The sequence below is a fragment of the Pararhizobium sp. LjRoot238 genome, assembly GCF_964252955.1.
Lineage (GTDB): Bacteria > Pseudomonadota > Alphaproteobacteria > Rhizobiales > Rhizobiaceae > Pararhizobium.
In genome coordinates, this window is the sequence record NZ_CAXUPP020000001.1 from 3,132,821 (window position 1) to 3,355,487 (window position 222,667).

The following is a 222,667-nucleotide window of genomic DNA, read 5'->3' on the forward strand; positions in this document are numbered from 1 at the left end:
GACAAATTGTGTTCCGTATGCGCCTTCAAATGTATTTTTTTCGGAAGGCGAAAAAAACTCAAAAAAAAGCCGAATTCACCTTTGGTTAAGCTCTCACTAACCATCCGGTAACACTGTCAGGCTAATTGTCTGCCTGCGGCGGGGGGACCTGCCGCCCGCCCGGATCAGGTATTGCGTCCCGGGCCGGAGCGTTCTGCGGGTGTATGCCGCAGGAGCCATGTGTATATTTGGCAGGCCGCACGGCTCCGCGAGGGGCGGGTGCGGTTTTCGCGTTTCCGAGCCCCGAAATACACAAATCGAAAAGAAAAAAACCGCGCCCCTGGCTGAGCGCGGTTCGAATGGTCGTCTGCGGGAGGAATGGGATCAGCCGACGCTGCGTGTGCGGATAAGGCCGAGCGGACCGAAGGGCGTCGGCATCACGGTGTTGCGCACGCGCGACTGGTTTTCCGGCGCTCTGGAGTTCCAGGCGATCTGCACGAAATTGGGCTTTGAGAAGATGAACAGCATCGGGGTATGACCTTGGGTGTGGAGCTATTCCGCTCCGTGATTTGATTGGCGCCGATATACGCCTGTTTTGGGGCCAGGCAATAATCGTTTTCGTCGTCCGATGTCGTTTTCCGGATAGTCTGACGATGAAGCAGCGCAAGTCTTGCAGCGTTCGGAAATAACGCGTGAGCCCACGCCGGAAAAGGCGGCAAAAATACGGCAAAACATGGCTTTGCTTGTGGCGGCGGCAATGCTAGACGAGACGTCATGACAAAGACGATCATGCTTCAGGGGACCGGCTCCGATGTCGGAAAAACGGTACTCGTGGCGGGCCTGTGCCGGCTCATGAGCAATCGCGGGGTAAAGGTTGCCCCGTTCAAGCCGCAGAACATGTCCAACAATGCTGCCGTTTCGGATGATGGCGGCGAGATCGGCCGTGCCCAATGGCTGCAGTCGATGGCCGCGCGGGTACCATCTTCGGTTCACATGAACCCGGTCCTTCTCAAGCCCCAGTCGGATACCGGCAGCCAGATCATCGTGCAGGGCAAGGTGGCAGGGCAGGCGAGAGGACGGGACTACCAGGCCCTGAAACCGAAGTTGATGGACGCCGTCATGGAAAGCTTCGAAACGGTCGGTGCCGGGCGTGATCTTGTTATCGTTGAAGGGGCGGGATCGCCCGCCGAGATCAATCTTCGCGCCGGCGACATCGCCAACATGGGCTTTGCCACGCGCGCCAACGTTCCGGTGGTGCTTGTCGGCGATATCGACCGCGGTGGTGTGATCGCATCGCTGGTCGGTACCCATACCATCCTGTCCGATGAAGACCGGCGAATGATCAGTGGCTATTTCATCAACAAGTTCCGGGGCGACGTTTCGCTTTTCGATGACGGCGTCGCGGCTGTTCAGCGCTTTACCGGCTGGCCGTGTTTCGGCGTCGTTCCCTGGTTGAAGAGCGCTGGGCGCCTGCCGGCCGAGGACTCGGTCGTCTTGGAAAGACTGGCGCGGGGCGGCGGCAAGGCGCTGAAGGTCGCCGTTCCCGTCCTGTCGCGTATCGCCAATTTTGACGATCTCGACCCGCTGGCCGCCGAACCGGAGGTCGATCTCGTCTTCGTCCGCGCCGGAGAGCCGATCCCGGTCGATGCCGGCCTGGTGGTCATTCCGGGCTCGAAGGCGACGATCGCCGATCTCGCCGATTTTCGCGCTCAAGGATGGGACCGCGATCTTCAGGCGCATGTGCGGCGCGGCGGCCACGTCATCGGCATCTGCGGCGGCTACCAGATGCTCGGAAGCCGCGTTACCGACCCGCACGGCATTGAGGGAAATGTGCGCGAGATCGAGGGGCTGGGCCTTCTGTCCGTCGAAACCGAAATGGCGCCGGAAAAGACGGTGCGCAACAGCAATGCCCGTTCGGCCGTCTATGATGTGGCGCTGGAGGGTTACGAAATCCACTTGGGCCGGACGACTGGATCGGACTGCGCTCGTCCTGCCGTGATCATTGACCACCGCGCCGATGGGGCCGTCTCGGCGGATGGCAGGGTCAGCGGTACCTACCTGCATGGCCTGTTTACCAGCGACGCCTATCGCGCCGCCCTTCTCAAAAGTTTCGGCATCGAAGGCGGCGGCGAAAACTATCGTCAGTCCGTCGATCGGGCGCTCGATGATGTCGCGGCCGAACTCGAAACGGCACTCGACGCGCGGTGGCTCGATTCATTGATGCCGTGAAGCCTCGAGCAGCCGGTCTTTCAATTGACAGGGTTCGACCGAGCGCCTAATCATCAGCCATTGGATGGTTCCCGGACCGGCGTTTCGGTTCGGGAGTAAATGGGAATGTGAAGGGATGGACCCAAGCCGGGCATTCTTATCGCAGCCGACCCCGCGACTGTAGAACGGTCAGGGTTCGCCATCCGGGAAAACCGGTATTCCGGACAGGCCGCGTGGTGCGGCCGCGGAATGGCCGGTCCAACCGGAAAAGCCACTGGAGTGGCACCACGATCAGCCGGGGCCGGACGCCTCTATCTCTACGAATCGTCCACCTCTTCGTGATGTCGAAAAACTCCGGGAAGGCGAGGCGGACCCGTTCGGGCCTTTGACGAGGTTCGTGACGCCGTGAGCCAGGAGACCTGCCATCCTGAAGGGCATCGTGCCCGATCCAGGGAGAGACACTCCCGATGCCAGCACGGAGGTTGTCATGGCTTTCTCGTTCCGCTCCCCCAGCGGCCATTTTTGCGTTTCTCGCCTCAGCGCCTGCGTATTTCCCCGCGAACATTAAGGCTGGGATCGTTTCATGACATCGACGAAAACAGGACCCGTGTTGGTTCTTGGCGGCGCTCGTTCCGGTAAATCGACGTTCGCCGAAAAACTCGTCACCACGTCGGGTCTCGACATGCATTACGTCGCGACGGGAAGGCCGTGGGACGGGGAGATGCAGGCAAGGATTGCCGAGCATCGTGAACGGCGGGGACCAGACTGGCAGACGCATGAGGAACCGCTTGAACTTGCCGCCTGCCTGAAAGCGATCGACGCGCCCGGCCGCGTCATCCTGATCGATTGCCTGACCCTGTGGGTCACCAATCTGATGATGGAGGATCGCGACCTGGCGGCAGGATTTCAGAACCTGGCAGAATGGCTGCCGCAGGCGCAGGCGCGGCTCGTGTTCGTTTCGAACGAGGTCGGGCTCGGCATCGTGCCGGAAAGCCGCATGGCGCGCGATTTCCGCGACCATGCCGGCCGGCTGCACCAGCTTATCGCGGAGAAGTCCGCGGAAGTCTATTTTATCGCGGCCGGATTGCCGCTGAAAATGAAGGGTTGATCCATGACCACAGCAAAAGCCGCTCACGGCAAGATCCCGGCAACCGTCATCACCGGCTTCCTCGGCGCCGGCAAGACGACGATGATCCGCAACATCCTGGAGAATGCCGATGGCCGGCGCATCGCGCTGATCATCAACGAGTTCGGCGATCTCGGCGTTGACGGCGACGTGCTGAAGGGTTGCGGCGCCGAAGCCTGCAGCGAGGACGACATCATCGAACTCACCAATGGCTGCATCTGCTGCACCGTCGCCGACGATTTCATCCCGACCATGACGAAGCTGCTCGAGCGCGAGAGCCGCCCGGACCACATCGTCATCGAGACGTCCGGTCTTGCGCTGCCGCAACCGCTGATCGCCGCCTTCAACTGGCCGGATATCCGCAGCGAAGTCACCGTCGATGGCGTCATCACCGTCGTTGACAGTGCCGCCGTTGCCGCCGGCCGCTTTGCCGATGATCACGACAAGGTCGATGCCCTGCGCGTCGAGGATGACAATCTCGATCACGAAAGCCCGATCGAGGAACTGTTCGAGGACCAGCTCACTGCCGCCGACCTGATCGTTCTCAACAAGACCGACCTGCTCGATTCCACTGGCCTCGCCTTCGTGCGCAAGGAAGTCGCCGCACGCACCAGCCGCAAGCCGTCGATGATCGAGGCGAAGAACGGCGAAGTCTCGGCCGCCGTGCTTCTCGGTCTCGGCGTCGGCACCGAAAGTGACATCGCCAACCGCAAGTCCCATCATGAAATGGAGCATGAAAACGGCGAGGAGCACGATCACGACGAATTCGACAGCTTCGTCGTCGAACTCGGTGCGATCGCTCATCCGGCGGGCTTTGTCGAAAAGCTGAAGACCGTCATCGCGGAACACGACGTGCTGCGCATCAAGGGTTTCGCCGACGTGCCCGGCAAGCCGATGCGCCTCCTGATCCAGGCCGTCGGCGCCCGCATCGACCAGTATTTCGACCGCGCCTGGGCGCCGGGCGAGACCCGCGGCACCCGCCTTGTGGTGATCGGCTTGCACGAGATGGACGAGGCTGCCGTGCGCGCTGCGATTGCAGCGGCGGTTTAGAGAATGGTGATTGCGGCATACCCCCCTCTGTCCTGTCGGACATCTCCCCCTCAAGGGGGGAGATTGGCTGGGGCAACCTCGCATTCAAAGTTGCGTGTGCGTGGTTATAGGTGCCGCTTGCTCTCGATCTCCCCCCTTGAGGGGGAGATGTCACGCAGAGACAGAGGGGGGTACTTCGGCCCCCGGAGAATGCCATGCATCTCCTCCTAGCCCAGAAAGGCACCATCTCGGACGGCGAGGAAGCGATCGACCTCGGTCAATCGCCCGCCGATGTCCTGTTCCTGTCCGCTGCCGATACCGAGCTTTCGGCGATCGCCGCCGCCCACCGCACGCGGCAAGGCAAATCCAGCCTGCGGGTCGCAAGTCTGCTGACGCTGAAACATCCGATGTCGGTCGATACCTATGTCGAGCGCACGGCGCGGCATGCCAAGCTGATCATCGTCCGCCCGCTCGGCGGCGCGAGCTACTTTCAGTACGTGCTGGAGGCACTGCATGCGGCTGCCGTCACGCATAAATTCCAGATCGCCGTTTTGCCGGGCTACGACAAGCCGGATCCCGGCCTCGAGCCGTTTTCGACGGTTTCCGCCGAAGACCGCAACCGGATGTGGGCCTATTTCACCGAGGGCGGTGCCGACAATATGGCGCGGCTGCTCGCCTATGCCGATGCGCTGATCGACGGTTCGGAAAAACCGGAGCCTGCCGCGCCGTTGCTCAAGGCCGGTATCTGGTGGCCGAGCGAGGGTGTGATCGGCGTCGAAGCGTGGAAGAAGACGGTCGGGTTCGTCCCGAGCGGAGAGTTACCCCCCTCTGTCAGCTTCGCTGACATCTCCCCCTCAAGGGGGGAGATTGACCCGCGGCAATCTGGTCAGTCCGAAGCGGACTTCGAACTTGCCGCGAGCGACTTGGAAAAACGAGAGCGTCCCCCAGCGATCTCCCCCCTTGAGGGGGAGATGCCCGACAGGGCAGAGGGGGGTAAAGCCTCCGCGCATACGGAAGAACTAAGGCACGCACCCATCGTCGCCCTCTGCTTCTATCGCGCCCTCGTCCAAAGCGGCGAAACCAGGCCCGTCGAGGCCCTGATCGAGACGCTCTCCGCCGAGGGAATGACTGTCCTGCCGGTGTTCGTCTCCAGCCTCAAGGATGCCGTGTCGATCGGCACGCTGGAGGCGATCTTTGGCGAGGCGCCGCCGGACGTGGTGATGAACGCCACCGGCTTTGCGGTCTCCGCACCGGGAGCGGATCGCCAGCCAACGGTGCTGGAGTTCACCGATGCGCCGGTGCTGCAGGTGATCTTTTCTGGCTCTACCCGGAAGGCGTGGGAAGCCTCGCCGCAGGGTCTCATGGCGCGCGATCTGGCGATGAACGTGGCGCTGCCCGAGGTCGACGGCCGTATCCTGTCGCGCGCCGTCTCGTTTAAAGCCGCCGCCGTCTATGATCCGGATGTCGAGGCCAACATCGTCGGTCACGAGCCTCTCGAGGGCCGCGTCGCCTTCGCCGCGAAACTGGCTGCCAACTGGGCGCGGCTACGCAGGGCGACACCCCATGAGCGTCGCGTGGCGATCATCATGGCGAACTATCCGAACCGCGACGGCCGGCTCGGCAACGGCGTCGGACTCGATACGCCGGCCGGGACGATCGAAGTGATGAAGGCCATGGCCGCAGGTGGTTATCATATCGATGACATCCCTCGCGATGGGGACTCGCTGATCCGGTATCTGATGGAAGGGCCAACCAATTCGGCACGCTCGGATTGCGAAATCCGCGAGACGCTTTCGCTCAATCAATACAATGCCTTCTTCTCGTCTCTTCCGGTTCAGATTCAGAATCAAGTCACGGGTAGATGGGGCGAACCAGCGGCCGATCCGTTCTTCTGCGATGGCCGGTTTGCGCTGCCGCTCGCCCGCTTCGGCGAGACCCTGGTCGGCATCCAGCCGGCGCGCGGCTACAATATCGATCCGAAGGAAACCTACCATTCGCCGGACCTCGTGCCGCCGCACGGCTATCTCGCCTTCTACGCCTTCCTGCGGAAGGAGTTCGGCGCCCACGCCATCATCCATATGGGCAAGCACGGCAATCTCGAATGGCTGCCAGGCAAGGCGCTGGCGCTGTCGCAGACCTGCTATCCGGAAGCGGTCTTCGGGCCGATGCCGCATCTCTATCCGTTCATCGTCAATGATCCGGGCGAGGGCACCCAGGCCAAGCGCCGCACCAGCGCAGTGATCATCGACCACCTGACGCCGCCGCTCACCCGCGCCGAATCCTATGGGCCGCTCAAGGATCTTGAGGCGCTGGTCGACGAATATTACGACGCGGCCGGCGGCGATCCCCGCCGTCTGCGGCTGCTCAGCAAGCAGATTCTCGACCTTGTGCGGGATATCGGCCTTGACCAGGATGCCGGCATTGACCGGACCGATGCCGAGGACAAGGCGCTGGAAAAGCTCGATGCCTATCTCTGTGACCTCAAGGAACTGCAGATCCGCGACGGCCTGCATGTATTTGGCGTCGCGCCGGAAGGACGGCTTCTGACCGATCTGACGGTTGCCTTGGCGAGGGTGCCGCGCGGGCAGGGCGAGGGCGGCGATCAGAGCCTGCAACGGGCGATAGCGGCGGATGCGGGGCGCGCCGCATCGATCTCCCCCCTTGTGGGGGAGATGTCCGACAGGACAGAGGGGGGTAAAGCCTCCGCAAACTCAGACGCCGCGGTACCCCCCTCTGTCGGCCGGGCCGACATCTCCCCCACAAGGGGGGAGATCAATCCGGAGCGTCCTTTCGACCCGCTCGACTGCGTCCTCTCCGATCCCTGGACGGGTCCGAAACGTGCGATCCTGGCGGAGCTCAGCGACGCCCCATGGCGCACCGCGGGCGATACGGTCGAGCGCATCGAACTTCTGGCTGCAAAATTGGTCGCCGGCGAACTTGCCTGTCCGGAAAACTGGACTGCCACGCAAGCAGTCCTGGAGGACGTGGAGATCCGCCTGAAGCCGTCGATCGTCCAATCCGGTCCTGCCGAAATCGCGGCGCTGATGACCGGGCTCGACGGCCGCTTCGTGGCGCCCGGACCCTCCGGTGCGCCGACGCGCGGGAGGCCGGATGTTTTACCCACCGGCCGCAACTTCTATTCGGTCGACAGCCGCGCCGTGCCGACGCCGGCGGCCTTCGAACTCGGCAAGAAATCGGCCGAATTGCTGATCCGCCGCTACTTGCAGGACCATGGCGAATGGCCGACCTCCTTCGGGCTGACGGCCTGGGGCACGTCGAACATGCGCACCGGCGGCGATGATATCGCCCAAGCTTTGGCGCTGATCGGCGCCAAGCCGACCTGGGACATGATGTCCCGCCGGGTGACCGGCTATGAGATTGTGCCGCTTGCCGTGCTGGGACGTCCCCGCGTCGATGTGACCCTGCGCATTTCCGGCTTCTTCCGCGATGCGTTCCCGGATCAGATCGCGCTTTTCGACAACGCGATCCGGGCCATCGGCGCGCTTGAGGAGGACGATGCCGACAACATGATCGCGGCACGGATGCGGGCGGAAACCGTGCGGCTTGAAGCGGCCGGCGTTACGCCGAAAGAGGCCGCGCGGCGCGCCTCCTACCGCGTCTTCGGTGCCAAGCCCGGCGCCTATGGCGCAGGGCTGCAGGCCTTGATGGATGAAAAGGGCTGGGAAAACCGCGCCGATCTGGCCGACGCCTATCTCACCTGGGGAAGCTACGCCTATGGCGCCGGCGAGGACGGCAAGGCGGAGCGCGGGCTTCTGGAGGCGCGGCTGAAGACGGTCGACGCCGTGGTGCAGAACCAGGACAATCGCGAGCATGACCTGCTCGACAGCGACGACTACTACCAGTTCGAAGGCGGCATGAGCCTTGCGGTGGAGCAGATGTCGGGCACGCGCCCGTCGATCTACCACAACGATCATTCCCGCCCGGAAAAGCCGGTGATCCGCTCGCTGGAGGAAGAGATCGGCCGGGTGGTGCGTGGCCGCGTCGTCAATCCGAAATGGATCGAGGGTGTCATGCGCCACGGCTACAAGGGGGCTTTCGAGATTGCCGCGACGGTCGACTACATGTTCGCCTTCGCTGCAACGACCGGCGCCGTGCGCAGCCACCATTTCGAGGCGGTCTACCAGGCCTATGTCATGGACGAACGCGTTCGCCAGTTCATGGAAGACAAGAATCCGGCGGCGTTGCGTGAGATGACCGACAAATTGATGGAGGCGATCGATCGCGGCCTCTGGTCGCCACGTTCCAATTCGGCACGTTTCGAACTGCAAGGCCTTTCGACTGCCGCGGAGTAGACCATAGCGCGCCGTTCGAAAAACAATCAAATTCTGAGAGGAGACACCATGAGCGAAGACGATCTGCCGACGACCGAAACGACTCCCGTCAATGATGAGGCTCGCCATGCCATGAAAATGGCGAAGAAGAAGACCGCGCGCGAAAAGATCATGGCGACCAAGACCGATCAGAAGGGTCTGATCATCGTCAACACCGGTAAGGGCAAGGGCAAGTCGACGGCCGGCTTCGGCATGATCTTCCGCCACATCGCCCATGGCATGCCGTCCGCGGTCGTCCAATTCATCAAGGGTGCCTGGGAGACGGGCGAGCGCGATCTGATCGAAAAGCACTTCGGCGATCTCTGCCAGTTCTATACCCTTGGCGAGGGCTTCACCTGGGAGACCCAGGATCGCGCCCGCGATGTGGTGATGGCGCAGAAGGCTTGGGAGAAGGCCAAGGAACTGATCCGCGACGAGCGTAATTCCATGGTCCTGCTCGACGAGATCAACATCGCCCTTCGCTACGATTACATCGACGTCGCGGAAGTGGTGCGGTTCCTGAAAGAGGAAAAGCCGCACATGACCCATGTCGTCCTGACCGGCCGCAACGCCAAGGAAGAACTGATCGAAGCGGCCGATCTCGTCACCGAAATGGAACTGGTCAAGCACCCCTTCCGCTCCGGCATCAAGGCTCAGGTTGGGGTCGAATACTGAGTTTCCGCTTTAGACGCCGAGCCAGATCCGGACCGGGTGGGCCGGATCGGCCAGAAGCCTGATCGCCAGCGCGACGCAGGTGACAACCAGCAGCGGCTTGATGATCTTGGCACCGCTCTTCATGGCGAACCGCGAGCCGACCTGGGCGCCGGAGAACTGGCCGGCGCCCATCAACAAGCCGACTTTCCAGAGGACCACGCCGTAGAGCAGAAAGACGATGAAGGCGCCGATATTGGAGCCGAAGTTGAGGAATTTCGTGTGGGCGGTTGCCTTCAAAACACCGAATCCGGCAAGAGCGATGAAGGCGAGCATGAAGAACGAGCCGGTGCCCGGGCCGAAGACCCCGTCGTAGAAGCCGATCGCCGGTACCAGCGTCAGCGAAAACAGGAAAGGCGTCATTCGTTGTGCCTTGTCGGCATCGCCGAGCCTCGGCTTGACGGCGAAATAGAGCGCGATCGCGACCAGCAGGAAGGGGAGAACGGCCTTCAGCACATCGCCCGGCACCACGGTGGCGAGGATGGCTCCGAGCGCCGCCCCCAGTGCCGACATTGCGGCCATCGGCAGTTGCCTGCGAATGTCCACGTGCCCGTGGCGGGCATAGGCAAGGCTTGCCGAGCCGGAGCCGAACAGCGACTGCAGCTTGTTGGTTCCGAGCGTTTCGAGCGGCGGAATGCCTGCGATCAGCATGGCGGGAATGGTGATCATGCCGCCGCCGCCGGCGATCGAATCGATGAAACCGGCAAGGAAAGCAGCGGCAAACAACAAGGCGAAGAGTTGGGGGGCAAGATCGTGCAAGGGAGACTCGCGAAAGGCGGAGAATTCAGCCCTGTTTGTCAGAGGTTGCCCGGAAAAGCAAAGACAGCCTGCATGTTGATCCCCAACGAGATGGAACATTCCGCATCGTGGCGTTGACTGCGGTTCGAATGACGCAATCCGGTTTGACCGGCCGGGTGCCGTTCGGTAGAAAGGAAGGACGTGCGACGGCGCCCATCATGGTGGGCTGAAAGAGCGTCCGGTGCGGCCGACCCATCCAGGGGGCTTCATCCGGTGCTGTCCAGACCGCCTCGAAGCTTTGCGGCGTCGAGGCCCGCGCATCGTGATCATACGGCGTGGGAGGCCTCTTTTTCGAATGCACGTGAATACCGGCAATCAGGCGGGTGCTACGCCTTTTGTTCTCGGCCTTGGCTGCGAGCGTGGCACGCCCGCGGACGAATTGATCCGGCTGGCGGAAGAGGCGTTGACGGCTGCCAAGGTTGAACGCCGCTCACTTGCCTGTGTCGCCTCGCTTGATGTCCGCGCGACCGAACCGGCGATGATCGCTGCCGCTGCGCATTTCTGCGTGCCATTCCGGGTCTTCGACGCCGCGACGCTGGAAGCCGAAACCGCGCGGCTGAAAAATCCTTCCGAAATCGTCTTCGCGCTCACCGGCTGCCATGGCGTCGCGGAGGCGGCGGCGCTGGCTGCGGCCGGACAATCGGGCGCTCTGATCGTGCCGAAGATCAAGTCTGCCCATGCAACGGCAGCGATCGCCGGCGGCGTATTTATCGAATCGATTGAGGATGTTGTCGCCGATTGTGAACAAAACGATTCCGCATCATCACAGCCTGATTCAGCGTGGACGGCGCATGCCGGAGCGGAGATGGCGTTATGACGGAAGCGCTGTTTTCCGGTCTTCCCGAGCTTGAGCCGGGCTCCGTCTGGCTCGTCGGCGCGGGTCCGGGTGATCCCGGCCTCCTGACATTGCATGCGGTCAACGCTCTTCGCCAGGCGGACGTCATCGTCCACGATGCGCTGGTCAATTCCGATTGTCTGGCGATGGCAAAGACCGGCGCGGTTCTGGAGTTTGCCGGCAAGCGCGGTGGCAAGCCGTCGCCGAAGCAGCGCGACATTTCCCTGCGTCTGGTCGAATTGGCGCGCCAGGGCAAGCGCGTGCTGCGGCTGAAGGGCGGCGATCCCTTCGTCTTCGGCCGGGGCGGCGAGGAGGCTCTGACGCTGGTCGAACACGGCATCCCGTTCCGCATCGTACCGGGTATCACGGCCGGCATCGGCGGGCTTGCCTATGCCGGCATTCCGGTGACGCACCGCGAGGTCAACCACGCCGTGACCTTCCTCACCGGCCATGATTCCTCCGGCGTCGTTCCCGACCGCATCAACTGGGAAGGCATTGCCAAGGGATCACCGGTCATCGTCATGTACATGGCGATGAAGCATATCGGCCAGATCACGGCCAATCTGATCTCGGCCGGCCGCTCGCCAGAGGAGCCCGTCGCCTTCGTCTGCAACGCCGCGACGCCGGATCAGACAGTGCTGGAAACGACGCTGGAACATGCCGAGGCAGATGTCGCCGCCTCCGGGCTTGAGCCGCCGGCGATCGTCGTGGTCGGCGAGGTGGTGCGCCTGCGCTCTGCGCTCGACTGGCTGGGCGCCCTTGACGGGCGCGTTCTCAATGCCGATCCGCTGTCGAGCCGCGCCTTCAAGGACCCGGCATGACAGGCCTGTTGATCGCCGCGCCGTCTTCCGGATCCGGAAAGACGACGGTAACGCTCGGACTGATGCGTGCCCTGCGTAATCGGGAAATTGCTTCTGCACCCGGCAAGGCGGGGCCAGACTATATCGATCCGGCTTTTCACACCGCAGCGAGCGGCCGGGCCTGCCTCAACTACGATCCCTGGGCCATGCGGCCGGATCTTCTTCGAGCCAATGCCGAGGCGGCAACCGCCAATGGCGAAGCGCTGATCATCGAGGCAATGATGGGCCTTTATGACGCGGCCGCCGATGGAACCGGATCGCCAGCCGATCTTGCTGCCTTGCTCGAATTGCCCGTCATCCTCGTCGTCGATTGCGCTCGCATGGCGCATTCGGTCGCTGCTCTGGTGCGCGGCTATGCCAGCCATCGCGACGACGTCCATGTTTCAGGCGTCATCCTCAACAAGGTCGGCAGCGATCGTCACGAAAAGATGCTGCGCGACGCGCTGGAGACGGTCGACATGCCGGTATTCGGCGTGCTTCGCCAGAACGATGCCCTGAAATTGCCCGAGCGCCATCTCGGTCTCGTGCAGGCCGGAGAGCATGGTGAACTGGACGCATTCATCGAGCGGGCGGCGATGTTTGTCGAACAGGGCTGTGATCTGGACGCCGTTCTATCGGCGGCTCGATCTGGATCATCGCATCGCTTGAAGACGGATGTTCTGCCGTTGAAGCCGCTTGGCCAAAAAATCGCAATCGCCCGCGATATCGCCTTCGCGTTCTGTTACGAGCACCTTTTGTCCGGCTGGCGCAAGGCCGGTGCCGAATTGTCGGCCTTTTCGCCGCTCGCGAACGAGGCGCCCGCTGAAGACGCCGACGCGATCTATCTGCCGGGCGGCTATCCGGAGCTTCACGCCGGGATATTGGCGAATGCTGCGCGGTTCAAATCGGGCATGGCACGGGCACGCGACCGTGGCGCCCGGATTTTTGGCGAGTGCGGCGGTTACATGGTGCTCGGCGACGGGCTTGTGGCAGCGGATGGCGCACGCTACGACATGCTCGGTTTCTTGCCGCTCTCCACCAGCTTTGCCGAACGCAAGCGGCATCTCGGCTACCGGCGGGTGAGGCCGCTCGACACCAGTTTCTTTGACGGTCCGCTGATGGCGCATGAATTTCACTATGCGTCGATCCTGTCCGAAGGCGATGCCGACCGTTTGTTCGACACGAGCGATGCGACCGGCACGCAGCTTGGATCGGCCGGCTTGCGGCGCGGCCAGGTGGCCGGATCCTTCATGCACATCATCGATATGGCAGAGGTCCCATGAGCGCTCCGATCATGCACGGCGGTGGGGTCACCGAAGCAGCAGACGCGTTCGGCGGTGAGCCAAAGGACTGGCTCGATCTTTCGACCGGCATCAATCCCAATCCGGTTTCCCTGCCGGATATCCCGGTCAATGCCTGGCACCGGCTGCCGGACAGTCATCTGGTCGATACTGCGCGAAACGCTGCCGCCCGCTATTATCGCAGCAGCGATATCCTGCCGCTCCCGGTCCCCGGCACGCAATCGGTCATTCAACTTCTGCCGCGTATGGCCGCGCCTGCCCGCCGTGTCGCCATTTTCGCGCCGACCTATGGCGAATATGCCCGCGTTTTTCTTGCCGCCGGTTTTGCCGTCGATGAGATATCCGCGTCGGATCAATTGACGCCGGAGCATGGGCTGGCGATCCTGGTCAATCCCAACAATCCAACGGGACGCGTCTATCCTCCAGGTGAAATCGCTGCCCTGGCCCGGCGGATGAAGGCCACCGGTGGCATACTGCTTGTTGACGAAGCCTTCGGCGATATGCAGCCCGATTTGAGTATCGTGCCTTTCGTAGCCGAGTACGACAACCTGATCGTCTTTCGGTCATTCGGCAAATTTTTCGGCCTGGCCGGCCTGCGGCTCGGTTTCGTCATTGCCGGCGATCCGGTGCTGTCGGACTTTCGCGAATGGCTTGGGCCATGGTCGGTTTCCGGTCCGGCGCTGATGATTGCCGCGGCATCAATGAACGGCGATACGAATGCCGTGCAATCCGCCATCACCGAGCGCAAGGCGGCGCTTGAGCATGTTCTCCACAGGGCCGGCCTGAAGATCATCGGTGGCACGCCGCTTTTCACGCTGGTGGAACACCGGCAGGCTGCGCGTCTGCACACACTTCTGTGCCGGGCTCACATCCTGACGAGAAAATTCGATTATGCGCCGTCCTGGCTGAGGATTGGGCTTGCACCGGATATTTCAGGCGATACACGTTTGGCGGAGGCCTTGCGCCGCGCGGACCTCGCCTGAACGGACCCCTGCATGTCGACCGAAATCCTCGTTGTTCTCGTTGCCGCTTTGGCGCTCGACCGTATTGTCGGCGATCCCGATTGGCTCTGGTGCCGTCTGCCGCATCCGGTCGTGCTGTTCGGCGCCATGATCGGCTGGTGCGACCGGACTTTCAATCGCAAACGCCTGGGCGATGAGACGCTGAAGGTCAGCGGCGTTCTCGTCATCGCCGCGCTTTTGGCGTGGAGCCTCGTCTGCGGCTGGCTGCTGCATTGGCTGTTCGCTCACTTGGGTCCGTTCGGAATGGCGCTCGAAACGATCCTCGTCGCGGTCTTCCTGGCCCAGAAGAGCCTTGCCGACCACGTCGCCCGCGTCGCCTCGGGGCTGCGCTTCGGCGGGCTGGAGGGCGGGCGCAAGGCGGTGTCGATGATCGTCGGGCGGGATCCGGAAACCCTGGATGGGCCGGCGGTCTGCCGTGCCGCGATCGAAAGCCTGGCCGAAAATTTCTCCGACGGCGTCGTTGCGCCTGCCTTCTGGTATGCCGTTCTCGGTCTGCCAGGGCTTCTTGCCTACAAGATGCTCAACACCGCCGATTCGATGATCGGCCACAAGAGCCCGAAATATCTGCATTTCGGCTGGGCTTCCGCCCGGCTCGACGATCTCGCCAATGTCCCGGCGGCACGCCTGTCGATCCTGTTGATCGCAGCCGGCGCCTTTTTCACAACCGGCGGCCGCGCCGCCCGCAGCGCCATCGGCGTCGCGCTGCGTGACCATGGTCTGCATCGTTCGCCGAATTCGGGGTGGCCGGAGGCAGCCATGGCGGGCGCGCTCGACATTCGATTGGCAGGCCCGCGGATTTATTCCGGTTCTCTTGTCAATGAGCCGATGATCAATGGGTCCGGCCGGGCAGTTGCAACGGTCGGTGACGTGGAAACCGGCGTTTCCATATTCTACGGCGCCTGCACGGCGCTCGTCCTGTTGAGTGCGTTTGTCGCTCTCCTTGTCAGTATAGCCTAGCTTTCTTTACCGAGATCGGAAACTCTGATCCGGATTTATTAATCCGGCATTTTCCATTTGTCTTAAGCGAATATCATTCGAATAATGTTAGGTCTTCGTCCGTTGGAACACCAGTAAAAAGGTGCGTATATCCGGAGAGGACTTTAATGCGTAGAATCGTCGTGGCCTTTTTGGCCTTCTTGTTCATGCAAATTCATTCACCGTCTGCCTTTGCTGCCAATCTTATTGCCAATATCAGTCTTTCTTCTCAGACGATGACAGTCTCGCAGAACGGCGTCGTCCGCTATCGCTGGAAAGTCTCGACCGCGCGCAAGGGCTATGTCACGCCGCAGGGAAGCTGGAGCGCCAAGTGGCTGTCGAGGAACCATCGTTCGCGCAAATATGACGACGCGCCGATGCCCTATGCGGTGTTCTTCAACGGCGGCTACGCCGTTCACGCGACCTTCGATCTCAAGCGCCTCGGCCGCCCTGCCTCTCATGGTTGCATCCGCCTGCACCCGGAAAATGCCGCGGAGTTCTTCTCGCTTGCAAGCCAGTACGGTCTGAAGAACACCAAGATCGTCGTTACCCGCTGAACCCTTGCGGCGGTTAAGCGGATGGAGCGGCGCATGCGCAGCCGGATTGGCGGCGCAGGCCGCTCATCTGATGTTTGCGCAACACCATCGTCATAAATGCAACTCTTGGGCTCAAGGCCATTGGCTTTTCAGCCGCATTTACCTATAGGTTCGCCAAAACATGAATTCTAAAGAGGTATGCGCGTGACAGCTACATTCGACAAGGTTGCCGACATCATTGCAGAAACGAGCGAAATCGATCGTGAGACGATTACGCCGGAAAGCCACACCATCGACGATCTCGGCATAGACAGCCTGGACTTCCTCGACATCGTCTTTGCGATCGACAAGGAATTCGGCATCAAGATCCCGCTCGAGCAGTGGACTCAGGAAGTCAACGAAGGCAAGGTTTCGACGGAGGAATATTTCGTCCTCAAGAACCTCTGCGCCAAGATCGACGAGCTGAAGGCTGCCAAGGGCTGACGAATGGCCCGCGTTCCAACGCGCGGCAACACGTGTATGAACCACATCAATGCCGCCTGTCGCGTGGACTGCGCTTGACAGGCGGCATTTGCGTTTTTACTTGACGGTCGCATGATCGCGCCGCCGGACCGGTTTCGGGCGGGCCAAACCAGGCGCGGTCATGCGGATTTGAAATCCGGAGCATTCCAGGTGCTGTTTCTCGATGCGCCGCGCTCCGGACCAAGCTGGATTTGCTCCTGATGCTCCTTGAATATTTTCAGATGATCGACCGGGTCGAGACCCTCGATCTCACCGCCAAGACGCTCACGGCGCGCTCGGTCGTTCCTGCCAAGAGCCCGGTTTTCGAAGGGCACTTTCCGGGCTATCCGCTGGTGCCCGGCGTTCTTCTGATCGAGACGATGGCGCAGGCCTCGGGTTTTCTCGTTCTGGCCGCGACCGATTTTGCGGCCATGCCGTTCCTGATGTCGGTTGATGGTGCGAAGATGCGCACCTTCGTCGAACCGGAAGCTGTGCTCGACATCGAGGCCTTCCTGGAGCATGACGGCTCCGGCTTTGCCGTCACCAAGGCGAAAATCACCTCGCAGGGCAAGAAGGTCTGCGACGCGCAATTGAAACTGCGGACCATGCCTTTCGATCAGGTGCCGCTTGGCCCGATCGTAAAGAAGCGTGCCGAAGAAGTGGGGCTGATGGCGGCGATGGCAGCCACAGCCGCGACGGGGGAATGACGATGAGCAAATCCGCCAATGATGTTGTGATCACCGGTGTCGGCATCGTCACCAGCCAGGGCGTCGGCACAGAGGTACATACCGCGCTTCTGACCGCCGATCAGCCGCCAGCCGTGCGCATCGAGACCGAACGCTTCGCGCCCTATCCGGTGCATCCGCTGCCGGAAATCGACTGGTCGCAGCAGATCCCGAAACGCGGCGACCAGCGACAGATGGAAAACTGGCAGCGTCTCGGCGTCTTCGCCGCTGGCCTGGCGCTGGATGATGCGGGCTTCAAGGATGACCTCGAAGCTTGCGGCTCGATGGACATGATCGTGGCGGCCGGCGGCGGCGAGCGCGACATCACCGTCGATTCGCTGATCGTCGACGAGGGGCTGAAGCGCAACGACCGCGAGCGGCTGCTCAACGAGAAGCTGACGACGGAGCTGCGTCCGACCCTGTTTCTCGCCCAGCTTTCCAACCTGATGGCCGGCAACATCTCGATCGTGCACAAGGTGACCGGTTCGTCCCGCACCTTCATGGGCGAGGAGGGCGCCGGCATTTCGGCCGTGGAAACGGCCTTCGCCCGCATCAAGGCGGGTCAGTCCACCCATACGCTCGTCGGCGGCGCCTTCGTGGCCGAACGGCAGGACGTGCTGCTCCTGATCGAGGCTATCCAGGGCCACGCCCGTGGAGAATGGCAGCCGCTTTGGGGGCGCAAGGCCGAAGACGGCGGCGGCATGATCCTCGGCTCGGTCGGCGCTTTCCTCGTCCTGGAATCGCGCGCTCACGCGGAAGCCCGCGGCGCCCACATCTATGCGGCGATCGACGCGATCGAGGGCGATCGCGGCAGCCGCGAGGCGGGCCGGCTGGAGGCGCGGCTCGAACGGCTTCTGGAACCGGCGAAGGATCTGGCGGGCGAGGGCACGGTTGTTTTCTGCGGCACGACCGGTTTTCACGATCTGGCGGCGCGCGAGCAGGCCGTGCTCGAGGCAGTGGTTCCCGGCGCTGCGCTTCGCGCCTATGGCGGCCTGACCGGGCATGCGCTCGAAACCCAGTTTCCGCTTGGCCTGGCGCTCGCTGCCCTGACGCTTGACGGCCGGGCGAAGGTTCCGCCGTTCGACGCCGGCCGGGAACGGGCGATGACCGCCGGGGCAACGGCAGCCGTCGTCACAACTGTCGGCCATGTTCGCGGCGAGGGTGTTGCCCTGCTGTCGGCCAATGCGTGAGGAGTGAACCATCATGACCGCATCGAAATTCACCGATCATCTCGGCCGTCCGATCATCGCCGTCACCGGCATGGGCGTTATCACCTCGCTCGGACAGGGGCTGAAGGACAATTGGGCGGCGCTGACGGCCGGCGTCTCCGGCATTCACGCGATCAAGCGCTTTCCCACGGAAGGATTGTCGACCCGCATTTCCGGCACCGTTGATTTCATCGATGTGCCGGCGGAAAATTCCGTCGAGCGCTCCTATGCCTTCGCCCGTGCAACGACGGAGGAAGCGCTGGCGCAGGCGGGGCTTTCCGGCGATTTCAACGGGCCGCTGTTCCTTGCCGCCCCGCCGATCGAGCCGGAATGGAGCGACCGCTTTGCTCTTGCCGACCGGGCACCGGCCTCCGAACGCCCCGGCGATGCCTATGACCGCTTCATGGCGGTTCTGCGCAACAAGGCCGATCCCGTCTTTCACGAAGCCATGCTGTTCGGCGCCATTTCCGAGCGTCTGGCCGATCGTTTCGGCACGCGCGGCCTGCCGGTGACGCTTTCGACCGCTTGCGCTTCCGGCGCGACCGCGATCCAGCTCGGCGTCGAGGCGATCCGCCAGGGCCGTACTGACCGCGCGCTGACCGTCGCCACCGACGGTTCGGTCAGCGCCGAAGCGCTGATCCGCTTCTCGCTACTGTCGGCGCTTTCGACCCAGAACGATCCCCCGGAAAAGGCCTCCAAGCCCTTCAGCAAGGATCGCGATGGTTTCGTCATCGCCGAAGGTGCGGCGACGCTGGTGCTCGAAAGCCTGGAAGCGGCGGTTGCCCGCGGCGCCCGCGTTCTCGGCATCATGAAGGGCTGCGGCGAGAAGGCTGATCTCTTCCACCGCACCCGCTCGTCCCCGGACGGCGGCCCGGCGATCGCGACGATCCGCGCTGCGCTGTCCGATGCGGGCCTTGCCGAAAGCGGCATCGGCTACATCAATGCCCATGGCACCTCGACGCCGGAAAACGACAAGATGGAATATGGCGCCATGTCGGCGGTCTTCGGCGAGGCGCTTGCCAGCATCCCGGTGTCGTCGAACAAGTCGATGATCGGCCACACGCTGACGGCGGCCGGTGCGGTCGAGGCGGTTTTCTCGTTGCAGACCATGCTGACCGGCACCTTGCCGCCGACGATCAACTACACCAACGCCGATCCAACAATCGTGCTCGACGTCGTGCCGAATGTGAAGCGGGATGCAAAGGTGACGGCCGTGCTGTCGAACTCCTTCGGCTTCGGTGGCCAGAACGCCAGCCTTGTCATGACGGCGGAACCCGCCTAATCGGACAGGCGACACTTTTTCGATGAAAGACGCCTTTGGGCGAAGGACTGGAATATCATGCGCGCTTTGCAACTGATCGACGACCGCAAGCTGGAAATCACCGACCTTCCTGAACCGGAAGCGCCGGGTCCCGGCGAAGTCACGCTCCGGGTCAAGGCCGTTGCGCTCAACCATATCGACGTCTGGGGCTGGCGCGGCATGGCCTTTGCCAAGCGCAAGATGCCGCTGGTGATCGGAGCGGAAGCGTCGGGCGTGGTCGACCAGATCGGCCCGGGCGTCGCCAATGTGCTGCCGGGGCAGCTTGTCTCGATCTACGGCGCGCGCACCTGCGGCCTTTGCCGCCCCTGCCGCGAAGGCCGCGACAATCTCTGCGAACATGTCGGCGGCGTGCACGGCTTCCATCTCGATGGTTTCGCCCAGGAGAAGGTCAATCTTCCCGCGCGCCTGCTCGTCCCGGCGCCTCCGGGCGTCGATGCGGTGGCCGCGGCTGTCGCTCCGGTGACCTTTGGCACGGTCGAGCACATGCTGTTCGACAATGCCAGGCTCGAGCCGGGCGAAACCATCCTCATTCATGCCGGCGGCTCGGGCATCGGTTCGGCGGCGATCCAGCTTGCCAAGAAGATCGGCTGCACCGTCATCACCACCGTCGGTTCCGACGACAAGATCGAGAAGGCGAAGGCGCTCGGCGCCGATCATGTCATCAACTACCGCACCGACCGCTTCGAGGGCGTCGTTCGCAAGCTTACCAAGAAGAAGGGCGTCGACGTCGTCTTCGAACATGTCGGCAAGGACACCTGGGCAGCATCGATGTTCAGCCTGAAGCGCGGCGGGCGTCTGGTGACTTGCGGCTCGACCTCGGGCGTCTCGACAGACATGAACCTGATGATGCTCTTCCAGCAGCAGTTGAAGCTGCTCGGCTCCTTTGGCTGCCGCATGGAGAACATGGCCAATGCCATGCAGAAGATGGCGCGCGGACTGGTGCATCCGGTCATCGACACCGAAGTCGGCTTCACCGAAATCGACAAGGCGCTGGAGCGCATGGAGACCCGCCAGGTCTTCGGCAAAATCATCCTGCGGATGGACTGAAAATCGTGCGCATGCTGATCACACGGCTGGTTCTTGCGGCGGAGCATTTCCGCCAGTGGTCGATCGCCCAGTTCGTCTTTCTGCTGCTCGGCACGCTGAAACTGTTTCCAGCCAACGGCGCCATCGAATTTGCCGATCGTTTCACCCGCTGGCTCGGACCGAAGCTGAAGCGCCGGCACAAGCTGACCATGACCAATCTGCGCAATGCCTTTCCCGAAAAGAGCGAGGCGGAGATCGAGGCGATCGCGCTCGAAAGCTGGGGTAGCATCGGAAGGCTGGCTGCCGAATACGTTTTTCTCGACCAACTCTTCGATTTCGATCCGGCAAACCCGGAGCCGGGCCGCATCGAAGTCTCGGGCATCCCGCTGTTTGTCGAGTTGCGCGACAACCCGCGTCCGTTCATCGTCTTTACCGCCCATAGCGGCAATTTCGAACTGCTGCCCGTCGCCGGTGCGGCCTTCGGGCTGGATGTGACGGTGCTTTTCCGCCCGCCGAACAATCCTTATGTCGCCGACAAGGTGTTCGATTTCCGCAAGCAGCGCATGGGCAATCTCGTTCCCTCGCATGCCGGCTCGTCGTTCACGCTTGCGCGTAAGCTGGAGGCGGGCGGCGCCGTCGGCGTGCTCGTCGACCAGAAGTTCCGCAAGGGGCTGACGACAAAATTCTTCGGCCGGGACGTCCGTACCAATCCGCTGCTGGCGAAACTGGTGCGGCAGTTCAACTGCGAGGTCTATCCGGCCCGCTCGATCCGCCTGCCGAACGGACGATTCCGGCTCGAGCTCGAGCCGGCCATCGATATCCCGCGCAGGGCCGACGGCGGCGTCGACGTCAATGCGACGGCGCAGTTGCTCAATGACAAGGTCGAGAGCTGGGTCAGGGAATACCCCGGTCAGTGGCTGTGGTACCACGACCGCTGGAACATCAAGCGCAGTCTCAAGGACTGATCGGGAGCGAGCAGGCGTCGCAAACACTAGGATCAGTCTGGAAGTGCTTCCCGGCTGGACGGATGCGGCTATTTTCGCGCCTTGGCTGGCTCCGCGGCATTTGTTCGCGGACCGATGCCCCTTGGTGAGGGGCATCTTTGCCAGTCTCGTGGCTGAAGAATTTTGCTCAACTCGGCGAGGCCGAAAATAAATTCACCGGTAACGTTTCCGCTCGGTTCTCGGCTGTTGAACGCGATTTCTTTGGGTGTAAACTGAATCATTACAGCAAGGTGATTGCAAGCGCTTCGGACGATTGAACATGCGCGATCCAATCGATTTAGGTCTGGATTGCGACTCTAATTCCGTGGCTTCGGGGCTTGAACGGGTGGCAGGAGTGGGGTGGAAAATTGAAGGCACTGATTGACCTTTTCTGGTTCAAATATTCCCAGCTGCAATATGCCGTCAAATCTGGCGATGATCTCCTGATAAATATTCTTGATCGAGAGATCGAACCGGTTCTGGACGCCATCTATCACGAAGAAGCGAAAAACTCGGTCGACGCACGGCTGCAGTTCCAGTTTGTTCTCGACTTGCTGCAAAAGGAAGCCGGCGACGTTTCGAGCGTGCTGCGTCAGCGCGACGCGCTGCAGGCGCTGGCGGATCGCTATTTCTCGGTCGGAAGGGGTGACGTTTTCGAAAAGCCCCAGGCGCCGCAATCGACCGCCGGATTGCAGAAGGGCCGCGTCGATGAAGGCTTCCTCAACGAAGCAATCCTCGACTGCATGCCGGACCGCATCGCCGTCATCACCACCGACTACCGTTATCTTTACACCAATTCCGTCAATGCCGCGCGGCTGGAAGAGCGGCCCATGGACCTCGTCGGCCGCCATATCGTCGAGTTCGTCGGCATTCAGCGCTTCGAGCAGCGGGTCAAATCGAACCTCGACAGATGTTTTTCCGGCGAACTGGTGGATTACACCTACCCCAAGGACGTCGAGAACCGGACGATCGTCGTGCGGTGCCGGATGACGCCCTGCATGTCGAGCACCGGCAAGATCATCGGCGCAATCCTGATCCTTCAGGAGATCGCCGACCGCCGCCGCTCGATCGCCGCGTGAGGCCGAAAGGCGAGGGTGACCACCCTCGCGCCATATTTCATCTCGGCTATTTGTCGGACCAGACAGCCAGTTCATAGCCGTCCGGATCCTGGAAATGGAACCTCCTGCCGCCCGGAAAGGAAAAAGTCTCCCTGACGATGCGCGCGCCGGCCGCCTCCAGCCGCGCTTGCGTGGCTGCGAGATCGTCCGCATACAGGATCACCAGTGGTCCGCCCGGCCTTACCGTTCCTGTCGTCAAGCCGCCAGTCAGCCGGCCGTCGCTGAATTCGCAATATTGCGGGCCGTAGTCGGTGAACGACCAGCCGAACGCAGCGCCGTAAAACGCTTTCGAACGGGCGATGTCGGCAACGGCGAATTCGATATTGTCGATCTGGCGATCGACGCCTTTCTGTCCCATGATCGTCTTCCTTGTTATGCTTCCAGCAGTTTTTTCAATGTGTTGAGGTCTTTCAGGACCCAGTTGGAATCGGCTGCAAACTGTTCCTCGCTGATATCGGGCAGTTTCAACACCGTGAACATCACCTCCGAGCCGTCGCCATTCGGCACGACGCGCAGCGCATTGTCGACTTCAAGTCCCGATTCCATCGTCACGACATGGTCCATCACACCGAAATCGTTCCTCGGCGCAAACTTGACGCGGACGCTGCCGAGCGGACCGTGCGCCACCCAATCCTCGCCATCGGCCTCCAAGCCGCCGCCGAGGCCGGATGCCCAGAGCGGCATGTTTTCCGGCTTGGCAGCAAACTGATAAACGTCACGCCAGTTCCTGTTTATGCTGACATGGACGACTTTCGCTTCCATCACGCTCATCTGTTTCCCTTTCATCATTCCGCCGAGCTTGGAGCGAATAGATCGTGAAATCCTGAACAAAATGGACAATCAGCCAGTCAATTGCCGGGAGAAGTCGCCGGGCGAAAGGCTTGTCGGCATTCGTACTTCGTGTGACATATGCGCCGGATCGCCTCATGGTCGAACGCTGTGTCCACCCGCTTGAAGCTTACTCGGCATGCCCGGAAAAGTCTCGCTTTTGACAACAATCGCTTGTCGTTAATCGATTTGAATGCCAAAACTCCGTCAGCATTTCGCAAGGCGCTTTCAGGCATCCCCTGCCGCACGAAACCGCCCTGCTCAAGTCAATCTGGTGGAGTTATCGCGCATGTCCAGCCGGGCATTGGCCGCTTCACTGTCTAACGGAGGCACATACGTGGCACAGGCGGAAATCGGCCTTATCGGTCTCGGCGTCATGGGATCGAATCTGGCGCTCAATATTGCCGAGAAGGGCAACAAGATCGCAGTCTTCAACCGCACGGTCGAAGCGACCCGGAGGTTTTATGCCGATGCCGGCGAACTGCAAAGCCAGATCGTGCCGTGCGAGACCATCGAGGAATTCGTCGCTGCGATCCGTCCGCCGCGGCCGATCATCATCATGATCAAGGCCGGCGACGCCGTCGATCAGCAGATGGAACTGCTCAAGCCCTATCTCGAGAAGAACGACATCATGATCGATGCCGGCAATGCCAATTTCCGCGACACGATGCGCCGCTTCGACACTCTCAAGGATAGCGGCCTGACCTTCATCGGCATGGGCGTGTCCGGCGGCGAGGAGGGCGCGCGTCATGGCCCGTCGATCATGGTCGGCGGCAAGGAAGAGTCCTGGAAGCGCGTCGAGAAGGTGCTGACGTCGATCGCCGCGAAATACAATGCGGACCCTTGCGTTGCCTGGCTCGGTGAAAACGGTGCCGGTCACTTCGTCAAGACCATCCATAACGGCATCGAATATGCCGACATGCAGATGATCGCCGAAATCTACGGCATCCTGCGCGACGGCCTGAAGATGAGCGCCACCGAAATCGGCGAAGTTTTCGGCGAGTGGAACAAGGGCCGCCTGAATTCCTACCTGATCGAGATCACCGAGAAGGTGCTGAAGGCGGCCGACCCCATCACGGGCAAACCGATGGTCGACCTGATCCTCGACAAGGCCGGCCAGAAGGGTACCGGCAAGTGGTCGGTGATCGAAGCGCAAAACATGGGCGTTCCGGCAACCGGCATCGAAGCCGCCGTGGCCGCGCGTAGCATCTCCTCGATGAAGGATGAGCGCGAAGCGGCCGAAAAGGTGCTGGGCCTGCCAAATGTCGGCGAGTTCAGGGTTGCCGACAAGGCTGCCTTTCTCAAGGACCTCGAGAGCGCGCTGCTTGCATCGAAGATCGGCGCCTATGCTCAAGGGTTTGCCGTCATGTCCGCCGCGTCCAAGGAATTCAACTGGAACCTGCCGATGCCGACCATCGCCAAGATCTGGCGCGCCGGCTGCATCATCCGCTCGCAGTTCCTCGACGAGATCACCACCGCCTTCACCAAGGACCCCGACGTTGCCAACCTGATTGTCACGCTGGCCTTCGCAAGGATGGTCAAGGAGAGCGACGGCGCACTTCGCCGAGTCGTATCCGCGGCCGCCCTCGGCGGCCTGCCGGTCCCGGCGCTCGCGTCGGCGCTCGGCTATTTCGACAGCTACCGCCGCGGCCGCGGCACGGCAAACGTCATCCAGGCGCAGCGCGACTTCTTCGGCGCCCATGGATTCGATCGTATCGATGGCGCGGATGCGCATCACGGCCCTTGGGGCAGCGGCCTGAACGCCTGATCAAGGCATTCCGGGTGGAACGACAAAGCCGCGCGGAGCGATCCACGCGGCTTTTTCAATGTCCGGGTGCTTGTGTCAGATCGCCTGGCTCAGACTCTGCAGCTCTTCCGCCGGTATGCCGGCAATCCGGCCGACAACGGCCTTGGCCAATTCCCTGCCGGCGTGGCGGATGTCCTCGTTCATGGTGATGACCTCCGGGCGCAGCCAGCTGAGGAAATCGCTTGGCACCTTCGAGACCATGTCGACATCCTGGCTGAGCTTTTTACCGACGGCTTCCAGCCCGGCGATCAACGCGATCGAACCTGCGCCCGACCCCGAAACGATGCCGTCGGGCGCTTCGTCCGACTTCATCAGGCTTTCGAACGCGGCGCGGATCTCCACGAGACTGTTGTCGAGGTCCACGGCATTGAAGGCGACCGCCTCCACGCCGAAATCGCGGATGCCGCGGTCAAAACCTTTTCGCATATGCCGGTGGAACGTCAGATGCGGCGGCGGCTGCAGGAGGACGATGCGCTTGCGGCCGAGAGCCGCCAGTCGCCGTACAGCCTCATAGGCAAATCCTTCATTGTCGAAGTCATGATAGGGATGGATAAGTCCCATATCCGTGCGTCCGTGGGTGGCGAAGGGGAAATTGCGCTCCATCATCAGTTCGACGCGCGGGTCCCTCGGTTCCGTGCGCGATATGATGACGCCATCGGCCGCACCCGTATCGAGCACGTAGCGAACCGGGGCGAGGGCGTCCTTGGAGAACCTGTAGGGCGTGATGACGAGGTGGTAGGGTGTCGAGGCCAGCACCTCGGAAATGCCGACCACGATGGGGCTCGTCAGCCCCATGACCTCTTCTTCCAGGGACAGCACCAGGCTGATGACATTGGTCTTGCCGGTGCGAAGGCGCACACCGGCACGGTTTGGCTGGTAACCCACCTGTTTCGCTACGAGACGCACGCGCTCCTTGGTCTCGGCGCCGATATCGGGAGCGTCTTTCAGGGCGCGCGACACCGTGGTGATGCCGAGACCCGTCATGAAGGCGATCGTCTTCAGGGTCGGCCGTTCCTGCAATGAGGATGGCGCCGGGGCCTGCCTGCTCTTGGTCTTCTCGTCCATTCCCCGCCCATCGCCTTCTTCATGTTCAGGCCGCGCCGTCGCGGTTACCTGCATGCCTTATATACGATTTGTGACATATGGGCACCCATCGCCCGTTCTCTCCTGCCGTCAAAAATCTGTAACGATACAGTTGGCTTGTCGAGGACTTTTTTGTCGATATCGCCCCGGCCTCTCGGTAGAGTTGAATCCCGCACTGCGTCATCGGGATTTTGCATTTGCGAGAGGCGCATTCGATTCGAAACTCTGGGTCTATCAAATATTTTACTGAAAAAACGGGATAAAATGGCCTTTCTTGAAGGAAAATGCACTGCAGCGGAAAAGCGAAGGGAGTTTGGGTGTTGCGCCTTGGTGTGCACCCTATGGATGTATAAAATATTTTTTGAGGAATTATGCGTTGTGGCTGTTGCGCCTGCAAATCGATTGAACTAAGTTTTTCCGGTAACGTTACAGTGAGGGAGGAAAACTCATGAAATTGCGTTTGTTGGCAGCTGCTTTGGCGGCGACTGTAGTGCTTCCATTCAGCGCAGCCAGCGCTGCAGATCTGGAAGTGACCCATTGGTGGACGTCGGGTGGCGAGGCCGCGGCGGTCGCCGAACTGGCGAAGGCGTTTGATGCGACCGGCAACCACTGGGTCGATGGCGCGATCGCCGGCTCCGGCGGTACCGCGCGTCCGATCATGATCAGCCGCATCACCGGCGGTGACCCGATGGGCGCCACGCAGTTCAACCACGGCCGTCAAGCCGAGGAACTGGTGGAAGCCGGGCTGATGCGCGACCTGACCGATGTCGCGACAAAGGAAAACTGGAAGGAAATCATCAAGCCGTCGAGCCTGCTCGACAGTTGCACGATCGAGGGCAAGATCTATTGCGCACCGGTCAACATCCACTCCTGGCAGTGGCTGTGGCTGTCGAATGCTGCCTTCAAGCAGGCCGGCGTCGAAGTGCCGAAGAACTGGGACGAATTTGTCGCCGCAGCACCCGCGCTCGAAAAGGCGGGCATCGTACCGCTCGCTGTCGGTGGCCAACCCTGGCAGGCCGCCGGTGCCTTCGACGTACTGATGGTCGCGATCGCCGGCAAGGACGTCTTCGAGAAGGTTTTCGGAAACAAGGATGCGGAAGTCGCCGCGGGTCCGGAAATCGCCAAGGTCTTCAAGGCCGCCGACGATGCGCGCCGCATGTCCAAGGGCACCAATGTCCAGGACTGGAACCAGGCCACCAATATGGTCATCACCGGCAAGGCCGGCGGCCAGATCATGGGTGACTGGGCACAGGGCGAATTTCAGGTAGCCGGCCAGAAAGCTGGCACGGACTATACCTGCCTTCCGGGCCTCGGCGTCAACGAAGTGATTTCGACGGGGGGCGATGCCTTCTATTTCCCGCTTTTGAAGGATGAAGAAAAGTCCAAGGCGCAGGAAGCGCTGGCTTCGGCGCTGCTGGATCCGAAGACACAGGTTGCCTTCAACCTGAAGAAGGGTTCGCTGCCGGTGCGTGGTGACGTCGATCTTGCCGCTGCAAACGACTGCATGAAGAAGGGGCTCGACATCCTTGCCAAGGGCAATGTGATCCAAGGCACCGACCAGCTTCTGTCTGCCGACAGCCAGAAGCAGAAGGAAGACCTCTTCTCGGAGTTCTTCGCCAACCCCTCGATGACGCCGGAAGATGCGCAGAAGCGCTTCACCGACATCATCGCGTCGGCCGATTGATCAACGGCAACTCTATCGAAAGCCGGCTCCGTCTCGCGCGGGGCCGGTCTGGAACTCAAAACCGGATGATCAATGCCGGCTGTTGCAGCGGGCTTCTCATCAGGATGCCACTCGACGGACCGGCGATCCTTCGGACTTGAGGATGGAGCAAAGAGCTGCGGCGCCGGGCGCCGCCGCTTTCAATCGGATGAACCTGATCCAGGGGAGGAGTGAGACATGACGGGCCAAGCGTATGCCGGCCGGCCAAACCAGTTGTTGCGCAATCTGCATTCCAAGATTGCCTCAATTCCGATGATACTGACCGCCGTTGTCATTTTTCTCGGCGGCACGCTTTGGACGGTGTTTTATTCCTTCACCAATTCGAAGCTCCTGCCGCGGCTATCGTTTGTCGGGCTCGATCAGTATGAGCGTCTCTGGGCTGCGCCCCGCTGGCTGGTATCGATTGAGAATCTCGCGATCTACGGCGTGTTTTCGCTGATTTTCAGCCTGGTGATCGGTTTCGTGCTCGCCGCACTGATGGATCAGAAAATCCGCTTCGAGAATACTTTTCGTACGATCTTCCTCTATCCGTTCGCGCTCTCCTTCATCGTCACCGGCCTGGTCTGGCAATGGGTGCTCAATCCGGAATTCGGTGTGCAATCGGTCGTTCGATCGCTCGGCTGGACGAGCTTCACCTTCGATCCGCTCTACAATCAAAGCATCGTCATCTATGGCATCCTGATCGCCGCCCTCTGGCAGGGAACGGGCCTCGTCATGTGCCTGATGCTGGCCGGCCTGCGCGGCATTGACGAGGACATCTGGAAAGCCTCGCGTGTCGATGGGATCCCGATGTGGAAGACCTACCTCTTCATCATCATCCCGATGATGCGGGCCGTCTTCATCACCACGCTCGTCATCATCGCAAGCGGCATCGTCAGGGTCTATGACCTCGTCGTGGCGCAGACGAGCGGCGGTCCCGGCATCGCCTCCGAGGTGCCCGCCAAATATGTCTACGACTACATGTTCCAGGCGCAGAACCTCGGTCAGGGGTTTGCCGCCTCGACCATGATGCTGATCACCGTTGCGATCATCATCGTGCCCTGGGCCTATCTGGAATTCGGAGGACGCAAGCGTGGATGACACCGTATCGCTCAAAGGGCGGGCTGCCCATGGCGCCTCAAGACTGGCTCCGGGGCCACAGGGCAAAAAGCCTCGCCCGATTTTTTCACCCAGAAACATCATGATCTATGGCGCGCTGATTTTCGCCGCGGCTTATTATCTGCTGCCGCTCTACGTCATGATGGTCACCTCGCTGAAGGGCATGCCGGAAATTCGGCTTGGCAACGTCTTCTCGCCGCCCCTTGAGATCACCTTCGAGCCTTGGGTCAAGGCCTGGTCCAGCGCCTGCACCGGCCTGAACTGTGACGGCCTGTCCCGCGGTTTCTGGAATTCGGTGCGGATCACCATTCCCTCAACAATCGTCTCCATCGCGATCGCCTCGGTGAACGGTTACGCACTCGCGAACTGGCGCTTCAAGGGCGCCGACCTGTTCTTCACAATCCTCATCGTCGGCGCCTTCATCCCCTATCAGGTGATGATCTATCCGATCGTCATCGTGCTGCGCGAAATGGGTCTCTACGGTTCGCTCACGGGTCTGATCATCGTCCACACGATCTTCGGCATGCCGATCCTGACGCTTTTGTTCCGCAACTATTTCTCGTCGCTGCCGGAAGAGCTGTTCAAGGCGGCGCGCGTCGACGGGGCCGGTTTCTGGACGATCTACTTCAAGATCATGCTGCCGATGTCGCTGCCGATCTTCGTCGTCGCGATGATCCTGCAGATCACCGGCATCTGGAACGACTTCCTGTTCGGCGTGGTGTTCGCCCGGCCGGAATATTATCCGATGACCGTCCAGCTCAACAACATCGTCAACTCGGTCCAGGGCGTGAAGGAATACAACGTCAATATGGCGGCGACCATCCTGACGGGGGCCGTTCCATTGATCGTCTACTTCGTTTCCGGACGGCTTTTTGTCCGCGGTATTGCCGCCGGCGCAGTGAAAGGGTGAGTGCATGAACAACGTCAGCGTATCGGTCAGGGATCTGTCGTTGAGCTTCGGTGCCGTCACCGTGCTCGACACGCTTAACCTCGACATCAAGAACGGCGAATTCCTCGTCCTCCTCGGCTCGTCCGGCTGCGGCAAGTCCACGCTGTTGAACTGCATCGCGGGGCTCCTCGACGTCACCGGCGGCCAGATCTTCATCAAGGACAAGAACGTCACCTGGGAGGAACCCAAGGACCGCGGCATCGGCATGGTGTTCCAGTCCTATGCGCTCTATCCGCAGATGACGGTCGAGCGGAACCTGTCCTTCGGCCTGCGCGTCGCCAAGCTGCCGGCAGCCGAAATCGACAAGCGCGTCGCCCGTGCCGCCGAGATCCTGCAGATCAAGCCTCTCCTCAAGCGCAAGCCGTCGGAACTGTCCGGCGGCCAGCGCCAGCGTGTGGCGATCGGCCGTGCCCTTGTTCGCGATGTCGACGTGTTCCTGTTCGACGAGCCCCTGTCGAACCTCGACGCCAAGCTACGCTCGGAACTGCGCGTCGAAATCAAGCGTCTCCACCAGTCGCTTGAGAACACGATGATCTATGTGACGCACGACCAGATCGAAGCCTTGACCTTGGCGGACCGCATTGCCGTGATGAAGAGCGGCGTCATCCAGCAGCTTGCCGATCCGATGACGATCTACAACCTCCCGGAAAACCTCTTCGTCGCCGGCTTCATCGGTTCGCCGTCGATGAATTTCTTTCGCGGCGAGATCAAGGAGCGGGGCGGGCGCAAGGTCATTGAGGTCAATGGCGTCGATTTCGGCATGGGCGCCTATCCGGCGCGCGGACGGCTGGAGGCCGGCCGCAAGGTCGTTCTCGGCGTGCGCCCGGAACACGTCAAGGTCGATGAAAACGTGCCGGGGTTGGAAGTTCACGATGCGGTCGTCGATATCGAGGAGCCGATGGGAGCCGACAATCTCCTGTGGCTGAAGCTCGCCGGGCAGACCATGTCGGTACGCATTGCCGGTTCGCGGCGCTACGCGCCCGGCAAGGCGCTGAAACTCAGCTTCGACATGTCGATGGCCTCGGTCTTCGACGCAGTCACAGAAAACAGGATCTGATCAACCCGCGACAACATGACGGCCGCACCCTCAGTGGCCGCCCAAAGACGATGACGCCCATCCTTGAGCGATGGGCAGCGAATGGATTTTTGACCATGTCTGTTGACGCTTTCATCTCCGAACCCGTAGCGCTCGACCTATCCGGCGACTGGCTGCTTGCCTCGTCGGACAACAGTCATGCGCTGACGATCGCCATTCCGGGCGACGTCCACAGCGCCCTGCAGGCCGTCGGCGTGATCGCCGATCCCTATTTCGGCCGCAACGAGGATGACGTTCAGTGGGTGGCACACAAGGACTGGGTGCTTGAGCGCACGTTCGACATCGACGCGGCCGATCTCGCCGGGTTCTGGTATCTGGATATTGAAAGCCTGGACACCATCGCCTCGGTCTATGTCAACGACGAACTGGTTCTGGAGGCCAAAAACTGCTTTCTTCGCTATCGCCCGGCCGTGAGCTCTATCTTGAAAGCAGGCCAAAATCGGCTGCGCATCGTCATCCATTCAGCGATCGCTGCTGCGGCTCAAGCGCAGGCGGTCCAGCCCTTCTATATTCCCTACTCGACCGGTAACTGCCCGATCCCCAACGGCAACATGCTGCGCAAGCCGCAATGCCATTTCGGCTGGGACTGGAACATTGCCGTCGCGCCGCTTGGTATCTACGGCTCGATTGCCCTCAAGAAAATTTCAGCGGCTCGCATCGAGCATGTCACGACCCGGCAGGTGCCGCAGACCGGCGGCGCCGTCGATCTTCAGGTGACGGTGACGCTCTTTGCCGAGGAGCCCGGCGTCATCGGCATCGATTTCTCGCTCGATGGCCTAAGGGAACACCTGGATTGCGCCGTCAATGCCGGTGAAACACAGGTCACGCACGTCTTTACCGTCGAAAATCCGAAGCTCTGGTGGCCGGCAGGCAGCGGCGCGCAGGCCTTGTCCGAACTCACCGTCTCGTTTCCGGGCGAAACGGTCACCCGCCAGATCGGTTTTCGCACCATCGAGCTTCTGACCGACAAGGACGACGCCGGTAGTCGTTTTGCTTTCCGCGTCAACGGTCGTGAAATCTTCTGCCGCGGGGCAAACTGGATCCCGGCCGATGCGCTCGCTTCACGGGTCACGCCGGAGGGCGTCGAGGATCTGCTGCGCTCGGCGGTCGATGCCAACATGAACATGATCCGCGTCTGGGGCGGCGGCTTTTATGAAACGGATTGGTTCTACGATCTCTGCGACCGGCTCGGCCTGATGGTCTGGCAGGATTTCATGTTCGCCTGCAACCTCTACCCCTCGACGCCGGATTTCCTCGAAAACGTCGCGGCCGAGGTGGACTATCAGGTCAAGCGGTTGTCGTCCCATCCGTCGATCGCGCTCTGGTGCGGCGACAACGAGCTGGTCGGAGCGCTCACCTGGTTTGAAGAGAGCCGCAGGGATCGCGACCGCTATCTCGTTTCCTACGACCGTCTCAACCGAACCATCGAGACCGGTTTCAAGGCGGCCGCACCCGATGCGATCTGGTGGCCATCCAGCCCATCCGTCGGGCCGCTCAACTTCGGCGACGCCTGGCATGCCGATGGTTCCGGCGACATGCACTACTGGTCGGTCTGGCACGAGAACAAGTCGTTCGACAATTACCGCACGGTCCGGCCGCGCTTCTGCTCCGAATTCGGTTTCCAGTCCTATACCTCGATGCCCATCGTCCGGCAGTTCGCCGAACAGAAGGACCTGAACGTCGCTTCCCCGGTGATGGAATCTCACCAGAAGAACGCGGGCGGCAACGAGCGCATTGCGGCGACGATGTTCCGCTACTTCCGCTTCCCGAAGGATTTTTCGAATTTCGTCTATCTCAGCCAGATCCAGCAGGGACTGGCGATCCGCACCGCCGTCGAATTCTGGCGATCGCTCAAACCCCATTGCATGGGCACGCTCTACTGGCAGCTCAACGACACCTGGCCGGTCGCATCCTGGGCGAGCCTCGACTATGGCGGCAACTGGAAGGCCATGCACTACATGGTGCGCCGGTTCTTCCAGCCGGTCGCCGTTGCGGCCATCCCCTCCGACGATGGGAAGACCATCGCCTTCTCGATGGTCAACGACACCGCCGAGCCGGTTACCGTCGAGCTGCAAACCTTCCTCGTTTCGCTCTCCGGCGAAAAGCAGCCCCTGACCGCCGCCGCGGGCCCCTGCAGCCCCGATCGTGCCGCTACGCTGCTGGCGATCGCTGCCGCGGACATTCCGAAGGGCATGCTGCTGTTCTGGTCATTCGAAGCCTCGAACGGCATGCGCGGCGAGGGGCATCATGCGCAGTCGACCTACAAGGCGCTCGACCTCGAGCCGTCCGATCTGTCGATTATGGCAAGCGCTGCAGGGGAGGGTTCTTACGACCTCACGGTTTCGGCGTCCGGCCTTGCTCTCCATGTGATGATCGAAGCCGATGTCGAAGGCCGTTATTCCGACAATGCCTTCGATCTGACTGCGGGAGAAAGCCGCGTCATTCGCTTCACACCAAAGCAGCCGCTGGCAGCAGGTGCTCACCCGGTCTTTACCGGCTACGACCTGCAGTCCTGCCAGGGCAATGGCTAGGGAGTTTTTCATGCTGCGCAGTGAAGTCGATGCCTTCATCGTGCGGAGTGATACCTCCATGCCGGCACATCCGACGAACACCCATCCGAGCTCTCTGCTGGTCGCGGACGACGACACCTCACTCCAATAAATCCCAAGGAGGACTTTCCATGCAGACCGTCAGCTTCCAGCTTTACAGCGCCCGCAATTTCCCGCCGCTTGCCGATGTCCTGAAGACCGTCGGCGCTGCCGGCTACAAGCAGGTGGAGGGCTATGGCGCTCTCTACGCCTCGCTCGATGACGCCGCCCTGGCTGCTTTGAAGGCTGACATGGATGAAAGTGGCGTGGCCATGCCGTCGGCCCATTTCGGTCTCGATATGCTCGAATCCGATCCGGCCGGCGTGCTGAAGATCGCTAACGCCCTCGGCATCAGGGCGATCTATTGCCCCTACCTGCTTCCCGACCAGCGTCCGGCGGACGCGGCGGGCTGGAGGGCGTTCGGCGAGCGCCTGGAAAAGGCCGGAAAACCGATCCGCGACACCGGTCTCGATTTCGGCTGGCACAACCATGATTTCGAGTTCGTGGCCTTGCCGGACGGCTCCATCCCGCAGGATCACATCTTTGCCGGTGGACCGAACCTTTCCTGGGAAGCCGACATCGCCTGGGTGATCCGCGGCGGTGCCGATCCTTTTGCCTGGATCGAAAAATTTGGCCGTCGCATTACAGCCGTCCACGTGAAGGACATCGCTGCAGCCGGCGAAAACGCGGATGAGGACGGCTGGGCCGATGTCGGCCATGGTACCGTTGATTGGAAGAGGCTGTTCAAGGCGCTCGCCGCGACGCCTGCCCGATACTGCATCGTCGAGCACGACAACCCCAAGGATTTCAAGGCGACGGCCGAGCGCTCGATCGCATCGATCAAGACCTACTGATAGAAAGAGCACACCATGACACGAGAACTTGGCGTCGGCATCATTGGATGCGGCAACATTTCCACCACCTATTTCAGGCTTTCGCCGCTCTTCAAGGGCATCAGGGTCATCGCCTGCGCGGATATCAATCCGGCGGCCGCCGAGACGCGTGCATCGGAATATGACGTCAAGGCGCAGACCATCGAGGAACTGCTTGCCAATCCCGAGATCGACATCGTCGTCAACCTGACGATCCCGGAAGCGCATTTCCCCGTTTCCAAGATGATCCTCGAGGCCGGCAAGCACGTCTATTCCGAAAAGCCGCTCGTTCTGACGCTCGAGCAGGGCGAGCAGCTGCGCGGCATCGCCACGGCCAGCAACCTGAAGGTCGGCTGCGCGCCGGACACCTTCCTCGGCGGCGCGCATCAACTGGCCCGCGACTATATCGACCAGGGCAAGATCGGCCGCGTAACCTCGGGCACCTGCCACGTGATGAGCCCGGGCATGGAGATGTGGCATCCGAACCCGGACTTCTTCTTCCTGCCCGGCGGCGGCCCGATCCTCGACCTCGGCCCCTACTACATCGCCAATCTCGTCAACCTGATCGGTCCGGTCAAGCGCGTGGCGGCGTTGACCTCGATGGCCAACCATACGCGCACCATCACCAGCGAGCCGCGCAAGGGCGAGGTCATTCCGGTGAAGACGCCGACCAACATCCATGCCCTGCTCGAATTCCAGAACGGCGCGACGGTGACGCTGTCGGCGAGCTGGGATGTCTGGTCGCACCGCCACGGCAACATGGAGCTCTATGGCACCAACGGCTCGCTCTTCCTGCCCGACCCGAACTTCTTCGGCGGCACGATCTTGGCGAGCGGCCGCGACAAGGACATCCAGCCCATCGAGATGTGGGATCATCCCTTCGCCGTCACCAATCAGGAGCACCCGCAGGGACCGATGGCCAACTACCGCACCGCCGGGCTTGCCGACATGGCGCTTGCCATCCTCGAAGGTCGCGATGCCCGCTGCTCGCTGGAGCGCGCGCTGCATGGCGTCGACGTCATGGTGTCGATCCTGCAGTCGGGCGAGACGGGCCAGTTCGTAGAACTGACGACGACCTGCACCCAGCCGGCGGCCCTCGGCATCGAAGAGGCGAAGGCGCTTCTGCGATGATGCCCGTTTCTGGCCCGCTACACGGCGGGCGGGCCAGTTCTCCATCAACCTCTTTCGGCGATGTGGGCCGGACTTGAGGCCCGTGTCGTAATCATACGATGAACATGGCGTCGGACATCGTCTCCGTCGAGGCGATCGAGACCGTCTTGTTGAGACTGGCGCCGCCGTCGCCGTTGTCCGCGGCATACCAGATAACCATCGTGGTCACGTCCGATTGGCTTTCCAGCTTGTAGAAATAGTCCCCAATGTCCTGCGCCGTGCCCTGAAAAGCATCAAGGGAACGGGCATCAAAGACGGAGATGTCGAAACGGTCGGAACTTGCGGCGTCTTCCACGAAGATTGTCGTTGTGCCGGTTTCGGGATTTTCTCTGCCGGTCAGGATGAGCTTGTCATTGCCGGCGCCGGTCTTGAAATAGGCGAGCAGGCTGTCGCCGGTCAGCGACAGGCGGTAGGTATCGTTGCCGCTGCTGCCTTCGAAATTCACGTTGGCGACACCGCCTTGCGGATCGGTTGGGAGCTTGGCGGCGTCGAGTTTCAGCGTGTGTGTCAGGCCGGCCTTGAGGTTGACATAGGTATCAATATTCTGCGTCAGGACGTTTAGCGAAATCTCGGTTTTTATCTTCCCCCTGTCGCCGTCGACAACGCGATCCGAAACGTCATCGATGACGTAGGTGTCGTAGCCCTTGCCGCCCTTCATGACGTCGCTGCCGTCGCCGCCGTTGATGACGTCGTCCCCTGCGCCTGCGGACGCATGATCGTCACCAGCGCCAAGATCGATTCGATCCCTTCCCTTGCCGGAATAGACCCAATCGTCGCCACCGCCGGTCTTGACCGCGTTGTTGCCATCGCCCGCGATGACGAGATCATTGGTATTCGTCTCGTTTCGCATCGTTTTTGCATCGAACCGCGCATAGCTCGCCACGCCCGCCGCAAAGGTGTCGTTGCCCGAGCCGCCCGCCTGAACGAAGTGCAACTGATCCCCGCCGGCATATTTGTCCGAAAGGATTTTCAGGTAGGCCGAGACTTGAGCCTCAAAGGATTCGGTCTTTGTATTGGCCTGGTCCGTTTCGTTGATGACCTTGTCGCGCGCGGCGATCTTTTCGTAGACGCTCGATGTTCCGCCTTCGCGGTCGAACAGGAAATCCATGGCTTTGAGAACGGCGCCGGCATCTTCGCGATCCGCCGGCGCAAGGATGCCGACCTTGCTCGATTCCTCTTCGCGCCGGTTCTGCAGGCCTTTGACGTTGAAATTGCTGTGGTTGTAGCGGACTTCGTACCAGAAGCTGGCATGATTGTTGGTCTTGATGGCAGCCGAGATGCCAGGGCCGATCAGAGTTGGTGCATTGTAGTACAGCGAATAGAGGACGAGCCGTTCCTGCGATTGCTCCGGCAACGTGGCACCGAAACCATTCAGCCTCGCCGTCAGCTCCGTCTCAATGGACGAGGAGAAAAGTCCCGGATGTCCCTTGAGCCTGGCTTCGAGCAGAACACTGGCTTGGGCGTCGCTGAGCCAGAGCGATTGAAGCGCCTTCTTTTCCGCCGCCGTGCCCGCCTTTCCCTCTGACTTGCTGATCAACGCAACATCTTCTGCGACGGTCGGCGTCGTGTCGGTCTTCCATTTTTCGATGATTTTCAGGCCGTTTTCCTGCAGGGTTGACAGCTTGCCGTCGATTTTTCCCGTCAGCGCCAGCTTGTAGGCTTTCGAAATGTCGCCGAAACTCAGCGCCTTGAGGTTCAGGCCATAACCGATTGTCGGAATTTGCTTGCCGTCGTCATGAATTCCGCCCTGCGCGCTCGGTTGTGTGTCGCCGATCAGGCCGGCATTCTCCCATTTCTTCAGGAAAGCGACGGTCGTCGACAGGAAGTCTTTCTTTTCGATCTCGGTAATATTGGTGAGCGCCACATTTCACCTGTCGGATATTGAAATTTCTCTATCAATGATGAAATCAACGCGGTTACTTGCCGCCTGTCGCCAAGGATCCTCGCCGGTTTTTTAACACTGAAAACTGTTCAATTGCTTAAGCTTAAGCTTGAGCTTTCGATGGCTCTTGTTTCGGTCCGCGCCTCCGTGGCATATCGCTGTCTCGGCTCCGGCTTGGACCCAATGGGAAGGATATCTGACATGGCATGGCAACCGGCAGACAATCGCTACGAGACGATGAAGTACAATCGCTGCGGCAAGAGCGGGCTGAAGCTGCCGGCGGTCTCGCTTGGCCTCTGGCACAATTTCGGCCATGACACGCCGCACGAGCGCAGGCTCGACATGTGCCGCACGGCCTTTGATCTCGGCATCACCCATTTCGATCTCGCCAACAATTACGGTCCGCCTCCGGGCTCGGCTGAAACCGCCTTCGGCGAAATCCTGCGCACCGATCTTGCCGCTTACCGTGACGAGCTGATCATTTCCTCCAAGGCCGGCTACGACATGTGGCCTGGTCCTTACGGCGAGTGGGGCAGCCGAAAGTATCTGATCGCCTCCTGCGACCAGAGCCTGAAGCGCATGGGCCTCGACTATGTCGATATCTTCTACTCGCACCGCTTCGATCCGGATACGCCACTCGAAGAAACCTGTGCGGCGCTGGATCGTATCGTCCGTTCGGGCAGGGCGCTTTATATCGGCATTTCGTCCTATAACGCGCAGCGCACCCGCGAAGCCGCTGCGATCCTGAAGGATCTCGGAACGCCGCTGCTCATCCATCAGCCGAGCTATTCGATGCTCAATCGCTGGGTCGAGGATGACGGCCTCATCGATACTCTGGAAGGCCTCGGCGTCGGTTCGATCGTGTTCTCACCGTTGGCGCAGGGCATGCTGACGACGAAATATCTCGGCGGCATCCCGGCCGACAGCCGCGCGGCACAGAACCATTTCCTCAAGAAGGACTTCATCCGCCCGTCGATCATCGACAATATCAGCAAGCTCAACGAGATCGCCGAGAGGCGCGGCCAGACGCTGGCGCAGATGGCGATCGCCTGGGTGCTGCGCGGCGGCCATATCACCTCGGCGCTGATCGGCGCCAGCCGCTCGTCGCAGATCGTCGATTGCGTCGCCGCGCTGACGAACGACACGTTCACGGCCGGGGAACTGGCGGAAATCGATATCTACGCCAAGGAAGCCGACATTAACCTGTGGGCTTCGTCGGCGGAACGCGCGTAAGCAAGCCAGGATTTGGGAATATAACAGGAGGCATCGGATCGTCAGATCCGGTGCCTTTCCCATACCAAAGCCTGGCATAGGTGTGGAGCGCCTTTCCGGCGCTCCCGGCTCTTTGACGTTGCCTGGTCGGTAATGGTGACACGAAGGCTTGTAAGTAGCGTTCCGTAAGTCTCTGCAAACATTGAAAGTTGTTATTAGACAAAAGTCGAAGAAGGGCTTTTCTTGGCATGGCTGGACATGAGGGGGCGAGCGTGTAATCTGCCCACGGCGGCGTGTGATTTCATTGGAATTACCTGCCCGAATGTCGTGAATTCGAAAACGCGTATGTCCGTTTGAACCAGTCGAAACCGGTTGGTACGGCCTGCGCCCCGCGGGGAGGAACAGTATCGGCAAGGCCGGCTGTCCGCGAAAACAGAGGAGAGAACATGGATCGCCGTTCATTCATCAAGCGTGCAGGTTTCGGCGGCGTCGGCGCCGTCGCGGCAACGACGCTCGCAGCGCCCGCCATCGCGCAGAGCAGCCCCAAGATCAATTGGCGACTGGCATCGTCCTTCCCGAAGTCGCTCGATACGATCTATGGCGGTGCCGAGGTGCTGTCGAAATACGTCTCCGAGGCGACCGACGGTAATTTCCAGATCCAGGTCTTCGCGGCCGGCGAAATCGTCCCGGGCCTGCAGGCAGCCGACGCGGCGGCCGCCGGCACGGTCGAAGCCTGCCACACGGTTTCCTACTATTATTGGGGCAAGGACCCGGTCTGGGCGCTCGGCGCCGCGGTGCCGTTCGCGCTCAATGCCCGCGGCATGAATGCCTGGCACTATCATGGTGGCGGCATCGACATGTTCAATGAGTTCCTGGCGACGCAAGGCCTCGTTGGATATCCCGGCGGCAATACCGGCGTGCAGATGGGCGGCTGGTTCCGCAAGGAGATCAATACGGTCGCCGACCTGCAGGGCCTGAAGATGCGCATCGGCGGCTTTGCCGGCAAGGTCGCCGAGAAACTCGGCGTCGTTCCGCAGCAGATCGCCGGTGGCGACATCTATCCGTCGCTCGAAAAGGGCACGATCGACGCCGCCGAGTGGGTCGGCCCCTATGACGACGAGAAGCTCGGCTTCTACAAGGTTGCGCCCTACTACTACTATCCCGGTTGGTGGGAAGGCGGCCCGACGGTGCATGCGATGTTCAACAAGGCGGCCTTCGACGGCCTTCCGAAGAACTACCAGTCGCTGCTGCGCACGGCCTGCCAGGCGACCGACGCCAACATGCTGCAGAAGTACGACTATCTCAACCCCGCGGCGATCAAGCGTCTCGTTGGCGCTGGCGCCAAGCTCAGCCCGTACAGCCCGGAAATCCTGTCGGCCTGTTTCGACGCGGCCAACGAGGTCTATGCCGAGATGGAAGCCTCGAACCCGACCTTCAAGAAGATCTGGGGCTCGATCAAGGCTTTCCGCGGCGAGTACTACCTCAATGCGCAGATCGCCGAATACAACTACGACACCTTCATGATGATCGAGCAGCGCGGCGGCAAGCTCTAAACGCCCGTTTCATCGCGAAGACGAAAAACCCCGGAGCGGCCGCTCCGGGGTTTTTCTTTGCCTGCGATCGACAAAGGAAAGGAACAGGGCCGGCGCAAACGCCGGCTCTGTCACGGTTAGTTGAAGGATGGCGGGGCGCTAAGATCGTTGGCGGGCTTCTGCTGGCTTCCCGAACCGTTCTGATCCGTTGGTTGCTGGCCGCTGCCATCGAGCGGATTGCCGCCCGGCAATTGCAGGCCGCCCGGCAGGCCGAGGCCGCCGCCATTGTCGGGCAGTGTCAGGCCGCCTCCGCCGGTGCCGAAGCCGGGGACCTCGATCTTGATTGTGGCTGGATCGACCACGGCGGCGTCGCCCTTGTAGTGCATGACCATTTGCGGGAACACGATCGTCAACGCCACCATCAGGATCTGGATGCCGACGAAGGGTACCGCACCCCAATAGATCTGCCCCGTGGTCACCGGCTGCGTCAGCTTGCCCGTCACCCGGTCGAGATAGGGCACCTTGGCCGCGACCGAGCGCAGGTAGAAGAGCGCGAAGCCGAAGGGCGGATGCATGAAGCTGGTCTGCATGTTGATGCCGAGCAGGACGCCGAACCAGATGAGGTCGATGCCGAGCGCGTTGGCCGCCGGTGCGAGCAGCGGCACGATGATGAAGGCGAGCTCGAAGAAATCCAGGAAGAAGGCCAGGAAGAAGACAAGCAGGTTGACGGTGATCAGGAAGCCCGTTTCACCGCCGGGCATCCCAACCAGCAGGTGCTCGACCCAGATATGGCCGTTGACGCCGTAGAAGGTGAGCGAGAACACCCGTGCGCCGATCAGGATGAACAGCACGAAGGCCGACAGCCGTGTCGTGGCGGTCAGAGCGGAGCGCACGACATCCAGGGTCAGCCGTCCCTTGGCTGCCGCCATGATCAGGGCGCCGACAGCACCCATGGCGCCGCCTTCCGTCGGCGTCGCAATGCCGAGGAAGATCGTGCCGAGAACGAGGAAGATCAGCGCCAGCGGCGGGATCAGGACGATGATGACCTGCTGGGCAAGTCTGGACATCGCATTGATCTTCAGACCCCGGTCGATGAGCGCGACCACGTAGATGAAGGCCACGCCGACGGTCGCGCCGAGGATGTCGGCATTTTCGCCTTGTGTCGGTGAAAGAAAGATATGAGCGGCGTATGCGATGCCCGCCGCGACAGCCAGCGCCACAAAGAGCGATGCGACGCCCGAGCCGAGCGTGCGTGCTTCAAGTGGCAAGGCCGGCATCGAATCACGCCGGATGAAGGTCATGAGCAGGATGTAGCTCATGTAGAGCCCGGTGAGCACCAGGCCGGGGACCAGGGCACCGGCATACATGTCGCCGACCGAACGGCCGAGCTGGTCGGCAAGAACGATCAGGACCAGTGACGGCGGAATGATCTGGGCAAGCGTGCCGGAGGCGGCAATGACGCCGGAGGCGACACGCCGGTCGTAGCCGTAGCGCAGCATGATCGGCAGCGAGATCAGGCCCATGGCGATGACCGAGGCCGCAACCACGCCGGTTGTGGCCGCGAGCAGCGCTCCAACGAAGATGACCGCATAGGCAAGACCGCCGCGGATCGGTCCGAAGAGCTGGCCGATCGTGTCGAGCAGGTCCTCGGCCATGCCGGATCGTTCGAGCACGATGCCCATGAAAGTAAAGAAGGGGATGGCGAGCAACGTGTCGTTCGACATCACCCCCCAGAACCGTTCGGGCAGCGCGTTGAGGAGCGGCCAGGAGAGGTTGATGGAATCCGACAGCGGGGCGAGTTCGACGCCGATGATGAAGAACAGCAGACCGTTGGCGGCGAGCGAGAAGGCGACGGGATAGCCCAGCAGCAGAAACACGATCAATGATACGAACATGATCGGGGCCATGTTTTCGGCGATGAATTCGATCATGGACGGGCCTCCGGAAGAACGACGTCTTCAAGAGGCGCGTGGGTCGGCGCATAGGGCGACGGGTCGTCCATGTTGCCGGTCATGATCGCGATCTTCTTGATGATCTCCGAAACGCCCTGCAGGGCGAGCAGGATGAAGCCGAAGAGCAGGATGGCCTTGGCCGGCCAGATGATCAGGCCGCCGGCGCTCGAGGAGACTTCGCCGGACATATACGACATCCGGACGTAGGGTATGAAGAAGTAGAGCATCAAAAGCACGAACGGCATCAGGAAGAACACATGGCCGAAGAGGTCGATCCAGTGCTGCACGCGGCGCGAGAATTTGCCGTAGACAACGTCGATGCGGATATGCTCGTTTTGGCTCAGCGTATAAGCGGCAGCGAGCATGAAGGCGGCGCCGAAGAGATACCATTGCGCCTCGAGCCAGGCATTCGACGACATGTTGAATATTTTTCGGATAATGGCGTTGCCGGCGCTGACCAGAACGGCCACCAGGATCAGCCAGGAGACTGATTTGCCGATGATTTCCGTGATACGGTCAATGAGCCTGCTGATACCGAGCAGTGCGGTCATAAAAGTTCCTCCCCCGCCAAGCTGATTGTCGATTTTTGTTGCCAAGCATAGCCACAGTGCTGATTTCAAGGCCTCTTTCAAGCCTTGCACCCGATTTTCCCGTATCGTCACGTCGCGTGATACCAAAGTAGCGTGTGAGCTTCCCGGCAATGCCTAAAGCTTAGGCAAAAATCGTGCAAAAACAGCCTTGCCACCCCCCTGGCGTCCCCCGGCAGTGTCGGCGTCTTTCGGTAACATGGACGACTCGGATTAGCGGCCGTCCAATGTGTCTGAACAGGCACGGCAGGTCTTGAAACGGCGCCGGGTTTCAGGCTGGATGTCCTTAGAAACCCTTGGGGGAAGATATGACCGCGTTGATCCGTAACCCTATTCTACCCGGCTTCAATCCCGACCCGTCCATCTGCCGCGTGGGCGAGGATTACTACATCGCCACCTCCACCTTCGAATGGTATCCCGGCGTGCAGATCCACCACTCGCGCGATCTGGTGAATTGGCGATTGGTCCGGCGTCCGCTGGAGCGGGCAAGCCAGCTCGACATGCGCGGCAATCCCGACAGCTGCGGCGTCTGGGCGCCGTGCCTGTCCCATGCCGACGGCCTGTTCTGGCTGGTCTATACCGACGTCAAGCGTTTCGATGGCAACTTCAAGGATGCGCACAACTATATAGTCACATCATCCTCCATCGAGGACGATTGGTCGGAGCCGATCTACGTCAATTCCTCGGGCTTCGACCCATCGCTGTTCCACGATGACGATGGCCGCAAGTGGTTCCTCAATATGCAGTGGAACCACCGCACCGAGAGCTTTGGCGGTGCGCCGAAGTCGCCCGCCTTCGACGGTATTCTGCTGCAGGAGTGGGACCCGGTCTCGAAAAAGCTCGTCGGGCCGATCAAGAATATCTTCGCCGGCAGTACCCAAGGGCTCGTCGAAGGCCCGCATCTCTTCAAGCGCAATGGCTGGTACTATCTGACGACAGCAGAGGGCGGCACGGGATATGATCACGTGGTAACGATGGCCCGATCGCGGACGATCGAAGGCCCTTACGAGATGCATCCGCAGACGCATCTGATCACCTCCAAGGACGCGCCGGACGCCGTGCTGCAAAGGGCAGGGCATGGCCAGTATATCGAGACGCCCGACGGCCAGGCCTATCATACCCATCTCGCCGGCCGCCCGTTGCCGCCGCTCCGGCGCTGCACGCTCGGCCGCGAGACGGCGCTGCAGAAATGTGTGTGGCGCGATGACGGATGGCTCTATCTGGAGCAGGGTGGTGTCGTGCCGGCCGTCGAGGTTCCGGCGCCGGGCGAGACCGCCGTCATTGAGAAGCCCGCAAGGGTCGAAACCGACTTCGACGGTCCCCGGTTGCCCGAAGATTTCCAATGGCTGCGCACGCCGGTACCCGAGCGGATTTTCTCGCTGACGGACAATCCCGGCCATCTGCGGCTGTTCGGCCGTGAAAGCATCGGCAGCTGGTTCGAACAGGCGCTGGTGGCACGGCGGCAGGAGCATCATTCCTTCCGCGCGGAGACGGTCGTCGAATTCGAGCCGGATACCTATCAACAGGCCGCCGGTCTGACGCATTACTACAACCGCCACAAGTTCCATGCGCTCGCTGTTACCCTGCATGAAAAGCTCGGTCGGGTCGTGACGATCTTCTCCTGCGCCGGCGATTTTCCGCATGCCCGCATGACGTTTCCCGCCGACAGCGGCGTTTCCGTCCCGTTCGGGCGTGTCTACCTGGCGACGGAAATCCGGGGTAACGAGCTGCAGTTCTTCTGGCATCCCGATGGATACCGCGCCTGGCGCAAGATCGGCCCGCTGCTCGATGCGGGCGTCGTTTCCGACGAGGGCGGGCGCGGCGAACATGGCTCGTTCACCGGCGCCTTCGCGGGTATGTTCGCTTTCGATACGTCCGGCCGGGCGCAGGTTGCCGATTTCGATCGCTTTAGCTATGAGGCGTTATAATTCACCATTGAATGAGAATGTTGTTCATTAGATTATTCTTGTAATTGACTGATGTTATTACAATTTTTTAATTTCTGTTTTCAGTTTCCGTTCATCTTTGCAGCCGTAGTTTCGGGGTGTCAAAAACGAAAGGACACCCCATGAAACGTCTCTTGATCGCACTGGTCGCCAGTTCCTTCCTGACGGCGCCGATGGCTCTCGCGCAGCCGGCAAAGCCGTTCGAAGTTGTTCAGGTGAAGGAGCGCCACGTCGAAAAGAACGTGTACAAGTATGGCAACAAGAAGATCGTCGAACAGCGCGTCGTCGTGAAAAAGCGCTGGGCGCGTGGCCATCGCCTGTCGCCGGCTGAGCGCCGCCGCATCGCCGCGGTCAATGATTACCGCCGCTACAGGCTCTACGCGCCGCAGCGCGGCCAGCAGTGGGTTCGCGTCGACAACGACTTCCTGCTGATCAGCGTCGCGACCGGCGTGATCGTCAGCCTCGCAACCCGCTAGGCAAGATGATCGAGAGGCGGCGTCGAGCCGCCTTTCGCAAACAGGGCGTGGCGCTGGCGCCGCTAACTTGCCCTGGCGGACCAATCGGCGAACGGATCGGGCAGGGTCCGCCACCGCTCAGGCGTGAAACTCCCGGCGTTCACAAGGCAATCATCAAGTTCAGCTTCCAGCGCCGCCTGGTCCATCGGATCGGCGCCGATGAAGACGATCTCCTGGCGCCGGTCGCCCCAGACCGGATCCAGATAGGGCTTCATCATGGTCAGAAACCCCGGATCGTCCGGCCACTGCGCCTTGGGAACCGCCGACCACCAGAGCCCCATCTTCGACGTGCGCACCATGGGACCCGCCTGGCTCAGTTCACCGGCATGGTGCGGACGCGTCGCCAGCCAGAAGAAGCCCTTGGCGCGAACCACGCCCGGCCATGCGCGGTTGATGAAGGCGTGAAACCGGGTGGGGTCGAACGGCTTTTTCGCCCGGTAAACAAAGGAGCGAATGCCATATTCCTCCGTTTCCGGCACATGGTCCCTGAAGCCGTGCAGTTCCTTGTACCAAAGCGGATGCTGTTCGGCCTTCAGCATATCGAACAGCCCGGTGCCCAGAACATCCCGCAGCGCCACCCGCCCGAAATCCGTCTCGATCAGCCGCGCATCCGGATTGAGACCGACGACGATCTTGCGGGCCGCGTCGCGCTGTTTGGCCGTTGCGCTACCGGTCTTGTTGAGGATGACGACATCGGCGAATTCGATCTGTTCGACCAAGAGGTCGACGAGCGTTCGGTTGTCGCCGTCTCCGGCCGTTTCGCCGCGGTCGGCGAGGAAGTCATCGGAGGAATAGTCGGCCAGAAGGCTGGCGGCATCGACGACGGTCACCATCGTATCCAGCCGCGCAACATCGGAGAGGCTGGCGCCATTCTCGTCGCGAAATTCGAACGTCGTCGCAACGGGAAGTGGTTCGGCAATGCCGGTCGATTCGATCAGCAGGTAGTCGAAGCGGTCCTGTTCCGCCAGCTTGCGCACCTCGTTCAGCAGGTCGTCGCGCAGCGTGCAGCAGATGCAGCCATTGGTCATCTCGACCAGCTGTTCCTCCGTCCGCGACAGGTTCGCGCCGCCGTCGCGCACCAAAGCGGCGTCGATATTCACTTCGCTCATGTCGTTGACGATCACCGCAACCCGCAGCCCGTCGCGATTGTTGAGGATGTGATTGAGCACCGTGGTCTTTCCGGCGCCGAGAAAGCCGGAGAGAACGGTGACCGGAAGTCTGTCGGACATCGCCCGTATCCTTTATGTTATACTATTACATTTAATGATCTGAAAAAGGCGGGCCTGTGGCCCGCCTCTCTCAGTCGCTGGGAGGAGCCTGTTTAGCTGCCGTTGGAAAGGCAGGTTTTCAGCGAGGTACCGATGGCTTCCATCAACTGGAAATAGAGGTCGGGGCCGGCATCGAGGGTGGCGGCTTCCGGGTCGAGCGTGCCCGATTTCGCCGGCGTGCCTTCGAGCACGACGTTGACGAGCTTCGGTTCGAACTGCGGTTCGGCAAAGACGCAGGTGGCGCCGAGCTCGACGATCTTGGCGTGGATCTCCGACAGGCGCTCGGCGCCCGGCAGGACCTCGGGGCTGACGGTGATCGAGCCCGCCACCTTCACTTGATAGCGATGCTCGAAATACTGGTAGGCATCGTGAAAGACGATGAAGGGCTTGTCCTTGATTGGTGCGACGGTTTCCGTAAGCGTCTTGTCGAGCGCGTCGAGCCGGGTGCTCAGGGCGTCGAGATTGGTCTTGTAAGTTGAAGCATTGTCCGGATCGGCAGCGGCAAGCGTCTTTTCGATCTCGGCCGCCATCACCTTGGCGTTGGCCGGATCGAGCCAGAGGTGCATGTCGAACTCGCCCTCTTCGTCGTGATGGCCTTCCTCGTGGGCGTGATCCTCGCCGCCTTGCGCGCCTGCTTCGTGTTCGTCGCCATCGTCATGTGCCTCGAACGCGCCGCCTTCGCGGAATTTCAGCTTTTCAAGTCCGGGCGCGTCGTCCAGTTCGACAACCTTCGCGCCGCTGCCAAGCGATTCCAGCGGTTTTTCCAGAAAGGCTTCCAGCCCATGGCCGACCCAGAAGACGATGTTGGCGTTTTCCAGCGCCGAGGCGTTGGAGGGCTTCATGCTGTAGGTGTGGGGGGAGGCGGCGCCCTCGACGATCAGCGCCGGTTCGCCGATCCCTTTCATGATCGAGGCGACCAGCGAATGGATCGGCTTGATCGAGACGACGACGTTCGGGACTTCGGCATGGGCGGTGCCCGTTGCCAGAAGCATGGAGGGGGCGAAAAGCAGGGAGGATGTCAAAAGGAGGGATTTTTTCAGGCTCATGCGGGGACTCCTGTCTTGTAAATCAATGTAATGTTATTACATCAATTGCGTTATGCTATAACGTGTGGCATAGCGGCTGGCAACACCTCACCCGGATTTTTTTGATGCTGAATTTCCGCACGTCCGACCAGAAGCCACTCGTCCTCATGAACAATGCCGGCGTGCGCCGCAACGGCCGCTGGCTGGTGCGCGGCGTCGAGTTCTCCATCAACCGCGGCGAGATCGTCACGCTGATCGGCCCGAACGGCTCGGGCAAATCGACGACCGCGAAAGCCGCGATCGGCGTGCTGAAGCCGGACGAGGGCTGGGTCGAGCGAAAGCCGGGCCTGAAGGTCGGTTATGTGCCGCAGAAACTGGCCATCGACTGGACGCTACCCCTGACGGTCGAGCGCCTGATGACGCTGACCGGCCCGCTGAAGGGCCGCGAGATCGAGGAGGCGCTCCATTCCACCGGCATCGCGCATCTTGCCCGTGCCGAGGTGCAGCATCTTTCCGGCGGCGAGTTCCAGCGGGCGCTGCTTGCCCGCGCCATTGCCCGCAAGCCCGATCTGCTCGTTCTCGACGAACCGGTACAGGGCGTCGATTTCTCCGGCGAGATCGCGCTTTACGACCTGATCAAATCCATCCGCAACCAGACCGGCTGCGGCATCCTGCTGATCTCGCATGACCTGCATGTGGTGATGGCCGAGACCGATACGGTGATCTGCCTCAACGGCCATGTCTGCTGCCGCGGCACGCCGCAGATGGTCAGCCAAAGCCCGGAATATCTGAAGCTGTTCGGCAGCCGCGCGGCCAAGACGCTTGCCGTCTACAGCCACGATCACGACCACACCCATCTGCCGGACGGCCGCGTGCTGCATGCCGATGGCAGCATCACTGAGCATTGCCATCCGGACGACGGCCATCATCATGGCGCCCACGCTCATGGCGATCATGACCATGCCGATCATGACCACGGCCCGGATTGCGGTTGCGGCCATCAGAGCCGCCTGCAGGGATTCGACAACAAGGAGACGCGCCGTGTTTGACGATTTCTTCACCCGCGCGCTCATTGCCGGCATCGGCCTTGCCATTACGGTCGGTCCGCTCGGCTGTTTCGTCATCTGGCGCCGCATGGCCTATTTCGGCGACACCATGGCCCATTCGGCATTGCTCGGCGTGGCGTTGTCGCTGCTGTTCGAACTCAATCTGATGCTCAGCGTCTTCATCGTCGCCGCAGCCGTGTCGCTGCTTCTGCTTCTGCTGCAAAAGCGCGGCGCGCTCTCGACAGACGCGCTGCTCGGCATCCTCTCCCATTCGGCGCTGTCGATCGGCCTTGTCATGGTTGCCTTCATGAGCTGGGTGCGGATCGACCTCGTCGGCTTCCTGTTCGGCGATATTCTCGCCGTCTCCGAAGCGGATATCGATCTCGTCTGGGGTGGCGGTATTCTCGTTCTCTTTGCCATCGTCTATCTCTGGCGGCCGCTGCTTGCCTCCACTGTCAATCCGGAACTGGCCGAGGCCGAAGGCCTGCAGCCGGAGCGGGCGCGGCTCTATTTCATGCTGCTGATGGCCTTGGTGATAGCGATCGCCATGAAGATCGTCGGCATCCTCTTGATCACCTCGCTGCTGATCATCCCGGCGGCAACCGCCCGGCGCTTTGCCACGTCACCCGAGATCATGGCCGTGCTCGCCTCGGTCATCGGCGCGCTCGCCGTCACCGGCGGATTGTTCGGCTCGCTGCACTTCGATACGCCGTCCGGTCCCTCGATCGTGGTTGCGGCGATGGGGCTTTTCGTGCTCAGCCTTTTGCCGTTCGGCCGGAACGGAGAATCCGAAACGGCTATTCACTCGACGCATGGAGGGCATCACTGATGGCGCAGCAACTCACCAAGAACCAGACGCTGGTGCTCGATGCGCTCACCCATGCGGACGGCCCGCTCAGTGCCTACACCATCCTCGACAAACTGCGCGACCATGGTTTTCGTGCTCCGCTTCAGGTTTATCGCGCGCTGGACAAGCTGCTCGAATTCGGCATGATCCACCGGCTCGAAAGCCTCAACTCCTTCGTTGCCTGCACGCATCCGGATCATCATCACCATGATCACGGCGTTACCGCCTTTGCGATCTGCGAGGATTGCGGCCAGGTGACCGAAATGCATGATGCGGGTATCGAGGAGCGGCTCTCGGTGCTTGCCGGCAGGGAGCATTTCAAGACCGAAAAGACGACGATCGAGATTCGCGGCCACTGTCAGAACTGCACCTGCGCATAATCTCCGTCAGGCCCCGTCAAAGCCGTATCCATTTCAAGCGGATGTCCGAACATCCGGTCTATCGAGGTTCAGACGTGAACAATCGCGAGTCGATGTCCGATTTCCTGTTTTCCGCGCATTCACACGGCCACGCCCATGTTCATCCAGCGCAGGACATGGCCGAAACCGCCATTGATCCGGTCTACGGCATGACCGTGAAACCCAATGCTGGAAAACCGGGCCTCGATTATCGGCGCACGACCTAAAATTTCTGCAGCCAGCGTTGCCACGGCCGCTTCGGTGTCGATCCCTGGTTCTTCCTGTCCGGCCATGTGAAGGACAAGCCGAAGGTCGTGAAGAAGGCGAAACTCTAGCTAGCGCTCACGCGCGCCGATCCAGAAACTTGCCCCAAGTGTCCGGCTGGTTCGTCCCTGCAGTCGTCCTTGTCGCACTGGCGGCTTTTTGTCGGCTGGCTGGTGCTTGGTCCGCAACCGTCGTTCATCTATGGGCTGGTCGCCGCTGTCTCCGTCCTCATCATTGCCTGCCCCTGTGCGCCCGGTCTCGCCACGCTGATCTCGATCATGACGGCGACGGCAGGGGCGCCCAGTCCGGTGTGCTCGTCCGCGAAGCCGCGGCGCTGGAGCGTCTCGCGGCCATCGATGTGCTGATCGTCGACAAGACCGGCACGCTGACTGAAGGTAAGCAGCGCCTGACGGATGTGCTTGTGGAGCCTAACTATCCCGCTGACCACACGCCGGTCATCCACGCGCGGAATGCCACGCGTCCGGGGGAAAAAGGGTTCAATGCGCTTAAGCTGAGCCTTAGTCAGCCAGAAGACATCGGCAGGTCCTCCTGCCGCGCTTGAATCACGATGTCACATCAAGATGGAATTAGAGTTTGCAAAGGTCTGCTTTTCGGACAAACCGGACATGGAACGGGGTCGTCTTCAATCTCGGTGAGTTTGCCTTGACAGCTTGCCAGCCCCGCAGCCATGATTTTGGCCAAGGAGGAGCCTCACGATGACCATCACCATTACCGCCTTTGAACGGTCACCCGATGGCGGCAAGGGACTGGCGCGTGATACACGCGTTCGCTGGGCGCTGGAAGAAGTGGGCCAACCTTACGAGGTTCGTCTTGTTTCGTTCAGGGCGATGAAGGAACCCGCACATCTGGCGCTTCATCCTTTCGGGCAGATTCCGACCTACGAAGAAGGCGATCTCGGCTTGTTCGAGACGGGGGCGATCGTGTTCCATATCGCGGAGCGCCATGCGGGCCTGTTGCCAGACGATGCGAATGCCCGGGCGCGCGCGATCACATGGATGTTCGCCGCGCTCAGCACGGTGGAGCCGCCGATCCTTGAACTCGGAACAGCCAGGCTCCTTGAGGGCGACAAGTCCTGGTCCGCGCAACGCATGCCTCTCGTCGAGGATCGCGTCCGTAACCGGCTGGGCCAACTTTCCCTTCGCCTTGGCGATGCCGACTGGCTCGATGGTCCGTTCAGCGCGGGCGACCTGATGATGGTGTCGGTGCTGCTCCGGTTGAAAGCGTCGGGTATGCTGGACGAATATCCGAACCTCTCCGCCTATGTGGCCCGCGGCGAAGCGCGGCCCGCCTACAGGCGTGCCTTCGACGCTCAATTGGCGGTTAACAAGCCACCGGCCGGCTGATTGAGGTCCGTCCTGGCTCGAAGTCGTCATCCGAGTTTTTCGTTCAGTTTATGGGGCCTGACCCTACTTTTCCGGAAAACCGGCTGCTGATGCTGGTTGCCGTTTCCGACTTCGAAGCGGTCAACGGCAAGGGCGTCTCCGGCCGGGTGGACGGAGATCGTGTGCTGGCAGGCAATGCCGCGATGCAGGCGGACGCGAGGATCGATACCTCTGCCTTTGCCGGCCACGCTCCGGCTGAGATGATTGAAGCTCTGAGAACAGCTACTCGATGATCGACAGGCTCGTCGCGAAAAGCTGCCATTTCTTGACATAGCCATTCGCCGACGTCTTCAAGCCGGCGACAGCCGTCTCATCCAGCAGCCGGATAGCCTTCGCCGGTGCGCCGACGATCAGGGAATTGTCGGGAAAGACCTTGCCTTCCGTCACCAGCGCATTGGCGCCTACGAGGCAGTTGTTGCCGATCACAGCGCCGTTCAGCACCGTTGCGCCCATGCCGATCAGCGAATTTTCGCCAATGGTGCAGCCGTGCACGATGGCGTGATGGCCAATGGTGCAGCCTTCGCCGATCGTTACCGGAAAGCCGGGATCGACATGGATAACGACGCCTTCCTGGATATTGGTGCGGGCGCCGATGCGGATGGGCTCATTGTCGCCGCGCAGCACGGCGCCGAACCAGACGCCGACATCCTTGCCCAGTTCGACCTTGCCGATGACGTGCGCGTCCGGCGCCACCCAATAGCTGCCTTGCGCCGGGACAGATGGTCGTGCTGGGCCAAGTGCATAAAGCGGCATGATGTTTCCTTCGTGTCCTTAAACGACCGTGACGGTCAGCGTCGCAACGCCGTCGATGCCGCAGGAAATCACGTCACCGCGCGACACCGAACCGACACCCGAGGGCGTCCCTGTCATGATGACGTCTCCGGCAGCAAGCGTGAAAAGCTTCGACAGTTCGGCGATGATTTCCGGCACCTTCCAGATCATCTGGTTGAGGTCGCCCTGCTGTTTCCTGTCGCCATTGACCGTCAGCCAGATATTGCCATTCGCTGGATGGCCGATGGTCTCGGCCGGAACGATCTCTGAAACCGGCGCCGAGTGTTCGAAGGCCTTCGCCGCCGCCCATGGCTTGCCCGCCGCCTTTGCCTCTGCCTGCAGGTCGCGGCGGGTGAAGTCGATGCCGACGGCATAGCCATAGACGCAATCGAGGGCGTCGCCGGTATCGACGTTGTCGCCGCCTTTTTTCAGCACGACGACGAGTTCGACCTCGTGATGCACGTCGGACGACAGCGGTGGATAGGGAAACTCCGCTTGCTGTGCTGTCAGATTGTCCGGGTTTTTCTGAAAGAAGAAGGGCGGTTCGCGGTCGGGGTCATGGCCCATCTCGATTGCGTGGGCCGCATAGTTGCGGCCAACGCAGTAGACGCGGCGAACGGGAAAGGCCCGATCGGATTTCGCAACCGGCAACAGAACCGGGGCGGGAAGGGGAATTACAGTGGTCATCGGTATCCAGGCATTCGATTGCGAATGCCTGACGATAGCACCCCTTTACGGGGCGGGGAAAGATGCTTCAACTGCAGGCGTAGGCCTCGAGCTGGTCACGTGTCAGAAACCGGCTGCCGGCCCGGGAATTGAGGTCCGGATGGGTGTATTCCAGGCTGGGGACATCCGGAAGCTCAAGCGCCTGGCGCACGGTCATGATGCCGACATCACGGCGATCAGTGCCACGTTTCAAGCTGACTTCAACGATGCGATACAGATTTTCCTCTACCATGTGTTCTCTCCCGTCGCTTTATTTTTTGTTTATGGCTGCAGTAGCTACTCCGAAATTGGTTTTTATGAGGCACCTCATCTAATAACATGCCACAGGTAAACGAATCACAACAGTCATTTTTCAGCAGATGCTTGGAATTCGTGTCGTGATGACACGTGATCTTCTATCAAAAGAGGCTGTTTGGACGTATTTTTCGAGCATACGCCCAGATTGCGGGCATCCTCTCCGTTCTTTATGGAACAATATTACTTTTGGGATGTTTCCTTGCTGAAGAAGAAGAGGAGCATGAAGATGGCCAATACCAAAAATTTGCGAACCGGTTTCACGCGGTAGCCCGGACCGCGCACGAGCATCCGTCGGCAACCAGCACGGCGCTGCTCATTTTCGGCGCCGCGGCTTTCGTTGCCGGCTATCTGATCGGCAGCGCCTCGATCCCGCCACCCCAGCGCAGCCGCTATCGGTAATTGCTGCGCCGCATAAGATTTCACTTGATTTTGATGCAATGCAGCAATAAAGTCATATTTATCGCAGTGATTCACCTCCTCCCGAAAAGCTGCGATCGATCAGCGGTCACCTCCTCCCGACCGTGGGTCATTTTCAGAAGCCTGCCGCACCTCCTCCCGCGGCAGGCTTTTTTCGTTTTGCCGTCTGCCCAGCGGGAACCAAATCAGCTATTCTGAAGTTGGCAAGAAAATCGGAGGAGACGCTCATGCCATATACCAAATGGTCCAATCCTGTGGAGGTCGGGTTTGCCCACACAGGCTCTCAGATCGTGCAGGGACCGTTCGATGCCCTGATCTGCCTGATGGACACCTGGCCGGATCTGCGCGGTCCGCGCTACGTCGCCGCCAGAAGCTTGTGCCGTGCAGCGCTCGACGGCCGCAGGTCGCCCGAGGAAGCAAGGGAAGTGTTCATTTCGGCCGCGAAAGAGGCAAAGCTTCAGGCGCATTGACGCGTCCGGCACAGGATTGCGAAAACCGGCCGCGCATCAACCCGCGGCATCTTGCCGTCGTTTTTGCGGCAGAGCCGGTTCGCACGATTGAAATCGATCGTCGTTACATGCCGGCGATGGGCCAGGCGGTTTTCTCGCTCCTCTTGCCTTACGTGCCTCTGCACCTTGTCGTCACGCGCAGTCATCCGCAAAGTTCCGTCTCGCTTTCAAAACCGGCCCGCTGTATAAGGCCGCGATTAATGGCGCCGTTTAGCCGGATGATACCTTCCCGCTTGTGCGCCCCAGCCTCATTATGCTGCCTGCGAAGTGTGCGGGGATGAAAGTGTTTTCATGAGCGACGAAACAACATTGGCGGCTGGCGCGAGCGGTTCGGCGTATTTCAAGGCACCGGTGTTTGCCGTGGCGCCGATGATCGACTGGACGGATCGTCACTACCGGTTTCTGGCCCGGCAGCTTTCCAAGCATGCGCTGCTCTATACCGAAATGATCGTCTCCGAGGCGATCCTGCGCGGCGACCGGGAGCGGTTGCTGGGGCTCGATGACACCGAGCAGCCGGTGGCGCTGCAACTCGGCGGCAATGATCCGGGCAAGATGGCGGAAGCGGCGCGGATCGGCGAAGATTTCGGCTATGCCGAGATCAACATGAATGTCGGCTGTCCCTCGGACCGGGTGCAGTCGGGCACGTTCGGCGCCTGCCTGATGCGCGAGCCGGCCGTGGTGGCCGATTGCGTGGCGGCGATGAAGGCGGCGGTGTCGATCCCGGTGACGGTCAAATGCCGGATCGGCGTCGATGACCAGGAGCCGGAAGTGGCCCTGCGCGATCTCGTTTCCCAGGTCACAGAGGCCGGCACGGATGCCGTCTGGGTGCATGCGCGAAAAGCCTGGCTGCAGGGGCTGTCGCCGAAGGAGAACCGGGATATTCCGCCGCTGGATTATGGTCTGGTTCATCGTCTCAAATCAGAAAATCCTCATCTTTTCATTGGCCTGAATGGCGGTCTTGGCAGTTTGAATCAGGCCCTTGAGGAACTGAATCAGCAGACTGAGGTGGAGCGGGATGCGGGCGGGCTGCACACTTTTCCTCATCCCGCTCTGGACGGCGTCATGCTCGGCCGGACCGCCTATCATGATAGCGCCATGCTGACGGCCGTGGACCAGTATTTTTCGCATCCGCTGACGGGGGCTTCCGCCATCGATCTCAGCGCCGAGGCCTTTACCGCCAATGGGCACCGGCAGTCACTGGCGTTCTGGGCCGGTGTCCGCGATGCGATGATGGCGCATGCGGCCCGGCATATCGCCTCGGGCGGACGGCTCATTCATGTCACGCGGCACATGGTCGGGCTGTTCCAGGGTTGGCCGGGGGCGCGGCGGTTCCGGCAGATCCTGTCGGCCGATGCGACGCGGGCAGGGGCCGGGCCGGAGGTGATCGCCGCCGCCTTTGACGCGGTTCTTTCGGCAGCCGAGGCGAAGCAGGCGGCGGAATAGCGAATAGCGAATAGCGAATAGCGAATAGTGAGTAGTGAGTAGTGAGTAGCCAGTAAGGCTTTGATTCTATTGGCTACTGGCTATTCGCTATCACAAAAAAACGGCGCCCGGAGGACGCCGTCAATTCAGTCATCGCAAAGCGATCAAATCTAGGCTTAGGCAGCCTGGATGTTGACGGCCTTCGGGCCCTTGCCCATGCGATCCGGCTCGGTGTCGAAGGTGACCTGCTGGCCGTCCTTCAGGGTCTGGAGACCAGCGGCCTGCAGCGCGGAGATGTGGACAAAAACGTCCTTGGCGCCGCCTTCCGGCGTGATGAAACCAAAACCCTTGTCCTGGTTGAAGAATTTTACGGTGCCCTTGGTGGCCATGGGAGAAGTCCTTATTTCCCTTGATGATGTGCCTTCACCCCTGCCAGGGTGGAGACCTTTTTTCTTTCCGATTTTGTCTTTGTTCCGGAAAGCCAGTCGGTGAAGTCGATAACGGGGAAAGAACGTCTACAGTGCCGTTTCGGCACGCCCGGATTTCTCCGGGACCATACAGCCAGTCCAGTCTCCGGGATGCAAACGCCCGAACGTTGAAATAATTGGCAGCAATTCGTGAAAATAGCAAGCGATTTATCCCCGATATTTCAACCGCATGCTGTCCTTGCCGCTTGAGGCGCGCCGCAGGTTGCGTCTTGTGCCGCAATGGGACAGCCGGCCGGGGAAAACCGCCCGCCGCCCTCTTGTCTCCACAATTTCGTCCCGACCATGGGCGAAGAGGGGCAGCCGGCGGGCAGCGGTCGGGCTTGAAGCCCGGGCCGCGAACCGTTAGGGCGGGAATGACGGATGCTGGACGACGAGGTGGCTTGGTGATCGATCCTTATGAAACGCTCGGGCTTGAGCGCCATGCCGATGGCGATGCGATCAAGACGGCCTATCGCAAGGCGGCGAAGACGGCCCATCCGGACAGCGGCGGCGACACGGAGGAATTCGGCCGGCTGCAGGCCTGCTACGACCTGTTGAAGGATCCGGTGCGCCGCAAGGTCTATGACAGCACCGGCTACGACCCGCAGCTCGCCGACCCGCGCGACCTCAAGGGCATCCTGATGCTGGAGACGCTGGTCAACGAGTTCATCCTCGACGAGCGCGAGCCCGGCAGCTTCGACCCGCTCGCCGCCATGCGCCGCAAGCTGTCGGACGACATCGTCAAAAGCCGCTTCCACATCCTCGAGCTCGAACGCCACCGCGCCCGTGTGCGCCAGCACATCGACCGCCTCGGCCGCCGCCCCGCCGCCGACGTGCTCGGCTCGATGCTGCGCACCCGCTCGCAATCCATCGCCGACGCCATCCGCAATGCCGAGGCGCAGATCGAGGCGATCGAGCAGGCCTACACGATGCTGGAGGGATATTCGTATGAGCTGGAGCTGCTGCCGGAAGTGAAGGCAGCGGAGTAGGGCGGGCGTTTGGGGGCTGCCGTTTGCTGCGGTGGTTTCTGTTTCGCTGGCGCATCCCCATCCTCCGTCATTCCTGTGCCTGTCACAGGAATCCAGCCACGGCGCGTCTGCGCCGTGAGGGACTTTTGCCGGACCGCGCCAAGAGTCTTGCGCGCCGTGGACACGGCGCACTGGATTCCTGTGACGGGCACAGGAATGACGGAGGGCGGAGGCGAGGATGACGGAGAATGGGGATGCGCCTGCCACGCTGCTAGTACCAGCGGACGGGGGCTTGCGCCGCCGCCCGGACGGAGATGACGGGGCGGCCGCGCCGGCCGGTCCCATACCTGTACCACCAGGGCAGGGACCGATGCAGCCAATGGCCGCGCGGCTGGACCCGGCGGACGATCTCGCCGACGAGCCACAGATAGGGATCGTCGACGGCGCGGATGTAGTGATAGAGGAAGTGGAGCTGGTCCCGGTCGGCCCAAAGGCAGGTGTCCAGCAATCGCCTGTAGAGTTTCCGGTCACCGGGGCCGAGACGATCGAGGCAGGCCGAACCTTGCGGCGACCGGCCGAGGCAGCGCCCCTTTCGCCGGCAGGCCGGATTGGCGCAGAGATCGCCCGGCAGGTCGAACATCTCGACGATGCGCGGCGGCAGCGCGGCTTCGCGCAGATCGGAGGCGGTGGGCTTGGCGGGCATGACGTTTCTCCGTTGGTGGCTGGATGGTTGGGACACGGGCACGCCGCCGCTTTCACGCGACCGGCCGGCCCGCGGTTTGCCTCATGTCTCGTGTCCGCCTGCCGGCCTGTCGGCCATGCTTCGGACGGGGCGCTCGCAAGAGCCTCATGGGGTATTGGGTAGGTGGCTCTCGCCAGCGCCCCGTTCGGCGGTTTCTGCCCGCAAACTCGTTCCGCTACGGCCTTTCGGCCCTCTGTGCGATTGCACGCCCGCAGCAGCAGCATCGGCCTGCGGAGGGGAACCTTCTTGCGAACCCCGGTCTCGGGGACTTCCGTCCTTTCCCTGAAACCGGCGCCGGTCCCGCCTCGCTGCCACGGCTGGCAGGGTTTCCGAGGGCGGGACGAGGGCTATTGTAGGGGAGGTTTTGGGGGCGGGGATGAGCGGGGATGTGGCGGAGAGGCGCTCAGCGGCGAAATCTAACATTTAGCCTTTGGCTAAGGTGTTGATTTTGTGCCCACTTACACTGGGCGAGAGGTAGCGAGTGCCGCGCCCTTTCGGTACCCAATGCATCCACGTTTTGAGCGCAGATATCGGGTCGGGCGAGACGGTGTTTATCGCCCGCGGCGTGCCGCACTGGTTCACCAACGACACCGAGCAACTGGCCACCTGTCTCAGTGATCTGATGCCGGGCGTGCTGGGGCCGGAGTGTTTTCGCGAACTGGCGGCGCTGCTCGGGGCCGGCGGGCCGGCGGATATGGCGGCGGTGAAGGCGGTTATGGGGCGGTATCGGTTGGTGGGGTGTAGGGGTGGCGAATATTTAGAGTCGGTCCGGAAAGTTATTCATTTTGAACAGAGCCTTCGCAGCATGAGGCGGATAGACGCCAGCTTGAGGAAGGCGAGCGCGTTGCGCGACAGATTTTCGAAATCCTTGGCCAGCCTGCGGCATCGACCCAGCCATGCGAACGTCCGTTCGACCACCCAGCGCCTCGGCAGAACCTCAAAACCCTTGGCGGTGTCGGAGCGCTTGACGATCGCGGTCGCAAGTCCTGGCATTGCCTTCTTTTGTCCCTTGGCGAAGACAGGCCCCTGATAGCCACCATCGGCGAACAGTTTCTTCAAGAACGGATAGCGCCCGAACAGCGTCTTCAGAACCAGCACGCCACCGTCGCGGTCCTGGATGTCGGCCGGATGAACCAGCGCATGCAGCAGAAGGCCTACCGTATCGACAAGGATATGGCGTTTCTTGCCTTTGATCTTTTTCCCCGCATCATACCCGCCCGGGTCAATGCAGCGCCCCCTTTTTCAGCGCCTTTGACGCTCTGGCTGTCCATGATTGCCGCCGTCGGACTGGCCTCGCGGCCCATCGCCTCACGGCATTTCACGTAGAGTTCCTCATGAATGCGGCCGAGCGTGCCGTCCCAGTTCCACAGGTCGAAATAGCTGAACAGCGTGCTCTTCGGCGGCAGGTCCTTCGGCACTGCCCGCCATTGGCAACCCGTGCTGAGAACATAAAGCAGGCCGTTGAGAACCTCCCGGACATCGACCTCACGCCTGCGACCGCCGTGCTTGGCAGGCGGAATCAAGGGTTCAGCCAGCGCCCATTCCGCATCCGTCAAATCGCTCGGATAGCGCAGACAATCTCGATTGTATTTCCCTCGGTTAGCCTTCGTCCACATCGCGTCCATGCCCTCATCGAATCAATTCAACTGCATGGAATCACAAACGATTCATATCATTCAACTTCTTTATGGACCGACACTTAGAGTTGAAAAACCGCGGTTGAATGCGATACGGATAGCTAAGGAGGTACCATGCCGTCTACAATTACATTGCATTCACCAACCAGTTTTTTAGAAGTAATGCAGATTATTGAAACGTTCCAAATTGCGCATCAGTCTGCATGGTATCGTGGCAGCGGAAAGGATAGCCACCATCTGGTTCCAAGTCTCTTTCGACATCCAAAAAGAAAAACTCCCGATGAATTACATAAGCTAGAGAAAGATCTAGCTTCAACGTTTGCACAACGTTCGCCGCCATTTGTTCAGCAAAGCTTTGAGGACGAATGGGAGCGAATGTTCTATATGCAGCATTATGGTATTCCAACAAGGCTTCTGGATTGGACTGAAAGCCCGTTTGTCGCTTTGTATTTTGCATTAACGACGTGTGCTCGCGGAAAATCAAACAAACCGTCTGACAATGTTGCAATTTGGATGCTTGACCCGAGTGAGTGGAACAAGTCAGCGTTGAGCGATATTTCATACGCTGGTGGGATACTGGACTCTAAAAGAGAACAGGTAAAAAGCTACAGCCCAAACGCTGAGCTTGATGAGAGAAAAAATACCCCCATCATGATATATGGCACCCACAATAGCGCTCGAATTGTCGCTCAGCGAGGGATGTTTGCTCTTTTTGGCAAAAGTACAGATTCTATGGACGTTTCTTATGAGGATCAGACGTTTACGGATGGTACGCTCCAAAAGATTGTGATCTTGAAGGATGATGTTGATAAGGTGGCGACTTCTCTGTTCAGAAAAGGTATTTCGGATTCCACGGTATACCCAGATCTATTCGGCTTATCGCTAGAGTTACGCCGACATTTTGGCTTTTGAGGGCATGATGAGCATATTAAGAATTTCACCTCACAAGCCAATGACTTTGATTTGGTGGTCAAAGAATAGGGACCAGATAGATTTCAATCCGCCTTATCAAAGACGGGGACGTCTCTGGTCGAGTGCTGATAAGGCGTATCTGATTGACTCGATAATTAACGGCTTCGATGTGCCGAAACTCTATCTTGCTGATTTTCAGTTCGGCCAGTCTAAATTAAATACAGCCCGATTGCCTTATGCAATTATAGATGGAAAGCAACGATTGGAGGCTGTATTCGATTTTTTTGATAATAATCTAACATTGAGAGCTGATTTTAAGTATAGAAAAAATATTGATTTGAAGTTATCTGGATTAAGTCTTAAGGATTTAAAAAACAGCTATCCATCGGTGGCAGATGATTTTGAAAATGCTTCACTGGACATTATGAGCGTCTTTGCGGAACAAGAAGATGACATTCATGATATCTTTGTTCGATTGAACCGCTCTAAGCCGCTCACTGGTGCAGAGGTCCGAAACGCAATTGTTGGTCCAGTTCCCGAAGTTATCAGGACTTTAGCTTCTCACGATTTCTTCTTGGAGAATATTAGGTTTGGTGTGAGCCGTGCAGGCGATCTTAACGCCGCCGCGAAAGTTTTGTTTTTTGAGTACGAAAACGCAATGATGCCTACGAAGAAAACGAATTTGGATGAATTCGCCAATGAAAAAGACATTAACAAGGACAAGCTAGAACTTGCGAGCAGACGGGTCATCGATACGTTGGACGTAATGGCGGAAGTATTTATCCCAAAAGACACTTTGCTCGCATCGGCTGGAATTTTCCCGGTATATTATTGGTTCATTAGGGGAATACGACCCGGCGCTCACGGATTTGTACGTGAGTTCCTAGTATGGTTCGAAAACGCACGGCGTGAGAACCGAGAACGTCAGAAGCTTCAACGCGGCTCGGATCTAAATCCAAATTTGGCACGATTCGATACTCTGAATAGGAGTACAAATGATCAGCAAAGCCATTTGGGACGTGTCGATATTTTGGACAAAATTTTTCTAGAGTGGCTTCCTGATGCGTCGCGGGTTAATGTTTTTGTGCCAAGAATCAGCTCATGAAATTTACTTGCTGACTATGGAAAACGTTTGCACAGTTGACCCGTTTTCCATTCGTTTTCTGCGACCTCGCCGCATCGACGCGTTATAGCAATCGACGCCCAGCCTTTGTGCGCGCGCGTATCGATCGTCTGCCCATTCGGCGAGCTATGTTAATGACTTTTACTGCCCCGCCCCATCAAACAACGCACTCAAGCTCCACGGATAGTCCCCCTGTTGGTTGGCGATGTCGTAGACCTTCCAGCCGCCGTGTTCCTTGACGAAGGTGTAGTGCAGCGTCACGGGCTCGAAGTTCTTGAAGGTCACCTCCAACTCGACGGTGTCGTCGATGACGATCGACTGGCCGACGTCGACGTCGGTGGCTTCGTCGTCGTTGCCTGAAATGACCGGATCGAAATCGATGGTGCCGGCGTCGCCGGGTTCAGTGTTGTCGAGGTCGGCCTGGAAGCGGGTGTTCAGCTGGTCGGAGAAGAAGGGCGAATAGAGCGAGGGGGCGTCCGGATCGGTTTCGGCGGTGTCGTAGCGATAGAGGGCTACCAGCAGGGCCTGCGGCGTCCTGAAGGTTTCGGCGGCGGCCGGGAGTGCGGCGAGGGCGGCAAACAGCAAAACGAGGGTGGGCAGGCGCATGCGGGGCTCCCCGCCGAATGATCGGTGATCGATCCGTAGCGGATGGGGGGCGGCAACGCCAAGCGGCATTTTTGGGGATGTGGCGTGGACGCGGCTGGGGTGATCTCCCGCTTGCGGCGGGAGGTGGTCTCCGGGATTTGCCGTCGGCAAACCAGAGGACAGGTTGTGGGTCAGGGGGACGGCGGTGGGCTCGGAGTTTGAGGTGGGTTTACCCCCCTCTGTCGGCTTTGCCGACATCTCCCCCACAAGGGGGGAGATTGGGCCCGCGTTTGTGGCGGTCACCCCACCCCGGCGCTGTGCGCCGACCCTCCCCCTCAAGGGGAGGGTGTCATTGGCCCGGCCGTCCCGTTTTCCCCTTCGTCCGCTTCTGCTGCTTCGCATCGCCCGCATCCTCGTAGGAGCCGACGCCGGGCTTGGCGCGGATGAGGGGTTTGGTGGGGTCACCCCCCTCTGTCGGCTTTGCCGACATCTCCCCCTCAAGGGGGGAGATCGGCTTTGGCATTTGCGGCTTTTCCGGCAGCTTGCCCTTGGTGTTGAGCGGCTTTTCGGTGCGGCCGACGGTCATTTCGTCGAGGGTGTTCTTGCGGAAGAGGGGCCGGGAAGGCGTGGCGATGTCGCGGCCCATCTCGTCGAGGTCGGGTTTGTGGAAGCCGGAATGCCCCTCCCCAACCCTCCCCACAGGGGGGAGGGAGCCGACTGTGGGCGCCGCCGGCTTGCGGGCGGGGCGGGTCATGTCGGTGCCTGGACCCATGTCGTCGAGGCTGGGTTTGGCGAAGAGGCTGCGGCTCTTTCCCTCCCCCTTGTGGGGAGGGTGGCCCGAAGGGTCGGGAGGGGTGTTTGCGGCGGACTCTGAGGGTGGGGTTTTCCCCTCCCCAACCCTCCCCACAAGGGGGAGGGAGTCGATCGAGGGTGTCGTGCCCGGTCCTCGGGTCGCGCTGCGCTTGCCCGAGGATGACGGGGAGGTGCGGCCGCCCTCCAGCGCCCGCGCTTCCTGCCTTGCCATCGGGTCGTCCATGACGGCGAGTTCGGCGGCTTTGAGGCGTTTGATCTCGTCGCGCAGGCGGGCGGCGGTTTCGAAGTCGAGGTCGGCGGCGGCGTTGCGCATCTGTTTTTCGAGCGCTTCGAGATGGGCGGCGAGGTTGTTGCCGACCATGTCGGTGAGGCCGCCCTTGACACCCTTGATGCCGATATCGGCGCGGACATGGTCCTTCTCGTAGACCGAATCGAGGATGTCGGAGATCTTCGCCTTGACCGATTCCGGGGTGATGCCGTTGGCCTCGTTATAGGCCATCTGCTTTTCGCGGCGGCGGGAGGTTTCCTCCATGGCGCGGCTCATCGAGCCGGTGACCGTGTCGGCATAGAGGATGACCTTGCCGTCGACGTTGCGGGCGGCGCGGCCGATGGTCTGGACCAGCGAGGTTTCCGAGCGCAGAAAGCCTTCCTTGTCGGCATCGAGGATGGCGACGAAGCCGCATTCGGGGATGTCGAGGCCTTCGCGCAACAGGTTGATGCCGACCAGCACGTCGAAGGCGCCGAGCCTGAGGTCGCGGATGATCTCGATGCGCTCCAGCGTGTCGATGTCGGAATGCATGTAGCGAACGCGGACACCCTGCTCGTGCAGATATTCGGTGAGGTCCTCGGCCATGCGCTTGGTGAGCACGGTGACGAGGGTGCGGTAGCCGGCGGCCGCGGTCTCGCGGATTTCGCCGAGCACGTCGTCGACCTGGGTTTTGGCCGAGCGGACTTCCACCGGCGGATCGATCAGGCCGGTGGGGCGGATGACCTGTTCGGCGAAGACGCCGCCGGACTGTTCCAGCTCCCACGCCGCAGGCGTCGCCGAGACGGCGATGGTTTCGGGGCGCATGGCGTCCCATTCCTCGAAGCGCAGCGGGCGATTATCCATACATGACGGCAGGCGAAAACCGTATTCGGCCAGCGTCGCCTTGCGGCGGAAGTCGCCACGATACATGCCGCCGATCTGGCTGACGGAGACATGGCTCTCGTCGATGAACAAGAGGGCGTTGTCGGGGATGTATTCGAACAGGGTCGGCGGCGGCTCGCCGGGCTGGCGGCCGGTCAGGTAGCGCGAATAGTTCTCGATGCCGGCGCAGGAGCCGGTCGCCTCGAGCATCTCGATGTCGTAGCGGGTGCGCTGCTCCAGCCGCTGGGCTTCGAGCAGGCGGCCGCCCTTTTCCAGCTCGGCGAGGCGAGCTTTAAGCTCCTCCTTGATCGACTTGATCGCCTGGTTGAGCGTCGGGCGCGGCGTGACATAGTGGGAATTGGCGTAGATCTTGACCGATTTCAGGTCGTCGGTCTTCTGGCCGGTCAGGGGATCGAACTCGGTGATGGCGTCGATCTCGTCGCCGAACATGCTGATACGCCAGGCTGCGTCCTCAAGGTGGGCCGGGAAGATCTCGATGGTATCGCCGCGGACGCGAAAAGAGCCGCGCTGGAAATCCATGTCGCGGCGCTTGTATTGCTGGGCGACGAGGTCGGCGAGCAATTGCCGCTGATCGAGCGTGTCGCCGACCGTCATCTGGAAGGTCATGGCGGTGTAGGTCTCGACCGAGCCGATACCGTAGATGCAGGAGACCGAGGCGACGATGATGACGTCGTCGCGCTCGATCAGCGAGCGGGTGGCCGAGTGGCGCATGCGGTCGATCTGCTCGTTGATCGAGGATTCCTTCTCGATGAAGGTATCCGAGCGCGGCACATAGGCTTCCGGCTGGTAGTAGTCGTAGTAGGAGACGAAATATTCCACCGCGTTGTCGGGGAAGAAGTTCTTGAACTCGGAATAGAGCTGGGCCGCCAGCGTCTTGTTCGGCGCCAGGATGACGGCGGGGCGCTGGGTCGCCTCGATCACCTTGGCCATGGTGAAGGTCTTGCCCGAGCCGGTGACGCCGAGCAGGACCTGGGTGCGGTCGTGGTTGTCGAGGCCCTCGACGAGGTCCTTGATGGCGGTCGGCTGGTCACCGGCGGGCTCGTAGTCGGATTTCATGACGATCTGGATGCCGCCCTCGGATTTTTCCGGGCGGGCGGGCCGGTGCGGCGTCCAGAGCTTGCCGTCCTTGAACAGCGGATTGCCGGATTCGATCAGCGCCGAGAGGGCCTCGACCGTGGCGGTGACGGCGGAGGGGGCGAGCGCATCCTCGAGCGCGGTGTCCATGCCGGCGACCGGGTTGAGGCCGGCGGCGGCGCGGGTCTTGGGGTCGGAGGTGCCGCCCATCGACGTGCCACGGGCACTTCTGCTTGCGCTCACGGCCGTACCGCCCTTCGGGCTGGCCTCCGCGCGGGGCGCCGAACGATCGGCGGCGGACGCTTGTCCGCTGCGCTTCGCTCTGGATGCTTCGATTTCCACCTTCTTGCGGTGTTTTCCGGCTTTGGAGGCAACGTCGTGGCGGGTCTCGATCGTCTCGGCCTCGGCCATGCGCTGCAGCTCTTCGGCCCAGTCGGCGACGTTCGACGACAGCGGCGTGCCTGTCAGCGAGGCCTGAGGGGCTTCCTCGAAGCCAGTGGATTTTTTCGGTGCTTTCGACATGCCGGGGAATATGGCGAGAGTCCGGCGGAAAGGGAAGGGGGCGATGAGTACAAAAAGGCAACGGACAGGCCGGCTACTGCCAGTTTCTGACACAGGGCGACGGCCGCAATCGCGGTCTCGCGGTGGGGACGCGCGCCGGTCAGGCCGGCCGGTCGGTGGCGCTAAGCGAAGGCGCATCGCTTGCGGGCCTTGCCGGTCGCGGCGCTGCGCGGCTAGAAGCGAACCGCTGTCCAACCCTTCCAGGATTCGTCCATGCTCCTTGCTATCAATCCGGCCGCCGTCTGGCCGATCCTCCTGCTGCTGCTTTCCAACGTGTTCATGACCTTCGCCTGGTACGGCCATCTGAAACACGCGTCGTCGCCGCTCACCATGGCGATCGTCGCCAGCTGGGGTATCGCCTTCTTCGAATATTGCCTTGCGGTCCCGGCCAACCGGATCGGCAACCAGGTCTATTCGGCAGCGCAGCTGAAGACGATGCAGGAGGTGATCACGCTCGCCGTCTTTACCGCCTTCTCCGTCTTCTGGCTGAAGGAAACCCTGACCTGGAACCATGCAATCGGCTTTTGCCTGATTGCGGGTGGGGCGGCGTTTGTGTTCAAGGCGTAGCGTATCAGCCCTCAGCCTGCCTTTCGCCAAACAGCGCGTCGAGTATCTCGCCCTCCAGCCGTGCCAGTTCCGGCGAGCCGTGGCGGCGGGGGCGTTCGAGCGGGATGTCGAGGTCGAGGGCGATCTTGCCGCGGTCGATGACGATGACGCGGTCGGCGAGAGCGACGGCCTCGGCGACGTCGTGGGTGACCAGCACGGCGGTGAATGTCTGCTGCAGCCAGATGCGTTCGAGCAGCTGCTGCATCTCGATGCGGGTGAGGGCGTCGAGAGCGCCGAGCGGTTCGTCGAGGGCGAGGATATAGGGGTGGGCGACGAGGGCGCGGGCAAGGGCGACGCGCTGGCGCTGGCCGCCTGAAAGGACCGAGGGCCATTCGCCGGCGCGGTCGGAGAGGCCGACTTCGCGCAGGATGGCGAGCGACTTTTCTTTGGCTTCCTCGCCCCTGGCGATGCCGGTCAGGCCGACCTCGACGTTTTTGGCGATCCGCGCCCAGGGCAGGAGGCGCGGCTCCTGGAACATGATGCGGGTGCGGTTTTCGCCGTCTTTGCCTTTGTTGACCGTCAGCGTGCCGGCCGTCGGCTTGTCGAGGCCGGTCAGAAGCCGGAGCAGCGTGCTCTTGCCGCAGCCGCTCTTGCCGATGACGGCGATAAACTGGCCGGCGGGGACATCCAGGTCGATGTTGTCGAGAACGGTCTTGTCGCCGAACTTCTGGCTGATGTTGCGGAAGGAGAAGGCGATATCCCGTGGATCACGCGCGCGGGCCTGCGGCGCAGCATAGGGAAACCATTGCGTCGGCGTGGTTTCGCGCAGCGCGCGGGCCTCGGCCGTTTCCGTTTTGACGGGCGCCTTCGATTTCGGATTAAGGGCGATGACGGACATTCGGAACACTCCAGGGTTTGGTTGACCGTTTTCGTTTCGCTATTGGTTCAGGCGGTCTGGAAGGCCGGATGCCATTGCAGGGTCAGGCGCTCGAGCAGCCGGGCAAAACTGTCGGCGAGCTTGCCGAGCAGGGCGTAGATCAGGATCGACAGGACGACGACGTCGATGAGCAGAAACTCGCGGGCTTGCATCGCCATGTAGCCGAGGCCGGACGAGGCGGCGATGGTTTCGGCGACGATCAGCGTCAGCCACATGATGCCGAGCGCATAACGCAGGCCGACGAAGATGGCGGGCAGGGCGCCGGGCAGGATAACGCGGAAGAACAGCGTGCTGCGCGGCATGCCGTAGACGCGGCCCATCTCGACCAGATGCGGATCGACGCTCTGGATTCCGAGCAGCGTGTTGACGTAGATCGGGAAGAACACACCGAGCGCGACGAGGAAGAGTTTTGCCTGCTCGTCGATGCCGAACCAGAGGATGACCAGCGGGATCAGCGCCAGATGCGGGATGTTGCGGACCATCTGCAGCGTCGTATCGGTGAGGCTTCGCGACAGGCCGGAGAGGCCGTTGGCAAGGCCGAAGAGGAGGCCGATCGAGCCGCCGATGACGAAACCGGAAAGCGCGCGGGCGGTGCTGACGCCGATATTCCGGATCAGTTCGCCGGACAGAAGCAGACGCCAGAAGGCTTCGGCGACCGCCGAAGGGGCGGCCATGACATTCGGCGAGATCAGGCCGGTGCGGGCAGCAATCTCCCAGACGAGCAGGATGACGGCGGGCAGGGCCCAGCCCGTGGCGTTTTTCAGGATCGATTGGCCGGTGGTTTTCATCGTCTGACCTTTATTGTCTCCAGTGCGCGTGCCGGTCCGGATCGACCGGCACGCCTGCACGTTTCCCGGGAGGAAATCAGTTGGTCGGCGCCGTCCAGACGGCATCGCTGATGGTGATCGCCTTCGGGATCAGGCCGAGCTTGAAGAAGCGGTCGGCGGTCTGCTGCTGGCTGGCGACGATCTCGGGCGTGACCGGTCCGATGCCGAAGGAGGCGCGGCTGGCGGCGAGCGTCTGTGCTTCCAGGGGCACGCCGGTGACCTCATGCAGCGCCTCGGCGACCTTGTCGCGGTTGGCATCCGCCCAGGCGGCGGCTTGCTTCAGCGCTGCGATCGTCGTCGAAACTGTTTCCGGATGCCTGGCGGCGAAATCGCGGTTGGCGAGGAAATAGGTATTGACCTTCAGCGTCTCGGCCGAGGTCGTCAGAATGCGCGGCTTGTAGCGCGTTTCGGCAATGGCGAAGAAGGGATCCCAGACAGCCCAGGCGTCGATCTTGTCGCTGGCGAAGGCCGCCGCCGCATCGGCGGGGCTCAGATAGACGGGCGTCACCTCGTTGAAGCCGATAGCGGCCTTTTCAAGTGCTGCGACGACGAGATTATGGGAGCTCGTGCCCTTGCCGACGCCGATCTTCTTGCCCTTGAGGTCGGCTACCGACCGGATCGGCGAATCCGGCTTGACGAAGATCGCCTCGCCCGTGCCTTGCGACGGAAGAGCCGCGACATAGACGATAGCCGAGCCGGCTGCCTGGCCGAAGATCGGCGGCGCATCGCCCGTCCAGCCGACATCGATCGAGCCGACATTCAGCGCCTCGACCAGCGGCGGGCCGGCCGTGAACTCGACCCAGGAGATGGCGATGCCCTTCGGCTCCAGCGCCTTCTCGATGATCTTCTGTTGCTGGGCGATGACCGGCAGGCCGGTCTTCTGATAGCCGATCTTGAATTCGGTCAACTCGGCGGCGAAGGTGCCGGAGGTTGCAAACAGGCCGGCGGCAATAAGGCCGGCGCCGAAAATTCGTCTCGTCAGTGTGAGCATCGATCCCTCTTGTGGTTGGCGGAGGACGTGACGTCTTCTCCGCAGAACGTGGGATCATGCTAGATAAATCTATTTAGATTATAGAGTTTATTTATTTTGTAGAAATCAATCGCTGGAGAAATGTTTTTCTCGAGCGGCAGGCCCATCACCGCATTTTTTCCGTTGGTTCAGTCAAGCAGGTCGAAGGCACGAAAAATCCAGCTGACCCCATGGCTGAGGTCTCCATGATTCTCAGGCCTCGATGATTCTCAGGCCTCGGGCGGCACCGGTTTCGGATGGCCGGTCTCGTCCAGCGCCACCATGACGAACAGCGCGTCGGTGACCTTGTCCATGCGATCAGAGAGGTAACGCTGCGCCCATGCTTCCACCTTCAGCGTCATCGAGGTGCGGCCGACCTTGATGACATCGGTATAGATGCAGAGCGTGTCGCCGATCTTGACCGGCATTTCGAACGCCATTTCCTTGACGGCGGCGGTAACGACGCGGCCGCGGGCACGCTCGGCGGCACGGATGCCGCAGGACAGGTCCATCTGCGCCATCACCCAGCCGCCGAAGATATCGCCGGCAGCATTGGCGTCGGCCGGCATCGCGAGGGTCCGCAGGGTAAGGTCGCCGTTCGGTCTCGTCATGGTCGAGCTTCTCCGTTTGTTTCGATGTAACCCAAGGCGGCGCGATCGGCAAAGACCCCGTGAGAAAATAGAGGTTGGGCCAGCATTACGGATGCAAGGGATCAAGTGCTAACAAAGCGTAAATCGAGGCCTGTCAATTTTAGTGGTCGATTGTTAGGGAGTTTGAAAATACGTGCCTGTACCTTGCGGCCTCTAAATCCGAGGGGGATCTCGCTCTATGAAGAATTTTCGTATTTCCGTGCGCCTGTATGCGCTGGTGGGACTGGCGCTTCTGACCATGGCCGCCGTCATGATGCTTGGCCTGTTCCAGGAGCAGGACAAGCTGGTCGCGCAGCGCAAGGCGATGCTCGCGGCGATGAACGAGAATGCCGTCACGGTCTTCGAAGCCTATTACAAGCAGGAACAGGCCGGCACGCTCAGCCAGGCGGATGCGCAGGCGCGCGCCATCGAGGCCATCAGCGCGATGCGCTATCAGGGCAACGGCTATTTCTGGATCAACGACATGCATCCGAAGATGGTGATGCATCCGATCAAGCCTGCGATGAACGGCAGCGACCTGACCGAAAACAAGGATCCGAACGGCAAGCATCTGTTCATCGAGTTCGTCAAGACCGTGCAGACGGACGGCAAGGGCTTCGTCGACTACTACTGGCCAAAGCCGGGTGCTGAGGAGCCGGTGTTAAAGTATTCGCATGTTGCCGGATTCAAGCCCTGGGGCTGGGTCGTCGGTACCGGCGTCTATGCCGATGACCTGGCGGCGATGTTCCGCGAAGGCCTGATCCAGGTTGCGGTGATCTGCGGCGTCGCAGCCCTCATCATCCTGCTTGCCGCCTTTTCGATCGTTCGCAGCGTCGTTCGCCCGGTCGAACGGTTGAAAGCCTCGATGCGGGCGATCGCCGACGAGGATGTGTCGGCCGAGGTGCCGGAAACCGACCGCAAGGACGAGATCGGCCAGATGGCGCGGGTTCTGGTTGTTCTGCGCGACTCGGTGAAGGAACGTATAGAACTTCGCGAGCGCGAGGCCGGACAGCAGAGCCAGTTGGACGAGGAGCGTCGCAGCAACGAACATCGTCTTCAGTCTGGCGCGCAGGCGCAGGCAGATGCCATGGCGACGGTCGGAGCTGCGCTGGAAAAGCTGGCGAGCGGCGACCTGACGGCTGAAATCGCCCGGATATCGCCGGAATATTCCAAGCTGCGGGATGATTTCAATACGGCCGTGACGGCGCTTCGCGGCGTCATCCAGTCGATCGCGCAATCGACCGAAGTGGTCTATGGCAGCGCCGGCGACATTTCGGAAGCCGCCAACAACCTGTCGCGCCGCACCGAACAGCAGGCAGCGGCGCTTGAGCAGACGGCGGCGGCGCTGGACGAAATCACCTCGACGGTGAAGAGCGCGTCCGAGCGGGCGGCCGAAGCGCGCGAGATGGTCAACGAGACGAAGGGCAGTGCTGCCAAGTCCGGCGAAATCGTCCGCAACGCGGTTGCCGCCATGAGCCGGATCGAGGGCTCCTCCAGCCGGATCAGCCAGATCATCGGCGTCATCGACGAGATCGCCTTCCAGACCAACCTGCTCGCCCTCAATGCCGGTGTCGAAGCGGCCCGGGCCGGCGAAGCCGGTCGCGGTTTTGCCGTCGTCGCCCAGGAAGTGCGCGAACTGGCGCAGCGTTCGGCCGGTGCGGCCAAGGAGATCAAGGAACTGATCCGCAATTCGGCGACGGAAGTCGAGACCGGCGTGACGCTGGTGCGCTCGACCGGCGACGCGCTGATGGAGATCGAAGCGCTGGTCAACCGGGTGAATGAAACTGTCGCCTCGATCGCCACCGCCGCCCGCGAGCAGGCGACCGGTCTTGCCGAAGTCAACACGGCCGTCAACAGCATGGACCAGATGACCCAGCAGAACGCGGCGATGGTCGAGGAGACGACGGCGGCGAGCCAGACGCTGGCGCAAGAAAGCCGCGAGCTGAAGAGCCTGCTGCAGACCTTCCGCCTTTCATCCAGCAGCCAGACCGCCTACGGGCGCGCTGCCTGATCCATAAAAAGACGGAAATGCCGATTGCCCGCGTTCGCAAGGACGCGGGCTCTTTCTTGTTCCGGGTGAATTGCACGCGACGGCGAGGTGCGATCCGGGGCTTTTCGGCGATCGTCGCGGATTTGCGGCGGCCTTGACCGTGGCGGTTTTGCAGCCAGAATGGCGCGGTGATTCAAGATGTTAAAACGTCTGCTCTCACAGGCCGGTGAAGGGCATTCAATCCGGGAGGACTGCCAGTGACGCCGTTTCGACGTGTGATGATCCGTATCGGAGCGCTGATGGCGCTGTTTCTGGTCGTGCTGTCGTCCTGCACCGTCGTCGTCGACGAGCCGGGACCGCGTCCGCAACCATCCTACCCGCAGATGTGCACGATGGAATACGACCCGGTCTGCGCCCGGCGCGGCGACAATCGCCGGACCTTCGCCAACGCCTGCCAGGCGCGGGCCGACGGATACCGCATCATCGGCCGCGGCGAATGCCGTCCGGAACGTCCCGATTTCGGTGACGACCGGCCGCAGGCCTGCACGCGCGAATACGATCCCGTCTGCGCCCGCCAGGGACGCCAGCGGCAGACGTTTGCGAATGCCTGCATGGCTGAGGCCGACGGTTTTCGCGTGATCGGGCGCGGCGAATGCCGCCGCCCGGACGACCTACCCATCGACGACTCAGGCCTGCGTCCGGGCCGCGATCCGGATCGCCGGCCGCAGGCCTGCACCCGCGAATTCGCTCCGGTCTGCGCCCGCCAGGGACGCCAGCGGCAAACCTTTCCGAATGCGTGCACGGCGCAGGCTGAGGGTTTCCGGGTGATCGACAACGGTCCGTGCCAATAGGCCGAACACCGTATTTTGCCAGTAGAGCCGCCCCATTCGGGGGCGGTTCACAGTCGGGGACGGAAAACAGGAACAGGCAGCATGCCCTTGCGCATCGTTTCATTGAACGTCTGGGGTGGCCGGGTCTACGCGCCGCTGATGCGTTATCTCGTCGATGTGGACGCGGATGTGATCTGCCTGCAGGAGGTGGTGCGCACGCCGGCGGCCACGTCGGATTGGCTGGTCTACCGGGATCATGGCGTGGAACTGCCGCAACGGGCCAATCTGTTCGACGAGATCCGTGCCGCGCTTCCGTCTCATGATGCCTTCTTTTGCCCGACGGCGCGCGGCACGCTGTTTGACGGCGACGAGGAAGTTTCCTCCGAATTCGGACTGGCAACTTTTGTGCGCAGTTCGCTTGCCGTCATCGGTCAGGCCAGCGATTTCGTCCACGGCGAATTTTCACCGGACGGCTGGGGGCCGCATCCGCGGGCGCGCAATGCCCATTGTGTCCGGTTGTTCAGCTATGAGGACGGCTTTCCAGTGACCATCGTCCAGATGCACGGCCTTCGCGATCTCAACGGCAAGGGCGATACGCCGGCGCGCAAAAAGCAGACGGATGCGCTGATCGAAATCATCCTGAACCTCTGGCGCGGCAATGAGCGGCTGGTGGTCTGCGGCGATTTCAATGTCCTGCCGGAGAGCGGGATGTTCGGCGCGCTCGCCGATCTGGGGCTGTCCGATCTCGTGACCTCGCGGGGGCATAGCGATACACGGACGTCCTATTACGAAAAACAGGGACGCTTTGCCGACTACTTGCTGGTGACGCCGGATGTGGAGGTCGTCGGCTTCGACGTGGTTGCGCAGCCCGAAGTCTCCGACCATCGGGCGCTGCTGCTGGAGATGCGGTAGAGCTTCGGCCCCCCATTTTCGAGGGCATGTCCGAAAGGCTTCGTTTACCCTGTTTCAATAAAATCCGCTTTGTTCGCGGTCTTTGCGACCTCATGCCCGCCTTTCGACACAGGCGGTCTGCAGGTTTTGCGCGGGGACAGGGCGAGGGCGGATGGTGCGTTTCGACGCATCGTCGCCGGCAATTACCAGTATCGCAGTTTCCTTCGCACCGTTTTCGATGCGCGGCGCTGCAGAGGGTGGCAATGAGTATGGCGTATGTTTCCCTTTTCCGGCGGCCCGCGCACGTCTTCGTGCTGTCGCTTTCGCTGACGGCCTGTTCGACGGATGATCTGAGCCCGCCGGCCCGCATCGATTCGTCGGCAAGGGTCAGCGCCATCGAACCGGTTCGCGACCGCGGACGAGGGATGCGCGAAAACGCCTATCCCTCGGCGGAGACGCCGGTCAGCACATTCTCGGAAAATTCCGACGGCGCCGTTCCCGCCGATCCGCGGATGCAGACAAGCGAGCGGCTGCCGATGATCGATAGCGAGCCACTGGAAAGTGGCCAGCAGCCTTCCGCCATGGCGAGCGTCCAGCCGATGGTCGTGCCGCCCGAAGGCGTCAACATGGATGCGATGCTGGGTGTCGAGCCTACCTCGGCGCCGGTCGTCGGCCTTGCCGAGGAGCAGAGCCGCGATATCGCCGAGGGCAATGCCAGCCAGCCGGTGGTCGGCGGCATCGGCGGCGATACGGTGCAGCAGCTTGGCGGACCGCAGACCGTGATGGCTTCGACCGGGGCGGATCCCGGCTACGATCCGGACCTGCCGCCCTTGAGCCCGGAGAAAATTGCAGCCGAGGAGGCACGCAAGGCGCAGTTTCTCGAACAGCAGCAGCGGGTGATGCTGCGCAAGCAACAGACGCAGCAAGAAGAGCAGGTGGCCTTCCTGCCGCGCGCCGAAAACCCCGTGAGCGAGCCCGATTTCACCGGCCGCATGCCGGCATCCGAGATCGCCTGCCGCCAGCGGCTGAAGAAGCTGCGCGTCGAATTCACCGACATTCCGCGCATCTCCGATGGAAAGGCCTGCGGCATCGATTACCCGATCGAATTGAGCGGCCTTTCCGGAGGCATCGACGTCAAGCCCGCCGTCAAGCTCAACTGCGAGGTGACGGAAGCCTTTGCCCTGTGGGTGAAAAACGAGCTCGCGCCCTCTGCCCGCTACCGCTACCTCTCCGGCGTCAAGACGATCAAGCCGCTCGGCGGCTATTCCTGCCGGACGATGAATTCGCGGCGCGGCAACCCGATGTCGGAACATGCCCGCGGCAACGCCATCGACGTCGGCAAGTTCGTGCTGAAATCCGGCAAGGAGATCGACGTGCGCAAGCCGGGCTTCTTCGCCTTTCGCGAAAAAGGGCTGTTGAAGGCGGTGCGCAGCGACAGCTGCAAGTATTTCAACACCGTGCTCGGCCCGGGCAGCGACCCGCAGCACAAGGATCACTTCCACTTCGACCTGAGGAACCGCAAGTCGGGTTATCGGCATTGCGATTGATGACGGAGTGGGCTGCTGCTGCGCTCGACTAACCATGTGAGTTGCCGAGCACCGCTCGGAGCCCCGGGTCATTCTGGCGGAGACGTTGTTCGATCCATCGGCTGGTCCAGTCGTAGGCGTCCGAAAACAACTCGGAATGCCGGCTCCAATCCATGAATCCGATCGGGTTGGAAAGCGGTGGGCAGACCAGGACATCCTCTTCGCCAAGGGCAATGTCCTGTGGCCGGTGTGCCAGCATGCTCGCAACAATAACCTGAAGCATGCTGGGGACCTTTGGCAAGCCGGCGCGACCGAAAGGGTTCAGCCAGGCGACGGCCAGTTCGGAAGCGCCGGGGATGCGGTCATAATCGATGTGGTATTTCTGCGGTCCACTCGACCCCAGGCTCACGACGACATTGGGTCCGGTCTTGAGTTCCTTCATCTGTTCCAGCGGCAGATTGTTCATAATACCGCCGTCCACCAGCATATCGCCATCGGCCGTAAAGAACGGCGGCAGGACACCCGGGATCGAGCCGGACGCCCGAACGGCCTGCCAGAGCTTGCCACGGCGGTGGACATGGGGTTGACGGCTGCTCAGATTGGTCGAAAGCGCAAAGAACGGAAGCCAGAGATCCTCGATGAGAACCTCGCTGTATTCCGCCCGAAGGGCGCGATCGAACACCTTATGATCCAGAAGTGCGAAATGCGGCACGGTGAGGCGGCGAAACGCCCGGCCCTTGATAAATATGTCGTGCGTGCCTCGGTCGATCTCGTCTGCATCCAACCCTCTTGCGAAGCCGGCCATCATCGCCGCTCCGGAACTCGTGCCCCCGAGATAGTCGAAGCAAGCGCCCGCCTCGACGAAAGCCTTGTAGACGCCCAGATGGGCGCTGCCGAGAGACCCACCGCCTGCCGCCACGAAGCCCCGTGCCTTGCCGGAAATAAATCGGACCAGGCGCTGGATGTCAGACCCGTCCTCCAGCGCAACATGATGATGATGGCCAACATGAGGACGCTCATCAAGCCATGCGGAGGTGCCGGACACCGCTATCGAGCGAATGTCGTGAATGAGGACGAGCCGCCCGGTCGATGGTGGATGAACCGATAGCGCCAGTGCCTCGGACGGGTTCAGCCGGGGTGAACAGGACGCGTCGGCAAGCAGCAGGACGGTATCCGCCTGGCGAATGCAGACCCGTGTCCATTCATTGGCCTCTTCATCGGCAACATAGACGATGATTTCGGTTTCCGCCTCCAGTTCGTTCAACCAGTTCAGAACCGGCTGGTCATCGACCGGAAGACCGGCGAACCGCGCGTGAATGTCGGCTCGGGCGACGAACCGGGCGCGCGTGCTGGCGTCGAACGCTTCCTGCCGATGCCGGATGAAGACCGGTGACATGCGACTTCCGCCGGCCGGAATGATCGCAAGCGTTCGGATCCTGGCAGACTGCTTGAGGAGCGATGAACTCGGAGATTGCACCGCAAACCGGCGCGCCAGAAATGTCGTGACCGCCTGTCGCAGGCTCGGCAAGGCCTCGGCCGCCTTCTCGAATTGGCTGCCGCGGATTTCAAGGACGATCGAATCGCGCGCCGCAAGGACGGTCGCCGTGCGGGGCAGTCCTGCGAAGAAACCGACCTCGCCGACGAGTTCGCCCTGTCCGATCTCGGCGATCGAGTCCGTCTCGTCTCCCTTGTGCACCGTAAAGCGACCCGACAGCACGATGAAGAACCTGTCCGATGGATCGCCTTCGCGAACCAGAACCTCGCCGCGTCGCAAGACCCGGCGGTCGGATTCGGCTGCCAAAGCCTCAAGCGCCACCAACGACGCCCGATCGAACATCAATGTCGCCGACAGCAATCTCGCCGCGAGAGAATCGACGGAGGACATCTGAACCACCTCCCGGGAGCTCCGGTCTGATTGTGGTCTGTGCTTGCTTACATAAGGATCACTGAAAACCGCCAAATAGCAATGTCCGCTCTGGCCACAAGACGCAGTTACCGCCACACGAAGACATGAGCAGTGGCTATTCGCGGGGGACAGCGTTCAATCGCTTTCCTCGACGTTGCCGGGAGCGGCGCCTCGGGGGATGCGCAAGCGCCTCGTGACAAAAAAAGAGGCCGGCAAAAGCCGGCCTGGAGGTGAACCGTACCGAAAGCGGACTGCGGGCGGGTTCGTGCAAATCATGCGAGCGTCGTATGCGTCCACAACGCGAAAATGATTGAAGAGCATCACCGTTTCATGACAGGGAGGGCACATTTCTTTTATCCCGGTGGTCTTTGCCTGGATTTCGATCCTCTCATGCAGGTTATCCCATGCCGCCGGTTTCAGAGCTCATTCTTTTTGCCCTGGCTTTGGCCGCCGCGGGCGCCGCTGCCGGCGTTTTGGCCGGTCTTTTCGGCATCGGCGGCGGAGCCATCCTCGTGCCGGTCTTCTACCAGGTTTTCGGCCTGCTCGGCGTCGACGATGCCGTGCGGATGCATCTTTCGCTCGGCACGTCGCTCGCCATCATCGTGCCGACATCCGTGCGCTCCTTCCTGTCGCACCGGACGCGGGGAGCGGTCGACCTAGCCTTGCTGCGCAGCTGGGTCGTCGCCGTGCCGCTCGGCACGTTGATCGCGTCGGCGATTGCCACCTATGTCTCCGGCGAGACGTTGATGGCCATCTTTGCCGTCATGGCGTTGCTGATCGCACTGCGGATGTTTTTCAACAGGGACAGGTGGCGGATTGCCGACGACCTGCCACCCAATCAGGTGAAATGGCTGGCCGGCGTCGTCATCGGCGTTCTCTCCGGCCTTATGGGTATCGGTGGCGGCGTGCTCAACAATATCTTCATGACGACGCATGGCCGCACCATCCACCAGGCGGTGGCAACCTCGTCGGGCCTCGGCGTGCTGATCTCGATACCGGGGCTGATCGGCTATGGCTGGGCGGGGTGGGGCGATGCCGGTCTGCCGCCGTTTTCGACCGGCTTCATCAACTGGATTGCCGTAGCGCTGATCATTCCGATCACACTGCTCGTCACACCCTTCGGCGTGCAGCTGGCGCATGCGCTGAGCAGGCGCCAGCTCGAGATCGGTTTCGGCATCTTCCTGACGGTGATTTCGCTGCGCTTCTTCTACGGCATCCTTGGCTGACACGGTTCTGCAGGTCTGCAACCGAATGCCAAGATTGCGGGCTTGAAAATTAACATTATACAATATATGTAATTGTTAATTGTATAACCGCACCTGGAGTTCGTCTCATGCCGCTGCCTGCCATCGCGCCGATTGCTGCGCAAAAACCGGATGTGCGGGGATTTTACCACGCGCGCACCGGAAGCGTTCAATACGTCGTGTCCGATCCGCAGACAGGCGCGTGCGCGATTATCGATCCGGTCATGGATTACGACGAGAAATCGGGGGCCACGGCCACCGTGCAGGCCGATGCCATTCTCGCCTATGTGGCGGAGCGGGAGCTCTCGGTCACCTGGATCCTCGATACGCACCCCCATGCGGATCATTTCTCTGCGGCGGCCTATCTGAAGGAGAAAACCGGCGCGCAGACCGCGATCGGCGAGCGCGTCGTCGATGTGCAGCGGCTTTGGAGCGGGCTCTACAATCTGCCGGGCCTTGCCGCGGACGGCTCGCAATGGGATCGGCTGTTTTCCGACGGCGATACGTTTCGAATCGGTGCGATCGATGGACGGGTGATGTTCTCGCCGGGGCACACGCTGGCCTCGATCACCTATGTGATCGCAGATGCGGCCTTCGTGCACGATACGTTGTTCATGCCCGACAGCGGCACCGCCCGCGCCGATTTCCCCGGCGGCAGCGCTGCCCGGTTGTGGAACTCGATCCAGGCAATCCTGTCGCTGCCCGATGAGACGCGCGTCTTTACCGGACACGATTACCAGCCGGACGGGCGGCCGCCGCTTTGGGAAAGCACCGTCGGCGCCCAGAAGCGGGACAATCCGCATGTGGCCGGACGCAGTGCCGACGATTTCATCCGCCTGCGCGAGGCGCGCGATGCGACCTTGCCGATGCCGAAGCTCATCCTGCATGCGTTGCAGGTCAACATCCGCGGCGGCAGGCTGCCCGAGCCGGAGGACAATGGCAGGCGTTATCTGAAAATTCCGCTCAATGCGCTGAGCGGTGCTGCGTGGGAGTAAGGACATGACCATGACACCGAATGTCGCCCTGCCGCGCCTGCGCGCCGATATGGCCGCGCGGGCATCGGAAGCCGCGGATTTCCTGCGCATTCTCGCCAATCAGAACCGGCTGATGATCGTCTGCACGCTTGTCGAAGGGGAGCGGTCGGTGAGTGAGCTTGAGAGCTTGCTCGGCATTCACCAGCCGACGCTATCGCAGCAACTGGCTGTCCTTCGCGATGGCGGTTTCGTCGAAACGAGGCGGGATGCCAAGCAGATATTCTACCGGCTGACCGAAGACAGGGCGGCGCGCCTGGTGACGGTGCTCTACGACATTTTCTGCGCTGACGGAGACCGCATATGACCGGATACCTGATCTCGCTGTCGGGCGGACTGCTGATCGGCCTCTCGGCGGCCATCCTGATGCTGGCAAACGGCCGCGTGGCCGGCGTCAGCGGCATTGCCGGCCGGCTGCTGCAGGGCAGGCAGTCGACCGTCGGTCTTGCTTTTGTCACCGGCCTTGTGCTCGGCCCGGTCTGCTACCGGGCACTTGCCGGCTCCTGGCCGGCGGTCACCATCCAGGCCACGACGCCGCTTCTGATCGTTGCCGGCCTGCTCGTCGGCTTCGGCACGCGGATGGGCTCCGGCTGCACCAGTGGCCATGGCGTTGTCGGGTTGGCGCGCCTGTCGCCGCGATCGCTCGTTGCCGTCGCGACATTCCTGACGACGGCGGTGCTGACCGTATTCCTGATGGGAGCCTTTTCATGAGAAATCTTGCCGGATCACGCGTGATCGCAGCCCTGGTTTCCGGGCTTGTTTTCGGTCTCGGCCTGTCTTTGTCGGGAATGCTCGATCCCGCACGTGTGCGTGGCTTTCTCGATGTCACCGGCGCCTGGGACCCGAGCCTTGCCTTCGTTCTCGCGGGTGCGGTCGCGGTCGCGGCTTTGGGGGCGATTCTCGCCAAACGCATGGCAGCGCCGATGCTTGACGACCAGTTCCATTTGCCGCAGGGCCGGCTGATCGACCGCCGCCTTGTCGCCGGTTCCGCCATCTTCGGCATCGGCTGGGGTATCGGCGGGCTTTGCCCCGGACCGGCGCTGGCGTCGCTGTCGCTCGGATTGCCGGCAACAGTCTGGTTTGTCGTTGCCATGCTGGCGGGCATGATCGTTCACGACCGTTTTGTGGCGCCAAGCACATGAGCGCCACCCTTCTCGCCGCGCTCGGTTCGGGTGGCGTCGTCGGCTTTACCCTCGGTCTGGTCGGCGGCGGCGGCTCTATTCTTGCCGTGCCGCTGCTGCTCTACGTGGTCGGTGTCGCCAATCCGCATGTGGCGATCGGGACCAGCGCCGTCGCCGTTTCCGTGAATGCGTTTGCCAATTTCGCGGTCCATGCGCGGGCAGGGCACGTGTGGTGGCGCTGCGCCGCGGTTTTCGCGCTGTTCGGCACCATCGCGGCGCTCGGTGCTTCGACGCTCGGCAAGGCCATGGACGGGCAGCATCTTCTGTTCGTTTTCGGTGTGGTGATGATCGTCGTCGGCGGATTGATGCTGAGATCGAAAAAAGCCGCCGAACCCGCCGGGCGTCCCGTTGATCTGCGGATGTGCCTGACAACGGCGCTGGTTGCCTCGGCGACGGGCGCCGCGTCCGGCTTCTTTGGCATCGGTGGTGGGTTTCTCATCGTGCCGGCGCTTATCCTGGCAACGGGAATGCCGATGATCCAGGCCGTCGGTTCGTCGCTGCTGGCCATCGGCGCGTTCGGGCTGGCGACGGCGTTGAACTATGCGGCCTCCGGCCTGATCGATTGGGCCGTGGCTGCGGAATTCGTCCTCGGCGGGATATTGGGCGGAATCGGCGGGACGGTGCTCGGTTCACGCCTTGCGCGGCGCAAGGCGGTTCTCAACCGTATCTTCGCAATCCTGATCCTGGCCGTTGCACTCTATGTCCTTGCCCGCAGCGCCTTGGCGTTCTGATCCGCTCGAGCGAGACGAATTTAGTGGCAGCTGCCTATTTTTGTGATGCCGGGGTGAACATTGCTGCGGAAAGGTCCATATAAGGCATCTCTTTCCGCACGAGTCCCTCCGGAACCCCATTCATGGCGCCCATCGTTTCCGTTTCCAATCTGGTGAAAACCTATGCGTCCGGCTTTCAGGCGCTCAAAGATGTCAGCCTCGAGATCGAGGAGGGCGAAATCCTTGCACTGCTCGGGCCGAACGGCGCCGGCAAGACGACGCTGATCTCGATCATCTGCGGCATCGTCAATCCGACGAGCGGCGAGGTTAGGGTCGGCGGTTACGACGTGATCCGGGATTTTCGCGAGACGCGCTCGATCATCGGGCTGGTGCCGCAGGAACTGACGACCGACCAGTTCGAGACCGTCTGGAATACCGTGTCCTTCTCGCGCGGCCTGCACGGCAAGAAGCCGGACCCGGCGCATATCGAGAAGGTGCTGAAGGACCTATCGCTCTACGACAAGAAGGACAACATGCTGCGCGAGCTTTCGGGCGGCATGAAGCGCCGGGTGCTGATCGCCAAGGCGCTCAGCCACGAGCCGCGCATTCTGTTTCTCGACGAGCCGACGGCGGGTGTCGATGTCAATCTGCGCAAGGACATGTGGCAGGTGGTCGAACGGCTGCGCGCGACCGGCGTGACGATCATCCTGACGACGCACTACATCGAAGAGGCGGAGGAGATCGCCGATCGCGTCGGCGTCATCAATGGCGGCAAGATCCTCTTGATCGAGCAGAAGAACGAGCTGATGAAGAAGCTCGGGCGCAAGGAATTGCGTGTCGATCTGCAGGAGCCGATCTCGACCATCCCCGAGACGCTGTCCGGCTACGAGCTGACGATCGAGGACGACGGGCACTCGCTGATCTACGACTATGACACGGCAGGCGAGCGCACCGGCATCACGACGCTTTTGACGGCACTGGCCGAGGCCGGGATCAGGCTCAAGGACATCTCGACACGGCAAAGTTCACTCGAGGATATTTTCGTCGAACTGGTGGGAGCACGGGCATGAATTTCGAAGCGGTCCGGTCGATCTATTTCTTCGAGATGGCGCGCACGAGGCGGACGCTTCTCCAGAGCGTCGTCTCGCCGGTCATCTCGACCTCGCTCTACTTCATCGTCTTCGGGGCGGCCGTCGGCTCGCGCATCCAGGAGATCGACGGCGTTTCCTACGGCGCCTTCATCACCCCCGGCCTGATCATGCTGACGCTGCTGACCCAGTGCATCGGCAACGGTTCGTTCGGCATCTACTTTCCGAAATTCACCGGCACGATCTATGAAATCCTGTCTTCGCCGATCTCCATGACCGAGATCGTGCTCGGCTATGTCGGGGCGGCAGCGACCAAGGGGTTGATGATCGGCACGATCATTCTGGGAACGGCGGCGCTGTTCGTGGACCTGCATATCGCCCATCCCTTGGTGATGATCCTATTCTTCGTGCTGACGGCCATCACCTTCAGCCTGTTCGGCTTCATCATCGGCATCTGGGCCAAGGATTTCGAGCAGCTCAACCTGATCCCGATGCTGGTGATCCCGCCGCTGGTCTTCCTTGGCGGCAGCTTCTATTCGATCGACATGCTGCCGCCCTTCTGGCAGGCGGTCAGCCATTTCAATCCGGTGCTCTACCTGATCAGCGGCTTCCGCTGGAGTTTCTTCGAGATCGCCGACGTCAATCCGGTGGTGAGCTTCACGATCATTGTCGTGTTTCTGGCGGTGCTGATGGGGCTGCTGACGTGGATATTCAGGACGGGGTATCGGTTGAGGAATTAGTCGGGTAGCGAATAGTGAGTAGCGAATAGCGAATAGAACATTGCCAAACGGCATAGGCATTCGCTATTCGCTATTCGCTATTCGCTAAATCTAATCCCTCAACCTCAACTCATCCGTCTGCATCTGCAGGAAACCCAGTGTCGACAAGAAGCTCATGCCGAGCAGGCTCTGGTCGAGCTTGCCTTCCTCGGCGACGCTGGCGCGGATGTTGTTGCGGACGATCGGGCCGATCGCGACTTCGGCGAGCGTGACCGGTGCAGCGCGTGCGGTGCCGTTGGCGGTCAGCACGGTCTGGGTGTAGGTGAGGCCGGCCGGGTTTAGGCCCAGTTTTTCTGCATCCTCGTAGGACAGTGCCACGGTGCTGGCGCCGGTATCGACCAGCATCTGGACGCTTTCGCCGTTGATCGTCACCGGCGTTTCGAAATGGCCGTTCAAAACCTTGTGCAGCACGACCTCCTGGCGGCCCTCATTGTCGACGAAGACCGTGGCACGACCGGGGATGAGGCCGCCCGCCAGGCGGTCGCCGAAGGACTGCAGGTCGTTGCGGTAGAGATAGGCTGCGGCGAGCGCGAGAATGATCAGCACCCAGATAGCGAACTGGCGCAGGCTCTGGCCGAAATTACGCCGGCTTCGAACTAGGCCCGCGGCGACCAGCGCCCCGATCGCGCCGAGTGAGACGAGACGGCCGAAATCATCGTTCATGATGCCGAAGGTGCGGCCGCTGTCATGGTTGAGGATGAGGAAGACAAGCCCGACCGCCAGAATGCCGAGAAGGATGGTCAGCTTGTTCATTCGCTAGCGACCCGTTCGCGCGCCATGCGGGTCCGGCGTGTTTCGCGGCGCGGCTTGCGCTCCACCGTTTCAAGCCGGACAGGCAGGATTTCCATGATGTTCCGGCGTTGCTCCGTCGTGTAGAGCGTCCAGGCGCCGATCTCGTCGCGCGTGCGGCCGCAGCCGAAGCAATAGCCGGTTTTCATGTCGATCGAACAGACGAGAATGCAGGGCGATTCCATAAAGGGTGTAACGTCCGATTAAGAGCGGTTTCAAAACTATATCGGCGTTTCAAACCGCCAGCGCAAGGGCGGCGAGAACCGCGATTTCGCTCAGTTGCTGTGTGGCGCCGATCGTGTCGCCCGTATGGCCGCCGATCTTGCCGGCGACGATTTGGCTGAAGGCAGGAACGGTCGCGGCGAAAGCTGCAATCGCCAGCACCGCGGCAAGCAGCGACACGCCCGAGAGAAGCAGAAGAAGGGCCGCCGAAACCACGCCCAGAACGAGCGCGAAGGTAACCGCCGCTGCCTCCGGCTCGCCCGCCGATGCGGCCACGCCGTCCTTGCGGGCGGGCGGCAGTTTCGACCAGTGCCAGACCATAGCGGTGCGGCTCAGCGCAGCCGTGGCGAGCAGCAGCAGTCCGGCACCGCTCGGCGACATCTGCGGCAGCACCGCGGCGAGCGCCGAGACCCTAAGGCCGAAGGACAGGATGAGCGCGACCGCGCCGTAGGAGCCGATGCGGCTGTCCTTCATGATGATCAGTGCGCTTTCCTTCGTCCTGCCGCCGCCCAGCCCGTCGGCGGTGTCGCTGAGGCCGTCCTCGTGCAGGGCACCGGTGATCAGCGTCTGGATCGTCACGGCGACAAAGGCGGTGAAGAGGGGCGCTGCCTGGATGGCGCTGAAGATCGACACGATGGCGGCGGCGGGCAGCATGATCAGCAGGCCCGCCATGGGAAAGGCGCGCACGGCGCGGCTGAGGCGGCCGTCGAAATTGACGAAATGCCGTTGCGGCATGTGGATGCGGCTGAGGAATGCGACCGAGCGCGCCACGTCGTCGATGAAATCGCGGATATCGAACATTGATGCTCCCCCAGCCGCTTCGCCGCCGCGAATCGATCTTTTGCTGCTGATCATGCGACGGCGACACCAACAGGCGCAAATGCCGTTGCCGGATTTGTCATCGCGCTCTATGAGGAAGCACCGTTGCGGGTGAAGCATCCGCTGACGACGAGACGACAAGAGGATACCGACATGAGTGCCAGCGGCCTGCCGTTCGACGATTTCCGTGAGTTGCTGCGCAACCTGCCCGGCCCCGACAGCGCGGCGCTGGTGGCGGCGCGCGAGCGCGACGCGCAACTGACCAAGCCGCCGGGTGCGCTCGGCCGGCTGGAGGAAATCGCCTTCTGGCTTGCCGCCTGGACGGGCAGGGCACCCGCGGTCAACCGGCCGCTGGTGGCTATCTTCGCCGGCAATCACGGCGTGACGAAACAGGGCGTGACGCCTTTTCCGTCCTCGGTGACGGCGCAGATGGTCGAGAATTTCGCAGCCGGTGGTGCCGCCATCAACCAGATCTGCGTCAGCCATGATCTCGGGCTGAAGGTGTTCGACCTGGCGCTGGATTACCCGACCGCCGATATCACCGAAGAGGCGGCCCTTTCGGAGCGCGACTGCGCCGCCACGATGGCTTTCGGCATGGAGGCGGTTGCCGGCGGCACCGATCTGCTCTGCATCGGCGAGATGGGCATCGGCAATACGACGATCGCGGCTGCGATCAATCTGGCGCTCTATGGCGGCACTGCCGAGGATTGGGTCGGCCCTGGCACCGGTGCGCAGGGCGAGGTGCTGGCCCGCAAGATCGCTGCGGTCGAAAAGGCGGTAGCGCTGCATGCCGACCATCTGTCTGATCCGCTCGAAGTGCTGCGGCGCCTCGGCGGCCGCGAGATCGCCGCCATGGCCGGCGCGATCCTTGCAGCGCGCATGCAGAAGATCCCCGTCATCATCGACGGCTACGTCGCAACGACGGCCGCCGCCATCCTGCGTGCCGCCAATCCGGCTGCGCTCGATCACTGCCTGATCGGTCACGTCTCGGCCGAGCCCGGCCACATGAAGGCGATCGAGATGCTCGGCAAGACGCCGCTTCTGGCACTCGGCATGCGGCTCGGCGAAGGCACCGGTGCAGCCCTTGCCGCGGGCATCGTCAAGGCCGCCGCCGCCTGCCATTCGGGCATGGCGACGTTTGCCCAGGCCGGCGTCAGCAACAAGAGCTGACGGGCGTCCAAGGTAATTGCCGCCGGTTGCAATGATGAGATGCGGCCGGGGGGGATGCCGGGATTCGTTGCCGATCCGACATGAAAGCCCGCCTACACCGTTAATTGCGACGCTTGCCGCCATCGTCCGGCCATGATGGGGCTTGATACCGCACGCCTTCTCACTTATGCGGATGCGGCGATCTGACGACAACCGCAGCCGTTTGAAAAGACGAACATTCAGGCCGGTGTCAGAATTGCATGCTCGATGCATTCGCTCCGCGCGGCGCTAGGAGCGAACATGTATCTGGACAGGGACTTTCGTGGAATGGGCAGTGAAAAGCCGGTAAAGAAGCACACGGGCATCCGGCATTTCTTCGCCGCTGCGAGCTACTCGCTGGGGGGCGCCAAGCGCCTGTTGAGCGAGGCCGCGTTTCGCCATGAGCTCATCGCCTTTGCGATTGCCATGATCGCCTTCGTCATCAGCGGCGCGACCTTTTTCCAGTATGTCGCGATGCTGGTGTTGTTCCTGCTGATGATCGCTTTTGAAGCGCTGAACACGGCAATCGAGGAGATCGTCGATCGCGTGTCGCCGGAAATCTCCGAGATGGGCAAGAATGCCAAGGATCTCGGCTCGCTGGCCTGCCTCTGCATGATCCTCGCCAATGCAGGCTATGCGGGCTATGTGGTCTTCCTTTCGAAGCTTTTCGCGATATAGAGCACGCCCGGCGTTTTATTCCCGGCCACGCGGTCAAATTAAATTGAGCGGCGGCGGTGCTCGCCGACACTGATAAAAGTTGACTAAAGCAATCATAATTCTATACCGGAGCCGCCGGGCAGGATGGTCCGGCCAAACATCTTGAGAGGCTGCCATGAAAATTTCGCTCCCGGGTTCCGCACGTGGGCTCGCGCTCGTGACTGTGCTGTTCGGCGCATCGATGCTCGCTTCGACCGCGGCCAAGGCCGACGATATCGGGATTGTCGTCTACAATGCCCAGCATGAGAGCCTCGGCGTCGCATGGGCCGAAGCCTTTACCAAGGAGACCGGCATTCCGGTGACCTTGCGCAAGGGCGGCGACATGGAGTTCGCCAACCAGATCGTCCAGGAAGGTGCGGCATCGCCGGCCGATGTGTTCCTGACCGAGAATTCACCGGCCATGTCGCTGGTCGACGGAGCCGGGCTGTTCGAGCCGGTCGCCGCTGACACGCTCAAGCAGGTGCCGGAGAATTTCCGTCCGTCGAGCGCTCACTGGATCGGCGTTGCCGCCCGCTCGACCGTGTTTGCCTATGACAAGACCAAGCTGAGCGAAGACAAGCTGCCGAAGTCGATGCTCGATCTGGCCGATCCGAGCTGGAAGGGCCGTTGGGCTGCGTCGCCTTCCGGCGCCGACTTCCAGGCGATCGTCAGCGCGCTTCTTTCGCTGAAGGGCGAGGAGGCGACCGCTTCATGGCTGACGTCGATGAAGGAAAACTTCACCGCCTACAAGGGCAACTCCACGGCGATGAAGGCGGTCAATGCCGGTGAAGTCGAGGGCGCGGTGATCTATCACTACTATTATTTCGGCGATCAGGCGAAGACCGGCGAGAACAGCAAGAATGTCGCGTTGCATTATTTCAAGAACGAGGATCCGGGCGCCTTCGTCAGCATTTCCGGCGGTGGCGTGCTTGCCTCCAGCCAGCACAAGGAAAATGCCCAGAAGTTCCTGAAATGGGTGACGGGCAAGGGCGGCCAGGCGATCCTGCGCGACGGCAACTCCTTCGAATACGCCGTCGGCAATGGCGAAGCATCGAACGCGGCGCTGCCGGCGCTGTCCGATCTGCAGTATCCGAAGGTCGATCCGGCGGCGCTCAACAGCGCAAAAGTCACAGACCTGATGACGGCGGCCGGTCTGCTGTGATAGGCAGGGCTTAAACCTGAACGGAACGCTCCGGTTAGGTATGTGATCGGAACTACCGGTGATGTTCGCAGCGGTTCGGGACGGGCGGCTGCGAATGTCTTTTGGTTTGAAAGCAGAGATTTTGAGCGCCACCGCGTTTCATGCCGAACCCTCTTCCGCCCTGCGGCGGTTGTTTGCCACCGCAAGAGGCAGCTCTCGGGTTCCCTACCTCTGGGTCACGATCTTCGCGGCCCTCGTTTCGCTCGTCAGTCTGGTGCCGCTCGGCTTCATCGCCTGGATCACCGTGCAGACCGGCTGGGAAACCGCGTCAAAGCTGATTTTCCGCGCTCGCGTCGGCGATCTGCTGATCAACACGGCGCTGCTTGAACTCTGCACCATTCCGCTGACCATCGTGCTTTCGGTCGCGCTCGCCTGGCTGACGGAACGAACCGATCTGCCCGGCGCGCGCCTCTGGGCGTGGCTGGCGGTGGCACCGCTCGCCGTCCCGGCCTTCGTGCATAGTTATGCCTGGATCAGCCTTTTCCCGGGCCTGCACGGCTTGCCGGGCGGCGTGCTGGTCTCAGTGCTTGCCTATTTCCCGTTTCTCTATCTTCCCGTTGCCGCGCAGCTCAGGCGTCTCGACCCGGCGATCGAGGATGCGGCAGCCTCGCTCGGGCTCAATCCGTGGCAGGTCTTTTTTCGTACCATCCTGCCACAGTTGCGACTGGCGATCTGCGGCGGCTCGCTTCTCGTGGGCCTCCATCTTCTGGCCGAGTACGGTCTCTACGTGATGATCCGCTTCGACACGTTCTCGACCGCGATCGTCGACCAGTTCCAGTCCGCCTTCAACGGCCCGGCGGCGAACATGCTGGCCGGGGTTCTCGTCGCCTGCTGCCTGCTGCTTCTCGGCATCGAAGTGATCCTGCGTGGCGGCGAGCGTTATGCCCGTGTCGGTTCAGGTGCTGCGCGTCCGGCGGACACGAGGCGGCTCGGCTTAATGATGGTTCCGGCGCTTGCGCTCAACATCGTTACGGTTGCGCTTGCGATCGGCGTGCCCTTCGCCACCTTGACGCGCTGGCTTTATATCGGCGGCGCCGAGATCTGGCGGATCGATCTCGTCGGTGGCGCGTTCGGGCAGACCGTCGTGCTGGCCGTCGCCGGTGGCGTGCTGGCAACGATCGCCGCAGCGCCGATGGCCTGGTTGTCGGTGCGCGCGCCCGGCCGGCTGCAGCGGATTTTCGAAGCCTGCCATTATTATGTCGGCTCGCTACCCGGCGTGGTGGTGGCCTTAGCGCTGGTGACGATCACGGTGCAGCTGATCCTGCCGCTCTACCAGACATTCGCGACGCTCTTCCTTGCCTATGTGATGCTGTTCCTCCCCCGCGCCATGGTTGGTCTGCGCACCAGCATCGCGCAGGCGCCGGTCGAACTTGAGCGGGCGGCGATGGCATTGGGGCGCACCCCATTCCAGGCGGTTCGCCAGACGACGATGCGGCTGGCAGCACCCGGCGTTGCGGCAAGTACGGCACTGGTGGCGCTCGGCATCACCAACGAACTGACGGCGACGCTGATGCTGTCGCCAACCGGCGTCGAGACCTTGGCCACCAAATTCTGGTCGCTCACCAGCGAGATCGACTATGTCGCGGCGGCGCCCTATGCGGTGATGATGGTGCTTTTGTCGCTGCCGCTGACCTTCCTACTCTACATCCAATCCAGACGGGCAGCCGGACAATGACGTTTCTGACCATCGACACGATCAGCAAATCCTACGGCCCGACAGTGGCACTGGACGCGATCGACATGAAGATCGAGGCGGGCGGCCGCACCGCGATCGTCGGACCCTCCGGCTCCGGCAAGACGACGCTTTTGCGCATCATCGCCGGTTTCGAGACCCCCGATGTCGGCTCGCTGGTAGTGGACGGAAGACCGTTGGCGGGCAATGGCTTGCTCGTGCCGGCTCACAAACGCGGCATCGGCATTGTTTCGCAGGACGGAGCGCTCTTCCCGCATCTGACGGTGGCCGACAATATCGGCTTCGGACTGGCCAGGAGCGCTGCGGATCGTGACCACCGGATCGCCGAACTGATGGAGATGGTCGAGCTCGACGGCGCCATGGCGGCGCGGCGTCCGCATCAGCTTTCCGGCGGACAGCAGCAGCGCGTCGCCCTGGCGCGGGCACTGGCGCTGAAGCCCCGCCTGATGCTGCTGGACGAGCCCTTCTCGGCGCTCGATACGGGCTTGCGCGATACGATGCGGCGGACCGTGGCGCGGGTGCTGCGCGCCGCCGGGACGACGGCGATCCTGGTGACGCATGACCAGGCGGAGGCGCTGTCCTTTGCCGATCAGGTGGCCGTGCTGCGGCAGGGGCGGCTTGTCCAGTTCGGGCCGCCGCGCGCGCTTTACGGAAAGCCCCGGGATCGCCAAACGGCGACCTTCCTCGGCGAGGCCATTCTGCTCGACGCCGATATCGTGTCCGGCCGCGCTGAGTGCGTTCTGGGCTCGCTGTCGGTGGAAGCGTCCACGACGGTGGGGCAGGCGACCATCATGCTGCGTCCCGAACAGATCCGGCTGACGACAGCCATTGCGGGAGCGGGATCGGAAGGGCCGGTCGGGCATGTCGACGATGTGGAGTTCGGCGGCGGCGACTGCATGGTCCTCGTCCGGATCGATCGCACCGACCGCGCCATGCCGGATTTCCTGTCGATCAAATGTGTCGGTTTCGAAATTCCCGAGCCGGGCGATCTGGTGCGGATCAGCGTCCATGGCCCGGCGCATGTGCTGGCCGATTGAGTTTAGGCGAAGCTTTTCCGCCGCCGCTCGATCGCCGGTGCATCCTCGACGGCCGGAATGCTTTGCAACACGCGCTTTGACGGCAGGATGGCGATGGCTTCGGTGCCTTCGCGCAGCTTGGAGCGCAGGATGAAATCGCCATTGTGCTTGGCAAGGATCGCCTGAACGATCGGCAGGCCGAGGCCGGTTCCCTGTTCGGCGCTCTTGATGGCGATCGAGCCCTGGCCGAAAGCCGAGAGCACGACGGGGATTTCGTCCTCGGGAATGCCGGGTCCGTTGTCCTTGATGGAAAGATATTGCCCGCCGCCGGCCGTCCAGCCGACCTTCACGGAAATTTCGCCGCCGGACGGCGTGAACTTGACGGCGTTCGACAGCAGATTGAGCGTCACCTGACGCATCGATTTCTCGTCAACCCAGACCGCCGGCATGCCGTGTTCGAACTGCTCGGTGATGGTGATGTTCTTGGTGCGGGCGCGAAGCTGCACCATGCCGATGCAATCCTCGGTGATCTCGACCAGATGGATGGCTTCTTCGTTGAGGTCGTATTTGCCGGCCTCGATGCGCGAAAGGTCGAGGATCTCGTTGATCAGGTCGAGCAGGTGCTGGCCGGAGCGATGGATGTCGCCGGTATATTCCTTGTAGATCGGATTGTTGAGCGGCCCGAGGACCTCCGTCGACATGACTTCGGAAAAGCCGAGGATGGCGTTCAGCGGCGTGCGCAGCTCGTGCGACATCGAGGCAAGGAAGCGGGATTTCGCGAGGTTTGCTTCCTCGGCCCGGCGCCGCGCTTCGTCCGACATCGACTTGGCGACTTCGAGTTCGGCGATCAGGTCGTCCTTTTCGGACTGCATTGACAGGATATGGATGTTCGAACGGTGCATCCGGTTCGTCATGAAGACGAGGAAGACCAGCGACGTCGAAACGACCGCGGTCAAAGCCATGTAGCCGGGGCTGCCGGTCTTGAGCGTCAGGCCGGCCAGCACCAGCACGACCGGAATGAAGGTGAAGAGCAGGGCATTGCTGAGCAGGAAGGTGCCCATCGCCGTTGCGGCAAGCGCAATCAACAGCACGGCGCCCTGATAGAACCCGAAATTGACCTCGCCGCAGCTATCGCAATCCTGAAGCATGAAAGCTGCCCAGCAGAGGCCGAGACCGATTTGCACGATGAGGAAGCGGCGGCGCCAATGTGACACTTTTTCCGCGTTGATCTCCCGGGCCTTGGCCCGGCGCGCCAAGAGAATGCCGATGCCATGGACGCAGAGTGTCATAAGGCCCCAGGCGACGATGTCGAGGGTTTGCGAGAGATAGACGCCGACGCCGGTCACCAGAAACAGGAAGAGCGGCATGGCGATGGCGCCCTGCAGCATCGCGTCGATATGGAGCCCGAGCATCTCCCTGGCAAAACCGGACGCATTCGACGGGCCGGCCTGCAGCCGTTCGCGGGTCGCGCGCACGGCTTTCGACACAGCCTTGTTGCGATGGCTGCGCGACTTATCGACAATGATCTTGTCGGTCGAGGTGCTGACGCCCTTACTCATGATCTCAAACGCGTTAACGGAATCCATTGAACTATAAGAGGGAATCCTTAAGAAGTTGCTGAGATTTCTTGTTTTTAGAGGTGCCTTCCGTAAGGTGAGCTTATCGTTTGCGGCAATAGGGATGACCATGAAGCGTCTGGCGAGCGTCATCCGCGATCTGCTTTTGACGGCGACGATCCTGCTCTTTCTCGGGCTTGTCGTGACGCGTCTCGACACCGCGGGGCAGGAGATGGTCTCAGGACCGGTGAAGGTCATCGATGGTGACACGCTGGTGCTTGACGGCAAACGCATCCGGCTTGTCGGTATCGATGCGCCGGAACTCCGGCAGGTCTGTCAGCGCGACAATCAGCCGTGGCCTTGCGGCAAAGGGGCCAAGGACCATCTGGCCGCTCTGATCGGCGATGCGAAAACCACGTGCGAAGCGGGTGGCAGCGACCGTTACGGCCGGCTTCTTGCGGTGTGTTCGTCGGGCAGCCGCGACCTCAATGCCGCGATGGTCGGTGCGGGCTATGCCATTGCCTTTGGGGATTACGAGGCCGAGCAGGACGCCGCGCGGGAGAAGCGGCTTGGTCTATGGTCGGGCACGTTCGATGCACCTCGCACATGGCGCCAGACCCATGGTGGAATGGATGAGGTACCCCATATACCGGACGGCTGGCTGGGCACGGCGATGTCGCGGCTTGGCGCATGGTTGAAAACGTTGCTTTCAAGGCTTGGGTAATGACTGACGAACCAAGGGATGATCTTTGGGATTTGCACGCGGCGATCGCTGCCTGCCGGATCTGTCGGGACACGCCGGCGCGCGGGCCGGACCATCAGCTGCCGCATGAGCCGCGGCCGGTCGCGGTGATCTCGCCGACGGCGCGCATCCTGATCTGCGGCCAAGCACCGGGCCTGCGCGTCCACGAGAGCGGGCTGCCGTTCAACGACGCTTCCGGCGACCGGCTGAGGCTATGGCTCGAGGTGACGCGCGAGCAGTTCTACGATCCGCGCCTGTTCGCCATCGCGCCGATGGGCTTCTGTTTTCCAGGTTATGACCACAAGGGCAGCGACCTGCCGCCGCGCCGGGAATGCGCGCCGCGATGGCGGCAAGAGGTGATGGATGCCATGCCGCAGATCGAGCTTGTGCTCGCCATCGGCCAATATGCGCAAGGCTGGCACCTCGGCGACCGCTGCGGCGCGACGATGACCGAGACGGTGCGCAACTGGCGCATATACCTGGGCGCCAACAGCGGTCCGGCGGTGCTGGCCTTGCCGCATCCGAGCTGGCGCAACACCGGCTGGCTGAAGAAAAATCCGTGGTTCGAGGCCGACGTGCTGCCGGTCTTGCGCGAGCGGGTCAAAAAATTGATTTATTGAAACAATTTTCTTCCATTTAGCTATTTTCACGCTATAGAGAGAAAAATATTCGAAGGGGGCTTTTCCATGGATCGTCTTGACCGCAAAATCCTGCGTCTCCTGCAGGAGGATTCCACACTCGCTGTTGCCGACCTCGCCAAGAAGGTCGGCCTGTCCACCACGCCGTGCTGGCGGCGGATCCAGAAGATGGAAGAGGACGGTGTGATCCGCGGCCGCGTGGCGCTGCTTGATCCGGTGAAGGTCAACACCAAGGTGACGGTCTTTGTCTCGATCCGCACCAATACCCATTCCATCGAATGGTTGAAGCGTTTTTCGGAGGTGGTCGGTGAATTTCCGGAAGTGGTGGAGTTCTACCGCATGAGCGGCGATGTCGACTATCTCCTGCGCGTCGTCGTGCCCGATATTGCGGCCTATGACGCCTTCTACAAGCGGATGATCGCCAAGATCGAAATCCGCGACGTCTCGTCCGCCTTCGCGATGGAGCAGATCAAGTACACGACGCAACTGCCGCTCGACTACATGCAGATCGAACAGGCGAAGTCGAGCGAGGAGTGAGGCGTTCGGCGCAGCGGTTAGATGTTCAGCTTCTGCAGGACGGCGCTGCTCGTCAGTTCGCGGACGGCATCCTTGCCGATCCACCGCGCGGTCCGGTCTGATCCTGCCGCAGGGGTGCGGGCCAGCGACAGGGCAGGGCCATGGCAACGGGCACTGCGCTTGCCGATCTGGCGGAGTGCCCAGTTCACCGCTTTTTTGACGAAATTGCGCTCGTCGCCGGCATGGGCTTCGATCAGGGCGAGCCAGGCGAGGATGGTATCATCCGGCTCGTTCTTCAGGTGAACGGCGCTGACGGCGATCATTGCAAACGCCGATCGCCGGACAAATTCGCGCTCATCGATCGCAAATTCCGGGATGAGCGTGTTCTCGAGCCGGGCATCGACAAAGAGATCGGCGACGCCATCGACGATTTCCCAGGAGTTGAAATCGCTAGCCCATTGCCTGGCCGTCTCGAGTGTCAGCTTTCCCGGCTCGCCGGTGAAACTCGCAAGCAGCCGTGCCTCACGTATGCCGCTGTCCCACAGGGCAAGCGACCGCCCGTGATCGGGCTTGATTTTTCGCGCGACGCGCCGCAGGTCGGCATTGGAGATGCCGAGCGCTGTGGTGGTTTCGATTCCAAAACGCGCCATCCCGGCAAGGTTTTCCTCCCTCCGCAGCGACTGCAGATGGGCGATGACCGCATCTGCCGGGGAGGAAGGCGACAGAGTCATTTTTCCAGCCGCGCCAGCAGCGAGGATGTGTCCCAGCGATTGCCGCCCATCTCCTGCACGTCGGCATAGAACTGATCGACAAGGGCGGTGACCGGCAGCTTGGCGCCGTTGTTGCGGGCCTCGGCGAGCAGGATGTCGAGGTCCTTGCGCATCCAGTCGACGGCGAAGCCGAAGTCGTATTTGCCTGATATCATCGTCTTGTGGCGGTTTTCCATCTGCCAGGAGCCGGCGGCCCCCTTGGAGATGACGTCGATGACCTTCTCGATATCGAGGCCGGCCTTCTTGCCGAAATGGATGGCTTCGGCAAGACCCTGCACGAGGCCGGCGATGCAGATCTGGTTGACCATCTTGGTCAACTGGCCGCTGCCGGCAGGACCCATCAGGCCGACCATGCGGGCATAGGCGTCGATGACTGGCTTTGCCCTTTCGAAGACCTCCGGTTCGCCGCCACACATCACCGTCAGCACGCCGTTTTCGGCACCGGCCTGGCCGCCGGATACGGGGGCGTCGATGAAATGGAAGCCGCGCGCCATGGCGGCCGCATCGAGTTCGCGGGCGACTTCGGCCGACGCCGTCGTATTGTCGATAAAGACTGCGCCTGGCTTTAGGGTTTCGAAGGCGCCATCCTTGCCGATCGTCACGGAGCGGAGGTCGTCGTCATTGCCGACGCAGGAGAAAACGAAGTCCTGTCCGTCCGCCGCTTCGGCAGGTGTCAAGGCCGCGCGTCCGCCGAATTCTACTGCCCATTTTTCCGCCTTGGCGGCGGTGCGGTTATAGACGGTCAGGTCATGCCCGCCACGCGTCTTGAGGTGACCGGCCATGGGATAGCCCATGACGCCGAGACCGATGAAAGCGACCTTTGCCATTTCGAATGCTCCTGTACCGCGTGTCGCGAGAGATTTAGCGGAAATGGTCCGGAGGCGGAAGGGAGAACGCCGCCTGTGTGGCCGCATTTCATGAATATACACGGCATCAGGATGTCGGGACGAAGGAGCCCAAGGTGAAATAGGCGGCTGCACCAGCAGCGATGGCCGCAAGCGTCGCCAAGGTGAGCGTCGTCGCGTAGGGTCCTTTGCCGCCAGCGGTGAGTGCCAGCACGACTTTCGTCAGCAGGTTGACCACCACCGCGATCAGGATCGCCGCGACGGCGGTGGTAAGATCGACCGACGTTCCTGTCAGGCGTGCCGTCGAAAGCGTGATGGCGTCGAGATCCATCAGACCCGATACAGCCGCGACTGCAAAGAGCATGGTTTGGCCGATCCTGTCGACCAGAACCTTTGACACCAGGATTACGGCGCCAAGCAGGGCGCCGAAACGCAGCACCTCTCCAAGCTCGAATGGATTTTCGAGTTGAAGATCCGGCGCGCCATGCTTGCCGTTACCACGGCGGGCGATCAAAAAGCTTGCGGCCAGCATGACAAGTACGGCCGGCGCCAGCGCAATCGCCAGCGGTATCAGAAGAACGGGCGCGAGGACGACGCCGATAACGAGGACGCGGATGAGCGACAAGGCCCCGGCAATCGTGGCGCCCGAGGCCAGTTGCCGGGCGCTCTCCGGCGCATCGGCTGCGAAGCGGGCAAAGGAGAGCGTCAGCGCCGTGGAGGATGCCAGCCCGCCGGCGGCACCGGCAAACAGGATGCCGCGACTGGGCCCGGCAACACGGATGGCGACATAGCCGGCGAAGGAGATGGCGGCGATCGTGACCGTCAACAACCACAGAGTGAAGGGGTTCAAAACGTCCCAAGGATCGATGGTCTCGTTCGGCAGCAGCGGCAGAGCGACGAGCGTCATGGCCAGAAGAATGAGGGCTGCCCTGATCTCCAGCCAGGTCAATTGCTTCAGAAAACCGTGGAGGCCGCGTTTTGCGGCGAGCAACACTGTGGTCGTGACCCCGCCGGCAGCCGCGGCCCGCAAGTCGCCGACGACCGCCAACGCACCAAGCGCAAAGACGACGAAGCCCGCAACGACAGTGGTGACGCCGTAATCCTCCTCTGCCTTGGACTCTCGCAGCTTGAAAACGACGAATGCAGCGCCGAAGAGCAGCAGCAGCACCGCAGGCAGGATGGGGCCGGCGAGTGTCTGGAGATAGCCGGCAAGCCCGCCGAGAAGGCCCGAAAGGCCGAATGTGCGGATACCGGCGGTTCTGCCGCCCGAGGGCACGTCGCGGTCCTGCCAACCCCTCTCGCAGCCCACGAGCAGGCCGATGGCGAGCGCCACGCCGAGGCGCTGGAAGACTTCAACAATTTCCATTCAAAAATGATAGGGCCTTGAGGCGTTAGGGCAAGAGTGGCGCCCCGGGCTTCCGTCACCTGCGGTTCGACAGGGAACACGGGAGAATGATTTTTTACCGGAAGAGAGTTGGCAGACCGGCTTTTCCGGTATCCAGCTCGTTTTTGATATATATATTGTATATAGTTTTTATGGATTATATCAGTCTTGATGGCAGTGGCGCCGCCTATCGTGCGCCGACCAAACATCGAGAGGGATCCATCATGTTCACACGCCGACAGACATTATCGCTTTTCGGCACCGCCGCGCTCGCGGCGACGCTGCCAGGAACCGGCCGTGCCGCGTCCGAACCGCTGAAGGAATTGCGGCTCGGCTGGCAGAAGAACGGCGTCCTGGCGCTCGCCAAGGGAACGGGCGCGCTTGAGAAACACTTCGCCGAGCGGGGCATCACCATCACCTGGGCAGAGTTCTCTTCCGGCCCGCCGTTGCTCGAGGCGCTCGGCGCCGGCGCCATCGATTTCGGCCCGACCGGGGATGTCCCGCCGCTTTTCGCGCAGGCTGCCGACAGCAACCTGCTCTATGCCGGGACCTACCGCGGGTCTGCCGCCGGGTCCGCGATTCTGGTGCGCAAGGATTCGCCGATCCAGTCGATCGGCGACCTGAAGGGCAAGCGGGTGGCGTTCAAGCGCGGCTCGAGCGCCCATAACTTCACCGTCAAGGCGTTGCGCACGGCAGGACTCAACATCACTGATATCGAGGCGGCGGACCTTTCGCCTTCGGACGCGGCGGCCGCTTTTGCCAGCAACCAGATCGATGCCTGGTCGATCTGGGATCCCTACTATGCGGTCGCCGAAAAGAACCAGCAGACTCGCGTTCTGACCACCGCCGACGGGATCGTCGATAGCTGGAGCTATTTCCTCAGCAATGGCGATTTTACCGCCGCGCACGGCGACGCTCTTCTCGAAATCCTCGATGAACTGGCAAAGGTGGGGGTAGCCGCTCAGAGTGACCTTGACGGAACCGTCGCGGCGCTTTCGAAGATTACCGGAGTACCTGCGGAGATCCAGCGCGTGGCGCTGACGCGCAAGGGCTTCAATCTCGGCGACATCAAGACCGTTGGGCCGGAGGCGATCGCCTACCAGCAGGCGCTGGCCGACGAGTTCTTCGAGCTACAGATCATTCCCAAACAGCTCGCAATCGACGACATCGTCTGGAAGGGACGGGCGAGCTGAAGGATATGTCGGCATGAAATCAAAAACGGCGCACGCGTCGCGCCGTTTTTTCGTTGCCTACTCATGTCACGGGTGACTGGCGGGAGTTGCCCCAAGTTCACGACGCCGGAGCGCGGTCAGGGCCGCAGTCTTGCAATCACCAGATGGCCGGTGATCGGTTCGCCTTCTTCCATGCGCACGATGATGTCAGTGAGTTCAACGATGTCGAAGCCGATGGCGTCGAGGCGTTCGCGGACGTAGGTTTCGGCATGCGCGAAGCGCTGGTGAGGGCCGACCATGAAGGTGCGGCCGGCGAACGTTTCTGCGGGCAAGGTTTCGCTGGAAAAAACAAACAGGCCGCCCGGGTTCATGTTTTCGGCGGCACCGAAGAACAGGGCTTCCAGAGCCCCGAGGTAGGGCAGCACGTCCGTCGCGGTGATGAGGTCGAACGGCTCGTCGTCATTGTCCTCGAGGAAATCGACGACTTCGGCGACATAAAGCGTCTCGTAAAGATCTTTCTCATGGGCGATCTCGACCATGTTTTCCGACAGGTCGATGCCGGTGATATCCTCTGCCATATCGCGCAGTGCGCCGCCGGTCAGGCCCGTGCCGCAGCCGAGATCGAGCACGCGACCGAAGGGGCCGAACTTCAGCGATTGCAGGCGCTGACGCACCATCATCGGTACGTGATAGTCGAGCTGCTCGACGAGCACGTCCTCGAAGACATCGGCGTGCTGATCAAAGAGGGTGGCGACATAGGCGTCCGGGGCTTTGTCGGGCGTCTCGCCACGGCCGAGCGAGGCGATGCGAACGGCAGCGCCGCCGTGATCGTCCGGATCGATCCTCAGCACTTCTTCATAGGCTTTCACCGCCGCATCGACATTGCCGGATTTCTCCAGTGCAAGGGCGCGGTTATAGGCTTCGGCGAGGGCTTCTTCATCGATCTTCTGCATGCCGGCGTCTTTACGGCGGGCTCGTGCTTTTGGCAATGCGAAAACCCGCTTTCCAGGGCATTTTGGGGGGCGAAAAACGTTTATCGCGGCCAAAATTGAGCGCATGATGCACGAAACAACAAAAGTTTGGGAGAACGTGATCATGGACGAACTCAGCCCGGTCGAACTGCTGAAGGACGACAGCGAGGCCAAAAGCCCGCCCTTGCCGGCAACGCCACCGGAGACGATCACCGCGCTCGTCCACTATTATCGCGGCGAAATTGGCCGAATGGCGGGCTGGCGCGACCGCATCGACCGGACCTCGAACTGGGCGATCACCGTTGTCGCCGCACTGCTTTCGGTTTCCCTTTCAACGCCGGCGTCTCACCATGGCGTGTTGCTGTTTGCGATGCTGCTCGTCTCGCTGCTCTTGTTCATCGAAGCGCGGCGGTACCGCTTCTTCGACGTCTATCGCGCCCGCGTTCGCCGGATGGAACGCGGCTATTTTGCCCAGATTCTTTGTCCGCAGGCGCCATTCAAGGTGAACTGGGCGACGCCGATTGCCGAGAGCCTGCGGCGACCGGCCTTCCTGATGACCTATCGCGCGGCGGTAAGCCGCCGGTTGCGGCGCAATTATTGCTGGATGTACCTGATTCTGCTTCTGGCCTGGGCCTTGAAGATTTCATCGCCGGTTCTCCAGGCCGACGGCAGCGAGACACGGCATGTGCGCTCCTTCACTGACGTGGCCGCCAATGCTTCGCTCGGACCTGTTTCCGGCTGGGTGGTAATCGGCCTTGTTGCCCTGTTCTACGCTGCCATGGCCTATGCGGCGCTTTACAAGGAACCGGGCGCGGGCGAACTGGCACATGGCGAGGTTCATGTCTGATCGGTTGAAACATGCGGGCTGATGGCATGTGCAGGATTTCTTGATTGCGATCGGCGGCAGCTGCTGATTTTATCGCGCCTTCATTGACTGAAGGAGACGACGATGACGGATCAGCGGGTTGCAATCATCACGGCGGGCGGGTCCGGCATGGGGGCGGTATCGGCGCGCCGGCTGGCGGCGGAAGGGTATCGCGTCGCGATTCTCTCCTCCTCCGGCAAGGGCGAGGCACTGGCAAACGAGCTCGGTGGCATCGGCGTGACGGGTTCCAACCAGTCGAACGACGATTTGAAGTGCCTGGTGGATGCGGCCTATGATAAATGGGGCCGGGTAGATGCGCTGGTCAATTCGGCCGGACATGGACCTCGCGCACCCGTGCTGGAGCTGACGGACGACGACTGGCACAACGGGATGGACGTCTATTTCCTCAATGTCGTGCGGCCGACGCGGCTGGTGACGCCGATCATGCTGGAGCAGAAATCCGGCAGCATCGTCAATATTTCGACCTATGCGACCTTCGAGCCGGACCCGCTGTTTCCGACATCCGGCGTCTTCCGCTCAGGCCTTGCCGCCTTCACCAAGCTGTTTGCCGACAGATACGCGGTCGACAATATCCGCATGAACAATGTTCTGCCGGGGTTCATCGACAGCTTGCCGGAGACCGAGGAACGCCGCCAGCGCATTCCGATGGGGCGCTATGGCACATCGGAGGAAGTGGCCGAACTGGTGGCGCTTCTTGCGACCGACCGCGGCGGCTACATCACCGGCCAGAACATCCGCATCGATGGCGGCATCACCCGGTCGGTGTAGATTCTTCAAGCCCGGGGCGAGGCGTCAGTTGATGATGAACTCGCCCTTGAGCGCCCGCCAGTCCGAGGCCGAGATCAGTTTCCGGTGGACGTAGCGCACCGAATGCAGGGGGCCTTCGAGCGTTTCCTGCCAGAATTTCAGGAAGCTTTTCATTTCCGGAAAATCGGGAGCGATATCGTATTGCTGCCAGATATAGGTCTGCAGGAAGCTGGGATGATCGGGCATGCGATAAAGGATCTGGGCCGTCGTCAGGCCGTAACCCTTCAGTTGTAGTTCCAGTTCGCTTGTCATTTCGGGACCTCATTTTGCTCAATGATGGTCCCTGGAATTGAAGCACCGATTTGGTTAATCGGGAATTAACAAAATCGTCGCACTCGATAAATATTCATTAATATCAGCGTGTTAGCAGCAATCTGACGTGAGTGCTGCTAAAGCGGTCTTGACACTCAGCGCTTCAGGTGGCGGGTGATGCGGTCTTCCAGCCAGGCCCAGAGATTGCGCAGAAGCTCGACCATGATCAGGTAGAGGATCGCGGCCCAGACATACATCTGATAGTCGAAGGTGCGCGAGAAGGCGCGGCGGGTTTCGCCCATCAGGTCGAAGACGGTCACGATCGCAACGATGGCCGAACCCTTGATCATCAGGATGATTTCATTGCCATAGGGACGCAGCGCCACGATCAGAGCCTGTGGCAGGATGACCTTGAAGAAGGCGATGCGCGGCGGCAGCCCGAGAGCTGCGGCGCCTTCCGTCTGGCCGCGGGGAACACTTTGGATCGCGCCGCGCAGGATTTCCGCCTGATAGGCGGCCGTATTGAGCGTGAAGGCGAGCAGCGCGCAGTTCCAGGCGTCGCGGAAGAACCACCACAGCCCGATTGCCTCCATCTGTGGCCGGAAACTGCCCAGGCCGTAATAGACGAGGAACAGCTGGGCGATCAGCGGTGTGCCGCGGAAGAAATAGACATAGGCATAGGCGGCCCACCCCAGGATCTTGTTCTTCGACATGCGTGCGAAGGCGATCGGCAAGGACAGGAGCGCGCCCAGCGTGATGGAGCTGCCGACGAGCCCCAGGGTGACGCCGAGGCCGGAGAGGAAGCTCGGGCCGTATTTGGCGAATTTTTCCGGGTCCCAGCCGTCGACCATCAGCAGGAAGAGCCCGACGCTTGCAGCGAGCCAGACGCCGAGAGCCACGTTCCCGATAAGGCGCTGCGCTGTGAACGGACGAGCGACGCCCGGTGGAGCCGGTTGCGGCGGGATCATGGTTTCCGCGTGGCTCATCGGCCGGCCTCCGAACGTTTGGTCCAGCGTTCCAGCGCCGAAAAGACGATGGACGACAGCATGGCGAGAATAAGGAACAGCAGGCAGGCGACGGCGAAGAACTCGAAGGCCTGCTTGCTGACACGGGCGGCCACACCCGTCTGGCGCAGGATATCCGGCAGACCGATCACCGAGACCAGGGCCGTATCCTTGAGCAGCGCCATCCACAGATTGCCAAGGCCGGGAAGGGCGATGCGCACCAACTGCGGCAGGATGATCAGCCGCATGGTCTTGCCGCGATGGAGGCCGAGCGCATCGCCCGCTTCGTACTGGCCGCGCGGAATGGCCTTGAACGCCGACAGGAGCACCTCCGAACAATAGGCGGAGAACACCACGCCGAGCGCGATCATGCCGGCGACGAAGGCGTTGATCTCGACCGCGCCCTCATAGCCGAGCGAGGCGAGGAATTGCTGCACCAGGATCTGCAGGCCGTAATAGACGATAAACAGCGTCAGGAGTTCCGGCAGGCCGCGAAAGATGGTGGTGTAGATGTTGGAGGCAAGCCGCAGCGATTTTTCCTCGGACTGCTTGGCGAGCGCGATGAAGAAGCCGACCACAAGCCCGACCGGCAGGGTCGCGATCGCCAGGGTCGCGGTGATCATGAAGCCGTAGGAAATTTCATCGCCCCAGCCGGCATCGTCGCAGGCGAGCAGTGTGCCCGAGCCGAACAATCGGAAAATTCCGATGGGACCGCATAACGGGTCGATCACCGAGCCGAGCCAGGCCGCGGCGGAAGAGAGGGCGGCAAACAATCCGCTCATGCCAGAACATTCCCCTTTGAAGCGTTTTTAGATGAGCTTCTTTTTATATATTCCTTGTCAGACAAAAACGGCGGAAGGGCAAGCCTTCCGCCGTTGCATTTTCGTCATGGGCCAATGCTTTTCCCGCATATGGGCTTTTCCCGAATATGGGATGCTCGGCCGCAGTGCCGGCTCAGCTGCCGTAGACGTCGAAGGGGAAATACTTGTCGTTGATTTCCTTGTACTTGCCGTTCTTGCGGATCGCGTCGATCGCCGTGTTGAATTTTTCGCGCAGCGCGTCGTCACCCTTGCGGACTGCAATGCCGGCGCCTTCGCCGTTGATGACCGGGTCGATCGGCAGCGCGCCAAGCAGCTTGCAGCAGGCGCCGTCCGCCGTCTTCAGCCATTCGGAGAGAACGACGATATCGTCGACGACCCCGTCGATACGGCCATTGACAATGTCGAGCTTGTATTCTTCGGAGGTCGGATAGAGCTTGAGTTCCGACTTCTTCATATGCGCTTCGGCGTAGTTCGAGTGGGTCGTTGCCGACTGCGCGCCGAGCGTCTTGCCGTCAAGCGCGTCTTCGGTCGCTTCGGTGATCGGCGAATCCTTCGGAACGGCGATGGCCGGAGGCGTGTTGTAATACTTGTTGGTGAAGTCGACCTTTTCCTTGCGCTCGGCGGTGATCGACATGGAGGCGATGATTGCGTCGAACTTCTTGGAGATCAGCGCCGGGATGATGCCGTCCCAGTCCTGCGTCACGAACGTGCATTCGGCCTTCATTTCTTCGCAGAGCGCCTTGGCGATGTCGATGTCGAAGCCGGTCAGCGAGCCGTCGGACTCCAGGTTGTTAAAGGGCGGGTAGGCGCCTTCCGTGCCGATCACGATTTTTTCGCCCTCAGCCATGGCGGTGCCGGCCATCAGCGCGAATACGGCTGCCGAAGCGGCCATGGCGAGACGTCTTGAGATACGCATATTGATCCTCTCTGTTGGCTGGCGGCCGGTTTTTTCTTCTTCGCGGCCGCCGATATGCCGACCGTCGTTGCGGCCGGGCTGAGCGGATATTCCTACGCTTTAAGCGAAAAAATCAACAGGAAAGCAGCGGATCCTTCATGAAAAGTCTGAACATTGTCATGCGCCGGGGTGGCTTCCCTGTGATACCGGCCTATGTCTGCCCAAGATGAACGGAGCATTCATGCTGAGTTAATGCGGGTTCCGCTAATCGTCGTTAGCTGATTTGGCCGGTGTGCCTTTTTTTGACCGCCTTTTGACGGCTTGGGTCTGCCCAAAAGGCGAAGAAAGAAGAAGGCCGGAACGTCCTACCGGTCGAAAACGACAAAACGGGACCTCTGAAGGAGGAATTAAATGACCATTCGATCCAAACTTTTCGCGACTGTCGCGTTTCCGATGCTGTCGATGTCGATCGCCATCCAGCCGGCGCTGGCCGATAGCCTGATGAAGCCGTTCGAAGTCGCGCAGGAAGACGGTGTCGTGGTGGAAGGCGGCGAGCAGGCGCCGGAAGAGCTGCTGCGCAAGAAGCGCAAGAAGCGGGCGGAGCAACAGCAGCAGGAACAGCCGGCTGAAGAAGAAGCCCAGCCGTCGCAGGAAGAGCAGCCGTCTCGCGCCGAACGCCGCAAGAAACGGCAGGAGGCCGAGCAGCAGCAGCAGGAAGAGGCCCAGCCCCCTGCCGACGACGAGGCGGCCCGCCAGGCGGCCGAAGAAAAGCAGCGCATTCGCGCCGAGCGCAAGAAGCGCCAGCAGGCTGAACAGCAGCAGCAGGAAGAGGCCCAGCCGTCGGCTGACGACGAAGCGGCCAAGGCCGCCGAAGAACGGGCAAAGATCCGCGCCGAGCGCAAGAAGCGCCAGCAGGCTGAACAGCAGCAGCAGGAAGAGGCTCAGCCGCCTGCCGACGACGAAGCAGCCAAGGCCGCCGAAGAACGGGCAAAGATCCGCGCCGAGCGCAAGAAGCGCCAGCAGGCGGAACAGCAGCAACAGCAGGAAGAGGCCCAGCCCTCTGCCGATGATGAAGCTGCCAAGGCTGCCGAAGAGCGTGCGAAGATCCGCGCCGAGCGCAAGAAGCGCCAGCAGGCGGAACAGCAGCAACAGCAGGAAGAGGCCCAGCCCTCAGCCGACGATGAAGCAGCCAAGGCTGCCGAGGAACGGGCAAAGATTCGCGCCGAGCGCAAGAAGCGCCAGCAGGCGGAACAGCAGCAACAGCAGGAAGAGGCTCAGCCGTCTGCCGATGATGAGGCTGCCAAGACCGCCGAGGAGCGCGCGAAGATCCGCGCTGAGCGCAAGAAGCGTCAGCAGGCCGAAGGGCAGCAGCAGGAAGAAGGCCAGCAGCCTGTAGCCGAGGACGAACAGCGCCCGGCGATTGATGGTGAGGGCGAAGCGACCGAAACCCGCCGCAAGCGGCGCGACCGTCGCCAGCCGATCCCGGAAATCGTCGATACGCGCAGCGAGGAAGAAAAGCAGGAGATCGCCCGCGATCCGGCTGCGACAGACGATACGGTCGTGCTGCCGGTGGATAAGGGCGCTGCCGTTCTCGACAGTGACAAGGAGGCCGACAATGCCGGCGACGAGGGTGTGCGCGAGAAGCGCCGCAAGCGTCGTGAACAGGCGCGTGCACAGGAAGAAAACGTCGAGGTTCCGAAGAGCGACGAGGAAGCCCAGTCGCGCCGCAGGGACCGCGCCCCGACCCGTGAGGAACTGGGGGCCAACATCAGAGAAGAAGGCCGCCGGATCGAGCGGGTGCCGGAATTCAACGTGAATGATCTGATCGAAGCCTTTACCGGCAGCGACAGCAGCCGCCCCCGGATCGATGAGACGCGCGACAATCGTGTCGTCCTCGATTTCGGCGACCAGATTATCGTGCGCGGTGACGATCGTCCGCGTCTGCGCCGCAATGCCCAGGAAACCTACTATGAAGAACTGTCGCGTGGTCGAACCCGCGAGATTATCGAGCGACCGAACGGGGTGCGCATCATAACGATCTACAATCGTTACGGTGACATCGTGCAGCGTTTGCGCATCGATCGGGACGGACGCGAATATCTGATGATCTATGCGCCGGAGGTCGATGAAGGCCCGCGTCCGCCGATTTACGATGTCGGTGAGGAGCTGCCGCCGATGCGCCTGCGCGTGCCGGTTCGCGACTACATCATCGATACGTCGAGTGAGCCGGACCGCGACTACTACGACTTCCTGTCCGAGCCGCCGGTGGAGCAGGTCGAGCGCGTCTATTCGATCGACGAGGTGAGGAACTCGGCCCGTATCCGCGACAAGGTGCGCCGTATCGACCTCGATACGATCACGTTTGCGACCGGCAGCGCCGAAGTGCCGATGTCGCAGGCCAAAACCCTGCGCAAGGTTGCCGACGCCATGCTGCAGGTGATCGAGAAGGATCCGGGCGAAACCTTCTTCATCGAAGGCCACACGGACGCGGTTGGCAGCGACGAATCGAACCTCGTTCTCTCCGACGAACGGGCCGAATCGGTCGCCTCGCTGCTGACGGAAGTCTACGCCATCCCGGCCGAAAACCTGGTCACCCAGGGCTATGGCGAGCGCTTTCTCAAGGTCCGCACGCTGGAAGCCGAGCAGGAGAACCGCCGCGTGACAATCCGTCGCGTGACGCCACTTGTCCGTCCGGTGGCCCAGAACTAGCCGACGCTCGGCATCGTCTGGCGATGCCTTCGCAAAACGACGGCCCGGTGCATCACGCGCCGGGCCGTTTTGCGTTCGCGTCAGCGTCGCGCGGCGGGGGATGTCGCCAAGCGACGTCCGGTGATCAGTCCGGCTCTCTGGAGAGCCCCGTGGTGGCTTCGATGAAATCGGCGATCGCCATCGTATCGTTAAGATCGAAGAGGTGCAGACCTTTATCCTCGACGGGATGATCCGCGGCGATCGCGACGATGTGCGGATCGGTCGGCGCCAGCGGTTCGCGGTTTTGCGCCTCCAGCCGCCGCGCCTCGATTTTCGGGATCGGTTCGCGCTTGTAGCCCTCGATCAGGACGAGATCGCACGGGGCGAGGCGGGCAAGGATTTCCGAAAAGCTTGGTTCCGGTGCGCCGCGCAGTTCGTGCATGATGGCATAACGGGTGCCGGAAACGATGGTCACCTCATGGGCGCCTGCCTCGCGATGGCGAAAGCTGTCGGCGCCCACCTTGTCGATGTCGAAATCATGATGGGCGTGCTTGACCGTCGAGACGCGGTAGCCGCGCCGCGTCAGTTCGGTGACCAGCCGGACGGCGAGGCCGGTCTTGCCGGAATTCTTCCAGCCGGCAATGCCGAAGATTTTTGGAGACGTCATCTTTCCATGTCCTCGATCAGCAGTAGCCAGCGTTCGGCCGTTTCCAGGTCTGCAGGCGTGTTGATATTGAAGAAGGGGTCGATCGGGCCGGTGGCGGTTTCGAGCATCGGAAAATCGACCTCTGCCATCGCATGGCTTTCGATGAAGCTGCGCACCCGGCGCTTCTCGTCCGTCAGCAACCAGCGTTCGAGCTCGCCGGCGAGATCAACCGGCCAGAGGGCGAAGACCGGGTGCATGACCCCGGCCGAGCAAGCGACGGCGATCTGCGCGGGCAGGGTGATCGCGCCTTGAAGGCGGGCGACAAGATCATGCGGGAAGAACGGCGTGTCGGTCGGAACGGTGGCGACGTGGCTTGCGGCCGGAAAGTGCTTGGCCGCATGGCGCATGGCAGACAGCACGCCTGCCATCGGCCCGGCATAACCGGGCACGGTATCGGCAAAAAGGCTGATGCCGGGAGCGAAGTCCAATCCGGTGGCGGCGTTGCTGTTGACACCGAGACCGGCCGTCTGAGGCGTGAGGCGCTCGATGACGTGGAGAAGAAGCGGCATGCCGCCTAACGTAACGGCAGCTTTGTCACTGCCCATGCGCGAAGACCTGCCGCCGGCCAGGATGACGGCGGGCGGGCGATCTGCATTTGGCATCGCCGATGCGCTCATCGAATGTCTCCGCCGCTGCATCCGGTCATTTTGGCGACCCGGGTTCCGATTGCTGTGCCACGGCCGCTGCCCGGCGCTTGTTTTCGCGGGCAAAGGCGTAGAGGCCGGATGTCATGATAATCGCAACGCCGGTGACCATCCAGAGGTCCGGTTCTTCGGAAAAGAACAGGATGCCGATGCCGATCGACCAGATCAGGCTGGTATAGCGGAAGGGGGCGACGATGGCGATTTCGCCGTTGCGCATGGCAAGCACGATGCATTGGTAGCCGACGAGGAGCAGCAGGCTTGCGGCGCCAAGATGGCTGATGGATACCAGCGACATCGGTTGCCAGCCACCAAGCGGCACAACAAGGGCTGCGCCAACCAGCGTAATGACGATCGCGGTGATGACGGAGATGAACAGTGAAGGCACCGCAGGATCGATCCGGCGGGTGCACAGGTCGCGGATCGCCGCGCAGACGACTGATGCGATCACGCTGAGCGCCGCGCCGGTAAACCCCTCGGGGCCGGGCCGGAGCACGATCAGCACCCCGATGAAGCCCGCAAGGATGGCGAGCCAGCGCCGCCAGCCGACCGGCTCCGACAGGAACAGCGCCGCACCGAGGGTGACGGCAAGCGGTAAGGCCTGCAGAATGGCCGAGGCGTTGGCAAGCGGGATCTGGCCGAGCGCCAAAATATAGGTGATGGATGCGAAGACTTCGGCGACGATGCGCAGCGCGATGACGGGGTTTAGAACCAGGCGGAACGAACGCAGCGCGCCGAAGTGGCGGGCAATCATCAGGACGAGGAGCGACGTGAAGAAGCCGCGCACCAGCATGATCTGGCCGGCATTCATGACGCCGGTGACGGATTTCACCAATGCGTCGTTGCAGGTGAAGCCTGCCATGGCGAGGCACATGAAGATGGCGCCGCGAAAATTGGCGTTGGATTGCATTATTTTTATTGGCCTATTCTCGTCGCAGCCCGGCCTTTCGGCCATGGAATGCATCAGCTTCGGAAGCACATGGGATTGGTCTTGCCTATCTCTAAAGCATCGGCATGCCTTTTATGCAACTTCTATCGGCCGGCTGTCTTATTTCAGGGCAGATTTGAAAGAATAACTGTTTCTATCAATATTTTAGAATGTTCAAACAAGGTCTCCGGCGTTTTCCTGCCAACCGCGTAAACCACCGGATTCTTGGCGAAATATTAAGTTTCACTGCCTATCGTGCCGATATTCCGCTGCCCTTCGCATGATGCGATTATGGTTGACGTAACGGGCAAGTATTGCCGTTCAGGTCAACCGGATGACGTTCCGGACAGGCGCCATAGTCGCGCGTCGGTATGTCCGTTTCTCCACCAAGGAGAGCAGTCCGGCGGGAATGTCCGATTTGCTCAACATCTGGAGTTCGGAATGTCCCTGATCGATCGTTCGCTGCAGCGTCTTCGCATTGTCACCAAGGTTCTCTTGTTCGTCGTGCCGCTGGTGGTCCTCATCGCCGGCATCGGCCTTGTCGGCTATTTCACCGCAAGCACGCTCAACGGACACATGACCGTGACGCGCGAAACGATCAACAACCTCTCCGATTTCCAGGCCTTGCGCAGCGGGCTGCAGAGCTTCGTCGATAACCCGACGGAAGAAGCGCGCGCAACGCTGATTGGCCGGATCGATGAGCAGGAAGCGGGCATCCGCACGCTGGACGACCTGCTGACGGCCGAGGACGACAAGGCGGAGATCAGCTCGGTCGTGGCGCTTGGCGCGGCGATGCGCGGGCAAGCGGACAAGCTCTGGGCGATCAAGACGGAGCGTGACAGCGTCACCGCATCGCTCGATGCGGCGCTGGCCGACATGACGGCGCAGGGTAATGCCGCCTTCAAGCAGATCGACATTCTGCGTAAGGAATCCGGCGAAAAGGAAGCCTTCGCCAAGGCGCTGCTTTTCGATGCCGCCGCCTATCAGGGTCTTGCCGAGCGTATCAAGAAATTCCGCCTGCCGGTCACCATGGCAATCGCGCCGGACGCGAAGGTCCAGCAGGCCACCAACCTCCTGCCGCATCTCCTGAAGCAGATTGCCGAAGCCGAGAAGATCGCTTCCGAAAAGGTGCAGAAGAAGATCGCCGAGGTGAAGGGTGATACGCAGAAAATCCAGGACATTCTGAAGAGCACGGATACCAACGAAATCAAGAAGGGCCTGCTCAGCACGGCGCTGATCAAATTCTCCAAATACGAAGCCGATTTCGCCAAGGAGGCGGTGACCAATTCGGATACGGCTGCCAAGCGTTTTGTTAGCATGGACGCCGAGATTTCACTGCTGAAGACCCTGATTGCGCTGATGAACGAGACCTTCAAGGGGCTCGACGCGACGCGCCTGCACATCAGCGAACTGCATCGCAAGCTGGATACGGCGAGCCGCGACAACGTTATCGCCGATATCGACGCCGTGCGCGAAAGCGTGACGAAACTCTCGGAAATGGGCGGCAAGAACGCTGCCCTGCGCGATCTCGCCGGCAAGCTGACGCCGTCGCTACAGGATATCGACACCGGCACCGCGCAGTTGATCGACGTCGGTGCCCGTTGGCAGGCTGCCAAGGCCGAGGCTTCGACATTGGTGGCTGATGCGAGCCAGACATTGGAAAGCTTCGTCAGCAGCGCCCAGGAAGCCGGCAAGCAGGACAGCCAGCGCTCCGCCGATGTCTCGATCGTCGCCATGGTCGCCGGCACGCTGCTTGCCATCATCGGCGGCCTGATGCTGATCGAAACCCTGCGCGGACCGCTGAAGCGGGTGACCGAGACGATGACGCGGCTCGCGCAAGGTGACCTCGAGGTTGCGATCGAAGGCCGCAACCGTGGCGATGAGATCGGCGACATGGTGCGCTCGGTTGCCGTGTTCCGCGACAATGCGGTGGAGAATGTCCGGCTCGGACAGGAAGCCGAAGCGGCCCGCACCCTGTCGGCCGAAGAGGAAGCCCGCCGCCGCAAGGAGCGCGCCCGCATCGAGGCCGAGCAGATGGAGGCGCTCAACGCTCTCTCCGACGTGCTGGCCAAGCTTGCGGACGGCAATCTGGAGGAGGGCATGGCGGAAAACCTCTCCGAGGACTACATCGTCATGGCCCGGACCTACAACAATGCGGTCGAGGCGCTGCGTGCGACGCTGATCGACGTGCGCACGGTCACCGACGAAATCACCGGCGGTACCGGCAATCTGGCCTCGTCGGCCGATGACCTGGCCCGCCGCACGGAACAGCAGGCGGCGGCACTGGAGCAAAGCTCGCGCGCCCTGCGTCAGCTCACCGAAATCGTTCGTACGACCGCCGAGAGCGCCCGCAAGACGACGGTCTCGGTCGATGAGACTCACAGCTATGCGAAGCATTCCGGCGAAGTCGTCGGCAAGGCGATCGACGCGATGGCGGCGATCAACCGCTCATCCGACAAGATCAGCACGATCATCGGCGTCATCGACGAGATCGCCTTCCAGACCAACCTTTTGGCGCTCAACGCCGGCGTCGAGGCGGCCCGTGCGGGCGATGCCGGTCGTGGCTTCGCCGTTGTTGCCCAGGAAGTGCGCGAGCTTGCCCAGCGCTGCGCCGGTGCTGCCCGCGAGATCAAGGGGCTGATTTCCGAGAGCTCCGCGCAGGTCCGCGGCGGTGTCGAGCTGGTGCAGGAAACCGGCAATGCGCTGACCGTCATCAACGACCACATCTCGACGATCCATCAGCTGGTCAGCAACATCGAAGCGGCCGCCGCCGACCAGTATCGCGGCCTGAACGAAGTCAACCAGGCCGTCCACGAGGTCGAACTGCTGACCCAGCAGAACGCGGCGATGGTCGAGGAGAACACCGCCGAAATCCACGGCCTGCGCCATCAGGTGGATACGTTGAACGAGAAGATCGAGCGTTTCAAGACGGGTACGAACCGCTCGGCGCAGGGTTACGGCGGCGCGATGCAGTATCGGCGCAACTACGCCGCCTGAGCCGTCGCACGTAAGAATACAAAGGCCGCCCGGCGAAAAGTCTGGCGGCCTTTTTCGTGGCTGCGGTTTTCGGTTGGTTCAGTCATCGGGGTCGGCCAGAGCCTCCCGTATTGCGCGACGCGATATCGAGACGAGGACGGGGTTTGTGTGCAGGTAGTAGGGAAGTGCGACGATTGCCACGGACAGTGCCCAAGCGCGTCCCCGTGCCCAAGTTGCTGCATCCGCGGCAAGCGCTGAACGAAACGTGCTGCGGGCCTCAGACGACAACAGTGTCCAGCCAACCATCAGATCGCATGCAGGATCGCCAACGCCCAGTCCGCCGAAATCGATGACGGCGGCGAGGCGCCCGCTTTCGACAAGCAGGTTGCCCGCGTGAAGATCGCCATGAATCCAGACGGGCGGCTTGCCCCATGGGTCGATGCGCAGGGCTGCGTCCCAGGCGCGTGTCAACGCATCCGTGTCGACGATGCCATGCAGGCTTTCGATTGCGCTGCGCGTTTGCGCGTCCCGGCTGGCCAGCGCTGCGCCGCGGCAAAAATTATGTGGTCCCGGCGGCGGCCCACCTGACGGGTCTATGTCCCGCAGGGCACCCACGAACTGAGCAAGGGCGACGGCCGCGTTTTGCAAGTCGGCGATAACGGCGATGACCGCGTTTTCTCCGGCCAACCAGCGGCACACGGACCAATGGAAAGGGTAATCCGGAACAGGGAGGCCAAGCGCCAGCGGTACAGGGACGGCGAGCGGAAGATGCGGTGCGAGGCGCGGCAGCCACAGGCTTTCCTTTTCCACCTGCTCGGCTGCATCGGCCCGGCGCGGAAGCCGCACGGCCAATCCATGTCCCAATCGGTAGATGGCATTATCGGTTCCGGCGGAAAGGACGGGTTCTAGGGGAAGGTCTGCCCATTGAGGAAATTGCTCTGCCACCAGCCGGCTTGCGAGCGCCTTGTCGATATCAAGCTCGTCGCGATGCATTCTGCTGATGGACATCGATAATCCGGGCTGGGGTCCGAGTATGCGGATCGATCAGCCGCCCGTGACGCTCATGTGGCGGGCGACGGCGGGCTTGTTGCGGGTGCGGTCGATGATGAAGTCGTGGCCCTTGGGCTTGCGGGTGATCGCCTCGTCGATGACCGTCGAAAGATAGGCGTCGTCGTCGGAGGCGCGCAGCGGCGTGCGCAGGTCGGCGGCGTCGTTCTGGCCGAGGCACATGTAGAGCGTGCCGGTGCAGGTGAGGCGGACGCGGTTGCAGCTCTCACAGAAATTATGGGTCATCGGCGTGATCAGGCCGAGCCGGCCGCCGGTTTCAGCAACGCTCAGATAGCGCGCCGGGCCGCCGGTCTTGTAGGCGATGTCCGAAAGGGTGAACTCGCCGGCGAGACGATCGCGCATCTCGGAGAGCGGCATGTAGTGGTCGGTGCGGTCCTCGTCGATCTCGCCCATCGGCATGGTCTCGATCAGCGTCAGGTCCATGCCGCGTCCGTGCGCCCAGCGCAGCATGCCGGGGATTTCGGCGTCGTTGAAGCCCTTCAGCGCAACGGCGTTGATCTTGACACGGATGCCGGCCGCTTGCGCCGCGTCGATGCCTTCCATGACCTTCGACAGTTCGCCCCAGCGGGTGATCTGTTTGAATTTGTCAGCGTCGAGCGTGTCGAGCGACACGTTGATGCGCCGGACGCCGCAATCGGCGAGTTCGGCGGCGAAGCGCGAGAGCTGCGAGCCGTTGGTGGTCAGGGTCAATTCGTCGAGGGTGCCGGAATGGACGTGTTTGCCGAGCTCGCGCACCAGGAACATGACGTTCTTGCGCACCAGCGGCTCGCCACCGGTCAGCCGCAGCTTACGCACGCCCTTGGCGATGAAGGCGGAACAGAGCCGGTTGAGTTCCTCCAGCGTCAGCAGGTCCTTTTTCGGCAGGAAGGTCATGTTTTCCGCCATGCAATAGGTACAGCGGAAGTCGCAACGGTCCGTCACCGAAACCCGAAGATAGGTAACGGCACGCCCGAACGGGTCGATCATCGGCGTTTTGGCGTCGATGAGCTTCTGAGCGTCGGCCTGGTCGATGGTGACGGTGTTCAACGAAATTCTCCTGTCGCATCAATGTCGTGAGCAAAACAGGCGGCGTCAAGGCGAAAGCATGCAAAACCATCAGAAAACCGGCGAAACACTTTCTTCGAAGCGAGGGAAGCGGAGGTGTAGAATTCCCACCAGCGGGAATCTGCGCTAGTGCTCGGGTGAAGCAAGGAGACTGACATCATGAGCGATATCTGGCCGACCGAATTGCGCGTCTCGAAGGATCGCCACCGGCTGACGGTGACCTTCAACGATGGCAACTCCTTCGATCTTTCGGCGGAGATGCTGCGGGTGCTGTCGCCTTCGGCCGAGGTTCAGGGCCATGGGCCGGGGCAGGGGCTGACGGTGCCCGGCAAACGCAATGTCGCGATCATCTCGATGACCCCGACCGGCAATTATGCGGTGCGGATCGGCTTTGACGATTTCCATGATACCGGGATTTTCACCTGGAATTATCTGCGCGAACTCGGGGAAAACGGCGAAACGCTGTTTGCCGCCTATGAACGCAATCTGGCCGAAAAAGGCATGAGCCGGGACAAGGCGGAAAAGCCGCGCTAACGGCTCGCGCGTCAGGCGAGGTCGCTTTCGTGCTTCAGCAGAACCGCGATCAGCCGCTCCATGGACTGGGCGACGATCATGCAGTCCTCGATCGGCGCGCCTTCCATCGATTTGTCGATCAGCACGGTCTGGATCTCCATCGCCTGCTCGGTGAGTTCCCGGCCGTTCGGCGTGAGCGACAGCCGCAGGACGCGCTTGTCCTTTTCATCGCCACGCCGCTCGATAAGACCGCGTTTTTCGAGCTGGGGCAGAAGCATGCTCATGTTCGAGCGCCCGACCAGAAGTTTTCGCGCGAGTTCCTGCTGCGAGATGCCCTCGAAGCGATAGAGGTTGATCAGGATGTCGAGGTGGGGCGGCTTGATGTCGAGATCGGCGAGCGCGCGCGTCAGCGTCTGCTGCATCAGCTGGCAGGCGCGGGCAACCGCGATCCAGCTGCGGAAACGCGGATGGTCCCAGGGAAAATGATGGTGTTCGATCGTCGCCTGCTTTTTGTTCATCGTTGTACTATAATGTTCATCATTGAACATTTAAAGGGAATCCCACTATGGCATCCTTTGCGATCGAGGTCACCCGTCTCGCACTCAAATGCGTGTCGGCGTTTTCTCCAGAGACAGCGGGACGGCTGGCGTTTCGGCTGTTCAGTGTGACACCCGCTCCCGTCGAGGTGAGGGCCCAATAGCTGGGCCGGCGGACGTGCCCTCGCGGGTTCCGCCTGCGTAACCTAAGCCCCCGCCGCACACCACGGCTGCGGTCATTCCGGCAGTCCCGCCATGCGGTAGCCCTCGATAAAATGCTGACGCAGGTCTTCGTCGCGGAAAGGTTGCGACGCGGACCAATGCTGGATTGAGAAACGCGGATTGCTCATCATGAACATCTGAGCCTCCCGGCGCGCCTCCTCCAGGCGCCCGAGTTGCGCCAGGCTCGCCGCGAGAAAGCGGCGGGATGCGTTGCGATAGGTTTCGGGCCTGCGCAACGTCTGGACCGCGGACTCGTAGTCGCGAAGCGCATATTGGGCCTGCCCCAGCAACCAGTAATACCAGCCGGGAGGATGCGGGTTGAGTCTCAGCGCCTTGTGCACGTATTCGACGGCATCGGCCGGTTGGCCCTTCAGCGTGACCAGATCGGAGCGCATCGCCCAGGCGTCGGCGTAGTTCGGGTCCAGTTTGATGGTGGCATCAAACTCTGCGTCCGATTCCACCCAGCGGCGTTCATGCCCCAGGATGATGCCCAATACCCAGCGGTTCCCGGCGTCGTTGGGGTCGAGCGCCACGGCTCGTTGGGCCTCCGCCAGAGCCTTTGTCCGATTGGGGTCAATCGGCGCGTCGAAGAATTCCCATCCCAGCCAAAGGTTCAACGCCAGCCAGCGATGCGCCTCGGCATAGCCCGGATCGAGCGCGAGCGCCCGTTCCAGCAGGAAAATCGCTTCTCTCGCGGTGATTGCCGTTTGAAAGCTCAGCGCCCGCGCCCGGACACAGAGCTCATAGGCCTCCAGGTTCGCGGGCCTGTTGCGGGGCGGGTGGGTCGTCAAACGACCGACAAGGGCCTCGACGATCTTGCCCGTCACCTCGTCCTGCACGGCGAAGATATCCTCCAGGCTGCGGTCGAACCGTTCGGCCCACAGGTGGTCCCCTTCGATCGCATCGATCAATTGGGCGTTGATGCGAACCCGTCCCGCAGCCCGCCGGGCGCTGCCCTCCAGGAGATGGCGCACACCCAGTTCGCGCGCGATGCGGCGCACGTCCATGTGCCGGCCCTTGTACGCAAAGACCGAGTTGCTGGCGATGACGAACAGCCCGCTGCTCCGCGACAGGTCCGTGATCAGGTCTTCGGTCAGGCCATCGACGAATTCCTCCTGCATCGGGTCGTTGCTCATGTTTGTGAACGGCAGCACGGCGATGGAGGGCTTGGCGGGCAGCGGCAACGGCGCCCGCTCCGCTGGCCCGTGAAACGCCCATCCAGCCAGCGTTTCGATGCGGTAGACGACTACAGGCTCGGCGACGTTCTTGATCGCTTGCAGGCCGAGGTCGTCGAATCGGACATCGAGCTTGCGCTTGACCTGGTCATAGACGCTGCCTGAGACGCAGATATCTCCTGGCCCGGCCATAGCCTGAAGCCGGACGGCGACAATGACGCCATCCCCGAAGAGGTCGCCATCTTCGACAACGACATCCCCCAGATTGACGCCGATGTGCAGGACAATCCGGCGATCGTCGGCGCGGTCCTCGTTGGCCGCCGCCATGCGCTTCTGGAGTTCGACGGCGCATGCCACCGCGTTCACCGCGCTGGCGAACTCCACCAGAACGCCGTCACCCATCATCTTGACGATACGACCGTGATGCTGGCGGACGAGCGGCACCAGGATTTCCTTGCGCCGCTCCTTCAGCGCCGCCAGCGTGCCCTGCTCGTCGAGATCGACAAGCCGACTGTAGCCGACCACATCGGCAGCCATTATTGCTGCGAGACGGCGTTGGGCGTGCTCTTCGGCCATGTCGCATTCGCTTTCACAGAATGCAGGACATTGCATTGTATTGGCGCCCCTTGCAAAAGTCTATCTGGCTGGAAATCTGCCAGGTGCCATATCAGCATGGAGTTATACGACGACGCCCTTGAGAATTTCGAAGCGCATGGCACCGCACTCTCCATCCGGAAGCGTGGCGGAAAGGATCGGGTGCTGCACGTCGATCGCCTGGTTCGAATGGGTGGCGAGCCGCATCAGCTTTGGTGATGTTCGATCGTCGCTTGCTTTTTGTTCATCGTTGTACAATGATGTTCATCGTTGAACATTTAAAGGAATCCAACTATGGCATCCGTTGCGATCGAGGTCACCCGTCTCGCCCTGAAATGCGTCTCGGCTGTTTCTCCCGAGACAGCCGGTCGGCTGGCGTTTCGGCTGTTCAGCGTAACACCAGGCCGTAAGCCGTCGAACGGCAAGGAAAAGGCGTTGCTGGCGGCGGCAGCGCCAGTGATGGCCACGGCCCGACCTGTCACCCTGTCCTTTGCCGGCGGCTGGGTCATGGCAAGGCATTTCGAAGGACGGGCTGACCGCGGCGCGGCGAAACGCGTGCTCCTGGTTCATGGCTGGGGATCGCGTAGCGATTATCTGGCAACGATGATCGAGGGCCTTCTGGCCGGCGGCGCCGAAGTGGTCGCGCTCGACTGGCCGGGACACGGTGCCTCACCGGGGCGAACGCTGACGATGCCAGCCGCCGTGCGGGCGATCGACGCCGCCTGGCGGCATTTCGGCGGGTTTGACGTTTCGGTCGGCCACTCCTTTGGTGGCGCGAGCCTCGCCTGCGCTGCGGGCGGTCTGGTTTGCGACGTCCCGTCCCATATTGCCAAAAGTATGGTGCTGATCGGCGCGCCGAGCGAGATGACTTGGTTATTCAAAGGGTTCGGGAAACTTCTTCGCCTTTCCCGGAAAGCCCAGTTGGCGCTCGAAGGCATGGTCGTGCAGCTATCCGGGCGGCGGATCGAGGAATTCGATGCAGCCCGTATTCTCGGCGTGCTCACCGTGCCGGCTCTGGTCATCCACGCCGAGGACGACAAGGAGGTTTCTGCCGATCATGCGCGCCGCTATGCGGCTGCGGGTCCGAATATCGAACTCCACTGGGCCAACGGCTTCGGTCATCGCCGCATCGTCTCCGCAGCACCTGTGATCGAGAAGATCAATGCCTTCATTCATGCGGAGGATCGAAGGGCTGCTGCCTGAGCGATTTTCGCGGATGCTGTCATGAAAACGTTGTGCTATCGGTCGAAAGATCGCTCGGACTTCTGGGAGAACAGCATGACGATCATTCGCTCGGTCGAGGAACTGAACGCGCTTTACGACGGCACTAGCGAGGCGTCGCTGGTCAAGGTGACAACCAGACTGACGCCGGATTATGCCCGGATGATCGAGGCTTCCCCTTTTGCAGCGCTCGCCACCGTTGGTCCAGAGGGGCTCGACTGCTCGCCGCGCGGCGACGATGTCTCCGTCATCCGGATCGCCGATGAGAAGACCGTGCTGATGCCGGACTGGCGCGGCAACAACCGGGTCGATTCGCTTGCCAATATCGTGCGCGATCCGCGCGTGGCATTGATGTTCCTTGTTCCCGGCTTAAACACGACCATGCGGATCAACGGCACGGCCGCCGTCAGCGTCGATCCGGACCTGACCGGTTCCTTCGAGGTCGATGGCAAACATCCGCGCAGCGTCATCGTCGTCACCATCGGCGAGGTCTATTTCCAATGCGCCCGCGCGTTGATCCGCTCGCAGCTCTGGAACCCCGAGCGTTTCGCCGACCCGCAGTCCCTGCCGACGCCGGGAACGCTGTTGAAGGCGGCGAAGGCCGACTTCGATCGGGAAACCTACGATCGCGAATGGCCGGAGCGTGCCGCAAAGACGATGTGGTAGGTGTACCGATATCCGAATAAAATACCCGTGCTAAGCGTCCTTTCAGGGACGGGAGCACTGTGCTCCGATGGAGGGCCGGCCGTTGGTGCCGCGGATTGGGGAATACATGAAAAACAGAAGCGTTTTCCTGCTTTTGACTGTGGTGGCCGTCGGCCTTTCCACAGCTGCGGCGAAGGCCGATGGGCTCATCGAGGAATACAATGCCTATATCGGCGAGGAAGACCTTTACAATTCCTACGGCGAGCGGCTTTCCGAGCCGTGGCAGATCATCCGGCAGGACCGGGCGAACTATCATCGTTTCGGCACATCCCAGCCGGGTGACGAAGGCGACGGCTTCTTTGCCTCCGCCAAGAACCGCGAAAAGGCTGAGCGCATGATCGAATACGGCACCATCGAAACGCGCGCCGCGCGGGCGCTGGTACGCGGTAACGTGCTGATCAACGTGCAGATTTTTCGCGGGGCCGACGGCGACTACATCAATGTCACCGTCGATTGACCGGGCATCACTTGTTTTCGCGTTGCTGCTGCTTGTGGCTTTCCCGGCTCAAGCGGACGAACTCAGTCTCGCACGAAAAATAAAGCTGGTGATCGAGGCTTATCCGGAAACCCTTCTCAAGAGCGAAGGCGGATCAATCCTCTTTCGCGACGGCGGACAGGCTTTGCCGATCGATGATGGCAAGGCAAAGGACCATGCCCAAAAGCTGGCGGCGGGCGATATCGAGGACAGCCTGTCGCAGATCTATCCGCCGGGACCCTGCGAAACCCGGCCGGAGGTCAATTTCGATCCGGGCCGCATTCGCAGCGACGCCCTGATGAAGCGTCTTTACGGCAGTTCGGCGCGCGAGGTGGAAGCGTCCCTGGTGGAGGTTGAGTGGTTCGGCAGGAAACTGCTCGTGACGAAAAGGCAGCGCGTGGCGCGGGCGCTCGAGAAAGTTCGTGACGAGCTGAAAACAATGCCTGACCTCAAGGTATTTCTCACACCGTCTGCCGGCACCTTCAACTGGCGCAAGGTCGCCGGCGCCCCGAACCTGTCCGTGCACAGTTTTGGCGCGGCGATCGATCTCAATACCCGCTATGCCGACTACTGGATCTGGGCGGGCGGCAAGCCGGGCAGGGTGCCGCCGTACAGCAACAAATATCCGATGAAGATCGTCGATACTTTCGAGCGGCATGGCTTTATCTGGGGCGGGCGCTGGTATCACTACGATACGATGCACTTCGAATATCGGCCCGAACTTATCGCCATCGCCGAAGCGGCAGGCGTTTCGGCCTGCCGCTGAGAGGGTCCGCTGTAAAATCAGGTCAGTCGCGGACGACGACCTTTGTGCCGATCGCTACGTTGGCATAGAGGTGCTCGACATCCTCGTTTGCCATGCGGATGCAGCCTGACGACATCGCCTTGCCGATCGAGGACGGCTGGTTGGTGCCGTGGATGCGGTAGATGGTCGAGCCGAGATACATGGCACGTGCACCGAGCGGGTTTTCGATGCCACCTTTCATGGTGACGGGCAGGATGTGGCCCTTCCTGGCTTCGCGGACACGCATCTCTTCCGGCGGGTTCCAGGTCGGCCACTCGGCCTTGCGGCTCACCGCATTGGTGCCGGTCCAGATGAAACCTTCGCGGCCGACGCTGACGCCGTATTGCATGGCGATGCCGTTGCCGAGCACGTGGTAGAGGCGTCGGTCGGAATTGTCGACGATGACGGTGCCCGGGGCGACATTCTCGTTGAAGGCGACCAGTTCGCGCTGGATCGGCGACTGGTTGATGTTCTTCTTCGCGGTCTTCGTCTTTGCCGGCTTGCCCTCCGACAGGACCTGCAGCCAGCCAGTCTTGACGGTTGAGGACTGGAGCGAGGCGACTTCGAAGGATTGGTTCTGGCTGGCTGCCTGTGCGGCGGGGGCAAGAAGGGCGGTTGCGATCAGGGCTGCGATGATGGTCTTCATGTCCGTATCTCCCGGTTTGTGCGGGAGATTTTTCCGGTTCCTTCCGGTTCGCTCCCTTGTATGGAGCCTTTCTAGGCAATCACCGGGCGAGCGGCTGTTTCCTGGGGAACGCAAAAAGCGGCAAAAGGCGCCGCTTGGGCGCCTTCGGTCAAGACATATCGTTCTTTGCTATTTGCGATAGATGAGCCAGCTCTTGCCGGTGTCCTTCTTCATGCCTTCCTCAAACAGCATGGATCTGTTTCGGCCGGCATTCTTGGCGCAATAGAGCGCGATATCGGCCTTGTTGTAGAGGTCGGTCGGGTCGTCGGCCTGCGTTGCCTGGCAGACACCGACGGAGAGCGTGATCGGGCCGTAGTTGACGCCGGTCTTGGAATTCTTGAAGGGTGTCGTTGAGAGCGCGGTGCGGATGCGCTCGGCCACCTGAAGGCTCTCCTCGAGCGTACTGTCGCTGAGGATGATGGCGAATTCCTCGCCGCCGGTGCGCGCAACAAAGGCGTCGCGGCGCAGATTGGCACGGATGACCGTACCGACGGTCGCCAGGATCTTGTCGCCTACCGGATGGCCGTAGCTGTCGTTGATCTTCTTGAAATGATCGATATCGGCGACAAGGAGGCCGGTATGGGCGCGACGCTGCTCGGAATTGTAGATGGCCGCGAGCTTCTCGTCGAAGGCCCGGCGGTTGGCGAGGCGCGTCAGCGAATCGGTATTGGCGATGCGCTTGTACTCATCGAGCTCCTGCCGGATGACCTCCATCTCGAAGGACTTCAGCGAGACGTTTTCGACACGTTCCTTGCCCTGGTTCATCGTATCCGCAGTCGCTTCAGTCAGGATGCTGACCGCGTGTCGCAGGATTTCGACGCTGGCGCTGCTCTTGGATGTGATGTTCTGATAGGTTTCGTCGAGCAGCCGGTTGTAGTTCTCAAGTGCCGACTGCTCTTCCTTCAGAAGCTGGAGAAGGTCGCCGAGCTCGCTTGCCAGATGGGTATGTGCCCGGTCGATGCCGGCCGCGTGGTGCACATGGGCAAAGTAGCGTGCGCCGATCTCGTCCAGTTCTTCCTGGGTTGCGCGGCTGCCGAGCGCTGCCAGTTCCTTGGTCAGCTTCGGGTTGGAGCCGATATAGGCTTCATAATAAAGCTCATAGTTTCGCGGCAGGGGCGCAATCCCCATGATCCGCATCGCATAGGTCACCTGCGCTGCGATATCCGGTATCTGCACCTTGCTCAAACCCGCCTGCATCGCGGACTCCCTGTCCAATTGTCTCCACCGGCAAGTTTTAGGGATAAAAGATTTTGGAAGGCTTAACGTTTTGCGAAATCGATCGGTAAGATTGAACGTAATTCGATGGCTGCCGGGCTAAAAGCAATCAGGCAGCGATGTCTCGCTGCCTGACGGGATTGTCTGAATTGTTTCGGTGACACCTCAGGAAGGGCTGATCATGGTTTCCGGGCGGACTATGGCGTCGAATTCGGCGTCGGTGACATAGCCGCCGCCGACGGCTTCCTCGCGCAGCGTCGTGCCGTTCTTGTGGGCCGTCTTGGCGATCTTGGCAGCATTGTCGTAGCCGATCTTCGGGGCAAGGGCGGTGACCAGCATCAGCGAGCGGTCGAGTGCCGCCTTGATGTTGTCCTCGCGGGCCTCGATGCCGGTGATGCAATTGTCGGTGAAGGAGACGGCGGCGTCCGCGAGCAACTGCACGGATTGCAGGAAATTGTAGGCCATCAGCGGATTATAGACGTTAAGCTCGAAATGGCCCTGGCTGCCGGCAAAGGTCAGCGCCGCATTGTTGCCGAACACCTGAACGCAGACCTGCGTCAGCGCCTCGCACTGGGTCGGGTTGACCTTGCCCGGCATGATCGAGGAACCGGGCTCGTTTTCCGGCAGCGACAATTCACCGAGGCCGGAGCGGGGGCCGGAGCCGAGGAAGCGGATGTCGTTGGCGATCTTGAACAATGCGGCTGCGGCGGCGTTGATCGCGCCATGGCTGAAGACCATCGAATCGTGAGCCGCCAGCGCCTCGAACTTGTTGGGGGCGGTCACGAAGGCGATGCCGGTAATCTCCGCGATTTCGGCGGCGACCTTTTCGGCAAAACCGATCGGGGCGTTGAGGCCCGTCCCGACGGCGGTGCCGCCCTGCGCCAGTTCGCAAAGGCCGGGCAGGGTCATTTCAATCCGCTTGATCGAGGAGGCGACCTGCGCCGCATAGCCGGAAAATTCCTGGCCGAGCGTCAGCGGCGTGGCGTCCTGCGTGTGCGTGCGGCCGATCTTGATGATGTGGTCGAAGGCCTTCACCTTGGCTTCGAGAGCCGCGTGCAGGTGCTTCAGGGCCGGCAGCAAGTCGTGGACGACACGCTCGGCGCAGGCGATGTGCATGGCCGTCGGATAGGTGTCGTTCGACGACTGGCTCATGTTGACGTGGTCGTTCGGATGCACCGGCTTCTTCGAGCCCATGACGCCGCCGAGCATTTCGATCGCGCGGTTGGAGATCACTTCATTGGCGTTCATGTTCGACTGCGTGCCGGAACCGGTCTGCCAGACGACGAGCGGGAAGTGGTCGTTGAGCTTGCCGTCGATGACCTCCTGGGCAGCGTCGATGATCGCCTTGGCGACGGTCGGGTCGAGGCCCTGCAGTTCCATGTTGGCGCGGGCGGCGGCCTGCTTGACGATGCCGAGCGCGCGGACGATTGCGAGCGGCTGCTTCTCCCAGCCGATCTTGAAATTGCCGAGGGAGCGTTGCGCCTGAGCGCCCCAGTAGCGGTCGCTCGCGACCTCGATCGGGCCGAACGTATCTGTTTCCGTGCGCGTTGATGTCATCGTAATCCCTGCTTTCGTCATGCGGTATCAAGACCGAAGGTGGATATGGCCGCCGCATCGCGGCGGTCTGAAGCTATGATGCGGTTCTCTCTGGCCCAGGTGCCCGGTGCTTGTAAAGAGGTTGCGAGGGGCTGCGCCATGCTACAATCGTTTAAAATACGGGTGCTTCATCAAGCCTTCCGTTTCAATTGGAAAGTCCCTCTCCGCGAGTCGCCGCCGCTGGCGTGCTGTGCCTTTTCAGACACAACCGATCGCATAGTTTCCAAGGCCCCGGCGGCGATTTTCCCAGCTCAGAGCGATTTTGTGGGTATGTAAAAAAATAACTCAAGGAATTCAAATTTTTGGACGCGTTCATCCGTCTTGCTTACCGTGCGCTTTGACGGATTTCTAACGGCCGCCGGAGACTGGGAATGGGTGGCGTTTCCTTTTCATTCACCATCCTTTCTTATAAGTACCAGAGCTCGATGACATGAAGGGCATCGGGCGCGAACCGCTGATGGCGGCAATGCGATACGGGGACGTGTGAGCCAATGAAATTGATGAAAACTGCAGCGATCGTGACACTCCTGGCCGGGTGCGCGTTCACCTCTTTCAGCGTCCAGAGCGCGGAAGCGCTGACCTTGCTGGACCTCTTCCGCAAGAAGAGACCGCCGGTGGAAGAGCGGCATCTGTTCCCGGGTTTTGACGGCATGCGGGAAGCAGGTCCGGCAGAGAATTCGGTGCCCCGTGCCCTGCCGCGTGTGACCTCGCCGCGCTACTACACCTACAAGGCCGAACCGCTGCGCCGCATCGATACCGCAAAGCTTCTCGATCCTGTCGTGACCGGTTCCGTGCGCAACGATGCGCTGCCGCCGATGCAGCGCGGGTCGTTCGCCGATGCCCGGCAGTTCCTGCCGGAGGTGACGGCCTATGCACCGGCCGATGTGGCCAAGGCCATCGAGGCCTTTTACGCCGGCCGCGAGGAATTTATCTGGATCGAGGGCGATGGCCCGAATGCGGCGGCAAGGGCTGCGCTGGCTGTGCTCGGTGAGGCCGCAAGCGTCGGGCTCGATCCGCAGGATTATGCCGTGTCCGTGCCGTCCGATACGTTCGACAGCAATGACATGATGGCGCATGAGAAGGCACTTGTGGATTTCGAAATCCGCATGTCCGCCGCGACACTGACCTATATCCAGGACACCGTTCGCGGTCGCATCGATCCGAACAAGATTTCCGGCTATCACGACTTCAAGCGCAAGGGTGTCAACCTGACGGGCAAGCTTCAGAACATCGCCAGAAGCCACGACGTCGCAGCCTATCTCAAGGCCCAGACGCCGACCGGTCCAGAATTCCTGGCGCTGAAGCGGGAGCTGGAAGCGCTCGAGGCAAAGACGGGCGATGTGCCGCGGATCACCATTGCGCCGGGGACGCTGCTGAAGCCGGGCATCCCCGATCCCGAGCTTGCCAATGTCGTCGCGGGCATTCGCCAGAAGGGTTCAGAAGCGCTGAAGGCGGAGCACGCGGCCACGCTGCAGGCCTACCAGGATACGCCGGACTATACGCCGGAGCTGGTGGCCTTGGTCGAGGGATTCCAGAAGGAAAACGGTTTGAAGCCGGACGGCATCGTCGGCAAGGCCTCGATCCGCATCCTGACCGGGGGCGACACCACGCAGAGCAAGATCGACAAGGTACGCGTCGCCATGGAGCAGGCGCGCTGGCTGCCAGCCGACCTCGGCAGCCGCTACGTCCTCATCAACCAGCCTGCCTTCATGGCCTATTATCACGACCAGGGCGCCGAACAGTTTTCGATGCGTGTGGTCGTCGGTTCCAAGGCGAACCAGACCTATTTCTTCGAGGATGAGATCCAGACCGTTGAGTTCAATCCGTATTGGGGTGTGCCGCAGTCGATCATTATCAATGAGATGCTGCCGAAGCTCAGGAATGATCCGGGCTATCTCGACCGTCTCGGCTATCAGGTGGAAGTCGGCGGTCGTGCCGTTTCGTCGTATGACGTGAACTGGAACGGTTCGACATCCGGCGTTGCCGTGCGCCAGCCGCCAAGCAGCGACAACGCGCTGGGCGAATTGAAGATTCTCTTCCCGAACAGTCATGCGATCTACATGCATGACACGCCGTCGAAAAGCTTCTTCAAGAAGGACCAGCGGGCGCTCAGCCATGGTTGCGTTCGTCTTGCCGATCCGCGCCGGATGGCCGCTGCCGTGCTTGGTACCACCGTCGATGATGTGGCCGAACAGGTCGCTGATGGCCGCAACAAGGGCGTTCAGGTACCGCAAAAGATTCCGGTCTACGTCGCCTATTTCACCGCCTGGCCGAACAAGGACGGCGCCGTCGAGTATTTCGATGATGTCTATGAGCGTGACATGTATATGGGCCGCGCGTTCGAGGCGACACGGCTGGTCCGCCGCGCCGAAGGCTGAGTGCGGCGAAATCGATGATTTCAGAAAGGCGGCTTCGAGCCGCCTTTTTCATGCCTGCGCGATCAGTCGCTCGATCAGGTCAGGCGTCAGTTCGTCGAAATGGCGGATGACGAGATCGGGCGCCAGGCTTTCGACCGGCACGTCGGAATAGCCGAAAGGGACGCCGATCGAGCGGACGGATGCGTTGCGGGCGACAAGGATGTCGTTGAGGCTGTCGCCGATCATCACTGATTTTTCCGGCGCGCCGCCGGCAAGGCGGATGGTCGACAAGAGGTGTTCGGCATCCGGCTTGCGCACATGAAACGTGTCGCCGCCCGTGATTGCCGCGAAGCGGGGGGTGAGGGCGAGCCCTTCCAGCAGGCTTTTCGCCAGCATTTCCAGTTTGTTGGTGCAGACGGCGAGCGTATAGCCGGCTGCAGAGAGACGGTCCATGGCTGCGATGACGCCGGGATACGGAATGGAATCACCCGGCATCGAGCCGTGGTAGAAATCCACGAATTCCTTCATCTGCCAGTCGAGATCGTTGGCGCTCAGGGCTTTGCCGCGCAGTGTGAACGTGCGCTCAATCATCGCCTTGGCGCCGTGTCCGACGAGGTGGGTGAGGTCGTGATAGGTAACTGGCGCAAGGCCTGCCTGGGTGACGGCGTGGTTGAGGCTTGCGACGAGATCCGGTGCGGTATCGACCAGGGTTCCATCAAGATCAAAAACGACAACGGATGCGGACACGAAAACCTCTTGGGGCAACTGCGAAATGTTGCAGTTCGGGTAGGGGAACCAGCGGAAAAAAGCAATCGCCACTTTACGCGATAAGCTGTGGTGGCCATTTGTGTCTCGCCTGCTATTTGGGCTTTTGTTTGCCGTGGCAGGCGTGTAAACGTCTCAGCGGAACAAAAGGACCGGGCCTTTTCGCTGTGGTCCGTGGGATAAGATTTTGAGGAGTGCGTGGCGCATGGACGCCCGTGAAATGAAGATCAAGGCTGCCGCGGCAGCACTCGACTATGTCGAAGACGGCATGCGGCTCGGCATCGGCACAGGTTCGACGGCGGAAGAGTTCGTTCGTCTGCTCGCCGAAAAGGTGGCGTCCGGCTTTCGCATCGAGGGCGTGCCGACGTCGGAACGCACTGCGCGGCTTTGCGTGGAACTCGGTGTGCCGCTGAAATCGCTGGACGAGCTTCCCGAACTGGATCTGACGGTCGATGGCGCCGACGAGGTGGACGGCAAGCTGCGCCTCATCAAGGGTGGCGGCGGCGCGCTTCTGCGTGAGAAGATCGTTGCCTGTGCTTCATCGCGGATGATCGTGATTGCGGACGAAACGAAGGTGGTCGACACGCTCGGCGCCTTCAAGCTGCCGATCGAGGTCAATTCCTTCGGGCTTGCCGCGACCCGTATCGCCGTCGAAAAACTCGCCGCGCGGCAGGGGCTTTCCGGCGAAATCGTCGTGCGCGCCTCGGGCGACGGGCCCTTCATGACCGACGGCGGACATTTGATTCTGGATGCATCTTTTGGCCGTATTCCTGATGCAGATGCGCTGGCATATGAACTCAATGCTATTCCCGGCGTGGTCGAACACGGGCTTTTCATCGGCATCGCGTCCCTCGCCATCATTGCCGGTCCGACCGGGGCGAGGGTGATGACGGCCTAGCGAGATTTCCAGCCGTGGCCCAAGGCGGACGCGGCGGAGTGTTACAACAGCGTTGCCGCCCAAGGGGATCGAGCCCCTTTGGTGGCGGCGGCTTTGAAATTGGATTATGCGGGGTTCGCAGGTGCATGACGCGCACGGAGCCCGGCGTCAACTGACAGGAGCGTTTCAGATATGATCAATCTCGCAGGTCTTGGCCGTACAGTGGCTGCAACCGCCATCATCCTTTCCGCCGTCATGGTTCCTGCCTTGCGGGCGCAGGATGTGACGGACGAGCAGGTCAAGGCTGCCCGCGCTGCGATCGGGGCAATTAACGCCACCAACGGTTTCGACAATATTCTGCCGAATCTGGCCGAACGCCTGAAGATGACCTTGATCCAGTCCTCGCCGAACTATCAGGAACTGATCACCAAGACGGTCGATGAAAAGGCGCTTGAGCTGGCCGCACGCCGCGCCGATCTGGAGCGCGAGGCCGCGACGATCTACGCAAAGACCTTCACCGTCGATCAGCTGAATGCCATCACGGCGTTCTACACGTCGGACGCGGGCAAGAAGCTACTGAAGGATGGCCCGATCGCCTCGCGCGAAATGATCAAGGCTGCCGACATCTGGGCGGCGGGCATTTCCCGCGACCTGAACGCGGCTGCGACCAAGGAGCTCGGCGCGACCCTGACCGCCGGCCAGCAGCCGGTGCCGGGCGAAACGACCGAAAAGCCTGCTCAATAAGCGGCCTGCCGGTTTCGACCGGCGCCTGCCGGACGACGAATTGCAAAGCCCGGATCATTCCGGGCTTTTCATTTTGTATTGCTCCACCCTATATCAGCAACACATGGCGGGAATCGCCGGAAGGGTGCGGCATGGCCGGCCCGGCCGCGGCTTTCCAGGTGCTCCGCCTCCTGTCGCATTGACCCGTCCGGGAGTTTTTCAGCATGACTTCTTTCGATTATGACCTTTTCGTTATTGGCGGCGGCTCCGGCGGCGTGCGCAGCGCGCGCCTCGCGGCCGCCATGGGCAAGAAGGTCGCCATCGCCGAGGAATTCCGCTATGGCGGCACCTGCGTCATCCGTGGCTGCGTGCCGAAAAAACTCTACGTCTATGCGTCACAGTTCACCGAGCATTTCGAGGATGCCGAAGGCTTTGGCTGGAGCGTTGGCGAACGGAAATTCGACTGGACGAAGCTCGTTGCCGCCAAGGAGAGGGAAATCACGCGGTTGGAAGGCCTTTACCAGAAGGGGCTCGCCAATGCCGGCGCAGAAATCCTGAACACGCGGGCCGAACTGACCGGGCCGAACAGCATCCGGCTGGTCGCCACGGGAAAGACCGTGACGGCGGAGCGCATCGTCATCGCCGTCGGCGGCCATCCGACGCCGCATGAGGCGCTGCCCGGTCACGAGCTCAGCATCAGCTCCAACGAGGCCTTCGATCTTCCGGAGCTGCCGAAGTCGATCGTCATTGCCGGCGGCGGCTACATCGCCGTCGAATTCGCCAATATCTTCCATGGCCTTGGCGTCGAGACGACACTGATCTATCGCGGCAAGGAAATCCTGTCGCGCTTCGACCAGGACATGCGGCGGGGGCTGCATGCGGCGATGGAAGAGAAGGGCATCCGCATCCTGTGCGAGGACTTGCTGCAATCCATCACCAAGGCAGCCGACGGCAAGCTGGCTGCCGAAACGCTGAAGCACGGGACGCTGACGGTGGACAAGGTGATGCTGGCGCTTGGCCGCGTGCCGAACACCAAGGGGCTCGGGCTGGAAGCGGCCGGCGTAAAGGTCAACGAGCGCGGGGCCATCATCGTCGATGCGTTTTCGCGCACCAGCGCGCCGGGCATCTATGCGCTCGGCGACGTGACGGACCGCGTTCAGCTGACGCCGGTTGCGATCCACGAGGCCATGTGCTTCATCGAAACGGAATACAAACACAATCCGGTCTCCCCCGATCACGACCTGATCGCTACCGCCGTCTTCTCGCAGCCGGAAATCGGCACGGTCGGGCTTTCGGAAGAGGATGCCGCGAAAAAATATGGCGAGCTGGAAATCTACCGGGCCGAGTTCCGGCCGATGAAGGCGACGCTGTCGGGACGTCGCGAAAAGACGATCATGAAGCTGATCGTCAACGCCGTCGACCGTAAGGTTGTGGGCGCCCATATCCTTGGTCATGAGGCAGGCGAGATGGCGCAACTGCTAGGAATTACGCTGAAAGCGGGCTGCACCAAGGACGACTTCGACCGCACCATGGCCGTGCATCCGACGGCGTCGGAGGAGCTCGTGACGATGTACAGCCCCAGCTACCGCATCAAGAACGGTGAGAGGGTCGGCTAAACCCTTGGCACGGCAATTCGCGCGTTGCCGGCAAAGTGCGCGCTAAAATTTCTCGGTGCGTACTTTGCTGGAACAATCGCTTTTCAATCCCCATGTTAACGTTTATAAGCCCGCATCCGCAAAATCGCCGTTTTCCCCGCAAGGGGAGCTGCGGTCAGGAATTGGGCCGCTGGAAACGCGATTCAGATCCCGTTTCCAGCCAGCGTTGACCGGACCTATCCGGGACGCGGCAGCGACGGCGGACCTCGCGCAAGAGAACAGGTGATTGACATGGCACAGAATTGGACCCCGAACAGCTGGCGGCAGAAGCCTATTCAGCAGGTGCCGGATTTTCCGGATATGGCAGCGCTGAACGCAACCGAAGCGCAGCTGGCGACCTATCCGCCGCTGGTCTTTGCGGGTGAGGCACGCCGTCTGAAGAACCAGCTTGCCAATGTGTCGGAAGGCAAGGGCTTCCTGCTGCAGGGCGGCGATTGCGCCGAGAGCTTCGCCGAACACGGCGCCGATACGATCCGCGACTTCTTCCGCGCGTTCCTGCAGATGGCCGTCGTCCTGACCTTCGGCGCCCAGCAGCCGGTCGTCAAGGTCGGCCGCATCGCCGGCCAGTTCGCCAAGCCGCGCTCTTCCAACATCGAAAAGCAGGGCGACGTCGAGCTGCCGAGCTATCGCGGCGACATCATCAACGGCATCGAGTTCAACGAGAAGGCCCGTATTCCGGATCCGGAGCGCCAGATCATGGCGTACCGCCAGTCGGCTGCGACGCTCAACCTTTTGCGCGCTTTTGCGATGGGCGGTTACGCCAACCTCGAAAACGTGCACCAGTGGATGCTCGGCTTCGTCAAGGATTCACCGCAGGCCGAGCGCTACCGCAAGCTCGCCGACCGGATCTCCGAAACCATGGACTTCATGAAGGCGATCGGCATCACCTCGGAGAACCATCCGAGCCTGCGCGAAACTGATTTCTTCACCAGCCACGAGGCTCTGCTGCTCGGCTACGAGCAGGCGCTCACCCGCGTCGATTCGACCTCCGGCGACTGGTACGCGACCTCCGGCCACATGATCTGGATTGGCGACCGTACCCGCCAGCCCGACCATGCGCATATCGAATACTGCCGCGGCATCAAGAACCCGCTCGGTCTCAAGTGCGGTCCGTCGCTGACAGGTGACGGGCTGATCGAGCTGATCGATCTGCTCAACCCGCAGAACGAGGCTGGTCGCCTGACGCTGATCTGCCGTTTCGGCCACGACAAGGTTGCCGAGCACCTGCCGCGCCTGATCCGCGCCGTCGAGAAGGAAGGCCGCAAGGTCGTCTGGTCCTGCGATCCGATGCACGGCAACACGATCACGCTCAACAGCTACAAGACCCGGCCGTTCGAGCGGATCCTGTCGGAAGTCGAAAGCTTCTTCCAGATTCATCGCGCCGAAGGCACGCATCCGGGCGGTATCCATATCGAGATGACCGGCAACGACGTCACCGAATGCACCGGCGGCGCCCGCGCGCTCTCCGGCGCCGATCTGGCTGATCGTTACCACACCCATTGCGACCCGCGTCTCAACGCCGACCAGGCGCTCGAACTCGCCTTCCTTCTGGCCGAGCGCATGAAGGGTGGCCGCGACGAGAAGCGGATGGTCGCCAATGGCTGATCTTGGGGCCGATCAGCGCCGCTGATCCTCGGCTGAATGAATTGAAATTGACGAAACCGGGCCGGCCGAAGATGCTGGCCCGGTTTTTTCATGCCCGCGCGACGGGCCAATAGACAGTTTCAGGGGATGAACATGGCGGAAGAGCATACAGGGTCCTGCAATTGCGGCGCGGTCCGTTTTCATACGCGGGGAAGGTTGCGGGAAGTGATCGCCTGCCACTGCTCGCAGTGCCGCAAGCAGACCGGGCTCTATTATGCCGCGACCAACGTTCTTGATGCAGACCTGGATATTCAGGGCACCGACACCGTCACCTGGTACCGCTCGAGCCCGCAAGCCCGGCGGGGCTTCTGCAAGACCTGCGGTTCGGCGCTGTTCTGGAAGATGGATGGCCTCGATTACACCTCGATCATGGCCGGCGCGTTCGAACCGCCAACCGGACTGGCGTTCGGCTACCACATCTTCTGCGCCGACAAGGGTGATTTCTACGAGATCAATGACAGCCTGCCGCAGTTTGCGCAGTCAAATGTCTGACGGCTCCGCATCGTCACTGTTCGTTTGGAGGCGATGCTTCTCTGCGTCAATCGAACGGACCGCTTCGCCAAAGGCTCGGTCCAGTGCGCAGAACTTGATCGATTGCCAGCGCTTGTAATCATCAATGAACGAGACCGCGACCCATACTTTGTTCCGGTTGTTGCGCCGGTCCTGCCAGCCAAGCGATCCGAGCGCTTCGGCGCGGGCAAAGAGGCGCCGGATATGCGTGCGCGACAGGGAATAGTGGTTGGACAATTCTGCGAAACGAAGGTCTTCGACCCAGTGGTAGCCGTCCTCGGGTACCAGATTGACGATCCGTGAGACGAAATCGTCGAGGATCAGCCCGCCATATTCGGTCCAGACGAAACAGGAGATGCTGAGCGGCGGCTCCCGCCACGCCCCGTCGGCGATCAGCCGCTTGGCTGCGATCGGCTGGGCGCGGCGAAAAATTTCGGGATTGGCCTCCAGCCGTGTGACGCGCTCGCCGCCGTCGAGAAGGTCGAGGCTGCGCATCTGGCCGCGAAACCACAGCATCATCGCCTCGTGGCTGATCTCCGTCGGCTCCAGCGGACGGCTGCGTTTGCTGGGCGATCCAGGCACGTCGCGGATCAGCTTGTAGGCGAGCAGTTCGGCCAGAAAGGCTGTCGCCGTATTGCGGCTGGCCGCGCCGAATTCGACGATGATATCGAGAAGCCGCGACGCCGTAATGCCGGAGAGGGGATCGGCCGGGTTGCGCTGCACGTGCAGCGCATAGGCAGCCTGGGTGAGGAGCCATTTCTGCTGAGCGGCGACCAGGCGGCCGATCCTTGGAAAATGGTCATAGAGCTCGATCATGTGTCGTGCGCCCTGTTGCAGGACCGCAAACAGCGCCGGATTCGACGCAAATGCCTCAATCTCGGCGGATGAGCCGGTTTCTGGGCTTTCGATCTCTGACGACGGCATACCGGTCATGGCTTTAACGAAGGTCCAATGGATAGTTGCATCGGTTTCGGAATCGGGGTGAGCGAAAGTTGTGTCGCTTGCCAAACGCTCAAAGTCCACCTTTTGTTTCAGGAATAGGCCGCGGTTAGTTTTTAGGGTCTGTCCGGCCAACAAAAAAAAGGCCGGATGGCAGCATTGCCATCCGGCCAGAACGACAAGACCTCCATGATTTTTATGTTTCTGCGTCTCCTTATTGTATTTCAAGTATTTAGGGCTGTATCATTTTCGTCCTGCTGGACGGTGGCAACGGGAAACCGACGGCCGCGCGATAGATGGAGTATACGATGAATAACGAACTCTACGCCGACGGCATCAGCGAAATCACTGTCACCAACTCGGTGGTCATGATCGACCTGACGAGCCTCTCCGCCACCGAAAAAGACGGGAAAAACAATCCGAAGCCGGTTTTCCGCCAGAGGATCATCATGCCGGTCGATGCCTTCGCCAACGCCGTCGATCTCATGCAGGAGGCGTTGGCCGGCCTGGCAAAAGCCGGCGCGGTTCGTCGGTTGTCCGATGTCCAGAAGATGCCGAGGGTCGTCCCCGCCGAGGCGCGTTAGCCTGATCGTAACCGCGAGCAATTTTCCGGAGACGTATCGCCCGGAAAATTGCTGTTTAGGCCATTGGTCGTTGCCTCTAAAACATTAACGACCTTTCTAAGGGCGCTACCGAGACAAACTCGCGTGCGCAAACAGATCTGCGTGTGACTGGAAGAACCGGTCGGTCGCGAAACGCTTGCCGAACATCATGTCGTGCTGCAGGAAGCGATAATCGCGAATAAAAGAGGGAACCGTCTTCTTGCGGCCCCAGGCGGACGTGTCCTTGCCGGCGGCATCGACGAGCATGTAGCGATCGATGACGTGGTACTGGTCGAAGACATTGCCGAGGAAACCCGTGTAGTAGGGATGCTCGAAGCCGCCCTGCTTGAGGATGTGATAGGACAGGAAGGCCGGGCTGATCGTGCCGATATCCTTGACCGGGCCGGTCTTGTTCGACCAGACGACCAGCGGCGTCTCGTGCTGCGCCTTCATCTGCTCGACCGAACCCTTGCGCGAGGCCGTGACGTCGTTCATGTAACCGGTATTCGGATAGACGGTGTTGAGCGGCGGCAGGTGGTCGCCGAAGAGCACGATGATCGTTTCGCGGTCACGTTCCTTCGCCCAATCCATCAGCATTTTCAGGCTGTCGTCGGCTTCCTTGATACCCTGCGCATAGGTCGCCAGCACCTGCCTGTCGGCTTCCGGCAGGTTTCCTTCCACCTTGATGGTGTTCTTCGCGTAGCGGTTTGCTTCATAGGGGCCGTGGCCCTGCAGCGTCACCGTGAAGAAGAAGAACGGATCGCGCAGCTGATCGGCTTCGCGGATGATTTCCTTGGTCAGCGATTCATCGGATGCAAAGATGCCGCGCTTCTGCATGACCGGCAGGTTCTCTTCGGACCGGAACTGTTCGAAGCCGAAGGCCTTGTAGACGGCACTGCGGTTCCAGAACCACTTCTGGAACGGATGGACGGCGCGGGCGACATAACCTTCGCCACGGAAGAAGGTGGCAAGCGACGGGATCGGATTGCGGATATACTGCTGGTAGGGAATGCTGCCATAGGGCAGGAAGGCATTCGAGAACCCGGTCAGTGCTTCGAATTCGACATTGGCGGTCATGCCGCCGAACTCCGGCGAAAACACGTTGCCGGACTGCATCTTACGGATGGTCGGCATCGGATCGGGCGACAGCTTGACGTTCGGCAAGCGCGTCGGATCCCAGAAGGATTCACTCATCAGAACGATGACGTCCGGCTTGCCGCGATGCGTCGTGCCGGCCGGCACCGGCTTCGTCGGGATCTTGTCGATGGCATCGGACATGTAGCCTGCCGGAGCCGTGACGTTTGCCATCGGCAGGTTGAGGGCGAACGCCATGACGAAACCGTTGTGGCGATAGTTTTCCGTCTGGTCCCACATGATCGGGATGACCTGCAGCCGGTCGCGTATCCAGGAGAAATTGTTGTAGTCCATGATGTGATAGAAAGAGGCGAGCAGCGGCAGGGCCACCGCCAGCCGGGTCAGACGCCGGTTGCGCGTCAACAGCGGAAAGCGGCGCCAGGCAAAACGCGCAAGCCAGGCAAGGGCGATGATCGAGGCGATGAGGCCGACGACAATGCCGGCGGCCGTCCAGGGGCGGTCCCGCACCAGCACCGGCATCAGTTCCATGATCTGGCGCCCGAACAGGAAGTCCGTGGGATAGAGCGGATCGGAGAGAAAAATCTGCTTCTGGCGGCTGACGAGAGCCGGGATCAGCGCGAGCGGGGCGATCAGGATAACGCCGTAGTTTTCGCGCCCGAATGCCGCGTCGAGTGCCAGGAACACCAGAAAAAAGACGCCTACCGTCGTCCAGGCCGGGCGCACCGGATCAAGGAAATACGATACTGTCTCGGAGGCCGAATTGCGCGCGATCCATTCAACGGTGAAGATGAGCGTGATCGACAGGAGCAGTGACAGAGAGAGGCGTCCTGCGATTGATAACAGCTTGCTGTTGCGGGCGCCGAAAGCGATTGGGGGGCCGTAGACCTCGGTGGCGGTGGCAGCACGCACTGCCGATTCAAAACTGGCCAAGGCCTTCTCCAATTTTCACAAAACTGTCGTCCCATTGTCATACAGATGTCATCTTGAACGGAGGATGAATAAGCCGGTTAAGGTTTTCTCAGTGCTTTTTCTGTCCAGATCCAGGGGCGCGAAACGTGCGTGTCGGTGCATTCCTGCGGTTGTGCCGGGGGTCTCAAATCCCGAGCGAACGCTCTTTTTTCTATTTTAACGGCAGGCACGGGTTTTTTTGGCGCGGAATGCGTTAGATATCTCCCCGGGTGCCGCCGCATCCGCGACAGCAAGATAAAGTACGGGCCTGTTTCATGACCGCGCAAAAGACCATTTCGAGCACGTTCCGCATCGCCGTTGCCCAACTCAACCCGGCTGTCGGTGATATCGTCAGCAACCTTGCCAAGGCGCGCGAAGCGCGCGCCGACGCGGCCCGCAACGGGGCCGACCTGCTACTGCTGACGGAACTCTTCATCTCCGGTTATCCGCCGGAAGACCTGGTCCTGAAGCCGGCCTTTCTCAAAGCCTGCAAGAAGGCGGTCGATGCGCTCGCGGCGGATACCGCCGATGGCGGTCCGGGCGTCGTCGTCGGCTTTCCGCGTCAGGGCGAGGCGGGACGGCACAATTCCGTTGCGGTTCTCGACGGAGGCAGGGTGCTGGCCGTTCGCGACAAGCTCGATCTGCCGAACTATGGCGAATTCGACGAAAAGCGCGTTTTCACCGAAGGCGCGATGCCGGGGCCGGTCAATTTCCGCGGCGTGCGGCTCGGCATCCCGATCTGCGAGGAAATCTGGAACGACATGGGGGTCTGCGAGACGCTGGCGGAAAGCGGCGCGGAAATCCTGCTCGTGCCCAATGGTTCGCCCTATTATCGCGGCAAGATGGAGGTGCGCCACCAGGTCGTGCTTCGCCAGGTGATTGAGACCGGCTTGCCGATGATCTTTGCCAACCAGCTCGGCGGCCAGGATGAGCTGGTTTTCGATGGCGCCAGCTTCGCTTTTAATGCGGACCGGCAGCTGGCTTTCCAGATGAGCCAGTTCGAGGAGAGTATTTCAATTTCCGAATGGCGCAGAGGCAGCGACGGCTGGGTCTGCGAGCCGGGAATGATGTCGCGCCTGCCACAGCAGGAAGAGGCGGATTATCGCGCCTGCATGCTGGGCTTTCGCGACTACGTCAACAAGAATGGCTTCAAGAACGTCGTGCTTGGCCTCTCAGGCGGCATCGATTCGGCCATCTGCGCGGCGCTCGCCGTCGATGCGCTCGGCGAAGAGCGCGTGCGCACGGTGATGCTGCCCTATCGCTACACGTCGTCGGATTCGTTCAAGGATGCCGAGGACTGCGCCAGGGCGCTCGGCTGCCACTACGATATCGTGCCGATCGAGGAGCCGGTCCAGGGCTTCATGAGCGCGCTTTCGGAGATGTTCGAGGGCACGGAGCCGGGCATCACCGAGGAAAACCTGCAGAGCCGCACGCGCGGAACGATCCTGATGGCGCTCTCCAACAAGTTCGGCTCGATGGTGGTGACCACCGGCAACAAGTCGGAGATGTCGGTCGGCTATGCGACCCTCTACGGCGACATGAACGGTGGTTTCAACCCGATCAAGGATCTCTACAAGATGCAGGTCTACGGCCTGTCGCGCTGGCGCAATACGACCGTGCCGCCCGGTGCGCTCGGTCCCTCCGGCGAGGTGATCCCGAAAAACATCATCGACAAGGCGCCTTCGGCGGAGCTTCGCCCGAACCAGACCGACCAGGATTCCCTGCCGCCCTATCCGGTGCTGGACGATATCCTGGAATGCCTGGTCGAAAAGGAAATGAGCACCGAGGACATCGTCGCGCGCGGCCATGACGAGGCGACGGTGCACCGGATCGAGCACCTGCTCTATATCGCCGAATACAAGCGCCGCCAGTCGGCACCGGGCGTGAAGATCACCAAGAAGAACTTTGGGCGCGACCGCCGCTATCCGATCACCAACCGGTTCCGCGACCGGTAGAACGACGAGCCGGAGGAGGCGATATGCGCAGTTCGGTCGAAATCTACACGCTCGAAACCGGCGAGAGCCGGGTTGTCTGGCAGACGGAGCAACTGGTGGAGGCGCCGAATTGGTCGCCCGATGGACAGTCGCTCGTCATCAATGGCGATGGGCTGCTCTATCGCCTGCCTCTTTCAGGTGGCGAGCCAGTGTTGATCGATACCGGCATTGCGCGCCAATGCAACAACGATCACGGCATCTCGCCCGACGGCAAGACGATCGTCATCAGCGACAAGACCGAATTCGGCAAATCGGCGATCTACATCTTGCCGGCGGAAGGCGGCGCGCCGCGGCTTGTGACCCGCAACCTGCCGTCCTACTGGCACGGCTGGTCGCCGGACGGAAAGACTCTGACCTATTGCGGCATCCGCGATCAGGTCTTCGATATCTATACCATTTCGGTGGAGGGCGGCGATGAAACCCGGCTGACATTTGGCGAGGGGCGCAACGACGGCCCCGACTACAGCCACGACGGCCAGTGGATCTACTTCAACTCCAGCCGCTCCGGCCGGATGCAGATCTGGCGTATTCGCCCGGACGGTTCGGATGTTACGCGCATCACCGACAGCGAATTCGGCGACTGGTTCCCCCATCCGTCGCCCGACGGCAAGCATCTGCTCGTGCTCTCCTATGACGGCGACGTCTTCGATCACCCGCGGGACCTCGATGTTCGGCTGCGGCTGATGGACCCGGACGGTGGCAACGCCCGCGTCCTGTTCGAGTTGTTTGGCGGACAAGGCACGATCAACGTGCCCAACTGGTCACCCGATGGCAAGGAATTCGCCTTCGCGCGGTATGAGCCGGTGCCCTGAGAGGTATAAACCGCCTGACTAACGCACCCATGCCGGTATGTTGTAGGGCGTGATGACCTCCACGGCCGAAAGGTGCGCTCCTTGCGAATTGGCCAAGGCTCCGCGGCGGCTCATGATCGCACGGAAGGCCGTGCGGACATCGGCTTTCAGATCATGGTGCAGAATGAAGTGGATGTGTCCGCTGCGCAGCAGATCGAGATTGTCGGCATCGAGATCATGCGCCACGAAAACGGTATGGGGGCGCGCTGCCGCGGCAAAAGCGGCAAGCACCGCCCGGTTTCCGCCGCCGATCGAATAGACGGCGTTGACCCCCGGATTGGCGGACAATGCCTCTGCCGCGAGCGCACCGGTTGCCTCGTCACGGCCAAGGCCCTCGCTGATCTCCACGATGCCGATCGACGGGTAGCGGTCGCGCAAGGTTCGGCGGAAACCGATCTCCCGCTCCTCTTCACCCCTGAACCGGCTGCTCGACAGCGTCACCAGCACGGTCGCCGGATTTCCAGCGAACCGCTCGCCGATCAGATAGGCGGCCGTCTCTCCGGCGGCCCTGTTGTCCGCCCCGGCATAGGCGGTGCGCGGCGCGTTCGGCAGGTCGGTGACCAGCGTCACGACGGGAATGCCGGACTGTTCGAGCCGGACGACGGCGGTGCTGATATCGGGCACGTCGGGCGCCTTCAGTACGATGCCGTCGGTGCCGCGCAGGCGAATGCGGTCGAGCAACTGGACGATCTCGTGCGGCCGCATGGTCTCGGCAAGATGGAACCGCGATCGGAAGATCGTCGGCAGGAAGGTCAGGCTCTCGCTTTCGAAGGCGTCACGGACCGCGTTGGTGAACCGCTCCGGCGCTTCCATGACGATATCGATGCCGAATTTCCGCCCCTGAACTTCCATGCCGGCCTGCTGCTTCTCCAGTTCCCGGACGGCGGCGCGCACGCGCAGTTCGGTCTGCTTGCGCACACCTTGGCGGCCGTTCAGGACGCGATCGACGGTGGCGGTGCTCAAGCCGGCCTGGAAGGCAATATCCTTGACCAGAAACTCATGCGCCATCGAGATTCCGTTCTGATGGGTTTTTGATGGATTCCTGCTCTATATCAGATTTTTCCGCCGCGTATAGTCGAACCATCGAACGGCATCCGACGGGAGGAAAAAGGATGAAGACCGACAATGTTCTGAGGCAGCGCGCCGACCGGGTCTGGCTGACCGAAGCCGCCTGCGATCTGGAGGATTTCCGCGCCGAGGTGGAGCGGACGACGCAGCTCAGTGACTATCCACATGCGGCAAGTGTCGAGAAGAACGTGCTGATCTATGACGGCGCCAGTGTTCTGAAGACAGCCGCGACACACGATGGACGCCGGGCGGTGCTTGCAGAGATCTGCGAGGCTTTCGCGACCGGGCCGGGCGTCATCGTCCTGAAGCAGGCTTTCGAGAATACGGACGTCATCGATGCGGCAAGCGATGTCTTCGACGAGATCATCAACGAGCAGAATCGCACCAATACCGGCGGCGGTGACCATTTTGCCAAGCCCGGCGCCAACGACCGCATCTGGAATTCGCTGGAGAAGCACTGCCTGAAGGATCCGGAGAATTTCGCGACCTATTACGGCAACATGCTGATCGCGCTGGTCAGCGAGGCCTGGCTCGGGCCGAGCTACCAGATGACGGCGCAGGTCAACCGGGTCAATCCGGGCGGTGCGGCGCAATCGGCGCATCGCGACTATCATCTCGGCTTCCAGACATCAGCCGTGATCGAGCAGTTTCCTGCCCATGTGCATCGGCTGTCGCCGGTGCTCACCTTGCAGGGGGCGGTTGCCCATTGCGATATGCCGCTCGAAAGCGGGCCGACGCTGTTTCTGCCCTACAGCCAGACCTATGTGCCGGGCTATCTGGCACTGAAACGACAGGAATTTCGCGACTATTTTGATCGGAACCACGTGCAACTGCCGCTGTCCAAGGGCGATCTGGTGTTCTTCAACCCGGCGCTTTTCCACGCTGCCGGCACCAATCGTTCGGCCGGCATCAAGCGTGTCGCCAATCTGCTGCAGGTTTCGTCCGCCTTCGGCCGGGCGATGGAGACGGTCAACCGCGAGCGGATGAGTGCAACGCTCTATCCGGCCCTGAGAGCCATGCTGGACGATGGACGGCTATCTGATGCGCAGGCGGCCAATGCGATCGCGTCCTGCGCGGAAGGCTATTCCTTCCCCACCAACCTGGACCGCGATCCGCCGCTCGGCGGCCTGGCGCCGAAGACGCAGGCGCAGTTGATGCATGAGGCGCTGGCTGGCGGATGGGAGGCGGAGGCTTTCGCCGAAGCACTTGCGGCACAGGCGGAGAAGAAACTGAGCTGACGTCAGCACGCCAAATCTTTAAAACTTCCGTCCGGTTTCCGGGCGGAAGTTTTCGGTGTCATCAATGTCTAAAATGGAGGAAACGGAATGAGCAACGATTATGGCCGCCTTGACGGCAAGATCGCGATTGTGACCGGCGGTACGCAAGGATTGGGAGCGACGATCGCGGCGCTGTTTGCCGAACGGGGTGCCGCTGGCATCGTCATCTGTGGTCGCAATGCCGCGAAAGGGGAGGTCAAGGCGGCCGAGATCGGTAAGGCCGCGGGGACCAAGGTGGTGTACGTACAGGCCGATCTCGGAGAGGTGGAGGACGCGCGCAAGGTGGTCGCGGCCTGTGACGCACAGTTCGGCCGTGTCGATGCGCTGGTGAATGCGGCTGCGATTACCGATCGCGGCACCATCCTCGATACAACACCGGAGTTGTTCGACCGCATGTTCGCCGTCAACGTGCGCGCGCCGTTCTTCCTGATGCAGGAGGCGATCAAGGTGATGCGCCGGGAAAAGACAGAGGGGACGATCGTCAATATCGGCTCGATGTCGGCCAAGGCCGGGCAGCCGTTCATCTCAGCCTATTGCGCCTCCAAGGGTGCGCTGGAAACGCTGACCAAGAACACGGCCTATGCGGTGCTGCGCAACCGCATCCGCGTCAACGGGCTCAACATCGGCTGGATGGCGTCGGAAGGTGAGGATCGCATCCAGCGCGAGTTTCATGGCGCCGCGAGCGACTGGCTGGAGGAGGCGGCAGCGAGCCAGCCGTTCGGCCGGTTGGTTGATCCGGCCGAGGTGGCACGCGCCTGTGCCTATCTTTCGTCGGCGGAATCCGGCCTTATGACGGGATCGGTCATCTGCTTCGACCAGTCGATCTGGGGCGCCTATGACGGTTCTCCGCATCCGGTCACTGCCCTGTAAGAGAACAGGCGGGCCGCTTGCATTCGGCGGCCCGCTGTGCCTTTATCGGTTTGGTTCAGGTGCCCGCGAAAGCGGGAGAATCGGGAATCCGGTGAAAATCCGGGACGTGCCCAACGCTGTGACGGGGACGGCTTTGCTTTAATGAATTTCTGAGTATTTTCAGAATTCTGCCACTGAGTCCTCATGTGATTTGGGAAGGCGGCAAGGCCGGTTGATCCGCAGTCAGAAGACCGGCCTGACGAGATAGACCAGCCCCGCGCGGACGGCGGGAGGTTTCGCATTGTTGGGGATCAAACGATGCAAACGGAACCGCAAGACCGCCTTGTCAGGGCGGAAGCATTTTCACCGGACGAGCGCGCCGCCGTCTACCGCGCCATCGAGACCCGCCGCGACGTGCGGGATCAGTTCCTTCCAACGCCTCTGCCGGACGAACTGGTCGCACGGCTTCTCGCCGCCGCCCACAGCGCGCCCTCCGTCGGTTTCATGCAGCCGTGGAATTTCATTGTCGTGCGGGACGAAGACCGGCGCCAAAAGGTGTTCGAAGCCTTTCAGCAGGCCAACGAGGAGGCGGCGCTGATGTTCGATGGCGCCGCGCGCGATACGTATCGCTCGCTTAAACTGGAAGGCATCCGCAAGGCGCCGGTGAGCCTCTGCATCACCTGCGATCCGACCCGCGCCGGCAAGGTCGTTCTCGGCCGGACGCACAATCCGCGTATGGATGCGTTTTCGACGGTCTGCGCCGTGCAGAACTTGTGGCTTGCCGCGCGGGCGGAAGGCGTCGGCGTCGGCTGGGTGAGCATTTTCCACGAGCGCGACGTCAAGGCAGTTCTCGGCATACCCGATCACATCGAGATCATCGCCTGGCTTTGCCTTGGCTACGTCGATCAGCTCTATGCGGAACCCGAACTGGCCGTCAAAGGCTGGCGGCAGCGACTGGCGCTCGATGAACTGGTCTTTGCTGACGCCTGGGGTGTCAAGCCGGCGAGCTAGAGACATTGATCAATTGGTCTGTTGCTGCTGGTATCCGGGGCCTGTCGGATGTTTCAGGTCGATCGACGATTCCTGAGAGGGCAGGAAGCTCGGTCCGACAACGCGCACCTTGCTGTTCTGCGGATCGTAGGGGCGGTCTGCAACGGCAGTCTTTGCCTGCGTCTTGTCGGCCTTGCGCGGTTTGATCTCAAGAATGCCGCTGCCATCGTCCGGCGTACTCTGGTTCGTGGCGGTCTGGCGGGCAGGCGCACAACCGCATTGGCCGGGCTGGCTGCGGTCACGCGTCTTATAGGCGAAAGCCGTGGGCAGTTCTATATAGGGCTCGCCTGTGGAGGCCGAGACCATCTGATCGGTCTCTTCGGTCGCAAGCGCATGGTAATAGAGCGCCGTTTCCGCACCCGGGCATCGGCGTTGGCAAGCCTCGGCATCGCGCTGGAAATCGGCGGGCGTAGCGCTGGACGAGATCGGGAAGAAGGCACCGTCGCAGGTGCGGACGCACAGCGTACGCAGGCTGCCGCCATAGTCAGCGCCCGGCAGGGTGAAATCGGATACATCGGCACTGCCGCGCAAGGCCGGCTCGCTTTCGCTGATCGGCGGCAGATCCTTCAGGATGTTGCGATGCGTTTCCGGCTCTTCGGCCGCGGCCCGCAGGATCTCCTCCTCCTCCTCGGCGCAGCGATTGACGTAGAGAGCGGCCATGATCCGGCGGCGGCTGATTTCGCTGTCGCCACCGGAGACAAGATATTCGCGGCGGGTCTTCAGCGTTTCGAGTTTGATTTCCATCTGCGAGATTTCGCTGTCGAGGGCCGCGCAGGCCTGCTCGTTCGGATCGCCGACGATGATGACGCTGCCGGAACTGCATCCCAGGCGCCGCCGGTCGGCGCGCGCCCTGCGCAGATCAAGGTTCTGCCGTGCGATTGCGCCGGTGTAGTCGCGCAGATTGGCGTTGGAGGCGACGATCTTCGGCAGGTTCGACAGGCGCGCACTCAGCCGTTCGCACACCGTCGCGGCGTCGGCAGTGGCCGTCATGACCATGAGAAGCGGAGCGATAAGCGCCGCGAAGCGAACCGAACGGAAAATCAATGTTTTCTCTCGTCTGAGCGAACCGGCACTCTATCGGGCGTGGCGGATTATTGCCGCGCTCCAAGCCATGTGCCTATCATACCGCCATTCGAAAGAGGCGCAACGCAGTCCGCTTGCCAGCGTTAACGCGAGCCCGGGAAATTCCACCGATGTGGCCGGAGAGCCGCGGTCGCGGCCCTCCGGAAGCCGACGTTAGGCGGCGCGGGCGGTTTCGAGCGACATCGGCGTTTCCAGGACCGGTCCGCCGATTTGAGCGACGGCTTTCATCGTTTCCAGCAGTTCGGTCGTTACTTCCCAGGCGACGGCGACCGCATAGACCGAACCGATGCGCTGCGGTTCGCCGATGCGCTCGCCGGGGCAACCCATGCGGCGGAACATCCGCTCGAGGAAGACATCCGTCACGGTGACGATATGGCTGAGGCCGGAGGACAGTCCGAGTTCGCCGACGCCGCACATCAGTTCCGCGGCGGCGATCGTCACCTGATTGGAGCCGCGATCCTGCGAAATCTCCGGATCAATGCAGAAACGGCTCGACTCCCACACCGAGGCATCGCGAACCTCCGGATTATCCCCGAGCAGAATGGGGAAGGTATCGTCGAGCATGTTGGGCCCAAGCGTCGGAAGCAGCCGCAGAGAGCCGCGCAGGCGGCCGGTCTGGTCGGAGTAGGACAGCACATAGAGGGGATTGGCGTCGTCGTAGTGGTCGATCTCCCAATCGCCGTGGACCGATACATCCCATTTCAACAGATCGTGGAAGACGCGCTTGCGCAGCCGGAACATGGCGTCGATATCCTGGGGATACTGTTTGCGGCTGTTGCGGTTGAAGATCCTGATCATTTTTTTGCTCCTGTAATCTCGAATGCGAGGAGCAAATGTTGTCAGTGATCGGCAATCGGCAAAACTGTCGGTAGTGACAGGTTTCGAGTGCACGTCGACTGTGATGAAATCCAGTGCGTCCTTTCGGACGCACTGAGTTGGCGATTCCGGCACTGGAAATGGATTGGGGCGTCCTAGACGAAGCTGCTTCGGCGGGGTCAGAAAGTCGGGATGAGATCACGCCGGACGGCCTGGGCGACGGCCTGCGTGTTGGATACGACGTTCAGCTTGCGGCGGGCATTGGTCATGAAGAAGCGGACGGTGCGCTCGGAAATGCCGAGGATGGTGCCGATTTCCCAGTAGCTCTTGCCGGCCGCTGCCCAGCCAAGCACTTCGGTCTCCCGATGGGTCAGTGTCTTGTTGCCATGCTCAGAGAGGTGGATCCTGCTGTCGTTTTCCAGAAGGGATGCATGAAAAAGATTGGCGAGCAGTTGGAAATCACGCAGATGACAACGCCTGTAGGCCGGCCATTCCTCGGGCGGGACATCGGCATGGATCGCTAAAAAAGCCAGCCGGCGCGTCGGCGCGGCAAGCGGCAGCGTGATGCCATCGACGCCAAGTCCATGATGGGCGGCCGCGGAAAAGAGTGGTTCGCTTTCGGGGTAAGGTTTGCGGGCGGTCGCCCAGTCCACCGGCCTGATGCTGCCCATGGCCGACCGAAGGATCGGGTCGATCCGGAGAAATCCTTCATCGATATAAGTTCTGACTGCGCTGGCGCTGTAGGTATGGTGTAGTCTATGTACTACGAATCCCGACGTTAAGATATTAACGTCGACGTAAAGCAGATTTGCAATACTGAAAGTGCTGCGCATCAGGGCGAAAAACCGTTTTGCTTCAACGAGTTTCTCGTTTTCCATAATGTCCAGCAGGTCAAAGAATGCCCGTTGGTCAGTCATGTTGCAAATACCCTGTGATTTAAAGGTATTTTACCATGATAACGGTTTTTACTCTTTGTCCAGTGCAATCTTTGGTTAATAAAGCGTTTCTTGTGTTATCAATCTAAGATTGCAATTTTGTGCGGTTTTGTTGTTTCGATTGAGCCAGGTACCTGGCTCAATCGATGTCGCCTCACGCTGGATGCGAGGCTTCCACCACGGCGAGTGCTGCCATGTTGACGACGCCGCGCGAGGTGACCGATGGCGACAGGATGTGGGCGGGCAGGGCGGTACCGAGAAGGATCGGGCCGACATGCAGGCTGTCGGTCATGGTCTTGACGACACCGAGCGTGATATTGGCCGCATCGAGATTGGGGAAGACAAGCAGGTTGGCTTCGCCTGTCAGCGTGCTGTTGGGCATGACACGCTTGCGCAGAATTTCCGAAATGGCGGAATCGCCGTGCATTTCACCATCGGCTTCGAGGTCGGGGGCGAGGTCGCGAACGATCTGCATCGCCTTGCGCATCTTGGAGGCGCTGTCGGAATCCCTTGAGCCGAAATTCGAATGCGAAACGAGGGCCGCGCGCGGGGTGATGCCGAAGCGGCGGATCTCCTGGGCCGCCATGATCGTCTTCTGGGCGATCTCCTCCGCTGTCGGATCGAAGGTCACATAGGTGTCGGTGAGGAAGGTCGTGCCGCGCGGCGAGATGAGCAGGCTGAGCGCAGAGAAGTCGAGCACGCCTTCGCGCTTGCCGATGATCTGCGAAACGGCGCGCAGATGAGCGCTGTAACGGCCTTCGACACCGCAGATCAGCGCATCGGCTTCACCGCGCCGGACGGCGAGAGCGCCGATGACGGTCTGGTTGGTTCTGACGATCGTGCGGGCCGCTTCCGGAATGACGCCAAGGCGGCCGACCAGCGAGAAATACTCGTCGACATAGTCGCGGAAGCGGGGATCGCCTTCCGGATTGACCACTTCGAAATCGGTGTCGGGACGGATGCGCAGGCCGTAGCGCTTCAGCCGCGTCTCGATGATCTGTGGACGCCCGATCAGGATCGGGCGGGCCGTGCCTTCTTCCAACAGTACCTGGGCGGCGCGCAGCACGCGCTCATCCTCGCCTTCGGAGAAGATCACCCGGTTCTTCTGGGCGTTCTTGGCGGCGGTGAAGATCGGCTTCATGATGAAGCCGGAACGGAAAACGAAGCGGTTGAGCTGGTCGAGATAGGCGTCGAAATCGGTGATCGGCCGGTTGGCGACGCCGCTTTCGGCGGCAGCCTTGGCGACAGCCGGCGCGATGCGCAGGATCAGACGCTGGTCGAAGGGCGAGGGTATGAGGTAGTCCGGGCCGAAGACCGGCGTTTCGCCGGAATAGGCGCGGGCGGCGACGTCGGACGGCTCTTCGCGGGCAAGGGCTGCGATGGCGCGTACGGCGGCCATCTTCATTTCCTCGTTGATCGTGCGGGCGCCGCAATCGAGCGCGCCGCGGAAAATATAGGGGAAACACAGGACGTTGTTGACCTGGTTGGGGAAGTCCGACCGGCCGGTGCAGATCATCGCGTCTGGCCGAGCGGCGCGGGCGACTTCCGGCATGATCTCCGGATTGGGGTTGGCAAGTGCCATGATGAGCGGCTTTTCCGCCATCTGCACCAGGAGTTCCGGCTTCAGGACGCCGGCTGCGGACAGGCCGAGGAAAACGTCGGCACCGGCAATGCTGTCGGCGAGCACCCGGTTGGCGCTGTCCTGCGCATAGATCGACTTCCACTGGTCCATCAGCACTTCGCGGCCGACATAGACGAGCCCTTCGAGATCGTGCACCCAGATGTTTTCGCGCCTGGCGCCGAGCGTCACCAGAAGATTGAGGCAGGCAAGGGCCGCGGCCCCTGCGCCGGACGTGACGATCTTTGCCTTGGCGATATCCTTGCCGGCGAGTTCGAGGCCGTTGAGAATGGCGGCGGCGACGATGATCGCGGTTCCATGCTGGTCATCGTGGAAGACTGGGATATCCATCTTCTCGCGCAGCTGACGCTCGACCTCGAAACATTCCGGCGCCTTGATGTCCTCAAGGTTTATGCCACCGAAGGTCGGCTCCAGCGCTGCCACGACATTGACCATCTGGTCGATCGCGGGTGCGTCGATCTCGATATCGAACACATCGATGCCGGCGAATTTCTTGAACAGGACGGCCTTGCCTTCCATGACGGGCTTGGAAGCGAGCGGGCCGATATTGCCAAGGCCCAAAACGGCCGAGCCGTTGGAAACGACAGCGACCAGATTAGCGCGGGCCGTGTAATCGGCGGCAGTTGACGGATCGTCTCGGATGGCGAGGCAAGGGGCTGCGACGCCCGGCGAATAGGCGAGTGCCAGGTCGCGTTGGTTGCCGAGCGGCTTGGTCGGCTGGATTTCGAGCTTGCCGGGACGCGGATAACGATGGAAGAACAGCGCCTGTTCATCGAGATCGCCGCTTGCTGGAACCGTTGGGGTCTTGGCTTTGTCGCCGGTGCTCATATTCGTGAATCCCTACCTTTTCGTCGCGGCTCTTTTTGCACGAAACGAACGCCCCGTACAGTTTCGAACCGCTCGATTGTCCCTGGTTTTCCGGAACTGCTGTTTCAGCCGGGAAATGGCCGATCCACAGGCTGTCATTCTCCTGAAACAAGAGTCTGTTTTTGACAGGGGTAAAAGTGGCCCGATAGATCTGCGAGGCAGCATGACTGAGAAAGAGCAAGACCCAGCCATTCGCCGTTTCAGGACCCTGTTCATTTCCGATGTGCATCTGGGATCGAAAGCGGCCAAGACCGACTATCTTCTCGATTTCCTGCGTGTCACCGAGGCCGAGACGATCATCCTGGTCGGCGACATCGTCGATGGCTGGCGGTTGAAACGCAGCTGGTATTGGCCGCAGTCCTGTAACGACGTTGTTCAGAAGCTGTTGCGCAAAGCCCGCAAGGGCAGCCGCATCATCTACATTCCCGGCAACCACGACGAATTCATGCGCGATTTCCCTGGCGTGCATTTCGGTGGCATCGAGGTTGCCCAACGGCATATGCATGAGGGCGCCGATGGAAAGACATATCTGGTGCTGCATGGCGATGAATTCGATGTCGTGGTGCGCAATGCGCGGCTGCTCGCCTATCTCGGTGACTGGGCCTATGACATGGCGATCCTCATCAATATCGGGCTGTCGGCCGTCCGCCGCCGCGTTGGTCTGCCCTACTGGTCGTTTTCGGCCTGGGCGAAACTGCAGGTCAAGCATGCGGTCAATTTCATCGGCGAGTTCCAGCGCGTGGTCGCCGATGAGGCGCGGCGTGAAAATGCCGATGGAGTGATCTGCGGTCACATCCATCATGCGGTGATGGAGGATATCGGCGGCGTCCGCTACATCAACACCGGCGACTGGGTGGAAAGCTGCACGGCGATCGCCGAACACCACGACGGAACGATGGAACTGATCACCTGGCGTGAGCTGAGCGGTGTTCCCGCCGTTCGCGAGGATACCACCGAGGTCGAGGCGATGATGGTACGGGCTCTTTCGCAACAGGCGGCATAAAGCAAGGACTGTAGGGAAATAGAAACTGTAGGGAAATCTAGCACCTAGGTCGAGGCCCACACCACAAGCCGACCGCGAATATTGATGGTGAGTTTTCCCGCCGGCCGAGGATCATGTCGATGGTCGACTTGACCATCTCCTCTATCGGCTGCGCATAGGTGGTCAGGTCAGAGACGGGTGCGGCCGAAGGCGCGGCATCGTCGAAACCGACGACTGCGATGTCGGCCGGAACGGAAAGACCGAATTCGCTGCGGATGACGTCGAGCGCGCCGATGGCCAGAATGTCGTTCTCGCACATCAGCACATTGATGCGGTCTTTGGGCACCGTGGTTTCGAGATAACGCCGCATTGCCTCGGCCTCGGCGCAATACAGGTTGGTGGCAGATTGGGAGCGTAGTTGAGTTTTGCGGCCGCCTCCATGACCTTTTGCCGGCTCGTCTCGGTGATCGAGGCGCCGGGTGTAAATGCGCGGATGACCGTCCATTTCGAGACGCCTGCTTCGATGGCCACGTTCTGAGCCGTTGCTCGCTTCATCGTCGAACCTCTTCGTTTCGAAACGTTTATTCCATTTTTTATTAAAATGAAATGAGTGGTTGATTTATCTTAGCAACAATCTTATAGCTATGCATGCTTGCTACCGGTAGCAAATGATTTTGCACCCGGTAGCAATGTTTTCACGCGCCGCCGAGGAGTGGGAGGCGCCTATGGGAGGAATGACATGAAGTCCGTATTGAAAAAGCTCGTGTCCGGAGCCGACACGGTCGGCCCTGAGTGGAATTGGGATCGTTCCGGGTGTGTCCGGACATTAGCAAATAGAGGAGCAGCGATGAAAAGGGCTGCAGTGACGACTGCCGTCATGGTTCTACTGGCCGGCACGGCACACGCCGAAAACATCGGCGTATCCATCTCGAAGTTCGACGACAACTTTCTGACGATCCTGCGCGAGGGAATGACCAAATATGCGGCCGGTCTCGACGGCGTGACGCTCCAGATCGAGGATGCGCAAGGAGATATGTCACGACAGCTCAGTCAAATTCAGAACTTCATTGCATCTGGCACTGACGCGATCATCGTGAATACGGTCGATACCGACGCTGCCGTCGCCATGTCGGAAGCCGCCTCCAAGGCCGGAATTCCGCTGGTCTATGTCAATTACGAGCCGATCAACGTCGATAGCCTTCCGGACAAGCAGGCCTTCGTTGCGTCGAATGAGGTGGAAGCGGGCACGTTGCAAACGCGGGAGACCTGCCGGCAGCTCAAAGAGATGGGCAAGAGTGAGGGCGCAAAAGTCCTCGTGATCATGGGTCAGTTGCAACAGCAGGCGGCGCGCATTCGCACCAAAGACATCAAGGATGTGATTGCCACCGACGACTGCAAATTCATGTCGGTCGTCGAGGAACAGTCGGCAAATTGGCAGCGCACCCAGGCGGCTGACCTTATGGCGAATTGGCTGGCCGCCGGCGTTGAGTTCGACGCGGTCATTGCGAACAATGACGAGATGGCCATCGGAGCGATCCAGACGATGAAAGCCGCAGGCGTCGACATGTCGAAGGTCGTGGTCGCGGGCATCGACGCCACCGCTGACGCGCTTGCGGCGATGGAAGCGGACGATCTGGACGTGACTGTGTTCCAAAACGCAGCCGCGCAAGGCCAGGGCTCCGTGGATGCCGCCTTGAAACTGCAACGCGGAGAGTCCGTGGAGAAGAAAGTCTACGTGCCGTTCGAACTCGTCACGCCTGCGAATATCGCCCGGTACAAGGGCGCCAACTGAGGTGCTCAAGGCAACGATCAGTCGTTGACCTGAGATTTCACTGAACAAGCGAAGAACTGACCGCGACGCACGTCGAGGTCGCCGGGCGCGGGCGGGAGTACCCGCGCCCCTTGCGAATTATCGCCTTCGGAGGAGAAGCATGCGATGATCAGAACTTCGTGGCGAACGGCGTCGACGCCATCGTGGTGAATGCCGTCGATGGCGACTCCACCGCCGTCATCTTCATCACGCACAATGTTCGCCACGCCTACGCGGTTGGAAACCGCTTCACAGTGCTCAACCGCGGCAAGACGCTCGGCACCTTCGATAAGAGCGAGATTTCGTTCGAGGAACTGCAGGTCAAGCATGCGGTCAATTTCATCGGCGAGTTCCAGCGCGTGGTCGCCGACGAGGCGCGACGTGAAAATGCCGATGGCGTCATCTGTGGTCACATCCATCATGCGGTGATGGAGGATATCGGCGGCGTCCGCTATATCAACACCGGCGACTGGGTGGAAAGCTGTACGGCGATCGCCGAGCATCACGACGGCACGATGGAACTGATCACCTGGCGTGAGCTGAGCGGCGTTCCCGCCGTTCGCGAGGATACCACCGAGGTCGAGGCGATGATGGCACGGGCTCTTTCGCAACAGGCGGCATAAAAGCAACCTTGTAACGAGTGTAGGGGAATCTAGCTTCTAGCGCCGCATGGAGGCGCTGTGATAAATCATGGACGCGTTCATCAGGTCCTTCCATGATTCCCTCGTCTCCGCCTCCTTATCGCGAGGATGCGCCGGCCCATTTCGTGCCGCGCATCGCCTTGCTTTTCTGCGCGCCGTTGATCGTCAACGGTTTTGCCATGCCGTATTTTCCGGTGTGGCTCAGCACGCTTTCCCTCAGCGATGCCGAGATCGGCATCATTCTGGCGGTGCCGATGTTCGTGCGCGTCATCACGGCGCCGCTGGTCGGGCTTCTGGCCGACAGGATCGGTGAGCGCGCGCGTGTGCTCATCTGGTCGGCGGTTCTTTCGCTGCTGACGGGCCTCGCCCTCTTCGCCTCCCACAGCTTCTGGTTCGTGCTGGTTATCTGCGCGTTGCAGGGCGGCGTGTACTCGCCCTATCTGCCGATCGTCGAGGCGATCGCGCTGACAGGCGTGCGGCGCTGGGGTTTCGACTATGCGAGCATGCGCCTGTGGGGTTCCGTCGCCTTCATCGCCGCGACGATGCTCGGCGGCATGATGATCGGAGTCTATGGCGGCGCGATGGTGCTGCCGGCCATGGTGGGCGGCTTTCTGCTGATGATCCTCTTGACGCTGATCGCGCCGCGTGTCGGCCGCCCGCGGCGTCCATCGACGCTGACGACGCTGACCGAGCCGCCGCCCAAGGCTTTGCGCAAACGCGACCTGCAATTGCTTCTGATCGGCGTGACTTTGGTCAACGGCAGCCATGCGATGCTGTTTGCCTTCTCGGCGATCTACTGGCAGCACATCGGCTTCAGCGGCACGCAGATCGGCCTGTTGTGGAGCGCCGGCGTCGCGGCCGAGGTGGCGATGTTTGCCTGCGCCAAGACGATCATCCGGCGCTTCAGCCTGTGGGCGATGATCTTTTCCGGATGTGGCCTTGCCGTCGTTCGCTGGATCATCTTTCCGATGGAACTCGGTTTCTCGGGCTATTTCGTCCTGCAGTGTTTTCACGCCTTTACCTATGCGATTATGCATACGGGCATGCAGAACATGCTGGTCCAGCGGGTGCCGGAAGAGCAGGAGGCTTCCGCGCAGGGGCTGTATTTCTTCTATACCGGCGTATTCTCGGCGATCTTCACGTTTGCGTCGGGCTATTTCTACACCTGGTTCGGAGTCCACGGTTTCTATTCGATGTCCGTCGTGGCGCTGATCGGCTGCGGCTCGGCCTTGACGGCCTGGTATCTTCAGCCCCAGAGGGCGGGAAGAGGCGGGAAGACCAGCGAGGCCTCGTAGCGCAGACCGGGCTCGCGGTCGCGGGCGAGAAGCAACGGTCCGTCGAGGTCTACGAATTCGGCGCCTTGCGCCAGAAGAATAGCCGGCGCCATGCCGAGCGAGGTGCCGACCATGCAGCCGACCATGATCTTCAGGTTCAAGGCGCGCGCCGCATCGCGCATGCGCAGCGCCTCCGTCAGCCCGCCGGTCTTGTCGAGCTTGATATTCACGGCATCGTAGAGCCCGGCGAGCTTCGGCAGGTCTTCGGTCTTGTGTACGCTCTCGTCGGCGCAGACAGGAACGGGGCGCGGAACAATGGCAAGCAGGCCGTCGCGCCCGGCGGGAAGCGGTTGTTCGATGAGTGCGACGCCCGATTCGGCGCAGACGGCGAAATGGTGGGCCAGGTTGGCTTCCGTCCAGCCCTCATTGGCATCGAGAATGATGGCGCTGTCCGGTGCTCCGGCACGCACCGCGCGAATGCGGGCGGCATCGTCTGCGGTTCCGACCTTGACCTTGAGCAGGGCCCGGTGGGCGTATTGCGTGGCTTGAGTTGCCATGGCCTCTGGTTCCCCGAGCGAGAGGGTATACGCTGTCGTAAGCGGCTGCGGTTCAGTGAGATTTGCTATCGCGAAGACGTGTTTGCCTGACGTTTTTGCTTCAAGATCCCAGAGCGCGCAGTCGACGGCATTGCGTGCCGCGCCGGCCTTCATGGCCATCAGCAAGCCCTTGCGGCCAAGGCCCGCCTCGATGTCGGGGCGGATTGCCTCGATTTCAGCAAGGACGCTGTCAATGGTTTCGCCATAGCGGCCATAGGGCACGCATTCGCCGATGCCGGCAAAGCCGCCTTCAGAGATGCGGCAGGCAACCACGGAGGCTATCGTCTTGCTGCCGCGCGAAATCGTGAAGCTGCCGGCGATCGGGAAGTGTTCAACGACGGTATCGAGCGAACGTGTCATCAGTGTCTCCTGTGGCATCCATATCGCAGCGGCCAACCGTTTGTTTCAGAAACGTTTCAATCGGTGACAGATGGGGCTGGAGCGGCTATGAGTCGCTGACCTTTTATCAAATGCAGCCATCTCCGGAAGACCCAACAGACGTGACGCCTTCGCAAATGAAAACCGACACCGACGTGCAGCTCGACAAGGCTGGCAAGAACGGAACTCGGATCTACCGTTTCAGCGGTGATTGGCGCAGTGCGACTGTACACACGATCACGCAGCGATTGGGCGAGCTGGCGCCGGAGGACGGCACCTCGGCCGAGTTCGACCTTAGCCGTGTTACGGCCATGGATACAGCCGGGGCATGGCTCATTCGCCGCCTCATGATGCGCGTGGGCGGTCAGGTCAAATTGACGGGCGACAAGCCGCGCTATGTCGAGCTTCTCGGCGCCTTGCCAGACGAATTGCCCGAACCGGCCGAGGATAGTGAGAAACGCGGCTCCCGCTTTACCCGGCTCTTCGCGCCTGTCGGTGAGGCCGTGATATCTGCCTGGGAAGACACGGTTGCTGCGATGTTCATTCTCGGCTCTGCGGTTCGGGGTGCGCAACTGAAGCTTGGGCGCCACAGCGGCCTTTCGCCGGCCGCGATCGTCAACCAGATCGATCGCATGGGCGTGCAGGCTATGCCGATCATCACGCTGATGTCCTTCCTGATCGGTGCGATCATCGCCCAGCAGGGTGCTTTCCAGCTACGTTATTTCGGCGCTGAACTTTTCGTCGTCGATCTGGTTGGTATCCTGCAACTGCGCGAAATCGGCGTGCTTTTGACGGCAATCATGATCGCCGGCCGGTCCGGCAGCGCCATCACCGCCGAGATCGGCTCGATGAAGATGCGCGAGGAGATCGATGCGCTGAAGGTGATGGGGCTAAGCCCCATCGGCGTGCTGGTATTTCCACGGCTCGTGGCGCTCACGGTGGCGCTTCCGCTCTTGACCATCATCGCCAATTTTGCGGCATTGGCGGGTGCTGCCGTCGTCGCCTGGAGCTATTCCGGCATTACTTTCGCGACCTTCCTCGGGCGGCTTCAGGAGGCCGTCGATTTTTCCACTGTGCTTGCCGGCATGATCAAGGCGCCGTTCATGGCGCTGATCATCGGCGTCGTCGCCGCGGTGGAAGGCCTGAAAGTCGGCGGAAGCGCCGAATCGCTCGGCAAACACGTGACCCAATCGGTGGTGAAGTCGATCTTCGTGGTCATCCTTGTCGACGGCTTGTTTGCGATGTTCTACGCGTCGATCGATTTCTGATGGAAGAGGCTTTTACGGTGGAACCGACAGATGATGATGCGGCGGGCGGCGAAAACGGCGCGGAGATCGTCCTGTCCGTACGTGATCTGACGGTCGGCTTCGGCTCCAATATCGTGCTCGACAAGCTCAATCTCGATATCTACCGCGGTGAAATCCTCGGTTTCGTCGGCGCCTCCGGCACCGGCAAATCGGTGCTGATGCGCACGGTATTGCGCCTGCTTCCGCGCCGCGCCGGCTCGATCAAGATACTCGGTGTCGAATATGACCAGGTCAGCGAAGAGGAGCGCATGGAACTCGACATGCGCCTCGGCGTGCTCTTTCAGCACGGCGCCTTGTTTTCCTCGCTGACCGTGCTCGAAAATATCCAGGTGCCGATGCGGGAATATCTGAACCTGCCGCAGGACCTGATGGACGAGCTGGCGCGGCTGAAAATCGACATGGTCGGTCTGGCGCCGGAGGCGGCGGACAAGTTTCCCTCCGAGCTCTCCGGCGGCATGATCAAACGCGCGGCCCTTGCCCGCGCGCTCGCGCTCGATCCCGACCTGGTTTTCCTCGATGAGCCGACCTCGGGGCTCGATCCGATCGGGGCTGCCGAGTTCGACAACCTGATCGCCAAACTGCGCGACACCCTGGGATTGACGGTGTATATGGTGACTCACGATCTCGACAGCCTGTTTTCGGTCTGCGACCGGATCGCGGTGCTCGGGCAGAAGCGGGTTCTCGTCGAAGGCACGATCGAGGATATGCTCGCCTGCGACGACGATTGGGTGAAGTCCTATTTCCGGGGCAAGCGTGCGCGCTCGATTGTCCGTGACGACGACAAGAGGGCCTCCTGACAGCGCCGTCCATGATTTTGATTGAGGCAAGGAACCGCGTTTGCGGCCTCCCTGAAGGATACCGGTAGCAATGGAAACAAAAGCCAACTACGCCATCGTCGGTTTTTTCACCGTCATGGTCATCTTCGCGGCCTTCGGCTTCGTCTACTGGATGTCGCAATATGGCCGCAGCGGCCAGATGGTGGAACTTGTGATCAGCATTCCGGGCTCGGCCAATGGATTGAGCGTCGGTTCTCCGGTGCGGTTCAACGGTATTCCCGTTGGTTCGGTCCGCAGCCTTGCGATCAATGCTAACGATCCTCGTTTTTCCGTTGCGGTAACCGAAGTCTCCGCCGACGCGCCCGTCCTCAAGTCGACGACCGCAACCCTTGAAATCCAGGGTCTGACCGGTGCGGCCTATCTCGAGCTCAGCGGTGGCAACAAGGGCGAGGAAAACATCCTGAAGAAGGCGCTTGAGGAGGGCAAGCCGGCGCAGATGCAGGCCGATCAGTCCAGCGTCACGAGCCTTCTGGCAACGGCCGACAAGATCATGGATCGGGCGAACGATGCGATCGGCGACATCCAGGGATTCGTCAAGGATGTGCGCGGGCCGCTGACCAGCACGATCTCCAATGCTGACCGCTTCAGCAAAGCACTGGCCGACAACTCGGAAGGTATCGATGAGTTCCTGAAGAGCGTCAGCGCCCTGTCTACCTCGATTACGGCGGCGGCGGACAAGCTCGATTCGACGCTGACATCGGCCGAAGCTCTGGTGAAATCCGTCGATACGAAGAAGGTCAATCACATCGTCAGCAATGTCGAGAAGATGAGCAATGAGCTGAGCGCGGCATCCGGCAGCGTGGCCGATACCATCGCCAGCTTCAAGAAGACGGCCGAGACCTATCAGCGGTTTGGCGAGAATGCGACCGCGACGCTTGGCCGTGTCGATACGCTGATCGCGGCCGTCGACAGCCAGAAGGTGACCGGCGTCGTGAACGATGTGTCGGCGGCAAGTGCCGATGCGCGCAAGACGGCCGCTTCCATCAGCGAACTCGCCGACCGGATCAGGGGCCGTCAGAACGATATCGACCAGACGATCACCGACGTTACCCAGATGGCCAACAAGCTGAATGCCGCATCGAGCCGCGTCGATGGCATTCTGGTCAAGCTTGACGGCTTCCTTGGCGACGCCGACGCGCCTTCCCTGTCGGCCGATGCCCGTGCAACGCTTGCCTCCTTCCGCAAGATGGCCGACAATCTGAACGCGCAGATCGGTCCGATCGCCGACAATCTCAAACGATTCTCAGCCTCGGGGTTGCGGAATATCGAGGCGCTGGTCGGCGAGACGCGGCGGACGGTCCAGAACCTCGACACGACGATCTCGGCCTTCGACAAGGATCCGCAGCGGCTGTTGTTCGGCGGCGAGACCGTCAAGCAGTATGACGGCCGCGTGCGGCGTTAAATCGCGATTCGCTTCTTCCTCGGCCGGAAATTCTACGGATTTCCGTTTCGAATCGCGTATTGACTTTCCAAACAGCAAATTTGCGTGGCACGGCTGCAAGCCTTGATGGAATTCTGCCATATGTACATGGCGGGCGTTGCCATTTTGGCTTGTTTTGACCGGATGAGCCTCTAAGTTGCGACTGATTGGCGAAGGATAGTGTTTGAAATGAATTTTCCCGGTGTTTCGTGCGGTCGAAAGGCAGGATTGATCCGGGCCTGCATTCTTCTATCCCTCGTGGCCGCAGTGTCGGCCTGCGCCAGCAAGGCCTCCAACGACACCTATAGTCTTTCCACCGCGCCAGTCATCGAGGGACCATCGTCCACCGCCAAGCAGATCCTCGTTCCCGATCCGACCGCGCTGAAGGCGCTCGACAGCGATCAGGTCGTGATCCGGCTGTCCGGCTCCGAAATCCAGTATCTGGCAAAATCCCAATGGAGTGACCGCCTGCCTAAGATGGTGCAGGCGAAACTGGTGCAAACGTTCGAAAACACCGGCAAGGTCGCTGGCGTCGGCAAGCCGGGCGAGGGGCTCGCGATCGACTATCAGGTGATCACGAACATCCGCGCGTTCGAAATATCGACGGAAGGCGCCGACACGGCGGTCGTTGAGATTTTCGCCAAGATTCTCAATGATCGCAACGGCACGATCATTGCGCAGAAAGCCTTTAAAACAACGCTGCCCGTCAGCGGCAGTGGAAACCCGGCCTTTGTCGCCGCGCTCGATGGGGCCTTTGCACAGGTGGCTGCCGATATCGTTGGCTGGACGCTGACGACGATCTGATCAGGCAACCGCGATCCGGTTGACGATTTCGGCGACACCCTCGACTGTCCTTGCGGCTTCTTCAGCCCGCTCCACCTCCTCGATCGTCGAAACGGCGCCGGTCAACAGGATCGTGTTTCCCTTGGAGATCACCGAGACATCCGAGGCATCGAGCCCGTCTACCGTGGCCAGGCAATTGGCGACGCGTGTCTCCAGGTCCGCCTGATCCTGCGGAAAAAACACTTCAGGTGTCTTGCCGTAAAATGTGCGCTCCTTGAAGATCATGGCTCCCATGCTCCTGGCCGGTTCTCTGGCAAAACAACGCGCGGGCGGGGTTTTTGTTCGGTCCTGTTCCATTCGAAACAGCGCAAACACGTGCCTCATGAGAGTGTTGGGTCACTGGATGAGACGAACTCATCAGGAACCAACAGAGGAGAACATCATGCGCAAGTTCATCATTTCCGCCACCGTCGCCGCCGTTGCAGCTATCTCGTTCGCAGCTCCGTCCTACGCTGGCGGCTATGGCCATCACGGCCATCACGGCCACCACGGTTATCATCGCCATCACGGCCACTATCACGGCGGTTTCTCGATCGGCTTCTATGACGGCGGCTATTACGGCGGTGGTTATTACGAGCCGTCCTGCTACATCAAGAAGGTGAAGCGCTGGGACCATTGGGGCAACCTGCGCATCAAGAAAATCAAGATCTGCGATTAATCGCGGGCGTTCCTCTCAACGAAAAACCCGGCCGTTTGCGCGGCCGGGTTTTTCGTTTGGAAAACAGGAATGTGTCAGGGCCAGCGCACTACCGGTGGCAGCGACGACAGGATCGACTCGACATTGCCGCCGGTCTTCAAGCCGAAGATCGTTCCCCGGTCGTAGAGCAGGTTGAATTCGACATAGCGACCGCGGCGCACCAATTGCTCGTCGCGATCTTCCTCCGTCCATGGCTTGTTGAAGTTCGCCCGCACGATCTTCGGATAGATCAGGCTGAAGGCCTTGCCGACGTCCTGGGTGAAGGCGAAGTCGGCGTCCCAGCCGCCTTTATCGTCGTCCGAATGCAGCCAGTCATAGAAGATGCCGCCGGTGCCGCGCGGTTCGTTGCGATGTTTCAGGAAGAAATAGTCGTCGCACCACGCCTTGAAGCTCGGATAGTCCGCAACCGGATGGCGTTTGCAAGCAATTTCCATACCCTTGTGAAACAGCATCGTATCCGGATCGGTCTGCGTCCGGCGCCGCTCCAGCACCGGCGTCAGATCGGCACCGCCGCCGAACCAGTGGCTGGTGGTGACGACCATGCGGGTGTTCATATGCACCGCGGGGACGTTCGGGTTGACGGGATGGGCAATCAGTGAAATGCCCGAGGCCCAGAATCTCGGATCTTCATTGGCACCCGGTATCTGGCTGCGGAATTCCGGCGAGAATTCGCCGTGGACGGTCGAGGTATGGATGCCGACCTTCTCGAAGACACGGCCTTCCATCATCGACATGCGGCCGCCACCGCCAGCGCCTTCGTCCCGGAGCCAGTCCTTGCCGACGAAGCGGCCGGGTTCGCGATCGGACAAGGGACCGGTGAGTTCATCCTCGACGGTTTCGAATGCGGCGCAGATCGTATCGCGCAGGCTTTCGAACCAGGCTCTCGCCTTTGCCTTCTTGTCCTCGATATCCGCGGGCAATCCCTGCGGCAGGTCCGGTCGTTCCATGGAAATCATCCTGTCTGGCGGGATGGGAGTTGCGAAACCCGCCGATTTGTACCGATTCTGAAAGATCATATTTCTGCCATGTTTGGCAACGGCGCGCAGAGCCTTAGGGTCAGTCTGCCGCAGCGCGGGGCGACGAAGTTCAGACTCGCAAAAGCAGGAATATCTCCCTATCTTTATCTCGGAAGGCTCGACTGGCGAAAGGTGAGCTTCATGGCGAAAATTCCCGCAGGACCGCCGCTCGAAGGTTTGCGGCGACAGATTGCCCGGCATCGCAGCGGCAAGCCGCAGCGAAGCGATGGTGTGTTCGTACGCGAGACGTTCCGCCTTGATCGAATGCATGCGCGACAAAAGGCGCAGGAGTGGTTCGATACCTGGCCGAAGGCTGCCTACTGGACCGAGGTCGAGAGCTGGCGGCAACTCGAGGGTGATGAAATCGAGTTCACCATGCGGCGCCTACCCAGTGCGGACTGATTGCAAGCCGGCCGGTTTCTCGATCTCCAAACTGCATAATCGCTACTGATCCCTTCTGCCCGATTCGGGCTTCCAAAGTTGCTCATCATACCTTTTCCGCGCTCTGCCGTTTCGCGCTCGATCCTTACTCTGTCAATCACCCAGATCCTCGGCTGGGGCGCGCTGTTCATGGCGATTTCCGTGACCGGCGAAGCCATGGCCGCGCAGCGCTCGCTATTGCCTTCGTCAGCTCGCTCGGCACGCTTGCAGTATGCTGGCGCTGCAGCGCCAGCCTCAAAAACCTGCTGGTGTGTCGGCCTGACCAACGGCTTCGCTTCCCTCTTCGCCGGCATGTTCGATCAGATAGGCGCCGGTGCCTTTTTCCGACAGCGTGTCGTGGGGATTGCGCAGCGGACAGTCGCGCATGGAGAGACAGCCACAGCCGATGCAGGAAGTTAGCTGGTCACGCAACGCGGTCAGTTTGGTGATGCGCTCATTGAGATCCGCCTTCCAGTTTTCCGACAATCGCTCCCAGTCGCTGGCCAATAGTTGGCGGTCGTCCGGCAGCGTGGAGAGCGCCTCCTGGATATCGGCGAGCGGGATGCCGGTGCGCTGGGCGATCTTGATGACGGCGATGCGGCGCAGCACACTGCGGGGGTAACGGCGCTGGTTGCCGCGGCTGCGCATGCTTCTGATCAGGCCCTTGGTTTCGTAGAAATGCAGTGTCGATACGGCGACGCCGCTGCGGGCCGCAACCTCGCCGACACTCAGTTCACGGCGCGGCAGATCGGTTTTGCTTTTTTGCATATGGTGTATTGACCTAAAGTTTAGTTGAGGTTTTATACCAGATGCTCCAACGGTTCGACAACGGAGCATTCGCAAACATGAATGAGAAAATGAACATCGCCGTCGTCTATGGCAGCGCGCGGCAGGGTCGCTTTTGCGACACGGTCGTCAACTGGGTCCTGACTGAACTCTGGGCCGAAAGCGGCTTTCGGGTGATCCTGGTCGATCCGCTGCAGCTCAAGGGGCCGGCCGACGAGGCGGCCATCAACGTCGCGATGCTGGAAGAGAAGATCGCCGAGGCGGATGCGTTCATCGTCGTGACGCCGGAATACAATCACGGCTATCCGGCGGCGCTGAAGGAACTGATCGATTCGTGCTACGAGCCGTGGCACGCAAAGCCCGTCGGCTTCATCTCCTATGGCGGCGTGTCCGGAGGGTTGCGCGCCGTCGAACAACTGCGGCAGGTCTTTGCCGAATTGCACACAGTCACCATCCGCGACACTGTCAGCTTCTCCAATGTCTGGGCGCAGTTCGATGCCGCCGGAAATCCGTTCAAGGCGGCAGAAGCCAAGGCCAGCCTGCTGGTGATGCTGCGGCGGTTGAAATGGTGGGCGAGGGCGCTGAAGACGGCCCGGGCCGAAAACGCCTATGGCGGGGTCGCTGCGTGAGGGCCGTTGGCGGCGATCAGGCGGAGACCTGCCGGATCGCCTCGCCGGCAATCATCGCCACCGACATGGCGACGTTGAGCGACCGCTGGCCTTCGACCATCGGTATGATGATCCGGCCGCCGGCCTTGTCGTGCACATGATCGGGAACGCCGGCGCTTTCGCGGCCGAACAGCAGGGTGTCGCCGGGTTGGAAACGGAAGCGGGTATAGGGTTCGGCAGCCTTGGTCGAGGCGAGCACCAGCCGCCGCCCTTCCGCCATCCGCGTCTCTTCGAAATGGTCCCAGCTGACGTGGCGGGTCAACGTCACAGAGGCAATATAATCCATGCCGGCGCGCTTCAGGTTCTTGTCCGACAGGTCGAAGCCGGCCGGCTCGATGATATCGACCGGCAGACCGAGACAGGCGGCCAGGCGCAGGATCGTGCCGGTGTTGCCGGGAATGTCCGGCTGGTAGAGGGCGATGCGGAGCGGATGTGCGGACATATCAACAAGGCTTATGGGGTTCATCACAGCCCGTAATCAATCTGTGCCGTAATGGCAACAGAATCCCGGCAGAGATGGAAATGATGAAAAAAGTGGCTGCGACAATCTGGCATATCGACGCAAAACAATCTAAGTCTGCCACATCTTCAACGCGAACCGACGGAGGCATGCATGGATTTCCTAATGATCACCAGCCTCCAGGCTGTGCCTCCAGTCCTGATGGACTGACCGGTTTCGCGCTTTTCCTTGTACGGCATGACTGCGCGACCGTCCGCTTTCCGGGCGAATACGTCTCGTGTGCAAGATTGAGCTGTTTCTCCGGTTTTAGAGCTTCAAATCGATGAATGCGGGTCTCCCGCCTTCCTTCACTGGATTCCTGAAGGAGCTTGATAATGTTCGGCTGGTTTGAATCCCGCCTCAATCCCTATCCCGCCGAGGAGCCCAAGGTTCCGCCGCAGGGACTGTTTGCCTTTTGCTGGCACTATACCAAGCCGGCGGCGCCCTGGCTCTTGACCATGTCGGTCTGCACCATGCTGATCGCCATCGGCGAAGTGGCGCTGTTCCAGTTCCTCGGCAATGTCGTCGATTGGCTGTCCTCGGCCAAGCAGGATAGCTTCATCGAGACTGAGAGTACGAAGCTGTTCTGGATGGGCGCGCTCATCCTGATCGGCCTGCCTGCCGTCGTCGCGTTCGATTCGATGATCATGCACCAGGTGCTGCTCGGCAATTATCCGATGATCGCGCGCTGGCAGATGCACCGTTACCTGCTGCGCCAGGGCATGACTTTCTTCGCCAACGAGTTTGCCGGCCGCGTCGCCACCAAGGTGATGCAGACCTCGCTTGCCGTGCGCGAAACGGTGATGAAGATCCTCGACGTCTTCGTCTATGTCGTCAGCTATTTCGTCTCGATGCTGGTGGTCGTTGCCACGGCCGACTGGCGGCTGCTCGCGCCGCTCGTCATCTGGATCGTCGTCTATGTCTCAATCGTCACGCATTTCGTGCCGCGCCTGCGCAAGATTTCCAAGGATCAGGCGGACGCTCGCTCGATGATGACGGGCCGTGTCGTCGACAGCTATACGAATATCGCCACCGTGAAACTGTTTTCGCATGCGGGCCGCGAAGAGGTCTATGCCAAGGAAAGCATGGATCAGTTTCTGCAGACCGTGCACCGGCAGATGCGCAAGGTGACGCTGTTCCATGTGTTCGTCTATACGAACAACTGCATCGCGCTGTTTTCTGTCTCGGCACTCGGCATCTATTTCTGGATGACCAGCGGCATGTCGGTCGGCTCGATCGCGATTGCCGTGGCGCTCGCCATGCGCATCAACGGCATGTCGCAATGGGTGATGTGGGAGGTCTCGGCGCTCTTTGAAAACATCGGCACCGTCTATGACGGCATGAGCATGATGACCAAGGCGCACGACATCGTCGATGATGAAGATGCCAAGCAGCTGAAGGCGCCGCATGGAGCGATCACGTTCGAGAATATCCGCTTCCACTACGGCAAGCAAAAGGGCGTCATCGACAGCCTGTCGCTTGCCATCAGGCCGGGCGAAAAGATCGGTCTTGTCGGCCGCTCGGGTGCCGGTAAAACGACACTGATGAATGTGCTGCTCCGGTTCTACGATCTCGAATCGGGCAGGATCCGCATCGACGGGCAGGATATTTCGGCGGTGACACAGGACAGCCTGCGCGGACAGATCGGCGTGGTGACACAGGATACCTCACTGCTGCACCGCTCGATCCGCGACAACATCGCCTATGGCCACCCGGAAGCGAACGATGCCGACATCATCGCTGCCGCCAAGCGGGCCAATGCCTGGGACTTCATCGAGCTGCTCGAGGACAACCAGGGCCGCAAGGGGCTGGACGCACAGGTCGGCGAACGGGGCGTCAAGCTCTCCGGCGGCCAGCGGCAGCGGATCGCGATCGCCCGCGTCTTCCTGAAGGACGCGCCGATCCTGATCCTCGACGAGGCGACCTCGGCGCTCGATTCGGAAGTGGAGGCCGCGATCCAGGAAAACCTCTTCGCGCTAATGACGGGCAAGACGGTGATTGCGATCGCCCACCGCCTGTCGACGCTGACGGAGATGGACCGGCTGGTCATCCTCGAAGCCGGCAGGATCGTCGAGACCGGCAGCCACGCCGAACTGATCGCCAAGAGCGGCCTATACGCCGATCTCTGGTCGAGGCAGTCGGGTGGTTTCATCGCGGATGATGCGGAAAAGGAAGAGGCGGCTGAGTAGCGCCGGTTCGATCCTTCTCGGTGAACGCGGGGGAGTGGTACTGGTTTGAAATGCCCGCGGTCGGTCGCATTACGCGATTGTAATCCGGCCGACCGGCATTCCGCATTGCCGCATTTTTGGAAAGGCTTATATCGGACATATGCTTTTGCGCGCCCTGTTTGCCTTTTTCGAAAACTGGATACAGCCTTTCGCGGCGCGCGACGGATTGCAGCCGCCGGCTCGGCTGATCCCCTATGTCTGGTTCTACATCCGCCAGGCGAAGGCGCCGTTCATTGCCATGCTCGTTTTGGGCGGTATGACGGCGGCGATCGAGGCGACGCTATTCTGGTTCGTGGGACGCCTTGTTGATATCCTCGGCACAGTAAAACCGGGCGATGGCTGGAGCGGCTTGCTCGCAGCCCACGGGGCCGAACTCTTCGGCATGCTGGTCCTGATCGGCATCGTGCGCTTTCTCGTTTCGCTGTTAATGGCGCTGGTCGATCAGCAGGTCATCACACCCGGCTTCTACAATCTGGTGCGCTGGCAGTCCTATCTGCATGTGGCGCGGCAATCGCTGTCCTTCTTTCAGAACGATTTTTCCGGCCGCATCGTCACCAAGGTCTGGTCGGGCGGGCAGGCGGTCGGCGACGTCGTCACGTCGTTGATGGAAAGCGTCTGGTTTGTCGGCATCTATTCGGTTTCGACCTTGGTGCTTGTGGGGCAGCTCGATGCTTCGCTTGCGGTCGTCGTTCTGCTCTGGCTGGTCGGCTTTGCATTCCTGGCGCGCTATTTCGTGCCGCGCATCCGCGAGCATTCGCGCGAGACGGCCGAAGCCTCATCGATGTTGAGCGGCCGCATGGTCGATGCCTACAGCAACATCCAGACGTTGAAGCTCTTTGCCCGCGACGAAGAGAACGACCGCTACATGCGGCGGGGTTTTGATATCTATCAGGATACGATCATCCGCTTTACCCGGTTCATCACCGGCGTGCGTGCCTCGATGGCGCTTTTGTCCGGTATCATGATCGTCACCATGGCAGGGCTCAGTGTGCATCTGTGGCTCGCCGGGTTGATCAGTTCCGGTGCGGTTGCTTTCACGATGGCGCTCATACTCCGGCTGAATTTTCTCCTGAGCCGGATGATGGTTCAGTTCAACGGCATCATGCGCAATATTGGCACGATCCAGAATGCCGCCGACATGATCTCGCAATCGATTCAACTGGCGGACCGGCCGGGTGCCGCAAACCTCGTCATCGCCAGCCCTTCCATCCGTTTCGAGAATATCCGTTTCCACTATGGCAGGGGCAACGGCGTCATTGATGACCTGTCGCTCGTCGTCAGGCCCGGCGAGAAGGTCGGTATCGTTGGCCGGTCGGGGGCGGGCAAGACGACGCTCGTCAATCTGCTGCTGCGCTTCTACGATCTGGAAGGCGGCCGCATTCTGATCGACGGGCAGGATATCGCCGAGGTGAGGCAGGAATCGCTGCGAACCCAGATCGGCGTCGTCAGCCAGGATACGTCGCTTCTGCACCGCTCCATCCGTGACAACATCCTGTTCGGGCGGCCTGACGCGGACGAGAATCGCCTGCGGGATGCGGCGAGAAAGGCCGAGGCGCTCGGCTTCGTCGAAAAGCTGCAGGATCAGCGCGACCGCAGGGGCTTCGACGCCCATGTCGGCGAGCGCGGCGTCAAGCTGTCCGGCGGCCAGCGCCAGCGGGTTGCGATTGCACGCGTGATGCTGAAGGATGCGCCGATCCTCGTTCTCGACGAGGCGACCTCGGCGCTCGATTCGGAGGTCGAGGCGGCGATCCAGTCCAATCTCGACCGGCTGATGCACGGCAAGACCGTGCTTGCGATCGCGCACCGGCTGTCCACCATCGCCGCGCTCGACCGCCTTGTCGTCATGGACGAAGGCCGGATCGTCGAAAACGGGACGCATGAACAGCTGATCGCCGCCGGTGGTCTCTACGCCGATCTCTGGCTGCGTCAGTCCGGCGGTTTCCTCGCCCGCGACGCAGCTGCCGAATAACGGCCTCGAAAACCGTCGCCCGCAAGCTTGAGAAAGCCGTGTTTTGACAAGGCCGGACCGCGAAAAGCGGTTTGCGAACATTGGCTTCGGTTTTCCCGCGACATTGTGGCCCACCTCCCGCCCTCAAGGCTAGACATCCCTTTCGATCAAGCATAGAACGCGCCGGATTGCCGGGGAATCTGCCGTTTGTTTAACGCGTGGGATTCGCCCGGTTTTGATGCATGAGGCGGAAGGGCGAAAGTTTTCTCCGATTTGTGCATCGGCTTATTGATTTGGCGCTGTTCTTTCGCTCAAGTGTCAGCACGGAGCGGGTCGACGCCGGGGACAGTGCGGTTTCCGCAAACATTGCGTGAGAGGATGGTTTAACCGTGAGCGAACACGAGACATCAAGCGAAACCCTGGGCGAGCCCACTCGCCGCGACTTCTTGTATCTGGCGACCGGCATGGCGGGCGTCGTTGGCGCCGGCGCGGTCACATGGCCGTTCATCGACCAGATGCGACCCGACGCTTCAACGCTGGCGCTTGCTTCGATCGAAGTCGATGTCTCCAGTCTGCAGCCGGGCATGTCGCTGACGGTCAAGTGGCGGGGTAAGCCGGTGTTCATCCGCAACCGCACCGACAAGGAAGTCAAAGAGGCTGACGCGGTCGCGCTTTCGGACCTCAAGGATCCCATTGCGCGCAACGCCAATCTGCCGGCCGATGCCGCGGCGACAGGCCTCGACCGCTCTGCCGGCAAGGGAAAGGAAAACTGGATCGTGATGATCGGCTCCTGCACGCATCTCGGCTGCGTGCCGCTCGGCCAGGCAGGCGAATACAATGGCTGGTTCTGTCCCTGCCATGGCTCGGTCTACGACACGGCCGGCCGCATTCGAAAAGGTCCTGCACCTGAGAACCTTGCGGTTCCGACCTTTGCTTTTGCCACTGACACAGTCATCAAGATCGGTTGAGGGGAATACTGATTATGAGTGGGGATCATTCAACCTACACACCGACGACCGGTATCGAGAAGTGGATCGATTCGCGCCTGCCGCTGCCGCGGATGGTGCATGACAGCTTCATTTCCTACCCTGTTCCGCGCAATCTGAACTATGCCTACACCTTTGGCGCGATGCTGTCGGTGATGCTGATCATCCAGATCCTGACCGGCGTCGTTCTGGCCATGCACTACGCCGCCGAAACGACGATTGCGTTCGTCTCGGTTGAAAAGATCGTGCGTGACGTGAACCACGGCTGGTTGCTGCGCTACATGCACTCCAACGGTGCGTCGTTCTTCTTCATCGCCGTCTACCTGCACATTGCTCGCGGGCTCTACTACGGCTCCTACAAGGCACCGCGTGAAATCCTCTGGATTCTCGGCGTCGTCATCTACCTCCTGATGATGGCAACCGGCTTCATGGGCTATGTCCTGCCGTGGGGCCAGATGTCCTTCTGGGGTGCGACGGTCATCACCGGCTTCTTCTCAGCCTTCCCCTTGGTGGGCGAGTGGATCCAGCAGTTCCTGCTCGGCGGTTTCGCCGTCGACCAGCCGACGCTCAACCGCTTCTTCTCGCTGCACTACCTCTTGCCCTTCATGATCGCCGGCGTCGTCGTCCTGCACATCTGGGCACTGCATGTCGTCGGCCAGACGAACCCGACCGGTGTCGAGGTCAAGACCAAGACCGACACGGTAGCCTTCACGCCTTATGCGACGATGAAGGATGCGCTCGGCGTCTCGGTATTCCTGATAGCCTATGCCTGGTTCGTCTTCTACATGCCGAATTATCTCGGCCATCCCGACAATTATATCATGGCCAATCCGCTGAAGACCCCGGCCCACATCGTTCCCGAATGGTACTATCTGCCGTTCTACGCGATGCTGCGCGCCATCACCTTCAACATCGGGCCGATCGACTCCAAGCTTGGTGGCGTTCTGGTGATGTTCGGCTCGATCATCATCCTGTTCTTTCTGCCCTGGCTCGATACGTCCAAGGTCCGCTCGGCCGTCTACCGTCCCTGGTACAAGCTGTTCTTCTGGATCTTTGTCGCGGACTGCATCCTGCTCGGCTGGCTGGGCTCGCGCGCGCCGACCGATCTCTACACACTGATGGCCCAGTTAGGCACGCTCTACTACTTCTCGTTCTTTATCGTCATCATGCCGGTTCTCGGCCTGATCGAGACCCCGAAGCGCATTCCGAACTCGATCACGGAAGCGGTTCTGGCCAAGCAGAACAAGATCTGAGAGCGGCTGAGAGGAACTGAACCAATGAAAAAGCTTGTTACAAGCATCCTGTCGCTCGCAGTCGCTGCCGGCCTTGTGGGCAGTGTCGCTTTTGCCGCAGAAGAAGAGCACGATCTGAAGGCAGCGACCGAGCATGCCGTCGCGAACGCGCATTTTCCGATCCTGAAGCCGAAGAACATCGATTGGACCTTTGCCGGCCCGTTCGGCCATTACGACAAGGGTCAGTTGCAGCGCGGCCTGAAGGTCTACACCGAAGTCTGTTCCGCCTGCCACTCGATGAATCTCGTCCCTTTCCGCACGCTAGAAGACCTCGGTTATTCGGAAGCGCAGGTGAAGACGTTCGCGGCGAACTACGAGGTTCAGGACGGACCGAACGGCGAGGGTGAAATGTTCACCCGCAAGGCCGTTGCGTCCGACCACTTCCCGTCGCCGTTCCCGAACGACGAAGCGGCCGCTACCGCCAACAATGGCGCGGCTCCGCCGGACTTCTCGCTGATCGCCAAGGCGCGCGGCGTCGAGCGCGGCTTCCCGCTTTTCGTCGCTGATATCTTCACCCAATATCAGGAAGGCGGACCGGACTACATCTATTCGCTGCTCACCGGTTTCCATGAGCCGCCGGAAGGTTTGACGGTTCCTGAAGGCACACATTTCAATCCGTACTTCAACGCCGCCATATCTCTCGCCATGGCCAAGCCTCTGTCCGACGACCAGGTCACCTATGACGACGGCTCGCCGCAGACGGTGGACCAGTATGCGCAGGACGTTTCCGCGTTCCTGATGTGGACGGCAGAGCCGCATCTGGAAGAGCGCAAACGGACCGGCTTCATGGTTCTCGTTTTTCTGCTGATCTTCACCGGCCTGATCTACCTGACGAAGAAGTCGGTGTACGCCAACAAGGAACATTGAGGCTTCCGGGCTTCAAACGATAAAGGCGGCCCGGGTGGCCGCCTTTTTTGTTGCGTTTGAGGGATCGGCTTCAGTCAAAGCATGATGTTTGCAAACTCCCGCTCGCAGGCGAGCCGATCAATCACGCCCAGAGCACCGAGTTTACGCAGAATAAGGGCATTGGGGATTGTCGCCAATCTCCAGCGAACCAAGCAAGGCTGCGGTAAATTTGCACTGGCGAGATCGGTAAGCAGAATGTCGCTTGGCCAAGATGATGCCTTGGCCGTCGTGATCATAGCCACCACCGTCGCATTGTTGACGTCATTAAAGCGGCGCCCGGAAAGAATGACTGCCGGGCGTCTTTTCAAGACAGGTATGTCCGAAAACGGAAAAGGAACGACGATTGTTTCGTACCTTTCACAGATCACGAAATGCTTCCTCGTCTTCCGGACTGTCCCACTCTTCGAAGAGCTTTGAAACGTTGATCAGGTAGTCATCGGCGAGTTGCACCTCGCGAATTGGAACAAGTTCGCCCCGCCTGTTTCTGAACCATTCGCCCCAAACCTTTTTCATGTTGCCTTCGGGACGGATCGCTTCTGTCGGTCGGCCATCCTTGCCCGTTTTCATCCGTATCCATCGACCGACAACACCATCCGTTTCCAGATTGATGTATTCCTCGTCAGGCAGCGACCTCAGACGTTCGCGCAACTGGGGGCTTTCCACATGCTTGATCCAGATTGCGATATCGGAAATTTTGACCTGCGGCGTCATCGTAATGCTCCACATTTTCTCTCAAGGGAGGGTCTATAGGGGGTACTCTAGTATTGTCTTGACCCCTGTCAATGTCGGCGGTTGCAAAATTGAATCGCGCCTTGCCCAGCAAAGAAAAAGGCCCATCGCTTTGGATGGGCCTTTTGGGGTAATTGCGTTTTTGCCAGCGTTTAGCTGAACCGCCCCGCCGCATGTGCCAGCATCGTGTAGACCTTGCCGGTATCGGACGTCAGGTAGCTCTGCGTCATCACCTTGTCGCGGTCGTTGCGGGCAACGTCGCCGAGCAGTTTTTCGAAATCGGCGATGTAGCGGTCGACGGCGGTGCGGAACTCCGGCTCGCGATCGTATTTGCGCTTGATCTCGTCGAAGGTCTGCTGGCCTTTCAGCGTGTAGAGGCGGCGGGTGAAGACGTCGCGCTCGCCACGCTGGTAGCGGCGCCACAGATCGACCGAGGCGTCGTGGTCGATTGCGCGGGCGATGTCGACCGACAGCGAGTTCAGCGATTCCATGACATGGCGCGGATTGCGGGTATCGCCGGCGCGGGCGGCAGGTGCTTCGCTTGCGCGTTGCGCCGGGACGGGCGCCGGCGCCTCCTCGTCGCGCGATGCACCGCGCAGCAGGTCACGCATCCAGCCGCTGCCTTCCCCGGACTGCGGGCGTGTCACCGCCGCCGGCTCCTGCTGCCGGACTACCGGCTGTTGGGCGGAGGCGCGCGGTTGTTCCAGGCCGAGGCTTCCGCGGAGCAGGGGCTCCTGCTCCTGGCGGCGCGGCTCTACGGCCGGCTGCTGGGCAACGGCGCGGACCGGGGCCGCGGCCACAGGCTGCTGTTGTGCGACGGCCTGCTGGCGCGGCGCCGGCTGGGCAATCTCAAGCTGGCCGGAGGACTTGCCGATGATGTCGGAGAGTTCCTGCAGCGCCTTGATCTGTTCGGCAACGGCGCGGCGCATGACCGAGGCGTTTTCCTTGGCTTCCTCCGGCAGATCGAAGGCACCGCGCTTCAGTTCCTCGCGAGTCATGTCGAGCTCGCGGCGGATCTCGTTGGCCGAGCGGCGGATTTCCTCGGTCGCGCCGCTGAATCGGCCGACGGCTTCCTCGACGGCCTTGCGGATGGCTTCGCTCATCTGCTGGGCGGCACCGTCCGACTTCTTGCCGGTTTCTGTCATCATCCTGTCGATATCCGACAGCGAGGCGCCGACGCTGCCGCGCAGGCGCGAGGCAACTTCCTTGGAGCGCTCCTCGGCGCGGGCAAAGGCGCCCTCGACGGAGAGGCCCGCATCCTCGCCGGCCTTGGCGACGGCGGCGCGCATGGCGTCGCTCGCCGACGTTGCGCGGGCTTCGGCTTCCGACAACGTCTTGCTGACATCGGCGAAGGAAGCCTGGACGCCGGCGCGCAGGTTGCTGGCGATTTCGTTCGAGCGTTCCTCGGCGCGAATGAACACCGATTCGACCGACATGCTGGCTTCGTCGCCTGCCTTGACCACCGCATCGCGCATGGCCTCGGCCGCCGAGGCGGCGCGCTGTTCGGCGTCCGTCAGGATACGCCCGACATCGTTAAAGGATGTCTGGATGCCGGAGCGCAGGTTGCCTGCGATCTGCGCCGAGCGGTCTTCTGCGCGCTGGAAGGCGCCATCGACGAAGCCTTCGAGGGCATGCATGGTTTTTTCGATCTCTTCCGAGCGGCTGACAAGACCGACGGAGAGGGTGCGCAGTGCATCCTGCCGTTCTTCGAGCGTGCTGACCAGATTGGACTGCGCCGCGGCCAGAAGGTCCGATGCCTGGCTGAGCACCTTGGAATGATCTTCGAAGCGCCCGACGATGCCGCCGATCTGCGACAGGGTCGAGCCTGAGATATTGGCGAGCTTGTCGACCTTGCCTTCGAGAAGGCGGGTCGAGGTGGATAGCATGTCGGAAGCGCGATTGGCCGATTCCGAGAACCGCGCCGTGGTCGATTCCAACTGCTGGTCCATGGCGCCGAGATTAGCGCTGGCCTGCTCGATGACACCCGCGATCGATGAGTTGCTCGCCGCCAACTGATCGATGAGACCCGTGGCCGTCGATTGCAGACGGTTCTCGACCATCTTCATCGCCTTGGCGGTTTCTTCCGCGCGGCTCGAGATGGCATTCAGCGTCTCGCCGGTGCGGGCCGTCAGGCTCTCGAGCAGCGTCGCATTTTCGGCGCGCAGGCGTTCCGCGCTCTCGCGGGCGACCTCGCTGATGCGGTCTGCGGCTTCCTTGCCTGTAGCGGCGTACTGATCGATGACCGGGCGCGCCTTCTCGTCGATCAGGCGCGACAGTTCGGCGGAGCGGCCGGCGAGCATCGAGTTGAGCTCGCGCGTGCTGTCGTCAAGGGTGGTGCGGATCGTGTTGCCGCGGGCTTCCAGGGCCTTCTCCACGTCTGTAAGGCTCTGCTGCAGCGACGACGCCTGTTCCGCCACGCGCGACTGCGTCTGGGCGATCCGGGCGGCCGCACCATCGGTTGCTTCTCCGACGGAACGCGCCAGTTCGGCGCTGCGCATCGCGGCGGTCGCGGCGGTCTGCTCGATGCTGGACTGGAAATCGGACTGACGCGCGGCCATTGCCTGAGCAAAATCCTCGCCGGACTTGGCCAGCAGCTCGGCAGAGCGCACGGCTTCAGCATCGATGCCTTGCGCTGCGTCGCTGACGGCGCCGCGCAGGTTCGTCACGAGACCGGCAGCCTTGCCTTCGATCGTCCGGCTGACATTGTCGAGACCGATCGACAGGGCACGGTCCATAGTTCCGAGCCGCTCTTCGATGCGGCCCGTGCCGCCCTCGATGCTGGCTTCGATACGAGCGGCTGCTTCGTCGCTGACGCGGCCGAGCTCAGCCGTATGGCTGGATAGCGTATCGGCAATGCGGGTTGCGGCCGCGCCGCTGATGCGGTCGATCTCGTCCGTGCGGCCGGCGAGGCTGTCGGAGATGCGGGCTGCTGCGGCACTGCTGACCCGATCCAGCTCTGCCGTGCGGTCAGACAATGTTTCTGCGATCCGCGCTGCGGCGCTGTTGCCGATGCGGTCGATCTCTTCAGTGCGGCTGGCAAGGCTGTCGGCAATCATCGCGGCAGCGGCCGTGCTGACCTGATCGAACTCAGCCGTGTGGTCGGAGAGGGCGTCTGCGATGCGGGCGGCAGCGATGCTGCCGATGCGGTCGATTTCGTCGGCGCGTCCGGCAAGGCTGTCGGCGATGCGTGCCGCAGCCCTGTCGCTGACCTCGTCGAATTCGGAGACCTTGGCGGACAGGGTGTCGGCGATCCTCTGGCCGGCATTGTCGACGAATTCGCTGACGCCGCCGACGCTGTCGCGAATACGGCCTTCCAGTGCGCCGAGGCTGCTTTCGATGCGCGCACCGGTTTCGTCGACGCTGCTGTTGATAGCGGAGAGGGATGTGTCCATCCGGTGCGTCAGCGTATCGGCGGCGCGGCCGATATGATCGGCGGTCTCGCCGAGCTGGGTTGCCACGTGGCTGGTGCTTGCCAGCATGCGCTGTTCGAGCGCCGCGGCACTCTTGTCTATGATGCCCCCAAGTTCCGCCTGACGCTCTTCCAGCGTCATTTCCAGCATGCTGGCGCTGGTGGCGATCGTCGTGGCAATGGAAGTCGCCTGTTCGCCGAGCACTTCGGAAAGCTGTTCGGTTCCATGGGTGACGGCAACATTGATCGCGTTGAGCCGGTCGTCCAGCGTCGCCCGGATCTGATCATGGGTGGAGGTAAGCGATGTCGCCAGCTGACCGGCACGGCCGGACAGCGTCTGCTCGATATCGGACGCCTTGCCTGCCATCGAGGCAGCCAGTTCGGAGGCGTGGCTGGAAAGGGCGGTGGCGATCTCGGTCGAGGTGCTGGTCATCGTGCCGGCGATCTCGCTGACACGACCGCCGAGGTTTTCGGCGATCGCCGCAACGCGGCCCGAAAGCTGCTGCTCGATATCGCCGACCCTGTCGGCCATGGTTTCTGCGATCGCGCTGGCGCGGTAGGACAGGCCGTCGGCGATTTCTTCCGTGCGGCTGCTCAGCGCATCGACCATTTCGTTTGCGCGAGCGGACAGGGTGCCTGTGATCTCCGCCGAGCGCTCGGAGAGAAGCGTGTCGAGCGTCGCCGTCTGGCTGGCGAGGGTGTCGCCGAGCGTGCGGCTTTGTTCAGACAGCAGCGTTTCCAGCCGTTCCGTCGTGCCGCCGATTGCGCTTTCGATCGCACCTGCCGACGAGGTGAGAACGTTGGCGAGCGAGCCGGTGCGCTGTGACAGGATCGTGTCGATCCGTTCTGCCGTGCCGTCAAAGGCGCTGTCGATCGCGGCCGTCGACGAAGTCAGCACGTTTTCGAGTGCGCCGGTGCGCTGCGAGAGGATCGCATCGATCCGTTCCGCCGTGCCGTCAAAGGCGCTGTCGATCGCGGCCGTTGACGAAGTCAGCACGTTTGCGAGCGCGCCAGTGCGCTGCGACAGGATCGTATCGATCCGTTCCGCCGTGCCGTCAAAGGCGCTGTCGATCGCGGCCGTTGACGAAGTCAGCACGTTTGCAAGCGCGCCGGTGCGTTGCGACAGGATCGTATCGATCCGTTCCGCCGTCCCCTCGAAGGCGCTGTCGATGGATTCCGAGCTTGCGGCGAGCAGGCTCGAAAGCTCGACCGTGCGCTCCGAAAGCGTGTTGTCGAGGCGGAACTGGCTGGCGGCGATGGCGCTGGTGATCTCGTCGGCGCGGTTCGTCAGCGTGTCTTCGATACGGCCATGGATCGCCTGCAGGCCATCGATGAAGCCGCTGGTCCGGGTGTCGAGGTTTTCCGCAAGCTGCTGGTTGCTGGCGGCGATTGCGCTGGTGCGGGCATCAAGCGTTTCGGCGAGCCGCTGCTGACTTTCCGTGAGCGCAGTTTCGAGTGAACCGGCGCGCTCAGCGAAGCCCGATTCGATCCGGTCCTGCGCCGCAGTGAGCGCACTCATCAACGAGCCGGAGCGTTCGGACAGCACGCCGTCTATGCGGGCGTGCGCATTGCCGATCGCTTCGCTGAGCTCGGCGGTCTTGCCGCTGATCGTGTGCTCTATGAAGTCCTGCGTCGTGCCGAGCGTGGTCGCGAGCGTCAGGGACTGTTCGGACAGGGCGGACTCGAAACGCTCGATGCCGCCATCCAGCATGCCGCCGATGGACTCGGCGCCGCCGGTCACCGACTGGTTGATGCGGGCGAGGCTTTCCATCAGCTTGGAATCGAGCATGCCGGCGCGCTTGTCGAAGGCGGTCGCGAATTCGTGGAAGCGGGAATCGAAGGCCGTTGCCAGTTGTCCGACCGTCGTCTGCAGCTTCTCCTCGAAGAAGCCCGAGCGCAGGTCGAGATCCATGATCATGTCGTCGGAACTGGTCTTCAGGCTCTGGCGGAAGCTCGCGCCCTTTTCGTCCAGTGTGGCGTTCAGCGTGTTGAGAATATCGTCGAGACCGCCGGTGATGGCCTGCTGGCCGACATTGAGGCTCTCGTTCAGATCGCGCGTGCGGGCGATCAGCGTCTCATTGAGCTGGCGGGCACGCTCGTTCAGCGCGGCATTCAGTTTCTCCGTATTGGCGTCGAGGGTCGAGGCGCGCGTTTCGAACTGGCCGAGGAGTTGCTGGCCGCGCTTGCTCAGCGTCTGGCTGAGATTTTCGAGACGGGTATCGAACTCGTTGCTGAGTGACACGCCGGCGGTGGTGAGGCCTGAGAGCAAGGCATCGGTGCGGGTCGAGAGCATGGCGTCGATCGTCTGCGTCGCGCTGTTCGAGCGCTCCATCAGGGCCGCGGCGCGGGTTTCGATCATCGAGGCGAAGGCTTCGCCCGAAGTGGCGATACGGCTGGCTATATCATCGCCGGCAGTCGCCAGTTCGTCCTTCAACTCCGTGTGGGCGCCGGCGATCGACGAGCGGATACGCTCGGCATGGCCGACGATGGATTCCCGCTCCAGTCCGAGTTCCTGGACCAGCGTGCGCACCCGCAGTTCGTTGTCGCTGTAGCTGCGCTCGAGCGCGTTGACTTCGGAATGAACCAGTGTTTCGAGTTCGGTCGCGCGCGCAATCGTGCGCTCGATGCCTTCGTTCATCGCCGAGACTTCGCGGCGAACGGCCTGGCCTACCGTCATGATGCGCTCGGACGCTACCGTTTCAGGCTCGGCAAGGCGCAGGGCGACCTCGGCCATCGACCGGGCGGCGCTGCGCAGTTCCTGCGCGCGCGAAATCATGATGGCGAAGGAGAAGAACAGCATCACCGGCAGGATGATGAAGATCGCCACGCCGATGGCGCCCGGCATGGCCGACAGGTCGGCAAGCGAGCGGATCTGCCAGATTTCCGGTCCATAAAGCAGGTTGGAGACGCCAAGGCCGCCGATCGCCCAGAGGGCCGAGACGGCAGCAGCGATCCGCATCGCCGAGCGGCTGGACCGGACGTCCAGCGAGCGCAGAATGGCGGCGGGCGTCCTGCGGCCATCATCGTTGGCAGGCGCGAAGGAGGGCGCCTTGGGGGCCGGTTCGGGAGAGAGACTTCTTGGCGCTTCGGTCGCGCGCCCCGAGCGGGCTGCCTGATCCTGTGGCTTTGTCGTCTTTGCCTGGCTGGGTGCCGGTGCCTGGCTCGCTGGTTCAGACACTTTTCCCTCCGGATCGTCCACCGACGTCTTGTCGTTCAGGGCAGACTTAAGCTCGTCAAAGTCGATTTTCAAAGCGTCTTCCAACGCCTGAAATGCCTTGTCGTCGATCGACTCGTTGCTTTTATTTGTCGCCATGCGGATACGCCTCGTTACTAAACTGTCCTTTCGAAAGGACCCCTCCGCAACACCGCCTGCATTGGGAGCACCTCCGATACTCGGACGGTGACAGCAGGATACGCGCATCACATTACGCAGAACCTGACATGCACCCATTTCAACCACGCACCGACGGAACAGCACATCAGCCCCGTAGGTGCTTCATTCGATGCGATTTTCCGTCAGGACTGTCTGCACCTTAAAGGCATAAACATATCCCTCAACGTACCGTAGTGACACATTCACCGGTTTCTTACAATTAAGCGCCCCCGGCATTCGTTAAAATCCTAACAAGTTCTTAATGAAAAGTGGACCTATTTCCTGCAGAAACCCTTGTAATCAGCCGGTTTAATGGCCGTTAACCATGCCGAGCGAAACCTGCCCACATTGCGCCGCGTTTTAATCAGATAGCAGCGCCGATCCGGCCTAATAGGCTCATGAGACGAGCGAAATGGCAGCCGGACTGGGCATCGGGAGGGTAACGCCCTCACCATCTTCGAGCTTCATAATAGCCTGACGGGTCAAGCACTTCCAGACAAACCGGAGAGAAATCCGGCGTCATGGACGGGCAGAACTAAAAAACAGGATGTGACCGGTGACGGGCCGGTTGCGTCAGAAAAAAACAGAATAAGGATATTGGCACATGGCGGCACTCAAGATCGCGTTCGAAGCACCCGACAATCTCGGCGGGGCATGTCCCTCGAAGTCGCGGCCGATCGATCTGGTTCACCTCGCGACGCAGACAATGGGCGACAAGCTCCTGGAAATCGAAGTGCTGCAGATGTTTGCGCGCCAGGCGCGGCAGCTGATGAAGGAGTTGTCGTCCGCCGATGCTGACGCGACCGTCGCGACTGCGCACCGCCTCAAAGGAGCCGCTCTCGCCGTTGGCGCTTTCGGTGTGGCCGAGGCGGCCGGCGCTGCCGAGGCCGAGCCAGAGCAGGCGGCCCATCTTGCTGCATTGAGCGCTGCCGTGATCGAGGCCGAACTGTTCATCCTGAAGCTCTGCCGCTGAGGACGAGCTTTTCGCGAAAATTGCCCAGCCTGTATGGTACGAAGCCCCGCGGGTGAACGCGGGGCTCTAAAATCCCTTCGTGTTGACTGGCGACGCGAATTGTTGGAAGAAATCGGACGAATTTGCCGCATTCTGCCGCCGCCTCTGCTATTAGGGGCGGCGTGATTGTTCCTGCGGCATACCGATACAACGCCCAAGCATCCGGAAAACCAAATGCCCAAACTGACCATCATCGCCTTCGACGGCACGCAGTACGACTTTGACGTTCAGAATGGTTCGACCGTCATGGAAAATGCGGTGCGCAATTCGGTTCCCGGTATCGAAGCCGAATGTGGCGGCGCCTGTGCCTGTGCGACCTGTCATGTCTATGTGGACGAGGAATGGTCGGCGACGGTCGGTGCGCCCGAGGCGATGGAAGAGGACATGCTTGATTTCGCCTATGATGTGAAACCGACCTCGCGGCTCTCCTGTCAGATCAAGATGAGCGATGGCCTGGACGGGCTCGTGGTTCACGTTCCCGAGCGCCAGGCCTGATCTTCATGCTTCGGATTCAGCAAGAAAAAGCCCCGCGGGTCGCGATCGACGAGCGGGGCTAGGAGGGCGCATCGCATACAGATGAGGGAGGGAACATCTGCTGCTTTAGGATACGCCAGGAGAACGCCACATGCGCGATGCACCGAGCCGGTCGAACATCAATCCGGAACAGAACAGTCAAGCGCGAAACAATACTTCCGGTACAAGGCATCCTTTATGGATGCATGGTGACTAGATCCGGACTGAAAGTGAAGAGAGTTTGTTTTCCTGCTTTTCACTCGATGCTTACACTATACCGTATCTTTCGGTACTGTCATATGGTGAGAAATCACCAGTGATATGCTGTTGACGTCGCAAGTTTTGCACAAACTGGGTGATTCGTTTTTTTGGTTGCTCGAAGCGGACGCATGAGTCTTGCAGACGATCTAGCGTTTGGCCTTCGTCATCGCATCCAGCCGGTGCTGCAGCAGCCGGATCATGCGGCGGTCGAAATTGGCCGCCTCGGTCTTGTCGAAGCGGGCCTGGTCACGGTCGTGTTCCTGGATCGCCGTTTCGCTCAACCGGGCAACACGCGCCTGCATGCGCTCGCAATCGGCCTCCGGTCTCAATGCGAGGAAATCCTTCTCCAGCTTGCGGGCATGGTTGCGGGCGATCTCGGCGTGGCGCTCCTCATGGCGTTTGATATCGCTTGCCAACGTATCCCAGACGAGCGCCAGATCCCGGTTTGCCGTTCCACGGTTTTTCCAGCGCGGCAGGATGAGCTTGGTGCTGAGCGTGACCTTGGCGCTGCCGACGGCGCAGCGATTGCCGTGTTTCACGTAGGTTATCGTACCGCCGAACTTGATCCTGGTGGCGCCGGGATGGCGCGCGCCGGTAGAATTCATCATCGGACCGCGCGCGGACAGCGCCTTGTCGAGCTCTTCGGCGGTGCGGCCGCCGACCGAGAAGTAGGTGATGCTTTTGCTCACGACTGTGTCGGCACGCGCCGACGAAAAATGGCTCGCGGCGATGCTCAAAACCAGAAGCGCGGCGAAGGAAATGCGGCCAGTCGGCATAGGTTTACAGATCTCGGCAGTTGAACTTCTCTGGAGCTTGGGGCATAGCCAGCCTAAGCGCAACAGCAAATGGCGAGTGTCTCGGACAAAGCGGAAAACACAATGCAATCCGAACATTTGTCGCAAGGTGTGGCACATCGGCCTCCATTTGTGGTCAAAGGTCGTCCGCTGAGGCCACAAGCCGGCAAGAGGGCCGGCAAGAGGGAGTGAAACCATCATGGATGATCCTTTCGTTCCCTTCGAATGGAAACTGGCCCATGGGCGAAGCCTCACACTCGGCCCCGCCGGACTGCTCATGGCGATCATCAATGTGACGCCGGATTCCTTTTCCGATGGCGGCTCTTACGACGATGCCGAAGCTGCGGTGTCGCAGGCGCAGCACTGCCTCGAGCAGGGAGCCGCGATCCTTGATATCGGCGGCGAATCGACCCGGCCGGGTGCTGCCGCGGTCACGGCTGCCGAAGAACAGGCACGGGTGCTTCCGGTCATTGCAGCACTTGCCGAACGGACGGATGCGATCCTCTCCATCGATACCTACCGGGCCGAGACTGCGCGGCTGGCGGTTGCGGCCGGCGCGCATATCATCAATGACGTGCACGGCCTGCAGCGCGAGCCTGATCTTGCGAATGTGGCGGCGGCGACGGGGGCAGGGCTCTGCATCATGCATACCGGCCGCGACCGCGAGAAACTCGCCGATGTCGTGCGCGATCAATATCTTTTTCTCGAGCGCTCCCTGGACATCGCGGCTGCCGCCGGCGTCGAGCGCGCCCGGATCGTTCTTGATCCTGGCTTCGGTTTCGCCAAGGATACCGATGAGAACGTCGAACTGATGACGCGTTTCAGTGAACTGCGGGGCTTCGGACTGCCGCTTCTGGCGGGCACCTCGCGCAAGCGCTTCATCGGAGCCATCACCGGTCGCGAAGCGCAGGAGCGGGATATCGGCACGGCGGCCACGACCGCATTGCTGAGAATGGCGGGTGCTGCGGTTTTCCGGGTACATGATGTCGCAATCAACAGGGATGCGCTTCTGGTGGCGGATGCTATGCTGGCGGCGAAAAGACAGGCGCAGAAAAAACACGGGCCAAAAAAACACGGGACGGAAATTCAGCCATGACAGCGATCTACACGATCACCCTCAAGAATTGCGCCTTCTTCGCCCGCCATGGCGTTCACGACGAAGAGGAATTTCTGGGCCAGCGTTTCTTCGTCGACGCAGAGTTGGATGTCGAGCAGGGAACGGCGCTCGTCGAGGATTCGATCGACGATACAGTGCATTACGGTGTCGCCTTCACCGAGATCGAGAAAATCATCACCGGCCGCCGGCGTTATCTGATCGAGGCGCTGGCGCTGGAGGTTGCCACCACGCTCTGTTCGGTGTTTCCGCAGATTCGCCGCGCGAAAATATCGATCCGCAAGCCGAACGCGCCGGTGCCCGGTGTTCTCGACTATGTCGAAGTGACGGTCGAGCATTTTGCCTGAGATGCCGACCCATCTGGCGACGCTTGGCCTCGGCGGCAATATTGGCGACCCGGCCGCTTCGATGGCCCGGGCGCTTGTGCTTCTCGACACGCGGCCGGACTGCGCGGTGACGCACGTCTCGAAACTCTACCGGACGCCGCCCTGGGGCAAGACGGACCAGGCCTGGTTCTTTAATGCCTGCGCCGAGGTCGAGACCTCGCTTTCGCCGGACGAACTGCTCGATGCCTGCCTGTCGATAGAGCGCCAGATGAAACGGGAGCGGCTGGAGCGCTGGGGCCCGCGCACGATCGATATCGACGTGCTGACCTATGACCGTCTGAGACAACAGTCGCAGGCGCTGGAAATACCGCATCCGCGCATGACGGAACGCGGATTCGTGTTGAAGCCGCTCGCCGATTTCGCCCCGGATCTCATTGTGGCGGGAAAATCGGTGGCGGAATGGCTGAAGGATGCCGATGTCTCTGGCATAGAAGTGGCCGATCCGCGAAATGACTGGTGGCAGCAACGCGCTCCGGAATCGGCCGTTTGAACATGAAAAGAGCCGGACGAGCCGGCTCCCTGAAATCCTTCTGAAACAATGATTATTTCTTGATCGAGCCGACGGCGATGGCGTCGAGCTGGCGGTTGAGGCTGACGCCGATCACCGGCACCATGGTATCCTCGACCTTCACAGAAATGGTGATGTTCAGTGTCGAATCGCCCTGCAGGCGGGCGATCATCGCGCCGTTCAGCTTCTTGCGGTTGATACCGACGACGACCTTGTCCTTGCCGACATTGCCGGAGACGATATCCAGGCCCTTGCCGTTGGCACCATCGAGGAACTTGCCGCCATAGCTTTTGCCGGATTGGGTGATGACGGCGGACATCGGCTGCTTGAAGACGCCGACGCGGCAGAAGCCGTCGAGCTTGATGCCGGCTGCGCTTTCGCTTGCTTCACCGGTCAGGTCACAGGTGAATTTCGTGCCCTTGTATTTTCCCGCAACGATCTCGCCCGGGCCCTTCCACTGGCCGGAAACCTGTTCGAAAAACGCCTTGTCGTTGCCGCCCGAGAACGCCGGAGAGGCTGCGCAGGTGAGAGCTGCAAGCGAAGCTGCGGCAATGCCGCGAGCAATCAAAGAAGGGCGCGAAAACATAAACGATCCTTGATGGTCAAATGTCAGGAATGTGAGGCTACATTTGCACTTAAATGGTTAATGGAGTGTTGCTCGGGCTCTCCGGGAGGTCGGTTTCGACGCTCACGAAATGTTTCATCAGGACTTGCCCCGACGTCTGAAATCATTGGAAATCCTTTGCTTTCACGCGCGCCTCACTGCGATGTGTGCGCTGGTGAGCGGAGTTGCGTTGAAACCGAACCGGGATTGGTTACGTAGTTGCGCATATAAGGGAGGCTTGCCATGACCATCATCGACGACATCGAATCGCGTTTAACGCATCATGGTAGCGACGGCAAGGTGATCTACCGGCACAAGATCGCCACGCGCGTCACGCACTGGACCTGGGCGATTGCGCTGTTCTTCCTGCTGTTGAGCGGGCTGCAGATTTTCAATGCCCATCCGGAACTCTACATCGGCAAGCAATCGGGCTTCGAGTTCGACAACAGCGTCCTGTCCATGCGCGCCATGCAGGCCGCTGACGGAACGGTTGATGGCTACACGACGATCTTCGGGCGAAGCTACAAGACGACCGGCGTCTTCGGGATGAGCGGGCCGGCGGACAACCCCTCCTACCGCGGGTTCCCGGCCTGGGCGACGCTGCCGTCCTACCAGGATCTGTCGACCGGGCGGGTCATCCATTTCTTCTTTGCCTGGTTGTTCGCGGCGGCCTTCCTCATCTGGTTCGTCAGCAGCCTGATCAGCGGCCACCTCCGGCGCGACATTCTTCCGTCCATCACGGATATCAAAGGCTTGCCGAAAAGCCTTTCCGATCATTTGCGGTTCCGCTTTCACCATGATGGCCGCTACAACGTCCTGCAGAAGCTGGCCTATGCCAGCGTTCTGCTCGTGATCTTCCCGCTGATCATCCTGACGGGCATCACCATGTCGCCCGGCATGAATGCCGCCTGGCCGTGGCTTCTGGACGTATTCGGCGGGCGGCAGACGGCGCGGACCGTCCATTTCATCTGCATGGCACTGCTGGTGGGGTTCTTCCTGATCCATATCTTCATGGTTATCGCGGCTGGCCCTCTGAACGAAATGCGTTCGATCATCACCGGCTGGTATCGCACCGACCCCGAAAAGAATGAGGAGCATACGGCATGAGCGGGTTCAGCATCAATCGCCGCAAGTTCTTGACCGTTGCCGGGGCGGCGGCCTCCACCATTCCGTTGTCCGGTTGTGATGCGTTTGACGGCTTGCTGTCCAGCCAGAGCCCCGTGCGGGATGTCTTGGCTTCGGCAAACAGTCTGACCTACCGCGTCCAGCGCATGTTGATCGATGCCGACGCGCTTGCGCCGGAATTCTCGGCGAGCGAGGTGCGCCAGGGACAGCGGCCGAACGGTTCGACCGACCCGACCGACGCGGATTATCTGGCGCTGAAGGAGAAGGCATTCGCCGACTATCGGCTGCCGGTTGGCGGGCTGGTCGAAAAGCCGCTGAGCTTCAGCCTAGATGAACTGCGCAACATGCCGGCACGCACCCAGATCACCCGTCACGACTGTGTCGAGGGCTGGAGCTGCATCGCCAAATGGACCGGCGTGCCGCTCGCAACTATCCTCGACGAAGCCAAGGTGAAGCCGGAAGCGCGCTTCGTCGTCTTCCATTGTTACGACAGCATGAACCTCGGTCTGTCCGGCGCCGTGCGATACTATGAATCGATCGACCTGATCGACGCGCGCCATCCCCAGACCATTCTTGCCTATGGCTGCAACGACGAGGTGCTCCGGGTTGCCAACGGCGCGCCGCTGCGCGTGCGCGTCGAGCGGCAACTCGGCTACAAGATGGCGAAATACGTCAAGGGTATCGAACTCGCCTCGACGCTTACGCCATTCGGCAGCGGCAAGGGCGGTTTCTGGGAAGACCTCGGCTACGAATGGTATGCCGGTATCTAGCCGTCGCCCTCGGGCGCTTTCGTCCTCGACATTCCGGGTGCCAGGTCGCCGATGAAATCGCCGATACCGGGGCGTTTCAGCGCCCGGAACGGCATCGGCCGGCAGAGATCCATCGCGGCGATGCCGATACGCGCCGTCATCAGGCCGTTGATGACGCCTTCGCCGAGCCGGGCCGACAGTTTCGAGGCAAGACCATGGCCGAGCACCTGCTGGATCAGGCTGTCGCCGACGGCGATCGAGCCGGTGACGGCGAGATGGGCGATGACGTCGCGCATGAGCCGCAGCAATCCGAACGTGCCTGGCCGTCCGCCGTAGAGGTCAGCCATCGCCCGGATCAGGCGGGCGGATTCGTAGATGACGTAGCCGAGGTCGACGAGCGCGCGCGGGCTGACGGCTGTAACAATCGAGACACGCTTCGAGGCATTGAGAATGAGCGCCCGCGCCTCGCGATCGAGCGGCGTCAGCAGTTCACGCTCGGTCAGGTCAAGCAGATGCGGCCCGTCGATGATCTCGGTTTCGGTTTCCTTCAGGCGCAAACGCCCTCGCGCTGTCTGCGGCTTGGCGGCAAGCAGATGCACGAGGTGGGCCATCACCTTGCGGGCTGGCTTGGGCGTCGGCGCAAGGCTTGCGTCGATTGCCTCCTGCTTCAGCGCCTGCACGGCATTCAATCGCATGATGCCTGCCAGTTCGCGGGCGATGACCACGAGGAAAGCGAGCAGGCCGATAGCGGCGGCAGCGATTGCGAGATAGCCGAGCCAGTCGGCGCGGGTGAAGAGATCGCGCACCAGGCTGTCGATCCACAGGCCGACGGCAAGCGACACCAAAATGCCCAAGGCGCTGAATGCGAGTTTACCGAAGGAAAAGCGGCGCTTGCGCGGTGTCGCCTCCGGCGGGGCGGGCAGCGCGCTCGTGGTTGCCAGGAACGGATCATCGGCGTCAGGCGTCATGACGATGTTTTCGTCGAAACTGGCGGGCGAGCGGCGCACCGGATCGCGGCGGGCTGCCGTCGATGGTTCGCCCTCGACCGTAAAGACGGAGGGCTTTCGTTTCGGCGTTTTTGGCGTGTCGGTCATGCCAGCCGGTCTCCGAACAAAAATTGCATCGCCCTGTCGAGCCTGATGTGCGGCACCGACAATTTCAGTCCACCGCCGGTTTCCTCGATATGCGGCGGCCGGAAACGCACGAAGCTCAGGTCAGGGACCAGGCTCTCCTCCGGTTTTGATTCAAGGTCCTGAAAAAGTGAATCAGGATTCTGCGGTAAGTCGCCGGTAAATATGGCTGTTTTCCGTTCTCCGTCAAAGGTTTCGCCGTTGATCGCCTCGCCGGCGATCGGGGTGCCGACGATGACCGGCAGGGCGTGACCGTCATGATTGACCGTCGCCTCGCGGGTTGCCCGGACGGAGGCGATGGCCATCACTTCGAGCCCTGCGCCGCTGACGCCGATGCGGCCGATGGCGCGCTGCACCAGCCGGGCGGCGATCCGCTCCAGGTGGTCGTGGCTCTCATGGTGCAGATGGTCGGCCTTGGTCGCGGCGATCAGCACCTTGTCGATTCGTTTGGTCAGGAACGACGACAGAAAGGAATTGGTGCCCGGCCGGAAACTGGCGAGCACATCGGCGAGCGCGCCTTCCAGATCGAGCAGTGCTTCCGGGCCGCGGTTGATCGCCTGCAGCGCATCGATCAGGACGATCTGCCGGTCGAGCCGGGCAAAATGCTCGCGGAAAAACGGCTTGACGACATGGGTCTTGTAGGCCTCGTAGCGTCGCTCCATCATCGCCCAGAGCGAGCCTTTTGGCGCACGGCCTTCCGGCAGGTTGGCGAGCGGCGAGAAGGTCAATGCCGGCGAGCCTTCGAGGTCGCCAGGCATCAGGAAGCGTCCCGGCGGTAATGTCGAAAGCGAGCGTTCGTCGGACTTACAGGCTTGCAGATAGCGCGTGAAGGCTTCCGCAAGCCGCAAAGTGTCTGCTTCGATAGCGGGCACGGTGATATCGAGCGACGTGGCGAGTGAAAGCCAGTCCGCGGAGAGCTCGGCACGTATGCCGGTTTTTGCCCGCTCGACCGTCTTGTTGCTGAAGGAGCGGAAATCCTGGGTCAGCAGCGGCAGATCAAGGAGCCATTCGCCGGGATAGTCGACGATGTCGATCGAGAGCCGGCCTGGTGAGAACATCCGGTTCCAGCCGCTGGCGCTTTCGTAGTCCAGCGTGATGCGCAATTGCGAGATCGCGCGGGTCGAATCCGGCCAGACCCGGTCGCGGACAAGCGCTGCGATGTGGTCCTCGTACTGGAAGCGCGGCACTGCATCGTCCGGCTGTGGTTCAAGCCTTGTCCTCGACACGCGTCCGGAGCGGACGGCCTCGAAGACCGGTAGTCTGCCACCATTCAGGAGGTTGTGGACGAGCGACGAGATGAACACGGTCTTGCCGGCGCGCGAGAGCCCGGTCACGCCGAGCCGCAGCGTCGGATTGACGAGACCGGATGCGCGATCGGTCAAAGTGTAGAGTGCAAGCCGGGCGTCATCGGAAAAGCGGGTCAGGAGCGATGGCAAAATTTCGGGCCTCGGAACGCGTTGTAGCTGGCCTCGGGGCCAGTTTGGTCGTTTGCGATATAGGACGCCCGAGCGGCCGAAAAAAGTGTTGCCATATGGCATTCACCGGACATGACATTTCGGATCGAGCCAGGCCACGAGTTTACCCGGCGGCAGAATGCCGGCCTGCGGGCGGTCGTGGAAATCAATCACCGCAAGCGCGCCAGGCGGATATCCGTAGGGGATCGCTGCTGCCTGTTCGCCGAGGATTTCGCGCACGATTTCCTCGATCACCGGATTATGGCCGACCACCATCAGCGAGGCGAGGGAGCCTTGGCTGGTGATGATGTCACGATAGGTATCGTCGGCACCGGTATAGAGCGCGTCGATATACCGGATATCCAGGCCTTCGCCCATTGCGCGCCGGAAAACCTCTGCAGTCTGCCTGCAGCGAACGGCTGGGGAACTCAGGATAAGCCCCGGCGCTAAACCGCGATCTGCCGCCATTTCGGCGACCATCCCGGCCTCGGCGAAGCCCGTGTCGTCAAGCGTCCTGTCGAAATCCTTCTGACCCGGAAGCGCCCAGCCGGCCTTGGCGTGTCGGAGAAGGTAGAGCCGGAAACCCGGGGCAGGTGGGGCAGACATAAGGCGGGATCCCAGAAAGTGGATCGGCGGCAGCAGCGTCGATCGCTCGGCTTTAGACGAGCTTTGTCCGCCGGGTCCGCGGAAAGATCAAGTCACAGGGATTTGTTTTTCAACATGCCGGGCATCAGCAGTCCGCCAGGCTGTCGGTTTTGGAACAGTGACGCCCAATATCGGCGCGTTCGCGTCTTGTCCCGCAGGGTGAGGCGTGAAACATGTGCCTATTTTTTGTGCGCCCGCTATTTCGAAAATCGGCACTCGCGGTTTTTCCGATCCTGTGCCCGCAATTTTGGGTATGCATGACGGTTATCGCTCGTAACACTATTTCACGAAAAATGACGAACCTGTAATTTTGATGAAATATTAGCCTGTTAGCCTCGCAGCTAAGCAAAGCTTAAAAAATGGCGTGCTATTTTTCAGAGACTTGAAACGGCGCCTGCATGGGTCTATACACCGCCGCACATGAGATGTTCTTCAGGAGAATCGCGTTGAGTGAGAAGATCGATCTTAGTTCCTTTGTCCTGTCCGAGACTGAGGAATTCATGAATACCAACCAGCGTGCATATTTTAGAGCAAAGCTGAACGCCTGGAAAAACGACATCCTTCGTGAGGCGCGTGAAACGCTCGGGCACCTCGCCGAGGAAAGTGCAAACCACCCTGATCTTGCAGACAGAGCATCTTCGGAAACTGACCGGGCCATCGAGCTTCGGGCCCGTGACCGGCAGCGCAAGCTGATCTCCAAGATCGATGCAGCCCTGCAGCGCCTGGACGAGGGGACCTACGGCTACTGTGAGGAGACGGGCGAGCCGATTGGATTGAAGCGTCTCGACGCACGGCCGATCGCCACGCTCTCGATCGAAGCGCAGGAGCGCCACGAACGGCGGGAAAAAGTCTACCGCGACGAATAACCGCTTCCAGTTCCGAAACATTAAAAAACGGCGCGAGATTTTCGCGCCGTTTTTGTTTGTCCACAGGAGCGCTGGGCTGCTGCTGTATCCGAACGCAATTCCGGGTCAGTTCTTCCGGTTGACGGCGATCTCGTTCAGCATCCGGTTCATCTCGTCTTCCAGCGTCGGTTCCGTCCGTCCGCCCGCAAGGCTCCCGAGCCGTGGTTCCTGGCGTATCACCGGGTTGGGCGAGGGCGCGTTTGCGCGCTGGTCACCGTCGACGCGAACGTCATCGGCGGTCAGCTTGCCGAGGTCACCGGTGATCTGGGCATCGAGGATGCGTTCGAATTCGGCGCTGGAGGTATCCTGCTGGCCCTGTGTGGCCGGCAGGGCGGTTTGCGCTCCCAAGCCCGGCACGGGAGTCGTTTGCGTCACGGGACGCTGCGCGGGAGCTGGCTGGTTCGCGGTCAGCACGCGCGTTCTCGCCGCCTCCAGAATGTCTTCCGGAGACGCGGCCCTCGAGACCGCGACCGTTGGTATCGTGTTCGAGGCCACGGGTTGGGAGCGCGGCTGGGTCGAGACCACACGTTCGGGCATTGATTGGCGGCTGTCGTCCGAGGCGATTGTCTGCGGTCTTGTCGGGGTACCCCTGGCAGCCGTGGTCGAGACCTGGTCGGAGCTTTCGCCATAGAGAACCTGCCCCATCGCGGAAACTGGCGCGGTCCGGGTCTCGGGCCGGGTCTCGGGCCGGGTTTCGGGCTGCGGCGCCGCGCGGCGTTCCGCCATTGGACGCGTTGCTGCTGTTTCCGGAAGGGAGGATGTTGCCGCCACCTGCGGTGCTGCCTGTGTAGCAATGCGGCTCTCGATGACGACGTCCGTCGGACCGCCGATCATGATCAGGTGCTCGACATCGTCCCGGCGTACCAGAACCAGGCGTCTGCGCGTGTCGATGGCAGCTGCATCGAGCACGGCGAGCCGCGGCTGGCGGTTCTTGCCGCCGCGGATGAAGGGAGAAGACGGCCGGTTGCGGATGAACCAGAGCACGGTCACGAGGCAAAAAAGGCCAAGAGCCACAGCGCCCGCGGCAATGACAAAACGGGTACCGTTGTTGCCAACGATATCTTCGATCATGTGCGTCCTCCTTCGTGATATCTTGACCTGCACCCATTTGACGGCTTTTTTCCGATCGAGACAAGCTATGATGCATTTTGTCCAAGTCTCATTGGTTTGTCATCGATGTAGCGTCATTGCCGACTTTGGCGAGGTCGCGCGGGACATTCCCTGTGAATTGACGCCGGTGCCTTTCATAGGTGCTTTCTGCTCTTCCCCGCGGCTGTTAAAGATGATTCTGCTTGGTGTTTCGCGTCCGCCGGCGCGGGTTGCATATCCGCCCCGGCTGCCGCTAAGCGGAGCAGATAGACCGAACCCACGAATTCATTCCGAAGGCGCGCGGCACCGGTTGTAGACGAGGGCCCTATGACGAAATTGCGGCAGGCAGGTGACTATCACATGCCGATTGTGGACCGTGGAAGCCGGCCTGGAACGGTGCTGCGGATCATTCTGCTCGCCATCGTCCTGACGGGTTCGGCCGTTGCGTTTGTCATCTTCAAGAATCAGCTTGAAAACGAGATCGTGCTTGGCATTCTCGGCGTGCTGGCCATGGTCGGCATCTTCTTCCTCGTCTCTTCCGTCATCGGCTTCATCGAGGTCATGCCGCAGTCGCGGCCCGATGAACTCGCCCGCGCCTTTCTCGACGGCCATCGGGACGGTACGCTGGTCACCGACCGCAAGGGCCGGATCATCTATGCGAATGCCGCCTATGGTGCGCTCACCGGCGCGACCAAGGCGACGGAAATCCAGTCGCTCGAAACCATCCTGTCGCGCAATCGGGAGGCGACCGAGGCGATCTACCGGCTGACCAACGGCCTGCATGAAGGCAAGACCGGTCACGAGGAATTCCGGCTGCTCAAGCCGCTTCGCTCGACCGGCGGATCGGCCGGGTCAGGCGCGCACTGGTTTCGGCTGAAGGCGCGCGTGCTGCCGCTCGAGGACGGTGATCGCAATCCGCTCTATATCTGGCAGATTTCCGACATCACCTCCGAGCGTGATGATCAGGAGCGCTTCTTCAAGGAGTTGCAGAACGCCATCGATTATCTCGATCACGCGCCGGCCGGCTTCTTCTCCGCTGGCAAGAAGGGCGAGATCTTCTACGTCAACGCCACGCTCGCCGACTGGCTGGGGCTCGACCTCACGAAATTCCAGCCGGGATCGATGACGATCGCCGATCTGGTGGCGGGCGAGGGGCTGGCGCTCGTCCAGTCTGTGCAAGCCGAACCGGGCCTGAAAAAGACCAAGACGCTCGATCTCGACCTGCGCAAGGCCAACGGCCAGAGTTTTGCGGTGCGCATGGTCCACCGGGTTTCCTCGACCCGCGACGGCGCTCCGGGCGAAAGCCGGACGATCGTGCTTGCCCGCTCCAACGACGATGAAAGCGACCAGTCGGCTTCGATCGCCGCCATGCGCTTCACCCGCTTTTTCAACAACACGCCGATGGCGATCGCCTCCGTCGATGGCGACGGCCGGATCTTAAGAACCAATGCGCCGTTCCTGAAACTGTTTTCGGCCGTCGTCTCGCAGGACGACATGGAGCATGGGGCGCTGCTTGAAGCCGTCGTGCACGAGCCGGACCGGCCGCAGCTGCGCGAGGCGCTGGAGGCGGCCAAGGACCGGCAGGGCGATATCGCCCCGATCGATTCGCTGCATCCGACCGATGAGACGCGGCATTTCCGCTTTTATGTGAACGCCGTCATCGACCAGAGCGACCAGGCGCCGGAAGAGGCGGCGATCGTCTACGCGGTGGAGATCACCGAGCAGAAGGCGCTTGAGACCCAGATGGCGCAGACGCAGAAGATGAACGCGGTCGGCACGCTGGCAGGCGGCATCGCGCATGACTTCAACAACGTGCTGACGGCCATCCTCCTGTCCTCGGATCACCTGCTGCTCTCGGCCCGTCCGTCCGACGCGAGTTTCGCGGACCTGATGGAGATCAAGAGGAACGCCAACCGTGCCGCAGTGCTGGTTCGCCAGCTTCTCGCCTTTTCCCGCAAGCAGACCATGCGGCCGTCCGTGCTCAGCATGACCGACGTCGTCGGCGATCTGCGCATGCTGGTCGACCGCATGACCGGTACCAATGTCAAGCTGGAGGTCGACTACGGCCGCGATCTCTGGCCGGTGCGCACCGACCTCGGCCAGTTCGAACAGGTCATCCTCAACCTTGCCGTCAACGCGCGCGACGCCATGTCCGATGGCGGCGTGATTACGCTGCGCACGCGCAACCTGCCGGCCGCGGAAGTGGCGGCGCTGAACCGGCGCGAACTGCCGGAGGAGGACTATGTGATGGTCGAGGTGTCCGACCAGGGCACCGGCATTCCGCCCGAGATTCTCGACAAGATCTTCGAACCCTTCTTCACCACCAAGGAAGTCGGCAAGGGCACCGGTCTCGGGCTGTCGATGGTCTACGGCATCATCAAGCAGTCCGGCGGCTACATCTATCCAGAATCCGAAGTCGGCAAGGGAACGACGTTCCGCATCCTGCTGCCGCGCTATATCGAGGAAGCGGCCCTTTCGGGCGAGGCCGCTGATATGCCGACTGCGACCGTGCTTGGGACGAAGCCTCCCTCCAAGGCGGAGGAGCCGACCGACCTTACCGGCAACTCGGCTGTGGTGCTTCTGGTCGAGGACGAGGAAGCCGTCCGCCGCGGCGGCAAGCGCATGTTGGAAACCCGCGGCTATACCGTGCACGAGGCAGGTTCGGGCGTCGAGGCGCTCGAGATCATGGAGGAACTGAACGGCGCGGTCGATATCGTCGTCTCCGACGTCGTCATGCCTGAAATGGACGGGCCGACGCTGCTTCGGGAAATCCGCAAGAACTATCCGGACCTGAAATTCATCTTCGTCTCCGGCTATGCCGAGGACGCCTTCGCCAAGAACCTGCCGGCCGACGCCAAATTCGGCTTCCTGCCGAAGCCGTTCTCGCTGAAGCAGCTTGCCGTTGCCGTGCGCGAAATGCTGGATAGCTAATTGCCGGCAACCGGTTGGTCCCCAACAGAAAAGGCTGGCGTCGAACCCAGCCTTCCTTTGTTGTGGAACGGAAAGCACCTAGCGGTCGTTGCGGCTGTTGGCCAGTCGACGGCGTTTTCGCCGCTGGCTTTCGATTGTAGCAACGGGCCTATTTTGCGATAGTGCAAATGTCAGATGCACAACTGGCGCTTTCGTCCGGAGATTTGCCGACTGCAGCCCGAGCAAAGGGTCTGCATGAACCGGCAATCTAAAAAGGGGCAAACCGCGATGAGCAATCCGACGTGGGGCGAGCTGGTAGAAAACAATGTCGAGCGGTTCGGTGATCTGGTCGCCGGCATTGATCCGTTTTTACCCGAGATTCCAGGCTTCTTTGGTCAGCGCGATGAGGGAGCCTGGATAGGCGACTTCGTGAATTTCGTCCTCGACACCATCGAGGGTCATGTAGGATTCGTAAAATTCCAGTCAGCCTATTTCGAAGCCTGTGGCCTCGTTGGCCTGGCAGCTCTTTCAGCAGGAATGAAAAGGGCAAGACAAGCAGGTATTGGTGTCATTCTCGATGCCAAAAGGGGAGATATAGGTGCGACTGCCGCTGCCTATGCCCGCGCCTATCTGACGCCCGTATCTCATGGTGGAAGCGCCGACTTTGAAGCTGATTGCCTCACCGTCAATCCGTTGATGGGGCCGGATACGCTCAAGCCCTTCGTGGATTGCGCCACCCGTTTCGGCAAAGGCCTGTTCGTTCTGTGCCGAACATCAAATCCCGGCGCCAGCTGGCTTCAGGACAAGATGGCCGGCAACCGTCTCATCTCCGATCGTGTGGCCGATTTGATCGGAGGATACGGCACCATTCCCGGCTCTGCCTCTCGCCTGGGCCCGGTCGGGGCGGTGATCGGAGCAACGGCGCCGAATGAAGGCCGGCGATTGCGCCAGTTGCTGCCCTCGACGATCATTCTCGCGCCGGGCCTGGGGGCACAAGGCGGGGATCCCGCTTCAATCCATTCATTGAGAGGCAACATACCCGGCGATCTGCTCGTGCCTGTGTCTCGCGGCCTTAGCCGCGTCGAGGATCGTGGCATTTCAGCCAGTGACTATCGCCAACTCATCATAAGCAGGATCGAAGGGTTCAAAGCCGCAATTGCCTATGACTATGCCGATATCCGAACCCGTTTGGCATAAGCCGGTTCAGGAGCAGACGCGTCGCAAAACTCGCTCCGCAAAGGTCTGAATTCTGCGACCAAGTTTTGCAATACCGTCCAAACCAACGTTCCATATTTCAGCCAAGGGCCAGGCGCCACGCCAGCCCGTCGCGTTTCCCAGCGCCTGTTGGCCTTATTCCAGCGCAACCGCGATCTCGGCGGCAAGGCGAGCGTTGTTTTCGACCAGCGCGATATTGGTTTCGAGGCTGCGGCCGTCGGTCAGTCCGAAGATGCTGTCGAGCAGATAGGGCGTGACCGCCTTGCCGGAAATCTCGTCGCGTTCGGCATTGTCGAGCGCGCGGGCGATGTAGATTTCCATCTCGTCGCGCGGGATCTCGTTTTCCTCAGGCACCGGATTGGCGATCAGCATGCCGCCATCGACACCGAGCAGGTCGCGCATCTTCTGGAAATTGGCGATTGCCGCCGGGCTGTTGAGCATCAACGGGCTCTTCAGGCCAGAATCGCGCGACCAGAAGGCCGGGAAGATGTCGCTGTCATAGGTGACGACCGGAACGCCGCGGGTTTCCAGCACTTCGAGCGTCTTCGGAATGTCGAGGATGGCCTTGGCGCCGGCGCAGACGACGATCACGTTGGTGCGGGCCAGTTCGTCGAGGTCGGCGGAAATGTCGAATGTCTCCTCGGCCTTGCGGTGAACGCCGCCGATGCCGCCGGTCGCAAAGACGCGGATGCCTGCGCGGGCCGCCGCGATCATGGTCGCCGCGACCGTGGTCGCGCCGGTGCGGCGTTCGGCGATCGCAAAGGCGAGATCGGCGCGCGACAGCTTCATCGCGCCTTCGGTCTTAGCCAGCGCTTCCAGTTGCGCGTCTTCCAGGCCGATGTGCAAGATCCCGTCGATGACGGCGATCGTTGCCGGCACGGCGCCTTCCTCGCGGATGATCGCCTCGACGCTGCGGGCCATGTCCAGATTGCCGGGGAAGGGCATGCCATGGGTGATGATGGTCGATTCCAGCGCCACGAGCGGCGCGCCGCGCGCCTTGGCGGCCGCGACTTCGTTGGAATATTCCATCGGCAGAAGGGGTGAAAACGGCTTGGTCATCGCGGGTCCTCTATGGCTTTTTAAGGCGCGTTCATGACAGGATTTCAGCTGGCGGCACAAGCCGAATTGCTTCTCTCAGCATCTCACGCGACATTTTTTCCGACACGGCGAGCGGCGAGCGCACGGTGATACCGGCAGCAGCGACACCGGAACGCAGGCAGATGTCCAGCGGCTCCCCTTCCAGAAATGCCGCTAGGAAACCCGCGGCCAGCGCATCGCCAGCGCCGGTAACATCACCCAGCGTATCGAGGGCAGGCGGGGCGACGCTGATGGTCTGCCCCTGCCGAAATGCGATCGCCGGTCTGCCACCGCGGGTAATGACGCCGCCGGAAAGACCGGCGGCCTGTAGAAGGGTGGGCCATTCTGCAGCCTCAGTCGCATCCCGGCCCGTCAGGGCGCGCGCTTCCGCCTCGTTCATGAACAGAAAGCTGATGCCAGCGAGGCTGTTTGAAAGACGCACGACCTTGGCGGGTGAAATGGCGATGGCAGCGACCGGCTTTGTTTCCTGCGCGGCCCGTTGGATGAGGTTCGCGAGGGTTTCTTCCGGCAGATTGGCATCGGTGACGATAAGGTCGCTCAAAGAAACAACCTCCCGCATGGCGCGTTGCTGCAGCCGCCGCGGGGAGAACAGCCGGTAGAGATCCATGTCGGCGAGCGCGATCACCAGATTGCCGTCGTTTTCGAGAATGGCCGTGTAGCTTGGCGTCTTGCGATCGAGGAAGACGAACGGGTTGTCGATGACGCCCGCGGCGGCGGCGGCCTGGGCGACCGTCTCGCCGGCCGCATCGCCGCCGCGCGGGCTGATCATGCGAACCTTAAGCCCGAGCCGCGCCAGATTGCGCGCCGCGTTGAAGCCTCCGCCGCCGGCCTCTTCGAACCAGGTGCCCGGATTGCTCGCGCCCGGAGCCGTCGTGCCGGAGATACGCCCCCGGCGGTCAAGATGCGCGCCGCCGAAGATGGAAACTTTACTGCCTGTCATGCGTTTTCCCGTGTGCCCCTGCGATCCGATTCGTTCAGCGAGTCTCTTGGCTGCATTTTCTATTCCACTTTTTTACCGGCCTCTGAAAAATCCGGAACAAGAATAGAACATTCAGTCATTTATTACATGGATTCAATTCCATAGACGTCTCTTGCAAAATGAGAACAAAAAGTGTACATAGCTTTCATCGGCGGCTTCATTGCCTCAGCAGCTTCCATAACCTAAAGGTGGATCAAATGGCACAAAACTCTTTGCGGCTCGTAGAGGACAAATCGGTGGATAAAAGCAAGGCACTTGAAGCGGCACTCTCCCAGATCGAACGGTCGTTCGGCAAGGGATCGATCATGAAGCTCGGTGGGAAGGACAGCATTGTCGAGATCGAAACCGTTTCGACGGGATCCTTGAGCCTGGATATCGCACTCGGCATCGGCGGGTTGCCCAAGGGGCGCGTCGTCGAAATCTACGGGCCGGAAAGCTCGGGCAAGACGACGCTCGCACTGCAGACGATTGCCGAGGCTCAGAAGAAAGGCGGAATCTGCGCCTTCGTCGATGCGGAACATGCGCTTGATCCGGTCTATGCCCGCAAGCTCGGTGTCGATCTCGAAAATCTTCTGATCTCGCAGCCGGATACGGGCGAACAGGCGCTGGAAATCACCGATACGCTGGTCCGCTCCGGCGCGATCGACGTTCTCGTCATCGATTCGGTCGCAGCGCTCGTGCCGCGCGCTGAAATCGAAGGTGAAATGGGCGACAGCCTGCCGGGCTTGCAGGCCCGCCTGATGAGCCAGGCGCTGCGCAAGCTGACCGCGTCGATCTCCAAGTCGAACTGCATGGTGATCTTCATCAACCAGATCCGCATGAAGATCGGCGTCATGTTCGGCTCGCCGGAAACGACCACGGGCGGCAACGCGCTGAAGTTCTACGCCTCGGTGCGCCTCGACATCCGCCGTATCGGTTCGGTGAAGGAGCGCGAGGAGGTCGTCGGCAACCAGACCCGCGTCAAGGTCGTCAAGAACAAGATGGCGCCTCCCTTCAAGCAGGTCGAGTTTGATATCATGTATGGCGAAGGCGTTTCCAAGACCGGCGAACTCGTTGACCTTGGCGTCAAGGCCGGCATCGTCGAAAAATCGGGCGCCTGGTTCTCCTATAACAGCCAGCGTCTCGGCCAGGGCCGCGAGAACGCCAAGTCCTTCCTGCGCGACAACCCGGATACGGCGCGCGAGATCGAACTTGCGCTTCGCCAGAATGCCGGCCTGATCGCCGAAAAATTCCTCGAAAACGGCGGACCGGAAGCCGGCGATGGCGATGACGATGCCGCTTTGGCATAGGATCGTCTGATTTTGCCGGATGACGTCGCCGGCCGCTCCTTGACAGGGCGGCCGGTTTTCTTTTGCCGTCTGGACAGGGGTTGGCGCGGACGATAAAAGCCTGTGTTCCAAATGGGCGGGTGTAGGATCAGCGAATATCCGGCGATCCGCGATTTTCAAGAGTTTTCCGGTTCGCGGTCCGGCCATGTTGGTCGCGGACGTCTGATGCAGAGGTAAGGGCGCACTATGAACGGCGTGAATGAAATCCGGTCGACGTTCCTCGACTACTTCAAGAAGAACGGCCATGAGGTCGTGCCGTCGAGCCCGCTGGTTCCGCGCAACGATCCGACCCTGATGTTCACCAATGCCGGCATGGTGCAGTTCAAAAACGTCTTCACCGGTCTTGAGCAGCGTCCCTATTCGACGGCTGCGACGGCGCAGAAATGCGTGCGTGCCGGCGGCAAGCATAACGACCTCGACAATGTCGGTTATACCGCGCGCCACCACACCTTCTTCGAAATGCTCGGCAACTTCTCGTTTGGCGATTATTTCAAGGAGCGGGCGATCGAGCTTGCCTGGAACCTGATCACCAAGGATTTCGGCATTGACGCCAAGCGCCTGCTGGTCACCGTCTATCACACGGACGATGAAGCCTTTGACCTCTGGAAGAAGATCGCCGGTTTCAGCGACGACCGGATCATCCGCATCCCGACCAGCGACAATTTCTGGGCGATGGGCGATACCGGTCCCTGCGGCCCCTGTTCGGAAATCTTCTACGACCACGGCGATCATATCTGGGGCGGCCCTCCGGGCTCGAAGGATGAGGATGGCGACCGGTTCATCGAAATCTGGAACCTCGTCTTCATGCAGTACGAGCAGGTGACGAAGGAGGAGCGCGTCAATCTTCCGCGTCCGTCGATCGACACCGGCATGGGCCTCGAGCGCGTCGCTGCCCTTATGCAGGGCAAACATGATAATTATGACATCGACCTGTTCCGCACGCTGATCGAGGCCTCCGAAGAGGCGACCGGCGTCAAGGCTGAAGGCGACCGCCGCGCCAGCCACCGCGTCATCGCCGACCATCTGCGTTCCACCGCCTTCCTGATTGCCGATGGCGTTTTGCCGTCGAACGAAGGCCGCGGTTACGTGCTTCGCCGCATCATGCGCCGCGCCATGCGCCATGCGCAGCTGCTCGGCGCCAAGGAGCCCTTGATGTGGAAGTTGCTGCCGGCGCTGGTTAGCCAGATGGGCCGCGCCTATCCGGAGTTGATGCGCGCCGAAGCGCTGACTTCCGAAACGCTGAAACTCGAGGAAACCCGCTTCCGCAAGACGCTGGAGCGCGGCCTCGGCCTTCTCTCCGATGCGACGGCTGATCTCTCGGAAGGCGACCGGCTGAACGGTGAAACCGCCTTCAAGCTCTACGACACCTATGGTTTCCCTCTCGACCTGACGCAGGACGCGCTACGCGCCCGCGGCATCGGCGTCGACACCGATGCGTTTTCCGCCGCCATGGAACGGCAGAAGGCGGAGGCGCGCGCCTCCTGGTCCGGCTCCGGCGACAAGGCGACGGAAACCATCTGGTACGAACTCAAGGAAAAGCTCGGGGCAACCGATTTCCTTGGCTACGACACCGAGACCGCCGAAGGCGTCGTTCAGGCAATCGTGCGCGACGGCAAGGCGATCGAGACCGCGTCCAAGGGCGAGACGGTTCAGCTCGTGCTCAACCAAACGCCGTTCTACGGCGAATCCGGCGGCCAGATGGGCGACACAGGTGTGATTTCAACCGACGGCGCCAAGCTGACGGTGACCGACACGCAGAAGCGTGGTGAAGGCCTGTTTGTGCATTCCTGCGTTGTGGACGAAGGCACCGTCAAGGTCGACGACGCCGCTGCGCTCACCGTCGATCACGCCCGCCGCTCGCGGCTGCGCGCCAACCATTCGGCGACCCATCTTCTCCATGAAGCTCTGCGCGAAGTGCTCGGCACCCATGTGGCGCAGAAGGGCTCGCTGGTCGCGCCCGAGCGCCTGCGTTTCGACGTTTCGCATCCGAAACCGATGACGGCCGACGAGCTGAAAGTCGTCGAGGAGATGGCCAACGAGATCATCGTGCAGAACTCGCCGGTGACGACGCGCCTGATGAGCGTCGATGATGCGATCGCCGAGGGCGCCATGGCGCTGTTCGGCGAAAAATACGGCGATGAAGTCCGTGTCGTATCGATGGGGCAGGGCATTCATGGCTCCAAAGCCAACCGCCCCTATTCGGTCGAGCTTTGCGGCGGCACCCATGTCGGCGCCACCGGCGAGATCGGCCTGGTGCGGATTGTCGGTGAAACTGCCGTCGGTGCCGGCGTTCGCCGCCTCGAAGCGCTGACCGGTGCGTCCGCGCTTACCTATCTCAACGAGCAGGATGAGCGGGTGAAGACGCTCGCCACCACGCTGAAGGTGCAGCCCGCAGACGTTTTGACCCGCGTCGAAACACTGATGGACGAGCGCCGCAAGCTGGAGCGTGAGCTGAACGAGGCAAAGAAGAAGCTGGCGCTCGGCGGCGGTGACGCCAATGGCTCTGCCGATCAGGTGCAGGAGATTGCAGGCGTCAAGTTCCTCGGCAAGGTCGTAACCGGCGTCGAGCCGAAGGATTTGAAGAGCCTTGCCGATGATGGCAAGAAGAGCCTCGGCTCCGGTATCGTCACCTTCGTCGGCGTTTCCGCGGATGGCAAGGCGAGCGCCGTGGTTGCCGTTACCGACGACCTGACCGGCCGCTTCAGCGCCGTCGATCTGGTTCGCGTCGCTTCTGCCGCGCTCGGCGGCAAGGGCGGCGGCGGCCGCGCCGACATGGCGCAGGCTGGCGGCCCGGACGGAGCGAAGGCGAAGGATGCGATTGACGCGGTCGGCGCGGCGCTGGCTGCTTAGCCTGCTTCAGGTTGATGGCGATGACGAAAACCGGGCTGAAAGGTCCGGTTTTTCTTTGGCTGTTTACTTTTCCCGTGCGGCGCGCAACTCCGCAGGATTTGTCAAATGCCGATATGCTTCTGTCTCGCTGTTCGGCTTGCATGAGGATCGACATGAGGGAAGAGAGCATCTGGGCGGTTTACGAGCAGCGTCTGCATCGCGTATCGGCCTATATCCATGATCACTTGGACGAGGAGCTCGATCTCGATCGGCTCTCCGAAATCGCCTGCCTGTCGCCGCATCACTGGCACCGGATCTACCGGGCGGTGCACGGCGAGACGCTGGCGGCGACAGTCAAGCGGCTTCGGCTTCACCGGGCCGCAGGCGATCTGGTGCGCACCAGCCTTCCTGTCGAGGAGATTGCAAGACGAACGGGCTATCCCAACCTCCAATCCTTCAACCGGATTTTCAAATCGGTGTTCGGCATGCCGCCGGCCCGGTATCGGCGAGAGGGAAGCCACACGGTCTTTCAATCGATATCGGAAAAAGGACTTGGCGAAATGTACGATGTGACAATGAAAACCCTGGCGCCACGCGAGCTGGTCGGCGTCAGCCACACGGGCTCCTACATGGGGATCGGCCGCGCCTTCGAAACGCTTGGCGGCACGCTGCAGGCCCGTAATCTCTACCGGCCGGAGATGAAGATGATCGGCGTCTATCTCGATGATCCGGAACTGGTGCCGGAAGACAAGCTGCGCTCCTTTGCCTGCATGACGGAGGGCGAGCATGTGCCGGCCGAAGCGCCGCTGGTTCACCGCCACCTCGATGGCGGCGAGTATGCGGTGCTGCGGCACAAGGGACCTTATGCCGATATGCACAAGGCCTATCAATGGCTCTACGGCGAATGGCTGCCGCACTCTGGCAGAGAAGTCCGCGATACGGTGATGTTCGAGGAATATATCAACAACCCGCGCGACGCCGCGCCGACGCAGCTGCTGACGGATATCCATCTGCCGCTGAAATAACGGATTGCCGGCGCGCGGCGGCTATACGACAGCCGCACGCCGGCATCATTATAATCCAGCTAAATAAACCGCCCATTGGCGAGCGGCAATCATGGGGATGGCTCGAAGACCCCCCAGTGCCCCAATCCTTCCAGGACACCATCTGCGACGGACCTCTTGGCGCAATAAATATCCAGCCTATTCCCTGCGATTGCCTGCAACTCCGGAAGCGCATTGCCGACGACGATGCCGCGCACGCCCGGTAGCTCGAACATGCTGCGATCATTGTTCGTATCGCCGGCGACGACGACATCATCGTGCGAAAGGCCAAGCTGGCGGCAGAGCCAGGAGAGCGCCGCTCCCTTGTCCACGCCCGCCGGCAGGATGTCGAGATCGCGGTTGCTCGAATAGACCAGGCGGGCTGCTATCCCCGCAGTTGCCAGCCGTTCCTCGATACTTGCCAACGTCGCCATGTCGGCGTCGTGCAGGTACCAGCTTGACTTGTGGGCATGCTGATATGCATCCGGCTGGACAACGACATCCGCGACGTCGGCGAGCGCGGCAGCAATCAGCGCCCGGTCGAAACCGGCACCGATGGAGCGGGTGTAGAGCTGCGCGTGGGAGGGTTCACTCTCGTTGTGCAGCATGGTTCCGACGCCGCCGATATAGACATCCGGTGAGGGAAGGGCCGTGGTGGCGATAAAGGCCCTTTGATCCTCGATCAGCCGGCCGCTATTGACGACGAGCAGTGGCCGGTTTTCCGGTTGAAGACTTTGCCACGCCTCGCAAAACCGGGTCTCCGCTGCCCGGTCGCCGGCCAGCGTGCCATCGATATCGCTGCAGAGCAGCCGCACGCGCCTCAATCCCCGTCCGTCCATGGCTCCGCCCATTCATTGTCGTCCATGGCCTGCGGCATCGGGCGTCCCTCGACGACACCGATCAGTTGCTGGGCGATCCCGGTCCAGGTGAACAGGCTGCGCGCCTTATGGGCGCCCATGCGCGACAGGCGGCCATAGAGCCGCTCGTGTTTCAGTGGCTTCATCATGGTGATGCCGAGATCGTATTTATCGAAGGGGTCGGCAAACAGCGCATGGCGACCATAGCTCACCGCCCGGAAAAGCCCGCCATGAATGGTGATGATGGTCGGCGTGCCACTGGCCATGGCTTCGATCGCCGTCATGCCGAAGGGCTCGTAACGGCTGGACAGCACGAAAATGTCGGCGGCGCGATAGAAATCCGGCAGGTCCTCGTCGGTCACGAAGCCGGAGAAAACGACCTGGTCCTGAAGTCCGAGAGAGGCGACGCGATCCTTCAATTCGGCAAGAAGGGCCGCCTCCTGCTCGTCCATGTTCTCGCCACCGACGGCCAGATGAAGCCGCGCTTCCGGCTCACGCTCGGCAAGCACGGAAAACCCGTCGATCAAGAGGTCGTACCCCTTGTTGGTGGCAAGCCGCCCGAGCGCCATCACCACCTTTCCTTCGAAGCCGAAACGCTGGCGGGCCATCTCGCGTGTTGCCTTGGAAACGGGGAAGAAGCGGTTGTCGTCGTAGCCCGGCGGAATCATGTGAACCCGATCGCGCGGCAGATTGTAGTCAGTCACGAGCACCTCCACCTGGATCGGTGTCGTGGCGATCACCATGCTGCAGGAGCGGTAGATGATCAGTTCGTGCTTGATGCGTTCGGAAAAGTTGAATTCTTTCTCGAGCGTATCCGCCTTGTCGGGATAGTCGGTCTCCATCTGGCGTTTTTTCCAGAGACCCAGCGAATGCGGCGTGTGGATATGGGTGACCCCGAGCGCTTCCGACAAACGCTGGCCGGCAATGCCGGCGTCCCAATAGTGGCTGTTGATCAGCGTATAGGTGAAATTGTTCCTGCGGATGAATCGGACGGCATTTTCGCACCATTCCATCAGATGCCTGTAGAGGTACTCTTTTGGAATGAAGTCCTTGCCGCCGCAGGGGATGCGGATGATGCGCACGCGCTCATCGACCTCATCGAATTCCGGCTGATCCTCAAAGCGGCGGGTGTAGATATCCACCTCATGGCCGAGCAGCGCCAGCTTGCGGGCAAGTTCGATCACGTAAACGACCTGGCCCCCTGTATCGGCGGCGCCAAGCGGCGGTTCGGCCGCGACGTATCCGTGGGTTGATACCAGCGCGATGCGGGGAAGATACGAATGGGGTTTGTCAGTGGAAACAGTCATTTATCAGCTGTCACGATCTTTTTTGGGAGGTGAAGCGTGCGCGGCACGCAGAAGGGTTCACATCGCGAACGATCGGAAGCGGAAAAGGTTCCAATAAAAAACCCGGCGCGAGGCCGGGTTTTGAATTTTGCGGATCGAGCCTATCAGGCAGCCATCGCCTTCTTCAGGTTCTCGTCGATCTTGTCGAGGAAGCCGGTGGTCGAGAGCCAGGGCTGGTCGGGGCCGATGAGCAGCGCCAGGTCCTTGGTCATGAAGCCGGCTTCGACGGTATCGACGCAGACCTTTTCCAGGGTGTCGGCAAACCGGGCAAGTTCGGCATTGTCGTCGAGCTTGGCGCGGTGGGCGAGGCCACGGGTCCAGGCGAAGATCGAGGCGATCGAGTTGGTCGAGGTTTCCTCGCCCTTCTGGTGCTGGCGGTAATGGCGGGTCACGGTACCGTGGGCGGCTTCGGCTTCTACCGTCTGGCCGTCCGGCGTCATCAGAACGGACGTCATCAGGCCGAGCGAGCCGAAGCCCTGCGCGACGATGTCGGACTGGACGTCGCCGTCATAGTTCTTGCAGGCCCAGACATAGCCACCTGACCACTTGAGCGCCGAAGCGACCATGTCGTCGATCAGGCGGTGTTCGTACCAGATCTTCAGTTCCTTGAACTTGGTCGCGAATTCCTCGTCGAACACCTTCTGGAAGATGTCCTTGAAGCGGCCGTCATAGACCTTGAGGATGGTGTTCTTGGTCGAAAGATAGACCGGCACCTTGCGCTGGATACCGTAGTTCAGCGAGGCGCGGGCGAATTCGGTGATCGATTCGTCGAGGTTGTACATGCCCATGGCAACGCCGGCTGACGGGGCGTCGTAGACCTCGTGTTCGATTTCCTTGCCGTCGTCGCCGACGAACTTCATGTAGAGCTTGCCCTTGCCGGGGAACTTGAAGTCGGTGGCGCGATACTGGTCGCCGAAAGCGTGACGGCCGACGATGATCGGCTTGGTCCAGCCCGGAACGAGGCGCGGCACGTTCTTGCAGATGATCGGCTCGCGGAAGATCACGCCGCCGAGGATGTTGCGGATCGTGCCGTTCGGCGACTTCCACATCTTCTTCAGCTCGAATTCCTCGACGCGGGCCTCATCCGGGGTAATGGTCGCGCACTTGACGCCGACACCATGTTTCTTGATCGCGTTGGCGGCATCGATCGTCACCTGGTCGTCGGTGGCGTCGCGGTTTTCCATGCCGAGGTCGTAATATTCCAGATCGATATCCAGATACGGATGGATCAGCTTATCCTTGATGAACTGCCAGATGATGCGGGTCATCTCGTCGCCGTCGAGTTCGACGACGGGATTGGCGACCTTGATCTTTGTCATGATGCAAACCTCTGCATGGGGTTGGAATGGAAACGGGGTTGGGCCCCTATAGCATCCAGTTCACCACAGGCAAAGGCATAGAGTGCATGAATTCGTTGGCGTTTCGTATGGGGCGGGGACGCAGTTTAATGCCCCCGTGCCGCCCTTGGAAAATAGCCGGCGGGAGACTTTGGATAGCTGCGCTTCTCCCTCGCCAGAATGGCGGGTGCATCGAGGGAGGAGATCGATGCTTCGCGGCCGGCCGGCACCAGTCCATCAAGCTGCAACGCAAGGTACCGCCCGCAGCAGACCCTGAGGAAGGACGTGAAGTTTTCGGGCGCATGTCCTTCCTCGAGCGATTCCATGTAGAGCCGCCCGATCAGGCGGCCGACCGACATGCCGTCGCGTCCGCCAATGTCTTCGAGAATGGACCAGAAGAAGCTTTCAAGCCGGATGCTGGTCACTACGCCATCGATCCGCACCGAGCGGGTGACACTCTGCCAGAGCGCCGGATCGGCGCCGATGAATAGCCTGCACATCTATTCCTCCCAGAATTCCGGCTTTCCATGAGCCACGATGTTGTCCGATTTCGCACGTTTCGGACGACATCATGCCCCGGAGTGTCCGCCCTTTGGCGCGGCCTGACAAGGGGTTGTCAGGCTGCCGAGCGCGTCAGCGAAGGGCTATGGCGGATCTCGGTGCCGAGAACCTTGAGGAACTGGCCGATCCATGCGGGATGGGCAGGCCAGGCCGGAGCTGTCACCAGATTGCCGTCGGTGACAGCCTGATCGACCGGGATCTCCGCGTAGTGGCCGCCCGCAAGCTCGACATCGAAACGGCATGCCGGATAGGCCGAGCAGGTTCGCCCTTTCAGCACGCCCGCAGCAGACAGTAACTGTGCGCCATGGCAGATGGCTGCGACCGGTTTCCCCGTATCGAAGAAATGCCGGACCATGGCGATAACGGCGGCGTCGAGCCGCAGATATTCCGGCGCCCGGCCGCCGGGGATGACAAGGGCATCGTAGGTATCGGCTTTGGTGTCGGCGAAAGTGGCATTCAGCGTAAAATTATGGCCGCGTTTTTCCGAATAGGTCTGATTTCCCTCGAAATCGTGGATAGCCGTCGCGATCTGCTCGCCGGCCGCCTTGCCGGGGCAGACGGCGTGGACGGTGTGGCCAAGGGCGAGCAGCGCCTGGAACGGCACCATGGTCTCGTAGTCTTCGGTGAAATCGCCGCAGATCATCAGAATTTTCTTGCCGCTCATCTTATCCTCCATCGTGTTGCGTGCGGGAAAACAATGCCATGTGCGCTTTGCGGCCGGGTATTAGCCGGTTACTACATCGGGAGGACGCGATAGGCCGGCCAAAGCGCATAATATCGGCCTCGCGCGCCGCCGTGAAAATGGTTATGACCGTGATCGCCCGGCGCAAGCGCCGGTTATAGATGTGAATCGGGAGATAATTATGAAGCGCTTCGTGTTTTTGCTTCTTGCCTGTTGTGGTGTCTCGACGGCCGAGGCGGCCGATCCGGCGGCACCCGTCAAGGAGATCATGCAGGAAGCGGTCAAGGGCTGGGCGGAAGAGGCTCAGCCGGGCGAGGACTATTTTTCCGTAGCCCGTCTTGGACGTATCTATAGCCAGGATTTTGCCATGACCTATCGCGAGGCTGCGAAATTCCCGGCCTATGACGAGGGCGATTCGCCCTTCGACTACGATGTCATCGTCGGCGGCCAGGACAGTTGCGCCATCAAGGACCTTTCCGTGACCGAGGGTCCGGAAACAGGCGGCAAAAGCGACGTGACGGTGACCTTCGACAACACCCATTGCTTTGGCGAGCGCGGGGCAGACTGGAAGCCGAGCGAGTTGCATTTCATCGTGATCGAGGAAAGCGGCCATCCGGTCATCGACGATATCGTCAGAGCTAGCGATGCGGGATCGCTCAAGGCGGAGCTACAGGGCATTGCCAGTCAGGGTACTGGCGCCCAGTAAATCGGCTTGGCCGGCGCGGCTTTCAAAATCGCTCCAACTGTGCGAGGGAAGCGCCGCAAAGGACTTAAAGGCGAAGCCATGGCAGGAACGAACAGCGAGCGCGAACTACTGACGGAGGGCCCGGCGGTCATTCTGGTGCACCCGCAGCTTGGCGAGAACATCGGCATGGTGGCGCGCGCCATGGCCAATTTCGGCCTTGCCGAGTTGCGTCTCGTCAATCCGCGCGACGGCTGGCCGAGCGAGAAGGCGAAATCGGCTGCAAGCCGCGCGGATCATGTCATCGAAAACGCCAAGCTCTATGCTTCGACCGAAGAGGCAATCGCCGATCTCAATTTCGTCTATGCGACGACGGCGCGGGACCGCTATGGCTACAAGCCGGTCCGGTCTCCGCTTGTCGCGGCCGAAACGCTTCGCCAAAAATTCTCGGCAGGGCAGGCGACGGGCATCCTGTTCGGCCGGGAGCGCACGGGTCTCACCAACGAGGAAATCGCGCTCGCCGACGAGATCGTCACCTTTCCCGTCAATCCGGCCTTCGCCTCGCTCAATCTGGCACAAGCGGTTCTGCTCATGTCTTATGAGTGGCTGAAGACGAGCATGGTCTCGCCTGAGGAAACATCGTTTCAGGCGCTGTCGCAGAAACCGGCGACGAAGGAACATCTGCAGGGCCTGTTCGATCACGTTGAGGAAGCGCTGGATGCGCGCGGATATTTTCGCCCGGTCGCCAAAAAGCCGAAATTGGTGGAAAATCTGCGCGCTGTCCTAACCCGCCCGGCCTTTACCGAATCCGAAATTCGTCTTGTGCGAGGCGTCATTTCTTCGCTAGATCGCTTCACCCGCGAAGCGCCGCGCGGTGCCGGAGCACCGGAAAATTCGCGCGCGAAAAAGGTTGACGATGCCGGTGACGACCTCTGAGCTGAAGCCCATCCTCGTCTTCGACAGCGGCATCGGCGGGTTGACCGTGCTGCGTGAGGCGCGCGTCCTGATGCCGGAGCGGCATTTCATCTATGTCGCCGACGATGCGGGTTTTCCCTATGGCGGCTGGGACGAGGCTGCGCTGAAAGGACGGGTCGTTTCCCTGTTTGCCAAGTTGCTGGCCGAGCACGACCCGGAAATCTGCATCATCGCCTGCAATACCGCATTTACTCTGGTCGGCGCCGACCTGCGTGCCGCCTTTCCGGAAATGCGTTTCGTCGGCACCGTTCCGGCAATCAAGCCTGCCGCGGAGCGCACCCGCTCGGGTCTCGTTTCCGTGCTGGCAACGCCCGGGACGGTCAAGCGCGCCTATACGCGCGATCTCATCCAGTCCTTCGCCTCGCAATGCCATGTCCGGCTGGTCGGCTCGGAAAATCTGGCGCGGATGGCGGAAGCCTATATTCGCGGCGACGCGGTTGATGATGCGGCGATTCTTGCCGAGATCGAACAGTGTTTCGTCGAGCAGGACGGCCGCAAGACCGATATCGTCGTGCTCGCCTGCACGCACTATCCCTTCATGGCCAACGTGTTCCGCCGCCTCGCGCCCTGGCCGGTCGATTGGCTCGATCCAGCCGAGGCGATCGCGAGGCAGGCTCGCCGGCTGGTGCCGCTGCCGGAAGGCTTCGAGCCGCTGAACGGCGTGGACCCGGCAATCTTCACATCTGGCTGCCCGGACTTCACCACCCGTCGGCTGATGCAGGGTTTCGGGCTTACCATACGGTAAAGGAAATCTTTCTTAACTGTGGGTTTCGGTTCTGCCGGGGCGCAATGCGGCGGAAACGATGTTAATGCTCGACGCTTGCGGGTTCGTGGCGGCGCATCCGGCATGGCATTTGGAACGAGGTGGATATGAAAGTCGGCATCGATATGGGGACGGCGCCCGATGGCGCATCCGTTCCGCTCGATATCGAGGAACTTCTGGCGACGCGCCTTCTGGTGCAGGGCAATTCAGGCTCCGGAAAATCGCATCTCCTGCGCCGCCTTCTCGAACAGTCGGCCCCTTGGGTGCAGCAATGCATCATCGATCCCGAAGGCGATTTCGTTACGCTCGCCGACAAGTTTGGCCATGTGGTGATCGAGGGCGAGCGGACGGAATCTGAACTGATCGGCATCGCCACCCGTATTCGCCAGCATCGCGTTTCCTGCGTCCTCTCGCTCGAAGGGCTCGATATCGAGCAGCAGATGCGCAATGCCGGCATCTTTCTCAATGCGATGTTCGATGCGGACCGCGATTACTGGTACCCGGTTCTGGTCGTCGTCGACGAGGCGCAGATGTTTGCCCCGTCCGTTGCGGGCGATGTCTCCGAAGAGGCGCGCAAAATCTCGCTCGGCGCCATGACCAACCTGATGTGCCGCGGCCGCAAGCGCGGGCTTGCCGGCGTTATCGCGACCCAGCGGTTGGCAAAGCTTGCCAAGAATGTCGCGGCCGAAGCCTCCAACTTCCTGATGGGCCGCACCTTTCTCGATATCGACATGGCGCGCGCCGCCGATCTTCTCGGCATGGACCGGCGCACGGCCGAAATGTTCCGTGACCTGAAGCGCGGCTCCTTTGTGGCGCTTGGCCCGGCGCTGTCGCGCCGTCCACTGCCGGTGACGATCGGCAATGTCGAGACCTCCGCACGCTCGACCAGTCCGAAACTGACGCCGCTGCCGGAAGCGGTCGCCGACGTCGAGGATCTGATTTTTACGCCCGATCCCGAGGAACTGATCCGCCCGATCATTCGCCGCCCGAGCGCCCAGCCGCGACCGGCCACCGATATCCTTGCTGAACTGTCGCGCCCACGGCCCGAACCGGCAACACTTGCAGAACCGAAAACGCCCGTGCCGGAAATGCCCGCCGTGGAACGCGATGCGCTGCTCGACAGCCTGCTTGCCGAAATCCTCGAAAACCCGGAAGCGGCCTTCCGCGCCGATGCGGAATTGTTTCAGGATTTCCTGGTCCGCTGCCGTATCCGCCGCGTGCCCGGTGCGCCGCTGTCGCTTGCAGCATTTCGGCGCAAGATGGCAGTTGCGCGCTCTGGCGTGGATCCGGAAACCGCCGCGAGCGAAATCTGGGCGTCTGCACTGGAACTGTCGCGGCAGGTGACGGAGGACCTTCAGGGTGTCTTCCTGCTCGTTGCGCAGTCTGCTGTCCGCAATCTGCCGTGTCCCTCGGATGCCATGATCGCGCGGGCCTATGGCACTCATTCGGCCCGGCGCGCCAGGCGCCTGCTCGGCTACTTCGAGGAGCAGGGCCTGATCGTCGTCCATAGCGACCTTTCCGGCAAGCGGATCGTGGCATTTCCGGATTTGCAGGTTGAGACGGCGCCGGGGGCTGCCGATGCCGTCTATGATGAAGCGGGAAGCCGCAGCGCTGCTGAATAGCTTCAGCGGTCATCGACGCCGATGATGTGTAGAGTCTCGCGCCCATCTGGAACAGCAAGAGTGGAAAGCCGCCGGTCGAATGTGGCGAGCCTCCCGCCGTAGGATTTCGCCAGCGCCAGAAGATATGTGTCCGTCACCTGTCCTGGAGTTAATATGTGGGAAGAGGCGACGAGACTGGCATCGACCAAACTGATTCGGTCGTGCCAAAACTGATAATCAGATAACAAACGCATCGAACGCATCATATCTGCGACCGTGGCCGGCGAGCCGGGCGAATTTGGATAGCGTCGGTCCCCCACGATACGGATAACGCCATTTTCGGTGATTGGGCAAGTCGCCCAGCCTTGTCCTTGCCGGGCCTCGAACCAGACGTGCGCTGCGTCATGCGAGACGTGCGCCGGATCGATTAAGGCAATCAAGACATTAACATCGAGAAGAAAACTCAAGGAGCATCGTCCCTGAGCGCATTGACAATCTCAAGCGTGACGATGGTCTTCGAGCTCCCTGCCGGGAGCAAAGGTATTCCGTTTCTCACTCGAGGTTGTTCTGTCCGCCGCAAGGCCTGCCGCGCCAGGTCAGAAATGACGTTTCCGATGGGGCGTTTCTGGTTCTCGGCCAGTACCTTCGCCGCGGCCAGAACATCATCATCAATTTGTAACGTCGTTCTCATCAAAGAACCCGCATCAAGCATCAAACATCAGCATGATATGACAAGGGTAGTCCCAAGTAAAGCAAACGACGATTCGTTCAATGGGATTAGGAGTTGACAATCACGCGATTGCAGCCTAAAGCCGCCCCAACGCCGGGCCGAAATGCCCGGTGTTACTTTTTAATGACGCATATGCTTGTCCTTTCCGACAAGGGCGGAACAGCAAATGCGCGAACCGACATGTCCCGTGGCTTCTCCATTAGCGTAATGTGAGAAACCTGTCAGAGCTTCCGAAAATGAGGTTCAGAGGAGGGCGTGTTTCCTTGATCCGGTTTGGCAACAAACCGGTGTAACCGTCTGAAAGGAAATGCGATGAGCAAGCGCGAATCGTCCAAGTACAAAATCGATCGCCGTATGGGCGAAAACATCTGGGGCCGTCCGAAGTCGCCGGTCAACCGCCGCGAATACGGCCCGGGCCAGCACGGCCAGCGCCGCAAGTCCAAGCTTTCCGACTTCGGCGTGCAGCTGCGCGCCAAGCAGAAGCTCAAGGGCTACTACGGCGACATCCGCGAGAAGCAGTTCCGCGCGATCTACGACGAAGCCAACCGCCGCAAGGGTGACACCTCGGAAAACCTGATCGGCCTGCTCGAATCGCGCCTCGACGCGATCGTCTACCGCGCCAAGTTCGTTCCGACGGTCTTTGCTGCCCGCCAGTTCGTCAACCATGGCCACGTCAAGGTCAACGGCGTTCGCGTCAACATCGGTTCCTACCGCTGCAAGGCCGGCGACGTCATCGAAGTCCGCGAAAAGTCCAAGCAGCTCGTTTCGGTTCTCGAAGCCGTTTCGCTCGCTGAGCGCGACGTTCCGGATTATGTCGAAGCCGACCACAACAAGATGGTTGCGACCTATGCTCGCGTTCCGGGCCTGACCGACGTTCCGTACCCGGTCGTCATGGAACCGAACCTCGTCGTCGAATTCTATTCGCGATAATTTCTTCTGGCCTCGGCCTTGTGAAATTCGGAAAAGCCACTCAGAGATGGGTGGCTTTTTTGTTGCGCTGCACTGATGCGGAGAATGACTGATGCCCGGCACGGAACCGTTGGACCTGCAGTCGATTGTCGATGATATCCACAGCGAGCTGACGCCGAGGCTCGGCGAGGGCAAGGTTGCTGATTACATCCCGCAGCTCGCCCACGTCGATCCCAAGCGGTTCGGCATGGCCGTCGTGACCGTCGATGGCAATGTCTACAAGGCCGGCGATGCCGAAGTTCCTTTCTCGATCCAAAGTATCTCCAAGGTCTTCACGCTGACGCTGGCGCTCGGCAAACACGGCGAAAGCATCTGGAATCGCGTCGGCCGTGAGCCGTCCGGCTCCGCCTTCAATTCCATCGTCCAGCTCGAGCACGAGCACGGCATTCCCCGCAATCCCTTCATCAACGCCGGCGCGATCGCGATTACCGATCTGGTTCTGGCGGGCCACACGCCGAAGGAAGCGATCGGCGAGATAATCCGCTTTGTCCGCTACCTCGCCGACGAGGAGGACATCCTCATCGATCACGAGGTGGCGCGATCGGAGGCCGCGACCGGCTATCGCAACGTCGCACTCGCCAATTTCATGCGCGCCTTCGGCAAGCTCGACCACCCGGTCGAGCACGTGCTCGGCGTCTATTTCCATCAATGCGCCCTCGCGATGAGCTGTGTCCAGCTGGCAAAGGCCGGCCTGTTCCTTGCCGCCTCCGGCAGCAATCCGCTGACGAAACATTCGGTCGTTTCGCGCCAGCGGGCGCGTCGCATCAATGCGCTGATGCTGACCTGCGGCCATTATGACGGCTCTGGCGATTTCGCCTATCGCGTCGGACTGCCCGGCAAGAGCGGTGTCGGCGGCGGTATTCTGGTGGCGGCGCCCGGAAAAGCTTCCGTCGCTGTCTGGTCGCCCGGCCTCAACCACAACGGCAATTCGCTGCTTGGCTCCTTGGCGCTCGAAATGCTGGCGAACCGCACCGGATGGTCCGTATTCGGCGCCTGAGCCGGGCGTTACGGAAGTTTCACATCGATTCGCGTGCATTTTCCTTGAACTTGCCGGCATACACGGGCAAGTGCTGTTCACAACGCACGCGCCCTGCGCGTTTTCCAATCCGGGACTTTGTCATGGATATTTCCACCCCATCGCCGGTCGCCGATCTCGAAGAGCTTTCATCTGGATCGGCTGAGGCCCTTGACGACGCGCTGCATCCGATCTTCGCCAAGATGCCGTCCTCGGTTTCCTTCAATAAACTGCGCAAGCGGCTGCTGCGGCAGGTGCGTCAGGCGATCGAGGATTTCGGCATGCTGAAGGGCCAGAAGCGCTGGCTCGTCGGCGTGTCTGGCGGCAAGGACAGCTACAGTCTGCTGGCGCTCCTGATGGACCTGCAATGGCGCGGCCTGCTGCCGGTCGAACTGGTCGCCTGCAATCTTGACCAGGGCCAGCCGAATTTCCCCAAGCATGTGCTGCCGGATTACCTGACCTCGATCGGCGTCAAGCACCGGATCGAATATCGCGATACCTATTCGATCGTGAAGGAAAAGGTGCCGGCGGGCGGAACCTATTGCGCGCTCTGTTCGCGCCTGCGCCGCGGCAATCTCTATCGGATCGCCCGCGAGGAAGGCTGCGACGCCCTGGTGCTCGGCCATCACCGCGAGGACATCCTCGAGACCTTCTTCATGAACTTCTTCCATGGCGGCAGGCTCGCCTCGATGCCGGCCAAGCTCCTGAACGACGACGGCGACCTGATGGTGCTCAGGCCGCTTGCCTATGCGGCCGAGGACGATCTCGCCAAATTCGCCGCGGCGATGGAATTTCCGATCATTCCCTGCGACCTCTGCGGCTCGCAGGACGGGCTGGAGCGCAATGCCATGAAGGCGATGCTGGCTGATATCGAGCGCCGTATGCCTGGCCGCAAGGACACGATGCTGAGGGCGCTCGGTCACGTCAATCCGTCGCACCTGCTCGACCCGAAACTGTTCGATTTCCAATCCCTGTTCGCGGAGCCCAAAGCATGACATCTGCCATCGATATCGCAGCCATCGCCAATATCCTGCAGGAGGCTGCGGTCAAGGAGATCCTTCCGAAGTTCCGCAATCTCGGCACCGGTGACGTGCGGATGAAATCGGAAGCCATCGACCTGGTGACCGAAGCCGACGAAGCGGCGGAGCGCCTGATCAAGGCGCGTATGGCGGAGGTCGCGCCTGATGCGCTGTTTATCGGCGAAGAGTCCGTCGCCGCCGATCCGGCGCTGCTGGACAGCCTTGCGGGGGCCGATCTCGCTGTCATCGTCGATCCGATTGACGGCACGTTCAACTATGCCGCCGGCATGCCGCTGTTCGGCGTTATGGCCGCTGTCGTCGCCAAGGGCGAAACCGTTGCCGGCGTGATCTATGACCCGATGGGCAATGACTGGGTGATCGCGGAAAAAGGTGCAGGCGCCTGGCTTTGCAAGGCGGATGGTTCGCAGGAGCGGTTGGGTGTTGCGCCTTCGCTGCCGCTGGAAAGCCTTGTCGGCTGCGCATCGACCGGATTCTATTCGCCGGAAAACCGGCGCATCGTCATGGGCAACATGGCGAAGGTGCGCATCGCCACGAGCTATCGCTGTGCAGCGCATGAATACCGCGCCTTCGCGGCGGGGCATTTCCATTTCCTGATGTATCAGAAGCTGATGCCCTGGGATCACCTTGCCGGAACGCTGATCGCAGAAGAGGCGGGCGCTTACGCCGCGCGCTTCGATGGTTCGCCCTATCGCCCGGATCATGTCGATGGCGGCCTTCTGGTGGCGTCCGACAAGGATTGCTGGGACGTGCTTCGCCGCGAGGTCTTTACCGTCTGAGGCGATGAAGAATGCACCATGAAAAAGGCCCGCGCGACATCGTTCGAGCGGGCCTTTTTCATGGTTGCGACGTCACATATGGCCGCCGCCAGCCTCAAGCAGGGCGTGATCATCGCCGGGGTGGGTAAAGAGTTTGCCCTTTTCTGCCCAGAGCACGGCAAGGATTGTTACCGCGCCGAAGGCGGTGAAGCCGGCAAACAGCGGCTGGACCGTACCGTTGAACATCTGCCCGACAGCGCCGCCGATCAGGGCGCCGCCGGTGGTGGAAACGAAGCCGGTGATCGCCGTGGCCGTGCCTGCCAGATGGCCCATCGGTTCAAGGCTGATCGCGGTGAAATTGGTGCCGATCACGGCGAACATCATCAGCAGGACCGAGAACAGCAGATAGGCAACCAGGAAGGACGGTGTTCCACCGAGCGACACGAGGAGCCCTGCACCGGAGAGCAGCGTGAACAGGATCATCGCCGCATGCGAGATGCGCCGCATGCCGAAGCTGCGGACGAAATAGCCATTGGCGAAGTTGGCGACTGCGATGCCTCCGGCGGTGCCGGCAAAGGCGATCGGCAGCCAGTCGCCGAGGCCGTAGACTTCGCCGAAGATCTGCTGGACGGTGACGATGTAGGCACAGATGACGGCGGTGAATAACGTCTGCCCGATCATGTAGCCGCAGGTGATGCGATTGGTGAGCACCGTGCGGAAACCGGACGCGACGGACGCCACCGAGAGAGGCAGCCGTTCTTCGTGCGGCAGCGATTCCTTGAGGCGCAGGCCGGCCCAGACGAAAAGGATGGCGCCGACGCAGCCGAGCAGGATGAAGATCCAATGCCAGTTCGCATAATAGACCACGGCCTGGCCGAGCGAAGGGGCAACGATCGGCACGATCATGAAGACGATCATCACATAGGACATGACACGCGCCATTTCGCGGCCGCCGAAACAGTCACGCACCACCGCCATGGTGGTGATGCGAACCGCTGCAGCACCGATGCCCTGCACGAACCGCAGGAGGAGCAGCATTTCGAAGCTCTCGGTCGCGGCCGCCCCGAACATTGTCACGGTGAAAAAGGCGAGACCGGAGAGCAGGATCGCGCGGCGCCCGAAGGTGTCGGACAGGCTGCCGAAGATGATCTGCGAGCAGCCGAATCCGAGGAAGAAGATGCCGATGACCAACTGCGTGTCGTTGGTGTTGGCGACGTTGAGCGACTGGCCGATGGCGGGCAGGGCCGGCAGCATGATGTCGATGGCGATCGCCACGCTCGCGGTCATGAGCGCGATGGTGATGACGAATTCGAAGAAGCCGAGGCCTATTCGGGAGGAGCCGATATTTTCGATGTGTTCAGCGGTCGTGGTGGCGGACATGAAAGGACCTATGATGTCTTGGGAGGAGACAGCCGTCGTTAAGCCGACGGATTGTGCGGACTGAAAAGTCTGCCTTTTTCGGCGACGAGCACGAAGATCAGGCCGATGACGGAAACCGACAGGAAACCGATGGCAAGCGGTGTGACAGTGCCGTCGAATGCCTGGCCGATCAGCGCGCCGATCGTCGCGCCGCCGATCGTCTGGGTGAAGCCGAGCACCGAGGATGCGGTTCCGGCGACGTGGCCGAGCGGTTCCATGGCCATGGCGTTGAAATTCGGACCGATCAGGCCGAACTGGAACATCGCCGTGCCGTAGAGCAGCACGAAGAGCCAGAGGGGCAGCGCACCGAAGATCGATGCCGTGGCCCAGGCAAGGCTTGCCAGGGCGAATCCGATCAGCGCGCCGTGCGACAGGCGGCGCATGCCGTAGCGTTTGACAAGGCGCGAATTGGTGAACGAGGCAACAGCCATCGTACCGGCAAAGCCTGCAAAGACCAGCGGGAACCAGTGTCCTAGCCCGTAGATGCCGACCAGAATCTGCTGCGCGGAATTGATGAAGCCGAACAGCGACCCGAAGATGAAGGACGCCGCCAGCGAATAGCAAAGCGAAACGCGGTTGGTCAGCACGATGCGGAATGCGTCGAAGATGGACGCGATCGTGAACGGACGGCGACGTTCGACCGAGAGCGTCTCGGGCAGTCGCAGCGCGACCAGCGTCGCTACCAGCAGCGCAAACAGGCAGATGACCACGAAGATCATGTGCCATTCGGCAAAAATCATGATCAACTGGCCGATGCTTGGCGCAATGACCGGCACGATCATGAAGACCATCATGACCAGCGACATGACCTCCGCCATCATCCGCCCGCCATAGATATCGCGAACGATCGAAATGGTGATGACCCGCGTCGCGGCAGCGCCAATGCCTTGCATGAAGCGCAGGGCAAGCAGCCCGGCGAAGGACGGCACGAAGACGATGGCAAGCGCACAGAGGCCATAGACGCCGAGGCCGCCGAGAAGCGGCAGCTTGCGGCCGAAGCGATCAGACAACGGCCCGAAGAACAATTGCGCGCAGCCCATACCGAGCAGATAGGCGGTAATGACGTATTGGCGCGCGTTCTCATCGGCGACGCCGAGGCTGGCGCCGATCTCCTGCAGGCCCGGCAACATGATATCGATCGAAATCGCGTTGATCGCCATCAGCATGGCCATCAGTGTGACGAATTGTGGTTTCGACAAAGCCTGAAGGCCCGGTGCTTCGGTGGTAATGGTCATCGGAATATTCCTGGCGGAGGTGCCGGGCGCCTGAACTGAAAACGAATACGTTTCCTGCAGGGAACAAGCGCGGATGAAAATGCTGGAGTCGGTAGTCCCACATCTGGTCGAAAGCGAGGCTCCGGGTGCTTCAAAAAATGAACCGGATTATCCGGGCTGGTTTGGGTGGCACAGGCAATTGTTCGGAATCCGGTGCCGAACGTTCGCCTGCGCGTGCTTACGCCCTGTTTCGCGACCATCTTGTGACAGCCGCTTCATATTGGCTGCGCCTATTAAAGGTTGCGCAATATTAGGTAGCCTTCACAAGTCGCAGGAATCAAAAAAGGCGGTGACCCGCCTTTTTCAGGTGCCACTGTAACCGAAACCAGATTTCAGGCTGCGCCCTTGACGGCGATGCCGTGTTCTTCGAAATGCGACTGGAGTTCGCCAGCCTGGAACATTTCGCGCACGATGTCGCAGCCGCCGATGAATTCGCCCTTGATGTAGAGCTGCGGAATGGTCGGCCAGTTGGAATAGTCCTTGATGCCCTGGCGAAGATCGGCATCGGCGAGAACGTTGATGCCTTTATAGTCGACGCCGATATAGTCGAGCATCTGGACGACTTGGCCAGAGAACCCACACTGGGGGAATTGCGGCGTGCCCTTCATGAAAAGAACGACGTCGTTGCTCTTCACTTCGTTGTCGATGAATTCGTTGATTCCGCTCATATGTCGTAGTCCTTCCTGCTCCAGCGTCAAGGGCCGGGGGTGTCGATCCATTCTAGATAGCATGCAGGTCGGTGATTTTCATCACCCGATCCCAACAAAAATTGATGGCTTGCAGGGCGGCAACACGCCGCCGGCGAAATCATCGCGTCTTACTGCGCGAGGCGGCCGTCCTGCGGCGGCTCACCTGCTTCTTCGCTGGCTTTGCGGCCCTTGTCGCGGTCGCTTTCTTGAACCGGCCGGTGGTGGCAGACCGCGCCTGCCGTTTCTGGCGTTTCGTGGCGGTCCGGCCGCTGGTCTTCTTCAGGATTTCCTTCAGAACACTCTCAACGACGCCACTGACCAGTTCATTCATCAGGCCGGCCATCAAGCCTTACTCCGGCGCCGATGTCTGAAGGGCAAGTGCGTGCAGCACGCCGCCCATATTTCCCTTCAGCGCATTGTAGACCATCTGGTGCTGCTGAACCCGGCTCTTGCCGCGGAAGGCTTCTGCCACGACTTCAGCTGCATAGTGGTCGCCGTCTCCTGCCAGATCCCGGATTGTCACCTTGGCGCCCGGGATACCGGATTTGATCATGTCTTCAATATCGCCCGGTGTCATCGGCATACGCTACTCCTCAATTCTTTCTTGCTCCAATGCGGCAATCCACTCGATTCTGCCACATGGGGATCACTTGTATAGAGGCGAAAACCGCGTTCCAACAGTTCCATCAATATTTTTACGTCGGTATCGGAATGCAGCCTCGGCATTACGCAAATAACGGAAAATCGGCTGTCAAATCCGTCTGGCAAGTTGGAAACCGGCGCAGAACCAACGATCAGCGCCGGGCCACGGAAAGGGATAGGTCGTTTCGGCGCCTGCGGCCGCGCCAACCGATAAGCCAGGCGATACCGCCAGGAGCGGCGCAATTTGTTCAACCACGCGTACCGGTGCGCATCACCTCTGCTCATGCGTTCCCCTGAAACCTATCCGTGTGTCAATTTGGATCAGCAGATAGGATTCAGGTTAGACTTGGAAAGGGTTGCTGTCGGTTGTTTCAGCGTCTTTCCTTATTGCGAGGCGACCGTTGCGGGGCAGGCCGCCAAATTGATGACCAGCACATTCGGAAAATCCGGGCGGAATCAAAGCCAACACCCACCGGGCCTTCAGTTTGATTCCGGCAGGCTGCCTTCCATGAAATCCGGGAACCATGATTCATGTACTGAGCGCAATTGCACAATTGCAAGCGGCTTGGCCGAGCCGAGCACGACCTCGGTACCGCCGGTCGCTCCGATCACGGGTGCGGATACGCCCGCAGCCTTTGCCCGCTCGGCGACAAGGTCTGCATGCTCCGGCTTTACGGACACGACGTAGCGTCCCTGGTCTTCTCCGAAGAAGACAGGGATGGGATCGCGGCCTGCTACCGCCGAAACCCTTGCGCCGATGCCCGACGCCATCGCCATTTCGGCAACCGCCAGCGCAAGCCCGCCCGAGGAGCAATCATGTACGGCGGTCGTCAGGCCGTCGACAATGAGGCTGCGGACGAAATCGCCGGTCTTGCGCTCATGGGCGAGATCGACATGCGGGGCGGGGCCGTCAGTGCGGCCATGGATGTCGCGCAGATAAACGGACTGGCCGAGATGCGCACCAAGGCCATCCGGCGCGCCGACGAGGAGGATGTCCTCGCCTTCAGCCGCAAAGCGGATGCGTGCCATCTGCGACCAGTCGCCGAGCAGGCCGACGCCGCCGATGGTCGGGGTCGGCAGGATGCCCTGGCCGTTCGTCTCGTTATAGAGGGACACATTGCCGGACACGATCGGGAACTCGAGCGCACGGCAGGCTTCGCCGATGCCCTTGATGGCATGGACGAGCTGGCTCATGATTTCCGGGCGTTCCGGATTGCCGAAGTTGAGGTTGTCGGTGGCAGCCAGCGGCAAGGCGCCGGTCGCGGTGATGTTGCGCCAGCATTCGGCTACGGCCTGCTTGCCGCCTTCGAACGGATCGGCTTCGACATAACGCGGCGTCACGTCGGAGGAGAAGGCGAGCGCCTTTGTCGGGTGGCCTTCGACGCGCACGACGCCAGCGTCACCGCCCGGCAGCTGCAGCGAATTGCCCTGGATCAGCGTGTCGTACTGCTCGTAAACCCAGCGGCGCGAGGAGTTGTTGGCCGAGCCGACAAGCGACAGCACAGCGTCGGCGACATCCGCCTGGGGAATATCATCGGCAGCAAGCGGTGCAGCCGTTTTCGCCGGCGTCCACGGGCGGTCATATTCCGGCGCCTGGTCACCCAGTTCCTTGATCGGCAGGTTTGCCACTTCCTCGCCCTGATGGATGACGCGGAAACGCAGATCGTCGGTGGTCTTGCCGACGATGGCGAAATCCAGGCCCCACTTGACGAAGATCGCCTTGGCGACTTCTTCCTTGGCCGGTTCCAGGACCATCAGCATACGCTCCTGGCTTTCCGACAGCATCATTTCATAGGCGGTCATGCGCTCTTCGCGCACGGGAACCTGATCGAGCTGCAATTCGATGCCGAGGTCGCCCTTGGCGCCCATTTCGACAGCCGAGCAGGTGAGGCCGGCGGCACCCATATCCTGGATGGCGATGACCGCGCCGGTCTTCATCAGTTCGAGGCAGGCTTCGAGCAGGCATTTTTCGGTGAAGGGGTCGCCGACCTGGACGGTCGGGCGCTTCTCTTCGATCGACTCGTCGAATTCGGCCGACGCCATGGTTGCGCCGCCAACGCCGTCGCGGCCGGTCTTGGCGCCGAGATAGACGACCGGCAGGCCGACACCCTTGGCTTCCGACAGGAAGATCGCGTCGGACTTGGCAAGGCCGGCGGCAAAGGCGTTGACGAGGATGTTGCCGTTGTAGCGGGCGTCGAACTCGACCTCACCGCCAACAGTCGGCACGCCGAAGGAGTTGCCGTAACCGCCGACGCCGGCGACGACGCCGGACACCAGATGGCGGGTCTTCGGATGATCAGGAGCACCGAATCGCAGGGCGTTCATTGCCGCGATCGGGCGCGCGCCCATGGTGAAGACGTCGCGCAGGATGCCACCGACGCCGGTCGCCGCACCCTGATAGGGCTCGATGTAGGAGGGGTGGTTGTGGCTCTCCATCTTGAAGACGACGCAGTCGCCGTCATCGATATCGACGACACCTGCATTTTCGCCCGGGCCCTGGATGACGCGCGGACCGGTGGTCGGCAGCGTGCGCAGCCATTTCTTCGAGGATTTGTAGGAGCAGTGCTCGTTCCACATCGCCGAGAAGATGCCGAGTTCCGTGAAGGTCGGCTCGCGGCCGATCAGTTCCAGGATGCGCTGGTACTCATCCGGCTTCAGGCCGTGCGAGGCAATGAGGTCGGCGGTGATGGGGCGGGTATTGGAAATGGTCATCGTGGTCCATTCGGTCCGTTGGAGCATCCCGGACGGCAAGGGACACCGTCTGCCTGAAGGGCTGCGTCAAAACAAAGAGATCGCGTCGGCGTTTCTTTAGCCGATGCTACTCCGGGATGCGACAGGAAAATGCCGGAAAAGCACAGGCGATCGCGTGCTTTTTGCTGGCGGGACCGGTGGTTCGATCAAGCGAAGCTGTCATAGCCGGTGCGGCCGCTGTCAAGCAGCCGGCGAAGTGTCAGGAAGCCACGCCGCACCTCGTTGCGGTCGGCGGGCGAGGAGAAGCCGATCCGCACCCGATGAAAGACGCTTTCGGTCCGCCCTGCCTTGAACTCGTCCTCGTCGTCGACGAGCACGCCCTCCTCAAAAGCTGCGTGCTTGAAGGTGCCGGAGAACCATGGCTCGGACAGCTTCAACCACAGAAAAGGCACATGCGGATGAGAGTTGAACTCGATACCTGAAAATATTGCGCGCGCCATCTGCTCGCGCGCGCGGATCTCATCGATACATCTGGAGCGCAGGATCGCGGCTTCACCGCTCAGCACCAGGCGTGCGCAGAGTTCGGCAAGCAGAAACGGCATGCCGCCGCTCACCATTTTGTGGGCAATACGGATGCGCTGGCTGAAATGGGGAGGGCAGGCGACCCAGCCGCCGCGCACACCGGCCGCAACCGATTTCGACAGGCCTCCGACCAGAAATGTCCGCTCCGGCGCAAGTTCGGCGAGAAGCGGCGTCATGTCGCCGGTCATCGCGCCGTAGAGGTCGTCTTCGAGGAGCCAGACGCCATAGCGGCGGGCAATGTCGGCGATCGCCTGCCGACGCTCCAATGACAATGTCACGACTGTCGGGTTCTGTGCGGTCGGCATCAGGAAGGCGAGTTTCGGATGCTGCTGGGCACAGACGCGCTCGAAGTCTTCCGGATCAAGGCCGTAGTCGTCGGTCCGCAGGAGAATCGTGCGTCGACCGATCAGGCCGGCGCTGCGGCTGATCTGTGAATAGGTGATGTTTTCGAAAGCGATCTTGTCGCCTGGAGCGGTGACAGCCGCGATGACGGCGACTGCACCGGCATGGGCACCGAGCGTCGGGACGATGCGATCGGGCTGCGGCTTGAACGTTCCCTTGGCAAGCCACTGGCTTCCCGCTTCGAACCAGTGCGCCGGAAAATCGCGAGCATAGCTGGCGATGTCGGCACGGTGTTCGCGGCTGATGTCGATCAGCAGCTTTTCGAGCGACTTGCCCTGGCCGATATCCGGTGCCGCCGTGCTGTCGAACCGGAGCTTGCCCGGCGGCGCCTTGATCGGCCGGGTGCCGGCAAGTGCCGCGGTCATCGGATCGGCCTGTTCGGCCGGGCGCATGTCCGCATTGTCGAGCACATAGGTGCCGCGGCCAACCTCGCCGCTCACGAGGCCGCGTTCGCGCACCAGATGATAAGCACGGCCGATTGTGCCGATTGTCACGCCGATATCAAAGGCGAGATTGCGTTGCGGCGGCAATTTCGTTCCGGCCGGCAGTACGCCACCGGCAATCGCCTGCTCGATCTGGTCGGCAATGCGCGCGTAAAGAGGGCCTTGGCCTTGGCCGGGGTCTGGCATCCAAGTTGTCATGGTTACAATTTCTACATTGCATCCATTTTTGTGTCAATTAAGACAAGTAAACATTCGAAAGTAACGGTGACAATCGATGGGGTGATGTCAATGGGTACAATTTGCACTGCAGATGATGC

At 61.3% G+C, this 222,667-nt stretch carries 205 protein-coding genes, 6 pseudogenes and 2 riboswitches (2 of these 213 cut by a window edge); of the genes and pseudogenes, 123 read left to right on the forward strand and 88 right to left on the reverse strand.

What is annotated here, in order from left to right; genetic code table 11:
- Together ACSQ3F_RS15205 and ACSQ3F_RS15210 are read right to left on the reverse strand one after the other, a co-directional pair.
- Positions 1–104, reverse strand: the start of a protein-coding gene (locus ACSQ3F_RS15205; protein ID WP_436100988.1) for a hypothetical protein. The gene continues 298 nt to the left of window position 1, outside the view; only the first 104 of its 402 coding nucleotides appear in the window; it begins with the start codon at positions 102–104; its stop codon lies off the left edge, out of view.
- 259 nt (positions 105–363) lie between these two features.
- Positions 364–507 carry a hypothetical protein gene (locus tag ACSQ3F_RS15210; protein WP_436100989.1) on the reverse strand — a complete coding sequence of 48 codons (144 nt, stop codon included), beginning with the start codon at positions 505–507 and terminating at the stop codon, positions 364–366.
- Positions 508–753: 246 nt separating this feature from the next.
- Between ACSQ3F_RS15210 and ACSQ3F_RS15215 the strand changes: the two genes are divergently transcribed.
- From ACSQ3F_RS15215 to cobO, 5 genes are all read left to right on the forward strand, one after another.
- On the forward strand, positions 754–2,208 hold the full coding sequence (locus ACSQ3F_RS15215; RefSeq protein WP_436100990.1) for a cobyric acid synthase: 1,455 nt from the start codon (positions 754–756) through the stop codon (positions 2,206–2,208).
- 48 nt (positions 2,209–2,256) lie between these two features.
- Positions 2,257–2,628, forward strand: a riboswitch (cobalamin riboswitch).
- 142 nt (positions 2,629–2,770) lie between these two features.
- Complete coding sequence (gene cobU / locus ACSQ3F_RS15220) at positions 2,771–3,295, forward strand: bifunctional adenosylcobinamide kinase/adenosylcobinamide-phosphate guanylyltransferase (protein WP_436100991.1); 525 nt, start codon at positions 2,771–2,773, stop codon at positions 3,293–3,295.
- Between the two features lie 3 nt (positions 3,296–3,298).
- On the forward strand, positions 3,299–4,363 hold the full coding sequence (gene cobW / locus ACSQ3F_RS15225) for a cobalamin biosynthesis protein CobW (RefSeq protein WP_436100992.1): 1,065 nt from the start codon (positions 3,299–3,301) through the stop codon (positions 4,361–4,363).
- Positions 4,364–4,557: 194 nt separating this feature from the next.
- The gene (cobN, locus tag ACSQ3F_RS15230) at positions 4,558–8,655 is read left to right on the forward strand and encodes a cobaltochelatase subunit CobN (RefSeq protein ID WP_436100993.1); all 4,098 of its coding nucleotides are present in this window, start codon (positions 4,558–4,560) and stop codon (positions 8,653–8,655) included.
- Positions 8,656–8,703: 48 nt separating this feature from the next.
- Positions 8,704–9,348: a cob(I)yrinic acid a,c-diamide adenosyltransferase gene (gene cobO / locus ACSQ3F_RS15235; protein ID WP_436100994.1), complete on the forward strand. Its 645-nt coding sequence runs from the start codon at positions 8,704–8,706 to the stop codon at positions 9,346–9,348.
- Between the two features lie 9 nt (positions 9,349–9,357).
- On the opposite strand, the gene ACSQ3F_RS15240 is transcribed toward cobO, so the two are convergent.
- Entirely contained in the window at positions 9,358–10,143 is a 786-nt protein-coding gene (locus ACSQ3F_RS15240; RefSeq protein WP_436100995.1) for a TSUP family transporter, read from the reverse strand.
- 334 nt (positions 10,144–10,477) lie between these two features.
- Here ACSQ3F_RS15240 and ACSQ3F_RS15245 point away from each other — a divergent pair, with 334 nt between their 5' ends.
- From ACSQ3F_RS15245 to ACSQ3F_RS15305, 13 genes are all read left to right on the forward strand, one after another.
- Positions 10,478–10,999 carry a cobalamin biosynthesis protein gene (locus tag ACSQ3F_RS15245; protein WP_436100996.1) on the forward strand — a complete coding sequence of 174 codons (522 nt, stop codon included), beginning with the start codon at positions 10,478–10,480 and terminating at the stop codon, positions 10,997–10,999.
- Positions 10,996–11,838, forward strand: coding sequence for a uroporphyrinogen-III C-methyltransferase (cobA, locus tag ACSQ3F_RS15250; RefSeq protein WP_436100997.1), 843 nt, complete (start codon positions 10,996–10,998; stop codon positions 11,836–11,838). Before ACSQ3F_RS15245 ends, cobA begins: the two co-directional genes overlap by 4 nt.
- Complete coding sequence (locus ACSQ3F_RS15255; RefSeq protein WP_436100998.1) at positions 11,835–13,139, forward strand: cobyrinate a,c-diamide synthase; 1,305 nt, start codon at positions 11,835–11,837, stop codon at positions 13,137–13,139. The genes cobA and ACSQ3F_RS15255 overlap by 4 nt, the downstream gene beginning before the upstream one ends.
- Positions 13,136–14,140, forward strand: coding sequence for a threonine-phosphate decarboxylase CobD (gene cobD / locus ACSQ3F_RS15260; protein ID WP_436100999.1), 1,005 nt, complete (start codon positions 13,136–13,138; stop codon positions 14,138–14,140). Before ACSQ3F_RS15255 ends, cobD begins: the two co-directional genes overlap by 4 nt.
- A gap of 12 nt (positions 14,141–14,152) precedes the next feature.
- Entirely contained in the window at positions 14,153–15,136 is a 984-nt protein-coding gene (gene cbiB, locus ACSQ3F_RS15265) for an adenosylcobinamide-phosphate synthase CbiB (RefSeq protein WP_436101000.1), read from the forward strand.
- 146 nt (positions 15,137–15,282) lie between these two features.
- A complete protein-coding gene (locus tag ACSQ3F_RS15270) occupies positions 15,283–15,711 on the forward strand; it encodes a L,D-transpeptidase (RefSeq protein WP_436101001.1) in 429 nt (142 codons plus the stop codon).
- A 177-nt stretch (positions 15,712–15,888) separates the two neighbouring features.
- The gene (locus tag ACSQ3F_RS15275; protein WP_112834592.1) at positions 15,889–16,173 is read left to right on the forward strand and encodes an acyl carrier protein; all 285 of its coding nucleotides are present in this window, start codon (positions 15,889–15,891) and stop codon (positions 16,171–16,173) included.
- Between the two features lie 239 nt (positions 16,174–16,412).
- On the forward strand, positions 16,413–16,898 hold the full coding sequence (locus ACSQ3F_RS15280) for a 3-hydroxyacyl-ACP dehydratase FabZ family protein (protein ID WP_436101002.1): 486 nt from the start codon (positions 16,413–16,415) through the stop codon (positions 16,896–16,898).
- A 2-nt stretch (positions 16,899–16,900) separates the two neighbouring features.
- Positions 16,901–18,106: a beta-ketoacyl-ACP synthase gene (locus tag ACSQ3F_RS15285; protein ID WP_436101003.1), complete on the forward strand. Its 1,206-nt coding sequence runs from the start codon at positions 16,901–16,903 to the stop codon at positions 18,104–18,106.
- 13 nt (positions 18,107–18,119) lie between these two features.
- On the forward strand, positions 18,120–19,406 hold the full coding sequence (locus tag ACSQ3F_RS15290) for a beta-ketoacyl-ACP synthase (protein ID WP_436101004.1): 1,287 nt from the start codon (positions 18,120–18,122) through the stop codon (positions 19,404–19,406).
- A gap of 57 nt (positions 19,407–19,463) precedes the next feature.
- Positions 19,464–20,492: a zinc-binding dehydrogenase gene (locus ACSQ3F_RS15295; RefSeq protein WP_436101005.1), complete on the forward strand. Its 1,029-nt coding sequence runs from the start codon at positions 19,464–19,466 to the stop codon at positions 20,490–20,492.
- Positions 20,493–20,503: 11 nt separating this feature from the next.
- Positions 20,504–21,436: a lipid A biosynthesis lauroyl acyltransferase gene (locus ACSQ3F_RS15300; protein ID WP_436101006.1), complete on the forward strand. Its 933-nt coding sequence runs from the start codon at positions 20,504–20,506 to the stop codon at positions 21,434–21,436.
- 386 nt (positions 21,437–21,822) lie between these two features.
- Positions 21,823–22,533 (forward strand): PAS domain-containing protein, encoded by a 711-nt coding sequence (locus ACSQ3F_RS15305; RefSeq protein WP_436101007.1) that lies wholly within the window; start codon positions 21,823–21,825, stop codon positions 22,531–22,533.
- A 46-nt stretch (positions 22,534–22,579) separates the two neighbouring features.
- Here the strand turns inward: ACSQ3F_RS15305 and ACSQ3F_RS15310 are convergent, their stop codons facing one another.
- The gene (locus ACSQ3F_RS15310) at positions 22,580–22,930 is read right to left on the reverse strand and encodes a VOC family protein (protein WP_436101008.1); all 351 of its coding nucleotides are present in this window, start codon (positions 22,928–22,930) and stop codon (positions 22,580–22,582) included.
- Between the two features lie 14 nt (positions 22,931–22,944).
- The gene (locus ACSQ3F_RS15315; RefSeq protein ID WP_436101009.1) at positions 22,945–23,343 is read right to left on the reverse strand and encodes an SRPBCC family protein; all 399 of its coding nucleotides are present in this window, start codon (positions 23,341–23,343) and stop codon (positions 22,945–22,947) included.
- A gap of 394 nt (positions 23,344–23,737) precedes the next feature.
- Between ACSQ3F_RS15315 and gndA the strand changes: the two genes are divergently transcribed.
- On the forward strand, positions 23,738–25,168 hold the full coding sequence (gene gndA / locus ACSQ3F_RS15320) for an NADP-dependent phosphogluconate dehydrogenase (protein WP_436101010.1): 1,431 nt from the start codon (positions 23,738–23,740) through the stop codon (positions 25,166–25,168).
- Between the two features lie 75 nt (positions 25,169–25,243).
- Here gndA and ACSQ3F_RS15325 read toward each other — a convergent pair whose 3' ends face one another.
- Positions 25,244–26,272 (reverse strand): LacI family transcriptional regulator, encoded by a 1,029-nt coding sequence (locus ACSQ3F_RS15325; protein WP_436101011.1) that lies wholly within the window; start codon positions 26,270–26,272, stop codon positions 25,244–25,246.
- A gap of 466 nt (positions 26,273–26,738) precedes the next feature.
- On the opposite strand from ACSQ3F_RS15325, the gene ACSQ3F_RS15330 reads away from it, so the two are divergent.
- From ACSQ3F_RS15330 to ACSQ3F_RS15360, 7 genes are all read left to right on the forward strand, one after another.
- The gene (locus ACSQ3F_RS15330; protein WP_436101012.1) at positions 26,739–27,974 is read left to right on the forward strand and encodes an ABC transporter substrate-binding protein; all 1,236 of its coding nucleotides are present in this window, start codon (positions 26,739–26,741) and stop codon (positions 27,972–27,974) included.
- 216 nt (positions 27,975–28,190) lie between these two features.
- Positions 28,191–29,093 carry a carbohydrate ABC transporter permease gene (locus ACSQ3F_RS15335; RefSeq protein ID WP_436101013.1) on the forward strand — a complete coding sequence of 301 codons (903 nt, stop codon included), beginning with the start codon at positions 28,191–28,193 and terminating at the stop codon, positions 29,091–29,093.
- A gap of 100 nt (positions 29,094–29,193) precedes the next feature.
- The gene (locus tag ACSQ3F_RS15340; protein ID WP_436101014.1) at positions 29,194–30,021 is read left to right on the forward strand and encodes a carbohydrate ABC transporter permease; all 828 of its coding nucleotides are present in this window, start codon (positions 29,194–29,196) and stop codon (positions 30,019–30,021) included.
- Between the two features lie 4 nt (positions 30,022–30,025).
- Positions 30,026–31,117 (forward strand): ABC transporter ATP-binding protein, encoded by a 1,092-nt coding sequence (locus ACSQ3F_RS15345; RefSeq protein ID WP_436101015.1) that lies wholly within the window; start codon positions 30,026–30,028, stop codon positions 31,115–31,117.
- A 95-nt stretch (positions 31,118–31,212) separates the two neighbouring features.
- Entirely contained in the window at positions 31,213–33,687 is a 2,475-nt protein-coding gene (locus tag ACSQ3F_RS15350; protein ID WP_436101016.1) for a beta-mannosidase, read from the forward strand.
- A gap of 149 nt (positions 33,688–33,836) precedes the next feature.
- Positions 33,837–34,598: a sugar phosphate isomerase/epimerase family protein gene (locus ACSQ3F_RS15355; RefSeq protein WP_436101017.1), complete on the forward strand. Its 762-nt coding sequence runs from the start codon at positions 33,837–33,839 to the stop codon at positions 34,596–34,598.
- 15 nt (positions 34,599–34,613) lie between these two features.
- Positions 34,614–35,747, forward strand: coding sequence for a Gfo/Idh/MocA family protein (locus ACSQ3F_RS15360; RefSeq protein WP_436101018.1), 1,134 nt, complete (start codon positions 34,614–34,616; stop codon positions 35,745–35,747).
- A 91-nt stretch (positions 35,748–35,838) separates the two neighbouring features.
- Here the strand turns inward: ACSQ3F_RS15360 and ACSQ3F_RS15365 are convergent, their stop codons facing one another.
- On the reverse strand, positions 35,839–37,650 hold the full coding sequence (locus tag ACSQ3F_RS15365) for a calcium-binding protein (protein WP_436101019.1): 1,812 nt from the start codon (positions 37,648–37,650) through the stop codon (positions 35,839–35,841).
- A gap of 219 nt (positions 37,651–37,869) precedes the next feature.
- Between ACSQ3F_RS15365 and mgrA the strand changes: the two genes are divergently transcribed.
- Together mgrA and ACSQ3F_RS15375 are read left to right on the forward strand one after the other, a co-directional pair.
- A complete protein-coding gene (gene mgrA, locus ACSQ3F_RS15370) occupies positions 37,870–38,901 on the forward strand; it encodes an L-glyceraldehyde 3-phosphate reductase (RefSeq protein ID WP_436101020.1) in 1,032 nt (343 codons plus the stop codon).
- Positions 38,902–39,326: 425 nt separating this feature from the next.
- Positions 39,327–40,433, forward strand: coding sequence for a TRAP transporter substrate-binding protein (locus ACSQ3F_RS15375; protein ID WP_436101021.1), 1,107 nt, complete (start codon positions 39,327–39,329; stop codon positions 40,431–40,433).
- A gap of 116 nt (positions 40,434–40,549) precedes the next feature.
- On the opposite strand, the gene ACSQ3F_RS15380 is transcribed toward ACSQ3F_RS15375, so the two are convergent.
- Entirely contained in the window at positions 40,550–42,343 is a 1,794-nt protein-coding gene (locus ACSQ3F_RS15380) for a TRAP transporter large permease (RefSeq protein WP_436101022.1), read from the reverse strand.
- Complete coding sequence (locus tag ACSQ3F_RS15385) at positions 42,340–42,915, reverse strand: TRAP transporter small permease subunit (RefSeq protein ID WP_436101023.1); 576 nt, start codon at positions 42,913–42,915, stop codon at positions 42,340–42,342. Before ACSQ3F_RS15385 ends, ACSQ3F_RS15380 begins: the two co-directional genes overlap by 4 nt.
- Positions 42,916–43,268: 353 nt before the next feature.
- Here ACSQ3F_RS15385 and ACSQ3F_RS15390 point away from each other — a divergent pair, with 353 nt between their 5' ends.
- Positions 43,269–44,879 (forward strand): glycoside hydrolase family 43 protein, encoded by a 1,611-nt coding sequence (locus tag ACSQ3F_RS15390; RefSeq protein WP_436102160.1) that lies wholly within the window; start codon positions 43,269–43,271, stop codon positions 44,877–44,879.
- A 140-nt stretch (positions 44,880–45,019) separates the two neighbouring features.
- Positions 45,020–45,373: an RcnB family protein gene (locus ACSQ3F_RS15395; protein ID WP_436101024.1), complete on the forward strand. Its 354-nt coding sequence runs from the start codon at positions 45,020–45,022 to the stop codon at positions 45,371–45,373.
- Positions 45,374–45,435: 62 nt separating this feature from the next.
- Here ACSQ3F_RS15395 and zigA read toward each other — a convergent pair whose 3' ends face one another.
- Together zigA and znuA are read right to left on the reverse strand one after the other, a co-directional pair.
- The gene (gene zigA / locus ACSQ3F_RS15400; RefSeq protein ID WP_436101025.1) at positions 45,436–46,641 is read right to left on the reverse strand and encodes a zinc metallochaperone GTPase ZigA; all 1,206 of its coding nucleotides are present in this window, start codon (positions 46,639–46,641) and stop codon (positions 45,436–45,438) included.
- Positions 46,642–46,733: 92 nt separating this feature from the next.
- Positions 46,734–47,726 (reverse strand): zinc ABC transporter substrate-binding protein ZnuA, encoded by a 993-nt coding sequence (gene znuA / locus ACSQ3F_RS15405; protein ID WP_436101026.1) that lies wholly within the window; start codon positions 47,724–47,726, stop codon positions 46,734–46,736.
- Between the two features lie 104 nt (positions 47,727–47,830).
- On the opposite strand from znuA, the gene ACSQ3F_RS15410 reads away from it, so the two are divergent.
- Genes ACSQ3F_RS15410 through ACSQ3F_RS15420 form a run of 3 tightly spaced genes read left to right on the forward strand, consistent with a single transcriptional unit; the run spans position 47,831 to position 49,978 of the window.
- Complete coding sequence (locus ACSQ3F_RS15410; protein ID WP_436101027.1) at positions 47,831–48,754, forward strand: ATP-binding cassette domain-containing protein; 924 nt, start codon at positions 47,831–47,833, stop codon at positions 48,752–48,754.
- Positions 48,747–49,580, forward strand: a complete 834-nt coding sequence (gene znuB / locus ACSQ3F_RS15415; protein ID WP_436101028.1) for a zinc ABC transporter permease subunit ZnuB — start codon at positions 48,747–48,749, stop codon at positions 49,578–49,580. Before ACSQ3F_RS15410 ends, znuB begins: the two co-directional genes overlap by 8 nt.
- A complete protein-coding gene (locus ACSQ3F_RS15420; RefSeq protein WP_436102161.1) occupies positions 49,577–49,978 on the forward strand; it encodes a Fur family transcriptional regulator in 402 nt (133 codons plus the stop codon). The genes znuB and ACSQ3F_RS15420 overlap by 4 nt, the downstream gene beginning before the upstream one ends.
- A gap of 119 nt (positions 49,979–50,097) precedes the next feature.
- Here ACSQ3F_RS15420 and ACSQ3F_RS15425 read toward each other — a convergent pair whose 3' ends face one another.
- Positions 50,098–50,289 (reverse strand): hypothetical protein, encoded by a 192-nt coding sequence (locus ACSQ3F_RS15425; protein ID WP_436101029.1) that lies wholly within the window; start codon positions 50,287–50,289, stop codon positions 50,098–50,100.
- Between the two features lie 46 nt (positions 50,290–50,335).
- Between ACSQ3F_RS15425 and ACSQ3F_RS15430 the strand changes: the two are divergent.
- A pseudogene (locus ACSQ3F_RS15430) lies at positions 50,336–50,681 on the forward strand (HAD-IC family P-type ATPase); the annotation flags it as partial.
- On the opposite strand, the pseudogene ACSQ3F_RS15435 reads toward ACSQ3F_RS15430, so the two are convergent.
- Positions 50,679–50,786, reverse strand: a pseudogene (locus ACSQ3F_RS15435) (IS5/IS1182 family transposase); the annotation flags it as partial. The pseudogenes ACSQ3F_RS15430 and ACSQ3F_RS15435 sit on opposite strands and share 3 nt — an antisense overlap.
- Before the next feature lie 190 nt (positions 50,787–50,976).
- On the opposite strand from ACSQ3F_RS15435, the gene ACSQ3F_RS15440 reads away from it, so the two are divergent.
- Positions 50,977–51,624 carry a glutathione S-transferase family protein gene (locus ACSQ3F_RS15440; protein WP_436101030.1) on the forward strand — a complete coding sequence of 216 codons (648 nt, stop codon included), beginning with the start codon at positions 50,977–50,979 and terminating at the stop codon, positions 51,622–51,624.
- Positions 51,625–51,713: 89 nt separating this feature from the next.
- Positions 51,714–51,896, forward strand: coding sequence for a hypothetical protein (locus tag ACSQ3F_RS15445; protein WP_436101031.1), 183 nt, complete (start codon positions 51,714–51,716; stop codon positions 51,894–51,896).
- Here ACSQ3F_RS15445 and ACSQ3F_RS15450 read toward each other — a convergent pair.
- The 3 genes from ACSQ3F_RS15450 to ACSQ3F_RS15460 all read right to left on the reverse strand — a co-directional run bounded on the left by ACSQ3F_RS15450 (position 51,886) and on the right by ACSQ3F_RS15460 (position 53,392).
- The gene (locus ACSQ3F_RS15450; protein WP_436101032.1) at positions 51,886–52,416 is read right to left on the reverse strand and encodes a gamma carbonic anhydrase family protein; all 531 of its coding nucleotides are present in this window, start codon (positions 52,414–52,416) and stop codon (positions 51,886–51,888) included. The genes ACSQ3F_RS15445 and ACSQ3F_RS15450 overlap by 11 nt on opposite strands.
- Positions 52,417–52,434: 18 nt before the next feature.
- The gene (locus ACSQ3F_RS15455; RefSeq protein WP_436101033.1) at positions 52,435–53,121 is read right to left on the reverse strand and encodes a fumarylacetoacetate hydrolase family protein; all 687 of its coding nucleotides are present in this window, start codon (positions 53,119–53,121) and stop codon (positions 52,435–52,437) included.
- A gap of 67 nt (positions 53,122–53,188) precedes the next feature.
- Positions 53,189–53,392, reverse strand: a complete 204-nt coding sequence (locus tag ACSQ3F_RS15460) for a hypothetical protein (RefSeq protein ID WP_037122120.1) — start codon at positions 53,390–53,392, stop codon at positions 53,189–53,191.
- 155 nt (positions 53,393–53,547) lie between these two features.
- Between ACSQ3F_RS15460 and ACSQ3F_RS15465 the strand changes: the two genes are divergently transcribed.
- From ACSQ3F_RS15465 to dusA, 3 genes are all read left to right on the forward strand, one after another.
- Entirely contained in the window at positions 53,548–53,856 is a 309-nt protein-coding gene (locus ACSQ3F_RS15465) for a hypothetical protein (RefSeq protein WP_436101034.1), read from the forward strand.
- Positions 53,857–54,101: 245 nt separating this feature from the next.
- Positions 54,102–54,344: a DUF982 domain-containing protein gene (locus ACSQ3F_RS15470; RefSeq protein ID WP_436101035.1), complete on the forward strand. Its 243-nt coding sequence runs from the start codon at positions 54,102–54,104 to the stop codon at positions 54,342–54,344.
- Positions 54,345–54,674: 330 nt separating this feature from the next.
- Positions 54,675–55,826 (forward strand): tRNA dihydrouridine(20/20a) synthase DusA, encoded by a 1,152-nt coding sequence (gene dusA / locus ACSQ3F_RS15475; RefSeq protein WP_436101036.1) that lies wholly within the window; start codon positions 54,675–54,677, stop codon positions 55,824–55,826.
- 155 nt (positions 55,827–55,981) lie between these two features.
- Here dusA and ACSQ3F_RS15480 read toward each other — a convergent pair whose 3' ends face one another.
- A complete protein-coding gene (locus tag ACSQ3F_RS15480; protein WP_018324555.1) occupies positions 55,982–56,194 on the reverse strand; it encodes a cold-shock protein in 213 nt (70 codons plus the stop codon).
- 452 nt (positions 56,195–56,646) lie between these two features.
- On the opposite strand from ACSQ3F_RS15480, the gene ACSQ3F_RS15485 reads away from it, so the two are divergent.
- Complete coding sequence (locus tag ACSQ3F_RS15485; protein WP_436101037.1) at positions 56,647–57,261, forward strand: J domain-containing protein; 615 nt, start codon at positions 56,647–56,649, stop codon at positions 57,259–57,261.
- A gap of 250 nt (positions 57,262–57,511) precedes the next feature.
- Here the strand turns inward: ACSQ3F_RS15485 and ACSQ3F_RS15490 are convergent, their stop codons facing one another.
- Both ACSQ3F_RS15490 and ACSQ3F_RS15495 read right to left on the reverse strand, forming a co-directional pair.
- Positions 57,512–57,943 carry a hypothetical protein gene (locus tag ACSQ3F_RS15490; RefSeq protein ID WP_436101038.1) on the reverse strand — a complete coding sequence of 144 codons (432 nt, stop codon included), beginning with the start codon at positions 57,941–57,943 and terminating at the stop codon, positions 57,512–57,514.
- 819 nt (positions 57,944–58,762) lie between these two features.
- Positions 58,763–59,607 (reverse strand): annotated as a pseudogene (locus ACSQ3F_RS15495) (IS5 family transposase).
- A 126-nt stretch (positions 59,608–59,733) separates the two neighbouring features.
- Here ACSQ3F_RS15495 and ACSQ3F_RS15500 point away from each other — a divergent pair.
- Both ACSQ3F_RS15500 and ACSQ3F_RS15505 read left to right on the forward strand, forming a co-directional pair.
- On the forward strand, positions 59,734–60,531 hold the full coding sequence (locus tag ACSQ3F_RS15500) for an FRG domain-containing protein (RefSeq protein WP_436101039.1): 798 nt from the start codon (positions 59,734–59,736) through the stop codon (positions 60,529–60,531).
- Positions 60,532–60,535: 4 nt separating this feature from the next.
- Positions 60,536–61,636 (forward strand): DUF262 domain-containing protein, encoded by a 1,101-nt coding sequence (locus ACSQ3F_RS15505; RefSeq protein WP_436101040.1) that lies wholly within the window; start codon positions 60,536–60,538, stop codon positions 61,634–61,636.
- A 159-nt stretch (positions 61,637–61,795) separates the two neighbouring features.
- Here the strand turns inward: ACSQ3F_RS15505 and ACSQ3F_RS15510 are convergent, their stop codons facing one another.
- Together ACSQ3F_RS15510 and uvrB are read right to left on the reverse strand one after the other, a co-directional pair.
- Positions 61,796–62,260, reverse strand: coding sequence for a DUF3828 domain-containing protein (locus ACSQ3F_RS15510; RefSeq protein ID WP_436101041.1), 465 nt, complete (start codon positions 62,258–62,260; stop codon positions 61,796–61,798).
- A gap of 328 nt (positions 62,261–62,588) precedes the next feature.
- Positions 62,589–65,798, reverse strand: a complete 3,210-nt coding sequence (gene uvrB, locus ACSQ3F_RS15515; RefSeq protein ID WP_436101042.1) for an excinuclease ABC subunit UvrB — start codon at positions 65,796–65,798, stop codon at positions 62,589–62,591.
- Positions 65,799–66,050: 252 nt separating this feature from the next.
- On the opposite strand from uvrB, the gene ACSQ3F_RS15520 reads away from it, so the two are divergent.
- Positions 66,051–66,404: a DMT family protein gene (locus tag ACSQ3F_RS15520; RefSeq protein ID WP_436101043.1), complete on the forward strand. Its 354-nt coding sequence runs from the start codon at positions 66,051–66,053 to the stop codon at positions 66,402–66,404.
- A gap of 4 nt (positions 66,405–66,408) precedes the next feature.
- On the opposite strand, the gene ACSQ3F_RS15525 is transcribed toward ACSQ3F_RS15520, so the two are convergent.
- The 4 genes from ACSQ3F_RS15525 to ACSQ3F_RS15540 form a co-directional block, all read right to left on the reverse strand.
- Positions 66,409–67,281: an ATP-binding cassette domain-containing protein gene (locus ACSQ3F_RS15525; RefSeq protein ID WP_436101044.1), complete on the reverse strand. Its 873-nt coding sequence runs from the start codon at positions 67,279–67,281 to the stop codon at positions 66,409–66,411.
- Between the two features lie 47 nt (positions 67,282–67,328).
- On the reverse strand, positions 67,329–68,108 hold the full coding sequence (locus ACSQ3F_RS15530; protein WP_436101045.1) for an ABC transporter permease subunit: 780 nt from the start codon (positions 68,106–68,108) through the stop codon (positions 67,329–67,331).
- A gap of 76 nt (positions 68,109–68,184) precedes the next feature.
- A complete protein-coding gene (locus ACSQ3F_RS15535) occupies positions 68,185–69,138 on the reverse strand; it encodes an aliphatic sulfonate ABC transporter substrate-binding protein (protein WP_436101046.1) in 954 nt (317 codons plus the stop codon).
- A gap of 248 nt (positions 69,139–69,386) precedes the next feature.
- Complete coding sequence (locus ACSQ3F_RS15540; RefSeq protein WP_436101047.1) at positions 69,387–69,767, reverse strand: acyl-CoA thioesterase; 381 nt, start codon at positions 69,765–69,767, stop codon at positions 69,387–69,389.
- A gap of 217 nt (positions 69,768–69,984) precedes the next feature.
- Between ACSQ3F_RS15540 and ACSQ3F_RS15545 the strand changes: the two genes are divergently transcribed.
- The 4 genes from ACSQ3F_RS15545 (at position 69,985) to ACSQ3F_RS15560 (ending at position 75,043) form a co-directional block, all read left to right on the forward strand.
- A complete protein-coding gene (locus tag ACSQ3F_RS15545) occupies positions 69,985–71,796 on the forward strand; it encodes a methyl-accepting chemotaxis protein (protein WP_436101048.1) in 1,812 nt (603 codons plus the stop codon).
- A 236-nt stretch (positions 71,797–72,032) separates the two neighbouring features.
- Positions 72,033–72,626 (forward strand): Kazal-type serine protease inhibitor family protein, encoded by a 594-nt coding sequence (locus ACSQ3F_RS15550; protein WP_436101049.1) that lies wholly within the window; start codon positions 72,033–72,035, stop codon positions 72,624–72,626.
- A gap of 81 nt (positions 72,627–72,707) precedes the next feature.
- Positions 72,708–73,517, forward strand: a complete 810-nt coding sequence (locus ACSQ3F_RS15555) for an endonuclease/exonuclease/phosphatase family protein (protein WP_436101050.1) — start codon at positions 72,708–72,710, stop codon at positions 73,515–73,517.
- A 248-nt stretch (positions 73,518–73,765) separates the two neighbouring features.
- The gene (locus ACSQ3F_RS15560) at positions 73,766–75,043 is read left to right on the forward strand and encodes an extensin-like domain-containing protein (protein ID WP_436101051.1); all 1,278 of its coding nucleotides are present in this window, start codon (positions 73,766–73,768) and stop codon (positions 75,041–75,043) included.
- A 28-nt stretch (positions 75,044–75,071) separates the two neighbouring features.
- Here ACSQ3F_RS15560 and ACSQ3F_RS15565 read toward each other — a convergent pair whose 3' ends face one another.
- Complete coding sequence (locus ACSQ3F_RS15565) at positions 75,072–76,907, reverse strand: patatin-like phospholipase family protein (protein WP_436101052.1); 1,836 nt, start codon at positions 76,905–76,907, stop codon at positions 75,072–75,074.
- 425 nt (positions 76,908–77,332) lie between these two features.
- On the opposite strand from ACSQ3F_RS15565, the gene ACSQ3F_RS15570 reads away from it, so the two are divergent.
- The 8 genes and pseudogenes from ACSQ3F_RS15570 to ACSQ3F_RS15605 all read left to right on the forward strand — a co-directional run bounded on the left by ACSQ3F_RS15570 (position 77,333) and on the right by ACSQ3F_RS15605 (position 82,922).
- A complete protein-coding gene (locus ACSQ3F_RS15570; RefSeq protein WP_436101053.1) occupies positions 77,333–78,154 on the forward strand; it encodes a sulfite exporter TauE/SafE family protein in 822 nt (273 codons plus the stop codon).
- Positions 78,155–78,288: 134 nt separating this feature from the next.
- Positions 78,289–79,167 (forward strand): annotated as a pseudogene (locus ACSQ3F_RS15575) (MBL fold metallo-hydrolase); the annotation flags it as partial.
- A 10-nt stretch (positions 79,168–79,177) separates the two neighbouring features.
- Complete coding sequence (locus ACSQ3F_RS15580) at positions 79,178–79,510, forward strand: metalloregulator ArsR/SmtB family transcription factor (protein WP_436102162.1); 333 nt, start codon at positions 79,178–79,180, stop codon at positions 79,508–79,510.
- Positions 79,507–79,914 carry a YeeE/YedE family protein gene (locus tag ACSQ3F_RS15585; RefSeq protein WP_436101054.1) on the forward strand — a complete coding sequence of 136 codons (408 nt, stop codon included), beginning with the start codon at positions 79,507–79,509 and terminating at the stop codon, positions 79,912–79,914. Before ACSQ3F_RS15580 ends, ACSQ3F_RS15585 begins: the two co-directional genes overlap by 4 nt.
- Complete coding sequence (locus ACSQ3F_RS15590; protein ID WP_436101055.1) at positions 79,911–80,345, forward strand: DUF6691 family protein; 435 nt, start codon at positions 79,911–79,913, stop codon at positions 80,343–80,345. Before ACSQ3F_RS15585 ends, ACSQ3F_RS15590 begins: the two co-directional genes overlap by 4 nt.
- Positions 80,342–81,115, forward strand: coding sequence for a sulfite exporter TauE/SafE family protein (locus tag ACSQ3F_RS15595; protein ID WP_436101056.1), 774 nt, complete (start codon positions 80,342–80,344; stop codon positions 81,113–81,115). Before ACSQ3F_RS15590 ends, ACSQ3F_RS15595 begins: the two co-directional genes overlap by 4 nt.
- Before the next feature lie 122 nt (positions 81,116–81,237).
- Positions 81,238–82,164 carry an ATP-binding cassette domain-containing protein gene (locus ACSQ3F_RS15600; protein ID WP_436101057.1) on the forward strand — a complete coding sequence of 309 codons (927 nt, stop codon included), beginning with the start codon at positions 81,238–81,240 and terminating at the stop codon, positions 82,162–82,164.
- Positions 82,161–82,922, forward strand: a complete 762-nt coding sequence (locus tag ACSQ3F_RS15605; RefSeq protein WP_436101058.1) for an ABC transporter permease — start codon at positions 82,161–82,163, stop codon at positions 82,920–82,922. Before ACSQ3F_RS15600 ends, ACSQ3F_RS15605 begins: the two co-directional genes overlap by 4 nt.
- A 90-nt stretch (positions 82,923–83,012) precedes the next feature.
- Here the strand turns inward: ACSQ3F_RS15605 and ACSQ3F_RS15610 are convergent, their stop codons facing one another.
- The 3 genes from ACSQ3F_RS15610 to ACSQ3F_RS15620 are packed head-to-tail and all read right to left on the reverse strand — an operon-like array spanning position 83,013 to position 84,773.
- Positions 83,013–83,714: a TIGR02281 family clan AA aspartic protease gene (locus tag ACSQ3F_RS15610; RefSeq protein ID WP_436101059.1), complete on the reverse strand. Its 702-nt coding sequence runs from the start codon at positions 83,712–83,714 to the stop codon at positions 83,013–83,015.
- The gene (locus ACSQ3F_RS15615) at positions 83,711–83,935 is read right to left on the reverse strand and encodes a DUF1289 domain-containing protein (protein WP_436101060.1); all 225 of its coding nucleotides are present in this window, start codon (positions 83,933–83,935) and stop codon (positions 83,711–83,713) included. Before ACSQ3F_RS15615 ends, ACSQ3F_RS15610 begins: the two co-directional genes overlap by 4 nt.
- 49 nt (positions 83,936–83,984) lie before the next feature.
- On the reverse strand, positions 83,985–84,773 hold the full coding sequence (locus ACSQ3F_RS15620) for an adenosylcobinamide-GDP ribazoletransferase (protein ID WP_436101061.1): 789 nt from the start codon (positions 84,771–84,773) through the stop codon (positions 83,985–83,987).
- A gap of 171 nt (positions 84,774–84,944) precedes the next feature.
- On the opposite strand from ACSQ3F_RS15620, the gene cobT reads away from it, so the two are divergent.
- The 5 genes from cobT to ACSQ3F_RS15645 all read left to right on the forward strand — a co-directional run bounded on the left by cobT (position 84,945) and on the right by ACSQ3F_RS15645 (position 90,606).
- Positions 84,945–85,961 carry a nicotinate-nucleotide--dimethylbenzimidazole phosphoribosyltransferase gene (cobT, locus tag ACSQ3F_RS15625; RefSeq protein ID WP_436101062.1) on the forward strand — a complete coding sequence of 339 codons (1,017 nt, stop codon included), beginning with the start codon at positions 84,945–84,947 and terminating at the stop codon, positions 85,959–85,961.
- 279 nt (positions 85,962–86,240) lie between these two features.
- Positions 86,241–86,657: a diacylglycerol kinase gene (locus tag ACSQ3F_RS15630; RefSeq protein WP_436101063.1), complete on the forward strand. Its 417-nt coding sequence runs from the start codon at positions 86,241–86,243 to the stop codon at positions 86,655–86,657.
- A 154-nt stretch (positions 86,658–86,811) separates the two neighbouring features.
- Positions 86,812–87,837, forward strand: coding sequence for an iron ABC transporter substrate-binding protein (locus tag ACSQ3F_RS15635; RefSeq protein WP_436101064.1), 1,026 nt, complete (start codon positions 86,812–86,814; stop codon positions 87,835–87,837).
- A gap of 94 nt (positions 87,838–87,931) precedes the next feature.
- A complete protein-coding gene (locus tag ACSQ3F_RS15640; protein ID WP_436101065.1) occupies positions 87,932–89,551 on the forward strand; it encodes an ABC transporter permease in 1,620 nt (539 codons plus the stop codon).
- A complete protein-coding gene (locus ACSQ3F_RS15645) occupies positions 89,548–90,606 on the forward strand; it encodes an ABC transporter ATP-binding protein (protein ID WP_436101066.1) in 1,059 nt (352 codons plus the stop codon). Before ACSQ3F_RS15640 ends, ACSQ3F_RS15645 begins: the two co-directional genes overlap by 4 nt.
- A gap of 2 nt (positions 90,607–90,608) precedes the next feature.
- Here the strand turns inward: ACSQ3F_RS15645 and ACSQ3F_RS15650 are convergent, their stop codons facing one another.
- The gene (locus ACSQ3F_RS15650; protein WP_436101067.1) at positions 90,609–92,144 is read right to left on the reverse strand and encodes a sensor histidine kinase; all 1,536 of its coding nucleotides are present in this window, start codon (positions 92,142–92,144) and stop codon (positions 90,609–90,611) included.
- A 121-nt stretch (positions 92,145–92,265) separates the two neighbouring features.
- Here ACSQ3F_RS15650 and ACSQ3F_RS15655 point away from each other — a divergent pair, with 121 nt between their 5' ends.
- The 3 genes from ACSQ3F_RS15655 (at position 92,266) to ACSQ3F_RS15665 (ending at position 94,058) form a co-directional block, all read left to right on the forward strand.
- The gene (locus ACSQ3F_RS15655; protein ID WP_436101068.1) at positions 92,266–92,865 is read left to right on the forward strand and encodes a thermonuclease family protein; all 600 of its coding nucleotides are present in this window, start codon (positions 92,266–92,268) and stop codon (positions 92,863–92,865) included.
- Complete coding sequence (locus ACSQ3F_RS15660) at positions 92,865–93,503, forward strand: uracil-DNA glycosylase family protein (RefSeq protein WP_436101069.1); 639 nt, start codon at positions 92,865–92,867, stop codon at positions 93,501–93,503. Before ACSQ3F_RS15655 ends, ACSQ3F_RS15660 begins: the two co-directional genes overlap by 1 nt.
- Positions 93,504–93,569: 66 nt before the next feature.
- On the forward strand, positions 93,570–94,058 hold the full coding sequence (locus tag ACSQ3F_RS15665; protein WP_037130000.1) for an Lrp/AsnC family transcriptional regulator: 489 nt from the start codon (positions 93,570–93,572) through the stop codon (positions 94,056–94,058).
- A 17-nt stretch (positions 94,059–94,075) separates the two neighbouring features.
- Here ACSQ3F_RS15665 and ACSQ3F_RS15670 read toward each other — a convergent pair whose 3' ends face one another.
- The 3 genes from ACSQ3F_RS15670 to ACSQ3F_RS15680 are packed head-to-tail and all read right to left on the reverse strand — an operon-like array spanning position 94,076 to position 97,018.
- Positions 94,076–94,768, reverse strand: coding sequence for a DNA alkylation repair protein (locus tag ACSQ3F_RS15670; RefSeq protein WP_436101070.1), 693 nt, complete (start codon positions 94,766–94,768; stop codon positions 94,076–94,078).
- The gene (locus ACSQ3F_RS15675; protein ID WP_436102163.1) at positions 94,765–95,721 is read right to left on the reverse strand and encodes an NAD(P)-dependent oxidoreductase; all 957 of its coding nucleotides are present in this window, start codon (positions 95,719–95,721) and stop codon (positions 94,765–94,767) included. Before ACSQ3F_RS15675 ends, ACSQ3F_RS15670 begins: the two co-directional genes overlap by 4 nt.
- 19 nt (positions 95,722–95,740) lie before the next feature.
- Positions 95,741–97,018, reverse strand: coding sequence for an MgtC/SapB family protein (locus tag ACSQ3F_RS15680; RefSeq protein ID WP_436101071.1), 1,278 nt, complete (start codon positions 97,016–97,018; stop codon positions 95,741–95,743).
- A 242-nt stretch (positions 97,019–97,260) separates the two neighbouring features.
- Between ACSQ3F_RS15680 and ACSQ3F_RS15685 the strand changes: the two genes are divergently transcribed.
- Entirely contained in the window at positions 97,261–98,229 is a 969-nt protein-coding gene (locus ACSQ3F_RS15685; RefSeq protein WP_436101072.1) for an aliphatic sulfonate ABC transporter substrate-binding protein, read from the forward strand.
- Between the two features lie 116 nt (positions 98,230–98,345).
- Here ACSQ3F_RS15685 and ACSQ3F_RS15690 read toward each other — a convergent pair whose 3' ends face one another.
- Positions 98,346–99,161: a methyltransferase domain-containing protein gene (locus ACSQ3F_RS15690; RefSeq protein ID WP_436101073.1), complete on the reverse strand. Its 816-nt coding sequence runs from the start codon at positions 99,159–99,161 to the stop codon at positions 98,346–98,348.
- Between the two features lie 139 nt (positions 99,162–99,300).
- Here ACSQ3F_RS15690 and ACSQ3F_RS15695 point away from each other — a divergent pair, with 139 nt between their 5' ends.
- Positions 99,301–100,026, forward strand: a complete 726-nt coding sequence (locus ACSQ3F_RS15695) for a DUF2270 domain-containing protein (protein WP_436102164.1) — start codon at positions 99,301–99,303, stop codon at positions 100,024–100,026.
- Positions 100,027–100,128: 102 nt separating this feature from the next.
- Positions 100,129–100,833: an SDR family oxidoreductase gene (locus tag ACSQ3F_RS15700; protein ID WP_436101074.1), complete on the forward strand. Its 705-nt coding sequence runs from the start codon at positions 100,129–100,131 to the stop codon at positions 100,831–100,833.
- A 24-nt stretch (positions 100,834–100,857) separates the two neighbouring features.
- Here ACSQ3F_RS15700 and ACSQ3F_RS15705 read toward each other — a convergent pair whose 3' ends face one another.
- The 4 genes from ACSQ3F_RS15705 to ACSQ3F_RS15720 form a co-directional block, all read right to left on the reverse strand.
- Positions 100,858–101,124, reverse strand: a complete 267-nt coding sequence (locus ACSQ3F_RS15705) for an usg protein (protein ID WP_436101075.1) — start codon at positions 101,122–101,124, stop codon at positions 100,858–100,860.
- 155 nt (positions 101,125–101,279) lie between these two features.
- Positions 101,280–102,110, reverse strand: coding sequence for an ABC transporter permease (locus tag ACSQ3F_RS15710; protein ID WP_436101076.1), 831 nt, complete (start codon positions 102,108–102,110; stop codon positions 101,280–101,282).
- Positions 102,107–102,910 carry an ABC transporter permease gene (locus tag ACSQ3F_RS15715; protein ID WP_436101077.1) on the reverse strand — a complete coding sequence of 268 codons (804 nt, stop codon included), beginning with the start codon at positions 102,908–102,910 and terminating at the stop codon, positions 102,107–102,109. Before ACSQ3F_RS15715 ends, ACSQ3F_RS15710 begins: the two co-directional genes overlap by 4 nt.
- Positions 102,911–103,082: 172 nt before the next feature.
- Entirely contained in the window at positions 103,083–103,865 is a 783-nt protein-coding gene (locus ACSQ3F_RS15720; protein WP_436101078.1) for an ABC transporter substrate-binding protein, read from the reverse strand.
- A 390-nt stretch (positions 103,866–104,255) separates the two neighbouring features.
- Here ACSQ3F_RS15720 and ACSQ3F_RS15725 point away from each other — a divergent pair, with 390 nt between their 5' ends.
- Positions 104,256–106,553: an OmpA family protein gene (locus ACSQ3F_RS15725; protein ID WP_436101079.1), complete on the forward strand. Its 2,298-nt coding sequence runs from the start codon at positions 104,256–104,258 to the stop codon at positions 106,551–106,553.
- Positions 106,554–106,677: 124 nt separating this feature from the next.
- On the opposite strand, the gene mobB is transcribed toward ACSQ3F_RS15725, so the two are convergent.
- The 3 genes from mobB to ACSQ3F_RS15740 are packed head-to-tail and all read right to left on the reverse strand — an operon-like array spanning position 106,678 to position 108,789.
- Positions 106,678–107,199, reverse strand: coding sequence for a molybdopterin-guanine dinucleotide biosynthesis protein B (gene mobB, locus ACSQ3F_RS15730; RefSeq protein WP_436101080.1), 522 nt, complete (start codon positions 107,197–107,199; stop codon positions 106,678–106,680).
- The gene (gene mobA / locus ACSQ3F_RS15735) at positions 107,196–107,855 is read right to left on the reverse strand and encodes a molybdenum cofactor guanylyltransferase MobA (protein ID WP_436101081.1); all 660 of its coding nucleotides are present in this window, start codon (positions 107,853–107,855) and stop codon (positions 107,196–107,198) included. Before mobA ends, mobB begins: the two co-directional genes overlap by 4 nt.
- Positions 107,856–107,880: 25 nt before the next feature.
- Positions 107,881–108,789, reverse strand: a complete 909-nt coding sequence (locus ACSQ3F_RS15740) for a DMT family transporter (RefSeq protein ID WP_436101082.1) — start codon at positions 108,787–108,789, stop codon at positions 107,881–107,883.
- 459 nt (positions 108,790–109,248) lie between these two features.
- Here ACSQ3F_RS15740 and ACSQ3F_RS15745 point away from each other — a divergent pair, with 459 nt between their 5' ends.
- Complete coding sequence (locus ACSQ3F_RS15745; RefSeq protein ID WP_436101083.1) at positions 109,249–111,804, forward strand: methyl-accepting chemotaxis protein; 2,556 nt, start codon at positions 109,249–109,251, stop codon at positions 111,802–111,804.
- Between the two features lie 78 nt (positions 111,805–111,882).
- On the opposite strand, the gene ACSQ3F_RS15750 is transcribed toward ACSQ3F_RS15745, so the two are convergent.
- Together ACSQ3F_RS15750 and moaA are read right to left on the reverse strand one after the other, a co-directional pair.
- Positions 111,883–112,791: an aminoglycoside phosphotransferase family protein gene (locus ACSQ3F_RS15750; RefSeq protein WP_436101084.1), complete on the reverse strand. Its 909-nt coding sequence runs from the start codon at positions 112,789–112,791 to the stop codon at positions 111,883–111,885.
- Positions 112,792–112,827: 36 nt separating this feature from the next.
- Positions 112,828–113,877, reverse strand: a complete 1,050-nt coding sequence (moaA, locus tag ACSQ3F_RS15755) for a GTP 3',8-cyclase MoaA (RefSeq protein WP_436101085.1) — start codon at positions 113,875–113,877, stop codon at positions 112,828–112,830.
- Positions 113,878–114,054: 177 nt separating this feature from the next.
- Here moaA and ACSQ3F_RS15760 point away from each other — a divergent pair, with 177 nt between their 5' ends.
- Positions 114,055–114,429, forward strand: coding sequence for a gamma-butyrobetaine hydroxylase-like domain-containing protein (locus ACSQ3F_RS15760; RefSeq protein WP_436101086.1), 375 nt, complete (start codon positions 114,055–114,057; stop codon positions 114,427–114,429).
- Between the two features lie 11 nt (positions 114,430–114,440).
- On the opposite strand, the gene ACSQ3F_RS15765 is transcribed toward ACSQ3F_RS15760, so the two are convergent.
- From ACSQ3F_RS15765 to ACSQ3F_RS15775, 3 genes are all read right to left on the reverse strand, one after another.
- Complete coding sequence (locus tag ACSQ3F_RS15765) at positions 114,441–114,926, reverse strand: MarR family winged helix-turn-helix transcriptional regulator (protein ID WP_436102165.1); 486 nt, start codon at positions 114,924–114,926, stop codon at positions 114,441–114,443.
- Positions 114,927–115,180: 254 nt separating this feature from the next.
- The gene (locus tag ACSQ3F_RS15770; RefSeq protein ID WP_436101087.1) at positions 115,181–116,917 is read right to left on the reverse strand and encodes an adenylate/guanylate cyclase domain-containing protein; all 1,737 of its coding nucleotides are present in this window, start codon (positions 116,915–116,917) and stop codon (positions 115,181–115,183) included.
- A 102-nt stretch (positions 116,918–117,019) separates the two neighbouring features.
- A complete protein-coding gene (locus ACSQ3F_RS15775; protein WP_436101088.1) occupies positions 117,020–117,193 on the reverse strand; it encodes a hypothetical protein in 174 nt (57 codons plus the stop codon).
- A 36-nt stretch (positions 117,194–117,229) separates the two neighbouring features.
- Between ACSQ3F_RS15775 and ACSQ3F_RS15780 the strand changes: the two genes are divergently transcribed.
- The 4 genes from ACSQ3F_RS15780 (at position 117,230) to ACSQ3F_RS15795 (ending at position 120,102) form a co-directional block, all read left to right on the forward strand.
- Positions 117,230–118,138, forward strand: a complete 909-nt coding sequence (locus tag ACSQ3F_RS15780; protein WP_436101089.1) for an alpha/beta fold hydrolase — start codon at positions 117,230–117,232, stop codon at positions 118,136–118,138.
- A gap of 75 nt (positions 118,139–118,213) precedes the next feature.
- Positions 118,214–118,822 (forward strand): pyridoxamine 5'-phosphate oxidase family protein, encoded by a 609-nt coding sequence (locus ACSQ3F_RS15785; RefSeq protein ID WP_436101090.1) that lies wholly within the window; start codon positions 118,214–118,216, stop codon positions 118,820–118,822.
- A 106-nt stretch (positions 118,823–118,928) separates the two neighbouring features.
- On the forward strand, positions 118,929–119,318 hold the full coding sequence (locus ACSQ3F_RS15790) for a hypothetical protein (protein WP_436101091.1): 390 nt from the start codon (positions 118,929–118,931) through the stop codon (positions 119,316–119,318).
- A complete protein-coding gene (locus tag ACSQ3F_RS15795; RefSeq protein WP_436101092.1) occupies positions 119,302–120,102 on the forward strand; it encodes a M15 family metallopeptidase in 801 nt (266 codons plus the stop codon). The genes ACSQ3F_RS15790 and ACSQ3F_RS15795 overlap by 17 nt, the downstream gene beginning before the upstream one ends.
- Positions 120,103–120,124: 22 nt before the next feature.
- On the opposite strand, the gene ACSQ3F_RS15800 is transcribed toward ACSQ3F_RS15795, so the two are convergent.
- The 3 genes from ACSQ3F_RS15800 to fumC form a co-directional block, all read right to left on the reverse strand.
- Positions 120,125–120,766 carry a L,D-transpeptidase gene (locus ACSQ3F_RS15800; protein WP_436101093.1) on the reverse strand — a complete coding sequence of 214 codons (642 nt, stop codon included), beginning with the start codon at positions 120,764–120,766 and terminating at the stop codon, positions 120,125–120,127.
- A gap of 168 nt (positions 120,767–120,934) precedes the next feature.
- Positions 120,935–122,002: a GGDEF domain-containing protein gene (locus tag ACSQ3F_RS15805; RefSeq protein ID WP_436101094.1), complete on the reverse strand. Its 1,068-nt coding sequence runs from the start codon at positions 122,000–122,002 to the stop codon at positions 120,935–120,937.
- A gap of 183 nt (positions 122,003–122,185) precedes the next feature.
- Positions 122,186–123,598 carry a class II fumarate hydratase gene (gene fumC, locus ACSQ3F_RS15810; protein WP_436101095.1) on the reverse strand — a complete coding sequence of 471 codons (1,413 nt, stop codon included), beginning with the start codon at positions 123,596–123,598 and terminating at the stop codon, positions 122,186–122,188.
- 509 nt (positions 123,599–124,107) lie between these two features.
- Here fumC and ACSQ3F_RS15815 point away from each other — a divergent pair.
- Positions 124,108–125,994: a L,D-transpeptidase family protein gene (locus ACSQ3F_RS15815; RefSeq protein ID WP_436101096.1), complete on the forward strand. Its 1,887-nt coding sequence runs from the start codon at positions 124,108–124,110 to the stop codon at positions 125,992–125,994.
- Between the two features lie 48 nt (positions 125,995–126,042).
- On the opposite strand, the gene ACSQ3F_RS15820 is transcribed toward ACSQ3F_RS15815, so the two are convergent.
- Positions 126,043–126,720: an HAD family hydrolase gene (locus tag ACSQ3F_RS15820; protein WP_436101097.1), complete on the reverse strand. Its 678-nt coding sequence runs from the start codon at positions 126,718–126,720 to the stop codon at positions 126,043–126,045.
- A gap of 223 nt (positions 126,721–126,943) precedes the next feature.
- On the opposite strand from ACSQ3F_RS15820, the gene rpiA reads away from it, so the two are divergent.
- The 5 genes from rpiA (at position 126,944) to ACSQ3F_RS15845 (ending at position 132,129) form a co-directional block, all read left to right on the forward strand.
- Positions 126,944–127,636, forward strand: a complete 693-nt coding sequence (rpiA, locus tag ACSQ3F_RS15825) for a ribose-5-phosphate isomerase RpiA (RefSeq protein ID WP_436101098.1) — start codon at positions 126,944–126,946, stop codon at positions 127,634–127,636.
- A 171-nt stretch (positions 127,637–127,807) separates the two neighbouring features.
- Positions 127,808–128,359 carry a DUF2059 domain-containing protein gene (locus ACSQ3F_RS15830; RefSeq protein ID WP_436101099.1) on the forward strand — a complete coding sequence of 184 codons (552 nt, stop codon included), beginning with the start codon at positions 127,808–127,810 and terminating at the stop codon, positions 128,357–128,359.
- A 203-nt stretch (positions 128,360–128,562) separates the two neighbouring features.
- On the forward strand, positions 128,563–129,954 hold the full coding sequence (gene gor / locus ACSQ3F_RS15835; protein WP_436101100.1) for a glutathione-disulfide reductase: 1,392 nt from the start codon (positions 128,563–128,565) through the stop codon (positions 129,952–129,954).
- A 270-nt stretch (positions 129,955–130,224) separates the two neighbouring features.
- Entirely contained in the window at positions 130,225–131,598 is a 1,374-nt protein-coding gene (locus tag ACSQ3F_RS15840) for a class II 3-deoxy-7-phosphoheptulonate synthase (RefSeq protein WP_436101101.1), read from the forward strand.
- Positions 131,599–131,730: 132 nt separating this feature from the next.
- Complete coding sequence (locus tag ACSQ3F_RS15845) at positions 131,731–132,129, forward strand: GFA family protein (protein WP_436101102.1); 399 nt, start codon at positions 131,731–131,733, stop codon at positions 132,127–132,129.
- Here ACSQ3F_RS15845 and ACSQ3F_RS15850 read toward each other — a convergent pair.
- Positions 132,118–133,080 (reverse strand): hypothetical protein, encoded by a 963-nt coding sequence (locus ACSQ3F_RS15850; RefSeq protein WP_436101103.1) that lies wholly within the window; start codon positions 133,078–133,080, stop codon positions 132,118–132,120. The two genes, ACSQ3F_RS15845 and ACSQ3F_RS15850, sit on opposite strands and share 12 nt — an antisense overlap.
- Before the next feature lie 314 nt (positions 133,081–133,394).
- On the opposite strand from ACSQ3F_RS15850, the gene ACSQ3F_RS15855 reads away from it, so the two are divergent.
- On the forward strand, positions 133,395–133,670 hold the full coding sequence (locus tag ACSQ3F_RS15855; protein WP_436101104.1) for a hypothetical protein: 276 nt from the start codon (positions 133,395–133,397) through the stop codon (positions 133,668–133,670).
- A gap of 105 nt (positions 133,671–133,775) precedes the next feature.
- Here ACSQ3F_RS15855 and ACSQ3F_RS15860 read toward each other — a convergent pair whose 3' ends face one another.
- Positions 133,776–135,653: an LTA synthase family protein gene (locus ACSQ3F_RS15860; RefSeq protein ID WP_436102166.1), complete on the reverse strand. Its 1,878-nt coding sequence runs from the start codon at positions 135,651–135,653 to the stop codon at positions 133,776–133,778.
- A 353-nt stretch (positions 135,654–136,006) separates the two neighbouring features.
- On the opposite strand from ACSQ3F_RS15860, the gene ACSQ3F_RS15865 reads away from it, so the two are divergent.
- On the forward strand, positions 136,007–137,686 hold the full coding sequence (locus ACSQ3F_RS15865) for an NAD+ synthase (protein WP_436101105.1): 1,680 nt from the start codon (positions 136,007–136,009) through the stop codon (positions 137,684–137,686).
- A 23-nt stretch (positions 137,687–137,709) separates the two neighbouring features.
- The gene (locus ACSQ3F_RS15870; RefSeq protein WP_436101106.1) at positions 137,710–138,537 is read left to right on the forward strand and encodes a TolB family protein; all 828 of its coding nucleotides are present in this window, start codon (positions 137,710–137,712) and stop codon (positions 138,535–138,537) included.
- Between the two features lie 18 nt (positions 138,538–138,555).
- Here ACSQ3F_RS15870 and ACSQ3F_RS15875 read toward each other — a convergent pair whose 3' ends face one another.
- On the reverse strand, positions 138,556–139,584 hold the full coding sequence (locus ACSQ3F_RS15875; protein WP_436101107.1) for a LacI family DNA-binding transcriptional regulator: 1,029 nt from the start codon (positions 139,582–139,584) through the stop codon (positions 138,556–138,558).
- Between the two features lie 104 nt (positions 139,585–139,688).
- Between ACSQ3F_RS15875 and ACSQ3F_RS15880 the strand changes: the two genes are divergently transcribed.
- The 3 genes from ACSQ3F_RS15880 (at position 139,689) to bluB (ending at position 142,781) form a co-directional block, all read left to right on the forward strand.
- Complete coding sequence (locus ACSQ3F_RS15880; RefSeq protein ID WP_436101108.1) at positions 139,689–140,882, forward strand: phytanoyl-CoA dioxygenase family protein; 1,194 nt, start codon at positions 139,689–139,691, stop codon at positions 140,880–140,882.
- A gap of 87 nt (positions 140,883–140,969) precedes the next feature.
- Positions 140,970–141,791, forward strand: a complete 822-nt coding sequence (locus tag ACSQ3F_RS15885; protein WP_436101109.1) for an SDR family oxidoreductase — start codon at positions 140,970–140,972, stop codon at positions 141,789–141,791.
- A gap of 40 nt (positions 141,792–141,831) precedes the next feature.
- Positions 141,832–142,044, forward strand: a riboswitch (cobalamin riboswitch).
- Positions 142,045–142,088: 44 nt separating this feature from the next.
- Positions 142,089–142,781, forward strand: a complete 693-nt coding sequence (gene bluB, locus ACSQ3F_RS15890) for a 5,6-dimethylbenzimidazole synthase (protein ID WP_436101110.1) — start codon at positions 142,089–142,091, stop codon at positions 142,779–142,781.
- 9 nt (positions 142,782–142,790) lie between these two features.
- On the opposite strand, the gene ACSQ3F_RS15895 is transcribed toward bluB, so the two are convergent.
- From ACSQ3F_RS15895 to ACSQ3F_RS15910, 4 genes are all read right to left on the reverse strand, one after another.
- On the reverse strand, positions 142,791–143,816 hold the full coding sequence (locus ACSQ3F_RS15895; protein WP_436102167.1) for a DUF2865 domain-containing protein: 1,026 nt from the start codon (positions 143,814–143,816) through the stop codon (positions 142,791–142,793).
- Positions 143,817–144,056: 240 nt separating this feature from the next.
- Positions 144,057–144,701 (reverse strand): acyl-homoserine-lactone synthase, encoded by a 645-nt coding sequence (locus ACSQ3F_RS15900; RefSeq protein ID WP_436101111.1) that lies wholly within the window; start codon positions 144,699–144,701, stop codon positions 144,057–144,059.
- Positions 144,702–144,898: 197 nt separating this feature from the next.
- Positions 144,899–145,636 (reverse strand): autoinducer binding domain-containing protein, encoded by a 738-nt coding sequence (locus ACSQ3F_RS15905; RefSeq protein WP_436101112.1) that lies wholly within the window; start codon positions 145,634–145,636, stop codon positions 144,899–144,901.
- Positions 145,637–145,808: 172 nt separating this feature from the next.
- A complete protein-coding gene (locus tag ACSQ3F_RS15910) occupies positions 145,809–148,121 on the reverse strand; it encodes an NADP-dependent malic enzyme (RefSeq protein ID WP_436101113.1) in 2,313 nt (770 codons plus the stop codon).
- A gap of 202 nt (positions 148,122–148,323) precedes the next feature.
- Here ACSQ3F_RS15910 and ACSQ3F_RS15915 point away from each other — a divergent pair, with 202 nt between their 5' ends.
- Entirely contained in the window at positions 148,324–149,163 is an 840-nt protein-coding gene (locus ACSQ3F_RS15915) for a UDP-2,3-diacylglucosamine diphosphatase (protein ID WP_436101114.1), read from the forward strand.
- 44 nt (positions 149,164–149,207) lie between these two features.
- On the opposite strand, the pseudogene ACSQ3F_RS15920 reads toward ACSQ3F_RS15915, so the two are convergent.
- Positions 149,208–149,697, reverse strand: a pseudogene (locus tag ACSQ3F_RS15920) (LacI family DNA-binding transcriptional regulator).
- Between the two features lie 292 nt (positions 149,698–149,989).
- Between ACSQ3F_RS15920 and ACSQ3F_RS15925 the strand changes: the two are divergent.
- The 3 genes and pseudogenes from ACSQ3F_RS15925 to ACSQ3F_RS15935 all read left to right on the forward strand — a co-directional run bounded on the left by ACSQ3F_RS15925 (position 149,990) and on the right by ACSQ3F_RS15935 (position 152,888).
- A complete protein-coding gene (locus ACSQ3F_RS15925; protein WP_436101115.1) occupies positions 149,990–150,934 on the forward strand; it encodes a sugar ABC transporter substrate-binding protein in 945 nt (314 codons plus the stop codon).
- Positions 150,935–151,254: 320 nt separating this feature from the next.
- A pseudogene (locus tag ACSQ3F_RS15930) lies at positions 151,255–151,575 on the forward strand (UDP-2,3-diacylglucosamine diphosphatase); the annotation flags it as partial.
- Positions 151,576–151,667: 92 nt separating this feature from the next.
- Entirely contained in the window at positions 151,668–152,888 is a 1,221-nt protein-coding gene (locus ACSQ3F_RS15935; RefSeq protein WP_436101116.1) for an MFS transporter, read from the forward strand.
- Here ACSQ3F_RS15935 and dgcA read toward each other — a convergent pair.
- Complete coding sequence (dgcA, locus tag ACSQ3F_RS15940; RefSeq protein WP_436101117.1) at positions 152,840–153,823, reverse strand: N-acetyl-D-Glu racemase DgcA; 984 nt, start codon at positions 153,821–153,823, stop codon at positions 152,840–152,842. The two genes, ACSQ3F_RS15935 and dgcA, sit on opposite strands and share 49 nt — an antisense overlap.
- Positions 153,824–153,963: 140 nt before the next feature.
- Between dgcA and ACSQ3F_RS15945 the strand changes: the two genes are divergently transcribed.
- The 4 genes from ACSQ3F_RS15945 (at position 153,964) to ACSQ3F_RS15960 (ending at position 158,208) form a co-directional block, all read left to right on the forward strand.
- Complete coding sequence (locus tag ACSQ3F_RS15945; protein ID WP_436101118.1) at positions 153,964–155,109, forward strand: MlaE family lipid ABC transporter permease subunit; 1,146 nt, start codon at positions 153,964–153,966, stop codon at positions 155,107–155,109.
- Between the two features lie 17 nt (positions 155,110–155,126).
- Positions 155,127–155,945 carry an ABC transporter ATP-binding protein gene (locus tag ACSQ3F_RS15950; RefSeq protein ID WP_436101119.1) on the forward strand — a complete coding sequence of 273 codons (819 nt, stop codon included), beginning with the start codon at positions 155,127–155,129 and terminating at the stop codon, positions 155,943–155,945.
- Between the two features lie 70 nt (positions 155,946–156,015).
- Entirely contained in the window at positions 156,016–157,386 is a 1,371-nt protein-coding gene (locus ACSQ3F_RS15955; RefSeq protein WP_436101120.1) for an MlaD family protein, read from the forward strand.
- Positions 157,387–157,593: 207 nt separating this feature from the next.
- Entirely contained in the window at positions 157,594–158,208 is a 615-nt protein-coding gene (locus tag ACSQ3F_RS15960; RefSeq protein ID WP_436101121.1) for an ABC-type transport auxiliary lipoprotein family protein, read from the forward strand.
- Here the strand turns inward: ACSQ3F_RS15960 and ACSQ3F_RS15965 are convergent, their stop codons facing one another.
- Positions 158,209–158,472: a BON domain-containing protein gene (locus ACSQ3F_RS15965; RefSeq protein ID WP_436101122.1), complete on the reverse strand. Its 264-nt coding sequence runs from the start codon at positions 158,470–158,472 to the stop codon at positions 158,209–158,211. It lies immediately after the preceding gene.
- Between the two features lie 157 nt (positions 158,473–158,629).
- Between ACSQ3F_RS15965 and ACSQ3F_RS15970 the strand changes: the two genes are divergently transcribed.
- Positions 158,630–158,905: a hypothetical protein gene (locus ACSQ3F_RS15970; protein ID WP_436101123.1), complete on the forward strand. Its 276-nt coding sequence runs from the start codon at positions 158,630–158,632 to the stop codon at positions 158,903–158,905.
- Positions 158,906–158,979: 74 nt separating this feature from the next.
- Here the strand turns inward: ACSQ3F_RS15970 and hemF are convergent, their stop codons facing one another.
- Positions 158,980–159,891, reverse strand: a complete 912-nt coding sequence (hemF, locus tag ACSQ3F_RS15975) for an oxygen-dependent coproporphyrinogen oxidase (RefSeq protein ID WP_436101124.1) — start codon at positions 159,889–159,891, stop codon at positions 158,980–158,982.
- Positions 159,892–160,101: 210 nt separating this feature from the next.
- On the opposite strand from hemF, the gene ACSQ3F_RS15980 reads away from it, so the two are divergent.
- The gene (locus ACSQ3F_RS15980) at positions 160,102–160,362 is read left to right on the forward strand and encodes a hypothetical protein (protein WP_436101125.1); all 261 of its coding nucleotides are present in this window, start codon (positions 160,102–160,104) and stop codon (positions 160,360–160,362) included.
- 273 nt (positions 160,363–160,635) lie between these two features.
- Here the strand turns inward: ACSQ3F_RS15980 and soxR are convergent, their stop codons facing one another.
- Complete coding sequence (soxR, locus tag ACSQ3F_RS15985; protein ID WP_436101126.1) at positions 160,636–161,148, reverse strand: redox-sensitive transcriptional activator SoxR; 513 nt, start codon at positions 161,146–161,148, stop codon at positions 160,636–160,638.
- A gap of 77 nt (positions 161,149–161,225) precedes the next feature.
- Between soxR and ACSQ3F_RS15990 the strand changes: the two genes are divergently transcribed.
- Positions 161,226–161,795: an NADPH-dependent FMN reductase gene (locus ACSQ3F_RS15990; protein WP_436101127.1), complete on the forward strand. Its 570-nt coding sequence runs from the start codon at positions 161,226–161,228 to the stop codon at positions 161,793–161,795.
- Between the two features lie 16 nt (positions 161,796–161,811).
- Here ACSQ3F_RS15990 and ACSQ3F_RS15995 read toward each other — a convergent pair whose 3' ends face one another.
- The gene (locus ACSQ3F_RS15995; RefSeq protein ID WP_436101128.1) at positions 161,812–162,276 is read right to left on the reverse strand and encodes a tRNA (cytidine(34)-2'-O)-methyltransferase; all 465 of its coding nucleotides are present in this window, start codon (positions 162,274–162,276) and stop codon (positions 161,812–161,814) included.
- A gap of 392 nt (positions 162,277–162,668) precedes the next feature.
- Between ACSQ3F_RS15995 and ACSQ3F_RS16000 the strand changes: the two genes are divergently transcribed.
- From ACSQ3F_RS16000 to ACSQ3F_RS16020, 5 genes are all read left to right on the forward strand, one after another.
- Positions 162,669–164,522, forward strand: a complete 1,854-nt coding sequence (locus tag ACSQ3F_RS16000; protein WP_436101129.1) for an ABC transporter ATP-binding protein — start codon at positions 162,669–162,671, stop codon at positions 164,520–164,522.
- Positions 164,523–164,661: 139 nt separating this feature from the next.
- On the forward strand, positions 164,662–166,530 hold the full coding sequence (locus ACSQ3F_RS16005) for an ABC transporter ATP-binding protein (RefSeq protein ID WP_436101130.1): 1,869 nt from the start codon (positions 164,662–164,664) through the stop codon (positions 166,528–166,530).
- A gap of 368 nt (positions 166,531–166,898) precedes the next feature.
- Positions 166,899–167,477 (forward strand): ubiquinol-cytochrome c reductase iron-sulfur subunit, encoded by a 579-nt coding sequence (gene petA / locus ACSQ3F_RS16010; RefSeq protein WP_436101131.1) that lies wholly within the window; start codon positions 166,899–166,901, stop codon positions 167,475–167,477.
- Positions 167,478–167,491: 14 nt separating this feature from the next.
- A complete protein-coding gene (locus ACSQ3F_RS16015; RefSeq protein ID WP_436101132.1) occupies positions 167,492–168,748 on the forward strand; it encodes a cytochrome b in 1,257 nt (418 codons plus the stop codon).
- Between the two features lie 24 nt (positions 168,749–168,772).
- Positions 168,773–169,654 (forward strand): cytochrome c1, encoded by an 882-nt coding sequence (locus ACSQ3F_RS16020; protein WP_436101133.1) that lies wholly within the window; start codon positions 168,773–168,775, stop codon positions 169,652–169,654.
- 74 nt (positions 169,655–169,728) lie between these two features.
- Here the strand turns inward: ACSQ3F_RS16020 and ACSQ3F_RS16025 are convergent, their stop codons facing one another.
- The 3 genes from ACSQ3F_RS16025 to ACSQ3F_RS16035 form a co-directional block, all read right to left on the reverse strand.
- A complete protein-coding gene (locus ACSQ3F_RS16025) occupies positions 169,729–170,061 on the reverse strand; it encodes a type II toxin-antitoxin system PemK/MazF family toxin (RefSeq protein ID WP_436101134.1) in 333 nt (110 codons plus the stop codon).
- On the reverse strand, positions 170,051–170,404 hold the full coding sequence (locus ACSQ3F_RS16030; protein WP_436101135.1) for a hypothetical protein: 354 nt from the start codon (positions 170,402–170,404) through the stop codon (positions 170,051–170,053). Before ACSQ3F_RS16030 ends, ACSQ3F_RS16025 begins: the two co-directional genes overlap by 11 nt.
- A gap of 170 nt (positions 170,405–170,574) precedes the next feature.
- Positions 170,575–177,144: a kinesin gene (locus ACSQ3F_RS16035; protein ID WP_436101136.1), complete on the reverse strand. Its 6,570-nt coding sequence runs from the start codon at positions 177,142–177,144 to the stop codon at positions 170,575–170,577.
- Between the two features lie 664 nt (positions 177,145–177,808).
- Between ACSQ3F_RS16035 and ACSQ3F_RS16040 the strand changes: the two genes are divergently transcribed.
- Positions 177,809–178,177: an Hpt domain-containing protein gene (locus ACSQ3F_RS16040; RefSeq protein ID WP_436101137.1), complete on the forward strand. Its 369-nt coding sequence runs from the start codon at positions 177,809–177,811 to the stop codon at positions 178,175–178,177.
- A 213-nt stretch (positions 178,178–178,390) separates the two neighbouring features.
- Positions 178,391–178,711, forward strand: coding sequence for a 2Fe-2S iron-sulfur cluster-binding protein (locus ACSQ3F_RS16045; protein ID WP_112846812.1), 321 nt, complete (start codon positions 178,391–178,393; stop codon positions 178,709–178,711).
- 425 nt (positions 178,712–179,136) lie between these two features.
- Here the strand turns inward: ACSQ3F_RS16045 and ACSQ3F_RS16050 are convergent, their stop codons facing one another.
- Complete coding sequence (locus tag ACSQ3F_RS16050) at positions 179,137–179,766, reverse strand: DUF922 domain-containing Zn-dependent protease (RefSeq protein WP_436101138.1); 630 nt, start codon at positions 179,764–179,766, stop codon at positions 179,137–179,139.
- A 217-nt stretch (positions 179,767–179,983) separates the two neighbouring features.
- On the opposite strand from ACSQ3F_RS16050, the gene folP reads away from it, so the two are divergent.
- The 3 genes from folP to folK are packed head-to-tail and all read left to right on the forward strand — an operon-like array spanning position 179,984 to position 181,774.
- Complete coding sequence (gene folP, locus ACSQ3F_RS16055) at positions 179,984–180,880, forward strand: dihydropteroate synthase (RefSeq protein WP_436101139.1); 897 nt, start codon at positions 179,984–179,986, stop codon at positions 180,878–180,880.
- Entirely contained in the window at positions 180,877–181,245 is a 369-nt protein-coding gene (folB, locus tag ACSQ3F_RS16060; protein WP_112846756.1) for a dihydroneopterin aldolase, read from the forward strand. The genes folP and folB overlap by 4 nt, the downstream gene beginning before the upstream one ends.
- 1 nt (position 181,246) lies before the next feature.
- Positions 181,247–181,774 (forward strand): 2-amino-4-hydroxy-6-hydroxymethyldihydropteridine diphosphokinase, encoded by a 528-nt coding sequence (gene folK / locus ACSQ3F_RS16065; RefSeq protein ID WP_436101140.1) that lies wholly within the window; start codon positions 181,247–181,249, stop codon positions 181,772–181,774.
- A 52-nt stretch (positions 181,775–181,826) separates the two neighbouring features.
- Here the strand turns inward: folK and ACSQ3F_RS16070 are convergent, their stop codons facing one another.
- Positions 181,827–182,378, reverse strand: a complete 552-nt coding sequence (locus ACSQ3F_RS16070) for a hypothetical protein (protein ID WP_436101141.1) — start codon at positions 182,376–182,378, stop codon at positions 181,827–181,829.
- 261 nt (positions 182,379–182,639) lie between these two features.
- Between ACSQ3F_RS16070 and ACSQ3F_RS16075 the strand changes: the two genes are divergently transcribed.
- Positions 182,640–183,503: a cytochrome b/b6 domain-containing protein gene (locus ACSQ3F_RS16075; RefSeq protein WP_436101142.1), complete on the forward strand. Its 864-nt coding sequence runs from the start codon at positions 182,640–182,642 to the stop codon at positions 183,501–183,503.
- The gene (locus ACSQ3F_RS16080; protein WP_436101143.1) at positions 183,500–184,291 is read left to right on the forward strand and encodes a molybdopterin-binding protein; all 792 of its coding nucleotides are present in this window, start codon (positions 183,500–183,502) and stop codon (positions 184,289–184,291) included. Before ACSQ3F_RS16075 ends, ACSQ3F_RS16080 begins: the two co-directional genes overlap by 4 nt.
- Here ACSQ3F_RS16080 and ACSQ3F_RS16085 read toward each other — a convergent pair.
- From ACSQ3F_RS16085 to ACSQ3F_RS16095, 3 genes are all read right to left on the reverse strand, one after another.
- Positions 184,288–185,364, reverse strand: coding sequence for a YcjF family protein (locus tag ACSQ3F_RS16085; RefSeq protein WP_436101144.1), 1,077 nt, complete (start codon positions 185,362–185,364; stop codon positions 184,288–184,290). The genes ACSQ3F_RS16080 and ACSQ3F_RS16085 overlap by 4 nt on opposite strands.
- Positions 185,361–186,836 (reverse strand): YcjX family protein, encoded by a 1,476-nt coding sequence (locus ACSQ3F_RS16090; RefSeq protein ID WP_436101145.1) that lies wholly within the window; start codon positions 186,834–186,836, stop codon positions 185,361–185,363. Before ACSQ3F_RS16090 ends, ACSQ3F_RS16085 begins: the two co-directional genes overlap by 4 nt.
- Before the next feature lie 102 nt (positions 186,837–186,938).
- A complete protein-coding gene (locus ACSQ3F_RS16095; RefSeq protein WP_436101146.1) occupies positions 186,939–187,460 on the reverse strand; it encodes a SixA phosphatase family protein in 522 nt (173 codons plus the stop codon).
- A 485-nt stretch (positions 187,461–187,945) separates the two neighbouring features.
- On the opposite strand from ACSQ3F_RS16095, the gene dksA reads away from it, so the two are divergent.
- Complete coding sequence (gene dksA, locus ACSQ3F_RS16100; protein WP_018324683.1) at positions 187,946–188,365, forward strand: RNA polymerase-binding protein DksA; 420 nt, start codon at positions 187,946–187,948, stop codon at positions 188,363–188,365.
- Positions 188,366–188,470: 105 nt separating this feature from the next.
- Here dksA and ACSQ3F_RS16105 read toward each other — a convergent pair whose 3' ends face one another.
- Entirely contained in the window at positions 188,471–189,475 is a 1,005-nt protein-coding gene (locus ACSQ3F_RS16105; protein WP_436101147.1) for a flagellar biosynthetic protein FliO, read from the reverse strand.
- Positions 189,476–189,820: 345 nt separating this feature from the next.
- Between ACSQ3F_RS16105 and cckA the strand changes: the two genes are divergently transcribed.
- Together cckA and pyrF are read left to right on the forward strand one after the other, a co-directional pair.
- Positions 189,821–192,424, forward strand: a complete 2,604-nt coding sequence (gene cckA / locus ACSQ3F_RS16110) for a cell cycle histidine kinase CckA (protein WP_436101148.1) — start codon at positions 189,821–189,823, stop codon at positions 192,422–192,424.
- 234 nt (positions 192,425–192,658) lie between these two features.
- Complete coding sequence (gene pyrF, locus ACSQ3F_RS16115; protein WP_436101149.1) at positions 192,659–193,600, forward strand: orotidine-5'-phosphate decarboxylase; 942 nt, start codon at positions 192,659–192,661, stop codon at positions 193,598–193,600.
- A gap of 153 nt (positions 193,601–193,753) precedes the next feature.
- Here the strand turns inward: pyrF and ACSQ3F_RS16120 are convergent, their stop codons facing one another.
- Positions 193,754–194,677: a pseudouridine-5'-phosphate glycosidase gene (locus ACSQ3F_RS16120; protein WP_436101150.1), complete on the reverse strand. Its 924-nt coding sequence runs from the start codon at positions 194,675–194,677 to the stop codon at positions 193,754–193,756.
- 31 nt (positions 194,678–194,708) lie between these two features.
- Positions 194,709–195,656 (reverse strand): carbohydrate kinase family protein, encoded by a 948-nt coding sequence (locus tag ACSQ3F_RS16125; RefSeq protein ID WP_436101151.1) that lies wholly within the window; start codon positions 195,654–195,656, stop codon positions 194,709–194,711.
- A gap of 236 nt (positions 195,657–195,892) precedes the next feature.
- On the opposite strand from ACSQ3F_RS16125, the gene recA reads away from it, so the two are divergent.
- The 3 genes from recA (at position 195,893) to ACSQ3F_RS16140 (ending at position 200,877) form a co-directional block, all read left to right on the forward strand.
- Positions 195,893–196,984 carry a recombinase RecA gene (gene recA, locus ACSQ3F_RS16130; protein WP_436101152.1) on the forward strand — a complete coding sequence of 364 codons (1,092 nt, stop codon included), beginning with the start codon at positions 195,893–195,895 and terminating at the stop codon, positions 196,982–196,984.
- Between the two features lie 225 nt (positions 196,985–197,209).
- Positions 197,210–199,873: an alanine--tRNA ligase gene (gene alaS / locus ACSQ3F_RS16135; RefSeq protein ID WP_436101153.1), complete on the forward strand. Its 2,664-nt coding sequence runs from the start codon at positions 197,210–197,212 to the stop codon at positions 199,871–199,873.
- Between the two features lie 152 nt (positions 199,874–200,025).
- Entirely contained in the window at positions 200,026–200,877 is an 852-nt protein-coding gene (locus tag ACSQ3F_RS16140; RefSeq protein ID WP_436101154.1) for an AraC family transcriptional regulator, read from the forward strand.
- 89 nt (positions 200,878–200,966) lie between these two features.
- On the opposite strand, the gene ACSQ3F_RS16145 is transcribed toward ACSQ3F_RS16140, so the two are convergent.
- The 5 genes from ACSQ3F_RS16145 to ACSQ3F_RS16165 all read right to left on the reverse strand — a co-directional run bounded on the left by ACSQ3F_RS16145 (position 200,967) and on the right by ACSQ3F_RS16165 (position 205,660).
- A complete protein-coding gene (locus tag ACSQ3F_RS16145) occupies positions 200,967–201,746 on the reverse strand; it encodes an HAD-IIB family hydrolase (protein WP_436101155.1) in 780 nt (259 codons plus the stop codon).
- Positions 201,716–203,059, reverse strand: coding sequence for a glycosyltransferase family 4 protein (locus tag ACSQ3F_RS16150; protein ID WP_436101156.1), 1,344 nt, complete (start codon positions 203,057–203,059; stop codon positions 201,716–201,718). The genes ACSQ3F_RS16145 and ACSQ3F_RS16150 overlap by 31 nt, the downstream gene beginning before the upstream one ends.
- A 143-nt stretch (positions 203,060–203,202) precedes the next feature.
- A complete protein-coding gene (locus tag ACSQ3F_RS16155) occupies positions 203,203–204,417 on the reverse strand; it encodes an NADP-dependent isocitrate dehydrogenase (RefSeq protein WP_436101157.1) in 1,215 nt (404 codons plus the stop codon).
- A 125-nt stretch (positions 204,418–204,542) separates the two neighbouring features.
- Complete coding sequence (locus ACSQ3F_RS16160) at positions 204,543–204,935, reverse strand: ribbon-helix-helix domain-containing protein (protein WP_436101158.1); 393 nt, start codon at positions 204,933–204,935, stop codon at positions 204,543–204,545.
- Between the two features lie 116 nt (positions 204,936–205,051).
- The gene (locus tag ACSQ3F_RS16165; RefSeq protein ID WP_436101159.1) at positions 205,052–205,660 is read right to left on the reverse strand and encodes a DJ-1/PfpI family protein; all 609 of its coding nucleotides are present in this window, start codon (positions 205,658–205,660) and stop codon (positions 205,052–205,054) included.
- A gap of 199 nt (positions 205,661–205,859) precedes the next feature.
- Here ACSQ3F_RS16165 and ACSQ3F_RS16170 point away from each other — a divergent pair, with 199 nt between their 5' ends.
- The 4 genes from ACSQ3F_RS16170 to ACSQ3F_RS16185 all read left to right on the forward strand — a co-directional run bounded on the left by ACSQ3F_RS16170 (position 205,860) and on the right by ACSQ3F_RS16185 (position 209,720).
- Positions 205,860–206,384, forward strand: a complete 525-nt coding sequence (locus tag ACSQ3F_RS16170; protein ID WP_436101160.1) for a hypothetical protein — start codon at positions 205,860–205,862, stop codon at positions 206,382–206,384.
- Between the two features lie 78 nt (positions 206,385–206,462).
- Complete coding sequence (locus tag ACSQ3F_RS16175) at positions 206,463–207,296, forward strand: RNA methyltransferase (protein ID WP_436101161.1); 834 nt, start codon at positions 206,463–206,465, stop codon at positions 207,294–207,296.
- On the forward strand, positions 207,283–208,080 hold the full coding sequence (gene murI, locus ACSQ3F_RS16180; RefSeq protein WP_436101162.1) for a glutamate racemase: 798 nt from the start codon (positions 207,283–207,285) through the stop codon (positions 208,078–208,080). The genes ACSQ3F_RS16175 and murI overlap by 14 nt, the downstream gene beginning before the upstream one ends.
- A gap of 125 nt (positions 208,081–208,205) precedes the next feature.
- Positions 208,206–209,720: a helicase HerA domain-containing protein gene (locus ACSQ3F_RS16185; protein WP_436101163.1), complete on the forward strand. Its 1,515-nt coding sequence runs from the start codon at positions 208,206–208,208 to the stop codon at positions 209,718–209,720.
- A gap of 2 nt (positions 209,721–209,722) precedes the next feature.
- Here ACSQ3F_RS16185 and ACSQ3F_RS16190 read toward each other — a convergent pair whose 3' ends face one another.
- Positions 209,723–210,166 (reverse strand): TA system VapC family ribonuclease toxin, encoded by a 444-nt coding sequence (locus ACSQ3F_RS16190; RefSeq protein ID WP_436101164.1) that lies wholly within the window; start codon positions 210,164–210,166, stop codon positions 209,723–209,725.
- Positions 210,163–210,390, reverse strand: coding sequence for a CopG family transcriptional regulator (locus ACSQ3F_RS16195; protein ID WP_436102168.1), 228 nt, complete (start codon positions 210,388–210,390; stop codon positions 210,163–210,165). The genes ACSQ3F_RS16190 and ACSQ3F_RS16195 overlap by 4 nt, the downstream gene beginning before the upstream one ends.
- Before the next feature lie 351 nt (positions 210,391–210,741).
- On the opposite strand from ACSQ3F_RS16195, the gene rpsD reads away from it, so the two are divergent.
- The 4 genes from rpsD (at position 210,742) to ACSQ3F_RS16215 (ending at position 214,229) form a co-directional block, all read left to right on the forward strand.
- A complete protein-coding gene (gene rpsD, locus ACSQ3F_RS16200; protein WP_436101165.1) occupies positions 210,742–211,359 on the forward strand; it encodes a 30S ribosomal protein S4 in 618 nt (205 codons plus the stop codon).
- A gap of 91 nt (positions 211,360–211,450) precedes the next feature.
- Entirely contained in the window at positions 211,451–212,395 is a 945-nt protein-coding gene (locus ACSQ3F_RS16205; RefSeq protein WP_436101166.1) for a glutaminase, read from the forward strand.
- A gap of 122 nt (positions 212,396–212,517) precedes the next feature.
- The gene (ttcA, locus tag ACSQ3F_RS16210) at positions 212,518–213,408 is read left to right on the forward strand and encodes a tRNA 2-thiocytidine(32) synthetase TtcA (RefSeq protein ID WP_436101167.1); all 891 of its coding nucleotides are present in this window, start codon (positions 212,518–212,520) and stop codon (positions 213,406–213,408) included.
- Positions 213,405–214,229 (forward strand): inositol monophosphatase family protein, encoded by an 825-nt coding sequence (locus ACSQ3F_RS16215; protein ID WP_436101168.1) that lies wholly within the window; start codon positions 213,405–213,407, stop codon positions 214,227–214,229. Before ttcA ends, ACSQ3F_RS16215 begins: the two co-directional genes overlap by 4 nt.
- A gap of 72 nt (positions 214,230–214,301) precedes the next feature.
- Here ACSQ3F_RS16215 and ACSQ3F_RS16220 read toward each other — a convergent pair whose 3' ends face one another.
- From ACSQ3F_RS16220 to ACSQ3F_RS16250, 7 genes are all read right to left on the reverse strand, one after another.
- A complete protein-coding gene (locus ACSQ3F_RS16220; RefSeq protein WP_436101169.1) occupies positions 214,302–215,588 on the reverse strand; it encodes a multidrug effflux MFS transporter in 1,287 nt (428 codons plus the stop codon).
- A 38-nt stretch (positions 215,589–215,626) separates the two neighbouring features.
- Positions 215,627–216,862, reverse strand: coding sequence for a multidrug effflux MFS transporter (locus tag ACSQ3F_RS16225; RefSeq protein ID WP_436101170.1), 1,236 nt, complete (start codon positions 216,860–216,862; stop codon positions 215,627–215,629).
- Between the two features lie 371 nt (positions 216,863–217,233).
- A complete protein-coding gene (gene grxD, locus ACSQ3F_RS16230; protein WP_436101171.1) occupies positions 217,234–217,569 on the reverse strand; it encodes a Grx4 family monothiol glutaredoxin in 336 nt (111 codons plus the stop codon).
- Between the two features lie 139 nt (positions 217,570–217,708).
- Complete coding sequence (locus tag ACSQ3F_RS16235; RefSeq protein WP_436101172.1) at positions 217,709–217,933, reverse strand: hypothetical protein; 225 nt, start codon at positions 217,931–217,933, stop codon at positions 217,709–217,711.
- A gap of 6 nt (positions 217,934–217,939) precedes the next feature.
- Positions 217,940–218,173: a BolA family protein gene (locus ACSQ3F_RS16240; protein ID WP_018324712.1), complete on the reverse strand. Its 234-nt coding sequence runs from the start codon at positions 218,171–218,173 to the stop codon at positions 217,940–217,942.
- A gap of 539 nt (positions 218,174–218,712) precedes the next feature.
- Positions 218,713–220,944, reverse strand: a complete 2,232-nt coding sequence (gene purL / locus ACSQ3F_RS16245; RefSeq protein ID WP_436101173.1) for a phosphoribosylformylglycinamidine synthase subunit PurL — start codon at positions 220,942–220,944, stop codon at positions 218,713–218,715.
- Between the two features lie 185 nt (positions 220,945–221,129).
- A complete protein-coding gene (locus ACSQ3F_RS16250) occupies positions 221,130–222,482 on the reverse strand; it encodes a PLP-dependent aminotransferase family protein (protein ID WP_436102169.1) in 1,353 nt (450 codons plus the stop codon).
- On the opposite strand from ACSQ3F_RS16250, the gene ACSQ3F_RS16255 reads away from it, so the two are divergent.
- Positions 222,369–222,667: the 5' portion of a DUF1127 domain-containing protein gene (locus ACSQ3F_RS16255; protein WP_436101174.1), read on the forward strand. The gene runs 217 nt beyond the window's last position; only the first 299 of its 516 coding nucleotides appear in the window; the start codon lies at positions 222,369–222,371; the stop codon falls past the right edge of the window. The genes ACSQ3F_RS16250 and ACSQ3F_RS16255 overlap by 114 nt on opposite strands.

What these genes read in the sequence shown, in the direction of transcription:
- ACSQ3F_RS15210 (WP_436100989.1), bottom strand. Translation starts at nt 507, where the DNA reads ATGCTGTTCATCTTCTCAAAGCCCAATTTCGTGCAGATCGCCTGGAAC.
- ACSQ3F_RS15215 (WP_436100990.1), top strand. Translation starts at nt 754, where the DNA reads ATGACAAAGACGATCATGCTTCAGGGGACCGGCTCCGATGTCGGAAAA.
- cobU (WP_436100991.1), top strand. Translation starts at nt 2,771, where the DNA reads ATGACATCGACGAAAACAGGACCCGTGTTGGTTCTTGGCGGCGCTCGT.
- cobW (WP_436100992.1), top strand. Translation starts at nt 3,299, where the DNA reads ATGACCACAGCAAAAGCCGCTCACGGCAAGATCCCGGCAACCGTCATC.
- cobN (WP_436100993.1), top strand. Translation starts at nt 4,558, where the DNA reads ATGCATCTCCTCCTAGCCCAGAAAGGCACCATCTCGGACGGCGAGGAA.
- cobO (WP_436100994.1), top strand. Translation starts at nt 8,704, where the DNA reads ATGAGCGAAGACGATCTGCCGACGACCGAAACGACTCCCGTCAATGAT.
- ACSQ3F_RS15245 (WP_436100996.1), top strand. Translation starts at nt 10,478, where the DNA reads ATGCACGTGAATACCGGCAATCAGGCGGGTGCTACGCCTTTTGTTCTC.
- cobA (WP_436100997.1), top strand. Translation starts at nt 10,996, where the DNA reads ATGACGGAAGCGCTGTTTTCCGGTCTTCCCGAGCTTGAGCCGGGCTCC.
- ACSQ3F_RS15255 (WP_436100998.1), top strand. Translation starts at nt 11,835, where the DNA reads ATGACAGGCCTGTTGATCGCCGCGCCGTCTTCCGGATCCGGAAAGACG.
- cobD (WP_436100999.1), top strand. Translation starts at nt 13,136, where the DNA reads ATGAGCGCTCCGATCATGCACGGCGGTGGGGTCACCGAAGCAGCAGAC.
- cbiB (WP_436101000.1), top strand. Translation starts at nt 14,153, where the DNA reads ATGTCGACCGAAATCCTCGTTGTTCTCGTTGCCGCTTTGGCGCTCGAC.
- ACSQ3F_RS15270 (WP_436101001.1), top strand. Translation starts at nt 15,283, where the DNA reads ATGCGTAGAATCGTCGTGGCCTTTTTGGCCTTCTTGTTCATGCAAATT.
- ACSQ3F_RS15275 (WP_112834592.1), top strand. Translation starts at nt 15,889, where the DNA reads ATGCGCGTGACAGCTACATTCGACAAGGTTGCCGACATCATTGCAGAA.
- ACSQ3F_RS15280 (WP_436101002.1), top strand. Translation starts at nt 16,413, where the DNA reads ATGCTCCTTGAATATTTTCAGATGATCGACCGGGTCGAGACCCTCGAT.
- ACSQ3F_RS15285 (WP_436101003.1), top strand. Translation starts at nt 16,901, where the DNA reads ATGAGCAAATCCGCCAATGATGTTGTGATCACCGGTGTCGGCATCGTC.
- ACSQ3F_RS15290 (WP_436101004.1), top strand. Translation starts at nt 18,120, where the DNA reads ATGACCGCATCGAAATTCACCGATCATCTCGGCCGTCCGATCATCGCC.
- ACSQ3F_RS15295 (WP_436101005.1), top strand. Translation starts at nt 19,464, where the DNA reads ATGCGCGCTTTGCAACTGATCGACGACCGCAAGCTGGAAATCACCGAC.
- ACSQ3F_RS15300 (WP_436101006.1), top strand. Translation starts at nt 20,504, where the DNA reads ATGCTGATCACACGGCTGGTTCTTGCGGCGGAGCATTTCCGCCAGTGG.
- ACSQ3F_RS15310 (WP_436101008.1), bottom strand. Translation starts at nt 22,930, where the DNA reads ATGGGACAGAAAGGCGTCGATCGCCAGATCGACAATATCGAATTCGCC.
- ACSQ3F_RS15315 (WP_436101009.1), bottom strand. Translation starts at nt 23,343, where the DNA reads ATGAGCGTGATGGAAGCGAAAGTCGTCCATGTCAGCATAAACAGGAAC.
- ACSQ3F_RS15325 (WP_436101011.1), bottom strand. Translation starts at nt 26,272, where the DNA reads ATGGACGAGAAGACCAAGAGCAGGCAGGCCCCGGCGCCATCCTCATTG.
- ACSQ3F_RS15330 (WP_436101012.1), top strand. Translation starts at nt 26,739, where the DNA reads ATGAAATTGCGTTTGTTGGCAGCTGCTTTGGCGGCGACTGTAGTGCTT.
- ACSQ3F_RS15335 (WP_436101013.1), top strand. Translation starts at nt 28,191, where the DNA reads ATGACGGGCCAAGCGTATGCCGGCCGGCCAAACCAGTTGTTGCGCAAT.
- ACSQ3F_RS15340 (WP_436101014.1), top strand. Translation starts at nt 29,194, where the DNA reads ATGATCTATGGCGCGCTGATTTTCGCCGCGGCTTATTATCTGCTGCCG.
- ACSQ3F_RS15345 (WP_436101015.1), top strand. Translation starts at nt 30,026, where the DNA reads ATGAACAACGTCAGCGTATCGGTCAGGGATCTGTCGTTGAGCTTCGGT.
- ACSQ3F_RS15350 (WP_436101016.1), top strand. Translation starts at nt 31,213, where the DNA reads ATGTCTGTTGACGCTTTCATCTCCGAACCCGTAGCGCTCGACCTATCC.
- ACSQ3F_RS15355 (WP_436101017.1), top strand. Translation starts at nt 33,837, where the DNA reads ATGCAGACCGTCAGCTTCCAGCTTTACAGCGCCCGCAATTTCCCGCCG.
- ACSQ3F_RS15360 (WP_436101018.1), top strand. Translation starts at nt 34,614, where the DNA reads ATGACACGAGAACTTGGCGTCGGCATCATTGGATGCGGCAACATTTCC.
- mgrA (WP_436101020.1), top strand. Translation starts at nt 37,870, where the DNA reads ATGGCATGGCAACCGGCAGACAATCGCTACGAGACGATGAAGTACAAT.
- ACSQ3F_RS15375 (WP_436101021.1), top strand. Translation starts at nt 39,327, where the DNA reads ATGGATCGCCGTTCATTCATCAAGCGTGCAGGTTTCGGCGGCGTCGGC.
- ACSQ3F_RS15380 (WP_436101022.1), bottom strand. Translation starts at nt 42,343, where the DNA reads ATGATCGAATTCATCGCCGAAAACATGGCCCCGATCATGTTCGTATCA.
- ACSQ3F_RS15385 (WP_436101023.1), bottom strand. Translation starts at nt 42,915, where the DNA reads ATGACCGCACTGCTCGGTATCAGCAGGCTCATTGACCGTATCACGGAA.
- ACSQ3F_RS15395 (WP_436101024.1), top strand. Translation starts at nt 45,020, where the DNA reads ATGAAACGTCTCTTGATCGCACTGGTCGCCAGTTCCTTCCTGACGGCG.
- zigA (WP_436101025.1), bottom strand. Translation starts at nt 46,641, where the DNA reads ATGTCCGACAGACTTCCGGTCACCGTTCTCTCCGGCTTTCTCGGCGCC.
- znuA (WP_436101026.1), bottom strand. Translation starts at nt 47,726, where the DNA reads ATGAGCCTGAAAAAATCCCTCCTTTTGACATCCTCCCTGCTTTTCGCC.
- ACSQ3F_RS15410 (WP_436101027.1), top strand. Translation starts at nt 47,831, where the DNA reads ATGCTGAATTTCCGCACGTCCGACCAGAAGCCACTCGTCCTCATGAAC.
- ACSQ3F_RS15425 (WP_436101029.1), bottom strand. Translation starts at nt 50,289, where the DNA reads ATGGCCGGACAGGAAGAACCAGGGATCGACACCGAAGCGGCCGTGGCA.
- ACSQ3F_RS15440 (WP_436101030.1), top strand. Translation starts at nt 50,977, where the DNA reads ATGACCATCACCATTACCGCCTTTGAACGGTCACCCGATGGCGGCAAG.
- ACSQ3F_RS15445 (WP_436101031.1), top strand. Translation starts at nt 51,714, where the DNA reads ATGCTGGTTGCCGTTTCCGACTTCGAAGCGGTCAACGGCAAGGGCGTC.
- ACSQ3F_RS15450 (WP_436101032.1), bottom strand. Translation starts at nt 52,416, where the DNA reads ATGCCGCTTTATGCACTTGGCCCAGCACGACCATCTGTCCCGGCGCAA.
- ACSQ3F_RS15455 (WP_436101033.1), bottom strand. Translation starts at nt 53,121, where the DNA reads ATGACCACTGTAATTCCCCTTCCCGCCCCGGTTCTGTTGCCGGTTGCG.
- ACSQ3F_RS15460 (WP_037122120.1), bottom strand. Translation starts at nt 53,392, where the DNA reads ATGGTAGAGGAAAATCTGTATCGCATCGTTGAAGTCAGCTTGAAACGT.
- ACSQ3F_RS15470 (WP_436101035.1), top strand. Translation starts at nt 54,102, where the DNA reads ATGCCATATACCAAATGGTCCAATCCTGTGGAGGTCGGGTTTGCCCAC.
- dusA (WP_436101036.1), top strand. Translation starts at nt 54,675, where the DNA reads ATGAGCGACGAAACAACATTGGCGGCTGGCGCGAGCGGTTCGGCGTAT.
- ACSQ3F_RS15480 (WP_018324555.1), bottom strand. Translation starts at nt 56,194, where the DNA reads ATGGCCACCAAGGGCACCGTAAAATTCTTCAACCAGGACAAGGGTTTT.
- ACSQ3F_RS15485 (WP_436101037.1), top strand. Translation starts at nt 56,647, where the DNA reads ATGACGGATGCTGGACGACGAGGTGGCTTGGTGATCGATCCTTATGAA.
- ACSQ3F_RS15490 (WP_436101038.1), bottom strand. Translation starts at nt 57,943, where the DNA reads ATGCCCGCCAAGCCCACCGCCTCCGATCTGCGCGAAGCCGCGCTGCCG.
- ACSQ3F_RS15500 (WP_436101039.1), top strand. Translation starts at nt 59,734, where the DNA reads ATGCCGTCTACAATTACATTGCATTCACCAACCAGTTTTTTAGAAGTA.
- ACSQ3F_RS15505 (WP_436101040.1), top strand. Translation starts at nt 60,536, where the DNA reads ATGATGAGCATATTAAGAATTTCACCTCACAAGCCAATGACTTTGATT.
- ACSQ3F_RS15510 (WP_436101041.1), bottom strand. Translation starts at nt 62,260, where the DNA reads ATGCGCCTGCCCACCCTCGTTTTGCTGTTTGCCGCCCTCGCCGCACTC.
- uvrB (WP_436101042.1), bottom strand. Translation starts at nt 65,798, where the DNA reads ATGTCGAAAGCACCGAAAAAATCCACTGGCTTCGAGGAAGCCCCTCAG.
- ACSQ3F_RS15520 (WP_436101043.1), top strand. Translation starts at nt 66,051, where the DNA reads ATGCTCCTTGCTATCAATCCGGCCGCCGTCTGGCCGATCCTCCTGCTG.
- ACSQ3F_RS15525 (WP_436101044.1), bottom strand. Translation starts at nt 67,281, where the DNA reads ATGTCCGTCATCGCCCTTAATCCGAAATCGAAGGCGCCCGTCAAAACG.
- ACSQ3F_RS15530 (WP_436101045.1), bottom strand. Translation starts at nt 68,108, where the DNA reads ATGAAAACCACCGGCCAATCGATCCTGAAAAACGCCACGGGCTGGGCC.
- ACSQ3F_RS15535 (WP_436101046.1), bottom strand. Translation starts at nt 69,138, where the DNA reads ATGCTCACACTGACGAGACGAATTTTCGGCGCCGGCCTTATTGCCGCC.
- ACSQ3F_RS15540 (WP_436101047.1), bottom strand. Translation starts at nt 69,767, where the DNA reads ATGACGAGACCGAACGGCGACCTTACCCTGCGGACCCTCGCGATGCCG.
- ACSQ3F_RS15545 (WP_436101048.1), top strand. Translation starts at nt 69,985, where the DNA reads ATGAAGAATTTTCGTATTTCCGTGCGCCTGTATGCGCTGGTGGGACTG.
- ACSQ3F_RS15555 (WP_436101050.1), top strand. Translation starts at nt 72,708, where the DNA reads ATGCCCTTGCGCATCGTTTCATTGAACGTCTGGGGTGGCCGGGTCTAC.
- ACSQ3F_RS15560 (WP_436101051.1), top strand. Translation starts at nt 73,766, where the DNA reads ATGGCGTATGTTTCCCTTTTCCGGCGGCCCGCGCACGTCTTCGTGCTG.
- ACSQ3F_RS15565 (WP_436101052.1), bottom strand. Translation starts at nt 76,907, where the DNA reads ATGTCCTCCGTCGATTCTCTCGCGGCGAGATTGCTGTCGGCGACATTG.
- ACSQ3F_RS15570 (WP_436101053.1), top strand. Translation starts at nt 77,333, where the DNA reads ATGCCGCCGGTTTCAGAGCTCATTCTTTTTGCCCTGGCTTTGGCCGCC.
- ACSQ3F_RS15580 (WP_436102162.1), top strand. Translation starts at nt 79,178, where the DNA reads ATGACACCGAATGTCGCCCTGCCGCGCCTGCGCGCCGATATGGCCGCG.
- ACSQ3F_RS15585 (WP_436101054.1), top strand. Translation starts at nt 79,507, where the DNA reads ATGACCGGATACCTGATCTCGCTGTCGGGCGGACTGCTGATCGGCCTC.
- ACSQ3F_RS15590 (WP_436101055.1), top strand. Translation starts at nt 79,911, where the DNA reads ATGAGAAATCTTGCCGGATCACGCGTGATCGCAGCCCTGGTTTCCGGG.
- ACSQ3F_RS15595 (WP_436101056.1), top strand. Translation starts at nt 80,342, where the DNA reads ATGAGCGCCACCCTTCTCGCCGCGCTCGGTTCGGGTGGCGTCGTCGGC.
- ACSQ3F_RS15600 (WP_436101057.1), top strand. Translation starts at nt 81,238, where the DNA reads ATGGCGCCCATCGTTTCCGTTTCCAATCTGGTGAAAACCTATGCGTCC.
- ACSQ3F_RS15605 (WP_436101058.1), top strand. Translation starts at nt 82,161, where the DNA reads ATGAATTTCGAAGCGGTCCGGTCGATCTATTTCTTCGAGATGGCGCGC.
- ACSQ3F_RS15610 (WP_436101059.1), bottom strand. Translation starts at nt 83,714, where the DNA reads ATGAACAAGCTGACCATCCTTCTCGGCATTCTGGCGGTCGGGCTTGTC.
- ACSQ3F_RS15615 (WP_436101060.1), bottom strand. Translation starts at nt 83,935, where the DNA reads ATGGAATCGCCCTGCATTCTCGTCTGTTCGATCGACATGAAAACCGGC.
- ACSQ3F_RS15620 (WP_436101061.1), bottom strand. Translation starts at nt 84,773, where the DNA reads ATGTTCGATATCCGCGATTTCATCGACGACGTGGCGCGCTCGGTCGCA.
- cobT (WP_436101062.1), top strand. Translation starts at nt 84,945, where the DNA reads ATGAGTGCCAGCGGCCTGCCGTTCGACGATTTCCGTGAGTTGCTGCGC.
- ACSQ3F_RS15630 (WP_436101063.1), top strand. Translation starts at nt 86,241, where the DNA reads ATGTATCTGGACAGGGACTTTCGTGGAATGGGCAGTGAAAAGCCGGTA.
- ACSQ3F_RS15635 (WP_436101064.1), top strand. Translation starts at nt 86,812, where the DNA reads ATGAAAATTTCGCTCCCGGGTTCCGCACGTGGGCTCGCGCTCGTGACT.
- ACSQ3F_RS15640 (WP_436101065.1), top strand. Translation starts at nt 87,932, where the DNA reads ATGTCTTTTGGTTTGAAAGCAGAGATTTTGAGCGCCACCGCGTTTCAT.
- ACSQ3F_RS15645 (WP_436101066.1), top strand. Translation starts at nt 89,548, where the DNA reads ATGACGTTTCTGACCATCGACACGATCAGCAAATCCTACGGCCCGACA.
- ACSQ3F_RS15650 (WP_436101067.1), bottom strand. Translation starts at nt 92,144, where the DNA reads ATGAGTAAGGGCGTCAGCACCTCGACCGACAAGATCATTGTCGATAAG.
- ACSQ3F_RS15655 (WP_436101068.1), top strand. Translation starts at nt 92,266, where the DNA reads ATGACCATGAAGCGTCTGGCGAGCGTCATCCGCGATCTGCTTTTGACG.
- ACSQ3F_RS15660 (WP_436101069.1), top strand. Translation starts at nt 92,865, where the DNA reads ATGACTGACGAACCAAGGGATGATCTTTGGGATTTGCACGCGGCGATC.
- ACSQ3F_RS15665 (WP_037130000.1), top strand. Translation starts at nt 93,570, where the DNA reads ATGGATCGTCTTGACCGCAAAATCCTGCGTCTCCTGCAGGAGGATTCC.
- ACSQ3F_RS15670 (WP_436101070.1), bottom strand. Translation starts at nt 94,768, where the DNA reads ATGACTCTGTCGCCTTCCTCCCCGGCAGATGCGGTCATCGCCCATCTG.
- ACSQ3F_RS15675 (WP_436102163.1), bottom strand. Translation starts at nt 95,721, where the DNA reads ATGCGGCCACACAGGCGGCGTTCTCCCTTCCGCCTCCGGACCATTTCC.
- ACSQ3F_RS15680 (WP_436101071.1), bottom strand. Translation starts at nt 97,018, where the DNA reads ATGGAAATTGTTGAAGTCTTCCAGCGCCTCGGCGTGGCGCTCGCCATC.
- ACSQ3F_RS15685 (WP_436101072.1), top strand. Translation starts at nt 97,261, where the DNA reads ATGTTCACACGCCGACAGACATTATCGCTTTTCGGCACCGCCGCGCTC.
- ACSQ3F_RS15690 (WP_436101073.1), bottom strand. Translation starts at nt 99,161, where the DNA reads ATGCAGAAGATCGATGAAGAAGCCCTCGCCGAAGCCTATAACCGCGCC.
- ACSQ3F_RS15700 (WP_436101074.1), top strand. Translation starts at nt 100,129, where the DNA reads ATGACGGATCAGCGGGTTGCAATCATCACGGCGGGCGGGTCCGGCATG.
- ACSQ3F_RS15705 (WP_436101075.1), bottom strand. Translation starts at nt 101,124, where the DNA reads ATGACAAGCGAACTGGAACTACAACTGAAGGGTTACGGCCTGACGACG.
- ACSQ3F_RS15710 (WP_436101076.1), bottom strand. Translation starts at nt 102,110, where the DNA reads ATGAGCCACGCGGAAACCATGATCCCGCCGCAACCGGCTCCACCGGGC.
- ACSQ3F_RS15715 (WP_436101077.1), bottom strand. Translation starts at nt 102,910, where the DNA reads ATGAGCGGATTGTTTGCCGCCCTCTCTTCCGCCGCGGCCTGGCTCGGC.
- ACSQ3F_RS15720 (WP_436101078.1), bottom strand. Translation starts at nt 103,865, where the DNA reads ATGCGTATCTCAAGACGTCTCGCCATGGCCGCTTCGGCAGCCGTATTC.
- ACSQ3F_RS15725 (WP_436101079.1), top strand. Translation starts at nt 104,256, where the DNA reads ATGACCATTCGATCCAAACTTTTCGCGACTGTCGCGTTTCCGATGCTG.
- mobB (WP_436101080.1), bottom strand. Translation starts at nt 107,199, where the DNA reads ATGACGTCTCCAAAAATCTTCGGCATTGCCGGCTGGAAGAATTCCGGC.
- mobA (WP_436101081.1), bottom strand. Translation starts at nt 107,855, where the DNA reads ATGAGCGCATCGGCGATGCCAAATGCAGATCGCCCGCCCGCCGTCATC.
- ACSQ3F_RS15740 (WP_436101082.1), bottom strand. Translation starts at nt 108,789, where the DNA reads ATGCAATCCAACGCCAATTTTCGCGGCGCCATCTTCATGTGCCTCGCC.
- ACSQ3F_RS15745 (WP_436101083.1), top strand. Translation starts at nt 109,249, where the DNA reads ATGTCCCTGATCGATCGTTCGCTGCAGCGTCTTCGCATTGTCACCAAG.
- ACSQ3F_RS15750 (WP_436101084.1), bottom strand. Translation starts at nt 112,791, where the DNA reads ATGTCCATCAGCAGAATGCATCGCGACGAGCTTGATATCGACAAGGCG.
- ACSQ3F_RS15760 (WP_436101086.1), top strand. Translation starts at nt 114,055, where the DNA reads ATGAGCGATATCTGGCCGACCGAATTGCGCGTCTCGAAGGATCGCCAC.
- ACSQ3F_RS15765 (WP_436102165.1), bottom strand. Translation starts at nt 114,926, where the DNA reads ATGAACAAAAAGCAGGCGACGATCGAACACCATCATTTTCCCTGGGAC.
- ACSQ3F_RS15770 (WP_436101087.1), bottom strand. Translation starts at nt 116,917, where the DNA reads ATGGCCGAAGAGCACGCCCAACGCCGTCTCGCAGCAATAATGGCTGCC.
- ACSQ3F_RS15780 (WP_436101089.1), top strand. Translation starts at nt 117,230, where the DNA reads ATGGCATCCGTTGCGATCGAGGTCACCCGTCTCGCCCTGAAATGCGTC.
- ACSQ3F_RS15785 (WP_436101090.1), top strand. Translation starts at nt 118,214, where the DNA reads ATGACGATCATTCGCTCGGTCGAGGAACTGAACGCGCTTTACGACGGC.
- ACSQ3F_RS15790 (WP_436101091.1), top strand. Translation starts at nt 118,929, where the DNA reads ATGAAAAACAGAAGCGTTTTCCTGCTTTTGACTGTGGTGGCCGTCGGC.
- ACSQ3F_RS15795 (WP_436101092.1), top strand. Translation starts at nt 119,302, where the DNA reads ATGTCACCGTCGATTGACCGGGCATCACTTGTTTTCGCGTTGCTGCTG.
- ACSQ3F_RS15800 (WP_436101093.1), bottom strand. Translation starts at nt 120,766, where the DNA reads ATGAAGACCATCATCGCAGCCCTGATCGCAACCGCCCTTCTTGCCCCC.
- ACSQ3F_RS15805 (WP_436101094.1), bottom strand. Translation starts at nt 122,002, where the DNA reads ATGCAGGCGGGTTTGAGCAAGGTGCAGATACCGGATATCGCAGCGCAG.
- fumC (WP_436101095.1), bottom strand. Translation starts at nt 123,598, where the DNA reads ATGACGAAAGCAGGGATTACGATGACATCAACGCGCACGGAAACAGAT.
- ACSQ3F_RS15815 (WP_436101096.1), top strand. Translation starts at nt 124,108, where the DNA reads ATGAAATTGATGAAAACTGCAGCGATCGTGACACTCCTGGCCGGGTGC.
- rpiA (WP_436101098.1), top strand. Translation starts at nt 126,944, where the DNA reads ATGGACGCCCGTGAAATGAAGATCAAGGCTGCCGCGGCAGCACTCGAC.
- ACSQ3F_RS15830 (WP_436101099.1), top strand. Translation starts at nt 127,808, where the DNA reads ATGATCAATCTCGCAGGTCTTGGCCGTACAGTGGCTGCAACCGCCATC.
- gor (WP_436101100.1), top strand. Translation starts at nt 128,563, where the DNA reads ATGACTTCTTTCGATTATGACCTTTTCGTTATTGGCGGCGGCTCCGGC.
- ACSQ3F_RS15840 (WP_436101101.1), top strand. Translation starts at nt 130,225, where the DNA reads ATGGCACAGAATTGGACCCCGAACAGCTGGCGGCAGAAGCCTATTCAG.
- ACSQ3F_RS15845 (WP_436101102.1), top strand. Translation starts at nt 131,731, where the DNA reads ATGGCGGAAGAGCATACAGGGTCCTGCAATTGCGGCGCGGTCCGTTTT.
- ACSQ3F_RS15850 (WP_436101103.1), bottom strand. Translation starts at nt 133,080, where the DNA reads ATGACCGGTATGCCGTCGTCAGAGATCGAAAGCCCAGAAACCGGCTCA.
- ACSQ3F_RS15855 (WP_436101104.1), top strand. Translation starts at nt 133,395, where the DNA reads ATGAATAACGAACTCTACGCCGACGGCATCAGCGAAATCACTGTCACC.
- ACSQ3F_RS15865 (WP_436101105.1), top strand. Translation starts at nt 136,007, where the DNA reads ATGACCGCGCAAAAGACCATTTCGAGCACGTTCCGCATCGCCGTTGCC.
- ACSQ3F_RS15870 (WP_436101106.1), top strand. Translation starts at nt 137,710, where the DNA reads ATGCGCAGTTCGGTCGAAATCTACACGCTCGAAACCGGCGAGAGCCGG.
- ACSQ3F_RS15875 (WP_436101107.1), bottom strand. Translation starts at nt 139,584, where the DNA reads ATGGCGCATGAGTTTCTGGTCAAGGATATTGCCTTCCAGGCCGGCTTG.
- ACSQ3F_RS15880 (WP_436101108.1), top strand. Translation starts at nt 139,689, where the DNA reads ATGAAGACCGACAATGTTCTGAGGCAGCGCGCCGACCGGGTCTGGCTG.
- ACSQ3F_RS15885 (WP_436101109.1), top strand. Translation starts at nt 140,970, where the DNA reads ATGAGCAACGATTATGGCCGCCTTGACGGCAAGATCGCGATTGTGACC.
- bluB (WP_436101110.1), top strand. Translation starts at nt 142,089, where the DNA reads ATGCAAACGGAACCGCAAGACCGCCTTGTCAGGGCGGAAGCATTTTCA.
- ACSQ3F_RS15895 (WP_436102167.1), bottom strand. Translation starts at nt 143,816, where the DNA reads ATGGTCATGACGGCCACTGCCGACGCCGCGACGGTGTGCGAACGGCTG.
- ACSQ3F_RS15900 (WP_436101111.1), bottom strand. Translation starts at nt 144,701, where the DNA reads ATGATCAGGATCTTCAACCGCAACAGCCGCAAACAGTATCCCCAGGAT.
- ACSQ3F_RS15905 (WP_436101112.1), bottom strand. Translation starts at nt 145,636, where the DNA reads ATGACTGACCAACGGGCATTCTTTGACCTGCTGGACATTATGGAAAAC.
- ACSQ3F_RS15910 (WP_436101113.1), bottom strand. Translation starts at nt 148,121, where the DNA reads ATGAGCACCGGCGACAAAGCCAAGACCCCAACGGTTCCAGCAAGCGGC.
- ACSQ3F_RS15915 (WP_436101114.1), top strand. Translation starts at nt 148,324, where the DNA reads ATGACTGAGAAAGAGCAAGACCCAGCCATTCGCCGTTTCAGGACCCTG.
- ACSQ3F_RS15925 (WP_436101115.1), top strand. Translation starts at nt 149,990, where the DNA reads ATGAAAAGGGCTGCAGTGACGACTGCCGTCATGGTTCTACTGGCCGGC.
- ACSQ3F_RS15935 (WP_436101116.1), top strand. Translation starts at nt 151,668, where the DNA reads ATGATTCCCTCGTCTCCGCCTCCTTATCGCGAGGATGCGCCGGCCCAT.
- dgcA (WP_436101117.1), bottom strand. Translation starts at nt 153,823, where the DNA reads ATGACACGTTCGCTCGATACCGTCGTTGAACACTTCCCGATCGCCGGC.
- ACSQ3F_RS15955 (WP_436101120.1), top strand. Translation starts at nt 156,016, where the DNA reads ATGGAAACAAAAGCCAACTACGCCATCGTCGGTTTTTTCACCGTCATG.
- ACSQ3F_RS15960 (WP_436101121.1), top strand. Translation starts at nt 157,594, where the DNA reads ATGAATTTTCCCGGTGTTTCGTGCGGTCGAAAGGCAGGATTGATCCGG.
- ACSQ3F_RS15965 (WP_436101122.1), bottom strand. Translation starts at nt 158,472, where the DNA reads ATGATCTTCAAGGAGCGCACATTTTACGGCAAGACACCTGAAGTGTTT.
- ACSQ3F_RS15970 (WP_436101123.1), top strand. Translation starts at nt 158,630, where the DNA reads ATGCGCAAGTTCATCATTTCCGCCACCGTCGCCGCCGTTGCAGCTATC.
- hemF (WP_436101124.1), bottom strand. Translation starts at nt 159,891, where the DNA reads ATGGAACGACCGGACCTGCCGCAGGGATTGCCCGCGGATATCGAGGAC.
- ACSQ3F_RS15980 (WP_436101125.1), top strand. Translation starts at nt 160,102, where the DNA reads ATGGCGAAAATTCCCGCAGGACCGCCGCTCGAAGGTTTGCGGCGACAG.
- soxR (WP_436101126.1), bottom strand. Translation starts at nt 161,148, where the DNA reads ATGCAAAAAAGCAAAACCGATCTGCCGCGCCGTGAACTGAGTGTCGGC.
- ACSQ3F_RS15990 (WP_436101127.1), top strand. Translation starts at nt 161,226, where the DNA reads ATGAATGAGAAAATGAACATCGCCGTCGTCTATGGCAGCGCGCGGCAG.
- ACSQ3F_RS15995 (WP_436101128.1), bottom strand. Translation starts at nt 162,276, where the DNA reads ATGTCCGCACATCCGCTCCGCATCGCCCTCTACCAGCCGGACATTCCC.
- ACSQ3F_RS16000 (WP_436101129.1), top strand. Translation starts at nt 162,669, where the DNA reads ATGTTCGGCTGGTTTGAATCCCGCCTCAATCCCTATCCCGCCGAGGAG.
- ACSQ3F_RS16005 (WP_436101130.1), top strand. Translation starts at nt 164,662, where the DNA reads ATGCTTTTGCGCGCCCTGTTTGCCTTTTTCGAAAACTGGATACAGCCT.
- ACSQ3F_RS16015 (WP_436101132.1), top strand. Translation starts at nt 167,492, where the DNA reads ATGAGTGGGGATCATTCAACCTACACACCGACGACCGGTATCGAGAAG.
- ACSQ3F_RS16020 (WP_436101133.1), top strand. Translation starts at nt 168,773, where the DNA reads ATGAAAAAGCTTGTTACAAGCATCCTGTCGCTCGCAGTCGCTGCCGGC.
- ACSQ3F_RS16030 (WP_436101135.1), bottom strand. Translation starts at nt 170,404, where the DNA reads ATGACGCCGCAGGTCAAAATTTCCGATATCGCAATCTGGATCAAGCAT.
- ACSQ3F_RS16035 (WP_436101136.1), bottom strand. Translation starts at nt 177,144, where the DNA reads ATGGCGACAAATAAAAGCAACGAGTCGATCGACGACAAGGCATTTCAG.
- ACSQ3F_RS16040 (WP_436101137.1), top strand. Translation starts at nt 177,809, where the DNA reads ATGGCGGCACTCAAGATCGCGTTCGAAGCACCCGACAATCTCGGCGGG.
- ACSQ3F_RS16045 (WP_112846812.1), top strand. Translation starts at nt 178,391, where the DNA reads ATGCCCAAACTGACCATCATCGCCTTCGACGGCACGCAGTACGACTTT.
- ACSQ3F_RS16050 (WP_436101138.1), bottom strand. Translation starts at nt 179,766, where the DNA reads ATGCCGACTGGCCGCATTTCCTTCGCCGCGCTTCTGGTTTTGAGCATC.
- folP (WP_436101139.1), top strand. Translation starts at nt 179,984, where the DNA reads ATGGATGATCCTTTCGTTCCCTTCGAATGGAAACTGGCCCATGGGCGA.
- folB (WP_112846756.1), top strand. Translation starts at nt 180,877, where the DNA reads ATGACAGCGATCTACACGATCACCCTCAAGAATTGCGCCTTCTTCGCC.
- folK (WP_436101140.1), top strand. Translation starts at nt 181,247, where the DNA reads ATGCCGACCCATCTGGCGACGCTTGGCCTCGGCGGCAATATTGGCGAC.
- ACSQ3F_RS16070 (WP_436101141.1), bottom strand. Translation starts at nt 182,378, where the DNA reads ATGTTTTCGCGCCCTTCTTTGATTGCTCGCGGCATTGCCGCAGCTTCG.
- ACSQ3F_RS16075 (WP_436101142.1), top strand. Translation starts at nt 182,640, where the DNA reads ATGACCATCATCGACGACATCGAATCGCGTTTAACGCATCATGGTAGC.
- ACSQ3F_RS16080 (WP_436101143.1), top strand. Translation starts at nt 183,500, where the DNA reads ATGAGCGGGTTCAGCATCAATCGCCGCAAGTTCTTGACCGTTGCCGGG.
- ACSQ3F_RS16085 (WP_436101144.1), bottom strand. Translation starts at nt 185,364, where the DNA reads ATGACCGACACGCCAAAAACGCCGAAACGAAAGCCCTCCGTCTTTACG.
- ACSQ3F_RS16095 (WP_436101146.1), bottom strand. Translation starts at nt 187,460, where the DNA reads ATGTCTGCCCCACCTGCCCCGGGTTTCCGGCTCTACCTTCTCCGACAC.
- ACSQ3F_RS16105 (WP_436101147.1), bottom strand. Translation starts at nt 189,475, where the DNA reads ATGATCGAAGATATCGTTGGCAACAACGGTACCCGTTTTGTCATTGCC.
- cckA (WP_436101148.1), top strand. Translation starts at nt 189,821, where the DNA reads ATGACGAAATTGCGGCAGGCAGGTGACTATCACATGCCGATTGTGGAC.
- pyrF (WP_436101149.1), top strand. Translation starts at nt 192,659, where the DNA reads ATGAACCGGCAATCTAAAAAGGGGCAAACCGCGATGAGCAATCCGACG.
- ACSQ3F_RS16120 (WP_436101150.1), bottom strand. Translation starts at nt 194,677, where the DNA reads ATGACCAAGCCGTTTTCACCCCTTCTGCCGATGGAATATTCCAACGAA.
- ACSQ3F_RS16125 (WP_436101151.1), bottom strand. Translation starts at nt 195,656, where the DNA reads ATGACAGGCAGTAAAGTTTCCATCTTCGGCGGCGCGCATCTTGACCGC.
- recA (WP_436101152.1), top strand. Translation starts at nt 195,893, where the DNA reads ATGGCACAAAACTCTTTGCGGCTCGTAGAGGACAAATCGGTGGATAAA.
- alaS (WP_436101153.1), top strand. Translation starts at nt 197,210, where the DNA reads ATGAACGGCGTGAATGAAATCCGGTCGACGTTCCTCGACTACTTCAAG.
- ACSQ3F_RS16140 (WP_436101154.1), top strand. Translation starts at nt 200,026, where the DNA reads ATGAGGGAAGAGAGCATCTGGGCGGTTTACGAGCAGCGTCTGCATCGC.
- ACSQ3F_RS16145 (WP_436101155.1), bottom strand. Translation starts at nt 201,746, where the DNA reads ATGGGCGGAGCCATGGACGGACGGGGATTGAGGCGCGTGCGGCTGCTC.
- ACSQ3F_RS16150 (WP_436101156.1), bottom strand. Translation starts at nt 203,059, where the DNA reads ATGACTGTTTCCACTGACAAACCCCATTCGTATCTTCCCCGCATCGCG.
- ACSQ3F_RS16155 (WP_436101157.1), bottom strand. Translation starts at nt 204,417, where the DNA reads ATGACAAAGATCAAGGTCGCCAATCCCGTCGTCGAACTCGACGGCGAC.
- ACSQ3F_RS16160 (WP_436101158.1), bottom strand. Translation starts at nt 204,935, where the DNA reads ATGTGCAGGCTATTCATCGGCGCCGATCCGGCGCTCTGGCAGAGTGTC.
- ACSQ3F_RS16165 (WP_436101159.1), bottom strand. Translation starts at nt 205,660, where the DNA reads ATGAGCGGCAAGAAAATTCTGATGATCTGCGGCGATTTCACCGAAGAC.
- ACSQ3F_RS16170 (WP_436101160.1), top strand. Translation starts at nt 205,860, where the DNA reads ATGAAGCGCTTCGTGTTTTTGCTTCTTGCCTGTTGTGGTGTCTCGACG.
- ACSQ3F_RS16175 (WP_436101161.1), top strand. Translation starts at nt 206,463, where the DNA reads ATGGCAGGAACGAACAGCGAGCGCGAACTACTGACGGAGGGCCCGGCG.
- ACSQ3F_RS16185 (WP_436101163.1), top strand. Translation starts at nt 208,206, where the DNA reads ATGAAAGTCGGCATCGATATGGGGACGGCGCCCGATGGCGCATCCGTT.
- ACSQ3F_RS16195 (WP_436102168.1), bottom strand. Translation starts at nt 210,390, where the DNA reads ATGAGAACGACGTTACAAATTGATGATGATGTTCTGGCCGCGGCGAAG.
- rpsD (WP_436101165.1), top strand. Translation starts at nt 210,742, where the DNA reads ATGAGCAAGCGCGAATCGTCCAAGTACAAAATCGATCGCCGTATGGGC.
- ACSQ3F_RS16205 (WP_436101166.1), top strand. Translation starts at nt 211,451, where the DNA reads ATGCCCGGCACGGAACCGTTGGACCTGCAGTCGATTGTCGATGATATC.
- ttcA (WP_436101167.1), top strand. Translation starts at nt 212,518, where the DNA reads ATGGATATTTCCACCCCATCGCCGGTCGCCGATCTCGAAGAGCTTTCA.
- ACSQ3F_RS16215 (WP_436101168.1), top strand. Translation starts at nt 213,405, where the DNA reads ATGACATCTGCCATCGATATCGCAGCCATCGCCAATATCCTGCAGGAG.
- ACSQ3F_RS16220 (WP_436101169.1), bottom strand. Translation starts at nt 215,588, where the DNA reads ATGTCCGCCACCACGACCGCTGAACACATCGAAAATATCGGCTCCTCC.
- ACSQ3F_RS16225 (WP_436101170.1), bottom strand. Translation starts at nt 216,862, where the DNA reads ATGACCATTACCACCGAAGCACCGGGCCTTCAGGCTTTGTCGAAACCA.
- grxD (WP_436101171.1), bottom strand. Translation starts at nt 217,569, where the DNA reads ATGAGCGGAATCAACGAATTCATCGACAACGAAGTGAAGAGCAACGAC.
- ACSQ3F_RS16235 (WP_436101172.1), bottom strand. Translation starts at nt 217,933, where the DNA reads ATGGCCGGCCTGATGAATGAACTGGTCAGTGGCGTCGTTGAGAGTGTT.
- ACSQ3F_RS16240 (WP_018324712.1), bottom strand. Translation starts at nt 218,173, where the DNA reads ATGCCGATGACACCGGGCGATATTGAAGACATGATCAAATCCGGTATC.
- purL (WP_436101173.1), bottom strand. Translation starts at nt 220,944, where the DNA reads ATGACCATTTCCAATACCCGCCCCATCACCGCCGACCTCATTGCCTCG.